Origin of the sequence: Bacillus massilinigeriensis (assembly GCF_900117315.1) — a bacterium.
Lineage (GTDB): Bacteria > Bacillota > Bacilli > Bacillales > Cytobacillaceae > Bacillus_BE > Bacillus_BE massilionigeriensis.
Genome location: NZ_LT630337.1, coordinates 621993 through 852678, shown reverse-complemented (window position 1 = coordinate 852678; position 230686 = coordinate 621993). Strand labels below are relative to the sequence as shown.

General features: G+C 37.3%; 207 protein-coding genes, 31 tRNA genes, 2 rRNA genes, 3 pseudogenes, 4 riboswitches and 5 other annotated features (2 of these 252 only partly in view). Of the genes and pseudogenes, 44 read left to right on the top strand and 199 right to left on the bottom strand.

From position 1 onward, the window contains the following. The 30 genes from BQ6100_RS04370 to BQ6100_RS04230 form a co-directional block, all read right to left on the bottom strand. Positions 1-384: the 5' portion of a sugar ABC transporter substrate-binding protein gene (locus BQ6100_RS04370; RefSeq protein WP_075980526.1), read on the bottom strand. The gene continues 690 nt to the left of window position 1, outside the view; the window shows 384 of its 1074 coding nt (coding positions 1-384); it begins with the start codon at positions 382-384; the stop codon falls past the left edge of the window. A 22-nt stretch (positions 385-406) separates the two neighbouring features. Continuing rightward, on the bottom strand, positions 407-1036 hold the full coding sequence (locus BQ6100_RS21660) for a methyl-accepting chemotaxis protein (protein ID WP_390622433.1): 630 nt from the start codon (positions 1034-1036) through the stop codon (positions 407-409). 300 nt (positions 1037-1336) lie between these two features. Then, complete coding sequence (locus BQ6100_RS21655) at positions 1337-2113, bottom strand: methyl-accepting chemotaxis protein (RefSeq protein ID WP_235816482.1); 777 nt, start codon at positions 2111-2113, stop codon at positions 1337-1339. 302 nt (positions 2114-2415) lie between these two features. Next, positions 2416-4446 (bottom strand): glucose-specific PTS transporter subunit IIBC, encoded by a 2031-nt coding sequence (ptsG, locus tag BQ6100_RS04360; protein WP_075980525.1) that lies wholly within the window; start codon positions 4444-4446, stop codon positions 2416-2418. 176 nt (positions 4447-4622) lie between these two features. Further along, positions 4623-5465, bottom strand: a complete 843-nt coding sequence (gene glcT, locus BQ6100_RS04355; RefSeq protein ID WP_075980524.1) for a glucose PTS transporter transcription antiterminator GlcT — start codon at positions 5463-5465, stop codon at positions 4623-4625. A 113-nt stretch (positions 5466-5578) separates the two neighbouring features. Continuing rightward, positions 5579-6907, bottom strand: a complete 1329-nt coding sequence (locus BQ6100_RS04350) for an NCS2 family permease (protein ID WP_075980523.1) — start codon at positions 6905-6907, stop codon at positions 5579-5581. 126 nt (positions 6908-7033) lie between these two features. Then, a riboswitch (purine riboswitch) is annotated at positions 7034-7135 on the bottom strand. Between the two features lie 168 nt (positions 7136-7303). Next, on the bottom strand, positions 7304-8824 hold the full coding sequence (guaA, locus tag BQ6100_RS04345) for a glutamine-hydrolyzing GMP synthase (protein ID WP_173719891.1): 1521 nt from the start codon (positions 8822-8824) through the stop codon (positions 7304-7306). A gap of 151 nt (positions 8825-8975) precedes the next feature. Continuing rightward, a riboswitch (purine riboswitch) is annotated at positions 8976-9077 on the bottom strand. 30 nt (positions 9078-9107) lie between these two features. Beyond that, the gene (locus tag BQ6100_RS04340; protein WP_075980521.1) at positions 9108-11315 is read right to left on the bottom strand and encodes a DUF4129 domain-containing transglutaminase family protein; all 2208 of its coding nucleotides are present in this window, start codon (positions 11313-11315) and stop codon (positions 9108-9110) included. Continuing rightward, positions 11312-12529: a DUF58 domain-containing protein gene (locus BQ6100_RS04335; RefSeq protein ID WP_075980520.1), complete on the bottom strand. Its 1218-nt coding sequence runs from the start codon at positions 12527-12529 to the stop codon at positions 11312-11314. Before BQ6100_RS04335 ends, BQ6100_RS04340 begins: the two co-directional genes overlap by 4 nt. Before the next feature lie 3 nt (positions 12530-12532). Next, positions 12533-13483, bottom strand: a complete 951-nt coding sequence (locus BQ6100_RS04330) for an AAA family ATPase (RefSeq protein ID WP_075980519.1) — start codon at positions 13481-13483, stop codon at positions 12533-12535. A 250-nt stretch (positions 13484-13733) separates the two neighbouring features. Beyond that, positions 13734-14168, bottom strand: a complete 435-nt coding sequence (locus BQ6100_RS04325; protein ID WP_075983434.1) for a GtrA family protein — start codon at positions 14166-14168, stop codon at positions 13734-13736. After that, positions 14137-15174, bottom strand: a complete 1038-nt coding sequence (locus BQ6100_RS04320) for a glycosyltransferase (protein ID WP_075983433.1) — start codon at positions 15172-15174, stop codon at positions 14137-14139. Before BQ6100_RS04320 ends, BQ6100_RS04325 begins: the two co-directional genes overlap by 32 nt. A 76-nt stretch (positions 15175-15250) precedes the next feature. Further along, positions 15251-17041: a DUF6044 family protein gene (locus BQ6100_RS04315; RefSeq protein ID WP_235816481.1), complete on the bottom strand. Its 1791-nt coding sequence runs from the start codon at positions 17039-17041 to the stop codon at positions 15251-15253. A 69-nt stretch (positions 17042-17110) separates the two neighbouring features. After that, positions 17111-18682, bottom strand: coding sequence for an amidohydrolase (locus BQ6100_RS04310; protein WP_075983431.1), 1572 nt, complete (start codon positions 18680-18682; stop codon positions 17111-17113). A gap of 24 nt (positions 18683-18706) precedes the next feature. After that, a complete protein-coding gene (locus BQ6100_RS04305) occupies positions 18707-19471 on the bottom strand; it encodes an alpha/beta hydrolase (protein ID WP_075980518.1) in 765 nt (254 codons plus the stop codon). A gap of 177 nt (positions 19472-19648) precedes the next feature. Beyond that, positions 19649-20371: a GntR family transcriptional regulator gene (locus BQ6100_RS04300; protein ID WP_075980517.1), complete on the bottom strand. Its 723-nt coding sequence runs from the start codon at positions 20369-20371 to the stop codon at positions 19649-19651. Positions 20372-20439: 68 nt separating this feature from the next. Further along, entirely contained in the window at positions 20440-21225 is a 786-nt protein-coding gene (gene frlD / locus BQ6100_RS04295; RefSeq protein ID WP_218921354.1) for a fructoselysine 6-kinase, read from the bottom strand. After that, positions 21225-21962: a GntR family transcriptional regulator gene (locus tag BQ6100_RS04290; RefSeq protein WP_159433127.1), complete on the bottom strand. Its 738-nt coding sequence runs from the start codon at positions 21960-21962 to the stop codon at positions 21225-21227. Before BQ6100_RS04290 ends, frlD (BQ6100_RS04295) begins: the two co-directional genes overlap by 1 nt. A 129-nt stretch (positions 21963-22091) precedes the next feature. Further along, entirely contained in the window at positions 22092-23447 is a 1356-nt protein-coding gene (locus BQ6100_RS04285) for an amino acid permease (protein WP_075980515.1), read from the bottom strand. A 57-nt stretch (positions 23448-23504) separates the two neighbouring features. Next, positions 23505-23954, bottom strand: coding sequence for a secondary thiamine-phosphate synthase enzyme YjbQ (locus BQ6100_RS04280; protein WP_075980514.1), 450 nt, complete (start codon positions 23952-23954; stop codon positions 23505-23507). Beyond that, on the bottom strand, positions 23947-24801 hold the full coding sequence (locus BQ6100_RS04275) for an amidohydrolase family protein (RefSeq protein ID WP_075980513.1): 855 nt from the start codon (positions 24799-24801) through the stop codon (positions 23947-23949). Before BQ6100_RS04275 ends, BQ6100_RS04280 begins: the two co-directional genes overlap by 8 nt. Positions 24802-24811: 10 nt before the next feature. Further along, positions 24812-25630 (bottom strand): fructoselysine 3-epimerase, encoded by an 819-nt coding sequence (frlC, locus tag BQ6100_RS04270; protein ID WP_075980512.1) that lies wholly within the window; start codon positions 25628-25630, stop codon positions 24812-24814. A gap of 20 nt (positions 25631-25650) precedes the next feature. Then, positions 25651-26679: an SIS domain-containing protein gene (locus BQ6100_RS04265; RefSeq protein ID WP_075980511.1), complete on the bottom strand. Its 1029-nt coding sequence runs from the start codon at positions 26677-26679 to the stop codon at positions 25651-25653. 26 nt (positions 26680-26705) lie between these two features. Continuing rightward, a complete protein-coding gene (frlD, locus tag BQ6100_RS04260) occupies positions 26706-27521 on the bottom strand; it encodes a fructoselysine 6-kinase (protein WP_075980510.1) in 816 nt (271 codons plus the stop codon). Then, positions 27518-28372, bottom strand: coding sequence for a sugar phosphate isomerase/epimerase family protein (locus BQ6100_RS04255; RefSeq protein WP_075980509.1), 855 nt, complete (start codon positions 28370-28372; stop codon positions 27518-27520). Before BQ6100_RS04255 ends, frlD (BQ6100_RS04260) begins: the two co-directional genes overlap by 4 nt. A gap of 271 nt (positions 28373-28643) precedes the next feature. After that, the gene (locus BQ6100_RS04250) at positions 28644-29165 is read right to left on the bottom strand and encodes a hypothetical protein (RefSeq protein WP_075980508.1); all 522 of its coding nucleotides are present in this window, start codon (positions 29163-29165) and stop codon (positions 28644-28646) included. 202 nt (positions 29166-29367) lie between these two features. Beyond that, positions 29368-30051 carry a DUF4956 domain-containing protein gene (locus BQ6100_RS04245; protein WP_075980507.1) on the bottom strand — a complete coding sequence of 228 codons (684 nt, stop codon included), beginning with the start codon at positions 30049-30051 and terminating at the stop codon, positions 29368-29370. A gap of 35 nt (positions 30052-30086) precedes the next feature. After that, a complete protein-coding gene (locus BQ6100_RS04240; protein ID WP_075980506.1) occupies positions 30087-30785 on the bottom strand; it encodes a polyphosphate polymerase domain-containing protein in 699 nt (232 codons plus the stop codon). A gap of 110 nt (positions 30786-30895) precedes the next feature. Continuing rightward, positions 30896-32146, bottom strand: a complete 1251-nt coding sequence (locus BQ6100_RS04235) for a sensor histidine kinase (protein WP_235816566.1) — start codon at positions 32144-32146, stop codon at positions 30896-30898. 34 nt (positions 32147-32180) lie between these two features. Beyond that, a complete protein-coding gene (locus BQ6100_RS04230) occupies positions 32181-32867 on the bottom strand; it encodes a response regulator transcription factor (RefSeq protein WP_075980504.1) in 687 nt (228 codons plus the stop codon). 177 nt (positions 32868-33044) lie between these two features. Between BQ6100_RS04230 and BQ6100_RS04225 the strand changes: the two genes are divergently transcribed. Beyond that, positions 33045-35174: a carbohydrate-binding domain-containing protein gene (locus BQ6100_RS04225; RefSeq protein WP_235816480.1), complete on the top strand. Its 2130-nt coding sequence runs from the start codon at positions 33045-33047 to the stop codon at positions 35172-35174. Between the two features lie 133 nt (positions 35175-35307). Here BQ6100_RS04225 and manA read toward each other — a convergent pair whose 3' ends face one another. Then, positions 35308-36261 (bottom strand): mannose-6-phosphate isomerase, class I, encoded by a 954-nt coding sequence (manA, locus tag BQ6100_RS04220; RefSeq protein WP_075980502.1) that lies wholly within the window; start codon positions 36259-36261, stop codon positions 35308-35310. Positions 36262-36485: 224 nt separating this feature from the next. Between manA and BQ6100_RS04215 the strand changes: the two are divergent. After that, positions 36486-36735 (top strand): annotated as a pseudogene (locus BQ6100_RS04215) (integrase core domain-containing protein); the annotation flags it as partial. 197 nt (positions 36736-36932) lie between these two features. Here the strand turns inward: BQ6100_RS04215 and BQ6100_RS04210 are convergent. The 14 genes and pseudogenes from BQ6100_RS04210 to groES form a co-directional block, all read right to left on the bottom strand. Next, positions 36933-37949: an oxidoreductase gene (locus BQ6100_RS04210; protein WP_075980501.1), complete on the bottom strand. Its 1017-nt coding sequence runs from the start codon at positions 37947-37949 to the stop codon at positions 36933-36935. Between the two features lie 209 nt (positions 37950-38158). Next, entirely contained in the window at positions 38159-39070 is a 912-nt protein-coding gene (locus BQ6100_RS04205) for a PTS system mannose/fructose/sorbose family transporter subunit IID (protein ID WP_075980500.1), read from the bottom strand. Positions 39071-39087: 17 nt separating this feature from the next. After that, on the bottom strand, positions 39088-39888 hold the full coding sequence (locus BQ6100_RS04200) for a PTS mannose/fructose/sorbose transporter subunit IIC (protein ID WP_315970033.1): 801 nt from the start codon (positions 39886-39888) through the stop codon (positions 39088-39090). Between the two features lie 42 nt (positions 39889-39930). Continuing rightward, on the bottom strand, positions 39931-40899 hold the full coding sequence (locus tag BQ6100_RS04195; protein ID WP_075980498.1) for a mannose/fructose/sorbose PTS transporter subunit IIA: 969 nt from the start codon (positions 40897-40899) through the stop codon (positions 39931-39933). A 624-nt stretch (positions 40900-41523) separates the two neighbouring features. Then, on the bottom strand, positions 41524-41898 hold the full coding sequence (locus tag BQ6100_RS04190; protein WP_075980497.1) for a DUF956 family protein: 375 nt from the start codon (positions 41896-41898) through the stop codon (positions 41524-41526). A gap of 224 nt (positions 41899-42122) precedes the next feature. Next, positions 42123-43025, bottom strand: coding sequence for a LysR family transcriptional regulator (locus tag BQ6100_RS04185; RefSeq protein WP_075980496.1), 903 nt, complete (start codon positions 43023-43025; stop codon positions 42123-42125). Between the two features lie 109 nt (positions 43026-43134). Further along, positions 43135-44277, bottom strand: coding sequence for an iron-containing alcohol dehydrogenase (locus BQ6100_RS04180; protein WP_075980495.1), 1143 nt, complete (start codon positions 44275-44277; stop codon positions 43135-43137). 26 nt (positions 44278-44303) lie between these two features. Continuing rightward, positions 44304-46271 (bottom strand): oxidoreductase, encoded by a 1968-nt coding sequence (locus BQ6100_RS04175; RefSeq protein WP_075980494.1) that lies wholly within the window; start codon positions 46269-46271, stop codon positions 44304-44306. Positions 46272-46590: 319 nt separating this feature from the next. Further along, positions 46591-46734: a hypothetical protein gene (locus tag BQ6100_RS21175; protein ID WP_159433126.1), complete on the bottom strand. Its 144-nt coding sequence runs from the start codon at positions 46732-46734 to the stop codon at positions 46591-46593. Between the two features lie 242 nt (positions 46735-46976). Then, positions 46977-47441: a cupin domain-containing protein gene (locus BQ6100_RS04170; protein WP_390622432.1), complete on the bottom strand. Its 465-nt coding sequence runs from the start codon at positions 47439-47441 to the stop codon at positions 46977-46979. Positions 47442-48216: 775 nt separating this feature from the next. Continuing rightward, complete coding sequence (locus tag BQ6100_RS04160) at positions 48217-49278, bottom strand: GTP pyrophosphokinase (RefSeq protein ID WP_075980493.1); 1062 nt, start codon at positions 49276-49278, stop codon at positions 48217-48219. After that, positions 49275-49438, bottom strand: a pseudogene (locus BQ6100_RS21100) (XtrA/YqaO family protein). Before BQ6100_RS21100 ends, BQ6100_RS04160 begins: the two are co-directional and overlap by 4 nt. Positions 49439-50332: 894 nt before the next feature. Then, entirely contained in the window at positions 50333-51967 is a 1635-nt protein-coding gene (gene groL / locus BQ6100_RS04155; protein WP_075980492.1) for a chaperonin GroEL, read from the bottom strand. Positions 51968-52020: 53 nt separating this feature from the next. Next, positions 52021-52305: a co-chaperone GroES gene (gene groES, locus BQ6100_RS04150; RefSeq protein WP_075980491.1), complete on the bottom strand. Its 285-nt coding sequence runs from the start codon at positions 52303-52305 to the stop codon at positions 52021-52023. Positions 52306-52705: 400 nt separating this feature from the next. On the opposite strand from groES, the gene BQ6100_RS04145 reads away from it, so the two are divergent. Beyond that, the gene (locus BQ6100_RS04145) at positions 52706-53440 is read left to right on the top strand and encodes a CPBP family intramembrane glutamic endopeptidase (RefSeq protein WP_075980490.1); all 735 of its coding nucleotides are present in this window, start codon (positions 52706-52708) and stop codon (positions 53438-53440) included. Continuing rightward, positions 53441-53650, top strand: coding sequence for a YdiK family protein (locus BQ6100_RS04140; protein ID WP_390622398.1), 210 nt, complete (start codon positions 53441-53443; stop codon positions 53648-53650). 113 nt (positions 53651-53763) lie between these two features. Here the strand turns inward: BQ6100_RS04140 and BQ6100_RS04135 are convergent, their stop codons facing one another. Together BQ6100_RS04135 and moaC are read right to left on the bottom strand one after the other, a co-directional pair. Continuing rightward, positions 53764-54402 (bottom strand): redox-sensing transcriptional repressor Rex, encoded by a 639-nt coding sequence (locus BQ6100_RS04135; protein ID WP_075980489.1) that lies wholly within the window; start codon positions 54400-54402, stop codon positions 53764-53766. A gap of 26 nt (positions 54403-54428) precedes the next feature. Further along, positions 54429-54911 carry a cyclic pyranopterin monophosphate synthase MoaC gene (moaC, locus tag BQ6100_RS04130; protein ID WP_261798570.1) on the bottom strand — a complete coding sequence of 161 codons (483 nt, stop codon included), beginning with the start codon at positions 54909-54911 and terminating at the stop codon, positions 54429-54431. 131 nt (positions 54912-55042) lie between these two features. On the opposite strand from moaC, the gene BQ6100_RS04125 reads away from it, so the two are divergent. Continuing rightward, complete coding sequence (locus BQ6100_RS04125; protein ID WP_075980488.1) at positions 55043-56971, top strand: ABC-F family ATP-binding cassette domain-containing protein; 1929 nt, start codon at positions 55043-55045, stop codon at positions 56969-56971. A 286-nt stretch (positions 56972-57257) separates the two neighbouring features. On the opposite strand, the gene BQ6100_RS04120 is transcribed toward BQ6100_RS04125, so the two are convergent. From BQ6100_RS04120 to BQ6100_RS03980, 28 genes are all read right to left on the bottom strand, one after another. Beyond that, positions 57258-58475, bottom strand: a complete 1218-nt coding sequence (locus BQ6100_RS04120; protein WP_075980025.1) for an IS256 family transposase — start codon at positions 58473-58475, stop codon at positions 57258-57260. Between the two features lie 914 nt (positions 58476-59389). After that, positions 59390-60415: a tRNA (adenosine(37)-N6)-threonylcarbamoyltransferase complex transferase subunit TsaD gene (gene tsaD, locus BQ6100_RS04115; RefSeq protein WP_075980487.1), complete on the bottom strand. Its 1026-nt coding sequence runs from the start codon at positions 60413-60415 to the stop codon at positions 59390-59392. Next, positions 60415-60855 carry a ribosomal protein S18-alanine N-acetyltransferase gene (gene rimI, locus BQ6100_RS04110; RefSeq protein WP_075983426.1) on the bottom strand — a complete coding sequence of 147 codons (441 nt, stop codon included), beginning with the start codon at positions 60853-60855 and terminating at the stop codon, positions 60415-60417. The genes tsaD and rimI overlap by 1 nt, the downstream gene beginning before the upstream one ends. A 17-nt stretch (positions 60856-60872) precedes the next feature. Beyond that, a complete protein-coding gene (gene tsaB / locus BQ6100_RS04105) occupies positions 60873-61586 on the bottom strand; it encodes a tRNA (adenosine(37)-N6)-threonylcarbamoyltransferase complex dimerization subunit type 1 TsaB (RefSeq protein ID WP_075980486.1) in 714 nt (237 codons plus the stop codon). After that, the gene (tsaE, locus tag BQ6100_RS04100) at positions 61583-62038 is read right to left on the bottom strand and encodes a tRNA (adenosine(37)-N6)-threonylcarbamoyltransferase complex ATPase subunit type 1 TsaE (RefSeq protein ID WP_075980485.1); all 456 of its coding nucleotides are present in this window, start codon (positions 62036-62038) and stop codon (positions 61583-61585) included. The genes tsaB and tsaE overlap by 4 nt, the downstream gene beginning before the upstream one ends. A 185-nt stretch (positions 62039-62223) precedes the next feature. Continuing rightward, positions 62224-62300 (bottom strand) — tRNA-Asp (locus BQ6100_RS04095). Between the two features lie 7 nt (positions 62301-62307). After that, positions 62308-62381, bottom strand: a tRNA-Met gene (locus BQ6100_RS04090). Between the two features lie 156 nt (positions 62382-62537). Beyond that, positions 62538-62630 (bottom strand) — tRNA-Ser (locus BQ6100_RS04085). A gap of 9 nt (positions 62631-62639) precedes the next feature. Then, positions 62640-62716, bottom strand: a tRNA-Met gene (locus BQ6100_RS04080). A gap of 24 nt (positions 62717-62740) precedes the next feature. Further along, a tRNA-Pro gene (locus BQ6100_RS04075) sits at positions 62741-62814 on the bottom strand. 4 nt (positions 62815-62818) lie between these two features. Next, positions 62819-62892, bottom strand: a tRNA-Arg gene (locus tag BQ6100_RS04070). A 9-nt stretch (positions 62893-62901) separates the two neighbouring features. Further along, positions 62902-62990: transfer RNA gene (locus BQ6100_RS04065), tRNA-Leu, on the bottom strand. A 274-nt stretch (positions 62991-63264) separates the two neighbouring features. Further along, positions 63265-63382 (bottom strand): 5S ribosomal RNA (gene rrf, locus BQ6100_RS04060). A 68-nt stretch (positions 63383-63450) separates the two neighbouring features. Next, positions 63451-63509: transfer RNA gene (locus BQ6100_RS04055), tRNA-Asp, on the bottom strand. Positions 63510-63524: 15 nt separating this feature from the next. Next, positions 63525-63598 (bottom strand) — tRNA-Met (locus BQ6100_RS04050). Positions 63599-63736: 138 nt separating this feature from the next. Continuing rightward, positions 63737-63810, bottom strand: a tRNA-Met gene (locus BQ6100_RS04045). Between the two features lie 167 nt (positions 63811-63977). Beyond that, positions 63978-64224: a sequence feature (16S ribosomal RNA rRNA prediction is too short), on the bottom strand. Positions 64225-64284: 60 nt separating this feature from the next. After that, positions 64285-65167, bottom strand: a sequence feature (16S ribosomal RNA rRNA prediction is too short). Between the two features lie 89 nt (positions 65168-65256). Beyond that, positions 65257-65330 (bottom strand) — tRNA-Gly (locus tag BQ6100_RS04035). Positions 65331-65356: 26 nt separating this feature from the next. Then, positions 65357-65433 (bottom strand) — tRNA-Pro (locus BQ6100_RS04030). A 9-nt stretch (positions 65434-65442) separates the two neighbouring features. After that, positions 65443-65519, bottom strand: a tRNA-Arg gene (locus tag BQ6100_RS04025). A 55-nt stretch (positions 65520-65574) separates the two neighbouring features. Next, a tRNA-Leu gene (locus BQ6100_RS04020) sits at positions 65575-65660 on the bottom strand. Between the two features lie 61 nt (positions 65661-65721). Then, a tRNA-Leu gene (locus tag BQ6100_RS04015) sits at positions 65722-65806 on the bottom strand. Positions 65807-65827: 21 nt separating this feature from the next. Further along, a tRNA-Lys gene (locus BQ6100_RS04010) sits at positions 65828-65903 on the bottom strand. 167 nt (positions 65904-66070) lie between these two features. Further along, positions 66071-66145: transfer RNA gene (locus BQ6100_RS04005), tRNA-Gln, on the bottom strand. Positions 66146-66237: 92 nt separating this feature from the next. Further along, a tRNA-Asp gene (locus BQ6100_RS04000) sits at positions 66238-66314 on the bottom strand. Positions 66315-66341: 27 nt separating this feature from the next. Next, positions 66342-66413: transfer RNA gene (locus tag BQ6100_RS03995), tRNA-Glu, on the bottom strand. Positions 66414-66423: 10 nt separating this feature from the next. Continuing rightward, positions 66424-66514, bottom strand: a tRNA-Ser gene (locus BQ6100_RS03990). A gap of 7 nt (positions 66515-66521) precedes the next feature. After that, a tRNA-Asn gene (locus BQ6100_RS03985) sits at positions 66522-66596 on the bottom strand. 439 nt (positions 66597-67035) lie between these two features. Next, positions 67036-67503: a SprT family protein gene (locus BQ6100_RS03980; protein WP_075980484.1), complete on the bottom strand. Its 468-nt coding sequence runs from the start codon at positions 67501-67503 to the stop codon at positions 67036-67038. 165 nt (positions 67504-67668) lie between these two features. Between BQ6100_RS03980 and cmpA the strand changes: the two genes are divergently transcribed. Then, positions 67669-67785: a cortex morphogenetic protein CmpA gene (gene cmpA, locus BQ6100_RS20915; protein WP_097677898.1), complete on the top strand. Its 117-nt coding sequence runs from the start codon at positions 67669-67671 to the stop codon at positions 67783-67785. 81 nt (positions 67786-67866) lie between these two features. Here the strand turns inward: cmpA and BQ6100_RS03975 are convergent, their stop codons facing one another. The 6 genes from BQ6100_RS03975 to acpS all read right to left on the bottom strand — a co-directional run bounded on the left by BQ6100_RS03975 (position 67867) and on the right by acpS (position 74193). Beyond that, positions 67867-70005 (bottom strand): Tex family protein, encoded by a 2139-nt coding sequence (locus BQ6100_RS03975; protein ID WP_173719889.1) that lies wholly within the window; start codon positions 70003-70005, stop codon positions 67867-67869. Positions 70006-70356: 351 nt separating this feature from the next. Continuing rightward, positions 70357-70707, bottom strand: a complete 351-nt coding sequence (ndoA, locus tag BQ6100_RS03970; protein ID WP_075980482.1) for a type II toxin-antitoxin system endoribonuclease NdoA — start codon at positions 70705-70707, stop codon at positions 70357-70359. 4 nt (positions 70708-70711) lie between these two features. Continuing rightward, positions 70712-70993, bottom strand: coding sequence for a CopG family ribbon-helix-helix protein (locus BQ6100_RS03965; protein WP_075983425.1), 282 nt, complete (start codon positions 70991-70993; stop codon positions 70712-70714). A gap of 301 nt (positions 70994-71294) precedes the next feature. Beyond that, positions 71295-72458 (bottom strand): alanine racemase, encoded by a 1164-nt coding sequence (gene alr / locus BQ6100_RS03960; RefSeq protein WP_075980481.1) that lies wholly within the window; start codon positions 72456-72458, stop codon positions 71295-71297. Between the two features lie 161 nt (positions 72459-72619). After that, positions 72620-73630 carry a LolA family protein gene (locus BQ6100_RS03955; protein ID WP_075980480.1) on the bottom strand — a complete coding sequence of 337 codons (1011 nt, stop codon included), beginning with the start codon at positions 73628-73630 and terminating at the stop codon, positions 72620-72622. A gap of 209 nt (positions 73631-73839) precedes the next feature. Then, the gene (gene acpS, locus BQ6100_RS03950) at positions 73840-74193 is read right to left on the bottom strand and encodes a holo-ACP synthase (RefSeq protein WP_075980479.1); all 354 of its coding nucleotides are present in this window, start codon (positions 74191-74193) and stop codon (positions 73840-73842) included. A 119-nt stretch (positions 74194-74312) separates the two neighbouring features. Between acpS and BQ6100_RS03945 the strand changes: the two genes are divergently transcribed. After that, positions 74313-75032, top strand: a complete 720-nt coding sequence (locus tag BQ6100_RS03945) for a rhomboid family intramembrane serine protease (protein ID WP_075980478.1) — start codon at positions 74313-74315, stop codon at positions 75030-75032. Positions 75033-75042: 10 nt separating this feature from the next. Here BQ6100_RS03945 and BQ6100_RS03940 read toward each other — a convergent pair whose 3' ends face one another. From BQ6100_RS03940 to BQ6100_RS03845, 19 genes are all read right to left on the bottom strand, one after another. After that, entirely contained in the window at positions 75043-76512 is a 1470-nt protein-coding gene (locus BQ6100_RS03940; RefSeq protein ID WP_075980477.1) for a PH domain-containing protein, read from the bottom strand. Further along, positions 76505-76981 (bottom strand): PH domain-containing protein, encoded by a 477-nt coding sequence (locus tag BQ6100_RS03935; RefSeq protein ID WP_075980476.1) that lies wholly within the window; start codon positions 76979-76981, stop codon positions 76505-76507. The genes BQ6100_RS03940 and BQ6100_RS03935 overlap by 8 nt, the downstream gene beginning before the upstream one ends. A gap of 463 nt (positions 76982-77444) precedes the next feature. Then, a complete protein-coding gene (locus BQ6100_RS03930) occupies positions 77445-78860 on the bottom strand; it encodes a DEAD/DEAH box helicase (protein ID WP_390622431.1) in 1416 nt (471 codons plus the stop codon). Between the two features lie 308 nt (positions 78861-79168). Beyond that, on the bottom strand, positions 79169-80524 hold the full coding sequence (locus tag BQ6100_RS03925; protein ID WP_075980474.1) for a globin-coupled sensor protein: 1356 nt from the start codon (positions 80522-80524) through the stop codon (positions 79169-79171). Between the two features lie 165 nt (positions 80525-80689). Next, on the bottom strand, positions 80690-82075 hold the full coding sequence (locus tag BQ6100_RS03920) for a UDP-N-acetylmuramoyl-tripeptide--D-alanyl-D-alanine ligase (RefSeq protein ID WP_075980473.1): 1386 nt from the start codon (positions 82073-82075) through the stop codon (positions 80690-80692). Between the two features lie 101 nt (positions 82076-82176). Next, the gene (locus BQ6100_RS03915; protein ID WP_075983424.1) at positions 82177-83253 is read right to left on the bottom strand and encodes a D-alanine--D-alanine ligase; all 1077 of its coding nucleotides are present in this window, start codon (positions 83251-83253) and stop codon (positions 82177-82179) included. Positions 83254-83554: 301 nt separating this feature from the next. Continuing rightward, positions 83555-84265, bottom strand: coding sequence for an AIR synthase related protein (locus BQ6100_RS03905; RefSeq protein WP_075980471.1), 711 nt, complete (start codon positions 84263-84265; stop codon positions 83555-83557). Further along, positions 84262-84759, bottom strand: coding sequence for an ECF transporter S component (locus tag BQ6100_RS03900; protein ID WP_075980470.1), 498 nt, complete (start codon positions 84757-84759; stop codon positions 84262-84264). Before BQ6100_RS03900 ends, BQ6100_RS03905 begins: the two co-directional genes overlap by 4 nt. Further along, positions 84756-85343, bottom strand: coding sequence for a cob(I)yrinic acid a,c-diamide adenosyltransferase (locus tag BQ6100_RS03895; RefSeq protein WP_075980469.1), 588 nt, complete (start codon positions 85341-85343; stop codon positions 84756-84758). Before BQ6100_RS03895 ends, BQ6100_RS03900 begins: the two co-directional genes overlap by 4 nt. A gap of 12 nt (positions 85344-85355) precedes the next feature. Next, complete coding sequence (locus tag BQ6100_RS03890) at positions 85356-85667, bottom strand: bifunctional adenosylcobinamide kinase/adenosylcobinamide-phosphate guanylyltransferase (protein ID WP_235816478.1); 312 nt, start codon at positions 85665-85667, stop codon at positions 85356-85358. A gap of 71 nt (positions 85668-85738) precedes the next feature. Beyond that, the gene (locus BQ6100_RS03885) at positions 85739-86347 is read right to left on the bottom strand and encodes a histidine phosphatase family protein (protein WP_075983423.1); all 609 of its coding nucleotides are present in this window, start codon (positions 86345-86347) and stop codon (positions 85739-85741) included. Beyond that, the gene (gene cobS, locus BQ6100_RS03880) at positions 86305-87096 is read right to left on the bottom strand and encodes an adenosylcobinamide-GDP ribazoletransferase (protein WP_075980467.1); all 792 of its coding nucleotides are present in this window, start codon (positions 87094-87096) and stop codon (positions 86305-86307) included. Before cobS ends, BQ6100_RS03885 begins: the two co-directional genes overlap by 43 nt. A 61-nt stretch (positions 87097-87157) precedes the next feature. Next, positions 87158-87715 carry a bifunctional adenosylcobinamide kinase/adenosylcobinamide-phosphate guanylyltransferase gene (locus tag BQ6100_RS03875; protein ID WP_235816477.1) on the bottom strand — a complete coding sequence of 186 codons (558 nt, stop codon included), beginning with the start codon at positions 87713-87715 and terminating at the stop codon, positions 87158-87160. Next, positions 87709-88788, bottom strand: coding sequence for a threonine-phosphate decarboxylase CobD (gene cobD, locus BQ6100_RS03870; RefSeq protein ID WP_075980465.1), 1080 nt, complete (start codon positions 88786-88788; stop codon positions 87709-87711). Before cobD ends, BQ6100_RS03875 begins: the two co-directional genes overlap by 7 nt. Continuing rightward, the gene (cbiB, locus tag BQ6100_RS03865; protein ID WP_315970006.1) at positions 88763-89704 is read right to left on the bottom strand and encodes an adenosylcobinamide-phosphate synthase CbiB; all 942 of its coding nucleotides are present in this window, start codon (positions 89702-89704) and stop codon (positions 88763-88765) included. Before cbiB ends, cobD begins: the two co-directional genes overlap by 26 nt. 20 nt (positions 89705-89724) lie before the next feature. Next, complete coding sequence (locus BQ6100_RS03860; protein ID WP_075980463.1) at positions 89725-91194, bottom strand: adenosylcobinamide amidohydrolase; 1470 nt, start codon at positions 91192-91194, stop codon at positions 89725-89727. Positions 91195-91196: 2 nt separating this feature from the next. Next, the gene (locus tag BQ6100_RS03855) at positions 91197-92252 is read right to left on the bottom strand and encodes a FecCD family ABC transporter permease (RefSeq protein WP_075980462.1); all 1056 of its coding nucleotides are present in this window, start codon (positions 92250-92252) and stop codon (positions 91197-91199) included. Continuing rightward, positions 92218-93186: an ABC transporter substrate-binding protein gene (locus BQ6100_RS03850; RefSeq protein ID WP_075980461.1), complete on the bottom strand. Its 969-nt coding sequence runs from the start codon at positions 93184-93186 to the stop codon at positions 92218-92220. The genes BQ6100_RS03855 and BQ6100_RS03850 overlap by 35 nt, the downstream gene beginning before the upstream one ends. Before the next feature lie 135 nt (positions 93187-93321). After that, positions 93322-93507: riboswitch (cobalamin riboswitch) on the bottom strand. A 402-nt stretch (positions 93508-93909) separates the two neighbouring features. Beyond that, positions 93910-94677: a hypothetical protein gene (locus BQ6100_RS03845; protein ID WP_075980460.1), complete on the bottom strand. Its 768-nt coding sequence runs from the start codon at positions 94675-94677 to the stop codon at positions 93910-93912. A gap of 379 nt (positions 94678-95056) precedes the next feature. Between BQ6100_RS03845 and mgtE the strand changes: the two genes are divergently transcribed. Together mgtE and BQ6100_RS03835 are read left to right on the top strand one after the other, a co-directional pair. Further along, positions 95057-96415 (top strand): magnesium transporter, encoded by a 1359-nt coding sequence (mgtE, locus tag BQ6100_RS03840; RefSeq protein ID WP_075980459.1) that lies wholly within the window; start codon positions 95057-95059, stop codon positions 96413-96415. A gap of 214 nt (positions 96416-96629) precedes the next feature. Beyond that, positions 96630-97823 carry an FtsW/RodA/SpoVE family cell cycle protein gene (locus tag BQ6100_RS03835; RefSeq protein WP_075980458.1) on the top strand — a complete coding sequence of 398 codons (1194 nt, stop codon included), beginning with the start codon at positions 96630-96632 and terminating at the stop codon, positions 97821-97823. 92 nt (positions 97824-97915) lie between these two features. Here BQ6100_RS03835 and BQ6100_RS03830 read toward each other — a convergent pair whose 3' ends face one another. Beyond that, a complete protein-coding gene (locus BQ6100_RS03830; RefSeq protein WP_075980457.1) occupies positions 97916-98788 on the bottom strand; it encodes a sulfite exporter TauE/SafE family protein in 873 nt (290 codons plus the stop codon). 208 nt (positions 98789-98996) lie between these two features. On the opposite strand from BQ6100_RS03830, the gene BQ6100_RS03825 reads away from it, so the two are divergent. Continuing rightward, positions 98997-100187: an alanyl-tRNA editing protein gene (locus BQ6100_RS03825; protein WP_075980456.1), complete on the top strand. Its 1191-nt coding sequence runs from the start codon at positions 98997-98999 to the stop codon at positions 100185-100187. Positions 100188-100258: 71 nt separating this feature from the next. On the opposite strand, the gene BQ6100_RS03820 is transcribed toward BQ6100_RS03825, so the two are convergent. Then, positions 100259-100894, bottom strand: a complete 636-nt coding sequence (locus BQ6100_RS03820) for an FMN-dependent NADH-azoreductase (protein WP_075980455.1) — start codon at positions 100892-100894, stop codon at positions 100259-100261. Positions 100895-100964: 70 nt separating this feature from the next. Then, positions 100965-101117 carry a hypothetical protein gene (locus BQ6100_RS21410; RefSeq protein ID WP_173719808.1) on the bottom strand — a complete coding sequence of 51 codons (153 nt, stop codon included), beginning with the start codon at positions 101115-101117 and terminating at the stop codon, positions 100965-100967. Between the two features lie 363 nt (positions 101118-101480). On the opposite strand from BQ6100_RS21410, the gene BQ6100_RS03815 reads away from it, so the two are divergent. The 8 genes from BQ6100_RS03815 to BQ6100_RS03780 all read left to right on the top strand — a co-directional run bounded on the left by BQ6100_RS03815 (position 101481) and on the right by BQ6100_RS03780 (position 108130). After that, positions 101481-101915: a Dps family protein gene (locus BQ6100_RS03815; RefSeq protein WP_075980454.1), complete on the top strand. Its 435-nt coding sequence runs from the start codon at positions 101481-101483 to the stop codon at positions 101913-101915. A 271-nt stretch (positions 101916-102186) separates the two neighbouring features. After that, positions 102187-103464: a cation:dicarboxylate symporter family transporter gene (locus BQ6100_RS03810; protein WP_075980453.1), complete on the top strand. Its 1278-nt coding sequence runs from the start codon at positions 102187-102189 to the stop codon at positions 103462-103464. A 144-nt stretch (positions 103465-103608) separates the two neighbouring features. Continuing rightward, positions 103609-103794 carry a methionine aminopeptidase gene (locus tag BQ6100_RS03805; RefSeq protein WP_097677940.1) on the top strand — a complete coding sequence of 62 codons (186 nt, stop codon included), beginning with the start codon at positions 103609-103611 and terminating at the stop codon, positions 103792-103794. 138 nt (positions 103795-103932) lie between these two features. Continuing rightward, complete coding sequence (locus tag BQ6100_RS03800) at positions 103933-104496, top strand: FAD-dependent oxidoreductase (protein WP_075980451.1); 564 nt, start codon at positions 103933-103935, stop codon at positions 104494-104496. 162 nt (positions 104497-104658) lie between these two features. Next, entirely contained in the window at positions 104659-105849 is a 1191-nt protein-coding gene (gene nagA / locus BQ6100_RS03795; protein WP_075980450.1) for an N-acetylglucosamine-6-phosphate deacetylase, read from the top strand. Further along, positions 105846-106586, top strand: coding sequence for a glucosamine-6-phosphate deaminase (gene nagB / locus BQ6100_RS03790; protein WP_075980449.1), 741 nt, complete (start codon positions 105846-105848; stop codon positions 106584-106586). Before nagA ends, nagB begins: the two co-directional genes overlap by 4 nt. A gap of 61 nt (positions 106587-106647) precedes the next feature. Further along, entirely contained in the window at positions 106648-107370 is a 723-nt protein-coding gene (locus tag BQ6100_RS03785; RefSeq protein ID WP_075980448.1) for a GntR family transcriptional regulator, read from the top strand. 16 nt (positions 107371-107386) lie between these two features. Further along, positions 107387-108130, top strand: a complete 744-nt coding sequence (locus tag BQ6100_RS03780) for an SIS domain-containing protein (protein ID WP_075980447.1) — start codon at positions 107387-107389, stop codon at positions 108128-108130. A 51-nt stretch (positions 108131-108181) separates the two neighbouring features. Here BQ6100_RS03780 and BQ6100_RS03775 read toward each other — a convergent pair whose 3' ends face one another. Continuing rightward, positions 108182-109075 (bottom strand): cation diffusion facilitator family transporter, encoded by an 894-nt coding sequence (locus BQ6100_RS03775; RefSeq protein ID WP_075980446.1) that lies wholly within the window; start codon positions 109073-109075, stop codon positions 108182-108184. A 335-nt stretch (positions 109076-109410) separates the two neighbouring features. Here BQ6100_RS03775 and BQ6100_RS03770 point away from each other — a divergent pair, with 335 nt between their 5' ends. Further along, positions 109411-109983 carry a TetR/AcrR family transcriptional regulator gene (locus tag BQ6100_RS03770; RefSeq protein ID WP_075980445.1) on the top strand — a complete coding sequence of 191 codons (573 nt, stop codon included), beginning with the start codon at positions 109411-109413 and terminating at the stop codon, positions 109981-109983. A gap of 69 nt (positions 109984-110052) precedes the next feature. Then, positions 110053-112350, top strand: a complete 2298-nt coding sequence (locus tag BQ6100_RS03765; protein ID WP_075980444.1) for a YhgE/Pip domain-containing protein — start codon at positions 110053-110055, stop codon at positions 112348-112350. A gap of 73 nt (positions 112351-112423) precedes the next feature. Here BQ6100_RS03765 and BQ6100_RS03760 read toward each other — a convergent pair whose 3' ends face one another. The 4 genes from BQ6100_RS03760 to BQ6100_RS21170 are packed head-to-tail and all read right to left on the bottom strand — an operon-like array spanning position 112424 to position 116528. Further along, complete coding sequence (locus BQ6100_RS03760) at positions 112424-113611, bottom strand: Ger(x)C family spore germination protein (RefSeq protein ID WP_075980443.1); 1188 nt, start codon at positions 113609-113611, stop codon at positions 112424-112426. 1 nt (position 113612) lies between these two features. After that, a complete protein-coding gene (locus BQ6100_RS03755) occupies positions 113613-115205 on the bottom strand; it encodes a spore germination protein (protein ID WP_075980442.1) in 1593 nt (530 codons plus the stop codon). Next, positions 115144-116319 (bottom strand): GerAB/ArcD/ProY family transporter, encoded by a 1176-nt coding sequence (locus BQ6100_RS03750; RefSeq protein WP_159433125.1) that lies wholly within the window; start codon positions 116317-116319, stop codon positions 115144-115146. The genes BQ6100_RS03755 and BQ6100_RS03750 overlap by 62 nt, the downstream gene beginning before the upstream one ends. Next, on the bottom strand, positions 116316-116528 hold the full coding sequence (locus BQ6100_RS21170; protein ID WP_159433124.1) for a hypothetical protein: 213 nt from the start codon (positions 116526-116528) through the stop codon (positions 116316-116318). The genes BQ6100_RS03750 and BQ6100_RS21170 overlap by 4 nt, the downstream gene beginning before the upstream one ends. Positions 116529-116705: 177 nt before the next feature. Here BQ6100_RS21170 and BQ6100_RS03740 point away from each other — a divergent pair, with 177 nt between their 5' ends. After that, the gene (locus BQ6100_RS03740; protein WP_075980439.1) at positions 116706-117698 is read left to right on the top strand and encodes a DUF3231 family protein; all 993 of its coding nucleotides are present in this window, start codon (positions 116706-116708) and stop codon (positions 117696-117698) included. 92 nt (positions 117699-117790) lie between these two features. On the opposite strand, the gene BQ6100_RS03735 is transcribed toward BQ6100_RS03740, so the two are convergent. The 8 genes from BQ6100_RS03735 to BQ6100_RS03700 all read right to left on the bottom strand — a co-directional run bounded on the left by BQ6100_RS03735 (position 117791) and on the right by BQ6100_RS03700 (position 125670). After that, entirely contained in the window at positions 117791-118099 is a 309-nt protein-coding gene (locus BQ6100_RS03735) for an ArsR/SmtB family transcription factor (protein WP_075980438.1), read from the bottom strand. Positions 118100-118211: 112 nt separating this feature from the next. Continuing rightward, the gene (locus BQ6100_RS03730; protein WP_075980437.1) at positions 118212-119249 is read right to left on the bottom strand and encodes a DUF418 domain-containing protein; all 1038 of its coding nucleotides are present in this window, start codon (positions 119247-119249) and stop codon (positions 118212-118214) included. Between the two features lie 158 nt (positions 119250-119407). Next, positions 119408-120868 (bottom strand): catalase KatA, encoded by a 1461-nt coding sequence (katA, locus tag BQ6100_RS03725; RefSeq protein ID WP_075980436.1) that lies wholly within the window; start codon positions 120866-120868, stop codon positions 119408-119410. A 173-nt stretch (positions 120869-121041) separates the two neighbouring features. Next, the gene (locus BQ6100_RS03720) at positions 121042-122112 is read right to left on the bottom strand and encodes a sulfate/molybdate ABC transporter ATP-binding protein (protein WP_075980435.1); all 1071 of its coding nucleotides are present in this window, start codon (positions 122110-122112) and stop codon (positions 121042-121044) included. A gap of 24 nt (positions 122113-122136) precedes the next feature. Beyond that, on the bottom strand, positions 122137-123012 hold the full coding sequence (gene cysW, locus BQ6100_RS03715) for a sulfate ABC transporter permease subunit CysW (RefSeq protein ID WP_075980434.1): 876 nt from the start codon (positions 123010-123012) through the stop codon (positions 122137-122139). A 112-nt stretch (positions 123013-123124) separates the two neighbouring features. Next, positions 123125-123928 (bottom strand): sulfate ABC transporter permease subunit CysT, encoded by an 804-nt coding sequence (gene cysT, locus BQ6100_RS03710; RefSeq protein WP_097677939.1) that lies wholly within the window; start codon positions 123926-123928, stop codon positions 123125-123127. A 185-nt stretch (positions 123929-124113) separates the two neighbouring features. Beyond that, positions 124114-125193, bottom strand: coding sequence for a sulfate ABC transporter substrate-binding protein (locus BQ6100_RS03705; protein ID WP_075980432.1), 1080 nt, complete (start codon positions 125191-125193; stop codon positions 124114-124116). Positions 125194-125502: 309 nt separating this feature from the next. Next, positions 125503-125670 (bottom strand): YezD family protein, encoded by a 168-nt coding sequence (locus BQ6100_RS03700; protein WP_075980431.1) that lies wholly within the window; start codon positions 125668-125670, stop codon positions 125503-125505. 811 nt (positions 125671-126481) lie between these two features. On the opposite strand from BQ6100_RS03700, the gene BQ6100_RS03695 reads away from it, so the two are divergent. After that, on the top strand, positions 126482-127648 hold the full coding sequence (locus BQ6100_RS03695; RefSeq protein WP_075980430.1) for an MFS transporter: 1167 nt from the start codon (positions 126482-126484) through the stop codon (positions 127646-127648). Positions 127649-127806: 158 nt separating this feature from the next. Further along, a complete protein-coding gene (locus tag BQ6100_RS03690; RefSeq protein ID WP_075980429.1) occupies positions 127807-128481 on the top strand; it encodes a lysoplasmalogenase in 675 nt (224 codons plus the stop codon). Between the two features lie 20 nt (positions 128482-128501). On the opposite strand, the gene pgmB is transcribed toward BQ6100_RS03690, so the two are convergent. From pgmB to BQ6100_RS21955, 4 genes and pseudogenes are all read right to left on the bottom strand, one after another. After that, a complete protein-coding gene (gene pgmB, locus BQ6100_RS03685; RefSeq protein ID WP_075980428.1) occupies positions 128502-129173 on the bottom strand; it encodes a beta-phosphoglucomutase in 672 nt (223 codons plus the stop codon). Positions 129174-129232: 59 nt separating this feature from the next. Continuing rightward, positions 129233-131527, bottom strand: coding sequence for a glycoside hydrolase family 65 protein (locus BQ6100_RS03680; protein ID WP_075980427.1), 2295 nt, complete (start codon positions 131525-131527; stop codon positions 129233-129235). Between the two features lie 261 nt (positions 131528-131788). Further along, positions 131789-132604, bottom strand: coding sequence for a methyl-accepting chemotaxis protein (locus BQ6100_RS21960; RefSeq protein ID WP_407922579.1), 816 nt, complete (start codon positions 132602-132604; stop codon positions 131789-131791). 144 nt (positions 132605-132748) lie between these two features. Then, positions 132749-132931: pseudogene (locus BQ6100_RS21955) on the bottom strand (HAMP domain-containing protein); the annotation flags it as partial. A gap of 989 nt (positions 132932-133920) precedes the next feature. Here BQ6100_RS21955 and BQ6100_RS03670 point away from each other — a divergent pair. The 9 genes from BQ6100_RS03670 (at position 133921) to BQ6100_RS03625 (ending at position 144250) form a co-directional block, all read left to right on the top strand. Further along, positions 133921-134349 carry a cell wall hydrolase gene (locus BQ6100_RS03670; protein ID WP_075980425.1) on the top strand — a complete coding sequence of 143 codons (429 nt, stop codon included), beginning with the start codon at positions 133921-133923 and terminating at the stop codon, positions 134347-134349. A 275-nt stretch (positions 134350-134624) separates the two neighbouring features. Then, positions 134625-135086: a transcriptional regulator AhrC/ArgR gene (ahrC, locus tag BQ6100_RS03660; RefSeq protein WP_075980423.1), complete on the top strand. Its 462-nt coding sequence runs from the start codon at positions 134625-134627 to the stop codon at positions 135084-135086. Positions 135087-135407: 321 nt separating this feature from the next. Then, complete coding sequence (gene arcA, locus BQ6100_RS03655) at positions 135408-136643, top strand: arginine deiminase (RefSeq protein WP_075980422.1); 1236 nt, start codon at positions 135408-135410, stop codon at positions 136641-136643. Positions 136644-136725: 82 nt separating this feature from the next. Then, a complete protein-coding gene (gene argF, locus BQ6100_RS03650; RefSeq protein ID WP_075980421.1) occupies positions 136726-137745 on the top strand; it encodes an ornithine carbamoyltransferase in 1020 nt (339 codons plus the stop codon). A gap of 119 nt (positions 137746-137864) precedes the next feature. Next, positions 137865-139295 carry an arginine-ornithine antiporter gene (gene arcD / locus BQ6100_RS03645; RefSeq protein WP_075980420.1) on the top strand — a complete coding sequence of 477 codons (1431 nt, stop codon included), beginning with the start codon at positions 137865-137867 and terminating at the stop codon, positions 139293-139295. 18 nt (positions 139296-139313) lie between these two features. Continuing rightward, positions 139314-140279: a carbamate kinase gene (gene arcC, locus BQ6100_RS03640; RefSeq protein WP_075980419.1), complete on the top strand. Its 966-nt coding sequence runs from the start codon at positions 139314-139316 to the stop codon at positions 140277-140279. 208 nt (positions 140280-140487) lie between these two features. Continuing rightward, the gene (locus BQ6100_RS03635; protein ID WP_075980418.1) at positions 140488-141189 is read left to right on the top strand and encodes a Crp/Fnr family transcriptional regulator; all 702 of its coding nucleotides are present in this window, start codon (positions 140488-140490) and stop codon (positions 141187-141189) included. 128 nt (positions 141190-141317) lie between these two features. Beyond that, a complete protein-coding gene (locus tag BQ6100_RS03630; RefSeq protein ID WP_075980417.1) occupies positions 141318-143063 on the top strand; it encodes a methyl-accepting chemotaxis protein in 1746 nt (581 codons plus the stop codon). A gap of 137 nt (positions 143064-143200) precedes the next feature. After that, a complete protein-coding gene (locus BQ6100_RS03625) occupies positions 143201-144250 on the top strand; it encodes an NAD(P)/FAD-dependent oxidoreductase (protein ID WP_075980416.1) in 1050 nt (349 codons plus the stop codon). Positions 144251-144290: 40 nt separating this feature from the next. On the opposite strand, the gene ribH is transcribed toward BQ6100_RS03625, so the two are convergent. The 16 genes from ribH to BQ6100_RS03545 form a co-directional block, all read right to left on the bottom strand. Next, positions 144291-144755 (bottom strand): 6,7-dimethyl-8-ribityllumazine synthase, encoded by a 465-nt coding sequence (ribH, locus tag BQ6100_RS03620; RefSeq protein WP_075980415.1) that lies wholly within the window; start codon positions 144753-144755, stop codon positions 144291-144293. Between the two features lie 17 nt (positions 144756-144772). Next, positions 144773-145966, bottom strand: a complete 1194-nt coding sequence (locus BQ6100_RS03615) for a bifunctional 3,4-dihydroxy-2-butanone-4-phosphate synthase/GTP cyclohydrolase II (RefSeq protein WP_075980414.1) — start codon at positions 145964-145966, stop codon at positions 144773-144775. Positions 145967-146067: 101 nt separating this feature from the next. Beyond that, positions 146068-146727: a riboflavin synthase gene (ribE, locus tag BQ6100_RS03610; protein WP_075980413.1), complete on the bottom strand. Its 660-nt coding sequence runs from the start codon at positions 146725-146727 to the stop codon at positions 146068-146070. 3 nt (positions 146728-146730) lie between these two features. Beyond that, a complete protein-coding gene (gene ribD, locus BQ6100_RS03605; RefSeq protein WP_173719806.1) occupies positions 146731-147819 on the bottom strand; it encodes a bifunctional diaminohydroxyphosphoribosylaminopyrimidine deaminase/5-amino-6-(5-phosphoribosylamino)uracil reductase RibD in 1089 nt (362 codons plus the stop codon). A 136-nt stretch (positions 147820-147955) separates the two neighbouring features. Beyond that, a riboswitch (FMN riboswitch) is annotated at positions 147956-148099 on the bottom strand. A gap of 161 nt (positions 148100-148260) precedes the next feature. Beyond that, positions 148261-149484, bottom strand: a complete 1224-nt coding sequence (locus BQ6100_RS03600; RefSeq protein ID WP_075980411.1) for an MFS transporter — start codon at positions 149482-149484, stop codon at positions 148261-148263. Between the two features lie 497 nt (positions 149485-149981). Further along, positions 149982-150989, bottom strand: a complete 1008-nt coding sequence (gene hypE / locus BQ6100_RS03595) for a hydrogenase expression/formation protein HypE (protein WP_075980410.1) — start codon at positions 150987-150989, stop codon at positions 149982-149984. Between the two features lie 3 nt (positions 150990-150992). Then, positions 150993-152102 (bottom strand): hydrogenase formation protein HypD, encoded by a 1110-nt coding sequence (gene hypD / locus BQ6100_RS03590; protein WP_075980409.1) that lies wholly within the window; start codon positions 152100-152102, stop codon positions 150993-150995. Beyond that, positions 152083-152310, bottom strand: a complete 228-nt coding sequence (locus tag BQ6100_RS03585) for a HypC/HybG/HupF family hydrogenase formation chaperone (RefSeq protein ID WP_075980408.1) — start codon at positions 152308-152310, stop codon at positions 152083-152085. The genes hypD and BQ6100_RS03585 overlap by 20 nt, the downstream gene beginning before the upstream one ends. 12 nt (positions 152311-152322) lie before the next feature. Then, entirely contained in the window at positions 152323-154650 is a 2328-nt protein-coding gene (hypF, locus tag BQ6100_RS03580; RefSeq protein WP_075980407.1) for a carbamoyltransferase HypF, read from the bottom strand. Next, entirely contained in the window at positions 154611-155270 is a 660-nt protein-coding gene (gene hypB / locus BQ6100_RS03575) for a hydrogenase nickel incorporation protein HypB (RefSeq protein WP_075980406.1), read from the bottom strand. Before hypB ends, hypF begins: the two co-directional genes overlap by 40 nt. Before the next feature lie 5 nt (positions 155271-155275). Beyond that, positions 155276-155626, bottom strand: a complete 351-nt coding sequence (locus tag BQ6100_RS03570; protein ID WP_075980405.1) for a hydrogenase maturation nickel metallochaperone HypA/HybF — start codon at positions 155624-155626, stop codon at positions 155276-155278. Positions 155627-155665: 39 nt separating this feature from the next. Further along, positions 155666-156082, bottom strand: coding sequence for a hypothetical protein (locus tag BQ6100_RS03565; RefSeq protein WP_075980404.1), 417 nt, complete (start codon positions 156080-156082; stop codon positions 155666-155668). Next, a complete protein-coding gene (locus BQ6100_RS03560) occupies positions 156079-156573 on the bottom strand; it encodes a HyaD/HybD family hydrogenase maturation endopeptidase (RefSeq protein ID WP_235816476.1) in 495 nt (164 codons plus the stop codon). The genes BQ6100_RS03565 and BQ6100_RS03560 overlap by 4 nt, the downstream gene beginning before the upstream one ends. Continuing rightward, complete coding sequence (gene cybH / locus BQ6100_RS03555) at positions 156566-157324, bottom strand: Ni/Fe-hydrogenase, b-type cytochrome subunit (RefSeq protein WP_075980403.1); 759 nt, start codon at positions 157322-157324, stop codon at positions 156566-156568. The genes BQ6100_RS03560 and cybH overlap by 8 nt, the downstream gene beginning before the upstream one ends. Before the next feature lie 13 nt (positions 157325-157337). After that, the gene (locus tag BQ6100_RS03550; RefSeq protein WP_075980402.1) at positions 157338-159053 is read right to left on the bottom strand and encodes a nickel-dependent hydrogenase large subunit; all 1716 of its coding nucleotides are present in this window, start codon (positions 159051-159053) and stop codon (positions 157338-157340) included. Continuing rightward, positions 159046-160140, bottom strand: a complete 1095-nt coding sequence (locus BQ6100_RS03545; protein WP_075983421.1) for a hydrogenase small subunit — start codon at positions 160138-160140, stop codon at positions 159046-159048. Before BQ6100_RS03545 ends, BQ6100_RS03550 begins: the two co-directional genes overlap by 8 nt. Positions 160141-160467: 327 nt before the next feature. Here BQ6100_RS03545 and BQ6100_RS03540 point away from each other — a divergent pair, with 327 nt between their 5' ends. Continuing rightward, positions 160468-161175, top strand: a complete 708-nt coding sequence (locus BQ6100_RS03540) for an urease accessory protein UreH domain-containing protein (protein ID WP_075980401.1) — start codon at positions 160468-160470, stop codon at positions 161173-161175. A gap of 114 nt (positions 161176-161289) precedes the next feature. Here BQ6100_RS03540 and BQ6100_RS03535 read toward each other — a convergent pair whose 3' ends face one another. Genes BQ6100_RS03535 through BQ6100_RS03520 form a run of 4 tightly spaced genes read right to left on the bottom strand, consistent with a single transcriptional unit; the run spans position 161290 to position 165054 of the window. Then, entirely contained in the window at positions 161290-162258 is a 969-nt protein-coding gene (locus BQ6100_RS03535) for an acetylxylan esterase (RefSeq protein ID WP_075980400.1), read from the bottom strand. Positions 162259-162290: 32 nt separating this feature from the next. Continuing rightward, positions 162291-163268, bottom strand: a complete 978-nt coding sequence (locus tag BQ6100_RS03530) for a Gfo/Idh/MocA family protein (protein WP_075980399.1) — start codon at positions 163266-163268, stop codon at positions 162291-162293. Continuing rightward, a complete protein-coding gene (locus BQ6100_RS03525; RefSeq protein ID WP_075980398.1) occupies positions 163265-164269 on the bottom strand; it encodes a Gfo/Idh/MocA family protein in 1005 nt (334 codons plus the stop codon). The genes BQ6100_RS03530 and BQ6100_RS03525 overlap by 4 nt, the downstream gene beginning before the upstream one ends. Beyond that, complete coding sequence (locus BQ6100_RS03520; RefSeq protein ID WP_075983420.1) at positions 164266-165054, bottom strand: sugar phosphate isomerase/epimerase family protein; 789 nt, start codon at positions 165052-165054, stop codon at positions 164266-164268. The genes BQ6100_RS03525 and BQ6100_RS03520 overlap by 4 nt, the downstream gene beginning before the upstream one ends. A 200-nt stretch (positions 165055-165254) precedes the next feature. Here BQ6100_RS03520 and BQ6100_RS03515 point away from each other — a divergent pair, with 200 nt between their 5' ends. After that, positions 165255-166112: a sugar phosphate isomerase/epimerase family protein gene (locus BQ6100_RS03515; RefSeq protein WP_075980397.1), complete on the top strand. Its 858-nt coding sequence runs from the start codon at positions 165255-165257 to the stop codon at positions 166110-166112. A gap of 42 nt (positions 166113-166154) precedes the next feature. Here BQ6100_RS03515 and BQ6100_RS03510 read toward each other — a convergent pair whose 3' ends face one another. From BQ6100_RS03510 to BQ6100_RS03450, 13 genes are all read right to left on the bottom strand, one after another. Further along, positions 166155-166745, bottom strand: a complete 591-nt coding sequence (locus BQ6100_RS03510; RefSeq protein ID WP_075980396.1) for a YesL family protein — start codon at positions 166743-166745, stop codon at positions 166155-166157. A 153-nt stretch (positions 166746-166898) separates the two neighbouring features. Beyond that, positions 166899-168563: a type 2 periplasmic-binding domain-containing protein gene (locus BQ6100_RS03505; protein ID WP_075980395.1), complete on the bottom strand. Its 1665-nt coding sequence runs from the start codon at positions 168561-168563 to the stop codon at positions 166899-166901. 82 nt (positions 168564-168645) lie between these two features. Then, a complete protein-coding gene (locus BQ6100_RS03500) occupies positions 168646-169554 on the bottom strand; it encodes a carbohydrate ABC transporter permease (protein ID WP_075980394.1) in 909 nt (302 codons plus the stop codon). Between the two features lie 17 nt (positions 169555-169571). Continuing rightward, positions 169572-170528, bottom strand: a complete 957-nt coding sequence (locus tag BQ6100_RS03495) for an ABC transporter permease (RefSeq protein ID WP_075980393.1) — start codon at positions 170526-170528, stop codon at positions 169572-169574. Between the two features lie 118 nt (positions 170529-170646). Next, on the bottom strand, positions 170647-171705 hold the full coding sequence (locus BQ6100_RS03490) for a Gfo/Idh/MocA family protein (RefSeq protein WP_075980392.1): 1059 nt from the start codon (positions 171703-171705) through the stop codon (positions 170647-170649). A 12-nt stretch (positions 171706-171717) separates the two neighbouring features. Then, a complete protein-coding gene (locus BQ6100_RS03485; protein WP_075980391.1) occupies positions 171718-172527 on the bottom strand; it encodes an MBL fold metallo-hydrolase in 810 nt (269 codons plus the stop codon). 210 nt (positions 172528-172737) lie between these two features. Continuing rightward, the gene (locus BQ6100_RS03480) at positions 172738-175188 is read right to left on the bottom strand and encodes a DUF4855 domain-containing protein (protein ID WP_075980390.1); all 2451 of its coding nucleotides are present in this window, start codon (positions 175186-175188) and stop codon (positions 172738-172740) included. Positions 175189-175333: 145 nt separating this feature from the next. After that, on the bottom strand, positions 175334-176071 hold the full coding sequence (locus tag BQ6100_RS03475; RefSeq protein WP_075980389.1) for a response regulator transcription factor: 738 nt from the start codon (positions 176069-176071) through the stop codon (positions 175334-175336). 4 nt (positions 176072-176075) lie between these two features. Continuing rightward, positions 176076-177869 carry a sensor histidine kinase gene (locus tag BQ6100_RS03470; RefSeq protein ID WP_075980388.1) on the bottom strand — a complete coding sequence of 598 codons (1794 nt, stop codon included), beginning with the start codon at positions 177867-177869 and terminating at the stop codon, positions 176076-176078. A 24-nt stretch (positions 177870-177893) separates the two neighbouring features. Continuing rightward, positions 177894-178754: a MurR/RpiR family transcriptional regulator gene (locus BQ6100_RS03465; RefSeq protein WP_075980387.1), complete on the bottom strand. Its 861-nt coding sequence runs from the start codon at positions 178752-178754 to the stop codon at positions 177894-177896. 40 nt (positions 178755-178794) lie between these two features. After that, positions 178795-179856 (bottom strand): Gfo/Idh/MocA family protein, encoded by a 1062-nt coding sequence (locus BQ6100_RS03460; protein ID WP_075980386.1) that lies wholly within the window; start codon positions 179854-179856, stop codon positions 178795-178797. Next, positions 179844-180830: an ROK family protein gene (locus tag BQ6100_RS03455; protein ID WP_075980385.1), complete on the bottom strand. Its 987-nt coding sequence runs from the start codon at positions 180828-180830 to the stop codon at positions 179844-179846. Before BQ6100_RS03455 ends, BQ6100_RS03460 begins: the two co-directional genes overlap by 13 nt. A 19-nt stretch (positions 180831-180849) precedes the next feature. Then, positions 180850-181557 (bottom strand): N-acetylmannosamine-6-phosphate 2-epimerase, encoded by a 708-nt coding sequence (locus BQ6100_RS03450; protein WP_218921353.1) that lies wholly within the window; start codon positions 181555-181557, stop codon positions 180850-180852. 423 nt (positions 181558-181980) lie between these two features. Between BQ6100_RS03450 and BQ6100_RS03445 the strand changes: the two genes are divergently transcribed. Next, entirely contained in the window at positions 181981-182805 is an 825-nt protein-coding gene (locus BQ6100_RS03445) for an aldo/keto reductase (protein WP_075980384.1), read from the top strand. A 92-nt stretch (positions 182806-182897) separates the two neighbouring features. Here the strand turns inward: BQ6100_RS03445 and BQ6100_RS03440 are convergent, their stop codons facing one another. Then, entirely contained in the window at positions 182898-183587 is a 690-nt protein-coding gene (locus BQ6100_RS03440) for a YjjG family noncanonical pyrimidine nucleotidase (RefSeq protein ID WP_075980383.1), read from the bottom strand. A 481-nt stretch (positions 183588-184068) separates the two neighbouring features. Here BQ6100_RS03440 and BQ6100_RS03435 point away from each other — a divergent pair, with 481 nt between their 5' ends. Both BQ6100_RS03435 and BQ6100_RS03430 read left to right on the top strand, forming a co-directional pair. Next, on the top strand, positions 184069-184968 hold the full coding sequence (locus BQ6100_RS03435; RefSeq protein WP_075980382.1) for a Gfo/Idh/MocA family protein: 900 nt from the start codon (positions 184069-184071) through the stop codon (positions 184966-184968). A gap of 136 nt (positions 184969-185104) precedes the next feature. Continuing rightward, on the top strand, positions 185105-185293 hold the full coding sequence (locus tag BQ6100_RS03430; protein WP_075980381.1) for a hypothetical protein: 189 nt from the start codon (positions 185105-185107) through the stop codon (positions 185291-185293). 67 nt (positions 185294-185360) lie between these two features. Here BQ6100_RS03430 and arcD (BQ6100_RS03425) read toward each other — a convergent pair whose 3' ends face one another. Both arcD (BQ6100_RS03425) and BQ6100_RS03420 read right to left on the bottom strand, forming a co-directional pair. Then, the gene (gene arcD / locus BQ6100_RS03425; RefSeq protein ID WP_075980380.1) at positions 185361-186791 is read right to left on the bottom strand and encodes an arginine-ornithine antiporter; all 1431 of its coding nucleotides are present in this window, start codon (positions 186789-186791) and stop codon (positions 185361-185363) included. Positions 186792-186878: 87 nt separating this feature from the next. Further along, positions 186879-187646: a dimethylarginine dimethylaminohydrolase family protein gene (locus tag BQ6100_RS03420; protein ID WP_075980379.1), complete on the bottom strand. Its 768-nt coding sequence runs from the start codon at positions 187644-187646 to the stop codon at positions 186879-186881. Between the two features lie 462 nt (positions 187647-188108). On the opposite strand from BQ6100_RS03420, the gene BQ6100_RS03415 reads away from it, so the two are divergent. Beyond that, complete coding sequence (locus tag BQ6100_RS03415; protein ID WP_075980378.1) at positions 188109-189728, top strand: MFS transporter; 1620 nt, start codon at positions 188109-188111, stop codon at positions 189726-189728. A gap of 69 nt (positions 189729-189797) precedes the next feature. Here BQ6100_RS03415 and BQ6100_RS03410 read toward each other — a convergent pair whose 3' ends face one another. The 9 genes from BQ6100_RS03410 to BQ6100_RS03375 form a co-directional block, all read right to left on the bottom strand. Continuing rightward, positions 189798-190091: a spermine/spermidine synthase domain-containing protein gene (locus BQ6100_RS03410; protein ID WP_222705718.1), complete on the bottom strand. Its 294-nt coding sequence runs from the start codon at positions 190089-190091 to the stop codon at positions 189798-189800. A 133-nt stretch (positions 190092-190224) separates the two neighbouring features. Further along, the gene (locus BQ6100_RS21165) at positions 190225-190389 is read right to left on the bottom strand and encodes a hypothetical protein (RefSeq protein ID WP_159433123.1); all 165 of its coding nucleotides are present in this window, start codon (positions 190387-190389) and stop codon (positions 190225-190227) included. A 105-nt stretch (positions 190390-190494) separates the two neighbouring features. Further along, positions 190495-191208: a hypothetical protein gene (locus BQ6100_RS03405; protein WP_075980376.1), complete on the bottom strand. Its 714-nt coding sequence runs from the start codon at positions 191206-191208 to the stop codon at positions 190495-190497. A 173-nt stretch (positions 191209-191381) separates the two neighbouring features. After that, positions 191382-192863: a C69 family dipeptidase gene (locus tag BQ6100_RS03400; protein ID WP_075980375.1), complete on the bottom strand. Its 1482-nt coding sequence runs from the start codon at positions 192861-192863 to the stop codon at positions 191382-191384. A 768-nt stretch (positions 192864-193631) separates the two neighbouring features. Then, a complete protein-coding gene (locus tag BQ6100_RS21160) occupies positions 193632-193820 on the bottom strand; it encodes a hypothetical protein (protein ID WP_075980374.1) in 189 nt (62 codons plus the stop codon). A 156-nt stretch (positions 193821-193976) separates the two neighbouring features. After that, on the bottom strand, positions 193977-194894 hold the full coding sequence (locus BQ6100_RS03390; RefSeq protein ID WP_075980373.1) for a DUF7916 family protein: 918 nt from the start codon (positions 194892-194894) through the stop codon (positions 193977-193979). A 241-nt stretch (positions 194895-195135) separates the two neighbouring features. Then, positions 195136-196848 carry an ABC transporter ATP-binding protein gene (locus BQ6100_RS03385; protein WP_075980372.1) on the bottom strand — a complete coding sequence of 571 codons (1713 nt, stop codon included), beginning with the start codon at positions 196846-196848 and terminating at the stop codon, positions 195136-195138. Between the two features lie 16 nt (positions 196849-196864). Beyond that, positions 196865-197650, bottom strand: coding sequence for an ABC transporter ATP-binding protein (locus BQ6100_RS03380; protein ID WP_075980371.1), 786 nt, complete (start codon positions 197648-197650; stop codon positions 196865-196867). A 49-nt stretch (positions 197651-197699) separates the two neighbouring features. Further along, entirely contained in the window at positions 197700-198671 is a 972-nt protein-coding gene (locus BQ6100_RS03375) for an ABC transporter substrate-binding protein (RefSeq protein WP_075980370.1), read from the bottom strand. A gap of 138 nt (positions 198672-198809) precedes the next feature. Here BQ6100_RS03375 and BQ6100_RS03370 point away from each other — a divergent pair, with 138 nt between their 5' ends. The 3 genes from BQ6100_RS03370 (at position 198810) to BQ6100_RS03360 (ending at position 202362) form a co-directional block, all read left to right on the top strand. Beyond that, complete coding sequence (locus tag BQ6100_RS03370; RefSeq protein ID WP_075980369.1) at positions 198810-199844, top strand: FecCD family ABC transporter permease; 1035 nt, start codon at positions 198810-198812, stop codon at positions 199842-199844. Then, positions 199844-200872 carry a FecCD family ABC transporter permease gene (locus BQ6100_RS03365; RefSeq protein ID WP_075980368.1) on the top strand — a complete coding sequence of 343 codons (1029 nt, stop codon included), beginning with the start codon at positions 199844-199846 and terminating at the stop codon, positions 200870-200872. Before BQ6100_RS03370 ends, BQ6100_RS03365 begins: the two co-directional genes overlap by 1 nt. Before the next feature lie 95 nt (positions 200873-200967). Next, positions 200968-202362, top strand: coding sequence for a M24 family metallopeptidase (locus BQ6100_RS03360; protein WP_075980367.1), 1395 nt, complete (start codon positions 200968-200970; stop codon positions 202360-202362). Positions 202363-203105: 743 nt separating this feature from the next. Here BQ6100_RS03360 and BQ6100_RS03355 read toward each other — a convergent pair. From BQ6100_RS03355 to BQ6100_RS03240, 24 genes are all read right to left on the bottom strand, one after another. Beyond that, complete coding sequence (locus tag BQ6100_RS03355) at positions 203106-203492, bottom strand: retropepsin-like aspartic protease (RefSeq protein ID WP_218921352.1); 387 nt, start codon at positions 203490-203492, stop codon at positions 203106-203108. After that, a complete protein-coding gene (locus BQ6100_RS03350) occupies positions 203489-203746 on the bottom strand; it encodes a hypothetical protein (RefSeq protein ID WP_075980366.1) in 258 nt (85 codons plus the stop codon). The genes BQ6100_RS03355 and BQ6100_RS03350 overlap by 4 nt, the downstream gene beginning before the upstream one ends. A gap of 157 nt (positions 203747-203903) precedes the next feature. Next, positions 203904-204212, bottom strand: coding sequence for an MFS transporter (locus BQ6100_RS21950; protein ID WP_390622397.1), 309 nt, complete (start codon positions 204210-204212; stop codon positions 203904-203906). A 454-nt stretch (positions 204213-204666) separates the two neighbouring features. Continuing rightward, complete coding sequence (locus BQ6100_RS03340) at positions 204667-205293, bottom strand: LysE family translocator (protein ID WP_075980365.1); 627 nt, start codon at positions 205291-205293, stop codon at positions 204667-204669. Then, positions 205283-205774, bottom strand: a complete 492-nt coding sequence (locus BQ6100_RS03335) for an Lrp/AsnC family transcriptional regulator (RefSeq protein ID WP_075980364.1) — start codon at positions 205772-205774, stop codon at positions 205283-205285. Before BQ6100_RS03335 ends, BQ6100_RS03340 begins: the two co-directional genes overlap by 11 nt. Positions 205775-207018: 1244 nt before the next feature. Beyond that, positions 207019-208821 carry a glutamine--fructose-6-phosphate transaminase (isomerizing) gene (gene glmS, locus BQ6100_RS03330; RefSeq protein WP_075980363.1) on the bottom strand — a complete coding sequence of 601 codons (1803 nt, stop codon included), beginning with the start codon at positions 208819-208821 and terminating at the stop codon, positions 207019-207021. Between the two features lie 513 nt (positions 208822-209334). Then, positions 209335-210684 carry a phosphoglucosamine mutase gene (glmM, locus tag BQ6100_RS03325; RefSeq protein ID WP_075983417.1) on the bottom strand — a complete coding sequence of 450 codons (1350 nt, stop codon included), beginning with the start codon at positions 210682-210684 and terminating at the stop codon, positions 209335-209337. A 34-nt stretch (positions 210685-210718) separates the two neighbouring features. Further along, complete coding sequence (locus BQ6100_RS03320) at positions 210719-211963, bottom strand: CdaR family protein (protein ID WP_084780197.1); 1245 nt, start codon at positions 211961-211963, stop codon at positions 210719-210721. Then, positions 211956-212780, bottom strand: a complete 825-nt coding sequence (cdaA, locus tag BQ6100_RS03315) for a diadenylate cyclase CdaA (RefSeq protein ID WP_075983415.1) — start codon at positions 212778-212780, stop codon at positions 211956-211958. The genes BQ6100_RS03320 and cdaA overlap by 8 nt, the downstream gene beginning before the upstream one ends. A gap of 254 nt (positions 212781-213034) precedes the next feature. Further along, on the bottom strand, positions 213035-213646 hold the full coding sequence (locus tag BQ6100_RS03310) for an anti-sigma factor family protein (protein ID WP_075980362.1): 612 nt from the start codon (positions 213644-213646) through the stop codon (positions 213035-213037). Positions 213647-213662: 16 nt separating this feature from the next. Next, the gene (gene sigW / locus BQ6100_RS03305) at positions 213663-214226 is read right to left on the bottom strand and encodes an RNA polymerase sigma factor SigW (RefSeq protein WP_075980361.1); all 564 of its coding nucleotides are present in this window, start codon (positions 214224-214226) and stop codon (positions 213663-213665) included. Between the two features lie 263 nt (positions 214227-214489). Next, positions 214490-215386: an arginase gene (rocF, locus tag BQ6100_RS03300; RefSeq protein WP_075980360.1), complete on the bottom strand. Its 897-nt coding sequence runs from the start codon at positions 215384-215386 to the stop codon at positions 214490-214492. Positions 215387-215572: 186 nt separating this feature from the next. Beyond that, positions 215573-215648 (bottom strand) — tRNA-Ala (locus BQ6100_RS03295). Between the two features lie 7 nt (positions 215649-215655). Continuing rightward, a tRNA-Gly gene (locus BQ6100_RS03290) sits at positions 215656-215730 on the bottom strand. 39 nt (positions 215731-215769) lie between these two features. Next, a tRNA-Lys gene (locus BQ6100_RS03285) sits at positions 215770-215842 on the bottom strand. A gap of 5 nt (positions 215843-215847) precedes the next feature. Beyond that, positions 215848-215922, bottom strand: a tRNA-Gln gene (locus tag BQ6100_RS03280). A 198-nt stretch (positions 215923-216120) separates the two neighbouring features. Beyond that, a tRNA-Tyr gene (locus tag BQ6100_RS03275) sits at positions 216121-216204 on the bottom strand. A 7-nt stretch (positions 216205-216211) separates the two neighbouring features. Beyond that, positions 216212-216287, bottom strand: a tRNA-Thr gene (locus BQ6100_RS03270). Positions 216288-216594: 307 nt separating this feature from the next. Continuing rightward, positions 216595-216670 (bottom strand) — tRNA-Val (locus BQ6100_RS03265). Positions 216671-216732: 62 nt separating this feature from the next. After that, positions 216733-217601 (bottom strand) — a sequence feature (23S ribosomal RNA rRNA prediction is too short). Positions 217602-217644: 43 nt separating this feature from the next. Next, positions 217645-217796 (bottom strand) — a sequence feature (23S ribosomal RNA rRNA prediction is too short). A gap of 27 nt (positions 217797-217823) precedes the next feature. Continuing rightward, a tRNA-Glu gene (locus BQ6100_RS03260) sits at positions 217824-217898 on the bottom strand. Between the two features lie 17 nt (positions 217899-217915). Beyond that, a tRNA-Thr gene (locus BQ6100_RS03255) sits at positions 217916-217988 on the bottom strand. A gap of 35 nt (positions 217989-218023) precedes the next feature. Further along, positions 218024-218098 (bottom strand) — tRNA-Asn (locus BQ6100_RS03250). Between the two features lie 153 nt (positions 218099-218251). Further along, positions 218252-218369 (bottom strand): 5S ribosomal RNA (rrf, locus tag BQ6100_RS03245). Between the two features lie 207 nt (positions 218370-218576). After that, positions 218577-219459, bottom strand: a sequence feature (16S ribosomal RNA rRNA prediction is too short). A gap of 267 nt (positions 219460-219726) precedes the next feature. Then, positions 219727-219957 carry a hypothetical protein gene (locus tag BQ6100_RS03240; protein ID WP_075980359.1) on the bottom strand — a complete coding sequence of 77 codons (231 nt, stop codon included), beginning with the start codon at positions 219955-219957 and terminating at the stop codon, positions 219727-219729. 145 nt (positions 219958-220102) lie between these two features. Here BQ6100_RS03240 and pdaB point away from each other — a divergent pair, with 145 nt between their 5' ends. Next, positions 220103-220855 carry a polysaccharide deacetylase family sporulation protein PdaB gene (pdaB, locus tag BQ6100_RS03235; RefSeq protein WP_075980358.1) on the top strand — a complete coding sequence of 251 codons (753 nt, stop codon included), beginning with the start codon at positions 220103-220105 and terminating at the stop codon, positions 220853-220855. 129 nt (positions 220856-220984) lie between these two features. Here pdaB and BQ6100_RS03230 read toward each other — a convergent pair whose 3' ends face one another. Further along, positions 220985-221701 carry a KinB-signaling pathway activation protein gene (locus tag BQ6100_RS03230; RefSeq protein ID WP_075980357.1) on the bottom strand — a complete coding sequence of 239 codons (717 nt, stop codon included), beginning with the start codon at positions 221699-221701 and terminating at the stop codon, positions 220985-220987. Positions 221702-221851: 150 nt separating this feature from the next. Here BQ6100_RS03230 and gerD point away from each other — a divergent pair, with 150 nt between their 5' ends. Then, the gene (gerD, locus tag BQ6100_RS03225; protein WP_075980356.1) at positions 221852-222418 is read left to right on the top strand and encodes a spore germination lipoprotein GerD; all 567 of its coding nucleotides are present in this window, start codon (positions 221852-221854) and stop codon (positions 222416-222418) included. Positions 222419-222627: 209 nt separating this feature from the next. Here the strand turns inward: gerD and BQ6100_RS03220 are convergent, their stop codons facing one another. From BQ6100_RS03220 to BQ6100_RS03205, 4 genes are all read right to left on the bottom strand, one after another. Then, a complete protein-coding gene (locus tag BQ6100_RS03220; protein WP_075980355.1) occupies positions 222628-223842 on the bottom strand; it encodes an ISL3 family transposase in 1215 nt (404 codons plus the stop codon). Positions 223843-224032: 190 nt separating this feature from the next. After that, positions 224033-225085: an Mrp/NBP35 family ATP-binding protein gene (locus tag BQ6100_RS03215; protein ID WP_075980354.1), complete on the bottom strand. Its 1053-nt coding sequence runs from the start codon at positions 225083-225085 to the stop codon at positions 224033-224035. A gap of 160 nt (positions 225086-225245) precedes the next feature. Continuing rightward, a complete protein-coding gene (gene cwlD / locus BQ6100_RS03210; protein WP_075983414.1) occupies positions 225246-225965 on the bottom strand; it encodes an N-acetylmuramoyl-L-alanine amidase CwlD in 720 nt (239 codons plus the stop codon). A gap of 83 nt (positions 225966-226048) precedes the next feature. Continuing rightward, positions 226049-226492, bottom strand: a complete 444-nt coding sequence (locus BQ6100_RS03205) for a YbaK family protein (RefSeq protein WP_075980353.1) — start codon at positions 226490-226492, stop codon at positions 226049-226051. A gap of 250 nt (positions 226493-226742) precedes the next feature. On the opposite strand from BQ6100_RS03205, the gene BQ6100_RS03200 reads away from it, so the two are divergent. Next, complete coding sequence (locus BQ6100_RS03200; protein WP_075980352.1) at positions 226743-227333, top strand: DUF4352 domain-containing protein; 591 nt, start codon at positions 226743-226745, stop codon at positions 227331-227333. A gap of 45 nt (positions 227334-227378) precedes the next feature. On the opposite strand, the gene BQ6100_RS03195 is transcribed toward BQ6100_RS03200, so the two are convergent. From BQ6100_RS03195 to BQ6100_RS21805, 5 genes are all read right to left on the bottom strand, one after another. Beyond that, a complete protein-coding gene (locus BQ6100_RS03195; RefSeq protein ID WP_075980351.1) occupies positions 227379-227636 on the bottom strand; it encodes an alpha/beta-type small acid-soluble spore protein in 258 nt (85 codons plus the stop codon). A 228-nt stretch (positions 227637-227864) separates the two neighbouring features. Next, positions 227865-228785, bottom strand: a complete 921-nt coding sequence (rbsK, locus tag BQ6100_RS03190; RefSeq protein ID WP_075980350.1) for a ribokinase — start codon at positions 228783-228785, stop codon at positions 227865-227867. Between the two features lie 12 nt (positions 228786-228797). Beyond that, positions 228798-229814: an aldose 1-epimerase family protein gene (locus BQ6100_RS03185; RefSeq protein ID WP_218921351.1), complete on the bottom strand. Its 1017-nt coding sequence runs from the start codon at positions 229812-229814 to the stop codon at positions 228798-228800. A gap of 67 nt (positions 229815-229881) precedes the next feature. Beyond that, on the bottom strand, positions 229882-230685 hold the full coding sequence (locus tag BQ6100_RS21810; RefSeq protein ID WP_261798569.1) for an MFS transporter: 804 nt from the start codon (positions 230683-230685) through the stop codon (positions 229882-229884). Further along, on the bottom strand, positions 230604-230686 hold the 3' end of the coding sequence (locus BQ6100_RS21805) for an MFS transporter (protein WP_261798568.1). It continues 541 nt past the right edge of the window; 83 of the gene's 624 nt are visible here — the last part of the coding sequence; its start codon lies beyond the right edge, outside the window — the gene reads right to left on this strand; the stop codon is at positions 230604-230606. Before BQ6100_RS21805 ends, BQ6100_RS21810 begins: the two co-directional genes overlap by 82 nt.

Sequence of the window (230686 nt, the reverse complement as noted above, 5' to 3'; positions counted from 1 at the left end):
TGCTTTATGAGCTATCTCTACAATTTTTGCAGATACTTCCGCATCATGAGGAACTACTACTAGTACATCAACACCTTCTTCGATTAGTAATTCCGCTTGCTTAATTTGCACCTCATCAATTCCATTTGCCGCGAGCGTTTTTACTTCAGCACCAAGCTTTCTAACTTGGTCTTCAAATAAGGATTTATCTTTATACCAGCGTTCCTCTTTTAGTGTGTCAATAGCAAAGCCTACATAGATAGTTTCGTCTTTTTCCTTTAAAGTCACTTTTTTAGTTTCATCAGGAGCATTGTTCTCTTTTAATCCATTAGTACATGCTGTTGTAATAATGGTTACACATAAGACCAGCATACTCATGACGATATATTTAAGTTTTTTCTTCATGATCGATCCTCCAATATCACCATTACAGCTTAAAATTCTTAATCATTTCTGACATTCGACGAACCATTACTTTTAATTTCTCAGCACTATTTGTAATGGAATCAATTCCTTGATATTGCTGATGAGCTGCTGCTGAAATTTCCTGAGCACCAGCTGCTGATTCCTCGGATATTCCAGCAATATTCTCTACTGAACCGTTTATCTCAACACTAAATGAATTAATATTAACCAATGTATTTAAAATACCGCTTACTTGATGGTTCATCTCATTTATTTTTTCCTTTATCTCGGAGAATGCTTTACCGGTTGCTTCAATTTGTTCTGACCCCTTATTAACCTCTTTAAATCCAGCTGATAATTCTCGAGACATTGTCACGGACTCATCCTTAACACTATCCACTATAGCTGTTATATTTTTTACAGAATTTGTTACTTCATCTGCTAATTTTCTGACCTCTGAGGCTACAACAGCAAAACCTTTCCCAGCTTCTCCTGCACGTGCAGCTTCAATTGATGCATTTAGTGATAAAAGATTTGTTTGCTCAGCAATAGATTTAATCACATGAACTAATTCAGTAATGGAGCTAATTTTATTATTAAGATTTTGGACTTTGTTTACGGCATTTTCAACTACTTGATTTATCACATTCATTTGATTCAGTGACTGGATCATTTGTTGATCACCTGTAGTTAATACTACATTCACTATATTAGAGTACTCATCTAACTTATCCGCATTATCTTTTGCAGCGATTAATTGATTAAGAAATGCTCTAGTGCTTTCTGATATTGTTGATACCTCTTGGGCTTGGTTACTTGTTCCTGTTGCCAACTCCTCAATTGTATAGGCAATTTGTTCACTTCCTGTTTTAACCTCTGAGGATGATTCCGCTAGTAAAAGACTATTCTCATCAATCTCCTTAGCAAGAAAGGATACTTCTAATATCATTTCTCATAAACCAACACCCATATTGTTTATTGATTTTGAGAGTATACCTATCTCATCTAAACCTTGATAGGATAACTCTTTAAACTGTAGATTCCCTTTGGCAATTTCATCACTAGTGGAAACAACTAGGCTCAACTCTTTGTTTATTTTTCTACTTATGAATAGGACAAGAGCATAAGAGATAATGATGGAGACCAAACCAGAGATTAAGAGAAGGGTAATGGTTTTATTGATGTTTCGTTCTGCAGATATCAACACTGTTCGATTGGACTCAGTAGAAATATTTTTTAATTTTTCTCCAAGCATATCTGTTTGTTCTTTCATTTGGTCGGCAGACTTTTGTAGCTCTTTAAATTCCGCCGTATTAATCTGTTGAACCTTTGGAACAATCATACTGAAAAAATATTCATCCAGTTGGTTATTATTTTTCATCATTTGATTGAAAATCGATAATTGGTTATCACTTTGTATTTTGGATTTTAATGATTTAGCAACTTCTACAAAATCTTTACTGTCATCCAAATACTCCTCAAGTCTTTTTTCATCAGAAAAAATAATATATTGAGGTATTTGCAAATACTTCTTGTTATATATCGTAACTAGCTCTGAAGCTTGGGTTGCTATATCATTTTTCTTTTTTGTGTCCACCATTGTTTCACTTGTTTTTTGGAGTAAAAAATAGGTAATTAATATCGAAAAGAGAAACGTTACAGTCACTACAGAAAGTACAATAATATACTTCCCACCAATCTTGATGTTTCTCCAAGATAGTTTTTTCACTTTCCAAACCTCCTTTAAGGCTCAAATATCTATCAATTGTTTATTTTAAAAAATGCATTAACGCTCATTCTATAAAAAACATCAAACTTAAAGTGATCCCTTTTATGCTAATATCTAAAATCATCTTTTCCCTATCCAAGAGAGATATTAATGAAGTGTTCAAAACAACAGAATTTAATAATGAAGGCTTGCTAATTGTCGAAGAGTAGATATAGGAATATACAATTAATTTTTCATCATATTAAAAGTCTCCCACTAATTACGAAAACGAGAGACTTTTTTATTTTTACTTAAGAGGAAAATTATTTAGTAATGAAAACAATGTTCTCTTCTTTTAGCTCCACATTTCCTCGCTTGTTAATGACTATCTTTTCTCCTTCAGCAAGGTTCGTAAATATAACAGGAGTAATAGTTGATGGTGCATTTTGTTTAATGTATTCCAGATTCACTTTCAATAGTGGCTGGCCTTTTTTCACGGTATCGTTTTCAGCTACTAGTGATTCAAATCCTTCGCCTCTCAGGTGAACTGTGTCAATACCTACATGAATCAAGATTTCACGGCCTGAATCAGAAAATAATCCAATCGCATGCTTCGTGTGAAATAGGTTAATTACCTTACCGTCTACAGGTGATACAATCATTCCCTCTGATGGAATGATTGCGAATCCATCTCCTAACATTTTTCCTGAAAATACAATATCAGGGACTTCAGTAATTGGTTTTATTTCTCCTTTTATTGGTGAAGCGATAGAATCAGTTATATTTATGGGTTGAACGGCCCCTACCTCAATTGATTTCTTAACCCCATGGAGCTTTTTTTGGCTAATGATGTCTTTCATTTGACCTTTGATAATCTCAGAATGCCCCCCGAATATCGCTTGAATATTATTACCAACCTCAAGAACACCAGCCGCACCCAGTTTTCTTAAACGATTTTTATCAACTTTTTTAATATCATTTACTGATACACGGAGACGAGTGATGCAAGCATCCAAATCAACGATATTTTCTACTCCACCCATAGCCAGTAAGATTTCAAATGGAAGCTCACTAGCTGAACTTTGTTCTACGGGAGTAACCACCTCTTCAGACTCATCCTCACGACCAGGAGTTTTAAGATTGAATTTACGGATTGCAAAACGAAATCCGAAGTAGTAAATTGCCGCAAATACTAAGCCTACAGGAATAATGACCCAAGCATTTGTTTGAGGGTTAATCAAACCAAATAATGTATAGTCAATTAAGCCACCAGAGAATGTCATACCAACTTTAACGTTTAATAAGTGCATAGTCATGAAAGAAAGACCAGCAAATACTGCGTGAATTCCGAATAGAGCAGGTGCTACGAAAAGAAAAGAGAATTCGATTGGTTCTGTGATACCAGTTAAGAAAGAAGTTAAGGCTGCTGATGCCATTAATCCACCAACGACCACTTTCTTTTCAGGACGAGCTTCTTGATAAATTGCCAAACATGCTGCTGGTAAACCAAACATCATGAATGGGAATTTACCTGTCATGAAAGTACCTGCTGTTAAGTTCTGTACGTTATCAGTAATTTGTGCCATGAAGATCCTTTGGTCACCATGGACTACCTGACCAGCCTTAGTTACATATTCACCAAATTCATACCAGATTGGTGTATAGAAAATATGGTGTAGGCCAAATGGAATTAAAGAACGTTCCACAACACCGAAGATGAATGCCGCTAGTGTTCTGTTTGCATCAATTACGTTAGATGAGAAGGCATTTAATCCTGATTGGATGGGTGGCCAAATGATTAACATTAGTAAACCAACAATGATTGCAGATCCAGCCGTAACAATAGGAACGAAACGTTTACCAGCAAAGAACCCTAAATAAGATGGCAATTCGATTTCAAAGAATTTATTATAAAGCGAAGCTGACAGGATGCCAATAATGATACCGCCAAATACACCGGTTTGAAGAGTTGGAACACCTAATATACTTGCATAGTTCGTTCCGTTCACATCCTTCACTTCAAGACCTAGTACCGTCCCCATTGTCACGTTCATAATTAGGTAACCAATAATAGCTGCCAACCCAGCAACACCTTCACCGCCAGATAAACCAACCGCTACCCCTACTGCAAATAGAACGGGAAGGTTTCCAAATACGATATCACCTGATTTTTGCATAACAGATGCAACCATATGGATTGCACTATTATCAATCCACGGTGCAATATCTATTAATGTAGGGTTCAATAAAGCCGCCCCTAAGGCAAGTAAAATTCCTGCAGCCGGTAATAGCGCAACTGGTAACATCAACGCTTTACCGACCTTTTGTAAAGTACCAAAAGCCTTTTTAAACATGAGGTTTTTCCTCCTATTATTCAACTCATTAGGTGTTTGCATTAGACAACAAAAAAAGGCAGGAGCAAAAAAGATTCGAAGTTGAGTCATATAGGTATACTAGCTCTATATGACTTCAACCAATTATCCTTTTCACTCATGCCTGATTGACTCAGTAACACGTAATAAGATAATAGCTATTTAATTTTTTTTTGCAGGCGTTGAAGATGCATCGTTAGATAAACAGCCTCTGCATCAAAAACAGTTTTCTTTAGCGCCTGTTGCATAACCTTAATAAGTTTCCACGAGAGATTGTAACATAGGGGATATTCCTCTTTTAGAAGGTTTGCTATTTTCTCTGGTTCTTTCACTACTTCTCCGTTCACAACTCGTTCAATTGTGAATCTTAAGTGGCGAACCAACCGCATATATTCAATACTATCCTTATCAATCTCCATATGGAAAACGTCCTCGACCATGTCAATTAATTGAGTGACTAATTGAGAATGGCGGTTTATATCGGAAATATCCCTATTCATAATTGAGCTATGAATATGAAGGGCTATAAATCCGATTTCCCCATCTGGCAAGTAGATCCCTGTTTGTTTTTCTATTAGACCTACAACTTCCTTGGCTATCTGAAATTCAAATGGATATAGCGCCTTTGTTTCAATCAAAAAGGGATTTTTCAATTCCATTCCTTTCGATAGTCTTGAAACCGTAAAGAGTAGATGGTCAGTTAAGGCTACATGGATATGTTCATTTAAGGGAGTATTAATCTTTTTCTTGATTAATTCAATTGCTGAAATAATCACTTCAAGTAGATCATTATCCAGAAAAGGAAGAAGCTTTTTATAATTTTCTTGTTCCCTCTCATTTTTTAATATAAAAAGTTTTTCCACCAATGAACGATCGATTTTTTCTCCTTGCTTACGATTAAAACCAATTCCTTTACCGATTAGAACAACTTCACCATAAGAGAGGTGATCCCCGATCAATACATTGTTGTTTAGTACTTTTGTTACTGTTAATTGATCCATACCTTCTCCTCTTTTCGACAATTTCAGCCCATTACTTCTATTATCGAAAAGGGAAAATATTTTGTCAACATAAAAAGTGAACCATATGTTGGTATGGTTCACTTTTTGCAGACCTATTTCAAGAAAATAAAGTACAAGAGGAAGATGACGAAAAAGATATACATAATTGGATGTATTTCTTTCGCACGACCTTTGACAATCAATGTAATTGGATAAAAGACAAATCCAACGGCAATCCCTGTAGCAATACTATATGAAAGCGGCATTGAAATCATTGTTAAAAAAGATGGTACTGCAATTTCAAAACGAGACCAATCTATTTTTCCAAGTGATGAAACCATTAAAACTCCAACGATGATTAATGCTGGTGCAGTTACAGCTGATGTAACCACAGATAATAATGGAAAGAAGAAAAGTGATAAAATAAAGCATAACGCTGTAACAAGTGATGCAAAACCAGTTCTCGCTCCGCTAGCAACCCCTGCGCTTGATTCAATATAAGATGTAGTGGTAGATGTACCTAGTACAGACCCAACAATTGTTGCAATAGAATCTGCAAGTAAAGCTCTTCCTGCGCGTGGCAATTTATTATCCTTCATTAATCCAGCCTGATTAGCTACTGCCACAAGTGTACCTGCATTATCAAAGAAATCAACAAATAAGAAGGTAAGAATAATTCCTAACATTGAAGTTGTGTAAAATGATGGATCACTAAAGGATGAGAAAACCGCACCAAATGTTGGATCCAAACTTGGAACCTTGTCGACGATTTTCGTTGGGGTATCGATTAAATTAAAGATCATCCCAACAATCACCGTGATAATCATTCCAATAAATACTCCGCCCTTAAATCCTCTAGTCATTAAAATAACGGTAATGATAATTCCGAAAATAGCAAGCAGCGTGTTACCACTTGTAAGGTCACCCAAGCCAACAAGTGTAGCATCATTATTTACAATAATCCCTGCATTTTGTAATCCAATAAAAGTAATGAATAAACCAATACCTGCCCCAATGGCGTGTTTCAATTCAACAGGTATGGCATTAATTAATTTCTCTCGCAAACCTGTAAGTGTAAGTAATAAGAAAAAGACCCCTGAAATAAATACTGCTCCAAGAGCATGCTGCCATGGTGCGCCACTACCCAAAACAACGGTATAAGCAAAAAATGCATTTAAACCAAGACCAGGTGCCAAAGCTAGCGGATATTTTCCAAGTAGCCCCATAATGATAGAACCTAAGGCTGCAGCTAAAGCCGTTGCAACAAATACAGCTCCATAATCCATTCTTAAAGCATCAGGTAAATCCTTTACGTCATCTAATGTGAGAGTAAGTGGGTTTACTACTAAAATATAAGCCATTGCTAAAAATGTTGTAAGTCCACCGATGATCTCACGGCGATAATTTGTTCCTAGCTCCTCAAATTGGAAATACTTTTTCATTTCTTTCCCTCCGATTAATTATGTATGACAAAATAAAAAACGCTCCAAACTACCTGGAGCGCTCAACAACAAGATTATGAAACTATTAAAGGGAAAAAGAATAGATTAATTGCATAATACAAACCCTTTAACAATCATGATTCTCGTAGTCAAGCTATTTACGGTAGCTCGGTAGAAACTTCTGGGCCATATCCCCAAGATTATACGATTAAAATCGACAATTTTCTGGTACTTTCCCATTTTAGCAACGGAATTCCTATTCGTCAATAAAAAACGAACATTTTTTTACGTTCGTTTTTTATCGTTCGTATTTAACAAGACAGTTTACATTATAATTGGATTAAAGAGGGAAAGTAAAACACATTTTACACAAAACACTATTTAACCTTTGTTTTCTTACTCCCACTCAATGGTTGCTGGTGGCTTACTTGTAATATCATATACTACACGATTAATATGGTCGACCTCATTGACGATTCGAGTAGAGATTTTCTCAAGAACTTCCCAAGGAATTCTTGCCCAATCTGAGGTCATTCCATCAATGGATGTTACTGCACGAATTCCAATCGTATAATCATATGTGCGTGCATCACCCATGACACCCACGCTTCGAATGTCAGGCAGAACGGTGAAGTATTGCCAGATATCTCTTTCTAAGCCAGCATTTTTTACTTCCTCACGTAATATCGCATCAGATTCGCGAACGATTTCTAGCTTATCCTCAGATACTTCTCCTAGAACACGGATACCAAGTCCAGGTCCAGGGAATGGTTGCCTCCAGACGATATCATCAGGAAGACCTAATTCCGTTCCAAGAGCACGAACCTCATCCTTAAATAGGGTATTTAATGGTTCAATTAATGTGAACTGCATGTCCTCTGGCAATCCACCAACATTGTGGTGAGATTTAATTGTTTGCGCAGTTGCAGTACCACTTTCAATAATATCTGTATAAAGTGTACCTTGAGCTAAGAAATCAATTCCTTTTAGCTTTGTTGCTTCATCATCAAAAACATAAATAAATTCATTTCCAATGATTTTTCTCTTTTGTTCCGGATCGCTTACACCTTTTAATTTTTGAAGGAAACGATCTTTTGCATCTACCTTTATAACCTTCATATGAAAGCCTTCTGCAAATGTCTTCATTACGCTATCAGCTTCGCCTTTGCGCAACAAACCGTGATCAACAAAAATACAAGTTAATTGATCACCGATTGCTTTATGAATTAAAACAGCTACTACTGAAGAGTCAACTCCACCGCTTAAGGCACATAATACCTGTTTTTGACCAACCGTTTCACGTATCTTCTGAATCTCAAGCTCAATGAAGTTTTCCATTGACCAATTTCCAGTACAATTACAGATTTTGAAAACGAAATTTTTCAAAAGTTCATTTCCATAAACCGTGTGTTGAACCTCAGGATGGAATTGTACTGCATATAGATTACGGGATTCATCACTCATCCCTGCAATTGGGCAGGATGGATTTGTCGCATCAACCGTAAAGCCTTTTGGTGCCTCAACAACTAAATCGCCATGACTCATCCATACAACTTGCTCTTTTGGCAGCTCTGTAAATAACTTTGTTTGGTTTTGAACATTTAGAACCGCTTTTCCATACTCACGATTTTTCGCAGGCTCAACCTTTCCATCAAAATGCGTTGTCATTAACTGCATCCCATAACAAATACCAAGTATTGGGAGACCTAAATCAAATATGGCTTCATCACAGCGAAACGCATTCTCGTCATATACACTATTCGGTCCGCCAGAAAAAATAATCCCCTTTGGATTCATTTTTTTGATTTCTTCAGCTGTCACGGTATGTGGATGTAATTCACTATACACACCAAATTCACGAATTCTTCTTGTAATTAATTGATTATACTGACTACCGAAATCCAAAACGACAATCATTTCCTGACCTTGAATCAGCGCTTCCCCAGCCAAACCAATCACCCCATTCAAATTTTTTATGAATATCTTTCCCTTTATTAAAAAAAAAACTAGAATCTACCCCAAAAACAAATCTGAAGGCAGAGTTCTAGTTTTTGACACTTGCATCTCCAATAGAATCAACTGCCTTCATAGTCAAATCATTTACGGCGACCTGGTAGAGACTCTCGATCCATATTATCGAGGATATATGAAGGAAATCTATTTATATTTGAAAGTATTGTATAATTGGATAAATTTTTGGTCAACCCTTTGTCCTTTTGATTAAATTTTCCCACAATTCTCTCAATTCAACCCAAGTTCCTTCTTCTACTTCCCCTTTATAAAGATACTGTTCATATTGAGTTGTGAGTTTTCCCATCTCTCTTGAAGAAAAGTACTGGTCGATATAGTTTGCATAATCACGAAGAGTTTGACCTGGTTTTCTTTTTAAGCCTATACGGTTTAGCTGTTTTAATAACGCTAAATAAGCCTTTACAAAATCTATATCCTTTTTTGAACGTTTATACAAAAGGATTAATACGTGTGGAATCCATTTTTGCCGAACCGTGTAGATGAATGAAGATATTAAAACCACAATTATTAATGTAATAAGAACCATTTTGAAGTTGGAAGAAATAATTGTTTTTATTTTTCCCCAAACCGAAGTGATAGATGAATCATTATTTTCTTCTAAAAGATCCTTTTGTGGTTGATTTGGTTTTTGTACTTCCGTCTTTGCCTCTTCCTCTGTGGTTTCTGTTTGGGTCTCCTTATTGTCTTCTAAATCATAGTTGAATGACACATTATTATTGAACCCTTGCGTTGGTTCAAAAGGAACCCAACCTACCTGAGGAAAATACACCTCAACCCAGGAGTGAGCATTATTATTTGTAATCTCATATTTATACAGCTTTGTTTTTCCGGCCCCTTTAAATTCTCCTTCAGTATATCCCTTTACCCATCTCGTTGGAATACCTATCGTTCTCAGCATAACGGCCATTGAAGTAGAGAAATTATCGCAATAGCCCTGTTTTGTTTCGAATAAAAACTGATCAACATAATCCTGATCCGGAGCCGGGACGGCCACTTCCTTTTGATCATAGATATAACCATTGCTGCTAAAATAGCCTTCAATCGCTAGCGCTTTATCAAACCAAGTTTTCTTTCCTGAAGTAATTTCCAAAGCCAACTCCTTAATTCGATAGGGTAAATCATGAGGTAGTTGGGTGTATTTTCGATACAGTTCAGTTTCTTCTATAATATCCATATCAACTGGCTCGGATAAAGCCTTCATGCTATATTTCGCTCTGTTATATTCGACAGAAAATCGTTTTGATAAATCATTATCATCCACAGAGACTCTATTTATTTTTTCCTTTAAGGGCTCTAAACGAAAGGAATCCTTATTATCACCTTTTATTTTTGTTATCCCTAAAGGATAAACAACAAATGGCTGATCGCGAAAGGTTAGTTGAACAAGACTCGTTTCCTTAGTTGTTGTAACACCGTTTAAATTATAAACCTCTAGGGGTACATTCTCATTTTGCTGAAAATGAATATCCTCCTGATTTTCGTTATAAACCACCCAGCCTTTTCCTGTGTAGAAAATCTTTGATTCAATCTTCCAGTAATGCTTTGAGTCAGTTTCAGCAGTAAAAACCACTTGGTCATCACCTATAAATGGGCCTCCCAAATTGGAATCATCAGACCCATAGCCAACCTTTTGAGTACCGCCAACTCCCACTCCACTCTCTTGATTTAACGATTTAATAAAAGGAACAGGATCTGGCCAAATAGGATCCTGCTTCGGAGCTGCTAATCCTACTGCAACACATACGACAATCATCACTGTTAATAGCATCATCCATTTTCGTGATAAGCTGATATCCCTTGAAATAGTCTCTCTCTCTATCAATCTATAAAAGGTCAGCATCCCCATGATGGCAAAACCTGCAATAACCGTTCGGACTATTGCCCAATCTGCTTCATAAGGAGTAAACGTATCTAAAACAGTAATGTAAATTAAAGTCATTAGGAAAAAAATAAAGATTTTCTTACGGACCACAAGCCAGTATTGAATCAAATAAGTCATCAACCATAGAACGATAAATAATAAGAGAGTTCTAAAATTATTACTCAGACTATTCCAGTCAGCATCAAAAACATATCCAATATTGTATGATATATCTTGAATCCATTCATGAATCCACTCTATATGAAGAATCGATCCCTCAAAAAATAAGCGATGAAGTACATAAATGATAAAGAGGGTTTTTATTAAAAAGGCATAAACAAAACGTAATTGAAAGTAAGACAAGATTAGGGAAATGCTGATAAATAATAGGAAAACGACCATATTCCCTGTATCCGTTAAAACCTTCAATGGCCTCAACCATTCCCATAATAGGATAAATCCAAATAAATAAAGGAAAATATTCGTAGTGTATTCTCTTTTCTTTAACAAATTCATCCTCTCTTCACCTCCGCAAACGCATCCGCAAAGAGACCCTCATGAACGGGTATAACATTTACTCCCCTTGCTATCCCTGCTTCTTTAAGGGATATCTCTTGATTTGTAATCTTTTCCTTTCCCTCTTTTATTAAGAAAATCGTTATGATGCCCTTTCTTTGGGCAATCACTCCTGCATAATCGATTAATTTCTTAGATAATTGTGCTGTTACAATCATAAGGCTAACCTTTTGCTGCGTGAACATTGAATCCATTTCTAGAACCTTATCCAGTGAGGATGGACAATCATCCTTTATTTTCGCTAGATGGTAAAAGACTTTTAGCTGCTGACTATCGCCCCCGTTGATAGGAATGACCACTCTTTTTGAACCTACAGTGTGCAGTCCAACCTCTGCGCCCTTTCGCAGGATGCCACGAACAATCGATGCTGTAAAGGATACGATAATCTCAAATCTTTTGTCCTGAGCACAGTCCATTATGATATAAACATCATGAGATTGTCTCTGTTCAAATTCCTTTGTCATAATATCGTTTCTTTTGGCAGAGGCCTTCCAATTTATCCATGAGAACCGATCACCTGGATGGTATTCTCTTACTCCAACCGCCATAGAGGTATCTCTTTGAACCCTTTCCCTAGATGCTGTCATCCCCTGATCATAAGGATTTGAAAAAGGCCGGTAAGAAAGCTCCTCATACTTAGGATAAACTACAATTCTATCCTCTAATGGGATTCGTACTTCTTTCTCAAATAACGAAAGGGGATCACCAATTCTCAATATAACATCTTTAAAAAAATGCTCTCCTCTTGGAACATTTACAATCTCATAATCGAATATTAATTCCTTTTGAAAGTTTGGGAATAATAAAGTCTTTGCTTCTTTTTTATTAAGGTCAAATAATAATGAATCACTAATGCAGTCTTCAATGACTAGGAAAAATAATGGGAAGGCTGAATGTCTATGTATTTTCATGGTGATTTTTATTTTTTCTCCAGCTCTATAATCTCTCTTTAGCAAGAACCGCTCCACCCTTACCTTTTTTAACGGATAAAAGGCAAGAAATAACCCGTATATTGCCAATGGCATAAAGCTATAAAATAAAAACCAGCTTACGAATCCACCTTGAAACATCGCATATGAAAAGGTAATTAAACTAAGAATGATGAGAAGAAGTAATTTCCATACAGGCTTAAATTTCTTCAGATAGTTCTTCATTTTTTAGTACCTTTGAATAGGGACTGGTACTCGAGAGATTATGCGCTGAATGATATCTTCTGCGGTTATTCCCTCAAACTTAGCTTCAGATTTTAATATCATGCGATGTGAAAAGACAGCAGGGGCCAATCTTTGAATATCATCCGGAATACAGTAGTCTCTTCCATACATATAGGCATACGCTTGAGCAGCCTTCATTAAAGCGATGGACCCACGTGGACTAGCACCCAAATAAATATTCCCATGTCCCCTCGTTTGGTTAGCTATATCGACAATATATCTTTTGATGGTATCATCAACATGTACTTCTTTTATTAGATGCTGTAAAGCGATTAATTCATCTAAATGAATCACTGGCTGTAGTTCCTCAATGGGTGCAATCCCTTGCGCCCGATGCAATACTTCCATTTCTTCATCAATTTCCGGATAGCCCATCTTTAGCTTAAGCATGAATCGGTCTAGCTGAGCTTCGGGTAGTGGATAAGTGCCCTCATATTCAATTGGGTTTTGTGTTGCCATGACAAAGAAGGGTTTCTCAAGTCTATAGGTAACGCCATCAATCGTAACACTCCCCTCCTCCATTCCTTCTAATAAAGCAGATTGGGTTTTTGGAGAGGTTCGATTAATTTCATCTGCTAGTATAATGTTACCCATAATCGGACCAGGTCTAAATTGAAATTCCATCTCCTTTGGATTATAAATGGATACCCCCGTAACATCTGAAGGAAGTAAATCTGGTGTAAACTGAATCCTTCGGAACTGTGCATTGACAGATTTTGCAAGAGCTCGAACCATCATTGTTTTCCCTACACCAGGAACATCCTCTAGTAATACATGTCCTCCAGCAAGCAAAGCAACTATACTAAGCTCAGTTACATCCCTCTTCCCAATCATGACCTTCTCTATGTTATTGATTATTTTTTCTATCGTTGGATTCATATTATCTCTTATCATTGTGCTCCCCCTTATCTGCACCACATTCTTTTAAAACATCTAATAAATTGAAAGATTTTAAAAACTCAATATATATATTCGCTTACTTTATATGAAATCCCTGTAATATTGTAAAATAGTAATTGATTTCGCCTTAATTAATGACGATTAACAGCCTATAAAGGTTTCAATTTTCCATAAAGAGTTTTTTATGGAAAAAAATTAAGCTGCCCCATAAGGTGTGTTCGGCACCCTATGAGACAGCCCAGAATTAAAACTGCAAAATTTTTTTCTTAAAAACAATATATTTTTGACCAAAGTAATTGCTGATCGTATAGATTCCTGTTCCTAATAGGATTGCAACGTCCTTTTGTAGTTCATTGCTTAAGAAAAAATATTTACCGAGAGAATGAGAGAACAGGTCACTTAAAGAATATGAACAAAAATAACATAATAAGATCACTACAATAAATTTTATAGATCCTTTTCCGTAAGTAACTCTGCTTTCAAAGGTAAAACTCCGATTTAATAAAAAACTGACACAAGCCCCAATCGAATTTCCAATAAAGGTTGATATCCAATAGGGTAGATGCAGAAAATGAATGGAAAGGAGCATAATGGATAGCCCAATAATTGTATTCACTACTCCAACGCACAGGAAGCGAATAAATGAATTAGTTCGTTTTAGGTAGGTTTTGAAGCTCATATTCATCTGTATCTCTTTCCATTTCCTGATGATGATTTAAATGCTGTGGAACAGGAATATGAAAGGAATCAATATCCACTATATACCTTGGACGCTGCTTAGTTTCCTTGTATACCTTCCCTACATACTCACCAATAAGCCCAATAGCAATCAGCTGCAATCCCCCGATCAACCATATAGAGGCGATAATTGAGGTCCACCCGGAAACAGTGTTACCCAATATTTTCAATCTAATGAAATAAGCACCAAATAATAGACTGATAAAAAAGGAAAGAAAACCTAAGATTAATACAAAACGAATCGGGGTAACTGAAAATGATGTAATTCCATCAAACGCAAATGCTAGCATCTTTTTCAAAGGATATTTAGATACCCCTGCCGCTCTTTCCTTTCGATCATAGTAAACTGAAGTGGACTGGAAGCCTATGAGTGGTACGATCCCCCTCAAGAACAAATTCACTTCCCCAAAACGTTCAAGCTCATACAAGGCACGCTTACTCATGAGTCGATAATCTGCATGATTGTAAATTAAATTAACTCCCATTTTCCTCATTAGCTTATAAAAGCCTTGTGCTGTGTGGCGTTTAAAGAAGGTATCTGTATCCCTTTTATTTCGCACACCATATACAATTTCGTACCCCTCATTATACTTTTCAACAAACTCCTGAATGACATGAATATCATCCTGAAGATCTGCATCAATGGAAACAACACAATCAGAATAATCTCTAGCGGTAAACAAGCCAGCTAATAATGCATTTTGATGGCCGACATTTCTCGCTAATTTCAACCCCTTCACATATTCATTATGAAGGGATTCCTTATATATCATGGACCATGTATCATCCCTACTCCCATCATCCACAAACAAAATTCGGCTGTTTTCAGAGATTAACTTAATATTAATCAAACGTTTGATTAAATAAGTTAACTGACTAAACGTTTCAGGCAAAACCTCTTCTTCATTAAAACAAGGGACCACTATCGTAAGCACTGGTGTCATCATCATCTTGATATCCTCCTCGAAGCATGGGTCTCTTATGGCTGTCTGCTAAAAAGTCTATATAACTTTTTCTCCCTAATTAAGGTAGCTTCACCTTGTATAAAAATATCCTCCAAGCAGATTCCTTTGATTGAAATACCTTGTCTAATAAAAGCCCGTTATCCTTTGCATTTTCAATCGGCACAGCAGAAAAAATATACCGTCCCCCCATTCTTTTATAGGCTTCACTGTTTAGTTGTAACTGATGAATTCTTTTTTTAGATGACTTTTTGAACATATAACGCTTTCCTAATTCGGCGGTGAAAATATAGCATCTCCCACCCCATTCATCAAAATAAATGCGTGTCTTTTTACTTTTATCCAACTCCTTTTCAATGATTTTTCGAAATTCATGTTTATAGGATAGTGGATAAAAGTTATTATACGTATCTAATGTATAAAAGCCGTTATACTGTGCAATAGCAGGGTGAATTCCGATACTTGCCACCCGATAATCCTCTACTGGTAGACCGATATACTCCTTAATCTCCATGAATTGTTTTTCTGCAAAAAACTCCTTAAATGAAGGCTGTTTGTGATAAATCACCTCAGGATTAAAGGCGAGTAACACCATAGTCTGCAAAACTAAAAAGGCAGCGGATGTCTTCTTCCATCCATCCCCCAAACTCGCTAATATTTTTAATGCTAGACCAAATTCAACATAGATGACCATAGGTCTTAAAAAATGATAGCGAGCAAAGTTAAAGGTATCTAAAAAGTGGAATCTTTTCGTTAATGGTAACCACCCTTTATAGAACCAAAATGCATACCAAGTAGAAAGAAGGATATTTAATACAAAAAAGGCGATGAAGGCCTTTTCCTGCTTCCAAAGTTTCTTGGCAAGAATAAAATAGAATGCCGCAAAGGTCATTGGCATAATGGCCAAACCATGAACAGTCATCACATGAGTGTGGCCAAGCACATAATTTTTCAAAATCAGCTTAAGCGTATGAGCTAGCGATAATCTCGCATGAAAATATTCGTCACGACTATTTGGTTCAGCGACTAAGAAAAAAGATGAAACAAGACGATATTCCACAAGACAAAAAATAAACGTCATATACACAATAGATAGAAGAAAACGAAAGTTCCATCCCCTTCCCCTCAACACATCAAATAGCCAAAATATACCCATCGCACTTAAAAAAAAGAAAAATCCTAATACAATGCTTGAATAAAACGGAATGAGGGTTAGAACTAGGTACTCCTTCAAACCCGCTTTCCCTGACCGAATATTTAAAAATGCCCAAAGAGCAAGGGGCATTCCAAGAGTACTTAGCATACCGGACGGCCAAAAAGGAGTTAGAGAAAAGGCTAAAGCAACCCCCACCCTAATAAAAGCCATTCCGCTACTTTTTAAAAAATGATCCTTTAATAATAAATACATCCCCCAAAAAGCAAGAAATCTTGTGATTGCCTGACTAATTGCATAAGCAATCATAGTTGGAAAGAGTAAATGCAGCCACACAATTCCACTATATTCTGTACCTAAAGCATTCCTTTGAAGCCTTCCATTGATGATTTGCGGAATCGTCGCATTGATCGAACCAAAGGCTTCACCACTTTCTTCTAAAACCTTATACCAGGCAAGATTGGAATCCAAATTATCATGAACCCGTATATGGGCATTTTCCCCAAGGATAAATAGTGGAGATAAATACAAGCATATAATGATGAATGCCCCTACAAACAGTTTTCTTTCAAAGCCATCCTTTTCTTGTAAAAGCAATATGTACACCTCAAAATGAATGAACTTATTAATAAAGTTTGTTAATGAGCAGGAAATTATTCCATGATTGGGTGCGGTTGCTAAAATGAAAAATACCATCATCTAAAAAAAGAAGAGAACAGCTGTAGAACTGGTCTCTTCCCTAAAAGAAATTGAGGTTTCTTTAATTTACTATTTTTCTTGATGAACTACTTTTCCGTCAACCATTGTATAAACAACTCTAACATCTTTGGCAGAAGAAGCATTTATTTTTCTTGTATCGCAATTCAAAACAATTAAATCTGCTAATTTTCCTTCTTCTAATGTCCCTAACTGCTTTTCCTTCGATAAATTCAAAGCTCCTCCGAGAGTCCATGCTCTCATTAATTCCTCAATAGTCATAACGTTTTCAGGATTAAATTCAGTATCATCATTAAATTTTCCGTAGCATGAATGATAAATTGATTCCCCTAAATCATCGATAAGCAATGGTAAATCTGTTGCACAGGAGATCACCATACCAGTATCTAACATGCCTCTTCGATTCCAGTAGTATTTCCTACGCTCCCCTACTTTTTCCTTAATAAGAGAGATTTTTCCCTCTCCACTGTCGTATAATGACATAATTTGAGGATAGACTTCAGCCTGGATTCCAAGGTCGGCACATCGCTTTAGATCTTCAATATCCGTCAGCTCTAAATCAGTTAGAACATGTCTATGGATCAGTTTTCCTAATGAGTCCTGTTGACATTTCGAAAAAATATCGATGGCTTTTGCTACCGCACCATCACCCTGTGTATGAAGGGAAAATCTGAAACCCGCTTGATCCGCTTTTAATACGTCCTTCTCAATTTGGGCATAATCAATACTTTGTTTACAACCATACCCCTTCTCATAGGGCTCCTTCAAATCTCCATTATCTTCACTTATCGAGCCATCTGTCATCTGGTTATATCCAGAAAAGGTGAAAAAAGGATGGTTACTTAGCGATTTCATTTGTTTTCCATATTCAATATTCATTTCGTAGCCCACAGGCTGTGACATAAAATTAATTCTCAGTCCTAGATTGTTATCCCTTGATAAATCATGAAGCTTCGGGGCAAACCCATAAAAGTCGTCAAAGCCCATCTCCTTAACTGAGGTTACTCCACGGGAACTCATCAATTGAGTGTATTTCTTAAGCATAGGGATAATAAATTCATCATTACCCAATATTGGTTTCATCAACTTCCAAACCGACTCCGCATTTGTATGGTCCACATCAAACCCGTAACACTCTTTTGCTACTTCATTCATCCAACAGCTCTCGTTGTCCATGGTAAATAGAACAATAGGATACCCAGGGAATTGCCCTTCCAACATATCATGGTTCATGTCTACTTCAATTTCACTTAATAAAGATTGTAAAGCACCATGGCCTAAAATTGGGTAAGCGGATACATTATTACCATGATTTATATTAGTAGAGTAATAGTCTTTCAGAACCTCTATTAATCTATCAAAATTCTCAACCTCACTAAGATTTGGTCCAACATTTTGCATTGCATAGCCTGTAAAAAAGCAGTGGGTATCAATTAGTCCAGGCATAATGACCTGATCTTTAAAATCCAAGATGACTGTATCATCACTCTTAAATCCAATCTCACTTCCTGTACACACCTTAATAATACGGTTATCCTGGACAACAATATAGCCATCAATATAGTTTAAATCTTTCCCGGTAAAAATTGAGCTTGACTTAAAAATATATTGTACATTACTCATCATTGTAAGCCTCTTTCTTGAAAGTTATATGTCTGTTAAAATATTTCCGTTATAATTTAAACCACGAAAAAAACGAATCACACGATGTATGGCGTGATCCCAATATAACCAAGAATGCTCGCCCGTTTCGTAGCAACTTGCGACATTAAGACCTTGTTGATTGCATTGTTTCTCAAACTCTATTGTATCTTCATAGAAACTATCCTCTGTTCCACATAAAAGGAGAAGCTTCCCATTATTGTTCTGCTGAACCGTCCTTTCCTTTAACAAATCCAATGGCTCTAGAATGCCTTCTAAATCAAACCTTGACCACTCATTCTTATCAAATAATTCCGGGTCATTTGCTATTAGACTCCTTAAAGATATAACTGGAGAAACGGCAGCTATTTTATGATAGCTTTCAGAATGAGTCAGACCTATTCGAAGGGTCCCGTATCCTCCCATACTTTCACCAGTAAGATAGGTTTTCTCGGTTGCAGGAAGCTTAAACCAACGTTCCAGAATTTCTGGAAGCTCTGAAGAAACATACTTCTCATAATGAGCCCCAGGTTGATTCAAATAAAAGCTGCGATGCACCTCTGGCATAACAACAATTGCATTATATTTTTTGGCGTAATACTCAATCTTGGAAAATCTAATCCACTCACTGGCATTCCCTGTCAGTCCATGCAGTAAGTATATTAATATTACGTCATCCTCTTTATACAAAGGTGTAACATCATTGGATTCCTCAGGGAGGATAACCTGAACCTGAGTTGTTTGATGAAGGGCTTTGGATGGATAATTCATTATCAAATGTCCCACTTTTTCACCTGCTTAATTTTTAAACTCATATGATAATCTCCGCGAGTCATCTCCATTTATTTTTCCTATTAAACCTCTTATGTTAGTTTTTCAAATTACTCTCTTCAAATCTGATATTAAAAAGATTCGGCAAAATATATGTACCGAATCATTAAATATACTTTAATTACTAAATTTAACCGTAAATTCACAGAGATCTGCACGGACATATGTTTTGGCATATTCAATAGGAGTCTTCTCGTCGGCATAGGTGATGCTTGAAAACAAATAGACTGCTTGTGAGGTATTAATATTGAGCAATCGGGATTCATTCTGATCCAATGTGACAATATCTAGAGTTTGATATGCATTGGTTACATTAATTTTATAGAAATCATAGAGATCATACATGGAAAAATCAGATACATTGAGCTCATTTAAATTGGACATAATCGAAGCAGGTACAAAAATTTCCTCAATCGACATAGGACTCCCGTCTGCAAAACAAACCCTTTTGATGTAATGAATCTCAGCTTCCTCTTCAATCTCAAAAATTTTGCTGTATTTACGTCCTGCCTTTCGAATTTTTTGATAAAGTACATTAATCTTTGGTTCACTATCTTTCTCACGAAGGGTTCGAGAAAATCCTGATAGAGTATCAAGATCTCTATTAATACGCCCTCCCATGACATATACGCCTTTCCCTTGGATTGGTCTAACAATCCCCTCCTTCGTAAGCCCTTCAATGGCTGTTCGCACAGTGAGACGGTTTACACCATATGTTTCACTAAGCTCGTTTTCAGAAGGAATCGCTGTTCCAGGCAGGTAAATTCCATTTTCAATTTGATCTCTTAAAATATCACGTAATTGCACATAAATTGGATATTGTTGTTTAAATTGATACATAATAAACGCTCAAAAAGCTCCCTCACTTTCAAGAAACACATGAATCTAATTGTCTTAAATTTTCCCCCTCACCAAGCTCCGTTATATCCAATGGTTTCAGCACTTGTCTTTGCTCCCAATTTCATTCTCTCTATGATAGGTAAGTTCCTTATAGAACCCATTAGAAACCCTGCAATATAACTATCCCCTGCGCCGATGGTATCGACTACTTTGCAAGGGATAATTCCAAACTCATAATAATTTTGACCATCAAAGACGATACTGCCCTTATCTCCGCGAGTCACAATAATCATTTGAGTTTCAAAGGAATGGAGCTTTTTCATATAGTTCTTAATCCATTCAATATTTTCATCATCATAGGAAAAGAACGCATAATCTATATATGGAATGATTTCTTCAACAAGTGGATCATCTAATTTTGTAGCAAAATCAAATGCAGTTTTTATCCCCGTTTGATGAAAGTTCTTGAAATCATGATGGACATGACCCCAAAAGCCACTTACTACTATATCGTAATTCTTGATAAAATCGTAATCTTCCTCTTTAAGTTTGAAATTTTCCATTACACCTTCATTATAATCTCCAAAAACTCGGTCACCATTAATTAATTCCACTTGGGTTACTGCAGTCGAGCCGTTATCCACATGAACATGTGAAACTTCAACACCTTTTTCCTGTAATCCATTCAATAGTATCTTTCCAAAAGAATCATTTCCTACTGCTCCTATATAAGCACTTTCGCCACCATTTCTGCGAAAATATACAGCTACATTAACCGCATTTCCTCCAGGATATGCTTGATCAGTTTTTTCATAAAAGTCGATACAATTATCCCCAACTGCAACTAATTTCATCATAATTCTCCCTTTCTTCTCAAGGTTGAGAAAAACTTTACATTATCAGAGCGAATAATCGATTTGAAGTACTCAAAAGGGACCTTAGTTCCTTCCTTATAGGTAATACCCTTTAAAAAAAATACAGGAGTTCCTTCAGGAATTTGTAAAAGCAACGCTTCATTTTCTGTTGAATAACTAATGGACACCCTCTGTGAACCACCAAAAGGTTTTACATGATAGACTTCTTCTAAAACATCATAGAGTGAATTTGTATTAAAATCATAATCTTCTAGACCAACCGTTAATGATTGATTAATATAACTGTACTCAAGTAGAGAAGGGACTCCATTGAGATAACGGAGACGAATTAATTCCATCACCTTTGCACCTATTTCTATCTCCAGCATCCTTGCAATGCTCTCATCAGCTTCCACAAGGTGACTACTTAAAACAACAGTCTTTAATTCCTTCCCTTGCTCCTTTACAATCTCCATTAACGGACGTAAATCCTGAAGGTTTCGAATTAGTTTTTTTTCTGCAACAAAATATCCAATTCCAGGGACAGAATAAACAGTCCCTTCTTTTATCAGTCTTGCTAAAGCACTTCGAAGAGTTGTCCGATTGATCCCCCATTTTTCGCAAAAGAATCTTTCTGAAGGAAGTTTTTCATTTTCCTTTAATTGTTTTTCATCTATAAACGCTTCCACCATTTCGACTATCTCATCTTTTGGTCTGATTGGGTTCTTTTTAGGCAAAGTGACTCTCTCCTTTAAACGACTCACCATTATAGGTAAAATAATTATCAAAACTATTTTATCATTCAAAACCTAAGTTTCAAAGGGAAGACCAACTAAGTTGAATCTCCCCTTTATTCACTCTGCCCTTTATACTATTTTATATTTATGTTTAAAGAAGAAGTATGCAGGAACCCCAGTTACGATTGAAAGGACAGCAGCTATTAAACCAGCAATTGGTGCCCATAAGAATGTAGATGCAATCAATGTAAAGGTTACGACCATCGCAACACCTGCCATAAAGTAGCCACCAGGCATTCTCCAAAGTGGATTGTAGCCAGATTTTTTCCTTAAGAAGAAAATCATGCTAAAGGTTAAGAAGTTCTTCATCAAAGCTACTAAAGTAAAGTAGCCTAATAGGTTTGCTAAATCTGTAGCGAATATTAAGATAATCGCATAAGCGCATTGGATAAGAATAGATACATAAGGTGTTTCAAATTTTGGATGTACTTTTGCAAAGGATTTAAACCATAATCCATCCTTAGCCATCGCATATTCAATGCGTGGTTGGAACATGATACAACTAGAAAGCGAACCAATAATAACAATGATAGCCATTATGGCTGTCACGGTACCTGCAGCATTCCCGATTCCTGGAAGCATAGCAGCTGCATCAGCAATAGGAGAATCACTTCCAGCCAACTTATCAATAGGGAGCAAGCCTGTAACAACAAAGCTTAGTAAAACATATATGAGTGTAACCGTTATTACTGTTATAATTAGGGCTCGTGGCATTGTTCTCTTCGGTTCTTTAATTTCTCCTGTCATATAACATACGGCACCCATTCCGTCAAATGACCATGTGGTAGCAGAAATACCAGCAAGCAATGCTAAGATTCCAATATTGGATCCTTCTAATGCTGGAGCACTATAAAGACTTCCATTTAAGTGGAAAAGACCATAGCCAATTAACAATACAAAAGGTAATATTTTGAAGAAGGTGATGAAGGTTTGAAATTTACCTCCACCTTCAACACTCCGTAAGTGTATACCCATGAAAATAAGAACAAGGGCGACTGCAACAAGCTTTAATGCAAGATCACTCCAATTCATGAAAAAGCCCAAATAGTTTGCAATGGCTAATGCCATAATTGAGATGGAAGGTGGGTCGGTAGCCCAAAAGCTAATCCAACCACACCAAAATGCAAGTCCTTTAAATCCAGCTTCTCGGAAATAAACATATTGACCGCCATCCTCTGGATAGGCTGTCGCGAGCTCAGCATACACCAGGTTTGCAGGGATATTGATAATCCCACCAATTAAAAATGCCAATATGGTAATTAATGCGGTTCCACTTGCTGCAGCAACCTCTTGTATGGATGAGAAAATACCAGAACCAATAGTCGTTCCTAACGATATTGCAACAGCTGCCCATAATCCTAATTTACGCCCAAGCTCTTTATGCCCAACGGACTCAACTTTTAGGTCTTCAACTGTTTTTGACATTTTTTTCACCTTCTTAAAAAGAGTTTTTATTACTAACTGCAATTAAACCAAATGGGACTAATCTGAATCGAGATTCTCAAATTCTTCTATGATAATGCAATAAGTTCTTTTGGATGGTCCATCAAATTCATAGAAATAGACATCCTGGGCAGATCCCTTTTCCAATGTCCCATTTTGAATCAGAAAATGACAATGATTACCTACTATCATAGCTTTTAAGTGCCCTGTTGGATTCCCAGCTGTAGATCCATAGTCAGCTAAAAGTCTTGCATGATGATAGGGAGCGTTTTCAGGAACAAGCTTACATAAAAATTCATGAATATCCTGTTCCAAGCATTCCAATCCTTCATTAACTGTTATTCCTGCTGTAGTATGCATGGATAGGATTGTAACCAGGCCATTTTGCACTTCACTAGACTGCACCACCTCCTCAATTTGCTTCGTAATATTGACCATTTGTAAATACTGATCTGTCCAAAGAGTTTGATAGAATACTTGTTTAGGCATTATTAATCCCCATGAATGTCATGGCATTTTCTCCTTTAATAAGTTTTATAGTATTCTCAGATAACCCAAGTTTCTCTAAAGCATTCGCCATTCTGATTTGCTCGAAACGAGGATTATCGCTTCCAAACATAATTTGATGTCTCAGACTTCTTTCCACCCATGTAAGTTCGTACTCTTTTGTAAATATGTGCTGATAAAACTCTAATGCATTATCAAAAAACAATGCTGCTGTATCGACATATACATTTTTATACTTCAACATCAACATCGCAGTATCCTTAACCCAGGGCCACCCAAAATGTTCAAGACCAATACGAAGCTTAGGGAAGCTTGCTGCAATCTCCTCAAACTCTAAGGGGTGAGAATATTTGGAAACTGTATCCTGTTCATAGCTACATCCACTATGGAAAAGAATCGGTTTATTCCATTTCAGGCAAATATTATATAGTTTTTCCAGGCGATCATCTGTTGGATAAAGCTTTAATTTTGAGAGATTTAAGCTCAATCCCATCAAATGTAAATCTTTAAATGCAAAATAGAGTTCCTCCTCCCAGCCTTCTATTAAAGGATCAACACTGGCAAATCCATAAAACATATCCGGTGCTTGATTGACCAAGGCAGCTACCTCTCCATTGGTCACTAGTGGCTGCCCGTATAGAGAAGATTCATCCTGTGCAAGTAAACAGAGCTTATCAAGACCAGCACATTTCATCTGATTCTTTACATGTTGGATGGTTGCGATGGAATTCTTATGGATATTTAGTCCCTTTTGTCTTAGGGTAAACATATCCTGACCTTGATCGATACCTTCATAAAAATTGGGATGGACATGTATATCAATAAACATTGGTTTCCTCCTAATCTAACATTCTCTTTAGATTACGGACTGCTCTTTTTGCATAAAACCTTGGTTCATTGAGATAAGCAGTTACTAGCTCTATTGTTATGGTTTTTTCATAGCCCATTTCTTTTAGTTCTTGCATTAATTCGTTTAACGGCAAAACACCCTCTCCTGGTAGTACATGAGTTTCACTATGACCATCACTATCTATGATGTGCATATGGACCATTTTGTCCTGGAGCTTATCAAAATATGCCAATATACTTTCTGCTTGAATATAAGGGACTACAATATCAACCATTCCAACTAAATAAGGAGAATCAAACCGATCCAATACATCTATTAATTGATTCGCATTTGTCGTAACATTGGATTCAAAGGTTGTTAAGGGCTCATAAATAATTTTGTGATTATTCTTTTCTGCATGATCCACTAACTCACTTAAGCTCTTATTAAGTCTTTCATCAATTTCTCTTTGACTGGCTAGATATCCGGCATGTCCTGCAGAAATTAATGTATATTCTGCACCCATGTCCTTCGCCACATCCATGGCAGCCTTCGTATACTTAATCGAGTCGATCCTCATTTCTTCGGTACCACTCATAATATTAAACGGATAAGCATTCATTTCAGGAGTATAGATTTTTACTGGCATCTCATACTTGTCAATTAATGCTTTAATTTCATCAACCCCGTTGTGCTTCAAGTCGTAAGGGTAAGCATGTGGCCGCCCGCCCCATAGCTCCACGTAATCATAGCCAAAGCGTTTGGCATCTTCAAAAACATGCTCAATTGGATTTCTCTGATAACCAGATGTGAACATTCCAAATTGCATGACCTTACCTCCTTTTTTCTTTAATATTTCACCTTTCCCCCGTAATACCGTCTGTCGTCAGGATTGTGATCTTTTGCAATGGATAAATAATAGTAAAAATATTCCAACGGGACGAATAGTACTAAAGGAGCGATCATTGGATGAACTTCCACTCCTAAGTCTTTTACATCAAATACAACGACATCATCTGTGTAACCTTTCACAAATTCTAATGCGCGTTCCACCGTATGTCTTGATTCATCATTCCCTAATAAAAATACATATGGAACACCAGCTTCAACTACTTCTAAAGGTCCATGACGGAACTCTGCTGCATTTAAATGACATCCATGTGTTCTAGTAAATTCAAGCATCGTAATAATTCCTTCCTTATATGCAAGTGGTAAAAGGTTGCCACCAGAGACTGTATAAAGGAACGGATATTTACTTGCTTCAATCCCTAATTGTTTAGCCTTTTCTTCTTGATTTTGAACTAATGCTTTTAATACATCAGGTAGCTCCTGAAGCTGTTTTAAAATCTCAGTTAACTCCTTATTATCACCCTCTACTAATTGGATATATTTGCATGCAATAAGGTAGGTTAAATAGAGATGCATTTGCCAGATTGCATGTCCTTGATAGCCAATTGCATATTCTGCACTGTCCCCTAGAGGTACACCTCTACCATCCCTAGAGAATCCAACAGTCATGGCTCCTTTAGCTCTTGCAAGGTCAATGCTTCGATAAACTTCCTCCGTGGTACCTGAGTCACTTACACCAATAACAAGGGTATTTTCATCAATGACATATGGAGTTTGATCTAAAAAATCAAATCCACTATAAGACTTAGCAATGATTTTTGAATACCGATCAAATAGAATTTGAGCAGTTTGGCATGCGCATAACGGTGAACCACATGCTACGAAGTATACCCGGTTGATTTTGCGGGATTTCATCTCCTGTACAATTATGTCGACCTCATTGACCTTTTCATTCAATAGAAGTTTTACTTCGTTTGCCATGTGATCTGTAATGAGAAATTCTACGGTACTTTTGTCAATATCTAACATAATGATCCTCCTCTTTTATCCATCGTTTATTCTCTAGATTTTCTTTTATCTTCCCAAGGCTCGAAGATGGATATAATATGTGCTGCCACCATGGCTCCTCTTTGTAACGATTTTTCAATCTCTCCACTCTTTAACAACTCTGCTAGAAACCCTGCAATAAAACTATCGCCAGCACCCACCGTGTTAACTACTTCTGCTTTTATGATTCCTGCTTCATAAAGATTGTTCCCACTTAATGCAATTGAGCCCTTGTCACCGAAAGTGGCTACCGCGATCTTCATTCCCTTCTTAACTCTTTCTTTTAAAAAGTCGATAATTTTATCATCTTTCTCTCGATAGGAAAAGAAGCCTATATCAACAATGTTGTTTAGTTTTTCAACCAAAGGGCTCTCAAGACGATCGGCAAAATCAAAACTAATCAATATTTTTGGATTTTCAGATTTAATAGTTGATAACACTCCATCTGCCTTTCCCCAAAACGCTGAGTGAACTAAATCATGTGAAGCAGCAAAATTTACATCCTCTGGGGTAAAAACCATATGTTCGAGAACTCCTTCTAAGTAATCCCCGTGAATTCTTTCCCTGTCAATCAGCTGCATATAAGTGATCGCTGTATTTCCATGGGCAACTCGTACATGAGAGGTATCTAGCCCTTGTTCTTTGAAGCATTGAAGCATGTCAATTCCATATTCATCATCTGCAACTGTAGTAAGAATGGATGTAGGGACTCCAAGGTGAACAAGATTAATTCCAGTATCCACTACATTCCCAGTGAGATAATAGCGTTCTAAATTTGAGTAGTAATCAACGCAATTGTCGCCAATCACTGCAACTCGCTTCATTTTGTTGCCACCCTCCTATCGAAGTAACGGCTTTTTAAGTAATCCATCGATTGTTTTAATGAAGAATAGGGATCTTCCCAGTAAATTGAGTCATTTATCTCTAAAGAAATATATTGATCATAGGCAACACCAGATAAGTAATCCAAATATTGGATTATCGGATAATTTCCATCACCAAGGATTTCATGGTTTTGATCAGCCAGATGAATATGTACAATTGTTTCCCCTAATTGATTAAAAAAGTCTTGTATTGTATCACCAGCCACTTCCATGGCAACCACGTCTAAGCAAACCTTGAGATTTTCACTCTGAACATCACTAAGCATTTTCTTAATATCCTTTAAAGATGTTACTAGGTTACTTTCATAAGGCTGTAATTGCTCTAACACTAGTTCCACACCATATCGCTTCGATATTTCACAAATTCTTTGAATACTTTCAACAGTGTAATTCCAGCTAGCCTCTAAATTCACATCACGTAGTCCACAACCAGTATTAATAAAAATTCGATTACAACCTAATTCCAAAGCATCATTGCAGCACATATCAAAAAACTCTGCTGTACGATTCCTAACTTTCTCCTCTGGACTTGAAAAGCTGTAAGGATAGGCAAGAGTTTCAGGAGTGTACATCACAACCTTAATTCCAGATTGATGCAATTGGTTTCGAATTTGACGAAGCCTTTTATTAGCGTCATATCTGGTTAGATAATTTAATCGGTAGTAATGTGGTTCAGCGCCCCAGAACTCCAAATTTTTTATCCCACATTTCGCAAATGCATCAATGGTATAATCCAACGAATACTGGACAAATTGGACACTCATTGCTGCAATCTGTTCATTATTTATCATGTTAGCCCCTCCCTTCTAGAAATAGAGAAATAAAATGATTTTAAAACCAGAACAGATGTTTTACTGTTTTTTTATTCCGGAATAAATAAATTAAAACTTTTCTATACCGCCTAACTAGATTGTAAGGGTTTGCATAGTAACCGTCAATATAAAAAACTAGATAATTTTATATTTTTTTATACCACATTAGATAAAAAAATAAAAAAAGCTACCAAGGATCCTTCCGAAACCGATAAGTAGCTTTTAAAATTAAAAATGAAAATGACTATGCTTATTGAACAGCCTTTTTATTGGATGGAGTTCTTTTTGCAAGAACTTGATGGATTGTGTCTAATCCCCCTTTGAAAATGACAATACTCTGACCATTCTCGAAATGCATCTTAGCTGGTTGAAAAAAGAATTTCGAATAACCAACAGCTTTAATCTTGTTAAATTTATAATATGCTCCTTGATATACAAACGCTTCATCATTGTAATAAAGGCGATATTTCTGGGGAATGTTTAGCAGCTCTATCATACAATTTGAGATTATGAATATACACAAGCCAATCACAAAGTGAAAATTAGTTGGATCAGGAATCCATAAGCATGCTGCTGCAATTCCAAGAAAAATACAAAAGAACACATTCATATATTTCTCTTGGCTGGCCATTCGTACCTCCTTACCTCTTTTTTTCAATTGCTCAAAATTTTGTTCATTTAATAATCCAATCTGTTTCCGGTTCCTCATCTTACGGAAAATATTAGCTAGTGAAAATACAACAATGGCCATAATAAAAAAATACTCGTTCATCGGATCACCTTTTTATGATTTGTATTTTTAATACCCAAGCTTTGGTGTTTCACGACACATAAACAAGTTGCAATTTTATTATACCACGTATTCTTCAGGTGAAAAGTAAATTTTAAACCACTGCGTACTTTAGTAATTGAAAAAAGTAGGCAAGATCAAACTATGTATATTTCTTTGATCTTGCTTACTAGTTATCTCTTTTTTATGCTGTAAAATTGCCATCATAACTTAGCATTATTGCTGATTTAACTCCGTCCATGCTTGAAATATGATTCATAAAGCTCATATCCTTCTCCTTGACACGGATTTCGTAGGTTACTTCAAAATCATCTCCAGGCATGACAGATTTTGATTTTATCGAATGTTTTTTTGCATGTTCATTTATTATATGTTCCAAAGAATTTTCAATGGAAGTTTCTTGATAGCGAATAACTAATAAATAAGGATTCTCTACAGTAATTTTATTGATAAAAATAATCAAGACTAGTCCAATTAATAGTGAGCCAATGATGACAAGTGGAATAAAACCAGCACCACATAAAATACCAGAAACTATCGCCCAAAAGATATAAACAATATCCATTGGGTCTTTAATAGGTGTTCGAAAACGAACAATTGATAACGCACCGACCATTCCTAGCGATAAAAGAACATTGGATGAAATTCCGATAATAATTAGTGCTGTAGCCATGGACATAATGATCAAAGAAATATTAAAGGTATGAGAGTACATAACACCTGAAAATGTCTTCTTATAGACAAAGTAAATAAATAATCCCACTATAAATGCTACAAGTAATCCTATAAGTGAATCGACAATTGAGAAATTGCTTGTCTTTTCTAAAATGCTAGATTTAAAGATATCCTCAAAATTTACTGTTTCCATGGGTATTCCTCCAAAAATATTATATTATGTTATGTTTAACCAAACATCCTACTAATCTGATACTTTGAATACGTGCCTTTGCTTCTGTCACCAAGCTGAAGCATATATTTAATCACATCTGGGATAAACTCGTCATATTTCACTTCAAGAACCACAACATCCGGGTTCGTTTCCACCATAGCTAAGTCCGGATTCAATAGGTCGTTGTTTCTAAAGCTAGTTTTAATGGAACCATCAAAAGTAACGCGAACGTTTCCATGCTCGTAAATAAACACTTCTCTTTCATAGTCAACAACCGTCACTGGTTTTATTTGAAACAAGTTCATTTGGACATATAAATCCCTGATAAGCATTCTGTGATCTTTCTCCATCCAAGAAATGTGTCCGCCTCTCAACTTTTCATACTCTTCCGCTGTGATGCGGCATTTCTGTTTGTACGTAAGGTTATTTCTCTTACTCTTCTTTTCTAGATTAAGGTATTCCTTATTGTAGTCATACAATCTTACTCGGAACTTATCGCGTTGAAAAAATCCCTCTTTTTTTTCAGTTAGAACTTTATTATCAAAGTTATCGAAATAAACGCTTCGGATTAAATACTTGCCATCTTTTTTAGCATGTGGATCAACTCTCATGAAATGCTTTAATTTGTTTCTTAGAAGATAGCAATCCATCTTCGTGATTTCATGTTTTAACTCCGTCCGACCCTTAATACCGTTTAGGCACATTGCTTCCATGTCAAACACTCCTTTTTTGAGTCGTTCACTGTTTCACATTATTAATGACAAACCTTAAACAAACCTTAAAATTATTTCCAATAAAAAAAGAGATCACGTAATCGTAATCTCTACTTTGGTAATTTGATTTTAAAGGTCGTCCCCTTATTTTTATTATTAAAGGCTTTTATCGTTCCGTTATGCTTTGTTACTATCCATTGGGCAATAGATAACCCTAGTCCTACACCACCGGTTTCTCTTGACCTGGCTCTGTCTTCTCGATAAAACCGATCAAATATATATTTGAAATTTTCTTCTTTTATTCCAATTCCTGAATCGCTAACTTCTATAACAACCTTTTGATCCTCTGTATATGTTTTTACCCCTATACTTTCGTCTTCGCCAGTATATTTTAAGGCGTTATCAAGTAAAATTACTAACAGCTGATGAAGTCGGGTTTCGTCAGCTTTGATAAGAATTGGACACTCTAAACTTAACCAAAAATACTTTTCCTGTGACTCGGCAATTTCCTTATAAGGTGCACATACACCCTGAACAAAAGTATCAACATGAACTGGCTGCTTCACAAGTTCAGTTTCCGCTGAATCCGCTCTGGCCAGGGTTAGTAAGTCAGAAGTAAGCTTCGACAAACGACGGGTTTCGGATAAGCTTAAAGCTATACTTTCAAATTGATCAGCGATTCTTTCCTGCGGCGCTCGTAGCAGCAGTTCCAATTTATTTTGAATGACAGTTAATGGAGTTCTTAGTTCATGCGAAGCATTTTCCACAAACTCCGCCTGCTTGTTCCAGGATTGAATAATCGGCCTCATCATACTTCTTGATAAAAAGTAACTGGCAGAAATCGAAAGAACGATGAAGATAACTGAACAGATTATTACAAGTCTTTCGAAGTTAGAAATGATGGTTTGTTCTGGCTCTACATTAATCATTAGTTGTGTATAAGCAATATCATCCTGGTCATTATTATCTTCAAAAAGGATGTATCTGAAATGGAATAAATCATTAAGCGTCGTCATTGAAATTTCATCCATTTTTGTTTTTTCGAGTTGATAATCTTGAAAATAATTTTCGTATAATGAGGATCCGATTTCATCTTCATTTACGATATTTCCAGAGCCATCCCAGTGGACAACGATAATTCTTGGATTTAGCATGTTTCTTTGCCTTTCCTTTGGAGGCAGACCTTGGTTTGCAGCTCCATTGTCCGGCGGGGCTTTAAAGTCACCATCGTTAAGGATTCTTTCTTTTAAATCTGAAAGTTCCTCATCTGCTTTTGAATATAATGTTCTTTGAACCTGAGTGAAAATGATAATACTAAAAATAGTAAAAATTACTGTAAAGGCAATCAAGTAATATAGCATAAATTTCAACTGCTGTTTTCTAAAGATAATTCTATTAAACATCTCCTTCACCTTTGTCAGTCAGCATATATCCTAAACCACGGAAGGTTTTAATATAATGGTCGTAGCCATACTTTTTAAGATTTTTCCGTAAATTGCTTGCATAGACCTCTATGACCGTAGTAGAGGTGTCTGACTCAAATCCCCAAATTCGATCAAAAATTTGCTCCTTTGTTAAAATCGCATTTTGATTATTAATCAAATACTCCAGCAGGTCGAATTGTTTCCCGTTTAACTTAAGGACCTCCCCATTAATCTCTGCGCTTTTGTTTTTAATATTTAATTTTAGTTCCTTAAAAGTAATGACATTCTTTGTTAATTGACCACCTGTTCTCCTGACCATTGCCTCTAACCGCAGTATCAATTCTTCCCGATGAAAAGGCTTAACAAGATAATCATCAGCGCCAACTTTGAAGCCTTGAATCTTATCATCAATCCCATCTTTTGCCGTCAGCATAATTACTGGGGTAGTGATGTTTTTCTTTCTTATATTCTGTAATACCTCATAGCCATTCATTTTTGGCAGCATGATATCTAAAATAATACAATCGAAAATATTTTGTTCTGCAAGAAACAGCCCTTCCTCTCCATCGAACGCCTGCTCCGTTGCAAATAATTCCTTGGCCGTTTCACATATAGAATCAGAAAGGTGCTTGTCATCTTCAATGATTAATAATTTCATATCCGTCCGATCCTCTCTACTTTTTCTATCCTTTTTGTCGGATAGGTTTGATTATAGAACCTATTAAAAGAAATGCAACCCTTTTTAAGGTTTGTTTAAGGTTTGTACTTAATAATTTGATTCATATCCAAACAATATCTTAAAAAAACATAGATAAGAAAGCAAAGGAGCTAAATGATGAAAAGACTTAATTCTAAATTTATCAAGGTCACAGCGTCACTTATGTGTACATCGTTATTATTTGCCTGCAGCAATAATTCAGAAAGCGGAACTACAACTAATAGTAGTACAGCAGTAGTCAAAGCAGAGAGCTTGAGTACAATCGGCAACAAGGATATTGCCAGTGTTATAAATGAAAAAGTTAAGTATTCGGATGATGACTTCTACAGCGATTGGAATCATTCAACATTTATTAAACTAAATGGAAGCAATGCTAGCTTTACAGGCGATGGTGGAGTTATCATCGACAACAATATCGTTACCATTCGCACTTCAGGTGTTTATGAGATTAGCGGAAAACTGAACGATGGTCAGATTATTGTAGATGCAGAAGATAAAGGTATAGTCAGACTCGTCTTGAATGGGGTTGAAATCAATTCTTCTAATAATTCACCAATCTATGTGAAAAATTCCGAAAAAACAATTGTCTCTTTAGAAAAAGGAACACAAAACGTGTTAAGCGATGGCAAAAACTATGCATACGAAAAATCAGATGAAGATGAGCCTGACGCAGCGTTGTTCAGCAAAGACAGCCTAACGATTAATGGAAGCGGAAAATTGACTGTTCATGGGATTTATAACAATGGAATTGCCAGTAAAGATGAATTGAAAATAACAGGAGGAACCATTCAAATTGATTCTGTGGACGATGGGCTAATAGGAAGAGATCTCTTAGCTATTAAAGAAGGTAATATCAGTATATCTGCGGGTGGGGACGGCATGAAGTCCACGAATGACAAAGATTCTTCAAAGGCAACGATTGCGATTGAAGGAGGATTCTTTGACATAGCCTCAACTAACGACGGAATTCAGGCAGAGTCATCATTGCTAATTGCCGATGGAGATTTCAACATTACTTCTGGAGGAGGAAGCCCTGAAACTATAACTGTCAATACAAATAGCAAAATGGCACCTGGAGACTTTGGCAAGGATTCAAATAGTGGGAGCACTGATACAAATAGCACTACTGCCACGTCTACAGAAACCGAAAGCACCAAAGGGCTGAAAGCAGCAGTAGAAGTCGGAATTGGTGGTGGAAGTTTTACACTTAATTCATTGGATGACGCAGTTCATAGCAATAACTCCATTACAATTACTGGTGGGGACTTGAAAATAGCCTCTGGTGATGACGGCATCCATGCGGACACCGCCATCCTCACAAAGGGTGGAAATATTAATATAAATAAGAGCTATGAGGGGGTTGAAAGCCAGTCCATTACGATTGCCGATGGAAAAATTCATGTCAATGCAAGTGACGATGGTATCAATATTGGCGGTGGCAACGACCAGTCTGGTATGGATATGGAACAGGCAGAGTCATCTGAAAATGGGCTACTTTCATTTAACGGAGGATATGTTTATATAAATTCTGTAGGTGATGGACTCGATTCAAATGGTTCTATTTCAATGACAGACGGAACTGTCATTGTTAACGGACCTACTGATAATGGGAATGCCCCATTAGATTATGGACAAAGTTTTGAAATAAGTGGTGGGTTGCTTGTTGCTGCCGGAAGTTCAGGTATGGCGATGGCTACTTCTGAAGAATCTAAACAAAACTCAATTATTATGAATTACCCTAAGACACAATCAGCAGGAACTATCATTCATCTCGAGGATAGTAAGGGAAATTCTATCCTAACGTTTGCACCAGAAAAAGATTATCAATCAGTTATTATTAGTTCACCAAAATTAAGAAAGGATACTTCCTATACCCTATATTCAGGAGGTTCAACGACTGGTGATGACAAAGATGGTCTTTATTCAAACGGAAACTATAAAGGCGGATCAAAAGTTGTCTCGTTTAAGGTTTCCGAGTCCGTCACTTGGCTTGACGAAACGGGAGTTACTGAAGCTAAAACTTCTGGTCCAGGAGGTATGGGAGGTATGAGGGGGCAAGGCGCACCTGGCGGAGATCGAGGAGATATGTTCTCCAATCTAGATGACGCAACAAGAGAAAAGGTCAAAAATATCATGGATCAGCAGAGAAATGGTACTATTACTCAAGAGGAAGCCCAAAAACAGTTAGAAGCACTAGGGGTGGACATTCCCTTAAGAAAAGACATTAAACAACAAAATCAACAGTAGCCTCACCTAAAAAGAAAACAAAAAATCACTGCAATTTTTATTACAAGTGATTTTTTGTTTTTTCTATTTCTTCACTACCAATTAATTATTAACTATAAAGTTTTAGTCCGTGATAATTATTGTGGTTAACCATTTACTCATGAGATACTATAAACTCAGCGTTACCCACTATTTCATAGGAGTCAACGGAAGCAAGCAAAATAAAATTATCGCCTTTCTTAAAGTCGTAGCTCCTGTCTCCTATCACAATTTCTCCCTCTCCATTAATAACGCTAACTAGTAGGTAATTATGTAATAATGATTGCCTTGAAATTCCATTTATCTTCCAGTGGTAAACAGAAAAATATTGTGACTGAACTAATCTAGTTTGATGTAAGTCTCCCATTATTTTTTCTATTCTATCGGATGCTTCCCTCAAATCTGGATAACTTGTCACATCTATGGCTTTATCAAGATGAAGCTCTCTACTCACTCCATTTGTGTCTTTCCGGTCATAATCGTACACCCGGTATGTTAAATCTGAGTTTTGCTGCGTCTCAAGAATGACGATGCCTTTTCCAATTCCATGGATTGTCCCACTTGGAACATAGAAAAAATCACCTTTTTTCACCTTTACACTCTGTAATAAACTGCCCCATTTCCCCTCCTCTACCATTTTTCTAAATTCCAATGGAGATTTGGCATTGTGGCCAAGAATGATTTCTGCGTCATCCTCGCAGTCTAGAACATACCAGCATTCCGTTTTTCCGAATTCTTCATTTTCTACATTTCTTGCATATTCATCATCTGGATGAACTTGAACAGACAAGTTATCATTGGCATCAAGTATTTTTACTAGCAAAGGAAACTCTTTGTCTTGTGGATTTCCCCCAAAAAGTTCAGGATGCTCCTCCCAAGCTTGCATAAGATTTTTCCCTTTTAAAGCGCCGTTTATGATTTCTGATGAACCGTTTTTATGGGCCGAAATGACCCATGCCTCACCTGTATTTTGATTTGGAATTTTATAATCATAAAGGGTATTAAGTTTTGTTCCTCCCCATAATCGTTCCTGAAAAAAAGGCTTTAAAAACATAATTTCCTGCTGCATCTTATCTCTCCTGCTCTAACTAGTTTTTTTGACCCCACACACATTTTAACATATTATGATCATTCGGAACAAAGGCAGGACAAAGGGACAGGTCCACTATCCCTGAAAAAAGGGAACAAGATGAAGCATGCTCTCTTGTGAAAATATCAATAAGCTCTCCTTTTGATAAGTCTCCTAAAGAGACAGAATATTAATGGGACCATGGGACAGGTACACAGTCAAAGGCAATACTTCATTCAGATCAAGGTGTTCATTATATCAATCCTTTATTTCAAAAGAAGGTAGAGGAATTAAGAATTACCCAATCTATGTCAAGGAGAGGAAACTGTTGGAATAATGCCCCAATGGAATCTTTCTTTGGGCATTTTAAAGACAAAGCAAATTATAAAAATTATCATAGTTAATTAAGAATTGAAATACTTACTAGATGCTTATATGAAAGAGTATAATCACCAGCGTTACCGGTGGAGATAAAAAAAGATGACCCCGTCTCAATACCGGAATCATCTGTTGGCTGCATAAGTCCCTTTATTAACTGTCTATTTTATGGGGTGCAGTGCAGTTCAATGTATCATCTCAACAAAGTCATCAATACACACTACTTTTTCTGTTTAGAAACCATTAAGTAATTTTGACTGTTTAGGTGGGACGAGGTACCTGTCCCCGTGTCCCTACTTCAAGTTTTTAACACCCGTTTCTAATATTTCCATTTGCAGCAGTGTCTGTTCTTCTGTAATCACTACTTCTTTACCATTTATGATTGACTCATATAAATCATCATAAACTCTTCCATAATCACCATTTACAGATTTTACTTTTTCTTCGTGGATAGTACCTTCTTCGTCAATATAGGTCAGAACACCATAATGCATTAATGTATCTATGCCAAAATCTTTGTTATCAGGCATGTAGAATAACTTTAAATGCTCTTCTTGACGATCCTTGGTTTCTTTCACAAAGCATCCCTTCTTACCATAAACGACGAAGCTAGGTCTTTCTTTAAGTCTAAAATAGCTGGATTTAACCGATACCTTTAACTTTCCATAATATAAATCTAAATCAAAATAATCATTCATTCTTCCAGTCCCTAATAATTGCCTTACATCATAATGGATATGGTCCGGCTTGCCAAAATAGCTGATAACCTGGTCCAGCGTATGACAGCCATGTCCATATAAATATGACGAAAGAGGATCAAAAGAGTGAACGGACTCAGGTACTTCGGGACGATAATAGTCATAATGCATTTCCAATTCCAGCAAGTCCCCTAGTTTCCCTTCTTCAATGACCTTTTGAACGGTTAAAAAATCACTATCAAAACGTCTATTTTGATACGCCTGAACGATTAATCCCTTCTCTTTCGCTAATGCAAAGATTTCTTTTGCCTGTTCTGAGGTTTCCATAAAAGGCTTTTCAACCAGACAGTTTATATTATGTTCTAATACTAACTTTGCGTATTCATAATGACTGTCTTGTCTTGTACAAACTACAATAAGTTGGATATCCTTATCATTTAAAAGTTCATCTAAATCAGAAGTATAATTTACTTCCTCAATCCTATCCCAGCTTTCATGCTCAGGAAATCTTTGATATATTGTTTTTACCTTAATATTCTCTCTTTGGAGCACGAACGGTAGATGATATCTGTTAGTGCTTTTCCCATTTCCAATATAACCGATAGTAAGCATAGCGGCCCCCTCAAAATACAATATTCTGGTAATACTATTCAATCTAAGTTTATTATTGTGAATTCCGGAAACCCCACATTTTTCCCAGGATGAACAGAAAGCACCTCCTTAAAATGATAGGTATATCATAACAGGAGGTGCTTCTCTATTTGTTTAAGACTGGCTTATATTCAATCGTTGAACATTACCCAGATAAGAGTCTTTCTTTATTACATTAAGTGTAGAAGGTGGAATACAACACCAACTACGAATAATCCAAGAATCATAACGATAGGAGATACTTTCTTCTTAAGCAACCACATGCAAAGAAGTGTAATCCCTAATCCAGCTAAACCAGGAATTAAGCTATCTAAGTTACCTTGTAAAGTAGTAACTTTAACATCGCTTAATGATAAGCCACTAGCTTGTTGTTCTAGAGCTGATTTAACACCTTCAGCGCCTTTTGGTAATTTATCCCATTCGATATAAGCACCTTTATCAAGTTGAACTTCAGATACAACTGGTGAGAATTTTACAGATACCCAACGGTTAACTAATGAACCAAGGATGAACATACCCAGGATGGATGCACCTTTAGTGATATCACGAAGTAAGCCACCAGATAAGTCGTCAGTAATTTTAGATCCAGCTTTGTAACCAAATTCTTGTGTATACCACATGAATCCCATACGAATTAAGTTCCATAGAACGAAGTATAGAATTGGTCCAAGGATGTTACCTGTCATAGCAAGGGAAGCAGCTAATGCACCAAGGATTGGTTTAACTGTGAACCAGAAAACTGGATCCCCAATACCTGCTAAAGGTCCCATCATACCAACTTTAACCCCTTGAATAGCTACGTCGTCAACCGGCGCACCATTTGCACGTTCTTCTTCAAGCGCTAAAGTTACACCAATAATAGGTGAAGCTACATATGGGTGAGTGTTAAAGAACTCTAAGTGACGTTTTAATGCAGCAGAACGATCTTCTTTTGTTTTATATAATTTTTTGATAGCGGGAATCATTGTATACGCCCAACCACCATTTTGCATACGCTCATAGTTCCAAGAACCTTGAATGAAAGTTGAACGCCACCAAACAGATACACGATCTTTTCTTGATAATTTCAATTCTTGTGCCATTTTTTTGTCCCTCCTTCTTAGTAATTATCTATAATGGCGCCTAGTGGATCACCAGTATTACCGTTTCCGCCATTACCTGAACCGCCTTGTTTAGAAAGCGCTAAATAGATAAGTGCAAGAGCGACACCGATAGCACCTAGACCGATAAGTGTGATTTGTGAAACAGTTGCTAATACGAAACCAATTGCGAAGAATGGCCATACTTCTTTTGTAGCCATCATGTTTATAACCATTGCATAACCAACAGCTACGACCATTCCCCCACCGATTGCTAAACCTGTTGTTAACCATTCTGGCATTGCTTCAAGCATACCTTTAACTGGGCCTGCTCCAACAGCTACGATTAATACAGCTGGGATTGCAATACGTAAACCTTGCATACAGATAGCAGCGATGTGCCATGCTTCAACTTTTCTAATATTTCCTTCAACTGCTGCAGCATCCATAAAGTGTACGAAAGCTGTTGCAATTGTACGACAGATGATTGTTAATAAAAGACCAGCAACTGCAAGAGGAACGGCAATTGCGATTGCAGAAGATACACCTTCTTGACCTTGTCCACTTAAAACTAAGATAATTGCAGAGGCAATTGATGCTAACGCAGCATCTGGTGCTACGGCAGCACCGATGTTTGCCCAACCTAAAGCGATCATTTGAAGTGTACCACCTAAGATAAGGCATGGTACTAACTCACCAGTAACTAAGCCGATTAACGTACAAGCAATGATTGGTTGGTGGAAGTGGAATTCATCCAAAATTCCTTCCATACCAGCTAAAAATGCTACGATAAAGACTAATATTATTTGAATAACATTCAAATCCATGGATTTTTATCCTCCCTTTTCTCCTAAAAATTAGGGTTATTTCTTTTTGTTAAGCTCTTCTTGAGCCCTCTTAATAATTTCGTTCATATCACCTTTTGAATCGTTTGGTACTTTACGAACATCGAAGTTTAAACCAAGTTTTTTCAACTTAGTAAAGGTATCGATATCTTCTTGGCTAAATGCCAATACCTTATTTGGTTGAACTTTACCAGGTGAGTGAGCCATAGAACCGACATTGATTGTCTTCAATGGAACTCCACCTTCAACCGCTCTAAGCGCATCTTGTGGGTTTTCGAAAAGAAGCAACGCGCGTTGGCCGCCGAAGTGTTGATCATCTTTGGCAAGTTCAATCATTTTATTGACAGGAACAACGTGAGCTCTAACTCCTGGAGGAGCAGCCTGTTGAATTAATTTTTTACGAAGGTCATCCTTAGCAACTGTATCAGATACAACAATGATACGTGTTGGCCCTGTAGTTTTAGTCCATGCAGTCGCTACTTGTCCATGAAGTAAGCGAGAGTCGATACGTGCTAACACGTATTCGAATTTTCCAGGAGCACCTGCATTAACTGGTGCAGCAGCTTTAGCAGCGGTTTCTACTGGTGCTAAAGCTTCAGGTTTTACTTTAACCCCTTCTTTAGCAGAGCTCAAAATATGAGCAGCAACTTCATGCGCTGTATTCATTGACATGCGGGATGCAAAAGCTTCAATTAACATTGGTAAGTTCATACCAGCAACAATTGCCCATTTGTCTTTGTGTTCTTCAACTAAGCTGTTGGCTTGGTTGAATGGAGTTCCACCCCAAAGATCGACTAAGAATAATACTTCGTCTTGGTTGTCAAAAGAGGCGATTGCTTCTTTCATTTTTGCCTTTACATTTTCAGGTCCTTCGCTCGGCATCAATGTAACAGCTTTCACATTTTCTTGCTCTCCAAAGATCATCGTACCAGATTGCAAGATACCGCTGGCAAATTCACCGTGACTAGCAATGATAATTCCAACCATCTTTTTACCTCCTTAATAATTGTTACAGCTGAATAAAATGGTGAATTGTACCAAGTTATTTTTCCGGCTGTATTTTTTCAGCTCAATTAAAGCGATTACAGTTTCATCAAAACAACAAAAAAGGCATGAGCAAAAAGTCAATCAAATGAAGTTAGTTGGGTATAATATCCCCAAAACTCTTCATTTCAATCAATACTTTTCACTCATGCCTGATTAAATCAGTAACACGTAAAAAATAATGGCTATTTAATTTGTTGCAATCGCTGTAGAAGAACAGCATTAGCATCAATTCCAATGCTTGCTGCATCTCTTTAATGAGCTTCCATAAGTGATTATAGCACACCAGAAATTATTCTTTCAATAGGAAAACTGTATTTTCTTGTTTCCCTCTTTTCACAAATGTCACAATTTAAATTACCTAGCTTAGATAAGGGCAAGCCGTTAATTGACAATACAAATCCTTCATTAAATTGCTAACCAGGTCGTGGGAAACATGGCTCAGTTCCAAAAATGTTTTATAAATTGTTTGCTTCAATTTGTGTCATAAATTATTACAAGATAACAATTTTGGATTTTTCCCAACAAAAAAAAGACAAGTTCCAACCTGTCTTTTATGTTAAACGATTACTTTTTTTTAAATAGTCCCTTTAAGGCACGTTTGATAACATCCAAGAAACTTAATGAATTGACCATATGATTCGGGTCAACATATTCACGAATGGATCGTAAAACTTTTTTCGGATCTTTAGAAGAAAATGTATACATCCCATTTTTCTTTGTTTGAATAGTATAACGTGGAATCCATTTTCCTTTAAACATGATTGAAGCAATCACGTAATCTACTTCTTCCCAAGGAATTTGAACAAACTTACGAGCATCACGCTCATTGTAAAATTCAAATCCTTTATCCCCAACCATGATTTTACCATATTCCGGAAGCCCCATATGTGAGGTTGCATTAATAACTAAATCGACTTTTGTATTGATTGACTGAACCATATGATGTACTCCATTTCATTTTTTATATAATAATATTATACGCATTTTTTCACTTTAAGCAAAAACTACTTGAGACAAGTTTGAGAATTATCTTCAAAATTGATTGGTTTATAGTATAAATATGTTGAAAGCCTACATTATGTCAAACTCTTTATGAAGTTGTTTTAATATCTGACTTTATAGAAAGGGGTTGCTGTTTTATTTACTTTTTACTTAAACGGAGTTCAATCCTCTAATGGAGGAGAGCTATAGTAGGAAAGTATCAAGTTAATAAAAGAAGACATGTCCTGATTTATTTTGGTATCCTTTTTTATGATAAATCCAACCTCCCATACTGCAGTTGGAACCTCTATAGGGATACTGACGATTTCATTGTATGCTTTTATATCAGTTAAGCTACCAATAAAAATGAATACCCCTTTATTTAAGGCAACAAAGTCGTAAGCAAGATTTAAATCATGACTAAGCTTACTATATATATTAGGAGTTATTCCTTCATCTTGAAAATGTTTAATGACAACTTGTGGCATTCGAAAGGAGTCATCTATTAAAATAAGCTTTTCGTTTTTCAAATCAGTAAACGTCATACTCTCTCTATTAGATATGGGATTATCTTTATTAACTACTGCCACTAAATTATGCTTCATCAATGGATAATAATTAAAGTCTTTATTATTTCTCGGGTTAACTGTTACAGCCATATCTAGGGTTTCTTCCAAAACATTTGCTTCACAAACTTTATCCGCATATTCAAAAATATCAATATTGATTCCGAGATTGTTCTTTGCAAGCTCTAAAATATCCTTACTACCTAAGATTCTTAACGTACCAGGTGAAAAACCTATTTTCAGTTTTCTCTTTTCACCTTCTATCTTACGAGATATGTCCTCTTGAAAAGTATCAAACTCTTTTAATAGCCTTTCTGCCTTCTTGTAAAGATATTCTCCAAAATCTGTTAAGGTTACCCCACGTGAATTCCGGTAAAAAAGCTTCGTTCCCATTTGCTTTTCTATATTATTTATCGTTCTGCTAAGAGCCTGCTGTGTAATAAAAAGCTCCTTGGCAGCCCTTGTTAAATTTTTCGTTTGACATACTTTACTAAAGCATTTTAATTCTGCAATATCCATTTTGTCACCTCAAACAAAAATAAGAGCTTGTATATATATTATACAAGCTCTTACAAAAGAGAGTGACTAGTTATCGTGAACATTAACCAACAATTACACTTTGGATAAATTAGTAATTTTCATAGATTGCTTCAAGAATGTCTGCTACTTCTTCTTGAGACAGTTCCCTTGGTACATATAGATAACAAACGTCATCCATTACTTTACTAGCTAAATTAGTGAACTCATCCCTTGCAATTCCTAATTCCTTTACGGAAGGAATACCGATACCTTTAATAAAGGTACGAATAGTGTTCGCTACCATTTCGCCTATTTCCTCAAAGGATTCATTTCCAGTAAAATCAACACCCATCGCTGTTCCGATTAGTTTCACCTTATCAGCCCTAACAGAAGCTGAATATTTCATCACTTCCGGCAATGCAAGGGCACAAATGGTTCCATGTGCTTGATGGAATGCTGCCCCTACCGTATGAGCAATGGCGTGACCGAGGTGGACTAATGCGTCATTAAAAGCCATACCGGCAAAATTACTTGCGAGCATTAGCTCTTCTCTTGCTTTGATATTTTTTCCATCCGCTACAGCTATTGGAAGATAGCTAGTAACCTTCTTTATCGCCTCAAGGGCTAAAACATCAGATTTAGGGTTTGGAAATTTCGTCGTAATAGCTTCCGCAGCATGAGCAAATGCATCCATACCAGTATAGGCTGTGACACTAGGTGGTACATCGATCGTTACCTCTGGATCCAACACTCCTAAAGTAGCGGGACAAAGTACAGCACTTTTTATATTATTAACCGTATCTGTAATCACACCCATTATCGTGTTCTCACTGCCTGTTCCCGCGGTTGTTGGTATAACTACAACCGGAACACCTGGGTTATATACGGGATTTCCTAAATATTGATTCACAGGCAGAGGGTTATTTACTAGTACATTAATTCCCTTTGCCGCATCAATGACACTTCCCCCACCAAGGGCTACAATCCCATCAATTTGTTCAGCCTTAGCGATTTCTCCACCTTGATTGATAATATAATCTGGTGGATCTGGAATAATACCATTAAAAGGTACCACTTCGATCCCATTATCTATTAAACTTTTTTTACAATTTGTATAGGCATCTAATTTAGAAATGGTTTCATCTGAAACTAGCATAACCTTCTTACAGCCTAGTCTTTTTACTTCCTCTCCAACCATTTGAATGGAGCCATTTCCATAAATAATTGGACATAACTGAGCGTATCTATTCACAACTGTTCCTTCCTCTCATTTAAATTTTATAGATGATAAGCCGTTAAATAGCCTGATTCAATGGCATCTCTAATTCTTCCTGGCTTTGTTGCATCTCCAAGAATTTTAACGATTTTAAAGTTGGATTGAATCTCGTTTACTAAATCTTTGTTGGATGTTGTTCCAAGGGAAAGTACTACATGATCAAACATAAATTCTTTTGTTTCCCCAGTTTCAATTGCTTCAAAGCTCGTTTTTCCATTATCAATACCAATTAATTTGTGCTTAGGATACATAGGAACATTTAGTGGTCCAATATGTGTCATCACATCAATTAAATTTTGGAAGAAGATATCCGACCCAATATTTTCGCCCATTTCAAATACGCTAACTTCATTTCCTGCTTCCGCCAATAGATGAGCTACCTCTAGACCCGTCATTCCTGAACCGACGACGCCTACTTTTTTATTCTCAAGCTCCACATTTCCATTTAGAATATCAATAGGTGTTAGCACTTCTCGCCCATCAGTACCAGGGATAGAACGTGGAATAGCTGGTGATGATCCTTGAGCAACAAATACGGCATATGGATTTAACTCTTCTAAATCCTCAAGGGTTGGTACGGTATTCAGGCGTACTTCAATTCCTAATTTTTTTGTCTGTTCTTCCAAGTAATCAATCAGCCAAGTGATTTTTCCTTTATTTGGTGGCTGACTAGCAAAATATAATTGCCCGCCAACGCGATCGCTTTTTTCAAAAACGACAGGCTTAAACTTACGCATCGCTAATATTCTTGCAGCCTCAAGCCCTGCTGGACCTGCTCCGATAATAGCAACGACACGGCCTTCCCCGTCTTCCTTTAGGTTGCTATAATCAAGCTCATTTCCTGCCTCGATGTTGATTGAGCATCCAACAGGGATGGAGGTTTGGTCTGCTGCCATGAGTGTTTCCATACAGTAAAGACAGGAAATACATTTTCTGATATCACCGCAGCGACCCTCTCTCGCTTTATTCGCCCATTCTGCATCAGCAAAATGCTGCCTTGCTGAACCGACGAAATCCATTTTTCCTTCAGCAATGACTTGATCAGCAAACTCAGGGTCTCTAATAACCGCTACCCCAATGACTGGTATATTTACTTCTTTTTTCACAGCCTCAGATAGATGAACCTTCCATCCTTGCTCAAAGGAAGTTGGCTCCCAGGCAGTATTCATCGTTTCATAGGTCCCTGAACTTGCATCAATGGCATCTACACCTAGTTCTTCGAGTCTTTTGGCAATCCTTACACTTTCAGGAAGCTGTAAACCGTCATCAGGATGCCCTACAGTATCGGCGAATTCATCGATAGATAAGCGAACAAGTAATGGATAGTCTCTTCCACATTGCTCTCTTATACCTGTAACAATCTCCTCTAAGAATCTCATTCTATTTTCTAAGCTACCGCCGTATTTATCCGTTCTTTTATTGGCACGTGGGCTTAAGAATTCATGGATCAAGTATCCATGTGCAGCATGAACCTCAACACCGTCAATTCCCGCCTTCTTCAATCTGACAGCGGCATTAATAAACTTTGCCACCATCTCTTTTATTTCTTCTTCTGACATGGCAACAGCAGGTTGATGAACAGCAGGACATTCCACTGCACTAGGTGCCATCATTGGCAGGTTTCCATTAATAACACTGATTCCCTGTCTTCCTGGATGATAGATTTGTACTACTATCTTTCCGTCGTATTGATGAATTTCCTCTGCTAAGCGTTTAAGGCCTGGGATGAATTTGTCATCTGCAACAGATATTTGGTGAGTATTTCCTTTTCCTCTTTCAAAATCGACTGAAGCACATTCTGTGATGATCGTCCCAACACCGCCCTTTGCCCTTGCACCATAAAAGGCAATATCCTTTTCGGAAACCGTACCGTCTGTATTTGCTAAATAATTTCCCATGGCAGTCATTACAATCCTGTTTTTTGGTGCCATTGTTCCAATTTTCCCTGGAGAAAATAAATGTTCTAACATCTTCATAACCACCTTTATTAATTATTTCTAGTAGAATGTGAAGTATTTCACAAATTATATTAAAAAAAATACCCTTATAAGCTTTGGGTTACTCCATTTATAGTAAAGTCATCTTTCCCAATTTAAAAACACTTATCCCTTGTATGAGATACAACAATATGTAGTAACATCGATAATTAAGCGTTATCGGTAACTATTCAACAGATAAATACATTTTTCGGTAAAAAAATAGAGAGACCCTGACTCGTTCAGTGAACAAATCAGGGTCTCTATTATATAAATATCTAAATATTATGCATGACAGCTCAAATTTAATTGATTATACTCGAAGCATGTTTCGACCACTATTTACAGCAATAATCTGTCCATTAATGTATCCTGAACCATCAGAGGCTAAAAATACCATTACTGGTGCCCTGTCACGATCAACATCTTCCATTTCACCACGCATTGGCACTTTCATTCTCTCAGCGGCAAGGAATTTTACGCGTTCTTCTTGCTCTAAGTGGTCTAAATAAAAATTGATACATTGGGGTTTTCATCATTGGATTTACACAATTACAGCGGATATTATATTTCATTGCCCATACGAGGAGCCTCTGTTAATAATTCTATGTTAGTAGAATGTAAGGATTTCACAACATTTTACTCAATGAACTTTTTTATATTATGATCAATTATTTATTTTTTGTTATCCAGATAGTTTTATTCAGCTTTCATTGCATCAGATTTTGTTACGTGTACCGTACCATGTGGATGTTGAGGAGGAGCATATATTGAGTATAGTTTTAGTGGGATATTCCCTGTATTGGTTACATTGTGCCATGTACCAGCTGGTATCATTATGGCAGAGTCATCCGATACTTTTCTTTTAAAATTTAAATGATCCCTTGTCTTCCCCATTTGAACAACTCCTTGGCCTTGTTCAATACGTAAGAATTGGTCAACGTCAGGGTGAATTTCCAAACCGATATCTTCACCAACTTTCAGACTCATCAATGTAACTTGCAAATGACTTCCGGTCCATAAAGCGGTACGATAGGTATTGTTTTTTCTCGCAGCCCTATTGATATTAACAGTAAATGGATTCGGTCCATAATCTTTAAGAGCAATTCTGTCATCACCACTTGGAATAGCTCTGTAAACAGGCTGGCTTACATAATTATACATTGGTACATTAGCATAACAATGGCATTGATGTGGATACATGCCCGGGACATAGTACATTTTTTTCATTCCCTTCATAGATTATAAATCATCATATGCCTATGCTTTGGGAATGTTCTTCTATCTATTTTAACTTATCCTCTGAAGATCTATTCTATATAACACACTCAATTCTTAACAATCAAGCTATCAATGGTCTGTGATACATCTTGTAAAATCGTTTCCCATTTTTCTCTTAAACCTTTGCTTAATCCAATATGGAACCTTATCTCATAAGGCTCCACTCCTATGAGATAACCCTTGATTGATTCTTTCTGTTGATACAATGATTGAAACAAATGAAAGTTATGCGCTGATATGTCTAAAGTTTGATATTCATGTTAATTGGCAAGAGGATAAACGGTAAGCTCCCCTAGTTCTTTTCCTGAAAATACAGCATCCACAATGATGACAAATGTACCTTTCATTATCTGATCCATGCATTAATCAATATCTGATTCACCAATCAAAAAAGATACATAAGGTGTACAATTCAGCTTACATAGTTGCTCAATTAGATAAATTCCTATTCCATCATCCATCATTAACAGATTGCCAATACCTAAAACGATTATTTTTTCCATTAAAACACCTTTATCGTTTTTACTTGTTTACCTGGACAGTATACATGAGTCCCATATGACATACACGGATCAAATGAACGCAGAATTCTGCCAATTTCCGTATCGAATTGCGTTAGCAAAATGTTAATGTGTTAGTATGTTTATACAATTAAATTTCATACGATTTTATTATAAAGGTCAAATAACATTTCGGGTAATTCTGGGTTTTTTGAAAGTTTTCCAAAATTGAAGTATTCTTGGACATACTGCAAATCTTCTTTTTCACAGGCTAATACAAAACATAAATAAAAAATTGAAATTCCACTCGTGACCGATTCCCATCGTTTCTCATGGATTGACAACCACTTTTCTCCAAGGGTTTTAATAATTTCTTTTCTTGATTCTAAGGATTCCTTCAATTTTTCGATAGTATCAATTCCAAAGAAACTTAGTTGATTAATTCTTTTTGCAATATATCTTTCATCATATTCAACGGTAATTGCCTTAGTTATAATCATAAAATGTTGCTCGATTTCATAAACTATTCTATCTTCCTGCAGAAATTCCTTTAATGATATATTATCTATAAATAAATTTAAATTTTGGGATTTAATTTGTTCTTTAACTTCAATTGTATACTTTTTTATTTCTTCTTTTATTCTTATAAATTCGATATCTGCTAATTCCAATAAACCTGCTATCCTAGAGAACTTTCTTCTCATATCAACAGGAATTTCAATTGCACTCTTATATCCAATATCATGTTCAATTTCTGCCCATGCATGTTGCAAAATAGATCTTATTTGAATTTCAAAATTAATCTCATTAAACCTTGAATACTCAGGTAGGGATGCTCTTGGCTCTGTTAATTTAATAATATAATGGAGTGATGAGTACCCAAAAGAGTCGAAATTTTTATTCCTTTTATCACATGAGTTATTTTCGTCTACATGAAACTGAGTTTTAACAATATTAGCAATTTTATCAACATCATCTTCAAAATATGTTATAACTCTTAAACCCAGAATATCAGTAATTTTATCTAAACCCGTATATTTATCTTCTTTACTATCAATTTTCTTAGATAAACTATTCCTGTCTTTTACCCTTGATTCAATACCATGAATAGTAATCCCGTTTTCCTTAATCAAGGAAAATATTAAATCTCTCAATTTTTTCTCGTATTCCAAGTATATTATCTTCTTTTGGTCATATTCATTTAAAATTACTTCTTTCAAAGCTCTTCCCCCTCATCGAACTTAACCCTTTTCACTTTACCATGGTGTGTAACAATCTTTGTCTCTCCATGAACTGGTAGTTCGGTGAGTTTGGCATTCCGTTACACACAACAGCAGGAAAATTCCCATTTTGCACCATTATATCAATCCCTAATTTCATTATGCTATAATTATTATCTATTTCTATTAACCTTATTGAAACTCCCCAAATGCTCCTTCAATTTATTTTTATAGATTATTCATTACCTCAACTCCTTAATTAAACAAAAAGGATACCAAATGCCGGTATAATACCGTTCTTTCAGTATCCTACAGCGGGCATGGTAGAATTACTATTTAATTAATTCATTCTTAAATGGAATGTACAAAAAATTTCCATTTACTATATCTAATAGAGTGCTGTTATCTATATAATCAATAAACTTTAATTTAGGAGAAATTGCTTTCATTTGATTGTTATAGTGATTTGTAAAATATATAATTCAAAAAAAGCATCTTTTCAAAAAAGTGAATTATCGTTTTTTACCACTTCTTCAAACACTTTTCCCGTTACTGTTTTTTAAGTATCTGAAATTAAGTTCTCTTACGGTTTGTTCCACAACTATATTTATTTTATCAATTCTGTTTGTTCCGATCAAAAAATTTACTGTTGAGGATTTCGAGAATAACATCCTTTATAAAAAGTATCTAGGACGGGAGGTAATAGCTGAAATCTTAGCTCCTGTACCCGCTATGGGCTTTTATATGATTTAGAAAGGTTTTACCTTCTTGTCTACTCTGAAATATGCTCTAGCGAATTATGCGCTTTAAAATAGCCCGATATTAAATTGGACAACTAAGAATCACAAAAAATTTATTAAACCCAGATAATAATATGCTGAAATATGAACTGTCATCCAAAAAGTCTTGAAAACCAAATTTCAATAACATAAAAAAACCACTCCCTAATTTTTTAGGAAGTGGTTATTGCTATTGATATAAATTATTTACATGACTACTCCACATAAAGGGGAGAAATAGCCTTAACTACTTCTCCAATGCAAGGCTGAAAACCCTACATCATGCCGCCCATTCCGCCCATGCCACTCATGTCAGGCATTCCGCCACCTGCACCAGCTGGTTCTGGTTTGTCAGCAACTACTGCTTCAGTAGTTAAGAACATAGCAGCTACAGATGCAGCGTTTTGTAATGCAGAACGAGTAACCTTAGTTGGGTCAACGATACCAGCTTCGATCATGTTTACCCACTCGTTCGTTGCAGCGTTGAAGCCAGTGCCGATTTCTTCGTGTTTTAAACGTTCAACGACAACAGATCCTTCAAGACCAGCATTGTGTGCGATTGTGCGTACAGGTTCTTCCATCGCACGTAATACGATGTTGATACCAGTAGCTTCATCACCTTCAGCTTGTAGAGAAGCAACTTTGCTGTATACGTTTAGAAGGGCAACTCCACCACCGGAGACGATACCTTCTTCAACAGCCGCACGAGTTGAGTTCAATGCGTCTTCGATACGTAGTTTACGTTCTTTTAATTCAGTTTCAGTAGCAGCACCAACTTTGATTACTGCAACACCGCCAGCTAATTTAGCTAAACGTTCTTGTAGTTTTTCACGATCAAATTCAGAAGTAGTTTCATCTAATTGAACGCGGATTTGGTTGATACGAGCTTCGATTGCACTTGATTCACCAGCACCTTCAACGATTGTAGTGTTTTCTTTCGTAACAACTACTTTCGCAGCACGTCCTAGAGAAGAAATGGTTGCTGATTTAAGTTCGCGACCAAGTTCTTCAGTAATTACTTCCCCACCAGTTAAAACAGCAATATCTTCAAGCATTGCTTTACGACGATCACCGAATCCAGGAGCTTTAACAGCTACTGCATTGAATGTACCACGAAGTTTGTTTAATACTAAGGTAGATAGTGCTTCCCCTTCAATATCTTCAGCAACAAGTAATAATGGTTTACCTTGTTGTACTACTTGTTCAAGAACAGGAAGGATTTCTTGAATGCTAGAAATCTTTTTATCAGTAATTAAGATATATGGATTTTCTAAAACAGCTTCCATTTTATCTGTATTTGTTACCATATAAGCTGAAGTGTATCCACGATCGAATTGCATACCCTCTACAACGTCAAGCTCAGTTGTAAAACCTTTAGACTCTTCAATTGTGATAACACCGTCGTTACCAACGCGTTCCATAGCTTCAGCAATTAATTGACCTACTTCTTCGTCAGCTGAAGAAATAGCAGCTACTTGAGCGATAGAAGCTTTGCCTTCGATTGGCTTTGAAATTGCTTTTAATTCTTCAACTGCAGTAGTAACAGCTTTTTCAATACCTTTACGGATACCCATTGGGTTTGCACCAGCAGTAACGTTTTTAAGACCTTCACGGATCATTGCTTGAGCAAGAACTGTAGCAGTCGTTGTACCGTCCCCAGCTACATCATTTGTTTTGCTTGCAACTTCAGCAACAAGCTTAGCACCCATGTTTTCGAATGCATCTTCTAATTCGATTTCTTTAGCGATAGTTACACCATCGTTAGTGATTAATGGAGAACCAAATTTTTTCTCAAGAACCACATTACGTCCTTTAGGTCCAAGGGTTACTTTTACTGCATCTGCTAGCGCATCCACTCCACGAAGCATAGAGCGACGAGCTTCTTCACTAAATTTAATTTCTTTAGCCATTTTATAAAAAACCTCCTCTAAAATATCTTTATATCAGAATGTTTGTTTCAAAATTAGCCGATTATAGCAAGGATGTCATTTTCACGTAGGATTAAATATTCTTTACCTTCGTATTTCACTTCTGTACCAGCGTATTTTGAGAAGATAATTCGATCATCAACAGAAACTTCAAGAGCAACGCGTTCACCATTTTCCAGAACTCTTCCAGTCCCAACAGCAACTACTTTACCTTCTTGTGGTTTCTCCTTTGCTGTGTCCGGTAAAACAATACCGCTTGCAGTTTTTTCTTCCGTTTCAACAAGCTCAATGATAATACGATCACCTAGTGGCTTTAACAAGTGAAACAACCTCCTCAAATAATATGTAATATGATTTTATTAGCACTCTCGTCAAATGAGTGCTAACACATTTATTATATTAATGAATCCAAAAAACTTTTGCAAGTATTAAGCATATTTTTTTTCAATTTTCACCTTTTGAAACGAACCCTTAAAAGTATGTACTCCATTTGTAAATTTATCCAACATTTAGTAAAAAGTAAACAGGAATTTATTCATTTTTGCATATTCTAAAAAATAGCGACCATTTGTAAGAAAGGTCAATTTATTAGTAGAATAATGTTAAAGTGAATTAAGTGGGGAGATAATCAGGCTTTTAGAAAATTGATTAATTATTTGTCACGAAAAAGCCAGGTCATGGACTATAGCCATTGGAGAAAGTGAAAAGGAGACTGTTATTTTGAAAAAAGAGTATTGGCTAATCATCATTGCTTACATCGCAATGCAATTTTCAAGTTTCTTGGGGATTCCTCTTGTTGCCAAGCTAGGAAAGGCTTTAGGAATAACACCACAGAAACTTCAAATATATTCAATATCTATTTGGCTCGTCATAAGTTTTACCATTACTTTAGTTCTTGTATTATTTTTATTAAGGAAAGAAATGAAGAACTCCCATCTACATCGAAACCAATCATCTGTTGGTAATTCTATCATTTGGGCAGTTTTTGGCATATTTCTTGCCCTTTTCGCACAAGGTATAGCTGCAAATATTGAAAAATTTCTTGGAATTGAAATGGGCTCTGAGAACACCCAACAGATAATTGGTTTAATTGAGACCTATCCAATTGTCATATTAGTCAGTTCAATTATCGGACCTATCCTGGAGGAAATCGTCTTTCGAAAAATCATTTTCGGCTCCCTCCATAAACGTTTTAATTTCGTTATTTCAGCTTTAATTAGCTCCATTATTTTTGCCTTAGCTCACGGAGAACCAGAGCACATATTATTATATTCTGCCATGGGCTTCACATTCGCGTTCCTTTATGTGAAAACAAACCGGATTCTAGTTCCAATGTTTGCTCACGTTGCTATGAATACATTCGTAGTTATTGTACAATCTGTTTACAAAGATGTTATTGAAAAAATGATTCAAGATGCGGAAAAAATTCAAGGATTTATCGGAGGATTATTATAGATGATGAGGAAATCACCATTACTTTCCGGATTACTTTATGTGTTTCTCGGACTATTATTTACAACCTTTGCGATTCAAAACGTTCAAGAAGATGGTGGGTGGGGAATTTTTACTTATCTCCTTATTGTTTTAGCCACATTTGATTTAGGTTCAGGAATCAAAATGGTTTCATTCCACTTTAAACTGAAAAAAGTCCAAAGCAAAAAATGAAAAGAAGGCTTAGTCTAAGGATATCGCATCCAACGGACTAAGCCTCCTTTTATATGTAAGAGCAAAAATGAAATTCAACCTTCTGATTCAAATCATTTGGAAACAATCTGAAATCAATTAGGATAATGCTTTAAAAAATATACTAATGATTGAAGTTCAACTGCTAAATCTATATGATGAATTCTTATGGATGATGGCACTGTTAATCTTGCAGGTGTAAAATTAAGAATTCCTTTCACATTCGATTTCACCAAACGATCCGTAATAGTCTGTGCAACAGGAGCAGGAATCGTTAAAATAGCGACTTGAATGTCTTCATATAGAATGACTTTTTCTAACTCATCCATATGATGAACCGGGATATCGCCGATCTTTGTTCCAACTTTATTCTGATCCACATCAAATGCAACTTCAATTTTCGTATTGTTATTTTTCAAGAAATTATAGTTAAGAAATGCCGTACCTAAATTCCCTACGCCGATTAATGCAACCTTCGTTAATTCGTCCTGATCAAGGGTTTTTCGAAAAAATGATAATAAGTAATTAACGTTATACCCATAACCTTTTTTTCCTAATGCCCCAAAATAAGAGAAATCACGGCGAATGGTAGCAGAATCCACCTTTACAGCCTCACTAAGCTCTGAAGAAGAAACCCTCTGCTTTCCTGAGGAATGGAGATTTTTTAAAAAACGATAATATAATGGTAATCGTTTGGCCGTTGCCTGTGGGATTTTTAAAGTGTCATTACTCATAACTATTCCCCCTCTAATTTATGTCTTTATCCTATTCTTTTATAGTCGCCATTTTTACCACCAGATTTTTCTAGTAGAAAGGTTTCTCCAATGGTCATTCCTTTATCTAGCGCTTTACACATATCATAAACGGTTAATGCACAGGCAGACACAGCTGTTAACGCTTCCATTTCTACACCTGTATTTCCTTTTGTTTTCACTGTGGAAATAATAACAAGCTTATAACCCTTATCCACTTCTTCCCAATGAAAATGAATATCTATACCTGTTATTGGTATGGGATGACACATCGGAATGATCTCCCATGTTTTTTTGCAGGCCATAATTCCTGCTACTTGGGCAACAGCGAGTACATCGCCCTTTTTCATTTGGTTATTTACGATTTTTTCATATATTTCTTTATTCACTGTTATACTCGACTGCGCTTTAGCAACTCGGTTTGTCTCAGGTTTGTCCCCTACATCAACCATCCTTGCTCTACCTTCATCATTAAAGTGAGTAAATTTCAAATTTTCAACACCTCATTTAGAATCATACACTATTTTTTCCATAATGTGTATCAACTTTGTACAATAATTCACAAATATTGATGAACATTCCTTAATACGTTACACTATTTCTAGATGTAGAGGTGAAAAAAATGATTTTATTACAAATAAATGGTTTAACTAAATACTATGGTGCTGACCTTATTTTATCGAATATAAAGCTTGAAGTACAAACTCGTGACCGCATTGCATTAGTTGGGAGAAATGGCGCAGGAAAATCAACCCTTCTAAAAATGATTGCCGGAATTATGTCCTATGATTCAGGGGAACTAATTAAGCCAAAGGATGTCTCAATTGGATATCTCGCGCAAAATACTGGATTAGAATCCGAGCTTTCCATTTGGGATGAAATGCTCACAGTTTTCCAGCATTTAAAGGCATTAGAAAGGGAGCTTCGCCGCTTAGAAGAGAAAATGGCTGACCCCTCAGTATATAACAACCAAAACGAATATGATCGAGTAATAAAGGATTATGATGAGCTGCAGGTAAGATTCAAGGAAAAAGGTGGATATCAATATGAAGCCGATATTCGCTCCGTACTGCATGGTTTGAATTTCCACACATTTGATTATTCTACAAAAATCTCCAGCCTCAGTGGTGGACAAAAAACACGTTTAGCTCTAGGTAAACTACTCCTAACTAGACCAGATATATTAATTTTGGACGAACCTACCAACCATCTTGATATTGAAACCTTGTCATGGCTCGAACAGTATTTACAAGGATATGATGGAGCTGTTTTAATCGTTTCCCATGATCGATATTTCCTTGATAAAGTCGTTAACCAAGTATACGAAATTTCAAGAAAGCATATTAGTAAATATATTGGGAATTACAGCTCTTATTTAGACCAAAAAGCAGAAAACTATGAAAGAGATATGAAGCAATATGAAAAGCAACAGGATGAAGTGGCAAAACTCCAGGATTTTATTCAAAAAAATTTAGCCCGTGCCTCCACGACTAAACGGGCTCAAAGCAGACGAAAAAAATTAGAAAGAATGGAATTGATGGACAGGCCTCTTGGAGATGAGAAATCGGCTTCATTCGGATTTGATATCGAAAAACAGAGTGGCAACGAAGTATTAAATGTCCACTCCTTATCTGTAGGCTATAACGAACAAAAAATATCAGATAATATCTCTTTCCGAATTACAAGAGGAGAAGCAATTGCTCTCGTTGGGCCAAATGGAATCGGTAAATCCACCTTATTAAAAACAATAGTCAAAAAACTATCGCCTCTTTCAGGTGAAATACATTATGGTTCAAATGTATCAATCAGCTATTATGATCAAGAACAAGCTAATTTAACATCAAACAAAAGGGTCCTCAATGAACTTTGGGATGATTACCCTAATAAAAATGAAAAAGAAATTCGTACAGTCCTTGGAAACTTTCTTTTTACAGGTGATGATGTACTAAAAATCGTTTCAACCCTTAGTGGTGGGGAAAAGGCAAGGCTCTCCCTCGCAAAGCTTATGATGGAAAAAGGGAATTTTCTTATTCTGGACGAGCCTACCAATCACCTTGATTTAGATAGCAAAGAGGTGCTCGAAAATGCCCTTGTGGATTATCCAGGGACCATTCTTTTTGTTTCACATGACCGCTATTTTATTAACCGAATTGCAACAAAGGTACTGGAGCTGGATATAAAAGGTGCAACCGAATATCTTGGTGACTACGATTACTATGTTGAGAAAAAGCAGGAACAAGCAGAGTTAAAAGCAATTGAAGAAATGGAAAATGCCAAATCTGATTTTGTCATTCCATCGGAAAAAAGTAGTTATCAACAGGATAAAGAGGCAAAAAAACTAGAACGTCAAAGAAAAAGACGACTTGAAGAAATCGAAAAGCGTATAGAAGAATTGGAAGGTCTCATTAGCAAAAATGAAGAGCTATTGTCTGATCCAGAAATCTCTCAAAATCATGAAAAATTGCTAGACATTCATAAAGAAAACGAAAAATACCATGAGGAGCTTGACCTCCTTTTAGAACAATGGACAGAGCTAATCGAAAATGAATAACGAAACAACAAAGAAGCACAGACTTTCGACTTAGTCTGTGCTTCCTTTTAGTCTGGGGCCTTCGCTTTTTGGGAGTATAAATTATTTTGTGTAATTGGAATTTTTAACAATAGCTATGGCGATACTTTTATCAGGGCTCTTGCTCATTAGGGGGATAGGGCAATGCTGAGGAGCAACCCGAGCACCTAATGGGATTCTGCCAAAAAGGGAGGGACATTCTGTTCCTCTTTTTTGCCTCCTTTTTGGGAGAACCCAAGCGATAAACCTTTGGGCGCTAGCCCAACCATTAGATAGTCAGTTCATCGTTAATACGGTCCTCAAAGATGATAGCTAATTGTGATATACATTCTTTCCATCCTCTTATAGGCATAGTCCACTTCTTGGAAATTTCCATGGTAGCCAAATAGATAATCTTCTTGAGAGAATCATCTGTTGGGTAAGCTGTTTTGGTCTTAGTGACTTTTCTAAGCTGTCTGTGATAGCCTTCGATGGTGTTGGTTGTATAAATAAGCCTTCTAATCTCAGCTGGATAGCTAAAGTACGAAGTAAGTTCTAGCCAGTTAGCCTCCCAAGATTTGATAATGATAGGATGTTTCTTGCCCCATTTTTCTTTAAAATTGACAAACTCAAGTTCTGCCTCTTCCAAAGTAAGTGCTTGATAGACTTTCTTTAAGTCTGCCATGACAGCCTTTTGTTCCTTATACGATACATACTTCATAGAATTGCGAATTTGGTGAATGACACAAAGCTGAATATTGGTTTGAGGAAAGACAGAGTTAATCGCTTCTGAAAAGCCTGAAAGATTGTCCTTACAGGCGATTAAGATGTCCTGAACACCTCTATTCTTCAGGTCATTACAAACACCTAACCAGAAACTGGCACTCTCATTTTCTCCAATCCATATTCCAAGAATCTCTTTATGACCTAAAAGATTGATCCCTAAAACACTATAGGCAGCTTTATTCACAATGCGATTTTCTTTCCTGACTTTAAAGTGAATGGCATCCAGAAATACAATCGGATACACTCGTTCCAATGGACGTGATTGCCATTCTACAATCAGAGGCATAATCTTATCGGTTATCTTACTTACCATCGTAGGCGAAACATCAATCCCATAGATATCCTTCATCTGATCTTCAATATCTCTAGTGGACATTCCTTTAGAATAAAGACCAATAATTTGTTCCTCTAATCCATTTGAAGTGGTTTCATATTTCTTTATGATTTGAGGTTCATATTCCCCATTTCGGTCTCTTGGAATATTTAATTCAGCCTTACCGAACTTGGATTTAATCGTTTTTTTACTGTAGCCATTGCGGCTATTACCATTATGGTCACCCGCATTATCATGTTTGGCATAACCTAGATGTTCCTCAATCTCAGCTTCAAAAACCTGTTGAATAGTGTCCTTGAATAGTTCCTTTAACTTTTCCTGAATATCTTCTACCGAACGGCAATCCTTGGCTAATTCCTTGGCTAATGCATTGGTTTTGTTTTGCATAATTGATCATCTCCTTAATTGGTAAGTATAACCAATTACACAAAACTTTTTACATTCTCCGCTTTTTGGATTAGATGATTTTCCACAGTTTTATACACAATTAAGTCCCTTTTATATAGCTATCAACAAGACTTTTCCACATTATCCACAAAAAATCATTTATTTATCCACATTATCAACAACTCTATTGAAAAACATTCGAGTTATCCACAACTCTCCCTTCCCCAATTCTACTTTACTCATTAAATCTTTGTCCTAATCAAACGTTTGATTGATTTTCTGGGGATAAAGTATTAATTAATCAAACGTTTGATTGATTTTTTTTGATTTCTTTGATTGATTTCTCCCCCTTATTTACTTGAAATTAATCAATCGTTTGTTTAAATTACTTCTTCTGTTCTTAATCAAACGTTTGATTGAATTCTGAGCCTGACGATTATTGTTTTAATCAAACGTTTGATTGATTTTACTTTGACTTCTTTGATTGAAAATCTCCCCTTTATTACTTGAAATTAATCAATCGTTTGTTTAAATTACTTCTTCTGTTCTTAATCAAACGTTTGATTGAATTCTGAGCCAGACAATTGTTGTTTTAATCAAACGTTTGATTGATTTTACTTTGACTTCTTTGATTGAAAATCTCCCCTTTATTACTTGAAATTAATCAATCGTTTGTTTAAATTGCTGTATCTGTTCTTAATCAAACGTTTGATTGAATTCTGAGCCTGTTGATTGTCATTTTAATCAAACGTTTGATTGATTTTTTTTTGATTTCTTTGATTGATGTCTCCCCTTTATTTACTTGAAATTAATCAATCGTTTGTTTAAATTGCTTCTTCTGTTCTTAATCAAACGTTTGATTGAATTCTACTTAATTGAAAAAAGATTGACCCTCATAGAGTCAATCTTTTTGATTAATCGTTATAGATCGTTATTTCTAAGCCCGGGTTAGCATTCAAGGTTAAATCAGAGCGTATCCCTTTTTCATATAATACACTCCCTATTGCAGCAATCATTGCGGCATTATCTGTACAAAGGGATAATGGAGGAATAATTAGTTCCACGTCAGTAAGCTTGTGGAAAGCCTCCTCCAATCTTGCTCTTAAGCCTTTGTTAGCTGCAACTCCACCAGCAAGAAGTACTTGTTTTACCTTATATTCTTTTGTTGCATTAATTGTCTTCGTTACTAAAACATCAATAACACTCTCTTGAAAGCTTGCAGCAAGATCCTCAGGTTTAATTACTTCTCCACGCTGCTCTGCATTATGCACTGTATTGATAACTGCTGATTTTAATCCACTAAAACTAAAATCATATGAACCACCTTCTAGCCAAGCTCTTGGTAAATCAATCGTTGGCTTTCCCTCATGTGCAAGCCGATCGATATGTGGTCCACCTGGGTAAGGCATATTCAAAACCCTTGCAACTTTGTCATACGCCTCTCCTGCCGCATCATCACGAGTTTCACCAATAACATCAAAGTGTCCATGTTCCTTCATATATACAAGTTCAGTATGTCCTCCTGATACAACAAGAGCTATAAGAGGAAAATTAAATTCACTGATTAACCGATTTGCATAAATATGCCCAGCAATATGATGAACACCAATTAATGGCTTTTGATAAGCGAAGGCAACGGCTTTTGCAGCATTTACCCCTATTAAAAGTGCCCCAACCAAACCGGGACCCTCGGTTACGGCAATAGCATTGATTTGTTCCATAGACATATTTGCTTGATCCAATGCTTCCTCTAGCACAATTGTCACCTGTTCAACATGATGACGAGAGGCAATCTCCGGAACTACCCCTCCAAACCTTTTATGGCTCTCAATTTGTGAAGCAACCACATTTGAAATGATTTCTCTTCCATTTTTTATTATCGCCACAGCCGTTTCATCACAACTGGTTTCAATTCCTAAAATATAATAATCTTTTTCCATTATAAGTTCACCCACATAACCAACGCATCTTCGCTATTATCAGTATAATAATTCTTTCGAATCGCCCCATCCTGAAATCCAAGCTTTCGATATAACGATTGCGCAACTATATTCGTAACACGTACCTCTAGAGTCATCGTTGCTGCCCCATTTTCTTTAGCAGCCGCCATTGCCTTTCTCATTAAGGCCTCCCCGAGCTTCTGCCCTCGGTACTCCGGTAAAATGGCAATATTCGTAACATGAGCTTCATCTACGACAACCCACATACCACAATAACCGATGATAAGGTCACCCTCTTCAAGAACGATATAAAGGGCATATTGATTCCTTGTCATTTCATTTACAAAGGCATCTCTACTCCATGGAAGGGAAAAAGAGGCATGTTCAATTTTTAGAATTTGATCAATATCTTCTTCCGTCATCAATCGAAATTTGGTCATTTTCCTTCGTCCCAGTTTCATGAATTCTTTTCTTCCTGTTTCATTTTTTCTAACCAATTGGCTTCAGCCTCAGCTAAACGAATATAATTCGGGACAAAAGAATGGATATTCTCCCCACCCTTATCCCTTCCTAAAATGGCAAGCTCAGCTGGTCTTGGATTAAACTCTGTTTTTTCAGCAAAAACGGCCTTTTCTCCTAAAATCTCCGCAAGAGTATCTCTATGTAACGGCAAATCATTTCCAACAAATAATACCTTCTTAGAAGTAGACTTCAAGCTCTCAGCCCAATCCTGTGATAAAAGTATTTGATCTTTTCTTACTGCTTCTATTGAACCTTTGTTAAATTGATATAAACCAGTATATACTTGACCTCTCCTTGCATCAATAAGGGGAGAAACGAAACCATCAAAGTATCTTCCAACAGATGCAGCCATTACCTCAATACTTGAGATACCAACTAATGGGATATTAAGTGACCACGCTAATGTTTTAGCAATAGTTACCCCAATTCTTACACCTGTATAAGAACCCGGACCCTTTGCAACGACAATTTTAGTTAACTGGTCAGATAATATATCACATTCTTTCATTAATGAATCAATGGCAGGCATGATCCGAACAGAATGATTTTTTTTTATATTTGTGATATGCTCACCAATCACCTTTTCCTCATCAAGTAATGCAATTCCTAAAACAGTAGAAGAAGTATCGATGGCTAATATTTTATTCATGAAAAAATCTCCTTACAAATTTGCTCATACCTCGCACCAGCGGGCTTGAACTCAATAATTCTGGATCCATTATCACCATGGGATAAATAAACGTATAATATGGATTCTGGTAATTGTTCCTCAATGATATGTGCCCATTCAATTACAGTAACCCCATCCCCTTCAAAATACTCATCAAATCCCAAGTCCTCTTCGGAATCTTTAAGACGATACACGTCCATATGATAAAGTGGGAGAGATCCCATATATTCTTTTATGATGGTAAAAGTAGGACTGTTAACATTTCTTTTAACGCCAAGTCCATCTGCAATCCCTTTTGTAAAAGTAGTTTTTCCTGCTCCTAAATCTCCCTCAAGAGCTATAACATCTCCTGGCTTCAATAGGGCAGCCAACCTTTTGGCAATTTCTATTGTCGTTTCTGGTTTATCAGAGATCATTTGATATAAAGTCATTTATTTATCACCTTCTTAGTTAGAAGTGGTGCAAAGCCTATAAAAAAACCTTAGGAATTGTCCTAAGGAGCTATTCTAATATGTAGTTTACATGATTTTTCCTCTCGGGGCAAAGTCAGATAGAATTTCAGACAAAAAAAAGACGAAACCCAGTTTCGTTTTTGTTTCATTTTATAGAATTATAATGGCGGTCCGGACGGGACTCGAACCCGCGACCTCCTGCGTGACAGGCAGGCATTCTAACCAACTGAACTACCGGACCATTGCGATTGCGGAGGCAGGATTTGAACCTGCGACCTTCGGGTTATGAGCCCGACGAGCTACCAGACTGCTCCACCCCGCGATAGTAATATTATTATTAATGTTATTCATGCTTTTATAGAAAGACCGCCCCGATTTCAGAAAGAAGATTCAAGAAGCGACTCAATCGGTGCGCTGTAGAGTATTCGAAGAAGTATATTCGAACGTGCTCCACCCCGCGATAATGGTATTAAATAAGTGGAGGAGGAAGAGGGATTCGAACCCCCGCGCGGTTTAACCCGCCTGTCGGTTTTCAAGACCGATCCCTTCAGCCAGACTTGGGTATTCCTCCAAAATAATATGGTAGCGGCAGAGGGGATCGAACCCCCGACCTCACGGGTATGAACCGTACGCTCTAGCCAGCTGAGCTACGCCGCCATAGTATTTTAATGCTTCTACAAATCGGGAAGACAGGATTCGAACCTGCGACCCCTTGGTCCCAAACCAAGTGCTCTACCAAGCTGAGCTACTTCCCGAAAACGCGCCCGACAGGAGTCGAACCCATAACCTTCTGATCCGTAGTCAGACGCTCTATCCAATTGAGCTACGGGCGCATATGAAAATGGTGCCGAGGACCGGAATCGAACCGGTACGGTAGTCACCTACCGCAGGATTTTAAGTCCTGTGCGTCTGCCAGTTCCGCCACCCCGGCAATTCATTGGAGCGGAAGACGGGATTCGAACCCGCGACCCCCACCTTGGCAAGGTGNTGCTCCACCCCGCGATGATATTATTTTATTCACTTTTTCTTATGCAAATTGTTATCAGCATGGACCGCCCCGATTTCAGAAAGTTTATTCAAGAAGTGGCTCAATCGGTGCGCTGTAGAGTATTCGAAGAAGCATATTCGAACGTGCTCCACCCCGCGATGATATTATTATTAAATTTTTAGTAACTAATAATGTTACTGAAAATTTTAGAATTAAAGCCTGGCAACGTCCTACTCTCACAGGGGGAGAGCCCCCAACTACCATCGGCGCTCTAGAAGCTTAACTTCCGTGTTCGGTATGGGAACGGGTGTGACCTTCTCGCTATCGCCACCAGACTATTATTCAGTTAGAGAGTTTGTTCTCTCAAAACTAGATAATGTGGAAGAAGAAAGAATTACTTTANGACGGGACTCGAACCCGCGACCTCCTGCGTGACAGGCAGGCATTCTAACCAACTGAACTACCGGACCATTGCGATTGCGGAGGCAGGATTTGAACCTGCGACCTTCGGGTTATGAGCCCGACGAGCTACCAGACTGCTCCACCCCGCGATGATATTATTTTATTCACTTTTTCTTATGCAAATTGTTATCAGCATGGACCGCCCCGATTTCAGAAAGATTATTCAAGAAGTGGTTCAATCGGTGCGCTGTAGAGTATTCGAAGAAGCATATTCGAACGNATTGCGATTGCGGAGGCAGGATTTGAACCTGCGACCTTCGGGTTATGAGCCCGACGAGCTACCAGACTGCTCCACCCCGCGATGATATTATTTTATTCACTTTTTCTTATGCAAATTGTTATCAGCATGGACCGCCCCGATTTCAGAAAGTTTATTCAAGAAGTGGCTCAATCGGTGCGCTGTAGAGTATTCGAAGAAGCATATTCGAACGTGCTCCACCCCGCGATGATATTATTATTAAATTTTTAGTAACTAATAATGTTACTGAAAATTTTAGAATTAAAGCCTGGCAACGTCCTACTCTCACAGGGGGAGAGNTCAAGGGTTGCGCTCGTTGCGGGACTTAACCCAACATCTCACGACACGAGCTGACGACAACCATGCACCACCTGTCACTCTGTCCCCCGAAGGGGAAAATCCTATCTCTAGGAGTGTCAGAGGATGTCAAGACCTGGTAAGGTTCTTCGCGTTGCTTCGAATTAAACCACATGCTCCACCGCTTGTGCGGGCCCCCGTCAATTCCTTTGAGTTTCAGCCTTGCGGCCGTACTCCCCAGGCGGAGTGCTTAATGCGTTTGCTGCAGCACTAAAGGGCGGAAACCCTCTAACACTTAGCACTCATCGTTTACGGCGTGGACTACCAGGGTATCTAATCCTGTTTGCTCCCCACGCTTTCGCGCCTCAGCGTCAGTTACAGACCAAAGAGCCGCCTTCGCCACTGGTGTTCCTCCACATCTCTACGCATTTCACCGCTACACGTGGAATTCCGCTCTTCTCTTCTGCACTCAAGTCTCCCAGTTTCCAATGACCCTCCACGGTTGAGCCGTGGGCTTTCACATCAGACTTAAGAGACCGCCTGCGCGCGCTTTACGCCCAATAATTCCGGACAACGCTTGCCACCTACGTATTACCGCGGCTGCTGGCACGTAGTTAGCCGTGGCTTTCTGGTTAGGTACCGTCAAGGTACCGCCCTATTCGAACGGTACTTGTTCTTCCCTAACAACAGAGTTTTACGATCCGAAAACCTTCATCACTCACGCGGCGTTGCTCCGTCAGACTTTCGTCCATTGCGGAAGATTCCCTACTGCTGCCTCCCGTAGGAGTCTGGGCCGTGTCTCAGTCCCAGTGTGGCCGATCACCCTCTCAGGTCGGCTACGCATCGTCGCCTTGGTGAGCCGTTACCTCACCAACTAGCTAATGCGCCGCGGGCCCATCTGTAAGTGATAGCCGAGGCCATCTTTCAGCTTTTCTACATGAGTAGAAAAGAATTATCCGGTATTAGCACCGGTTTCCCGGTGTTATCCCAGTCTTACAGGCAGGTTGCCCACGTGTTACTCACCCGTCCGCCGCTAATCATCGGGAGCAAGCTCCCTCAGATTCGCTCGACTTGCATGTATTAGGCACGCCGCCAGCGTTCGTCCTGAGCCAGGATCAAACTCTCCGAAAAAGAGTAAGATTAGCTCTTAAAATTTTAAAAATAGAATTAACGTTGACGTATGGTTTGTTTAGTTTTCAAAGAACAATATTTTGGAGCGGGTGATGGGAATCGAACCCACGACAACAGCTTGGAAGGCTGTGGTTTTACCATTAAACTACACCCGCAATATTGCTATAATATAAATTTCTTCTGGTCGGGAAGACAGGATTCGAACCTGCGACCCCTTGGTCCCAAACCAAGTGCTCTACCAAGCTGAGCTACTTCCCGATTTTCTAATGGCGCGCCCGACAGGAGTCGAACCCATAACCTTCTGATCCGTAGTCAGACGCTCTATCCAATTGAGCTACGGGCGCTTTATAGCAACTTTTATATGATAACAGTAATTAATGTTGCTGTCAATAACTTTTTTGGTGCGGCCGAGAGGACTTGAACCTCCACGGGGTTGCCCCCACTAGGCCCTCAACCTAGCGCGTCTGCCATTCCGCCACGACCGCCTATTGAACTAGCAAATACTATTTTATCACTAAATAGCATCTAAAATCAACTGGTAAGTCTTGGTGCGGGTGAAGGGAGTCGAACCCCCACGCCTTGCGGCGCCAGATCCTAAGTCTGGTGCGTCTGCCAATTCCGCCACACCCGCGTTTTTTAAATTAGAAACAAATGGTGAGCCATGAAGGACTCGAACCTTCGACCCTCTGATTAAAAGTCAGATGCTCTACCGACTGAGCTAATGGCTCTTTATAAATTTTATTATTATATACTGGATTGTTCCTCGAACATAGTGGCATCTGCGACGTCCCCATCTTGGGATGTCATTTCAAGAAGCGGCTCGATGGGTACTCTGATGCCTATTCTAAGAAGCATATTCTTTCGTGCTCTACCGACTGAGCTAATGGCTCGTAAATGGCTGGGCTAGCAGGATTCGAACCTACGCATGACGGAGTCAAAGTCCGTTGCCTTACCGCTTGGCTATAGCCCAATGATTTATCACCAATATCTTATTCGATAAAAATATGAACTCTCTATATGTTTCAACGACACATATGGAATTATTCACATTATCGAAATAAATGGCGGTCCGGACGGGACTCGAACCCGCGACCTCCTGCGTGACAGGCAGGCATTCTAACCAACTGAACTACCGGACCGTTTTCTTATTTTATCAATTATCAAAGTGACCCGTACGGGATTCGAACCCGTGTTACCGCCGTGAAAGGGCGGTGTCTTAACCGCTTGACCAACGGGCCAAAATAAATATGGCGGAGAAGGAGGGATTTGAACCCTCGCGCCGGTTACCCGACCTACACCCTTAGCAGGGGCGCCTCTTCAGCCTCTTGAGTACTTCCCCAAATAAATGGCTCCGCGGGTAGGATTCGAACCTACGACCGATCGGTTAACAGCCGATTGCTCTACCACTGAGCTACCGCGGAATATTTAATAAAATTCCCTATAAAATGACTAGCTTTGCCGGTTGTCCTCATCTCAGAAAGCTTATTCGAGTAGCAGCTCGATGTGAACAACTCGAAGTTATTACAATGATGCTTCGCTTGTTGCTCTACCACTGAGCTACCGCGGAGTAAAAGTTACTGTTTCCTGTTGATTAATTGCGTAAAATCGTCCCGACTTCAGGGAGAAATAGCAAGTTGCGGCTCAGTCGGTACGCTGAAGTAATCTCAATGAAGCGTACTCGGACGTGCTATACCACTGAGCTACCGTGGAATATCCTTATCTTAAAAACAATAAATTAATCAACTCGTCTTATCGACTCTTTAAATTATATTTAGTGACCCTCAAAAAGTCAAGATACTTTTTTTAAAAAAACAAGTACCCTGTTTGCGTCACAGAATAATAATCTAACATGGCTAACAACTAGCTGTCAACTACCATTTTCACTAACTTCCCTCTACATTTTCCACATACATACCTTGATGTATTGATGGACCGTTTTCGTCTATATATTTGATTACATTTTTTACATGCATATATATGGATTTTGTTAGAGGGAGTCCTTCTAGGACGATTTGGAAGCATCGAACAAAAACGGGGTGCATCTACATTTTTAAGTAAGTTTTTAAAATCAGAATCCCTATGTTTATAACCTTTCCCTTCCAAATGAAGGTGATAATGGCAAAGCTCATGCTTAATGATTCCAATCAACTCATCTTTTCCAAGTTGTTCAAGGTATTTTTTATTAATCTCGATATTATGGCTATTTAGAAGGTATCTGCCACCTGTTGTCTGCAAGCGGGAATTGAAAATTGCCTGATGCATAAATGGCTTTTGAAAATATTGAGTAGATATATTCTCAACTAACACTTGAAGCTCCTTATCATCCATTCCTTCTAATAACCTCCTGTCCAGCACAATCCCTTTAATTGCCTTATAGAGAACAACAAATGACAATAATTACGTTTACTATCACACGGTAACATGACAACCTATTATAGCATACATTTAAAATAAAATTACTCCAAACTCGTTATTCATAGGAGGTTTAGAGTTATGCCAATATGGTTTCAGAACCAAATGCAGCGGGCCTTTTATGAAAAGAACCGTTATCAGATAAAATTATTGAATCAATGCTGGTTTTTTTACAAAAAAAAAGAGGTTGAATCTTAATCCAACCACACAAATCAATATATTTAAGTGTAAATTTTAATGATATTTAGAGGTTTGAGTTCAAGCCTCTTTCTTCATTTACTATTCAGTTGGAGGAAGCATTGATAAAGAAACCCTTCCCTTATGAACATCAACGGAATCTACCCAAACGGTGACAACATCTCCAACGGATACAATATCTAACGGATGCTTTACATATTTATTGCTCAATTTAGAGATATGAACTAACCCATCTTGTTTTACTCCAACATCAACGAATGCTCCGAAGTCTACAACGTTTCGCACTGTACCCTGTAGCTCCATTCCAGACTTTAGATCTTCTAGCTTAAGCACATCCTTTTTCAACAATGGTTTAGTTAGATCATCCCTTGGATCTCTTTCTGGTCTCATTAGAGCTTCAATGATATCCTTTAAAGTTAATTCGCCAATTTCTAATTCACTAGCCAAGGTTGATAAATCGACTTTTGCTAAGGATTCCCTTAAAGCATCCGTTCCGAGGTCTTTAGAGGAAAAGCCAAGACTTTTTAACAAGCCTTTGACCGCTTTGTAGTTTTCTGGGTGTATTCCTGTCCTGTCTAGCGGCTCAACTCCGTCAAGTACTCTTAAGAATCCAATCGCTTGTTCATAGGTTTTTGCCCCAAGACGTGGAATTTTCTTTAGCTGTTCTCTTTTAGTAAATTTACCTTCTTCTTCTCTTTTTTTAACAATATTATTTGCAACTGATTTTGATAATCCCGACACATATTGTAGTAATGACGGGGATGCGGTATTCACATTCACCCCAACCTGGTTAACCGCAGTTTCTACAACGAAAGTAAGAGATTCAGATAGCCTTTTTTGGGATACATCATGCTGATATTGACCCACACCAACTGACTTTGGATCAATTTTTACAAGTTCTGCTAAAGGATCCTGTAAGCGCCTTGCGATAGATGCTGCACTTCGCTCTTCCACATGTAAATCGGGAAATTCCTCCCTCGCAAGATCAGATGCTGAATACACACTCGCTCCCGCCTCATTAACTATGATGTAATAGATCTCTTCCTTCTGTTCTTTTAATATATCAGCAACGAACTGTTCTGTTTCACGGGATGCTGTTCCATTTCCGATTGCAACCATTTCAACTTTATAAGTCTTTAAAATATCCTCAAACTTTGCCTTCGCCTCTTTAACTTTTGAAACTGGAGGATGAGGGTAGATGACATCAATTTTTAAAAGCTTCCCTGTTTCATCGACTACTGCTAATTTACACCCCGTTCGATAGGCAGGGTCAACTCCAAGAACAATCTTCCCTTTTAAAGGCGGTTGAAGGAGCAGATTGCGTAGGTTTTCCGAAAAGATGTGAATGGCCTGTTCTTCTGCCTTTTCAGTTAATTCATTTCGAATCTCTCTCTCGATAGATGGCTGAATTAATCTTTTATATCCATCCTCGATTGCTTCCATTACAGATTTGGACGTAAAGGATTTCTCATTCGCAATCCACTTCTTTTGTAAATAACTGAAAATCCATTCGATATTAGGCTTTATACCAACCTTTAAGATGTCTTCCTTTTCTCCACGATTTAGAGCAAGGATACGGTGGGGAACAATTTTCTGTACAGGTTCTTCGTATTGGTAGTACATCTCGTACACCTGTTTTTCGTCTAATTCTTTATTTTTAACTTCCGATTCAATCGTACCTGTTCTAAATGTTTCGTTTCTAATCCACTTTCTGCTATCAGCATCATCTGATACCATTTCAGCTATAATATCCTTTGCACCATTAATAGCATCCTCAAATGAGTTCACTTCTTTTTCCTCTGAAATAAACTCTGCTGCTTTGTCTTCTAATGAACCTGTTGTTGGAAATTCTAGCATCCATAATGCAAGGGCTTCTAATCCTTTTTCTTTTGCTATCGTTGCCTTGGTGCGCCGCTTTTGCTTATATGGACGATATAAATCTTCAACCTCTTGAAGCTTTATAGCCTTTTCAATTTGTAGATTTAGTTCATCCGTCAGTTTTCCTTGTTCATCAATTAATCGGATGACCTCTGATTTTCTCTGTTCTAAGTTTTGTATGTATTGCCATCTTTCCATAATATCTCTAATCTGGACTTCATCTAGGGCCCCAGTTTGCTCTTTACGATAGCGGGCAATAAATGGGACTGTATTCCCGTCTTCAAGTAATGAGATAACACTTTTTACCTGCTTCATAGAAAGGGATTGTTCCTTAGCAATCATTCGGAGTAATGGTTCTTTGTTTTCAACTACTTGTTCCAATGGTCAATCCTCCAGAATTATTTTTTCATGAATCTTACTTTTATTGTAGCAAATTCAATCGGAAGGTGCACAAGAGAGGGATTATATGAATGACAATTCTCCCCGGGTGATACACCCATATTCACAACTCAAACCTTTAGTCCAATAAAAAAAACTCGCCAACCTGGCGAGCAAAGAGACACAGAAAACAAGGCAAAATTCAAGAGCATACATTAGATTTGAATCGGCAGAATGTGATTAATTTGGAAGAATTTCCGAATTTTTCTCATCTAATGTATAAAAAAACGCTCTTTTTAAAGAGCGTACATATAATCAAAATTCGATGAGACCCAAGCTAATCTGTAAGGCATCATCCACTTTTTCCATCATTTCGTCATCGAGATGAGTTATCTTATCGGTTAAGCGTTGTTTATCAATTGTACGAATTTGTTCTAACAGAATGACCGAATCTCGTTCAAAACCGTATCGCTTCGCATCAATTTCAACGTGAGTAGGCAGCTTTGCTTTCTGTATTTGTGCGGTTATTGCTGCGACTATTACAGTGGGACTAAACCGATTCCCGATATCGTTTTGAATGACAAGTACCGGACGGACCCCGCCTTGTTCAGAACCAACAACTGGGGATAGGTCAGCGAAATAAACGTCTCCACGTTTGACAATCAAAGGATTATCCCCCGCTTACTAGACGTTCAACTGTGTTTTCTGCCTCAAATTCTGCTTGAAATGCTTCAGAAGCAATCGTTAAATTGATTTTCGCCATTTCCATGTAACCACGTCTCATAGATTCGCGAATTTGTCTCTTTTTCCGGTCGCGCAAATACATTTTTGTTGCCTGATAAATGAATTCACTTCTGTTAACATTTTCCTGTTTTACGAAACCATCTAATTCGGTTAAAAGATGTTGCGGTAACTTCACCATAATCTCTGTTGTTGCGCTAGACTCAGACACAAACATACACCTCCACCATCACTACACACCATTTAATCCCGCCTTTATCCGTCTATTTGATTTCCATTAGCCAGATAAACACCGGACTTATCAAGCCATTAAAGGCTGTATAACCAGAAAAAAAACACAGTAATTTCTCTACCAACTTTAATATTAACATCAATTAGGCCGATTGCAAAGAACTATTCATCAATTCCTCTGTATTATCAACCAATAAAATACCCTTTTATGCATTCTTACGCAAATATTTAATAAATATGATTTCCTTTTTACAAAACTTAGGCAAGTATTTCTAATAATATTAGTAGGACAAGATGGAATTTTTCATGTCCACCATTCTTCCAGATTTTCTATAAATCCTTGGGACCCGATTTGATATTATACATGGGACTTCGTAGTTAATGGTTTGTAATCGAGCAGCAATATCATTTATAGAAATTTGATTCCCTTTTTGCTTTCCAATTAAAGTGACAACCGTACCAACCGGGACATGAAAGGGAAGTTTTAACATACATTGGTCCATGCATATTCTACCCACAATTGGAACTTTCATTCCTTCCACTAGAACTTCTTGACCTTGAAGCCTTCGAATCCACCCATCTGCATATCCTATTGGAATGGTTCCGATCCATTCATCCTCTGTTGCTTCATATGTTGCACCATAGCTAACCTTTTCACCTTTTCTCAACCTTTTCACATGTATCAGCTTTGAATGTAATGAGAAAGCCTCCTTAAGTGGGAAAGGAATTTCTGGTTCTATTTCGATAGAAGGAGTAAGTCCATACATCGCAATTCCCATTCTTACTGCATTGAAATGGGCCTCTGGATGTCTGAGGGCAGCAGCACTATTACTTGCATGAATGAGCTCAGGCTTTTCTTTCATGGAGTGAACCATCTCATTAAATTGAGTTAATTGCCTTTGATAATATGAATTGTCTAATTCATCAGCCGTAGCAAAGTGGGTAAAGACCCCTTCGATTAGGAAGCGTCCATCCTCTCTCAGCATTTGTTCAACACTTTGAAGCTCATCTGGTGTTTTCACACCGATCCTTCCCATTCCAGAGTCAATTTTAATATGAACCTTAACTTGTAAATCGTTTGTCATATATTTCTTTGCTTCTAAAAGCCATTCTTCTTGAAAAACGGTTAGAGTAATCTCGTGTTTAGCAGCAATTGAAATATCCTGTGCTCTACTTGCACCTAAAACTAAAATTGGAGCAGCTATTCCCTTTTTTCTAAGAGCGATTGCCTCATCCAAAAAGGCAACGGCTAAATAGGATGCACCTGATTCTAATGCTGTTTCAGCTATCTGAGCATCTCCATGACCATATGCATTCGCTTTTACAACTGCAATCATTTGAGTTCCTTTAGCAAGAAGAGTTTTCAAACCATTTATATTTGCTGCAACAGAATCAAGATCTACTTCAGCCCATGTATCTCTATAAAAAAGAGCCTGATCTTCCACTCTTAATCCACTTCCTTATTTCTGTTCATTTTTTATATGTATAAATTATTGAACTCCCCTATTACTAATTTGTCAAATGGTAACCATCTGGATTGAAACAATCTCTTACTATAAAAAGTAAAAAGGCCCAAGTGTCATTGAGCCTTTTTTAGTCTTATGAATTATTTTTCAACCGTTCCTTGTACTGAACGTGCAAGCATAATCATTTCTTCATCCGTTAGGTTTTTAGAAGCAAGGGTATACTCTACACCTTCGTGTGACCAAGTAATTTTATTTTCTGATAGGGCCCCAATTGTAAATCCTAAATCAACAGGCTCACCTTGGACTGGTGTAACATATGCTTGAGCGGTGGCCACCTCTGCCTTTTCTTCCACTAAAGTAAATGATTTATCACCGTCATAGGTTAATATAAATCGATTTCCGTTTTCTAATGCGATTTCCTTTTCCTCTACTAGGCTGACTCCAGGTATCTCAGCAGTTGGAATTTTCACACTAAATTCCTTCTCGTTCAAGCCTGCCATAACAGGAACTTGTAATTGAGCTGCAGTCATGTTCTTTTGAATATCAAAATCCTTTTTATCAAAATTAGCACCGAATTTCACATTGGAGAATTTTACAGATAGAAGAACATTTCTGTCCGGATCCATAACCTTTACACTTACAGGAGTATAGCCTTTTTTACTTAGTTTAATTTCTTGATAAGGAAGCATTTTATGATTTTGATAGCGAGTCTTTGTTTCAAATACATAATGCTCTTTCGTTGCAGTAAACTTTGCCTCTTTATCCTCAATTATGTCATTTACTAAGGATTCATATAGATAGGCTTGGCTGCTGTTTTCGGGCCAATCACTTTGAAAACGGAAGCTCTTGTTTAAGGCTGGTGTTAATACGAAGACCCCATCATCATTTTTAAGCAGCATCTGACTTTGATCCTTTTTGCTATTCTTTAAGTTTACACGATAGTAATGTGGATCCTTATGCCATATTTCTACATTATACGTTTGTGGCTCTGCTCCCATCTGCAAGGTCATGGTTGCCTTAGCTTTATAGCCTTTTAAGTCTTCCAGTTTGCCGTCAAGTTCTTTAACAACATCATCCTGTGACTTTGAACCACAAGCAGATAATGCGACAACAACCAATATCCCGGCGAGAAGCATTAAAAACTTTTTCATTCTTCCTTCAGCCCCTTTTGTCTCATTTCATGCTTTTCATGAAGGAGAGAAAAAGACAGGAATTAGACTTGAATGGGTTTTAATCATCTACCTAACTCTGTGGAAAAGGTTAGAATCTGTGTTCCCGCCGCCCTAGCCTTGTCTCTCCTAATGCATTAAGAATATATGAGACAACCTCAAGGAATATGCTCATCCAAATATGACAAGCATTAAATTTTTTCAATCACTACCTGGGCTATGGCATATTGCTCACTATGGGAAATAGATAGATGAACACCTTCATTAAAAGGCTTTGTAATAAATACCCGACCATTCGCTTCTTTTGTGATTTCAATATCTAAAAAGGAAAGACTTTCCCCAATGCCGGTTCCAAAAGCTTTCGAAAAAGCCTCCTTCGCCGCAAACCTTCCTGCAAAAAACTCTAACCTCCTCCTACCAGAAAATAATTCAAACTCTTTCTTCTCTTTATCGGTTAATATTCGATCAATGAACTTGTTTTGTCTATCTAACAATAATTGAATCCTTTCAATTTCTACGATATCTATTCCAATCCCGGTAATCATACGCATCTTCCTTCTATTTCAATCTTTTTTCGCATACTACTTTAAAGACAAGCATGGTAAAAAACATCATTCTTTTAATAAAATAATACTATGGATATGATGAGCTTAAGAGGTGTTATATGTTTACACGAACAGAAAACTTTAAAGAATTCATTCGTCTTTATCCAATGGTTACCTTAATAATCACAATCCATCTTCTACTATTTATTTTTTCCATTGCCCCCATTTTTCCAAATTTATGGCTTTTTGAAAAGTTTATGGGAGTGAATCTTTATATTAAAGAGGGTGACATCTGGCGTTTAGTCACACCCATTTTTATGCATAGCGGATTCTCTCATATGCTTTTCAATAGTTTTTCCCTTCTATTATTCGGTCCAGGCTTAGAGAGGATTCTTGGAAAAACAAAATTTGCCTTGTGCTATCTCTTTACTGGAATTTTCGCCAATATTGCAACCTTTTTATTCCAGCCTCTAACATTTACACATGTTGGTTCGAGCGGTGCAATTTTTGGTCTATTTGGCATTTATATGGCAATTATCATTTTTCGTAAGGATATCCTTTCGAAAGAAAATGCACAAATTATTTTGTCGATTACTGTTATTGGTTTTGTCATGACATTTTTCCAAAATAATATTAATGTCACTGGTCATATTTTTGGACTTCTTTCCGGTTTCGTGCTTGGAAGGATATTATTAGGGACCAAAGGAGCCCCTTCTTTCTCCTTTCAACTCAGAAAAACAAAGATATTCTCACCAAGGCCTAGAGGTCAATTTTCATTAAAACATATAATCTTTATTATCATGATACTACTTGCCATTATCGGTCTCGTTTTTAGATAAAACAAATCCCCTATTCAGGGGGACTTGTCATTCGATTATGGAAATGATTCGAATACCACTGGTAGATCTTCAATCCATCCTCTCTCTCTAAATCAATCACGGAGCCGCCAGATACCCCTGAGCCTGACTTAATGGCAGATTGGATGGTGATAAGATCTTTTTTCCTTTGAAAATAACTTTCCTTAATGTTTAAAGACTGGATTTTATTCTTTTTCATAAAAACGGTATTTTTCGAAATAGTTCTGTATCTTAAGGTCAATTGATTACCATTTACCGCCCAGCCGGCAGTTTGAAACTCCATATATTGCCATAGGGCTGTCATAAGGAATAGAACGAGTGACAAATAACCCCAAGGTCTACTGAAAATAATAGCTGCGACAACCATTGGGACGACGAGCATCCATCCCTTTAGAACATATCTTCTTAGAGCCCTTTTTGGGACTTGTTGTATGTTTGGTTCAAAATTTATCTCAGGAAAATAAGATTTGAGGCACGTTGCCATCTTTTTCTTTTTCATAATCGGTAGAACCATTACCTTCGCACTATCCATATCTTTTTCAGATCCACCAGCACTTTCAAGGTATGCTGTTCCATAACCTAATGGCTGTCTAATTAAGTTCTCACTAATTCTTATAGCCTGTATGCGATTTAAAGGGATAGTGAGCTGGCGCTTTTCTAGTAATCCTCTTTGAATGACAATATCTTTTCCGACCTTTTTAACAGTAAAATTCGCAAACTTTAACATCGTTCCGATTAATGAAATAATCCACGCTAATAAAAATACGATAAAAATAAGCATAGTTATAAATATGAGTCCATTTGCAACTAATTCCTTAAGACTTTTAAATACCCTTTCATATGGAATAAGATCATCGAACTGAAAAACAAACGCAACGATGGCTGAGAGAACGACCCCAGCACCACCTGATGTGATAGATAGTAAGAGCAATTCCTTCATCGTTATTTTATAAACAAGCTCATCAGGAATAGCCTGTTGTGAATTTTCATATGGATTGTCAGGTAGCTCTGATTTTTTTAGCGACATTAACATATCTTCAATCGCTTTAGCCTCTGACTTCGTTATTGCCGTTAATTCCGCCTCAGCACCATTCGCAATATTTGCCCCCGCTGTTTCAATTTTCACCTTCACTAAACCTAATGGTCGGTGGAGAATCCCTTCTGACCAGTCAAGGCTTTGAATTTTTTCAAATGGAATATACCTCTTTTTGCGCACAAAAACTCCATATTCAATTCTTAGCTCCCCATCTTCCATTCTATATGTATAGCGAAGCCACGAAATAATTCCCACAATGAGGACATAAACAACCGTTACAACGGATGCGACTAAATAAAAATAATCCCACTTCGTTCCTTTACTACCTAGGACAACAAATACAATAAACGGAACAATTAATTCTTTAAGCTGTTTTAATAAATTTATGATTGCTGAAATTGGGTGAAGACGTTTCGGTTTAGACATCCTCATCAACCACCCTTGCTAAACGGGAGATAAACAAGCGGAGCTCCTCTGCTTCTTCCATATCTAATGCTGGGATGGAATGAGTAGTTGCTGCCGTGGAAACGGCCACAGATGCCAGGTTATATTTTCTTAAAATAGGTCCTTGAACCGTATCTACGTGCTGCACACGGACCATTGGAATTAATGTTCTTTTCACAACAAAAATGCCCGTTTGAAATTCAATTTCCTGCTCTCTTACGTCGTATCGAATGCGCCTCCACCTGATCTTTGGAAAAAGATATACGAATAAATATATGTATAAAATAAACAACACAAAGGCAGCTGCAATCAACCAAAGAGGCCATTCATATATGACGGCCAAAATCACAACGCCCACAACCATTAGAAGAGGAAAAATGGAAAAAATAGCACTTGAAATTCTCCAAACGGATAAAGCTCGCTCAGAAATGCGTTTTTGTGGTTCTAACATGGGGTGCTCCTCCTAATAAAAGTACTTTCTTATTTCATATTATAACTTTACTACGAAGTAATTTGAGGAAAAGTTCCGTAGCATTTTTATTGAATATCCCTTTTCAGTCGGTGGATGATCTTTAATTATCTCTTCTGATGTGTGGCGGGTGGCTTTTTGTTATATGTTATTTTCTTTTGCTGCTAAGGGGCAAAATTCACCATCGCGGATATTTTAAAAAAATCGTGGATATATCGTAATAATCGCAAAAATATTCCATGAACCCGCGGATATATCAAAATTTCCGCGGATATCCGCTTTTTCAAAGATAATAAACCACCTTCCTGCTTCCCTTCAGACCAAAGTGGAGCACAAAATTTGCACTTAATACAATAATTAGCCATCGCAACACCCACTTCTACAGATGAAAACCTCAATAAAACACAAAAAAGAGAGCAAACATGCCCTCTTTTCCACTTATCTATTAATGATGTGAATTTGTTTTTTGCTTATTATAGTTACTGTTTCCGTATCTTTTTCCACTTTGACCTTGACGTGACTTCATTGATCCCTTTTTTCGGTTATTGGAGGAATCATAATTTCTTCTGCGATCCTGTCCATTTCGATCTCTCTTAACAGGAAGAGGCTTCTCTTCCGTTAATTTCACTGGTGTGGTATCAGGCTCTTTTGTCATCATCTTCAGGACTGCAGCAACGACAGTAGTTGGATCCTGTTGTTCTAATAGCTCTTCTGCCGCGTTTTTATAATATTGTAAATTATTTGCTTCAATTGTTTGAAGAATTTTCTCCATGACAGCCTTTTGCTGACCTTCTAATGCCTCATCCAAAGTAGGGGGCTTCATGCGTTCCATTTTTCTTTTTGTTGTTTTTTCCACAACATGCAGGTATGACTTTTCACGTGGAGAAATGAATGTCATAGCAACCCCTGCTTTACCAGCACGGCCTGTACGTCCAATTCGGTGTACATAGCTTTCTGGGTCCTGAGGGATGTCGAAATTGTATACATGAGTAACTCCAGAAATATCTAGACCTCTAGCTGCAACATCGGTAGCAACAAGTACATCAATGGAACCCTCTTTAAATTTTCTTAATACTGAGAGACGTTTGGCTTGGCTTAAATCACCATGGATTCCTTCTGCCATATAACCTCGTAAATTTAAGGCCTCGGATAATTCGTCCACTCTTCTCTTCGTTCTTCCGAAGACAATGGCAAGCTCAGGAGATTGAATATCAAGCAGTCTCGTAAGGATATCAAATTTACTTTTTTCCTGAACCTCTAAATAATATTGCTCTATTTGTGGAACAGTCATTTCCTTTGCTTTAACTCGCACAATTTGTGGATTCTTCATGAATTTTTCTGCCATTCTTTGAATTGGAGCTGGCATGGTCGCAGAGAATAGCAAGGTTTGGCGTTCTGAAGGGGTTTGAGCGAGAATGGCCTCTATATCCTCAATAAAGCCCATATTTAGCATTTCATCCGCTTCATCTAGAACCACCGTATGTACGTTCTCTAAACGAATGGTTTTACGGTTAATGTGATCCAAAAGACGTCCTGGTGTACCAACGATGATATGTGGGCGGTTCTTCAATGCACGAATTTGGCGGTTGATATCCTGCCCACCGTAAATAGCTAACACACGGGTTCTTTTTCCATAACCGATTTTATATAATTCCTCTGATACTTGGATCGCTAATTCCCTTGTAGGAGCAATGATGATACCTTGGATGATATCACTTTCCTTATCGATTTTATCAACCAAAGGGATACCAAATGCAGCTGTTTTCCCCGTTCCTGTTTGTGCCTGCCCAATTAAGTCTTTGTTTTCTAAGCTTAATGGAATGGTCTCTGCCTGAACTGGGGTGGCCTCTTCAAAACCCATTCTTTTTAATGACTTCAACGTAGCTGGGCTAATTCCCAAATCTTGAAACTTTTTCAATTTTTTCATTCTCCTTTTGTTTCCTTAAACCATTTTTAATATTAATAAATTACTCGTGTATAAATCAATATCTCCTAATGAATGCTCTCTCAAGGATTAAAGTGAAAAAAGACATTCCCCTTATAGGAGTATGCCCGAAATAGTAAATTTCTCCTTGACACTTTGAAATTAATCTTAACATCTATATTGATTGAATGCAATAAAGTGAACTTCGTGAAAAGTGATGAATAAAGGAAGGTTTATGTGTTACATTAACTAAATTTTTGCGATAATTCCTGATTTAGACTACTCAACTGTTCTGCCATATTGGCAATTTGATTAGAAGCAACCGAGATTTCTTCAAACGTCTGCTTAAACTTTTTAATATTACCGCTAAAATTATTAATCCGAACATCGCTTGATTTGACACTATCAACAGAGTTTTCAAGAATTTGAATAACATTTTTATTTGATTCCCTGAACAGGCTTGTCTGTTCAACGATTTGCTTAAAGCTTTGTTCAAATTGGTTGATGGTATCTTGTACATACACAATTTGACCCTGAATATGGTCTAATGCCTCTTCCGTCTTTTGCGCAAGGTTCCTTACCTCTTGAGCAACGATTGAAAATCCTTTTCCATGCTCTCCTGCACGGGCAGCCTCAATGGCAGCGTTAAGTGATAATATATTCGTCTGATTAGAAATACCTCTGATGGCTTTAACCACCTGACCAATTTTGGCTGAGCTCTCGGTCAATTGAATCGTTAAAGTCTTTGTTGATTCGATTAAATTGACAACCTCATCCACCTTCCCTAATGCATCAGAAACCTGATTCTTCCCATTTTCTACTTTTGAAATCATTTCTTTAGTAGATTGGGTAATCATTTGGATTTCACTCAGCATCTCACCAACAAGATCTTCCTTATCTGCTATAGAGGAGGTTGCTTCCTCAGCATTAGCAGCTAAAGTAATCGCGGAATCATTTAATCGAGATTGTAGCTCTTCGACTTCATTTAGTTTCATCATGGAAGAGGTATAAAACTCAATATAAGTAGAAATACCTATTTGCATATCAAACGAGCACAATTTCATAAAGGACTGATAGTAATCCATAACCTCTTCCCAGGAATCTAGTTCCATTGTTAATATTCGAAGAAACTCATTTTGGATTAAAACATAGGCACCGATGTACCATTCTGGGAACAATCCAATCCTATTATGTACCTGGCCAACAGCCTTTCTACGGGCTATGTATTCCTCGCCGATATCACCTGAAACCATATCAAGAAGATATTGGGTCAATGTCTGTTTAAGACGTTCAATTGTCGAATGTCTTTCAATGATTGCAATTAGGTTATCCATTGTTTGAAGCTTCTTATAAAAGGAATCCACAATCATATGAGCATTCTTTTCCATGACTGCTTTTAGTTTACCTAGCTTAATAATATCCTCTTCTGTTAAGCCTACAAAAGTTAATTGGATCCCATTTTCTCCAATTAACAATTGATTAAAGGAATGAAGTGGTTCCCTTTCGGAAGTACTTATCTTTTGATTATCCAAGTCCATTTCCTTCAATTGAACTGATTTTTGATTGCTTCTTGAAAATGATTTAAATGCCAATCTCCTCATGAAGGTCCCCCCCTTTAGATACAGTACAAAATACCTAGTAAATCAATCATATAATGTCGAGGAAATTATTGGTTATGAAAATTGTGAATTATTTTTTAAATTTCAACAAAAAAAGGAAAAAGTTTGGTTAAAAACTCTTTCCTTTCATAACCTCATTTGAATTTCTTATTTATCCTTCTTCATTAAGGAATGGACAACCTCTTCTAATCTCATTCCACGAGAAGCTTTCACTAAAATCAGTGTTTCATTATTTGAATATTCTTTTACCTTCTCTGTAAGTTCCTTTTTATCTGTAAAATGAAATACCTTGTCTTGAGGTAAGGTTGTTTTTGCTCCCTCTGCAATAAATTGACCTAATTTGCCATATGTAAAAACATAGTTGATTTTCTCTGAATTCAGGGACTGACCGATCTCTAAGTGAAACTGTTCCTCATTAAGTCCAAGCTCAAGCATATCTCCAAGAACCAGGATTTTATTTGGAAAACCATTTAGGTTTGCAACTAGCTCCATAGCCGCTCGCATAGAAGTAGGACTCGCATTGTAGGCGTCATTAATAATTCTTTCTCCCTTTTCCCCTTCCACGATCTCCATCCTCATATTGGTCAACTTCAAACCCTTTAATCCTTCATTCATCTCATCATAAGGAATCTGCAAGAAATGGGCCGTTAACATAGCTGCTAATGCATTAAGAATGTTGTGATTTCCTAAAACAGGTAATAGGAATGTGCCATTATGCTGATTAATTGAAAATATGCTTCCATCATTATTTTGTTTAATTTGTGTAGGATAGATGGTGTTATGATTATTTTGGCCAAATGTATGTAGGCTCCATTTTTGTGCATATTTTTGTAATCTGTCATTCAGAAGTGGCTCATCGCCATTATATATAATCAACCCTTGATCTTGAAGACCAGCAATAATCTCTGTTTTTGCATCGGCAATTCCTTCTCTAGACCCTAAATCGAGAAGATGCGATTCACCAATATTTGTGATGATGACTAGGTTAGGCCGTGACAGCTTTGATAAAAACTCAATTTCTCCTTTAGCGCTCATGCCCATTTCTAGAACGGCAATTTCCGTATCTTCATCTAAAGATAATATTGTTAATGGTAACCCGATATGATTATTGTAATTACCTTCTGTTTTTTGGACTTTATATTTTAGACTTAACAGGCTTGCCGTCATATCCTTTGTTGTTGTTTTTCCATTACTACCCGTAATCCCTACCACTTTTACCTTTAATTCATCACGGTAGCGTCTTGCAAGTTCCTGGAGGGCCATTTCAGTATGATCAACAAGAATAATCGGTAGATTAACAGGAGGGTTAGGAACATCCCTTTGCCACAATGCAGCTGCCGCACCTTGTTGGATGGATGCTTCAACAAAACGATGCCCATCCATATGTTCCCCCTTCAAAGGAATAAACAAATTTCCTTTTTGAATTTTTCTCGAATCTATGCATACCCCTTGAACGAGCAGATCAGAGAAATGTCCAAGATCATCTTCAACCTTTAACATCGACGCAATTTGCTTTAATGTTCGATTAATCATATTTCCTCCTACAAAAAATCATGTTGAAATCAGTTAAAGGTGGGTAACTCAAGGCTGTAACTCTATTACCCACCCCTTAGATGTATATTAAATAAACATGATTAGATTGTATATTTGATTTTTTGCTTCTCATTATGTCTTTCAATAGCCAAGCTTACTAAACGTTCTATTAATTTTGGATAATCCAGTCCGGTATGTTTCCATAGCAGCGGAAACATACTAAATGGTGTGAAACCAGGCATTGTATTCACTTCATTAATGTAAAATTGACCATCATGCGTTAAGAAAAAGTCTGCTCTCACTAGTCCAGAGCAATCCAAGGCTTTAAACGCTGTGATTGCCATATCCTTCAAGGCCTTATATTCCTCTTCATCTATTTCTGCAGGTATGATAAGGGCTGTATTTCCATCCTCATATTTAGCTATATAATCATAAAAGTCCTTTTTCGGAACAATTTCTCCCGGTACAGAACACTCAGGTTTATCATTTCCTAAAACAGCAATCTCAATTTCTCTTGCTGTTACACCTTGTTCAATGATTACTTTACGATCGAATTGAAAGGCTTCTACAAACGCCTTTTCTAAGTCTTCTCTGTTGTTACACTTACTAATTCCCACGCTAGATCCAAGATTAGCTGGCTTTACAAAGCATGGATAGCCTAGAGACTCCTCCACTTTAGTATATGCCTCTGTCTTAGCATTTTCCCAATCGACCCTAATAAAAGAGATATAATTCACTTGAGGGAGACCTGCTTGTGCAAAAATATTCTTCATTACTACCTTATCCATCCCTGCGCTTGATGCTAGGACACCATTTCCTACATATGGGAGATTTAAGAGCTCTAACAAGCCCTGTACCGTTCCATCCTCACCATTAGGTCCATGAAGTAATGGAAAGATTACATCAAATGTCCCCTTATCATCTTGTGCCTCAAACAAAGTCGGCGCTAATGCTGTTGGAGGGAAGTCTTCACCGTTAGTAAATTCAAGTTCACGAACATGCTCAACAGGTCCAGTAATCTCATTACCCTTCACCCACCTGCCATCCTTTGTTATATAAATGGGATGGATTTCAAACTTATCAAGATCTAATGCGTTTATAACAGCACGTGCCGTTTGCATAGATACTTTATGTTCAGCTGATTTTCCACCATATAATAAACCTAATTTTGTTTTCATTTTCATTGTTCCTCCATTTCTCAGTCACACCATATTATTTTACCACTTTCTAAATGAATAAAGGGAGTTCCTAACACTGTTTATGAGGATATTTTCATATCTATTATATGTATGATATTGCAGGCTTGGTTTGAAACCAAAAATGCATACATTATTGGTGACTCTATAGACTTTTATTCCCTTATCAATCATCAAGAAACCCTGTACGAACAAAAAAATCATTGTTGCCAAAAAAAAGTCCCTCTTATTCAATATTTAGAGATTAACAAACAAAAAACCCCCCTGCAATAGGAGAGCTTTTTCATTTGTGAAAAAGTGGGTGGAAAAGGTAACCAGCCTTCTCTTTAATTTCTTTTTCCTTATATTCCGGATATCTAACTAAAAAACAGGTAGATGGACCTGAAGACTTGTAAATATCGACGGTGCAGGTTAGGTCTCCCTTTTTAAAACACTTGTCAGGTTGCATTTCTTTCCACTCATGAAGGATTCCTTTTGAGCCAACTGGCCAAGCCAAAACCTCTTCCATTTCACCTATTTCCTTAAATAAAGAAAGTGGTGCAACCTCATGTTTATTTTGAATAACCTCACTTCCAACAAGTGGATAACCGATGACCGCTGACTTAAGTTCCTTAGTTTTAACTTCCGCTTTATCAGGTCTATTTTTCTTTTTTCCTAAAACAAGTACGCTGACCGCTGACTGAAGAAGCTGAAAATTACTTTCTGTGCTTCCTGTTATGGAAAGATGAACTCCTACTTCCTCCATCCCTTGTCTAATTCCTTGGATAAGCGCTGACCATGGCTTATCTCCACAAAAATTTTGAATCACAACAGAAAATGGAGTTGCTCCCGATGCCAAACATTCCATAATAGCTACTCGAAAAGAAAAATACCCTACTACCTCATAAGGCACCTGAACAGAATCCTCTGACTTCATTCCTATCGATCCACTATTATCGCATGTGATTACAATAGATTCATGATCATTAAAAGGAAGAATGGTTGCATTCCTCATGATTTCGCTTCAGCCTTTTTACCAAAAGCCCCTGTAAAAATGGTTTGCAATCTAGGAATCAAAATCAATGCCACAATCGTATTAACAAGTGACCCCAACAAAAGGGATGGAATCATACCAACATAGAAGGCGGTTCCCAACAAAAAGATAAAAGGAAGAGGAGCAACAAAGGTATTCCCTAGTAAAAATAAAATACTAGCAATATATTTTTTTCCACGTTGGTAAAATAGAGCAAAAATCCAAGCAAGTATAGCCATTTCAACTGCAATAAGCGCATGAAGTGGGCCAAGCGGCATACCTCCAAATAATGCAGACAAAAGATGCCCTGCCCCAGCAACAACAGCCCCATATGGACTACCTAATAGGGCCGAAGCTAGCAAGGCAGGAAAAGAATCAAATGCAACACTTGTTATGACAGCTGGAATTTTGATCATAGCTCCAACAACAGATAACGCTATAAACATAGCTAACCAACTAATGTGCTTCCCCTTCATTCCTTTTCTTCCTTTCTTTTCTCTTCCTTAAACACAATGGCACTCCGAACATACTCCACATCTTTTATGTTCATTCGAAAATTGATCACTCTTGCTAGTGCAAAGAAATAATCGGAGAGACGATTTAAATATTGCAGGGCAACTTCAGGTGTCTCCGTATCTGCCTTCAATAGCTTAACTACTAATCTCTCTGCCCTTCTAGTAACTGTTCTAGCAATATGGATGGAGGCAGCAGGCTTCGTTCCCCCAGGTAGGATAAATCTTTCCAGCTTTGGGGCCTCTTCAGTTAATTGATCAATTTTTCTTTCCAAATATTCGACTGATTCAATCTTTAGCTTTGGTTCTCTATTATCCGTGCCATTGGCTAGATCCCCTCCGCAATCAAAAAGCTCATGCTGGATTTTTTCAAGATCCGCTAACACATCTCTAAAAAGCTCTGGGTCCATTTCAGTCATGGCCTGACCAACGAAACAGTTTGCTTCATCAACCGTCCCATAGGCTTCAACTCGAGTGTCATCCTTATCCACTCGGCCCCCAATAATACTCGTTCTTCCTTTATCACCTTTCCGTGTGTAAATCTTCATTTATTAACCCCCTTATTTGATCCTCTGGTTAATTCCATACCATATTAAATCTACACGATCCGCTACTCTCACCAAATCCTGATAACACCAGCCCGTTATATCGCGCCATTGACGGTCACTCTTTTCCATTGGGACAACCCCTTTTGTGATATCTACCCCAATACAAACTACCTTTCTATTCGGTGAGCTCTCTTCCCAAATCTGACAATCCTTTAAAAAATCCAACCATTTTTCACGACATTCTTGAACATTGTATTGCTCAGTTAGGTTTTTGATCCATTCCTCTATCCCCTCATAAACTAGAACATTCTCGCGAATGAACATAAGATTTTCTATTAGACAATCACCTTTATAAGAGGAAAGCATACAAATACTTCTATCTTTGTAAAGGTTTTTTACCCAAGACTTTTTTCCATTGAAGGCACCGCCTGTAACGAAGTGCATTTCCCACCATCCCTAAGAGCCTCTTTATCAAAGTACATTTCATATCCTGTACCATGCGGGATTTTCCAGTCCCAAAAATCCTTTTCTACAGGGGCATATTTCATTAATAAATAGCGAATGACTCCACCATGGGTGACAATAGCTGTTGTCTTTGAATCCATTTTCAATATTTCATTTCTAATTATTGCCCAACCGCCTTCAACTCTTTCTGCAAATTGAGCAAATGACTCCCCGTTAGGTGGTGCAATAGATCTCAAATCCTCCACCCAAGCTTGATAATTTAAATCCTCCTTTAAATCATCATACGTTTTTCCCTGCCAATCTCCGAAGTGCATTTCCCTAAGTTCCTTTAGAGGCCTTGGCTTCCCATCAGGAAAAAGTATTTGTGCCGTTGTTACACATCTTTGTAGATCGCTACAAAAATACTGCTCATATTGTTCTAATGTTAACGAGAAATCATTCTTTACTAAGGGAGAATCATTCCAACCCAAATACCCACCACGTTTATTTTCTTCTGTTAACCCATGACGGAATAATGCAATAACCACAAAGTCAGCCATAATAACCATTCAGTCCCTTCCACTGTTGCTCCAAGTATATCTCCTGTTATTCCACCAAACCATTTAATGATTTTCCCTTTTAGGAATTGAAACCCTGCCAAAGAAACAATAAATAGGATGGCAGCTACTAGTAGAGTATCCATTTTCATGGTGATAATAAATAGAAAAACGATGACTATATAAACGATATATGTCCACAAAGAAGAAATATTAGCCGCTCCTTGAAAAAATGCACCTAATCCCTCCTTCTTTGCTAAAGGAATGGATAAAAGAACACCTCCCATAACAGTTTTACTGAAAAAAGGGATAAGGGCGATTGCTAAGTAAGTTTGAGGCTGAAGCATCTGAACAACCTCATAAATAAATAGGAATCGAAAGCTTAATAACTTGATAATTGAAAGAACGCCGAACGCTCCTGTTCTAGGATCCTTCATGATTTCAAGGCGTTTCTGTTTATCGCGATAGGAAAAATAAGCGTCACTCGCATCCATCCAGCCATCTAGATGAATTCCTCCTGTAATCAATATGGTTGCAAACCATAACAGAAAGGAAACAGCTACATCAGAAAATGGGGTCCACTCCATCATTCCCCATAATAAGCTTGAAAAGGCCATACCTTGGAGAGCTCCTAATATCGGAAAGGTTTGAATGGCTCTTTTTATATGAATGTGATCCATTGGAATTTCAAATGGCAGCGGGATAATAGTGAAAAATTGCAGATTAATAAGTAGTCCTTTTACCCACTTCATCGTTCATTACCCCAACGGCCTAAGACTTTCTTTTTCCTATAATAATCATTTCCTTCAATCTTCATCCAAGGTCTCCTTTCATTAAGATTGGAACACCCGCTTCAACGATATATGCTTCTTTTGCTTCGTGAACAATCTGCTGATGAAGCTCCCCTAATAACCTTTTGTATATAAACACATACTCACTCTGGAGCGGCTCATTTAATATTTCGTTACTAACAACAATAAGTGCATGACAAGTATTTTTCATTTGCATGATATCTGTAAGGATTCGATTCTTAATTTTTTCTGTTCGGGCATTATTTAATTGCTCTTCATATTCAAAAAAATAATTATTTAATAGAGTAGTTACACAATCTAGAAGAATGACATCCTTGGAGGAAAAAGACGAACCTAACCTTCCAATATCAAGAGGCTCTTCCCAGGTTTTCCATGCTACACCACTTTTTGCACGATCTTTTTGGTGACGTAAAGCTCTTTCCTTCATTTCTGAATCTGCGGGAACTCCTGTTGCAATATAATGAAGGCTGCCATTTATTTGATCAGCTAAAGTAATTGCAGTTACTTCTGCAAAGCTGCTTTTCCCACTTCTTACCCCACCTGTAATAAAGATTAGCATCGGTGCCTCCTCCATTGTTCAAGAGCCTCGATTAATTTGCTATTTTCTATAGAGCCCTTTATTGCAAATCGAAGCCATCTACCTTCTAATCCAGAGAAATTCCTCGTATGCCTTGGCACAATTCCTTTTGTTAGAAGAAATATAAAGAACGGCATTTGATCCTCTTCCCTAGAGTCACGTAAAATATAGTAATTGGTTTTTGAAGGAGAGTGGTCAAATCCTTCTGATTCAAAATATGTAAAAAGTTTATCTTTTTCCTTTAATATATAGCTCTTTGTTTTTTCCTGAAACACCTCATTATCTATACAAAGCTCTCCTGCAAGCATCGCAACCGAATTCACGCTCCAATGCGGTTGAAATGCCTTAATTTTTAAGATGATATCTGGATTTGCAACCATATATCCTAGACGAAGACCAGGTATAGCATACATCTTTGTCAACGAACGGAGTATTATAACATTTGAATAATCCTCTAAATAAGAGATCATTGATTCATATCCATCGACGTAATCATAAAATGCTTCATCAAGGATAAGGAGGCAATTATTTTTCTTACATTCCATCGCGATATCTATTATAGTCTGTAAAGGATAATATACCCCTGTAGGATTACTTGGATTACATAAAAATACAGCATCCACATCAATTACTTTTTTCTTGAAATTTTCCACCTCTAATCTCCAATCTGGTTCCACTAATTGAAAATAAAAGATTTCACATTCATTTACAGAGCAGGCCCCTTCATATTCTGAAAAAGCCGGTTGGATGATCATTACCTTTTTTTGATATAGCATCCGCCCTATTAAACTAATAAGCTCCGACGCCCCATTCCCAAAAAGAATCCATTCTTTATCCACATTTAGTAGCTTTGCCACCTTTATCCTCAAATCCATTGAATATGGATCAGGATAAACTGTTATTTGTTCATAAAAGTAACTCCAATTCTCTCTTATGGATTCTGGAGGTCCTAGTGGGTTAATATTCGCACTAAAATCGATATATTGCTCTGGACTCTCGATTCCTAAAGCCTGATAAATATATTTTGGATTAGAGCCATGTATTGGCCATGACAATCGAAACTCCTCCTATCCAAAGGATTAATAAATAAAGAAAGACCGTTCTTCCCATAATCAGAATACAATCCACTATGTGTTCCTTATTCATTGGAATGATTAATTCTCCCATCTTCGCCCGATTAGAGATCACCCCTTGGTAATAATTTACTCCACCTAGCTGAATTCCGAGCAATGCAGCAACTGCTGCTTCTCCCCATCCGCTATTCGGACTTGGATGCCTTTTTGCATCCCGAAGCATAATCATGATTGCCTGTTTTCGATTGGAATATTTCGGACGATTGATTAAAAGCATGAGGAATCCAGTTAGACGACTCGGAATAAAATTTAAGACATCATCCAAACGTGCAGATGCAAACCCAAAATCTTTAAATCTTTCATTTTTATATCCAACCATCGAATCACAGGTATTGACAGCACGATACATCATCGCAAGAGGTGCTCCACCAATCAAAGCCCAAAATAAAGGTGCCGTAATTCCATCACTAGTATTTTCAGCGACTGTCTCGACTGTTCCACGTACTATTTCCCCTTCATCTAATCCTAAAGTGTCTCTGCCTACAATATACGAAAGCTTTAATCGAGATTCATCCATATCCCCTTTTTTTAGTGGTTCATAAACCTCCATTGCTGCCTCTTTTAGACTTTTACCAGCAATCGTATAGGTGATTATTATAGCTTCCATGCCCACACCAACAACCAAATGAACCTGATAGCAGATCCAAACAAGAAGACTGGTTAGCATAGTCACAACAAAAACGACCACGAATAGCATAAAAAATCCTTTAATCTTTCGAGCTTTCCCTTTGTTCCATGACTTCTCTATTAAGGAAATCGTCCATCCAAACCATTTTACAGGGTGTGGCCAGGATGGCGGGTCCCCTATGACCTTATCGAGGAAATAGGCTAACGTCATGGCACATAAGTGAGAAATAATCATCCTTTTTTCCTCTGTCTACTTTTTTTGATTGCCTCAGTTGTACATTCATAGATTCCTTTACCAACAAGACTACCAAAAGGAGTAATTGTTCCGGCGTATGATATCATCTCTCCTTTTTGCGTTGAAGCAATAAGGATGCTATCAGTGGAAGTCCCTGTTGCAATAGTTCCTGTGATAGGGTCTGTTACCTGTAAATCATGCAAAGCCTTCACCTTCGACTCTGTCGCTGTCATGATCCCTTGAATATATGCCTCATCAGTAAGTTCCCCATTCACAAAAATCCAAGTATTGATTGTTCCAGGAACATAAGCTAATGAATGTACCATTGCTTTAGACGCATCTACTGCATTCCCAACTCCAGCCGTGACCACAATGAATACAGAAAAATTCTCACCCTCATACATTTTATAGATTACATCCTCAAGCATGACTGCAGTCATCATCCCAACAGTATCGGCAGGGTCAAATCCCCTTTCTCGCAAAAACTGTTCCATTTCCTCTCGATGGTTCCTGCAATTATAATCTTTATCAACATGTCGATTGACAAAAGAATGAAACCAGCCAAAGCCGGAACCAACCACACCCGATGACATACATTTTAATGAAATAGGTGAACTAAGTTGGATTTGCTCCTCTGTTGAATAGAGCATTTTTTCATTAATGATTACCTTGCCTTCATCACTTTTATCCTGTACCGGAAGTAAAACAATTTGTGGTGCAGCTATCTTTGGGTGTGGGATTTTCTGAATCATCGCACGGTAAATCTTTTTGATCCTTTCCTCCTTAAGCACTTTGTTTGGTTTATGCTCAATTTCAATTGAACCATTTTCGAGTAGAAGGATACGGTCACAGTAAAGAGCGGCAAGGTTTAAGTCATGAAAAATAGAAATAACAGTCAGCCCCCGCTCTAAAGTCCAGATTTTCAAATGATCCAATAATTCCTTTTGAAAGGATAAATCCAAATGGTTCGTTGGTTCATCCAAAAGAAGAATTTCTGGCTCTTGCGCCAATGCTTGTGCAAGAAAAACTCTTTGCCTCTCTCCGCCTGATAACTCCAGAATATTTTTATCTTGAAATGAGGATACTCCAGTTTGGGTCATCACTCTTTGAACGACTTCTTCATCCTCTTTACTCCATGCTTGAAACCAACCCTTTTGATGGGCATAGCGTCCAACGGATACAGCTTCCTTTACCGTGTAAGCAAAGTTAAGAGAGGAATGCTGTGGAAGAACGGCAATCCATTTGGCCAATTGTTTAGGTGAATAGTGATGAAGTAATTTTCCGTTAATGGATATATTTCCTTCATTAAATGGCAGGATTCCACTTAACATCTTCAAAAGAGTAGTCTTTCCACTACCATTCGGACCCAAAATCCCAAAGAACTCGCCCTTTCCCACTTTAAAGGATATATCCTTCAATATCGACTCGTTCTGATAACCGCCACTTAATCCCTCCACTGTTAGCATACTTAACCACCTCTTTCCGTTCTCCTTTTTATTAAAATGAGTGCAAATACAGGGGCACCTATTAAAGCAGTGATTACTCCTATTGGCAGTTCGGTAGGTGAAATGATTGTTCTTGCAACTAGGTCGGCTAATATGAGAAAACCGCTTCCCGTCAAAATAGAGAGTGGGAGTAAATGCTTATGATCAGACCCCCAAAGGAGACGAGTCAAATGCGGAATCACCAAACCGACAAAACCAATCGTTCCTGAAACAGCTACTGCAGCTCCCGTTAAAACAGATCCAGCAATTAATATCAAGATTTTCCTCTTTGCCACATTTACGCCTAAATGTTGGGCCTTTTCTTCTCCAAACGACATCGCATTTAATTCTCTTGAATTCAGTATAAGAATGAATGACCCAAGGAGGAAAAAAGGAAGCATAATTCGGATATAATCCCAACCACGCATAGAAACGCTACCTAACAACCAACTGATAATCTGCCGAAGTTCATCTCCAGTCAGGGCAATCATTAGTGAAATTAAAGCCCCTAAAAATGAGCTGAAAATTATCCCCGTTAAGATAATCGTCTCTACTCTCATAGAACGCTCAATCCTTCTTGCAAATAGAAGAACAAAAAATATCGTCACCAACGAAAATAATATGCTCATCACTGGCAAAGTAAATTCGCCAACAAACGGAATGGATACCTGAAAGAACAAAGTTAATACGGCTCCAACCGATGCACCCGAAGAAACCCCTAATGTATAAGGATCAGCCAATGGATTTCGAAGTAAACCTTGAAAGGCCGCCCCCGCTATTGCGAGAGCCGCCCCTACAAGTCCAGCCAAAATAACCCTTGGCAAACGAATATTCATAACAATATTCACATTCATAGGATCAATTCCTTGTGGTGAATAGTGAAAAATCTCTGAACTTAATATTTGAATGATGTCAAAGATCGGAACAGACACGGTTCCAATAGATATAGCTAATAAGCAGGAAATGACAAGGAACGCCCCTGCCAATAAGTAAGCTAAAAACCTATTATTTAAAGATGTCTGGGTAAATGGCCTTTGCAAGTTCCTCTACTCCTTCAGCCAGTCTTGGACCGGAACGAGTTACGATGTCTGGATTCACATCAAATATTTGTTTATTTTTCAACGCGCTTATATCCTGCCATCCTTTTCTTTCCAATATTTTAGCTACAGAATCTTTTTCATAATATCCATAGGTCGTAATAATAACTTCTGGGTTCTTTTGAATGATTGCCTCTTGATCAACCTTAGCCCAACCATCTAGATCACCAGCAACATTTTCTGCATTTATAACAGAGAGCATCTCATCCATAAAGGTATTTTTACCAGTTGTATAGATATCAGGTGCCGGCGAGACTTCAATGTATACCGTCTTTTTCTCTTTGACTGAAGCTGCCTTATCCTTAATATCTGCAACCTTATCCTTCATCGATTGAATTAATTCTGCTGCTTTATCCCTTTCTCCAGTAGCTTTCCCTATCATTTCAATGGATGTGTATACTTGTTCAAAACTTTGTGCATCATTGACAACTAAGACAGAAATCCCAGCATCTTTTAACTGTTGCAAGCCTGCATTAGAATTATGAGCAGTAGATGCATGAGCAAGTACTAAATTCGGCTTTAGGGAAATAATTTTTTCAATGTTTATCTCCGTACCTCCGACCTTTTCCTTTTTTGTTGCCTCTTCTGGATAGGTGTCATAATCGGAAACCCCTACGACCTTTTCTCCTAGATCTAATTGATAGGCAACCTCGGTATTACTAGGTATTAAAGAGACAATTCTTTCAGGTTCCTTCTCGATTACTACCTCTTGTTCTAAAGCATCCTTAATCGTTACCGGGAAAAGAGCTTCTTCCTTTTGTTCCGTTTTATTAGAATCCTTGCTTCCTTTTTCAGCTGTTTTTGAATCTGTTCCACAGCCTGACATAATTCCTATTAGCAATATTAATGCGAATAATAACGAGTACCATTTTTTCATTCGAGTAATCTCTCCTTTTGAGTACAATTGGTAAAACAAAAAAACATCTCCCATTTAGAAAGGAGATGTTGGTATAAGCCGAATTGCAAAATAAAAAATGATAAGCTCGACTCACCTCCCTATCCTCGTAGGTTATTTGGTGTTGGAATTTAGGCAGGTCTCCTGGCTCATGGTCATCACTTACTGCGCCTTCCCATACATTCATTGTACAGTGGCTTTTTGCAGTTCGCTTCCATTTACAGTGGCGGGACCGCGTTGGATTTTCACCAACTTCCCTTTTAAGTCTTCATTAAAGAAGACACCATATTCCTCAATATTTAATTACTATAGCAAATTATACATCAATCTTTTGAAAATAATAGATTAAATTCTAAAATTGATTCATTTTTTTTAAGATTTTATTTTCGGGTGGAGTGGAGGTCGTAACGGACCGTCATTCCGCTAACTACATTAAATATCCTTTTTCCACGAGATTATCGGACTCTCATTCCGCTTTTAGCCAAAAATTTACTCTCTTCCTGCCAAATTTATGGTAATAGTGGATTCTCTGTCCTATAAATTCCATTTATAGGGGGTTTTTACCCTAATAAAGGATCTTCTGTCCGATAAAACTCGCCCTTTAAAGCGCCCTTACCTTACTTGTCCGGTAAAACCCTCCTCGCCCTCCAATTTTCCTAATATACACATTCGAAACAAAAAAGCCTGGCAAGCCATACCAAGCTTTTAGTTAGAAAAATAATTCCACTCTCTCGTTTTCTTATCATAAACAAGCTTTCCATCAGGATACCCTTTTCTCACTCGTTCGTACTCATCGTACATATCATCCATATTCAAAAAGTCCCCAATGATATAAATAGGCATTTCAATTCGAAGCCTGTTCTGCTTCGTATCTTTAACAGAAAAAAGCAAGCCCTCCTTCATCATCCCTTTTAAAGCCAAAATAACCTCTTTATGAACGGGGGCGTATGAACGTTTTTTCTTTATTCCAAGAATATTCTTTTCTAGCTTGACATGTGCCAACTTTTCGGATATTACGTCACTAAGCATTCGGTAAAAGTCATTCAAATGCCGATAGTATACCTTATTCCACCAGCCATCATCATGGGCAAGATAGACAAAGCGATTCCTTAAGTAATTATAAAAAGGAGGCTTTAAATGTTCTTTAATATGACCTAAATAAAGAAGTTCAGCTAGCTCATGCCCTGGCAATTCATTTAAACCTTCTTCTTCTTCAAAATCAATCCAACAAAAATCACCATAGCTATACACATCATCATGTATCAACTTCTTTACGCGAACCTGCGGAACATATTCCAACAGAGTATGCATATTTAAGTCACCATCATCAAAACTATGCTTTAATAGTAATATGTTATTTATTAAATCTAGTTGAGTTGAAATAAACTCCTTAAATTCAATTCCATAGGACAAAACATAGTGTTCACTTTCGTTTAGATGTACATAAACCAAATCACGAATGTCATTTTTCAATGGAATAACCCCCAACGTCAGAAACCGTTTATGCTAGTTTAACCGTCTAAACCTTTATTCTACATAATTTTATCAAATATTTAAATAATTTTCTTATATTTAGTCTCTTTTTTCAGCATGAATTTAAATATTTTTCAAAATTCAACATAGCACCATTGAAAATCTACACATATGATAAGAATGAAACGATTTTCTAATATTTTTATGTCTTTTTTATTATTTAAAGAAAACTTCATTTAAAAACATCCATAAATTACTTATAATAATCATGGTTAAGATAAAATGCAGGTACTAGTTGCCTTACTTTATGGTTGATTAACACATTATTGACAAACACTAAACTGATATCACCATTTTCCGGCGGAAGGAGCGTGAATGTATGATCAACAAAATGACCGAAGATCAAATCACACTTCACATTATTAAAGCATTAAAAGAAAACAAAAAAAGAGATTTTGTAGCTATCTTAGACGAATTGCAACCTTATGACATTGCCCAAATTTATAATGACCTGCCGGAAAAGCATAAAACCCGCTTTTTGCTCTTCATGAATATTGATTCTCTTGCTGACTTAATTCAAGAGTTAAATAGCGAAGGCCAAATCGAAGTTTTAAACAAGCTAGGCATTGAAAAATCAGGAAAAGTCCTAGATGAAATGGATAACGACGACCTAGCTTCTCTCTTAGAAGACCTCTCACCTGAAAAAATCGCTTCCTTACTATCAGGAATGAAAAAGGAAGAATCCAAAATTGTTCAAGATATCATGAATTATCCACCTGAAACTGCAGGTAGAATCATGACAAACCGTTTTGTTTGGATTCGAGATTATTACACCGTTCGTGAGGCGGTTGATAAATTAAAATCCTTCGCGGAATTCGCTGAAACAATTAATTACTTATATGTGGTTGACCAAAATCGAAAGCTTGTTGGGGTTGTTTCTTATCGGGATCTGTTGCTTGCTGACCCACAAGAAACGATTAGAAACATTATGTTTGAACGGGTAATTTCGGTTTCAGTCTTAACCGACCAAGAGGAAGTTGCAAGAGTCATCCGTCGTTATGACTTTTTAGCCATTCCAGCAGTCAGTGAAGATAATGAGCTTGTTGGAATTATTACAGTAGACGATATTATTGACATCGTTATTTTAGAGGCCAATGAGGACATAGAAAAGTTATCAGCATCCGGTAAATCCATTGATTTTGAGACAAAATCATTTGTAGCAGCCTATAGACGCCTCCCTTGGTTAATTCTTCTCCTCTTCATTGGCGTCGTTTCAGGAAGCATTATCAGTGGCTATGAAGACACCTTGCAAAAGGTTGTAGCTTTGGCCTATTTTATGCCAATGATTTCTGGTATGTCAGGAAATACCGGTACTCAATCACTAGCTGTTATTGTTAGAGGGCTCGTTTCCCATGATATAGATAAAAAGGTAATTATCAATGTCATCATGAGGGAATTCGGAGTAGGGCTAATCATAGGTGTTATCTGTGGACTATTAATCACGATAATTGCTTATGTTTGGCAAGGAAAGCTTATTTTAGGATTTGTCGTCGGAAGCTCCCTATTCCTCACTCTAATTATCGGGACACTTGCTGGAACAATCATCCCACTCATTCTTTATAAAATGAAAATCGACCCTGCGGTTGCATCAGGTCCACTAATCACGACCTTAAACGATATATTCTCATTAGTCACATACTTCGGTATTGCGTCCATGTTTATAAATCACATTATGTAAAATAGATATGAGAAAAGGCGTTATGCTCCTGTGCATTTGTGGAGCATGACACCTTTTCTTTTTGTAACTTTTCTAAAACTTCATCGTCAAATATGAGTGAACCATTATACAAGCCTTAACTGCTGAATAGGTAAAAAAAACAAATCTATTGTAACAATATATCGTCTTTGATAGGATTAAATTAAAAATCAAATGAGTTTAGGTGTGCCTAATCATGAAAAAATCTTTGAAACCGATTGATAAATTTGATTGGACATTGTGTTTAATTTTAATTATGTTTTTTATCATAAGCTGCTTTTCTATTTACAGCGGACAACCAACCGGAGCCCTCTATGAAAATCACTTACTAAAACAAATTAGGTGGTATATCATTGGGACGGTCATTGTAGCTGTGGTAATGTTTTTTGATAGTGACCAATATAAGCGTCTCTCTTGGTATTTGTATGGCCTTGGAATTCTTTTACTAGTTGTTCTTGTCATTTCACCCGTATCGCAATTTACTCCTGTCATAAAAGGAGCAAAGCTTTGGTTTGTTATTCCCGGATTGGGGTCTATACAACCTTCTGAATTTGTAAAGATTTTCCTTATCATTACCTTAAGTAAAGTCATCGCTACACACCACGAGAATCATCCAATTAAAACTTTAAAAACAGACTTTCATCTTCTTTTAAAGCTTTGTCTTACAACATTGCCTCCTTTAGTATTGATTGTTAAAGATGATTTAGGTACTGGTCTTGTCATTATTGCTATATTAACTGGACTCATTTTTGTATCAGGAATCTCATGGAAGCTCATCGCTCCAATTTATGGGGGTGGAGCAGCCTTTGGTGGAATCATCCTATATCTGGTTATAAAATTTCCACAATTTCTAGAAAAATATCTTCATATTGAGGATTATAAATTTGATCGTATTAATTCATGGCTAAATCCAAACATGGATCCAAAAGGAGATAGCTATCAACTATATAATTCGATCCTTGGAATAGGATCTGGATTGCTAACTGGAAAAGGTTTTGGTAATAGACAGGTTTATCTCCCAGAAAGCCACACAGATTTCGTCTTTAGTGTCATTGGTGAAGAATACGGATTTATCGGAGGGAGTGTCGTTATTGGACTGTTCTTTATATTAATCTATCATCTCACAAAAACAGCACTAGACACATATGATCCATTTAATACTTACCTTTGTACCGGTATTATTAGTATGATTGCCTTCCATGTCTTCCAAAATGTCGGAATGACCATTCAAGTTCTCCCAATAACAGGAATCCCTTTACCTTTTATAAGCTATGGGGGTAGCTCCTTAATGGGGAATATGTTCGCTATTGGATTAGTTTTCAGTATTCGCTATCATCACAAGGAGTACATGTTTTCATCATCCGGAGAGGTGAATAGTAAATTTATGTAACCGTATCGGAATCATCCAGAAACTACTACCCTATACAAATGAATGCCCAAAGGTTTTCCGTAAATAAATGCGGCTACCTTTGGGCATTTGATTTAATTTGCCATACTCCCTTCCTTCCTTTTATGGTGTATTTTCATAAAGGCAAAGATAAAAAAGATGGCAACGAATAACGAGATCAACCCTAGTCCTATCTCACTTAAATTCAATAATTTTAAGATGACGCTAAGGAAGGTGGCCACATACAGGACACTAAGCATTTGGCTAATTTCATAATTTTGAAAGTAGACCGTCAACTTAGCCCCAAATTGAGAGCCAACCAGTCCCCCCGCAATTAACAACAGCCCAACACGATAATCAAAGGATACGGTAAGAGCATACGAAATGAAACCAACGCTAACGATGGAGAGAACAGCAAAGAGACTTGTCCCTACTGCTTTCCTAGGCTCCAATCCTAAAAAGGAAATAGACAGCGGTACCATAATGAATCCCCCACCAACACCTAGTAACGTCGATACAAAGCCTCCAAAAAATCCAATAAAAAGTAATTTTACAATCGATGGCTTCGAATAAGTTTTTTTCGCTTGAATCGAAGCCTTTTTCCCTCTTCTCATCATTGAAATGGCAAAATAGCCAAGCAACAGGGCATAGAAAGCAGGGATTATCACATCATCCCATCCCCTATTTTCAAAAAACAGGACAACTGGATGTGCTAATTGGGTAGCAGCTACACCACTTAGCCCTAATATCATACCTTCCTTCCACATGATATTTTTTAATCGATAGTGGGCAAAGATTCCGGAAATAGATGTTCCTATTGTAAAGAACAGGCTAGTCGTAATAGCTACGAGCGGAGAAAAGCCTGTTAATAATAATATCGGGGTTAATATAAAGCCTCCCCCAACCCCAAAGAATCCTCCAAGTACGCTTATGATTCCTCCTACGAAGAAAAATAATAATATTGCCAAAAGACTTACCTCTTTTCTAGTTGTTCCAAATCAAACGATGCGAAATAACTCTCACCCTTGGCGCACCTTATTTCATACGAGTTTTCGATAATAACTTGACCAAAATTAAATTAAATGTTTACTTTAATAATATCACGAATAAAACAGCTTGTTTATAGGAGTATTCCTCAAAGAAGGCATAATCATTTAACAAAGGAGTCCAACTTACATGAAAAAATTATTTTATCAAGATCCTTACATAAAATCCTTTTCAGCAAAAATGATATGTCAGCAAGAAGATGAATCAGGAAAACCTTATGTTGTTTTGGATAAAACAACTTTTTATCCGACCGGTGGTGGTCAGCCCTATGATACAGGTACACTTAATGGTGTTGAAGTCCTTCAAGTAGAAGAAATAGATGGGGTCATACGTCATTATGTTGAACATCCACTTCCATCAACCATAGAGATTATAGTTGGGGAGATTAATTGGGATAGGCGTTTTGATCATATGCAGCAGCATGCTGGACAGCATATTTTATCTGCTGCATTTGAAGAGCTTTTTAATATTAATACGATTGGCTTCCACTTAGGCATCGACCTTGTGACAATAGATTTAGATATTGAAGAATTGAATGAAGAAACAGCATGGAAAGCTGAAAGGCGTGCCAATGAAATAGTATTAGACAATCGACCAATTGAGACGAAGTGGGTTTCAGCTAATGAGCTTTCCCAGTATCCACTTAGAAAAAGACCAAGTGTAACTGAAGATATTCGATTGGTGATTATTCCCGACTTTGACTACAACGGCTGCGGTGGAACGCATCCTTCCTCAACCGGTCAAGTTATGGCAATCAAAATCTTAAGTTGGGAACGACAACGAAAGAAAATTCGTCTAACATTTGTTTGTGGGAATCGGGTTCTAAACGAGCTTCATCAGAAGCAAAAGGCTATAAGTGAGCTAAGCCCTCTTCTAAATGCACCAGAACAACAATTGGGAAATGCAGCAAAACGTTTAATAGGAAATGTTAAGAATTTAGAGAAGGCTTTAGAAGAGGCTAACAATCGTTTACTTATGTACGAAGGAAAAGAACTAATCTCCTCCACCAGACTACAAAATGAAAGAATGGTTATTGGAAAGGTATTTAATAATCGTACCATTCAGGAGCTACAAAAACTTGCTCGCTTTATTATCTCAGAGAAGGAAAATGCCAACGTTTTCTTAGTTGCACTCAACGATAAACAACTGCAATTCGTTTGTGCCAAAGGGTCGGCTGCTCAAGGAAACATGAAGGAGATTGCTTCCGAAATCCTTCCCCTATTGAAAGGAAAAGGTGGGGGAAATGAGTTCTTTGCCCAAGGCGGTGGAGAAGCGAATATGACTGGTGAGGAGTTATTGGAAGTGTTAATGAAGAATTAATTATTAGCTGTTAATTTTTATGGGGCGCTTACGAATTGTAGGCGCCTTTTATTAATTAATAATCAATGACATCAGAAAGTGTGCGCAAGATCCTTTGCACGCGCAATTGCGTTCGCTTTAATCTCCTCTGCTTTATCTGGATTTGCATTATGCCCTTCAACAAATAAACCTTCAAAAGATGGTACACCAAAGAATTGCATCATGATACTGATGTAACGATGACCCATTTCCATTTCCGCCGCTGGCCCTTCAGAATAATAGCCTCCACGAGACTGAATATGTAAAGCTTTTTTATTAGTTAACAGACCAACGGGACCTTGCTCTGTATATTTAAATGTTTTACCCGCAACTGCAACGGAATCTAAATATGCTTTCATTACTGGAGGGAATGAAAGGTTCCACATTGGGGTAACAAAAACGTATTTATCAGCATTAACGAACTGATCACTCAGCTCACCTAATCGAGATACTTTAGCCTTTTCATCAGCTGATAATGCTTCGAATGCTTGCCCTGTTTGAAGTTTTCCCCATCCATTAAAGACATCAAGGTCGATTTGCGGGATATTTTCTGTATAAAGGTCTAAATGCACAATCTCATCATTGGCATTTACCTCCTTATAAGTATCAATAAATGCTTTCCCAACTGCCATACTATATGATTGGGTCTCGTCATGAGGATGTGCAGTAATGTACAGAACTTTTGCCATTTTATTATTTCACCTTTTCCTTAGTTGTATTGATCATGGTCGTATGCTTTTAATAATAAAACGATCCCATTTATTCATTTGATTCGATCGAATATGGATTGCGACCTATACTCTTCCTCATTTCATCTGTCAATTGAAATGATTCCTTTATGATAGAGGAATACTCATTTGATTGATTATCAAGCTGGATACTTCCGTCATAATAAAATGGTTTTCCCTCCAAGTTCACTCACCTCCCCACACTTTACTCTTTCAATAAAATAATTTACCCAAAATTTAAACTAATTATCATGGATATATTATTTTCTACAAAACAATGAACAAACCCTTTTATAATGGCATTTTTTAAAAATGTAGTGATATACTGAGATAAAATTAGAAACATTATTCTTATATAACAAATGGCTACATACATATTTTTTTATAAATAGAGCATGACTAACTCTTGTACCTGAAATTTCTCCCCTTTCATGTATTTTTAGGATTTTTACTATAAATATATTGTTATTTATAATAATTTTAATTTAGTATTGATTTTAATTTAATATTTGTTATAATAAGAGTAACAAACGAGGAGGTAATACTTATGGATTTACAAACATCATTAAACTTACAAATTGCTAACTGGACTATTCTTTATACAAAGCTGCATCGCTTTCATTGGTATGTAAAGGGACCATTATTTTTCTCCTTACATGCAAAATTTGAAGAGTTATATGAAGAAGCAGCTACTGTAATTGATGAAACTGCAGAAAGCTTACTAGCAATTGGCGGTCAACCAATAGCTACACTAAAAGAATTCTTAGAAACAGCTACACTGACTGAAACTAATAATGAGAAAACATCAAAGGATATGGTTGCTTCATTAGTGAATGACTACCAAAAAATTAAAGAAGATTTAGTAGTGTTAGCCGACCTAGCTGAAAAAGCAAACAATCAAGTAATTAACGACCTTGCAGTTGGATTAATTGGAAAAATTGAAACACATGTTTGGATGTTAAATGCTTATTTAGGAGAATAACTATCCACTTTTTCAAAGTTAAACGAGGCTGTCCCATATGGTGCTTGGCACCTATGAGACAGCCTCGTTTTTTAGCTTTGCCGATTTTTAAAAACTTCAAATTTTCTATAATATTATATTAAAATAGTTATTTTATGAAAAATCAGAATAAAATACCATGGAAATTCATTTACATTGCTTAAAAAATACTTTTGTAATATCATAAAAGAGTTACTATCTTCACGTTAATAATTTTTTTAATATAGTTATTGTTAAATAAGGAGGTCCTTTAATGAAAAAAATCGGATTAGCATGGCAAATATTAATTGGTTTAGTACTCGGTGTGATTGTAGGTGCAATTTTTTATGGAAATCCACATATAGGTACTTATTTACAACCAATTGGTGATATATTCTTAAGACTAATTAAAATGATTGTTATTCCCATCGTGATATCAAGTATTATAGTTGGTGTTGCGAGTGTTGGAGATACCAAAAGTCTTGGAAGGCTTGGCGGGAAAACTCTCATTTATTTTGAAATTATTACAACCATTGCCATTATTGTAGGGCTTCTCTCAGCAAACATTTTTCAACCAGGTGCTGGAGTGGATATGCAGACCCTTCAAAAAACGGATATAAACTCATATGTTGATACAGCTGAAACAGTACAAAACCACGGATTTGCAGATACCATTGTTAACATCGTCCCAAGTAACATCTTTCAATCCTTTGTTCAAGGAGATATGCTAGCCATTATTTTCTTCTCTGTCCTATTTGGACTAGGGGTTGCTGCTATCGGTGAAAAAGGAAAGCCTGTTCTAAAGTTCTTCCAAGGTACTGCTGATACAATGTTCTATGTGACGAACGTAGTAATGAAATTTGCACCACTTGGTGTTTTTGCTCTTATCGGAATCACGGTGTCTAAGTTCGGGCTTGAATCCTTAATTCCACTTGGAAAGCTTGTGATTACAGTATACGGAGTCATGATCTTCTTTGTAGTTGTCGTACTTGGAATTGTAGCTAAAATCGTTGGAGTAAATATCTTTAAGTTTATTGGTCTACTAAAGGATGAGCTTATTTTAGCATACTCAACATCAAGCTCTGAAACGGTATTACCTAGGATTATGGAGAAAATGGAGAAATTCGGCTGTCCAAAATCAATTACCTCGTTCGTTGTTCCAACTGGATATTCCTTCAATTTAGATGGCTCCACTTTATATCAAGCCTTAGCGGCAATTTTTATAGCGCAAATGTATGGAATCGACTTATCAATTGGTCATCAATTATCACTGCTATTTGTATTGATGATTACTTCTAAAGGAATAGCCGGAGTACCTGGTGTATCCTTTGTTGTATTATTAGCAACACTAGGAACTGTAGGAATCCCCGTTGAAGGACTTGCTTTTATTGCTGGGATTGACCGTATCTTAGATATGGCCCGTACAGCAGTTAACGTAGTAGGAAATTCACTAGCTACAGTTGTTATTTCCAAATGGGAAGGTAAATTCCAAGCACCAGAGGAATTAGAATTAGAAGAGAATCCTAATTTTGATGATATGGTTACAGAATAATATAACTCTTAGAGAGGTTTGTTCATTGCGAACAAACCTCATTTTTTTATGAAGAAGAATAATCCTCCTTCTTTTGCCAAAAACTAAATATAAAAAAGTTTTGAGGTGATCTTGTTGGGTTTATTTAACCAAGTAAATTCTTGGATGAAAGCTCGAAACGAGCGGAGACTAGCAGATATGGAGGCAAAAGGAATTTGCCCTGACTGTTATGGAAAAGGGTATAATACCTATGCATTAAATGAATTCACTTATTCAAATTTATATGATTGCCCTGGATGTAGCGGAAGCGGATTATATACAGACTGGGCACAAAATAACCAGTTACAATAATGAAAGCTTTATGATTCCATGCTTTCTCCTATCCCCTTTTGCAATCACTTATTAGGCCTGCGAATGCACTTTTCTTGACAATATCCTGAATTATATTTATTTTTAATTTAGAAATATTATAAAAGGAGGCTTTACATAATGTTTGACGTAATTATTATTGGAGCAGGTCCAGCAGGTGCAAGCGCAGCATTGTTTACAGCTAAGGCCGGTAAGAAAACTCTATTAGTTGACGATGATAAAAGCATTACAAAAAGGGCATGGATTGAAAACCACTATGGCGTAATGGAGATAACAGGACCAGATCTTGTTAATATCGGTAAAGAACAAGCAAAAAAATTTGGTGCAGAGCTAGTCGAAGCGAAGGTAACCAATGTTAAAAAGGCTGAATCTGGATTAACAGTAGAAACAGATAATGGAACCTATGAAGGAACCCATGTCATTATTGCAACTGGTTTATTAACGGACCTTGCAAAGGAAATTGGTGTGAAAGTAAGACCAGGTACAGAACCAAGGGTTGCCACAATCATTGACGTAGATGCACAAGGCAAATCTAGCATTGACGGAATTTGGGCTGCAGGTGCTATTGCAGGGGTTAGTCTCCATACAATCATTACAGCAGGTGATGGTGCAAAGGTCGCTATTAACGTCATTAGTGAAATAAATGGTGAACGTTATGTAGACCATGATGTATTGAAGAAATAAAAAAGCCAGGCCTGTCCGCAATATTTGGACAGGCCATTTTTAATGACGAGGATAGTTACACCCTTTCAACCATTTACTTATAAAAATTTCATTGCTATAATTGGTATAGACAACTAGATGATAATAGAAATTGGTCTATAACACTCGAAAGGATGAATATCAATGAATAAAGATATTTTACTCAAAGGAATGCAAATCTATGCTGATCATCAATTTATAGAAAATGGATATATCAAAATTCAAAATGGAAAAATCTTAGAAATTGGACCAATCGAAACTCTAAAAACTTCCGATTCATTTGATATTATTGAACTTTCCCCAAGCTCTAAAGCAGTTCCAGGTTTCATTGATATGCATATCCACGGAGTCAACGGAGCCGATACTATGGACGCTACAATAAATGCCCTTAATACAATGGCTACCGCTCTTCCAAAGGAAGGTACTACAAGCTTTTTAGCCACCACCATTACTCAAGAAAAAGAAGCGATAGAGCGTGCACTAGGTAACGCTGCAGATTATATTCATCATCACCAAACTCAAGGAAAAGCGGAGATTCTTGGAGTCCATCTTGAGGGTCCATTTGTTAATAAAGCAATGGCAGGTGCTCAACCAAAAGATCATATTATTGATCCAGATATTGAAAAGATGAAAGAATGGCAAGCTTTATCAAAAGATCATATTAGACTTGTCACAATAGCTCCTGAACAGCCCAGTGCTATGGATTTAATTCGCTACTTAAAAGAGAACCAAATTATTGCATCCATTGGCCATTCAAATGCAACTTATGAGGAAGTGTCAAAGGCCATTGAAGCCGGAGCCTCCCATGTCACTCATCTTTTTAATCAAATGCGTGGTCTTCATCACCGTGAACCTGGGGTAGTTGGATCAGCTTTTTTAAGAGACGAACTAAATGTAGAAATGATTGTTGATGGAATCCATATCCTCCCTGAGGTTGTTAAAATTGCCTATAAGCAAAAACAAAAAGATGGATTAATTCTCATTACAGATGCCATGCGTGCAAAGTGTCTAGAGAATGGCACCTATGATCTTGGTGGACAAGAAGTAACTGTCAAGGATGGGAAGGCAGTTTTAAAAGATGGTACTCTAGCCGGAAGTATTCTGAAGCTAGGACAGGCCTTTAAAAATATCATTAGCTTTGCCGATTGTTCGATTGAAGACGCAATCACCATGGCTTCAGTTAATCCAGCGAAGGAATTAAATATTTATGATCGTAAAGGCAGCCTTGCTACTGGAAAGGATGCTGATATTGTCATTCTTGATGAAAATCTTGAGATTATGGCAACATTCTGTAGAGGACAACTTGCTTTTAATAACGGAGGTAACAAACAATGAAAGTGATTCAAGTTAAAGATTATGAAGAAATGAGTCGAGCTGCAGCTCAATATATTATCCAAAAGGTACAGCAAAATCCAAGTATTACTTTAGGGCTTGCAACCGGGGGCACACCGATTGGAACGTATCAACATCTAATTGAAGATCATCAGAAGAACCATACTTCATATCAAGGGGTAAAAACCTTTAATCTCGATGAATATATTGGCCTTTCAAATGATCACCCAAACAGCTACCATTATTATATGGATCAAGAGCTCTTTAATCATATAGATATTCAAAAGACAAATGTTCATATTCCACGTGGTGATCAAATGGATTACGAGAGAGAATGCTCCTATTATGAGGACCTAATTGAAGAAAACGAAGGAATTGATCTCCAAATTCTAGGAATTGGGAATAATGGTCACATAGGATTTAACGAGCCTGGGACATCTTTTCAATCAAAAACGCATCTTGTTAACCTTACGCCCTCCACAAGAGAAGCCAATGCAAGATATTTCAAATCAATAGAAGAGGTTCCTACTCAAGCCATTACAATGGGAATCGGAACCATCATGAAAAGCAAAGAAGTTTTGCTACTCATCTCAGGAGATAACAAGAAAGATGCACTCTTCAATCTATTACACGGAGAAATTAGTGAAAACTTCCCTGCATCTGTCCTAAGAAATCATCCATGTGTTACCATATTTGCAGATGAACAAGCCTTAAAGGATATCAAAATTAACGACAATTAACAATTAACGTAAGAAAAAGTTAAGGTCAAATCGTTAAATCAGAAAGGGGTTGACCTGCAGGATGATTAATAAAAATTCCCCTATCCCTATTTATTATCAATTAGAGGAACTCATTAAGGATTCGATTGAAAAAGGTGAGCTAAGGCCCGGGGACTCACTCCCCTCTGAAAGGGAATATGCAGAAAAATACCAAATAAGCAGAATGACGGTAAGACAAGCGTTCACCCAGCTCGTTAATGAGGGCTACTTACATCGCCTCCAAGGAAAGGGAACGTTTGTATCAGAGAGAAAGATTGAACAACCTCTTCAAGGTCTAACAAGTTTTACAGAGGATATGCGGAAAAGAGGAATGGAACCTGGAAGTGAGCTGTTAGACTTAAAGATTATTCCGGCACCGATTCAAATCGCTACCCAACTTTCTATTCAAGAATATGATCCCGTTTATGAAATCAAGCGAATAAGACTGGCAGACCAAGTCCCAATGGCTTTAGAAACTACTTATATTTCCGCCAACTTAGTAAAAGGAATTACGGAAGAAATCGTTCATCAATCTTTATACGCTCATATCGAGAGACAGTTGGTATTAAAAATCGATCATGCGACACAAGTAATTGAATCATCCATCGCCAGCCAAATAGAGGCGAGCTATTTAAACATTCATACTGGTGCTCCCATTATGCTAATTCAAAGGAATACCTTTCTTGAAGATAATACACCTGTTGAATTAGTGAAATCATCCTACAGAGCAGATCGGTATAAGTTTACCATCGAAATGAAACGATAAATAAGGGGGGTACCCTATGTTTGAATCTTTTATCCAAAAAATTCAACAATTAATATCATTAATTCAAATTAAAGAAAAAGAAAATATTAAAAAAGCTGCCCAAAAAATCTCAGATTGTATTCAACAGGATGGAGTGATTCATGTTTTCGGTTGTGGACATTCTCATATGCTGGGAGAGGAGCTTTTTTACCGAGCCGGAGGTCTTGTCCCCATTAACCCCATACTCGTTGAGGAATTGATGTTACATAAAGGGGCATTTAACTCATCAAAACTAGAACAAACCAATGATTACGCTAAGGAATTTATGAATGAGGTTCAAATCAAGCAGGGAGATATTGTAATAGTCACCTCGACATCCGGACGGAATCCCGTACCAATTGATGTTGCCCTCCTTTCTAAGAAAAAGGGAGCTTTTGTTATTGCAATTACCTCCCCTAAATATGCTGAAAACCAAACCTCTCGCCATGTAAACGGACAGTTCCTGTTTCAAACTGCTGATCTTACCATAGATAATCATATAGAGGTTGGAGATGTGCTTTTAAAGAGTGAAACAGAAGGAATGGCATTTGGATCAGGCTCTTCTATTATTGGAATGACTATCTTGAACGGAATAATAGTCGAGGCCATTGATCTCATGTTACAAAATCACTTTAGTCCACCTATTTTCAAAAGCAGTAATACTGATGGCGCAGGGGAACATAATCAAAAGTTAGTAGAGAAATATAAAAATCGTATCCCATTATTATTAAAAGAAAAATAATGAAAAAAAAAGGAAGCCCTTAATTGGTAAGCTTCCTTGTTGTATTTTTCCTTAGTTTTCGGCAAAATAAGGATTTAAATGAATCAATACCTCCTCAATATTATCGTATTGACCCATTAACGCCTCCTTTATCTGTCTCGATAAATCATGACCTTCCTTTATCGTTTTGCAATGATCAATGGATATTCGTAAATCAACCATTATGTAATGGCCATGCTCCCTTGCCCGAATACGGTCAATTCGCTTGACTTCATGAAATCCATTGATTAAGTTTATGTATTCATGAATCGTTTCAGCATCAATATTTCTCTCTAATAATATGTCAAATGCCTCTGTTAACATATCCTTTGCAATTTTGAAAATGAGGTATGCGACAAAAATGCTTGCTACCTTGTCACTATATAAAAGGATGTGAATATCTAGTCGATTTCCTATTATAGATAATAGAACCCCTACTGCCGCCGCAATAGATGCCACAATATCTGCTTTATGGTCAAAAGCTATTGCTTCGATTGCTTTACTATTTTGCTCCTTTGCAATATTTAATGAATACCTATATAAAAGTACCTTAGACACATAAGAAATGACGGCAACCCACATGGCAAGTATGCTTGGTGCCTCAATTGGATGAAAAAGTCCTACCACACCTTCATATACAACATAGAAGGAAACTAAAAACAGAAGAATCCCGACAACACCAGATACTATTACCTCGGCTTTTCCATGACCGTATGGATGATCCTCATCAGCAGGCTTATTGGCAATTTTTATCACTAATAAGACAATTAAAGAAGCTACTACATCTGCTGCTGAGTGAATTCCATCAGCAAACACAGCATCACTATGTCCAATCCACCCAACCACCATTTTCCCAACAGTTAAAGCCATATTACTCCATAAACTAATCCAAGCAACCTTTTTCGCAATAGATTCTCTTGCACTCATGTTATCACACCTTTAAAGATGAAATCTTTAACATCATATCAAAATGGAAGTTAGTGGGTCTAGAGCAAAAACTATCTTTATTAAACATTTTTTGAGAATAACAAACTTTTATGAACATGGTGGGAAAATCATCACAATCCTGTATATTAGTATAGTTTTACTTGACTCTTTTCATTGTTTTCAATTGGCATCTTTTTTATGAGAAGTTCAGAAAAATTTCCCTTCATAATTCTCTAGAATATTTTTCGTTTGCATTTTAATAACCATCATGTTATATTACTTCCTGTACTTAATGACCAATATCATCAATTAGTCATTTTTAAGAGGTGATGCCAATGGCAGTTGATAGAAAACAACAAATTATACAAGCCGCTACCAAATCCTTTTCCCTTTTTGGATACAAGGCTACAACGATGGATCAAGTGGCAAAGATCGCAAATGTTGGCAAAGGAACAATTTATACCTTCTTTAAAAATAAGGAGGATTTATTTGATGAAATTATTTCTTCCTTAATTTTAGAAATGAAAGCAGCAGCTGAGGAATCATTTGATGAGAATCTCTCATTTTATGAAAATGTTCATCGGGCTATTTATCGAATATTAGAGTTTCGAAAACAGCATCAGCTGACGATTAAATTATTTCAAGAAGAAAAAGAGATTGGTACGAAGGAAGTTCTTGAGGTTATTCAAAAAGTAGAGAATGCCATTGTGTCATTTATTCAAAATAAGGTACAAATGGCCATTGAAAACGGTGATATAAAAGAATGCAACACAGAATTAACCGCTTTTATTATGCTAAAAATGTATATCTCTCTTATTTTTGATTGGGAAAAGAATCATGAACCTCTTAAAAAAGACGAAATTGCAGAGTTATTCCAACTTTATTTATTCAAGGGATTATCTGTTTAAGATAGTCCTTTCATTTTCCATGAAATGACCAAATGAACAAAACGGTCAATTATTAAAGGAGGGGAATTTATGAGACATTCCTTAATAGGTGCAGAGATGAAGGAAATTTTCAACAATCGAAAAGTATTGATTCCTGTCCTTGCAGTATTAATTGTTCCTGTTTTATATGCAGGAATGTTCTTATGGGCATTTTGGGATCCTTATGCACATTTAGAAAATCTTCCAGTTGCCATTGTAAATAATGATACTGGTGCTAGCTTCGAGGGAAAGAATCTTGATATTGGGAAGGAATTGGTCAAGGAAATTAAGAAAAGTGATGAATTCCAATTTAATATTGTGAGTAAGGAAAAAGCATATGATGATTTAGAAAAGCAGAAATACTATATGGTTGTTGAAATACCAGAAAACTTCTCAGAAAATGCAACAACCTTACTCGATGACGAGCCAAAAAAATTGGAATTAAAATATGTACCTAATGAAGGATATAACTTCCTATCTGGGCAAATTGGGAACACAGCTATGCTAAAGATTCAAGCGTCCCTTCAGGAAAAGGTAACAAAAACATATACAGAAACAATTTTTGAAAAGGTTCAAGAAATGTCAGATGGGTTTAATCAGGCAAGTGATGGTTCTGGTCAATTAAATGATGGAGTTATCAAACTCTCGGACGGTGCTGAAAAAATAAAAGAGAACCTAACAACTCTAGCCGATAAGTCCATTGAATTTAAACAAGGTGTAGTAAAGGCTAGCGATGGATCTAGCGAGCTTGCCTCCGGTACCAAGGAGTTGAATTCTGGTATTGGGCAATTAAAGCAAGGTCATAACCAATTATTAGAAGGTACTAAAGCCACATTATCTGGAACGAATCAACTAGCTACTGGAATTGGCCAGGTACAAACAGGCTTAAATACAGTCGACACTAATATGAATGACCTGGTAACAGGTACAAAAGAAGCTAAAGCTGGAGTAGAGCAATTCAATAATAAGCTTCCTAAGCTAAAAAAGGCTACTGAAGATTTATCTGCTGGGGCTGCACAGCTTGATGCAGGAATTGACCAGCTAGAAATTGAACTTTCAACAAAGCTTGAAGAGGCTTCAAAACAACAGATGCAGCAATTAATGCCTTACCTGCAAAAAAGCATGACAACTGAACAACTAGCTGAATTACAAAATCAGTTAAAGATTCAAAACGAAAATATGCAAAAACAAATTGCTGGAGGCTTTGGTCAATTAAAGGATGGAAGTTCTAAACTAGCAGTGGGTACATCTCAAATGGAGGAAACGATCACTTCTGAGGTAAGTCCTAATATAACAAAATTAAATAATGGTTTAACCAAAATTTACAGCGGTGAAAAACAATTGAAGGCGGGCATACACAGTCTTGCAATTGGTTCATCAGACTTAAATTCTGGTGCTTTAAAATTACAATCAGGTGAAAAACAGCTTTTCACAGGTACTTCACTATTTAATGAAAAACTTAGCGAAGCTCAAAAAGGATCTGAAAAAGTCGTAAACGGAACTGAATCCCTAAGCAGTGGATTATCACAGCTAGCTGACGGGTCACAAAAGATTTCAGATGGCACACAAAAATTAGCTGATGGTTCAACCGAGTTAGCTTCTGGAACTACCCAATTAATGGACGGTTCAAATGAACTTCATAGCAAGTTAAAGGAAGCAGCAGACGAAACAAGCTCAGTAAAAGCAGAGGATAAAAACTTTGATATGATGGCTTCACCAGTTGAAGTAGACAATAACGGTGTTAATAAGGTCCCTAATTATGGAACTGGATTTTCACCATACTTCCTATCCCTTGGATTATTTGTAGGAGCACTTCTCATCTCGATTGTGTTCCCACTTGTCGAACCTGCCATAAGACCAAAGAATGGAATGAACTGGTTTACAAGTAAATTAGCTATTCTCACAGGGATTGGTATCATTCAAGCTCTGATTGCAGTGGCCATTATCTTACTCGGATTAAACCTTGAAGTAGAAAATTTACCATTGTTTATTCTGACTGCGATCATTACAAGTTTAACCTTTATGACCTTGATTCAAATGTTAGTTTCAATTCTAGGTGACCCAGGAAGATTTATTGCAATTTTAATTCTCATATTCCAATTAACAACTAGTGCAGGAACATTTCCATTAGAGTTAATACCGGAATCATTACAACCATTTAATGCCTTTTTACCAATGACTTATTCTGTTAGGGCATTTAAAGCAGCCATTTCTACAGGTGATATTTCCTATTTATGGCACAATGTATTTATTCTAGTAGGCTTTACTCTTGGATTTATCATAATAAGCATTATCTTCTTTAATGCTCTATTCAAAAGAAAATTCTCACATGTTGTGGAAGAAAATTAATTCACATTCTTTTTACAGAAAAGGGCTGTCCCAAAAGTTTTACTTTTTTTGGGACAGCCCTTTTCAATTCACCCTATTTTTGCAAAAATGATTTACCACGAAGACCTGTTCTTCGAATCTGGATCTCCACTTGAACCTGTAATTTAGCTTGAGCAAAATCCTCATTCCAATGATCCTTTACTCGATCAAATTGGTGCGGATTGCTTTTATATAATCTATCACCAAAACCATATATATCTGAACCATATTCCTCTTGAACAAAGCTAATTGATTGTTTCACCTTGTTTGCTACATTTTTAGAAACCATCTTTTCATATTTTTGTAGAGTCTCTATCTTATCTATTGGATCCGTACACTCTGTTCCCTCTAAGTCCCCTTCCCCCGATGTTTTAATTGATATAACAGGCTTTCCATTTTTATAGAAAACCTTTATTTTTGATTTAAATCTTCGAAGGCGGAAATTTGCGTGCTTATCCCCTGAACACGGTACAGATATCGATGTTTTTTCCAGCTTGTTTTGTGTCATTAAATAAACGGCTGTATCCTCCACCCCTAGTCTACCTACAAGTTTATTATCCTTAAAAACCGCCAATCCATCTAGTTCCACAAAGGCATCTGGTGTCACTTTCTGCATATTCTCAACTGACTTTCCCTTTTCTGAATCCCCCTTGACTTTCAATGTTGCAGTTACAGGTTCTCTTCCTGGGGACCCATAGGCATCGATTAAATCCATTAATCTGACAGACGGATCCCCTCCCCACTCCTCTAAAAAGGCTTGCGCCTGAGCAAATATTTTTTGTGTAGATACTTTCTGAATAGGATAATTAATACGTAAAACCTCTTCAGCAGGTCGCTCCTCAACAACAATCAAATTAAAATTATTACGGATTTCCCGATCTCGGTCCAAAAAATCAAGTATTTCAAACAGACCTTCCTTAGCAATTTCTTCACTAATTAATACCACTCTCATGTGCGAATAAATGGGCCTTCTTGAAAAGACCATATTTGCCTTATGAGCCATCTCAGCGATTGAATCCCCCTCCATTGAAAATGCTACACTTGGGGTATTCCCTGATCCTACCTTAATACCCAGTTCTCCTGGATTTAGTCCTTCCATTGTTAATTTATATTTTTTTTCATCCCCCTTATCGACAGCTAAACCAGTAATAACGGAGATTTCATTTAGTTCTTTTAAATCCCAACACCCGGATAATAAACTAACCATAATAAGAGGGATGAATAATCTCTTTATTATTATCATATTAATTCTCCCCTTTAAGCGGAGGTGGTGTTGGAGAAGATTTTTCCTTTTGTTTTTTAGCATCCTTTGTTTGTAAATAGGTAGGTCTATATTGGTTTGCCCAATAAGGAAGTCGCAGGAAAATATCTTCTTGGTCTTTTACTCTAAATGGCGTAACTGGTGTTAGATAGGCTACACCAAAGGACCTCAAACTATTTAAATGTCCAATCATCAACATGAGCCCTATCATCATTCCAAAGAAGCCTAATGACCCAGCTAATATTATAAAAGAAAACCTTAAAATCCTTGATGCAATTGCAAAACTATAGATAGGCGCTACAAAACTTGCAATGGCGGTTAGCGATACAATGATGACCATGACATTAGATATAATCCCCGCTTCGACTGCCGCTTGTCCAATGACCAAGCCTCCTACAATGGATACGGTTTGTCCAACCGCTCTCGGCATTCGTACACCGGCCTCTCTTAATATTTCAAAGGTTAATTCCATAATGATTGCTTCCACAACAGCAGGAAATGGTACATTTTCTCTTTGTGAAATAATATTGATAAGGAGAGTCGTTGGAATCATCTCGTGATGGAAAGTAATAATCGCAACATAAAATGACGGCAGTAATAATGCAAGCAAAAATGAAAAATACCTTAATAACCGAATAAAGCTTCCCATGAAATATGGCTGATAATAATCCTCTGATGTAGAAAAAAAGTCAGTAAAATTGGCTGGAGCAGATAAAACGAATGGGGTTCCATCAACAAATATGGCCACTTTTCCTGTTAAGATATGTGAAGCGATTGTATCTGGTCTTTCTGTATTAAAAAGTAATGGAAATGGGGTAAACGTTTTATCGGCAATTAATTCTTCAATATTATTGGATTCAAAAATTGCAAATACATCGATATCCTTTATTCGTTTTTTTACCTCTGCAAGTAAGTCATTATTGATGATATTCTCCATGTAAGCAACGACCACTTCTGTTGAACTATCATTACCGATGATATAACTATCAAAGCAAAGATGTGGGCTTTTAATCCTTTTCCTTAATAATCCAAGATTTGTATACAAATCTTCAATAAAGCCATCCTTTGGTCCCCTAATCGTTGTTTGAGTAGAAGGTTCATTAATTGAACGCTTATCGCTCGACGGGATACTGATGGCAATTGCCTTTCTACAGCCTTCTATCAATAATATGGCATACCCATTTAAGATATCCGTAGCTGCATCCCCAAAGTTAGTAACTGTTTTTATTTCTCCTCCAGAAAAAATATTTTCTATCATTTTAAACGGCAAATCATGCTTTATCTCTTTAGAGCTGGTTATAACTAGACTTAAAGGATGAAGTATTTTTTCAGCCATTTTCGTTGAATCAATCATTGTCTTTAAGTAACATAGCTTCCCCGGATTTGAGACAACCTTCACATCTATAGCCATAAAATCAATTGTTTTATGAAAAATACTTTCTATCTCCTCTTTGTTTTTTTCTAGAGAACTTGAAAGATCATTTTTTTTATACCTATCTAGATCCTCTTTTGTCTCATGCATTTTCTGAGGAGGGGTTTTGTCTCTGCTCTTTTTTCTTCTGTTGATTTTTATCAATCGATTTACCTCCTTTCCTACTTTTTATCAATAAAATGATAAAAACGATTGCGGGAAGCACATATTGCATTGGTATATGAAGGTAAATTGGGACAATTTTTACCCCTTCATAAATATGTTCATCAAAATTATTTGCAATGAAAATAGAAAGGGGGGCAATAAGCATTGCAACCGGAAATGAAAAATAGCGAAAAGGGAGATTATAAGAGAATTCTAGTCCCTTGATTACACAATAAAAATAAATAGAGGCCTTTACAAAAACCCCAAGCATAACAATAAAAACCACCAATGCATCCAAACGTTCAACAAATTGGGCAATCGCGATTTCCCTTGCAGACATCAAAAGTGGGAAGGTTGTTCTCGCATATGTCTCGGCGCCCAAAACGGAAATATTTAATAGACCATGATACGTAATGGTCATTCCGGCTAATAAAACAGCAATGACGGCATACTTTTTTCCTTTTTGAATCTCTCTTACCTGGTGCATCACCACTGTAAAAACAATCAATTCCCCGAAAGGGAAGGTCATTAGCCTCGGAAAAACTCCTTTGATAATCGGGGTCATCCCATTATAAAAAATTGGTTTTAAATTATTAATCTCAATGCTTTTGTTAATGAAAAGAAATAACGTAATCAAAACTAAGAATACGATAATGTATGGCGTAAATGTCTCCGCTGTTCTGGCAAAAACCTCAAATCCACAATATACAATGTAGGCGACAACAATCATAAATATTATGGTCGTGAATTCAATCGGTGTATTTGGAAGGACCACTGTTACGAGTAATTCAGCAAAATCTCTCAAAACTCTTGCACCTATATAAAGGAAATATACGATATATACTTGTGCAATAATTTTTGCCAAAACCTTTCCAAAGCAAATCTGCAGTAAATCATAAAGATTATTACCTGGAAAGCGCCTAATCATCTCGTGATACATGGCCATCAAGCCCATACCAATCACTGTGGCTAATATCATAGAGAGCCAAACATCCTGTTTCGCTTCTGTTCCTAATCCAACCACAGCAGCAGTTCCAATCTCAAAAACTATAATTAGCAGGCAAAATTGAATGAGTGAAATCTCTTCCTTTGAATCAGGAACCAATTCATTCACCCCTCTTTTTTCTTGGATGCTTTCTTCCTAAGGCGAAAGTCAACGATAAATGAGTATATAAAGCTTATTAATATGGCAAAAAGTGAATATAAATTTCCAGTATTATACTTATAATCTCGCCAGTTCTCCATTACCGCATGGAACTGAAAATGACTGACGATTAAGTCCATAACAACGATTAATATCATGGTTAAAAAAAATAGCAACATCAATCCAAAGGTTACCAAACCATTCACCGCACTTTTTCTAATTCTTTCCTCCGTTATTATTTTTTACATTTACTAAAGTTATGCAATAAATGAATAGATTGGAGTTAGAAATATTCTGCATAAAAATATATTTAGGAATAACAATAAACTATAGATAATTTTCTGGAGGATTTTGTTATGGATACGCATCATGTGAGGTTATCAAGCGCAGAGATCGGGGGACTTTGGGAAACATACACCCTCGATAGTGCCATTATTTGCTTATTAAAATATTGTTTACACCATGCTAAAGATGAGGAAATAAAAGGAATCGTAAAGAAGACCATTGAATTGGCCCAAAATCATTTAAACGATGTAAAAGAGATTTTTATGAAGGAACATATAGTCGTCCCTAATGGTTTTACGGATGATGATATTAATCTTTCTGCCCCCCCACTCTTTTATGAGACCTATTCAATAAGCTGTGTATATATGGTTTTACGGATGAGCATCATTAATTTCAGCTTCACAATAGCCAATGTTGCTCGTCCGGACATATTAGACTTTTTTTCAAGATGCATAAGAGAAGATACAAAGAACTTTAATGAGGTTGTAAACCTTATGCTGTCAAAAGGCCTTTATGATCGACCGCCAATGATTCCATATCCTAAAGAAAAAGAGTATATCAAGAAGAAAAATTATATTTTTAAATCGATTGGTGAAAAAAGACCCTTAAATGCATTAGAATTGTCTGAGGTATTCTTCAATATTGAACGGAATTATTTTGCTGTAATACTTTGTATGGGGTTATTACAGGTGGTAAAGGATAAGAAATTTAAATCCTTTATCTCAGAGGGGAAGGAAATCTCGGAAAAACAAATCAATTATTTAAATGATTTACTAAAAGATGAAAATCTTCTAGGGATAGTTTCTGTAAATGTAGAAGTGACAGATTCCACAGAATCTCCATTTTCTGACCGGTTAATTATTGCCCTTTTTACCCTTCTTAATGGGTTAGATATCACTTTACTCGGCCAGGCATTATCTAAGTCTTTGAGAGCAGATTTGTCTGCCTTTTACAGCAAAACCATAGCTGAGATCCTCCTTTATTCTGTTAAGGGCTTTAATCTTATGGTTGAACATGGGTGGATGGAAGAGCCACCACATGCCCCTAACCGCCATATCGATTAAACTAAATATCTGCATCTCATAAAGATGAAGTCTTCTTTATGGGATACAGATTTTCCTTATTTTAAACAAGACTTTACTGAACGATCTATTATTTAATCACATTCTATATGAGATAAAACTTGATTCAAAATGGTAATAACATGCTCATCATCATATGTGTAATAGAATGTATTTCCTTCTCGTCTGTATTTTACAAGTCGTAAATTCCTCAAAAAGCTAAGCTGATGAGATACAGCCGATTGGGTCATTTCTAATACTTCTGTAATATGATTTACCGAGCATTCCTCTTGTGAAAGCAAATATAAAATTTTAATTCTTGTCGGGTCTGCCAGAGCTTTAAAGATTCGAGAAGCCTCATCTACTGTTTCCTGGGCTAAAAATGAATGGTCCCTCTGCTGCATCAAGTATTCCTCACTTTCTTTTTTCTCCTTCTATTTTAATAGATCCATAACAGCTTATGTAAATTAAAAAATGAAGGATGCGTTGCTTAATAATAACATAACACTGACATTTCTATGTATTGGATTGTTTCTTTAATTCCGGCATTTTCAAATAAGTCAACCATCTCCAAAACCATTCCAATGGACCAAAGTGAAAATAGCGAAGCCATACTGTGCTAAAAAGGAGTTGAATGAAATAAATCAGAATACAAAGATAGAGCGTTTCGATAAAACCAACATTGCCCTTTAAGGAGAAAATATTACCTACCAATACGAGTAAGACTGTTTGCATAATATAATTAGTTAATGACATTCTTCCATAGTATTTTAGAGGGGACAAAAGATTTTGAGCCGACGGTTTTCGCAAAAGCAAAATAAGAAGTCCCACATAAAAGGCAGAAAGAACAGGTCCAACCATAATACCGATATTTAAAAACGTACTTACGATTATTCTTTTCCCGCTATCCACTTCATTTAGATGGAACCCATCAAACGGAGTAGAAGGAACATGCTGGAATTGATAAGAAATCCCTATGATACTCATAATTAACATGATTGTTGTAAAAAAAACCAAGCTCTTCATCTTTTTGGTAATATTTTCAAAAACGTGGTACTGTCCAGCTGTAAAACCTAACAATATCATTGGTAACGGCAAGAGAACCTTTACTGCTAAAATGCTAAAGCCAATGAGCAAAATGATTCCAATGACGAGATTAATTTCTCTTTTAATCTTATTAAAAGGTAAAACAATAAGCCCGCAAAAAGCATAAACAGTCAATGCCTCTCCTGGGTGAAAGATAGAATGAATCAATCCAAAAGCAAACATCCAAGCAATTCTACGCAAGAACAGGATTACTCCATTATTTCCTTTTGCATAGGCACGTGAAATAAAGATATAAAAGCCAACACCGAATAAGAAGGAGAATATGGTATAGAATCTACCCTCAATAAAAAGATAGAGAAACCTTTGATATAAGGCATCAATTGAATGTTCTTCTGGTAAACGTGCATCGAGTAAATAAACACTATTTATAAGAATAATTCCCAAGAGAGCAAATCCTCTTAAATAATCAAGTGAATCTATTCGTTTATTTAAGTCTATCGATTCCATGGTCACCATCCTTTTAAAAGGCCTCACCCATTTTCCGTATTACTCAATTATACACAAATAAGGCTGCCCCGAAAGCAAAGGTGCCAGGCACCAATGGGACAGCCCTATTTTATTTAAGATTATTCATTTAAATGAGAATACGATGTGGTAAGACTCAATTACTTTACTTCCCGTGGTATTGAAAGTCCAAGCCCCTCAGCCACCCTTAGTCCGTACTCTTGATCTGCTTTATAGAAATGAGCAATTTGGCGGAGTTTAATTTCTTCTTTCTCCACTGGCTTCATTGCTGCAACAATCGTTTCTACAAGTCTAGCACGCTCTTCTACACTCATTAACCGATATAAGTCGCCCGCTTGAGTGTAATGGTCGTCACTATCATATGCAACCTGTTCAGCAACACCCGATACAACAAATGGAGTTGTTTTATCAGATACAGATTCCTGAGGACCACCATAGCTGTTTGGTTCATAGTAAACAGAGCCTCCACCATTTCCATCAAATCGCATTTGACCATCACGTTGATAGTTTTGATAACCTGACTTTGGTCGGTTAATTGGCAGATGATTATGGTTAACTCCTACACGATAACGATGCGCATCAGCATAGGCAAACAAGCGGCCTTGTAGCATTTTATCAGGAGAAGGCTCAATTCCAGGTACCATTGTTCCAGGTGAGAATGTCGCTTGCTCCACTTCTGCAAAGTAATTCTCTGGATTTTTATTTAAAACCATACGTCCTACTTCAATTAATGGATAGTCCTTATGAGACCAGACCTTTGTAACATCGAATGGATCAAATCGATAAGTATTTGCATCCTCTATAGGCATCATTTGTACATGAAGAGTCCATGATGGATAATCACCATTTTCAATCGCATTAAACAAATCCTCTGTATGGAAGTCAGGATTTTCACCTGCAAGCTTAGCAGCCACTTCATTTGTCATATTCTTGACACCTTGATCTGTTTTAAAGTGATATTTCACCCATACCGCTTCTCCATCTTCATTCACCCATTTAAAGGTATGGCTTCCATATCCATTCATATGTCGGAAGGTCGCAGGGATTCCACGATCCCCCATTAGATAGGTAACTTGATGTAGTGATTCTGGTGATAATGACCAGAAATCCCATATAGCCGTAGGATTTTTCAAATGTGTTTGAGGATCTCTTTTTTGAGTATGGATGAAATCAGGGAATTTAATAGCATCACGAATGAAGAATATTGGGGTGTTATTTCCAACAAGATCATAGTTCCCATCTTCTGTATAAAATTTCACAGCAAACCCTCTCGGATCACGAACCGTATCACTAGAACCAAGTTCACCCGCAACTGTTGAGAATCGGATAAACATTGGAGTGCGCTTTCCTACCCCATTGAATAGCTTAGCTTTTGTATATTTAGACATGTCATTAGTGACTTCAAAATAGCCATGTGCCCCTGCACCCTTCGCGTGTACAACACGTTCAGGCACACGTTCTCTATTAAAATGTGCTAATTTCTCAAGTAGGTGAACATCCTGTAGTAAAGTAGGTCCTCGTGAACCAGCAGTCATCGAATTTTGATTATCTCCAACAGGTGCTCCCCAACTCGTAGTTAGTTTGTTTTTACTTGTACTCATTTAAGACATCACCTCATATATTTTATAGAAAACCCCTTACTCTAAATACAATGATAACATTTATCATTCAAAAATCAATACTATTTTATAATTATTTTAATAAAGTAATAATAATAATTAAAAAAATAAGGCAACAGCAGTTACGCTGGTTGCCTTATTTTCATGCCTTGTATCTAAATAGAATAGTCTTCCGGGATAAACACTCTTAGCTGTTTCGGTTTAACAAACACCATTTCTCCTGATATGAGATTAAGTTTCCGATAATAGTCCTTTGTTATTTCAGCTTCAAGATACTCCCCAGTATCATTTCGAATAAGCTCCAGCTGGACAATAGGACCAACTATATGTACGTGCTTAATCTCTGCTGAAACAGAATCCACACTCTTTTCCCTAACTATGCTAATATCGTGAGGGCGAACATACCCGACCGCATCCGTATCAATTGTATTAGAATGTTCCGGAACGTCCAGTTCAAATGAACCGTGATGGAGTTTTCCCTTATGCAACCTTCCTCTAAATAAATTGACATTCCCTAAAAAATCATAAACAAATGGACTTGAGGGATTTTCGTAGACTTCCTCGGGACTTCCTATTTGCTCGATTTTCCCTTCGTTCATAACAACAATCCGATTGGCTACATCTAAGGCTTCTTCCTGGTCATGTGTAACGAAGATACTTGTTACATGAAATTCATCATGAAGCTTTCTTAGCCAACGCCTTAATTCTTTTCTCACCTTTGCATCTAGGGCACCGAATGGTTCGTCTAGCAATAGAACATTTGGCTGAACGGCTAATGCTCTGGCAAGCGCTACCCTCTGCCTTTGTCCACCCGATAGCTGAGAAGTATAACGGTCACTAAAGGCAGAGAGCTTAACCAATTCAAGCAATTCCTTGACCTTATCCTCTATATCCTGTTTAGATGGGCGTGTTTTTCTCGGGCGAACCCTTAGTCCATAGGCAACATTCTCAAATACTGTCATATGCCTAAATAAGGCATAATGCTGAAACACAAAGCCTACCTTTCTTTCCTTTGTGCTAATATTCGTCATGTCCTCGTCCCCAAATAGTATCGTTCCTTTATCTGCCGCTTCCAACCCTGCAATAATCCGCAAAAGAGATGTCTTTCCAGAACCAGATGGACCAAGCAAAGCAACCAGCTCTCCTGTCTGAATGTCTAGATTAATATTTTCAAGTGCATTAAATGTGCCAAAGGATTTTGAAACATTTCTTATTTTTATACTCATAATTGATCAACTCCCTTATTCCTATTAAGTGTGCTGTGTAGTTTGCTTGGCCTTCCATTCCACAACATTTTTGACAACTAACGTCACAATCGCAAAAATAGACATTAAGGAAGCAACAGCAAATGCAGCGGAAAATTGATACTCATTGTACAAAATTTCAATATGTAGTGGCATCGTATTAGTCATCCCACGAATATGTCCAGAAACAACGGAAACCGCCCCAAACTCTCCAATTGTTCTAGCACTGCAGAGGATAATTCCATATAGTAGGCCCCATTTTATATTAGGAAGAGTAATAAAGAAGAAGGTCTTCCACCCGCTTGCTCCTAAGGTTAACGATGCCTCCTCATCAGATACTCCTTGAGTTTGCATTAATGGAATTAATTCTCTAGCTACAAATGGTAAAGTGACAAAAATAGTGGCCAACACAATCCCTGGCACAGCAAAAATAATTTTTATATCATGATTCATTAACCAAGGACCAAACAAACCATGAGTACCAAATAATAGAACGAAGACCAATCCGGCAATGACAGGTGAGACTGCAAACGGAAGATCAATAATGGTAATTAATAGACTTTTCCCCTTAAATTGAAACTTGGTAACTGCCCAAGCTGCAGCTACCCCAAATATTGAGTTTAGAGGGACCACCAAAAAAGTAATAATAACGGTGAGTTTGATTGCTGCTAATGCATCCGGACTACTTATCGCAGCTACATATACATCCAGCCCCTTGTCAAATGCCTTTACGAAGATGGCTATGAGAGGCAAAATCAAGAATAAAGCTAAAAACCCTATTGCTAGCGTTATAAGAATGAATCTTACAAGCAAGGGTTCAGAATGATTTGGTTTCCTTTGGAGAGGTGTATTCGCGTATTGAATGGAGACATTTCCCGTCATAGACCTTCCTCCTTTATTTGTTATCAAGTTAAAATACATGTGATTTCACTCTCTATTAACCTTGATGAATATAGCTTTCAAAAAAGTGGTCTGTTCCTAAGTTCATATCTTGTTAGTATTTCCTATTTGTCCACCATTGCAAGAGATTGAAGATCAAGAGTATAAGAAATGAGAATAATAGCATAACAGCGGCAATTGCTGTTGCTCCAGAGTAATCATATTGTTCAAGTTTCGTCATTATTAATAATGGAGTAATCTCTGTTTTCATTGGCATATTTCCAGCAATGAATACGACAGAACCGTATTCTCCAAGTGCACGGGCAAATGCTAAGGTAAAACCAGTAAGGGCTGCCGGGAATAATTCAGGAATAATGACCTTAACAAAGGTTTGAAAGCGATTGGCACCTAAACTAGCTGACGCTTCTTCTAATTCCTTATCTAGATTTTGCAATACTGGCTGTACAGTCCTAACAACAAAAGGAAGCCCAATAAAGGTTAAGGCAATAATGATCCCCAACGGTGTAAAGGCGACTTTAAAGCTTAGGAATTTACCTATCCAACCATTTTGAGCATATAAGGTAGTAAGAGCAATCCCTGCAATTGCCGTTGGTAAAGCAAATGGAAGATCTACGAGGCCATCCATGATTCTAACTCCAGGAAAGCGATAACGAACTAATACCCATGCAATTAATACACCAAAGACAACATTAATTAGAGCAGCAGCACACGAAGCACCAATAGTTAATTTATAAGAGGCCACCACCCTAGGATCACTTATGATCTCCCAAATTTTTTCCCCTTCTAAGCTCATCGTATTTAAAAAAATCATGGATAAAGGTAAGATAATTAGAATACTTATGTAAAAAATAGTAAAACCAAGTGATAGTCCAAAACCCGGTATCACACTATGTCTCATTACTTTAGTCTTTTGTAGATTTGTCAAGATTCCACCCCCTCCTTTTGTGTCAAATTTCTATTATTCTTTTTAATAACCATAGATGCTCCAAATACGATTATTTGTACTTGAAGCACCCATGGTTTTTGAAAATTCATTTTCTTATTATATTTGTGCCTTTCTTCCTGACCAAAAGGTTGAAATCATTACTTAGGCTGATAGATTTGATCAAATGTTCCTCCATCACTAAAGTGTTCCTTTTGGGCATTTTGCCAGCCTCCAAAATCATCATTAATATTTACCAAGTTAATCTCTGGGAAGGTATCCCCATATTTCTTAAGAATGTCTTGATTTCTAGGACGATAGTAGTTTTTGGCTGCAATCTCTTGCCCTTTATCTGTATACAAGTATTTTAAATAGGCTTCAGCCACCTCTCTTGTGCCTTTTTTATCAACAATTTTATCTACAACAGCAACAGGTGGTTCTGCAAGTATACTAATAGAAGGAACAACAATTTCAAATTTGTCCTTACCTAATTCATTCAATGTCAAGAAGGCTTCATTTTCCCAAGCGATCAACACATCTCCAATTCCTCTTTCAACAAATGTTGTTGTCGATCCACGTGCACCTGAATCCAATACCTCTACATTTTTGTATAATTGATTCATAAATTTCTTAATTTGTTTTTCATCACCCTGATACTTATCCTTTGCAAACGCCCAAGCTGCTAAGTAGTTCCATCTTGCTCCTCCTGATGTTTTAGGGTTTGGTGTAATAACGGAAACATCTTTCTTCGTTAAATCATCCCAGTCCTTTATTCCCTTCGGATTTCCCTTTTTCACAAGAAATACAATCGTCGATGTGTAAGGAGTTGAGTTATCCTCTAAACGTGATTGCCAATCCTTATGAATTAATCCTCCTAGGTTTACAATTTCATCAATATCATAGGCTAATGCTAATGTAGCAACATCTGCCTCTAGTCCATCAATAATGGCACGCCCTTGTTTTCCTGAACCACCATGAGATTGTTGGATAGTTACAGTTTGTCCCGTTTTTTCCTTCCAATATTTTGAGAATTCCTCATTGAATTCTTGATAAAGCTCACGCGTTGGATCATAAGAAACATTTAGCAGCTCGACAGGTTCCTTGGAAGATTTATCATTCCCTTTTTTCCCTTCCTTTTTCGTGCTGTTAGCACCATCACTTGAACATCCCGCTAGAATACTAGCTATTAAGACAAAAATTACCAACAATGATCTAATACTTGACTTCTGAATGTTAAACATAGAAATCCCCCTCTTTTTTTCCATATTAAAAGACTGCTTATTTTTCTTATGGCTCTGTTAAACTTGAATGTTGATTTCCGTTCCAGGCGCTTCGCTTTCCACTCCAATCAACATGTCTTAATATCAACAATGAGCTTTAACACAGCCTTTCTTATAAAAACACGGCTTGCCTATCCTTCCAATTTCCTCCATATTTCCTTTCAGCCATATTTTTATTGAATAAAGAAAATAAGCAGCCTTCAGTATGTCTGATCAGCATTCATTATTCACAAAATATAAATTCCTCAAATATAATGTTGAAAAATAGCTTTATTTCCTATTGCCAGAAATAGTTCTTTTCAATTGAAATCGATTTTTCTCCGTACGATCAACCTGGGTAATTTCCCCATCATGGACAGTAATTAGAACCGATCCAAATTGAATGTCTTTAATCATTGATAGAATATAATTCCACTTCTCTTGGTCAATCTTTCCCATGTAATAATCCCCCTATTCTCATAATAGTAATAACTCATGTGAATACTAGGGATTAATAACCAAAAAAGAGTATTCCCTAGATTCTAACTACTAAACCCACAGATTAATATCTTATTGAATCCTTTGTATAAACAATGTGGACTGTACTTACTAAGTGGATATAACAATGTTCCCTCCTCCTTATTAGAAATGAAAAAAGACCTATACCCATAAATAAAAGAGTATAAGCCTTTGGTTTTCCAATCAGCTTTCCTATTCAGGTGTCAGAAATCATTTCTTGATTTTTATTAATTCACATTTTATTCTGACTTTTCCGAGTTGTCAAGTATGTTTTTTCATTACTTGGAATTCAATCAAACGTTTGATTAAGAAAATGTACCTCTTTCTGCACAAAAATATTTTTAATCAAACGTTTGATTAAGAAAATTCACCTCTTTCAGTACAAAAATATGTTTAATCAAACGTTTGATTAAGAAAATACACCTCTTTCTGTACAAAAATATGTTTAATCAAACGTTTGATTAAGAAAATACACCTCTTTCTGCACAAAAATATATTTAATCAAACGTTTGATTAAGAAAATTCACCTCTTTCTGCACCACAAAATATATTTAATCAAACGTTTGATTAAACTCGCTTTATAACATTTTTCAATAAATATTTTTTACCCCAATGGATGCTTTCAAGTTTACAAGCTGCTAATATTATTGGTAAAATCTCATCATTGACTATTACATAATAATTGATAATTAATTCTATTTTGTTTGGGTATAATCTTTAATTTCTTCTTATAAAAAGGAGTGACCAGTGGTTGCAAACTAAAAGAGCTTTACCTATTTTATTTTTAGTGATGTTTTTAGTGATGGTCGGCTTTGGAATTATCATTCCAGTTCTTCCGTTTTATGCAGAAAAAATAGGGGCAAACCCAACAGAACTCGGACTATTAATGTCCGTTTATTCCTTTATGCAGCTTATCTTTGCTCCTGTTTGGGGCAGGGTGTCAGATAGAATAGGAAGAAAACCTGTAATAATGATAGGAATTGCTGGACTATCCCTTTCCTTCTTTTTAATGTCTGTTTCCACTCAATTATGGATGTTGTTTATTGCTCGGATTATTGGTGGCTCTCTATCCGCTGCCAATATGCCAACAGTAATGGCATATGTGGCTGATATCACCTCTCCAGAGGATCGAGCAAAAGGCATGGGTATGATTGGTGCAGCAACTGGATTGGGCTTCATTTTTGGTCCAGCATTGGGTGGCGTCTTTTCTAAAGTAAGTTTGAACACACCATTTTATATTGCAGCAGTCCTTTCTCTTTTAACCTTTCTTCTGGTCTTCGTTATATTGAAGGAATCATTGCCAAAAGAGAAAAGAGGAATACATAACGAAGAGAAATCATCCATATGGAAGGTATTTGAAAATTCCTTATCCATACTTTTTATCCTTCAATTGTTTATTTCTCTTTCGCTCTCAGGATTAGAAGCTACTTTCGCCTATTTCGCTGCAAAAAGGGCCGGATTAGATACTGTTAATCTCGGTTATATCTTCATGATTATGGGTCTTGCTAGCGCTTTTGTTCAAGGAGGATTAATTGGAAAGCTCACCCAAAAATTTGGAGCGGGTGCTGTTATCCAAGGAGGAATTCTGGTTTCTGCCATTGGATTTGGTCTCATTCTACTTGTAGATAGCTTTACAACTGCGGCCATCTTTCTTACTATTTTCGGTGTTGGGAATGGTGTTATCCGCCCGAGTGTTTCCACCCTTCTTACAAATCAATCAACCTCTGGACACGGAAGCGTAACTGGTTTTCTTTCTTCCTTTGATTCATTAGGGAGAATTCTTGGACCAACATTAGGTGGATGGCTGTATTCGATTTCTATTGGGCTCCCTTATATTTCAGGGGTGATTATGTCCATCATTGCATTGATCCTCTATTTGGTTTACCATGCAAAAGCTGCAAAAACACTAACAGCCTAACGCTATTAAACCTATATAATAAGAGAACTAACCCTTAAGGTGTCTGGTATTCACTGAAGATTGCTATAGTGGTGCCGGGCACCTTTTTCCAAATATTTGAATATAAAGAAGGAATTCTGTGAATTCCTTTGAATATTAATAGGAAGTACAAGGGGGTTATGTTATTGAATAGAAAACTAGCTCTAGCTATCTTATTTATGGGGATTCTTTATATATTTTTTGTTCCGGAAGAACCCATTCCAGTAAAAATAACTTTCAAGATCATTCCAATGCTATTAATCATTCTATATGCATTTCGCAACATGATAGAAAAGGAAAGCAAATTTTCCTGGATGATTATTATGGGGTTAGTGTTTTGTATGCTAGGTGATGGACTATTAATTTGGTTTGTCGTTGGTTTATCCTCGTTTCTCATTGGCCACTTATTTTACGCGGGCGGCTTTTTCTCTCGTTGGACTTTTTCTTGGTTAAGATTTCTTACCCTCCTTCCAATAGCTGCTTACTCGATATTTATGGGGATTCATCTAGTTCAAGCTCTGCAAGAAAACAGAGAGGATACATTAATCATTCCAGTTATCTTCTATATCTTCGTCATCTCTTTAATGTTCTGGTCTGCCATTATGACGGGAAATATATGGGCTATTTTTGGAAGTGCCCTTTTTGTTATTTCCGATTCTCTTCTTTCCTGGAATAAATTTATTTCTGAGATTGCTTTTTCAGGGGAATTGATTATGATCACCTACTATACTGCACAATTCCTTATTGCCAAAAGCTTAAGTATAGGGTCAATCAACAAATACCCTTTGTTATCCAGTAAAAATTTAGGTCGGTAGAAACTCTACCGACCTTTTCATTATCCTTGACTATAGCGTGAAACAATCTCATCTAGAGAAATTTCTTCTGTTTTTTCATAAACCATATCGGCCTTCGAGAATGATTCCTTTTTTCCAATGGCAACCGCGAACATACCGGCTGACTTGATAGCCTCTACCCCTGCAACTGCATCCTCAACCCCAATACAAGTAGTTGGTTCCACATTTAATAATTTTGCAGCAGTTAGGAACACCTCTGGATGTGGTTTCCCATTAGCTACTTTTTTAGCATCAACAATGGCATCAAAAACATCTTTTAGCCCTAACGATTCCATAACAGTAAAAGCATTTTTACTTGCAGAAGCAAGTCCTAGCTTCATTCCCTTTTCCTTAATAGCGAAAATAAAATCCTTCATACCGGGTAGAATATCAGCAGGCGTTATTTTTTGAATCAGTGTTAAGTAATGATCATTTTTTTTAGCAGCAAGTTTTTCTTTTTCCTCACTGGTAAAATCATCTTTCCTCCCACCGATTTCCAAAATTTTCTCTAGGGAGTCCATTCTTGAAACCCCTTTTAACATTTCATTATCCTCACGGGTAAAACGAATACCAATGTCCTCAGCAAGTGCTTGCCAAGCTAAAAAATGATATTCAGCGGTATCTGTGATGACCCCATCTAAGTCAAAAATAAACGCATTTAATGGCTTGCTCATATAATCCTCTCCTTATTGCAATTGGGGTTTTAAGCATATAGCTCATTGCTGAGCACATCCTATTTTTTCAAAGGGACCAGGATTTCCCCATTTTCTGGAATAACCACTTCCTGATCATATAGCTTCATGGATAGCTCTGATCCTTCTTGAGAGATAAAGACTCCTTGTTGAGACACGTTAATCTTCATAAAGTGTTCACGATAAACGATATTGAAGGTATAGGAATTCCAAGCCTTAGGAACAAATGGAGCGAAGGAAAGTGTTTCATGAGCTGTTCTCATTCCTGCAAAACCTTGAACAATTGCAAGCCAAGCTCCAGTCATACTTGTAATATGCAATCCGTCCTCTGTATCGTTATTATAATTATCTAAATCAAGACGGGCTGTACGATGGTACATTTCGTATGCCTTTTCTTCTTTACCCAACTCAGCCCCTAAAATAGCATGAATGGATGGAGATAAGGATGATTCATGAACAGTCATTGGCTCATAGAAATTAAAGTTTCTCTCTTTTTCCTCGCGTGAAAACTCGTGATTAAAAAAGTAAAGTCCTTGAAGCACATCAGCTTGTTTGATAAAACAGCTACGTAGGATTTTATCCCATGACCATTTTTGGTTAATTGGACGTTCTTCAGGCTTCAAGTCATCAACCGTCATTAAATCTTTATCTAAGAAGGTATCATGCTGAACAAAAACTCCCAGTTCTTCATCATATGGTAAGTACATTTTCTCAACGATATCTTCCCACTTGCTAGTTTCTTGTTCTGTTATATTTAGATCTTGCAGACGTTCTTGATAACCTGTTGCTTTTAATGTATCTATAGCCTCAAGGGTGTATTTTAAGGTCCACCTTGCGATAGTATTCGTATACCAATTGTTATTTACATTGTTTTCATATTCATTTGGTCCTGTAACACCATGAATCATATATTGATCTTTTTTCTTATGATAATGTACACGATCTGCCCAGAACCTAGAAATACCGGTTAACACATCAATACCATGTTCATGTAAATAGTCATGGTCGCCGGTATAATTTACATAGTTATACACTGCGTAAGCGATTGCCCCGTTACGATGAATCTCCTCGAATGTAATTTCCCATTCATTATGGCATTCGATTCCATTAAAGGTTACCATAGGATATAGAGCGCCCTCTAAGCCCTGTTGCTGTGCATTATGATATGCTCCATCTAATTGATTATAGCGATATACTAGTAGATTTCTTGCTACCTCAGGTTTTGCCGTTGATAGATAGAGTGGGATTGCATATGCTTCAGTATCCCAATACGTTGCGCCACCATACTTCTCTCCAGTAAAGCCTTTTGGTCCAATGTTAAGTCGAGAATCCTCTCCATAATAAGTACAGAAGAGCTGGAATAGGTTAAAACGAATTCCCTGCTGTGCCTCATCATCACCTTGAATCTCAACATCACAGATTTCCCAACGCTTAAGCCAATTAGCCTTGTGCTCAGCAAGAAGCATGTTATAGCCTTTCTCTAAAGATTGATTCAATAATGTGTTCCCTTTTTCTACAAGCTCATTCGCTTCATAATCCCTATCAGTGGTAACTGCTACATATTTATAAAGTGTAACAGGATTATTTTCGGATAATGAAACAACAAACGTATTATCTACATATTCATCTTTAGAATTATTCGATATTGATTGCACATCACCATCAACAGCAATACTCATTGCTGCAGAAACTTGGAAAGTCGGTGTACCAAAAGGATTTTCCTTTGTTTTCATTACAAGGTGACCTTTATAATCCTCCACCCCTCGGTTAACCTCCAACCAGAAGTCTTCCTCGTAGTTGGAATCTTCATTTCTTACATCACCATCAAGATATGGAACGAATGTAATTTCTCCACTGTAGTTCTTTGCAGTTGCCGTGTACTTAATTACAGCAAGTTCGCTATCTGCAATAGATAGAAAACGAACTACCTCAAATTCAGTTACTTTCCCATTTTGTTCAATGGTAAATCGACGAGTTAACACTCCATACTGCATATCCAACTCACGGTAAAAGTTTGTTACATTTGCTCTGTTCAAATCAAGCTCTATTCCGTCAATGATGATGCGTATTCCAATATAATTTGTTGAATTGATTACCTTTCCAAAATATTGAGGGTACCCATTTTTCCACCAGCCAACCCTTGTTTTATCTGGAAACCATACTCCAGCAATGTAAGAGCCCTGATGGTGATCGCCACTATAGGTTTCCTCAAAGTTGCCACGCATACCCATATGTCCATTCCCAAGACTCATCATACTTTCAGCTAAACGAAAGTTTTCTTGGTTTAATTTAGTTTCAGTAATTTTCCATTTGTCAATTTCAAATAGTCTTTTCATGTGTTTCACCTCATCTATTAAATAAATGCAAACGTTTGCGCAATTCATCAAAAAAATAAAGCTATTTACAATACAATATTATTGTAAAGGATTTCATAAAAAAAAGCATGGAAAAATGTAATTTTTTTATGACAAAATTTTGTATTCCCTTATTTTGAGATTGAATGTTGAAAATCAATTAGGTTTATTACAATAATAAATATATAAAAAAGGCTGTTCCATAAGGGTCATGAACTAGCTTATGGAGACAGCCTCTTTAAATTAGTCTACTTTAAATTTATTTACTAGTTGATTTAATTCTACAGACATGGAAGAAAGAGATTGTGCGTGATTTTGTACCTTTTCCATCTCTTCTATATGTTCTTCAGAAGACTCCACAACCTTTTGGGTCATTTCGGATGATTGATTTGCTACTGTTGCCATTTCTTGAACCGATGCAGATACTTCCTCTGAACCAGCAGAAATTTCCTCAGATGCTGCTGACACTTCTTGAATCTCACTGGTTATTTCCTCGAATTTCTTTATTACCTCAGAAATCCTTCCTTGAGTGATACTTGCAGAGTCTTTTCCATCCTGAACACGATCTTTTACCTGACTAATTGAATGAACGGTAGTCTTTGTTTCATCTTGAACTTGCTTAACAATTTCATAAATCTCACCAGCTGATTGGGAAGATTGTTCTGCTAATTTTCTTACCTCATCTGCCACCACCGCAAATCCTCTGCCTGAATCTCCTGCCCTTGCTGCTTCAATCGCAGCATTTAAAGCCAATAGATTCGTTTGCTCTGAAATTTGTTGAATGATGGATAGGATTTCACCAATTTCATTAGAACGAAGACTTAATTGTTTGATGCTAGAAACTGATTTATTGACAAAGTCATCAATAGATTCAATTTTTTGAACTAAATCCTTAAGGGATTGAGACCCTTCCTTTGCTTTAATTGATGCCTCATTTGCTAGTTCAGACGCCTTTGAAGCATTTTCTGCAATTTGATTAATTCCAATGGTCATTTCTTCTACCGCAACGGAACTTTGGTTGGCCATTTCTCTCTGACTTTCTGCTCCTGTAGATACCATTTTAATGTATTCATTCATTTCCCGAGTGCCTTCAATCACCTCAGAAGATGACTCATTTAACGTATAAGCTGTTTCATTAACCTGTCTTGCACCACTTCTTACCTGTGAAATCAAATCCCTTAATGAAGCATTAAAGTGATTAAACGTCTGAGCTAATTGCCCAATTTCATCCTTGGATTTAATAACAAGCTCTTTTGTTAGGTCCCCCTCTCCATGGGCAATCTCATCCAATTGCTTTCGGATTGCCATTAAAGGTCGAAGAATAGAGGAGATTAAAACGGTTCCAATAAAAATCGTAAAGATTGATACGGCCAAAATGATTATCATTAGTATGGTTTCTCTTACTTGCGCCTTCTTTTCAAAATCCTTTGTATCTTGATTGATCTTTTTTTCAATACTGTCTACTAATCTATTAACAGAAGGATCTAATTTTTCCTTCCTAATTTCTCTTTGCTCGTTATAGTGAATATTCTTCGATTTTTCAAAATCATTTTGTGCTATTAGCTTTCTATGAGCATCCATATAACTCTCAAAACTTTGCTCAATATCCATAATCAATTTTTCAGTATTAGAGTCCGGGGAAAGTTGCTTTAATGCCTCAAAATCTTTTCTTATATTCCGTTCCTTTTCAGAGGCCTCTTGAATAAATGAGGGGTCCAGTTCATTTATGTAGCCTCTTTCATCGTTCGAAACACCTGTTAGTCTATATTGAATATGTGTTAAAACTTTTTGAAACTCTCGATTTTCTTCAAGACTTTTTGCTTCTTTCATAGTGCCCTGATTAACAAAATAAAAAAATCCCCCCACTGAGATTAATGTGATGACAAAACATGATAATAAAGTGATTAACCTTTGTTTAATTGTTAGCTTTAACATAGACTGCACTCCTATTTTTATTAGAACCCTGTAGACTTTTTATTTTGGCTCTGTTAAACCAGAATGTTGTTTTCTGTTTCAGACGCGACGGGGAGCTTACCTCTAGCTAACCCTCCTGCGGGGAAACGGGGTCTCCCTAGCCCCATTTCCCCACAGGACATTGAAATTGCTTCGTTGATAAAACAACGCTCGTTCAAATTCAAAATGCAATAGCATTTATAAAGGAGTCTTCGCGCCTGGAACGTAGATCAATTTGACTTAATATTAACAGTGAGCTTTAACACAGCCTTTATTTTAAGTCTGTTTTTCAACATAAATCATTCTATCAAACATTTGGTCCAATGCTCCACTAGAAATTATTTACATAAATTAACAGGGTAGGGCACTTAACCCATCCTCATAGAATATGATACTGTGTAAAACACTTCGGAGGTGGAGTCATGGCAGTTGTTAAAGCTACTCAAGCAGATATTGATTTATTAGCAAGGCTATTGAGGGCAGAAGGTGAAAGTGAAGGCCAATTAGGAATGCTACTTATTGGTAATGTCGGGATTAATCGTATTAGAGCAAATTGCTCAGACTTTAAAGGGCTTCGGACAATAAGACAAATGATCTTTCAACCCCACGCATTCGAAGCCACAACAAAGGGATATTTCTATCAAGCTCCACGGGAAACGGAAAGACGTTTAGCCCGCCGAGTGGTAAGGGGAGAAAATTTTTGGCCTGCCAAATTTAGCTTATGGTATTTTCGACCTCAAGGGGATTGTCCTGCTGAATGGTATGGACAGCCACATGTAGGACGTTTTAAGCTACATTGTTTTTATGAGCCTACTGCTGAAACTTGCCAGAATGTATATAATACCTTTTAATATTATCTTCCTTATCATTCTTTTTCCTATTACGCTCACCTAAAAAGGATAGCCCTAGCTTATTAAGTAGAGGTCTTCCTTTTTTATTTTGCCTCCTTTTGAATGCCTCAAATAGAATGGTACCAATGGCTAAAACGAAATCTATTAATATGTAAAATAATTGACACTTTTCCAGAATTACTCCATCCTACGAAAGGTGTAGAATTTAAATATAGTTCTGCCCCTATATCTATTCAGAGAATAGCTGCTTTTCATAAATTGCGAGGTGCAGTTGAATGCTGAAACAACAAAGACATAAACTAATTAAAGATATTATTAACAACTATGAAATCGAAACACAGCAAGACATTGTCCACTATTTAAACAGTGCAGGATTAAACGTAACTCAAGCTACTATTTCACGAGATTTGAGAGAATTAAATCTTATTAAGATTCCTTTAAACAATGGAAGATTTAAATATGGAATTCCTGCAGAAACACATTTTCAACCTGAGGAAAGACTCAACAGGGTTATGAATGATGCATGTATCAAAATTTCCCTAGTTGATAAATTCGTTGTCATCAAAACAATACCTGGAAATGCACATGTGGTAGGGGTATTATTGGATGATCTCTCTTGGAAGGAAATGGTGGGAACTGTCTGTGGAAATGATACTTGTCTAATCATTTGTTCCACACAAGAAAAAGCAGAATTAATAGAAAATCGTTTAAAACAAATGATTACTTTATATGCTTAAAACCAGTCTCTATGACTGGTTTTTTATTTGCCATTAATCCCTCCTTCGAAAATTAAGTAGTCTGAAAACACTTTCTTTTACCAGCAAAAATGAATAATATTCAACTTTTATTCACCCATTTTCACCTTATATAAAATGATCTATTAATCACAGGCCCTTCCTTCTCCAATATTCATGCAAAGTTTTGAATGAACCTGAAATTATTTGTGGAATAATTCACAAGTTACTCGTTACCCCTTTCACAAAAACGCTTTCATTTCAGATGTATCATTAAAAGTGTAAAGGATATCCAATAATCACAAGTTAAAGGAGGAAATACAAATGAAACACCCTATACATGTTACATCCGAAATTGGGGATCTGAAAACGGTTTTACTACATCGACCTGGTAAAGAAGTTGAAAATTTAACTCCTGAATATTTACAAAGATTACTATTTGATGATATTCCTTATCTTCCAACGATTCAAAAGGAGCACGACTACTTCGCTAATGCCTTAAGAAACCGAGGTGTTGAAGTCCTATATTTAGAAAAATTATTGGCAGAAGCATTAAGTTCTGAAGAAATCCGTCATCAATTCGTTGATCAAATTCTCGCAGAAAGCAAATCAAATGTGAACGGCTCTGGAAAAATGCTTCGTGAATATCTACTTTCCTTCCCAACAGAAGAAATGATCGACAAGATAATGGCTGGGGTATTAAAAACTGAAATTGAGGAAGGCAAGAAAACTCACCTATATGAGTTAATGGCTGATCATTATCCATTCTATCTAGATCCAATGCCAAATCTATATTTCACTCGCGACCCTGCAGCAGCTATTGGTGACGGGCTATCTATTAATAGAATGCGTGAGGGTGCTCGACGAAGAGAATCGATGTTTATGGATTACATCATCAAATATCATCCGAGATTTTCTAAACATGATATTCCAGTATGGCTCGGTCGTGATTATGGATTCTCTATTGAAGGTGGAGATGAGCTCATTCTTAGTAAAGATACCATCGCCATTGGTGTCAGCGCCAGAACTTCAGCAAGAGCCATTGAAAAACTAGCAGTTAATTTATTCAAACGTCAAACCGAAATTAAAAAGGTTATGGCCGTTGAAATTCCTAAATCAAGGGCATTTATGCATCTCGATACTGTATTTACAATGGTCGATTATGATAAGTTCACCATCCATCCTGCAATCCAAGGCCCAGATGGCAATATGAGAATTTACATCCTTGAAAAAGACTTAAATGATCCTGAAAAGGTTCAAATTACAGAACGCAATAACATTACAGAAACATTAAAAGAGGTTCTTGGTTTAAGTGAAATCAACCTGATTCCATGTGGTGGCGGTGACATTATCATATCTGCCCGTGAACAATGGAATGATGGCTCTAACACTCTAGCAATCTCTCCAGGTGTCGTTGTCACATATGATAGAAACTATGTTTCTAACGAGATTCTAAGGTCCAATGGCATTGAGGTTATTGAAGTTCTAAGTTCGGAGCTCTCTAGAGGCCGTGGGGGTCCACGTTGCATGAGTATGCCATTATACCGTGAAGACATTTAATTAGGTTTCCTGAGGGGATGGACAAGCACCCCCTCCAAATCTACTATCATTTTTCATACTAATCGAGAAGGTGGAGATTTAGATGATTACAGAAGTAAAACCATTAAAAGTTGATCTTAAAGGAAGAAGTTTCCTTGCTGAAAAAGATTTCTCTGAAATCGAAATCAACTATCTTATTGATTTAGCTGCTGAATTAAAACAACAAAAGAAATTAGGTATTCCTCATAAATACTTAGAAGGAAAAAACATTGCCCTTCTTTTCGAAAAACCTTCAACAAGAACAAGATGTGCTTTCACAGTTGCTTGTATCGATTTAGGTGCTCACCCTGAATATTTAGGTAAAGGTGACATCCAATTCGGAAAGAAAGAATCAGTTGAGGATACTGCCAAGGTTTTGGGAAGAATGTTCGATGGAATTGAGTTCCGCGGCTTCAAACACGAAACTGTAGAAGCATTAGCTAAATATTCTGGAGTTCCTGTTTGGAATGGATTAACGGATCTTTATCATCCAACTCAAATGCTAGCAGACTTCTTAACAGTTAAAGAACATATCGGACACTTAAAAGGTGTGAAATTTGTTTACGTCGGTGATGGCCGCAATAACGTGGCAAATAGCCTCTTAATCGGAGGAGCAAAAGTTGGTATGGACATCCGAATTTGCTCTCCTAAATCCCTCTTCCCTAGCGAAGAAATCGTCAATTACGCGAAAGAAGTTGCACTTGAATCCAATGGTAGAGTCGTAGTAACAGATAATGTGGACGAAGCTGTCGACGGTGCAGATGTTCTTTATACAGATGTTTGGGTATCAATGGGTGAAGAAGATAAATTCGAGGAAAGAATCAATTTATTAAAACCTTATCAAGTAAACATGGAAATGATTGAGAAAACAGGTAATGATGATGTGATCTTCCTTCATTGCCTACCAGCATTCCATGATTTAGAAACATCAGTTGGCCGCGAAATCTATGAAAAATATGGCCTAACAGCAATGGAAGTAACAGACGAAGTATTCCAAAGCAAACATTCTCACGTATTTGATGAAGCAGAAAACCGCATGCATACAATTAAGGCAGTAATGGTAGCAACAAGTAGTAAATACTAATCCTTTTTAAAAATACAATCTATGGTTGGCACCCTTATGATAGGTGCCAACCACAGATTACTGTATATCATCTGCCCTAATTATAAATAATTGTTTTCCCCAAATTTGGAGGTGTAAACATGGAATCTGACAAAAAATTAGGTCTCTTTTTATTAACCGCATTAGTAGTAGGATCCATGATTGGTGGTGGCGCATTTAACTTAGCCAGTGATATGGCATTAGGTGCAAACGCAGGATCTATCATCATCGGTTGGGTCATTACAGGAATTGGAATTATCGCTTTAGGTCTAGCCTTCCAAAACTTAACGATGAGAAGACCAGATTTAGATGGTGGGATTTATAGTTATGCCAAGGCTGGATTCGGAAACTTTATGGGATTCAATAGCGCGTGGGGTTACTGGCTTTCTGCATGGTTAGGAAATGTAGCCTATGCAACATTAGTTTTTAGTTCAATCGGTTATTTTTTCCCTGTTTTTGATGGTGGACAAAATGTCGCATCCATTATAGGAGCGTCAGTATTACTATGGTGTGTACATTTTCTTATTTTACGAGGAGTACACTCAGCTGCATTGGTTAACTTAGTGACAACTATTGCAAAATTAGTCCCAGTATTTCTTTTCATCATCATTGCAATTATTGCTTTTAAAGTAGACACATTTACTTTAGATTTCTGGGGTCCAGATGGAGCAGAATTCTCTTGGGCTTCAGTTAAAGATCAAGTATCAAGCGTTATGCTTGTAACACTATGGGTATTTATCGGTGTTGAAGGTGCGGTTGTTTTATCAGGAAGAGCAAAAAACCGTAGCGATATCGGAAAAGCAACGGTAATCGGATTAATTGGTACACTCATTATCTACGTACTCATTTCACTACTTTCTATGGGTATCATGTCAAGAGCAGAGCTTTCAGAATTAGAAAACCCAGCTATGGCATACGTTCTTGAATCAGTAGTTGGTAAATGGGGTGCGGTATTCATCAATATCGGTCTAATTGTTTCCGTATTGGGAGCTTGGTTAGGCTGGACTCTATTAGCATCAGAAATTCCATATGTTGCAGCTAAAGATGGTGTATTCCCTAAATGGTTTGCAAAAGAAAATAAAAACAAAGCACCAATTAACTCCCTATGGTTAACAAATGGATTAATCCAAGTATTCTTAATCACATTCTTAATTTCTGATCAAGCATATAACTTTGCTTTCTCTCTTGCATCATCAGCAATATTAATTCCTTATCTCTTCTCAGCACTCTATCAATTTAAGCTATCTTTCACCGGAGAAAGCTATGGGGCTAACGAGAGACGGACAAAAGATATTATTCTTGGGGTCATCGCAAGTGTTTATGCAATCTGGCTCGTTTACGCAGCAGGAATCAGTTATTTACTACTAACTATGATCCTTTATGCACCAGGCATTTACATTTTTATGAAGGTCCAAAAGGAAAAGAAAACGGAAAAACTCTTTACCAAATATGAATTGGTTGCTGCTGCAGTTGTCTTAATTTTAGCTGTATGGGCACTAATTGAATTAGTTCTCGGAAAAATATCTATTTAACATTCGGAGGAATCCTTTATGAATAGAAAAAAAGTAGTTATTGCTCTAGGAGGCAATGCGATTCAATCTGGAGATGCGACTGCTGAAGCTCAGCAAAAGGCTCTAGATGAAACAGCTCTCCAGTTAGTAAATATTATTAATGCAGGATTTGATATTGTCATTACTCATGGAAATGGCCCACAGGTTGGGAATCTATTACTTCAACAAAAAGCTGCAGATAGTAAAAGTACTCCAGCAATGCCTTTAGATACTTGTGGAGCAATGAGTGAAGGTATGATTGGTTATTGGATGCAAAACTCTTTAGATAAAGCGTTAGCTACCAATCATATTAAAAAAGATGTTGCAACAATTATTACTCGTACGGAAGTTGAACTACATGATCCTGCATTTCAACATCCTACAAAACCTATTGGCCCTTTCTATCAGGAAGAAGAAGCAAAACAACTTATGACTGAACAAAATCTTGTTTTTAAAGAGGATGCTGGCAGAGGTTGGCGTCGAGTGGTTCCATCACCAAAACCAGTAAATATTTTAGAACATCGTGTAATCAATAGCTTGGTAAATAACGGAAATATCGTTATTGCTGTTGGTGGCGGCGGTATCCCAGTATATCAAGATTTCACCGGAATCCATGGGGTTGAAGCTGTCATCGATAAAGATTTTGCCGCACAAAAGCTAGCGGAATTAGTAGATGCAGATATTCTATTAATTTTAACAGCTGTAGAAAATGTCGCCGTAAACTATAACAAACCAAATCAGGAATCACTAACTAACACAACTGTTGATCAATTAAAGGAATTTATTAAGGAAGGTCAATTTGCACCAGGTAGCATGCTTCCAAAGGTTGAAGCTGCCATTGACTTTGCTGAATCTAGAGAAGGAAGAGAATCTATCATTACTTCATTAGATAAAGCCTATGAAGCATTAACTTCCGAAGCAGGAACCCATATAAAGTCATTAGTTAGAGAAACAGTAGTTAGCTAAATTAGGATTATCTCCCTTGAGGCTGTCTCATACGATGGCCTCTTTCATTGTGTCTTTACTCGATGGGATTTACTCATTAAAGAATAGTAAATGTTATTAATTGGACATATGACTAAATATCATCATCTTCTTATTCATGATAAAATAAACATAGAATTGTATTTCCATAAATTTTAATCAAGAGTTGCTTAATAAGGGGGTAAATAATTTGAAAAGAGAAGGTCTGGTTGAACTTCTAAAGAAATTTGAAATATTTACTTATTGTTCTGACAAGCAATTGGAGGAAATATCCTGCTTTTTATATGGTAGAACCTATAGGAAAGGCCAACAATTATTTACAGTAGGAGATCCTCGTGAGAGAATTTATCTTTTGGTAAACGGGTTTGTAAAATTTGAAAAATCAAATCCATCTGCTTCCCTTGCCTATGCTGATTATATTAGTCCGAATACATTATTTCCTTATGGAGGCTTTTTTTCCGACAAAGAATATCAGTATACTGCTATTGCCATTACAGATGTAGAACTTTACTATATTCCCACCTTTTACTTCGAGGATATGGTTAAACAGAATCGGAAGCAATTGATTTTCTTAGTCCAAAAACTATCCTCTCTTCTCCATTTACATGAATCTAGACTTCAAACAATTACTAATTCAAACGCACAAGATAGAGTCATCCACGCTCTCAGTTACCTAATGACAGACCTAGGTGTAAAAGAAGGAGAAGACGTAGTGGTTTGCTGCCCAATGACAACAACGGAGATATCTAAAATTTCCGGGACATCTAGAGAAACAGTAAGTCATGTAATCCAGGATCTTAAAAAGAATAATGTATTATCCTTTGCATCAAAAAAAATCACCATACATGATGAAGATTACTTTAACAAAGTCGGAGGTAATTATTTTTCATAATGCCTATGAAAAGATAAATCATTGGATTAACAAATCAGAAAACATATGAAAGACGGTCACTCCTATTATATCTATTTCGCCATGTTAGACTTAAACATTTATATATTTACAGAATAGGATGATGAGTAATGGGTAAAAATCTCAAACTAGGAACAAAAATTACACTGTCTATCACATTTGCTATGATTATCATATTATTGATGACCGTTTTTATCATACTAAAAAATACTTCAAACGCAGTTGAAAGTACCATTTCTAACACAAGTGTCAAAACTGCCGAAAACATTGCTAACTCAATTGACGTCGACTTATATAAAAGCTTTTTACAAGACAAAAAGGAAACAGAGGATTATTGGGCTTTACGTGAACATATTAACGATTTTCGTATTAAATCCGGTGCCATCTATGCCTATACTTTAGAGGTAGATGACAATAAAGGCGTTCATATGATTGTTGACGGATTACCAAGGGATTCTGAAATATCTGCTGATATCGGAGATCCAACAACAGCGACTACCTATGAAGATGTTGCTCCTGTGTTAAAGGGTAAGACAAACCATACAGGTATAGTTAAGGACCCCGAATACGGAGATTATTTATCAGCGTTTGCTCCAGTTAAGGATGAAAATGGAGAGGTTATTGCAATTTTAGGTGTTGATATTGATGCAAAATCTGTCTCTAGTATTCAATCCAATGTTACGAAGGAGAACCTTCCACTCTTTTTATCAATCGGTATTATTGCTATCATTCTTGCTAATATCCTATTATACTTTTATGTAAAAAGACAGCTAAGAACGATTCCATATATCGGGAAAACAGCAGCTCAAATAGCTGAAGGAAATCTTAAAGAAGCTCAAGAAATCGTCAATCAATTCCCTAAGCACAATAATCGTGATGTAAGACTACTAGCTGAAGACTTTCAGAGAATGACAAAGAATACTCTTACGATCATTCAAAATATATCAGCTTCATCTAGTAAATTAATTGAATCCTTTCACCATTTACATCATAGCTTCCTCATCGTGGAGGAATCCAATAAGAATATTACATCTGCTGTAAAAGAAGTGGCTGAAAATAATATGGTTCAATTAGAAAGGGCGAAGGAATCATCTATTGCAGTATCCGAAATGGCAACAGGAATACAAAGAATTGCTGAATCGGCTTCCACTGTTTCTGAATCTTCTATAGGTGTAACAAATGAATTGGAAGTAGGAAATACTGGACTTACAAAACTACTAAATCAAATGGATACCATTCAAGATACAGTAATGGATTCCTCAAGTATCATTAAGGAATTAGGAACCCAAGCAAGTGGAATTGAGGTAATTGTTGGAACAATATCTGCCATTGCAGATCAAACCAATCTATTGGCATTGAATGCTGCAATTGAAGCTGCGCGTGCAGGAGAAAATGGAAAAGGATTTGCTGTTGTAGCTGATGAGGTTCGAAAGCTAGCTGAGCAGTCAAAAAATTCTGCAGAACAAATAAGCCAGCTTATCGTAAACTACCAGACAGTATCTACAGAAGCCGTTACTAAAATGGAAAAGGGTCTATCCGAGGTACAAATAGGGGCCAAAGCAGTTGAGGAAGTTGATCTTACCTTCAAAAAGATTTTTGGGGATATCCGAAAGGTGAATGAAGAGGTTCAGGGTGTATCTGCAATTACAGAGGAAATGTCAGCCACAACGGAAGAGGTTGCAGCATCAGTTGAGGAATTTTCTCAACTTTCCCAAGTCACAACCGATCATTCTGTAGAAGTCGCTGCCTCAGCCGACGAACAAATTCAGTCCCTAAAGGACATGAACAAATATACCGAAGAACTCCAAGTTCTTGCTAATAAATTAGAAGAAACGATTAAGCAATTTACGATATAAACTATAAGGTGACAGGCACCATCCATTTTTTGGAAGGTGCCTGTCACCTTTACTTTTTCATTGTAAGTTTATATAAAAAGAGGTATTCTTATTGATAATGATAATCATTTACGTTACTCTCTGAGAGGTGTATTGAAATGGAGCAAAGTGAATTATTTGATGTAACAGTGATAGGTGGAGGACCTGCAGGGCTTTATTCTGCATTTTATAGTGGACTTAGAGAAATGAAAACAAAAATTATTGATTTTCAGCCCCAATTAGGCGGAAAGTTGCATATCTATCCAGAGAAAATGATTTGGGATGTTGGAGGGTTAACACCTATTACCGGATCAAAGCTTACTGAACAGTTAGTAGAACAGGGCTTAACCTTTAACCCCGCCGTTATCTTAAACGAAAAAGTCGAATCTATTTCTCGCAATGAAGACGGTATATTTGTTTTAAATGGAGCCTCTGGCCAAAGGCATTATTCAAAAACAGTGATTATTGCGATTGGCGGTGGAATTTTGAAGCCTCAAAAGCTTGCTCTTGAAGAAGCAGAGCAATTTGAATCCACAAACCTACATTACACTGTTAAATCCTACAAACATTTTAAAGATAAAACCGTGGTCATTTCAGGCGGAGGAAATTCTGCCATCGATTTAGCAAATGAACTAGAGCCTATTGCTAAAAAGGTTTATCTAACATATAGAAAAGATGCACTATCAGGACACGAATCACAGGTTACCCAGCTATTAAATGGTTCAACCATTTGTTTCTTCAATACTTCGATAACAAAATTAATTGCCTATGAAAATCAAAAACGGATTAAACAAGTTGTGCTGACTAATCATGAGACAGAGGAAATATCCTATCTACCTATCGATGAAGTCATCATTAACCATGGCTATGAACATGAGGCCTCCCTTCTTAAAAATAGTAAGCTAAACATTGACATAGTAGAGGATTATTATATTTCTGGTAATGCAAATAGTGAAACTTCGATTGAAGGGCTATTTGCTGCAGGTGATATTCTTAAGCACAGTGGAAAAATAAATCTAATTGCTGGAGCTTTTCAGGATGCAGCGAACGCTGTCAATCAAGCAAAGCAATACATTCAGCCTGATGCAACAAGATCAGCAATGGTTTCGTCACATAATGAGCTCTTTACCAAGCGCAATCGGGAATTAGTTCAGCAAATGATTAAATAAGGTGACAGGCACCATCCATTTTTTGGATGGTGCCTGTCACCTACATTTCTCTTGTGAGATTGGCCATTTCTATCGCTGAGACAGCTGCATCCCAGCCTTTATTACCTGCCTTTGTTCCTGCTCTTTCTATTGCTTGTTCAATGGAATCGGTGGTAACCACTCCAAAGATAACCGGAATCCCCGTATTCAATGATGTGGCAGAAACTCCCTTTGCTACCTCATTGCAGACATAATCAAAATGTGGTGTGGAGCCTCGAATGACTGTCCCAAGTGTAATAACGGCATCATATTTCTCACTCTTAGCCATCTTTTGAGCAATAAGTGGAATTTCAAAAGCACCTGGTACCCATGCAACGTCTACATCATCCTCGCCCACCCCATGCCTCTTTAAAGCATCCTGTGCCCCGCTTAATAGCTTGCTCGTAATAAATTCATTAAACCTACCTACAACAATACCAATTTTTAAACCCGTTCCTACTAAATTACCTTCAAACATATTCGCCATCTTGATTCCCCCTGCCTCTATATATGGAGCATATGCCCTAGCTTTTCTGACTTCGTTTTTAAATAGTTTTTGTTCTCTTTTCTGACTTCCATTTGTAAGGGGATGCGATCAACTACTTCAAGATCATACCCCTTTAATCCAGTTATTTTTCTTGGATTATTAGTAAGTAGTTTCATCTTTTTAATTCCTAAATCCTTAAGAATTTGTGCACCGATTCCATATTCACGCAAATCCGCTCCAAATCCTAACTTTTCATTTGCCTCAACCGTATCATAGCCTTCCTCCTGAAGCTTATAGGCCTTTAGTTTATTTAATAGACCAATGCCTCTTCCTTCCTGTCGCATATAAAGAAGAACCCCTCTGCCCTCCTGTTCGATTTGGGATAAAGCAGCATGTAATTGTGGACCGCAGTCACATCGGTAGGAACCAAAAACGTCTCCTGTTAGACATTCTGAATGTACTCGAACTAAAATTGGCTCATCTGGCGTTATATCGCCTTTTACTAAGGCAACATGCTCCTTGTTATCAACCAAATTGGAATAACCAACTGCTTTGAAGTCACCATATTCTGTAGGGAGATGAATCTCCACTTCACGAGTTACCAGCTTTTCCTTTCGATTTCGGTATTCTATTAAATCTTTAATCGTAATCAATTTTATATCAAACTGCTTAGCTATCCTTTGCAAATCTGGAACTCTTGCCATCGAACCATCTTCTTTAATAATTTCACATATTACTCCTGCTGGTTGTGCCCCGCATATTCTGGCTAAATCTACTGCTGCTTCTGTATGTCCAGCCCGTCTTAATACCCCACCTTTTTTCGCAATAAGTGGGAATACATGTCCTGGACGCTTGAAATCAACCGCCTTCGAATGCTCGTTAATCAAATTCATAATCGTAATGGACCGTTCATGTGCCGAAATCCCGGTTGTCGTTGATTGATGATCAATACTAATGGTAAATGCTGTACCGTGAGGGTCTGTATTATGATCTGTCATTGGATGGAGACCTAATTTGTCTGCAATTTCATCTTCTACTGGGGCACAAACAAGCCCTCTCCCATGTTTAATCATGAAATTGATTATTTCTGGTGTAGCTTTTTCAGCAAGCGCTATAAAATCCCCTTCGTTTTCCCTATCTTCATCATCACATACAATAACGACCTTTCCCTCTTTTAATTCATTTATTGCTTCCTCAATGGTATTAAACACCCTTCATCTCTCCTTGTTAGGTAGGTAAGTAACACTTTTGCCAGAATCATCAGACCAATCACATCTAAACTCCTAATCCAAATGTCTTATCATTAGTTGCCTCAGGAAAAACCATGCTCCTCTAAGAAAGCTAGAGTGATTTTTGAATTCTTTGTATCTGGAACTTGTCCAAATCTAGATGCTAGAAAATGATCAACATATTTGCCTAACATGTCACATTCGAGGTTAACAATATCCCCCTCTCCTTTTATCCCAAGAATGGTTTCTAATCTTGTATGAGGAATTAATGAAATGGTAAAAGTATTGTCGCTAACGCCAAAAACAGTTAGGCTTGTTCCATCAATAGAAATAGACCCCTTCAGGATGATGTATTTGAGCAATTCTCTTCCAGCTTCTATTTCATAATAAACAGCGTTATCCTTTTGCTTTTTACTCAAGATTACTCCTATTCCATCCACATGTCCTGAAACGAAATGCCCCCCAAATCGTCCCCCAGCGCTCATGGCCCTTTCAAGGTTCACCTTAGAACCTTTTTTCAAAGACCTTAAGCTAGTGGCTCGAAAGGTTTCTGGCATCACATCGACTGAAAATTTCTTATCATTAAAGGAGGTAACAGTAAGACAAACCCCATTTACTGCAATGCTGTCACCTAGCCTTACATCATGGAGAATCTTTTTTGCATTAATGGTTAAAATAATTGATTCTCCTTTTTGGTAAATGGTTGAGATTGAACCAACCTCTTCAACAATTCCTGTAAACATTATTCATCCCTCCTTTGGGATTGCAATTATTCGTATATCCTGTCCAATCTTTTTCATGTCCAATATTTCCAATTCCTGCGCCTCACTCATCATTCTTATCCCATCCCCGCCAAATGAAGATGGAGCATCACGACCGCCAATAATTTTAGGAGCAATATATGTAATTACTTGTTGAAAGGCCTTCTCCTGCAGGAAGCTCCCATGAACCTCTGCCCCTCCTTCGACAAATATAGAAGTCACTCCCTTTAGCCCGATAACCTTTAGCATAACTGGTATCTTGATATCAGGTGAATCAAGAGGGATAACCTTCACTCCTTTTTTCTCCAATTCCCTCACTTTACTTGAATTAATCTCAGAGCCTGTCACAATCCAGGTTTCTGCTTTTCCATCAGTTACGACATTAGACTTAACTGGTATGCGAAGCCGAGTGTCAAGGATGATTCTTATCGGGTTTTTCCCACCTCCAGGAAGTCTTGTTGTCAAACTGGGATTATCCTTGATAATGGTGTTAATCCCTACTAGAATTGCATCGTGCCTATGGCGAAATTCATGCACATCCTCCCTTGACTCTTCCGATGTAATCCATCGGCTATTCCCAATGGAGGTCGCGATTTTCCCATCTAGGCTCATGGCAGTCTTAAGGGTTACGTAAGGAATACCTGATTGAATATAGTGGTAAAAAACTTGATTTAAGGATTCGGCCTCCTCCTTTAACAGTCCAACCTCAACCTGCAATCCACTTTTGCGCATTTTTTCAATTCCTCTTCCCGCAACCTGAGGGTTCGGATCTCTTGTTGCGACTACCACACGTTTTATCCCAGATTGAATGACCAAATCTGCACATGGGGGTGTTTTTCCAAAATGGCTGCAAGGTTCAAGAGTTACATAAAGGACCGCACCATCCGCTTTCTCAGTAGCCATTTTAATTGCATGAACTTCTGCATGTGGTTCTCCCGCCTTCAAATGAGCGCCAATTCCAACAATTTGATTATTCTTTACAACTACTGCACCAACAACAGGATTAGGAGAGGTTTGTCCAGTAGCACTTTTTGCAAGATCAATAGCTAATCTCATATAATATTGATCGCTCATCAACCATTCGCTCCTTTACACAAAAAAACCCTGAAGGAGAACAAATCTCATACTTCAGGGCTTTTGATATTTTCACATATACATAGTTAAATAAAGGGTCAAAATGTCTATTTCACCCCTTAAATTCCAATGTCCATTCTTCCTTCTCCCATCCAGACTTTACTGTCGGCTCTGGAGTTTCACCAGATCCACCGTTTAACATTTGTTAACCGGGTCACGGACTTAGAGGCTGTGCCTCATCACCGCCGGTTGGGAATTTCACCCTACCCCGAAGGAACTATTCTGTTTACATAATATTATACAGCAAAACCACCCTTTAGTAAATTTAATTAACAGAATATTTTGTTTTTTACTATATTAGAAGTGGTAATATAGGAGTCATGTACTAAATTAAAAAGAAGACCCATGTTATCTCGTTAACATGGGTCCTCTAATACTTCATTATTCTTTTGATAAAATTCCATCACCGACATTTGGAGCCTTCAAATGATAAATCGGTAAAAACACGAGTAGACCGATAAAGAAAAGAACAGCAGATATTTCATATACCGTAACGATTGAAGACATTTCCTTCAATACTCCAGAGAAGCTCATTGTTAAGACCATAGCCCCTGAGAAAAGTGGACTTAGTGTACCATTCACCCTTCCGATAAAGTCAGCATCTGTGTTTTGTAAAATGAGTGTATTGATTCCGATTTGTATGCAAGGGAAAAATAACCCAGTGATAAATTGTGCCACTAATGTAATGGTGACGTTTGTTGAGATTCCAATAATGCATAGCCCTACCGCATTTGCTAACATCCCGATCATTAAAAGCCTTTGAGGAGGTACAGACTTTGCCAAAAATACAGAAGCCCCTCCACCAAGGATCATTCCAATTCCATTGGCCATTACAAACCACTGCAAACTTTCCTTCGCTAATTCCAATCGCTCTGTGACAAGGAAGATTCCTAAAGGTTGGATTAATCCTAAAGCTAACCCTGCTGCTAAAAAACTAAGTCCAAGAATCTTTAATTCCTTTTTCCCTAGGACATACCGAACCCCACTCTTCATTTCTTCCAGTACAGAGGACGGCTTTGACTCCTCCTGCATTTGATAATCCGCTGGAATAAAAGTAAGCATAACTGCGGATAGAAGGAAAGCAACTCCAGTAATCGCGATGGATACATTAATGCCTAACTGTTGGAAAACAAAGGTTCCTAGAGTTGGGCCTAAAACCATAAAGACCGCAAAAATGGTTTGATAAATAGACATGGCTGGTTGAATCAGCTCTGGGCTTAAATGCATTTTAAAAAGCTTCATACCTGATGGCTGAGAGAATTGCGATAGAATGGCTGATATCAGCATAACAAAAAAGATAATCTTCCAAGAACCAACCATAAGTACCACTAAAACAGTGAATACAGAAACAGCACTTAACACATCACACCAAATCATCGTTCTCTTCGGACGCCAACGATCCGCAAAAGTTCCTCCAATAAAGGAAAAGATAAAGATTGGAGCAAATTCCGCTAAAGATATCATCGAAACAGCAAAGGCATCGCCATTTGTTTTCTCCATAACAAATAAAAGAACGGCAAAGTTTCGTATCCAAATTCCAACCTGTAGGAACACGGAGGAAAGAAAAATGGCTTGAACAAATCGATTTTTAAATAATTGTGACATAACATTCCCCTTTTCTTATTTACAAAGTAATTTTTATCTCTAGATAATAATATTTACATTCTGGCGGCTACAAAATACTGAAAACAAAAAAACTCCTATCCGTCATTGTTGGATAGAAGGTCGTTAGGATTCCATAGAAAAAGACATAGCACCATAAATGTACCAAGTCTACGATCATCTTTTTCTAAAAAAATACAGACTAATCCCATCCAAAATGACTTCGTGATTATACGAATGCTTTTTTGAAAATAGGATTAGAAGATCATCGCCCCATGGTCACCCTTTCTATAATGGTTCCTATATATTATAATATCTTTCTCAAATATTCAAGGATTTGGTAGCCCGATTTTTAAAAAGTACAAAATAATTGGCTGACGAGAGAATTACGCCAGCCTTTAGTAATTTATTTTTTAGTGATTTTCATCATGATTTCTCTATTTAGTACTACCTTGATAATTATTAATCAAACGTTTGATTAAATTAATCATATCCGGTCTTTAACAGATCCTAGGTAGCATCATCCCAGATAGTCTATGTAATTTTCTTGTACTTCCAAGTCCAGTTTTTAAATGTAATGCACCTTTTTCTTTACCTGTTATATGGCCGATGACTTTTGCATTTAGGCCAAATTCATGCTGCTTTAAAATCTGCAGCAATTGCTCTTCTTGCTCTTTTTTGACTATAAAAATTACTTTCCCTTCATTCGCTAGATAAAGTGGATCGTAGCCTAGAATATCACAAGCCCCCTTCACTTCATTTCGAATGGGAATTTCCTCTTCCTCAATCTCCATCGTGACATGGAAGTCTTCCGCTATTTCTACAAGAGTGGTCGCTAATCCGCCTCGTGTTGGGTCTCGCATGATTCGAATACCATCTAGGGAATCTAGAGCACTAGCTGTCAACCCATTCAATGCGGCACAGTCACTTTGAAGATTTGTCTGAATCCCCAGTTCTCCTCGTGCACTTAATATTGCAATGCCATGGTCACCGATTGTACCATTAACAATAATCGAATCCCCTTCCTCCATTAATTCCGGCTGGATTGTATGAAGAGGATGGGCAAATCCGATTCCTGTTGTATTAATATATATACCATCAATGCTTCCTCGTTCCACCACTTTTGTATCCCCGGCAACAATTCGAACCTCTGCCTTTTTCGCCTCCTGTGCCATCGAATGAACTATCTCTTTTAATTCTTTCACCTTGAAGCCTTCCTCAATAATAAAACCTGCAGTCAAATATTGAGGCACCATCCCACTGACTGCCAAATCATTCACTGTTCCCGCAATCGCAAGCTTTCCAATGTTTCCTCCAGGGAAGAAGATAGGCTTTACAACAAAGCTATCTGTCGTAACAGCCATTTTTTCAGAAGAAGCCGGAAAAATAGCGGCATCAAAACGGGCATATTCATTATGTTCGAAGGCTTCAACAAATACAGCTTGAATCAATTTGTGAGCCAGTTCCCCACCATCACCATGGGCTAAACTAATTCTCTCATCCTTCATCAATTAATCCTCCCTCAAATACTGAAAATGGGCTGAACATGTCCCTTCTGCAGACACCATGCACGGTCCAATTGGCTTTACCGGAGTACAGGCCTTGCCAAATAAAGGACATTCCTCCGGTGAGATGAGCCCTCTAATAATCTCGCCACAGCGACATTTTGTTTTTCTCGGTTCTCCAACAGTAATATGAAAACGATTCTTCGCATTCCACTGGGAAAATTCCTCTTTAATATCCATACCGCTTTTTGGGATGACGCCAATTCCTCTCCAAGCCTCATCAACGGGTTTGAAGTATTCTTCAATTAAAGACTGAGCTGCTATATTCCCTTCATCGGTGACAACGAAGGAATAATCATTTTCTATTTCAGCGCGTTCATCCAATAATTGATGTATTAATTTATAGATTCCACCTAGTAATTCAACGGGTTCAAACCCAGTAATGACTCCAGGGATCTGATATTCATCTACTAAATATTGATAATTATTTTTTCCAAGAATAATAGAAACATGGCCAGGAAGAATAAAACCGTCGATTTTGACTTCTTTTGATTCCAATAGGGTTCTTAAGATGGGTTCCACAAGTTTTGTGGTCATCCACATGGAGAAATTATTTACATTACGTTCCATTGCTGCCCTCAAGGCAACACCCAATACTGGGATCGTTGTTTCAAAACCAATGCCGAGGAAAATAACCTCCTTGTCCGGGTTCTCCTCTGCAATCTTTACCGCATCAGGAGGAGAATACACGATTCGAATATCCTTCCCCTCCGTCTTAGCCTCAAGCAAACTAAATTCGGTACCAGGTACCCGAATCATATCTCCAAATGTACAGATAATACGGTTTTCTCCATCTGCGAGCTTAATCATTGCATCAATTGATTTTTGATCCGTAACACAGACAGGGCACCCTGGTCCAGAAATCAAGTTCACATATTCTTTTAGTGCCTTCTTTACCCCTGTCTCTGCAAGTGCCATTGTATGTGAGCCGCATACCTCCATAAAGATAGGTCTTCTACCATTTTTTTCAATATACTCTTCTGCAGATTCTCTCACTTTATTCAAAAGCTTTCGGCTTAATTTTGAGTTGGAAAATTCATTCAGGAGTTCTAGCATTAACAAGCTTCCTCCATTCTTCAAGACTTAATATCGCATTCTCCTCATCAATGGTGGACATCGCTTGTCCAGCATGTACAATGACATAATCACCTACTTCAACCTCAGGCACAAAGATGATTCCCACTGTCATCGTTGATCCCATTACATCAACTACCGCTGAATATTCCTGCTTTTCAATGACCTTTGCTGGTACCCCAACACACATTCTCTTCTCCCCCTATTCCTTCATCTCTTGTCCATATTTTTTGTTCGCTGCTATGATAAGTTGTCCAAGTGAGAGCCCACCATCATTACATGGAACTCGTTCATGGGTAAATACTTGAAACTCCTTATCTCTTAGCCTATTAGCTATTTCTTTTGACAAGAATGGATTATGAAAGCTTCCCCCAGATAAGACAACATTTTTATGAAGGTCTGGATTCTTCTTGCTTAAAGAAACGATTCGATCAACACATATAGCTACGATCGTTTCATGAAATTTTTGTACAATTGTTTTGATTGATACTCCGTTCAACCGTTCCTTCACAATACTTAGTAATGAAGGGCCAAAGTCTATTATTTCTAGCTCCGAATCACTGTTTTGCACCATTTCGTACGGATAAGGCTCAACAGATGCCCCTTCTATCATTTGTTCTGATAACCTTATGGCCGCTTCTCCGTCATAGGTGGCTACTTCACAAATACCAAGGATTGCGCTCACTGCATCGAATAAGCGCCCACATGTTCCTGCAAGAGGACTGTTCAGCTCCTTATTAATCATCTTTGTAAGAATTTCAATTTCATAGACTTTATTGTGAAACAATCTTTCTGCTAACTGGCGTCCATAGTCCCCAAAGTAATCCACCAACATAGCAGTAGCATTCCTCCAAGGCTCATTAATCGCCTTTTCGTTACCCGGCAAATGAGTATATTTAAGATGGGCTAGCCGTTTATAACTGGAGGCATCCCCATATAAAATTTCAAAGCCCCAAATATGGCCATCCTCACCATACCCAGTACCATCTAATATTATTCCAAATGCTGTATCATTAATCCCATTATCCTCCATACAAGAGACCATATGGGCATGATGATGCTGAACTGGAATGACTTCCCCTTCCATCTTCTCTGCTAGCTCACTTGTCATATAGCCTGGATGCATATCTACAGCAATTGTCTCCGCTTGGATTCCCATCCACTTCATCAAGTGATGGAATTCATGCTGAAAGTGATTGACAACCTCCAGATTTTCCATTTCACCAATATGTGGACCTATAAAAATTTGTTCATGCCTGCCTATGGCAAATGTATTTTTTTGCTGAGGTCCAAGAGCAACAACACCATGAATAGGTTGATTAGTTACCATTGGGTCTGGAACATAACCTCTTGACCTTCTTAGAAAGGCCATTTTGCCATCAATAAACTGAACAACAGAATCGTCCAATGGATGCAAAATTCCTCGGGTATTTGATAATACATAGTCAGCAATACCATCAAGATAAGAAAATGCCTCCTCATCCTGATATAGCATTGGGAGTCCAGATGGATTCGCGCTTGTCATGACCAAAACAGTAATCTCACCTTCATCAAATAATAAATGATGAAGAGGGGTATAAGGGAGCATGACACCTATTGTGTTCAAACCAGGGGCAAGACCATCGGCTAAGCCGCTATCCCTTTTCTTATTCATAATAACAATAGGAGCCTCCGGTGATTTCAGTACATCCCTTTCTTGATCTGAGACAAGACATATCTCCTTTACCACATTAACTGTTGCTGCCATAACCGCTAGAGGACGACTCGGACGCCCTTTTCTTTCCCTAAGGGTGCTGACTGCTATATCATTAAATGCATCACATGCCAAATGATAACCACCAATCCCCTTGATGGCGATAATTTTTCCCTTATGTAAAAGAGAGGAAGCCATACTCATTGCTTCTTCTTGTTTTGCGACAACTTCCCCTTTCATGGTCTTTAAGCAAACCTCTGGGCCACATGTTCCACAAGCAATCGGTTGAGCATGGTGACGCCGATTCATTGGGTCCTCATATTCATCTTTGCATTCATTGCACATATCAAATTCCTTCATTACTGTGTATGGCCGGTCATATGGCAAAGCTTCTATAATGGTGTATCTTGGCCCACATTGAGTACAATTGATAAATGGATAACGATAGCGAAAATTTTTCGGGTCTCTCATTTCATCTAAACAATCATCACAAACAGCTGAGTCAATGGGAATAACCAGCGATGACTTACCTGTACGTTCGCTTGGTATAATACTGAAGATTTGAAACCCAGAAAAAGCAACCTCTATTACCTCAACTTGATCAATTCTAGATAGCCTTGGTGATTTAGATTGGATAGAAGCTACAAAGTCTTCAATGGCCTTTCCATCACCTTCTGCATATATTTTAACTCCATCCATATTGTTTTGGACGGTTCCTTTAATTCCATATTCATCTGCTAATTGAAAAATGAAGGGGCGGAATCCGACACCCTGAACCCGCCCTTTCACTGTTATTTTTATCGCTCTTGGTTTTGTATGTATGCTTGCTTGATCCATGAGAGCCACACATCCAATCCTTCGCCAGTTCGAGATGATACTTGAATCAATTGAGATTCTGGATTGATTCCTTTTAAATCCTCAATTGCCATATCAACATCAAAATCTAAATAAGGCAACAAATCAATTTTATTCAAAATAACCATTTCAGTACGGCGAAACATCACAGGATACTTTGGAATTTTGTCATTTCCTTCTGGCACACTTAAGATGGCTACCTTGTGATTCTGGCCAAGGTCATATCCTGATGGACAAACAAGGTTTCCCACATTTTCAATAAATAATATATCAATATCATCAAAATCAAACTGCGGAAGCACTTTTGCAATCATTCTTGCATCTAAATGACAGCCACCATTTGTATTAATTTGAACAGCTTGAGCACCATATGCCCTAATGCGATCAGCATCCTTTTCCGTAGCTAAATCTCCTTCAATCACACCAATACGATAATCACTACCTAATGCAGCAACTGTTTTCTCTAACAAGGTTGTTTTGCCGGCACCCGGAGAACTCATTAAATTGATAACTAATGTTTTTTTCTTTTCAAAAAGATCCCTATTATACTTTGCAGCCGTGTTATTATCAGCTAGTACTTCTACATCTAAATCAATTTTCATGTTCCCTAACTCCCTTCATATGACTGAACCTTGAATGTCTCACCGGCAGTCAGTATACCACTGGGCAGCCTGCATTCTGGACAGATACTTATTCGTGTATCTGGATTATACTCATGCCCGCATACAGTACATTTGGCTCGGGCTGCTTCTTTAATGATTAATAATTGAGATTCCTCAGATAACAAAGCAAGCCTTCTTGCCCGAAAAACTTCAAACGCCATTTCGAGCGCATCAGGAAGAGCATTACTTAAATCACCGACAACCAGTTCTATTTTTTCTATATGTTTGATATCCCTTGAACGCGCATCATTTTCAACTAGCTGAAGGATATCCCCCATGAGTGCCATTTCATGCATAATTATCTTCCTTATAGTATTAATTATCTGAATATTGATTTAATTTATACCTATATACCATTTTCCTGATTCTTTTTTCAGAGGATATTTTTTCAAAACCAATTCACCGTTATCTGCTTCTACATGGTAAACGTCCTCACAAATTAAACATTTAAATACCTTCTCGTAAGCTAACCATTGGGTCATCGTCTTGCAATTTGGACATATTCTATTGAAAGCCTTTAAGGAATGCTTACTATTTATAATAGAAATCGTCCTACCGGCAATAAAAAAATCATAAACCTCATTGGTTAGCAAAGAATCACCTGCTCCGATTTCATACCATTTCAACCCAATGAAATCATCCATTATTGAGTCAATCTTATCTAAATCATCAGAAATAAATGGTGATGTTACTTCTTTCACTGTCTTGAACAAGCCTTTCCCCATTTCGGCAAAAAACTCGGACCTTTTCACTCTTGTTCACTCCATTGTTGAACTTGATTAACAACGTTTGCCACGAGTTCAGGTAGCTTCCCCTTTACAATATCTGAAAGCTCAAGACCTAAATCGAGTGAAGCAGGCTGTATACCAAACATAATCATTTCCTTTGGTAGCCTTTCTTGCAAGTCAGCCGCAAGTAAAACCTCCTGAAAGCCAATTTGGTGGACAGACATTTTTACCCCATAGTATTTCGGGATTTCCTCATTTTTGATTGTGATAAGCTCCCCAGCAGGCCTTCCGGCATTAATAGCGTCTATTACAATTAGATAGTCTGCATCCTCCACTGGCTCGAGCAATCTCATCCCGTCTGTGGCCCCTTCAATGATTTCAACACGGTCAAAACCCGATAGTGCCTTTTCCAAATACGGTATAAGGTGTACGCCAACACCCTCATCTGAATAGAGGGTGTTGCCGATACCGATAATCTTAATATTTTCTGTATGTGACAATGACTGATTATGCACTCTTTCCACCTTCCGACTTATGGCCCTTATCGCCATTGTCATCGACTTTTTCTGTTTTATATCCTGTAATAATGGAAGATGTTGTTCCATTTCTGCTCAACCAGTCTTCTCGGAATACCATATAAAGGTGAACAATAACAAAGAGAACAAATCCCCAAGCAACAAGATGATGGAACGAACGAATGGTAAAGCTATCAGCCCCAAATAAAGTACCAACACGGTTAAACATTCCGCCAATAGTTGATTCAAACTGCGGTTCAAAGAATAAGTAATACCCTGTTAAAATCATGATTACTGAACCAATGCCTATAAAAATTAAATAGCTTAATTCAGCTAATTTGTTATGTCCTACTGTATGTTGCTTCTTATTTGGCAAGAACAGATAATACTTGATTGTCTGCCATACATCTTTCCAAAACTGAGCTTTAAATGGGTTTGATCTGGTGTACTTATTCCCTTTAAAAGCCCAATATAACCGGAAGATTATATTTGCTGTAAATAAGAATGCAGCAAAGAAATGGATGTAACGTACCCATCCCATGACATTCGAATAATAGGCCTCCTCGGGGATGGATGAACCCACAAACGGATTGCCAATGTATATACCTGTTAACATTAAAAGAACAATAGATAATACATTCACCCAATGGAAAACACGAATTGGGAGCTCCCAGACATAAACCTTCCCTAATGTTCTTGCCTGATCAACAGTCGAGCCCGGCTTTAGATTTTTATTGTTGGGGTTGGACATTTGATCCCTCCTCCTAACCTAATCTTATTTCCGTTGACTCTTGATTCTCTAGGTCGGTTAAATGAACTGCGCATGCCAAGCAAGGGTCAAAAGAATGCACGATCCGCAAAATTTCAAGTGGCTTTTTCGGATCAGCAATCGGTGTATTTTTTAGAGATGCCTCATAGGCACCGATATTGCCATTATGGTCGATTGGTGAAGCATTCCATGTTGTTGGTACGACAGCCTGATAGTTTTTCACTTTCTTATCGGAAATTTGAATCCAATGACCAAGAGAACCACGAGGTGCTTCCATCCAACCAACACCTTTGGCATTTTTCGGCCAAGATTCTGGTTCCCATTTCGTACGGTCAAAGGTTGTTTGATCACCATTTTTAATGTTTGCCAATAATTTATCCATATCATCTCGCATCCAGCCTGCAATTAGAACGGATTCAAGACCACGTGCAACGGTTCTACCTAATGCAGATTGTAGGGCTGCTAGTGGAATATTTAGTTTTTTCAAGGTATCATCAACAATCTTTACATATTCCTCACGTCCTGATGCATACCCAACTAACATTCTAGCAAGAGGTCCCGTTTCCATTGGTTTTTCATTCCAACGAGGGGATTTCAGCCAACTGTATTTATCCTCTACATTTAGTTGATCATATGGAGGCTTTGGTCCTGTGTAATTAAAGGTCGTTTCACCTTCCCATGGATGTTTTCCGCCACTTTCTTTCCCATCGTAGGTATACCATGAATGATCAATAAATTCCTTGATTTGTTTTGGATCCTTAGGATCTACATCATGGATTTTGCTGAAATCTCCATCTAAGATAATTCCTCGAGGGACACGGTAAGTATCGGTATCACGAATATCTCCTGTTGGGAAATCCCCGTATACGAGATAATTATTTAAGCCTCCTCCATAAGTCCAATCCTTATAATAGGAACCTATAGCAAGTAAATCTGGAATATATACTTTCGTTACAAAATCTCTTGCTTGATCAATTAATTGAGAAACATGCATTAGTCTCTCCGCATGAATACCGTTATCACTGTTAATATCTAACGGAGTGGCCATACCACCAACGACATAGTGAGGGTGTGGATTTTTTCCTCCAAATATTGTTTGAATCTTAACGATTTCTTTTTGCCAATCTAACGCTTCCAGATAGTGAGCAACGGCTAATAAATTCACTTCTGGTGGGAGCTTATAAGCTGTATGTCCCCAATAACCATTGGCAAAAATTCCAAGCTGACCGCTATCTACTACTTTTTTCACTTTATTTTTCACTTCCGCAAAATAGCCTGGAGATGACTTTGGCCAATCGGAAATTGACTGAGCAATTTGGCTTGTTTTTTTCGGATCTGCATTTAACGCATCAACGACATCGACCCAGTCAAAAGCATGTAAATGATAAAAATGAACAACATGGTCATGAATGTATAATGCTTCATTCATGATATTGCGAATAAGACTTGCGTTTTTTGGTATTTTAATATCTAATGCATCTTCCACTGAACGAATAGAAGCAAGGGCATGTGAGCTTGTACATACACCACATATTCTTTGGACAAATGCCCAAACATCACGAGGATCTCTTTCACGCACAATCAATTCGAGTCCACGTACCGATGTTCCTGAGCTATATGCTTTTGAAATGGCCCCCTCTTTAATATCAGCCTCGATACGAAGATGTCCTTCTATCCTAGATATTGGATCCACTACGATTCGTTTAGCCATTATGATTCACCTCGTCACTTGATGCCTGATTTTCCTTTTTATTTTTCACTACAGCAGTCACTCCTGCATGAGCCGCTACACCAGCAACTGTAACTCCAGCTAGGGTCAAGCCGACTTTATCAGGGTTGATTGTAGTTTGAGTTCCAGGAATTTTAGCGAGTCGTGTGAAGAATGGTCCATTATCCCAGAAATTCTTCTCTGTACAACCTATGCAAGGATTTCCTGATTGAATCGGATAGCTCGTACCTCCATTCCAACGCATCTCAGGGCATGCACTATATGTTGTTGGCCCTTTACAACCAAGTTTATATAGACAGTAGCCTTGCTTTGCACCGATATCATCAAAGGACTCTGCAAACAAACCTGCATCAAAATAAGCGCGGCGGTTACACTTATCATGAATTCTATGTCTAAAGAACGCTTTTGGTCGTCCTAGCTGATCTAACTCAGGGACTACACCAAAAGTAATAATATGGGCAATAACACCAGTCATAACCTCTGCAATTGGCGGACAACCAGGGACACGAACAACTGGTATGTCCTTCACTAAATCTGTTACTGGTACACTTTTTGTTGGATTAGGATTAGCAGCTGGAATTCCCCCCCAGGATGCACAGCTACCATATGTAACCACCATTTTTGCACCTTTTGCAGCTTCCAAAAGAATATCTTTCGCAGCTTTTCCTCCAATTGTTGTAAATTCAGCCTCAGGTACAGCACCTTCAACAATTAGCACATATTCACCCGAGTTTTCTTTAACAACATTCTGCATAGCCTCTTCAATTTGATGCCCCGCAGCAGCTGAAAGCACTTCACTATATTCCAATGAAATCATGTCAAATAAAACGCTTTCAACCTTTGGATGTGTTGATCGAATAAATGACTCCGAACAACCTGTACAGCTTTGAAATTCAAGCCAGATAACCGGAACACGTTTATTGGACTCCATAGCATGTGCCACTTTGTCCGTTTCTTTGAAGCTAAGACCCATAGTGGCAGCTAAGGCTGTACACATTTTCAAGAAATCACGACGAGAAAAGCCCCTTGAAAGAGCCTCTTCGTAAATGGTATTTTCTTTCGTTTTCAACACAGATACTCCCCCCTTTTTGTTCGATTTTTTAGTAGAATGCTAGGCTGCTTTGTTGATTGAAATAGATGTAACAACAAAGGTGAAATAACTCTCTCATGTACACAAAACCCCCTATTATCTTAAAAATACTACTTATAAAGGGGTTCTCTTCCAGTTGTTCATAATATTCACGAAATTGTCAAATAATTGTGAACAAAGAGTGAACTCTGACAATTGTTTTCAATAAAAATGACATTTGTCACATTTAGGATAGAATTTTGAAGAGTCATTCTCTTTCGAATAAGGTATAATCAAAACAAATTTGATATCAATGGGGGGAGAAATATGGAAGGCTCTTTATTTTCTATTCTACTAATAGGATTTGTTCTTGGAATTAAACATGCCCTCGAACCCGATCATGTCATTGCCGTATCTACGATTGCTAGTCAAAGCAAAAAGCTTTCTCGATCATCATTGGCTGGGGTTTTCTGGGGGATTGGACATACTCTAACATTGTTTGTTGTTGGTATGTCTGTCATATTTATGAAAGGTGAAATTCCCGAAGAATGGGCATTATCACTTGAATTTCTCGTTGGGATAATGCTTGTTTATTTAGGTGTATCAAGTATCTTTAATTTAAGAAGAATAGGTGCCACAACACATACTCATAGTGAAATAAATCATGACCATTTTCATTTACATCCGGTCAAACCGAGCACTGCACACATACATAAAAAAGTATCCTATTTGAAATCTATGTTCATTGGAATTATACACGGTCTTGCAGGAAGTGCGGCAATGGTTGTATTAACTATGTCTACGGTTTCTTCTGTTTGGCAAGGTGCAATGTATATGCTAGTTTTTGGTTTAGGCACTGTTGCAGGAATGCTTATATCTACGACAATAATCGGCATTCCGTTTGTTCTTACTGCTAGCAAAGAAAGAGTCAATACTTGGCTTACCCAGGCTACTGGGACAATTAGTACCTTATTCGGAGTCTATTATATGTATAACCTCGGCATCACAGAAGGATTATTCTCAATCTGGTTCTAGGAATGTGGTGCCAGTCACCCAAAGGAGCCTGACACCTCGTTTTTATACAGAGATGTCAGACTCCACAACCATTAGTGAATACTTAACTCCTAATAACTCTTCTTACACAAAAACTCAATTACTTAAAAAATACTTACAAACAAATTTTATCTTTTCCTCTTCATGCCAAGAGATTAATTCATGAGAATGTTCAGGATATACTTTTATGTCTTTATTTGTGGATCCTAAAAGATTATAAACTGAAAAGACGGTTGAAGGAGGAGTCACACTGTCTTCCAAACCTATACATAATAAACTTGGGCATTTCACTAGCGGCGCAAAATTCATCATATCAAAATAACTTAAGTTCTCTAGAACCTTCTCATATCTCTTTCCTTCGGGATCTCTATATTTAAAATAATAAAGAATCTCTGTATATGGACCTGATGCAATTTTTAGGGCACGTTCAAAATGAGATAGAAATGGATAATCAGCCATTACCATTTGAATTTCTTGATTCATTGCCGCGGCCACTAGAGCGAGTGCACCTCCTTGAGACTCTCCAAATACACCAACCCGAGTTCGGTCAATACCATCTAATTCAAAAGCCCAATTAACACAAGCCATAACATCTTTATATACGTTTGCGTAATAATAAGAGCCCTTCTCCTCAATACCCAAGGTCATCCATCCTTGTATTTGTGTACCATTTGGATATTTTGCATAATCAGGGGAAAATCCTTGACCGCGAATTTCAAAGCTAATTACTGTAATTCCTTGCAAAGCCCACTTTAGATATTGCTCAACCTGTCCTCGACTATCTGTATATCCGTGAAAATGGAGTAGGGCTGGCGTTTCCTTATTTAATTGATTTGGAGATATGAGCCATGCCCTTAAAGGTGTATGATCCCAAGATTTAATAGTAACATCTGCAACTTTCACTTGCTCTATTGGATATGAAAGCCAATTTACTTCTGCATCTATTTGCGGTGGTACTTGACTACTCATCGTTTGCCAAAAGTCTACAAAATCCTCCCTCGCTGTTAGTGTTGGCTTATAGCTATGCAAGTCCTCTAATGAAAAATCTGCTATTTGACGAAGCATTCTAAGCCCTCCCTCCTTATTAAATAAAACATTTATATTAAAACTGGTTTTTTCAATCTCGCAGATTCATAGGCCGCTAATGCAACCTCCATTGCCTTTAATCCATCATAGCCTGAAATGGATGGTTCTCTTTTCTCTGTAATAGCAGAAATAAAATCTTGAATAAGACCTTTATCCATCGAGTTGCCCCAAAATTCCTGAGAAATTTTCTTTTCCTTATCACTATACAATGTAAGATTTTGGGCAAAGGCATTTAGTCTTGTAACTCCCTTTGTACCTACAATTTCCATCGTAACATCTCCCCAAGTTGGGAATGTTTTTGATCGGGACCAGCTTGGATCATGGGAAGCAAAAACACCATTATCAAACTCCAATGTCAATATTCCACAATCATCTATTGGAAAATCACAAAACTTTGTATCGATTTCTGCATATACCTCTTTTACTTCACTATTCATAAACCATCTCATTAAATCAATAACATGAACAGTATGATCAAGTACCGCTCCACCACCTGAAAGCTCCTGATTGACGAACCATCCTCCTGGGTTTTGGCCTCTGTTCGTACTCCTTATCGATACAATCCTTCCTAAATCCCCTTTTTCAATCATCTGTTTCACTCTTTTTACTGAAGCATTATAACGAACTGGAAAGGCGGTTTGAAGAATAACCCCATGTTGCCTGCATACTTCAATCATCTCCCAGGCGTCTTCTTTATTGACGGCCAACGGCTTTTCGCAAAGAACATGCTTTCCTGCTTTAGCAGCTGCTAATACTACCTCTTTGTGCTTTGCATTTTCTGTACAAATAATTACCCCGTCTAACTCATTCAAGGCTAACAAATTATGATAATCTTCTATAAATCTAGTATCATACCTTTCTGCAGCAGCATTTCCCCTTGCCACATTATCATCTGAAATGCCATAAAGGCTTACCCCATCAATCTCTAATAAACAGTCTGCATAACTATTTGCATGCATATGAGCAAAGCTTATAATTCCTATGTTCATCCTAAGTTCCCTCCTACTAATTCAACAGGTTTCCCTGTTTTTACAGATTCCAAAGCAGCAAGGCTTATTTCTAATGCCTTATATGCATCTTCAGGTGTCACAATCGGAACTTTATCCTCTTTAATACATTCGATAAAATGCTCTAATTCCAACTCATATGGGTTCTTTTCAAGGGGACTCTCAGGTACGGCTACACCTTGGCTTGCCCCATGCGAAGCATTTAAAGATGACTTAATAGAAATGGTTTCGTCACTATCATAATGGATAATTCCATCTTTCCCGGCAATTTCAAGTTCTACCCTAAATCCCTCAGGATAGGCCCAGGTTCCTTCGGTATGAGCAATCACTCCATTTTTAAAACGAATCGTTACTAATGCATGATCCATCCTGTGAAAATCTCTACCCCATTGGCTTTTTGCATAAACTCTTTCTACCTCCCCAAAACACCATCGCAAATAATCAAAATCGTGAATAATCATATCAACAATAAGGGTTCCACATTTCTCATAGTTTGCATACCAGTCCTCCCATGCTTCAGGAAATACTCCCCCTCTCATTGACCGAACCATTCCCACTTCTCCTATGGCACCATTCACAACTAGCTCCCGTGCCCTTACAAACTCAGGGAAAAAGCGTAATACATGAGCAATAAATAATTTGACCCCTTCCCTTTCTGTAATCTCTATCATCTCTCTTGCTTGTTCAAGGGTCCTTGCTATTGGTTTTTCACAAATAATATGTTTTTTTGCCTTAGCAATTCGCTCAACATACTCTCGATGCAAATAGGTTGGTAGACATATGTCTACAACATCAGGATTCTCTTTTTCTAGCATTTCATCAACTGATGAATAAAGGGTTGTATTCACTCTTTCTGCAACAGATAATCCAATACTCTTTCGTATATCTACAATTCCCACCAATTGGGTATTTTTCATTTTACTATAGGCCTCTGCATGAACTGACCCCATAGTTCCAGCTCCTAGAACAGCTACTTTAATCATATTTGACCTCCTTTTATTAATTCATCCATTGAATGTGAGATTTCATAAATCATCTTCTCTGGCTCTAAACTCGGCATGATTTCTGCCGTAATATAGTCGTTATATTTTATTGTTCTTAATGCCTGCATAACCTTATACCAATTAACATCCCCATGAAACAACGAAGTAAAGCCGTGAATGTTTCCTATTTCGGTTTTAAAATCCTTTACATGAACCTTTTTTATTAAGGGACCTAGAATGGAAATCCATTGCTCTGGGTATCCGTAATTCAAAATATTTCCAACATCAAAATAAACCCTTATGTATTCTGATTGTATTTCCTCGATAAAACCTTTCATTTCTAATGGACTTAATAAAAATTTGTTCCATACATTTTCAATAGCAATGGATACTTTACATTCCTTTGCATCTTCTGCAAGTTCCCTTAATATATCCTTGGACCTTTCATAGGCTTGATCATAAGAAACCTCAGCATCAACGACTCCAGGAACGATTAATATCGTATCAATAGCCAATATCTTAGCGAACAAAAGCATTTTTCGAATGATCGTTTTTGCAATCTCCCTAATTTCAGGGTCATTGTCTGTTATTGGATATTTCCATAGCAAGGATGTTGAAATGCTAGTAATCTCCAAATTATAGGAACTTACTAATTTCTGAACCCCTTTCACTCCCGTTAGATTCGTCTCCATACTGAATGCTCCTGTCTCTTCAAGATTTAACTCAATTCCTGAAAAGCCGGCTTCACTTGCAAGCTTTAATTTACTCTTGAGTGACCATTCCATCGGAAAACACCAAAGATTAATTCCTTTTTTAATAATAATCCCTCCCTTTCCCAAATTGGAATATTTCCCCTATATTGTATACAAAATGGATGCTCCTTTCATTAAAAATGAAGAAAATTTTCTTTTTTTAATTAATTTGTGGTGTTTTATTTCACCGTATGGTAAAATTTTCTTATTACCAATAAGGAGTTGATATCAATATGAAAGTTAGTTTGAGCATGTGGAGTGTACATAAATACTGGTATGACGGTACTTGGTCTGTTTTGGATTTTATCGACTTTGTTGCATCGACCAATGCAACAGGCGTTGAGCTTCTTGATATCTTTTGGAAAAATCAAAAAGAAGAACTTCCTCTTGTTAAAGAATCATTAAGAAAATATAACCTAGAAATCCCTTGCTATGCAGCTGATAACAACTTTGTATCCCACGATAAAAATGAAAGAGACAAACAGCTTCAGATTTTAATAGACGCAGTTGACACAGCTAGTCATCTTCAAGCACCAATCGTTCGAGTTTTCTCAGGAAACACAAATCCATCGGTTTCTTTTGAAGATGGTATGAAATATATATTGGAGGGTCTGAAAGAAGCTACCAAATATGCAGAAAGCAAGAATATAACCCTTTGCATCGAAAATCATGGTCAATTTGCTGGAAGAAGCGATCAAATCCTCGAGATCATAAAAAGGATCGGTTCACCTGCATTAAGGAGTACCTTTGATTCTGGAAATTTCCTATTAGTAGACCAAAATCCTATGGATGCCATCTTAGAATTAAAGGATTGTGTTAAACATGTTCATATTAAAGACTTTTTTAAAGTAAATGCACCAGGTGAACAAATAATACCTTCTTTAAAGGGAGACTATTATTTAGGTAAAATCGCTGGGGAAGGTGAAGTCAATTTACCTTTCATTCTTCAAACCCTCAAAGATTCTGGTTACAATGGTTGGTATACAGTTGAGTTTGAAGGAAGAGAGGAACAAAAACTTGGCTCAGAAAAAGCGATAGACTATACCATTCAATTACTTAAAAACCTAAATCCAACAGCAGCAAATAATTAAAAAGTTAAACAGGTCCAAGATCATATCTTGGGCTTTTTTTATCTATGTTTTTATTAACTGATGATGAGAAATTAAGTGAATAAAATAGGCAACCGTACTCCCTAAAACAAAAATCATCACCGGATATTTCCAAAACAAAAAAAAGGCTAGGAATAAAATAAAAACCTTCAAAAAGGCTAATTGCGGCTTCTCCACTGCGAGAAAAAAAGAATTTTTAACAATTCCTTGATACCCTGTACGAAAATGAACCATCACTGAAAAAACCGAAACAAAAATCAGGGAAAAAATGATGACTAAAATCCCGAACAGGAACAATCCTATGAACTGATATGGTAGTATCATGCGATTCACCAAATAAAGGTGAACCATTAATAAAACCGTAAGCACCGCTCCGGTACATCCTAAAATAAAACTATGGATAAAATTCTCCCTAAATAACCTCACATAGGCTGGGAAAATATCAACATCTTCTTTTCTTATCCATTTCCGTACAACACCAAACATCGCTGCCGTTGATGGACCAATTGTAATCAATGGAATTGAAAAAATAAGCCAAAGTAAATTTAGATAAATGAACTGGAAAACACTATTTAAAAGCATGAACCATTTCCCACTTCCAAAGGACTCCTCCATTACCCTTACCTCCTAAAAGAAGACTAGGGGCCGCCTCCATTCCGTATTCCCATTACACAAAATTCTCTAGAATCTCCTTTGATACTAGATATTGTAATGTGCTATCAGACTACGTGTTTTTGAGACAACCCCTCGTTCTAATTCTCTAAGAAATTAGTAATCCATCTTTTTACTCCACTTTTCGTATTCTTTTTCCCATTCCTTTTTATACTCTGTCCATTTTCCTTTTTTCTCTAAATCTTTTCTATATTTATCCCATGTACTATTAAACTCACTATCATTTTTGGAAACTAATAACTTCGCTCTATACTCATTCTCCACATCTGTAATCGCTGGGGTATATTTTTCAACGACCCCACCTTTCGCTACAGGAACACTATCATAATTGTGATTTTCACGGGATACACCTTGATCTCTTAAGAAGCGACCATTCTTTTGGTTTAATTGGAAATCAATTTTATCCCATTTACTTTTATTTGTTGTTACATCGTCAATCGATGTGTTACCTAAGAACCAAGGCTGAGCGCCATATTTTTGTGTTCTGTTTGCATCACCAGAAGTTAAGTCATCAACCACTTCTTTGTTAAATGACCAGCTTTTCTTATCATCTGCCCAATTCCATGCATATTTAGGTCCTTCTCCAGGAGGTCCAAAATTCACTGTCATTAGGTCACTGCCAAGCGCCCAATCAATATATTTTAGGGTTGCTTCTATGTTGGATCCCTTCATAATATAAGCTCCAACCCAAGGGAACGGGCTATGGCCTTCAGCTGAACCAATTTTACTAACTCCATCCGCTAACGGGAAAGGTATCGCTTCAAACTTTGTGGATACATCATTCATGTCCTTCGCTGCCGCCCATGGTCCAGTTGCTAAATCTGTCATCTGTCCAATATACGCAGCTGCTTTTCCAGAGCTAATTTTTTGTAGAGTAATTTCCTTTTTAGCTGTTGGAGCTTCCTTATCAAGTAGTCCTTTTTGATATAAGCTATTCAACCATTTCCATGCTTTTTTATAATTCTCATGATCACGTGCTGCAGTAAATTTTCCATCATTATATGGGTAAAAACCATTCGCTTCATTGAATGTATCTAGTCCAAAGGAAGAACCAACAGCTCTCCACCCTTGGAAGTTCTCTCCAATGGTAAGTGGAATTAATGACTTTCCTTGTGAATCTTTCAATTTTGAAGCCTCAGTTAGAAATTTCTCAAAGCCACTAATTGTTTTTAAATCATCTTTTGTCATGCCAACCTTCTCAAGGATATCTGTTCTGACCCAATATCCCATTTGACCCCAATCTCCAAACTTCTCTAAATCATTTTGCTGTCCCTCAAGCTCAATGAAGGTTGGAATAAAGTAAGTATGCCCATCCTCGTTTTGAACATATTTTTTTATAAGGTCCGGGATTTTTGCTAGATTAGGATATTTATCAGGCATATCCAAGTACTTTTCAATTGGTTCAACCGCTTTGGCATTAAGAAGGTCTGCCTCAACATCTCCCTTTGGACCAACTCCAACCATTACATCAGGCAGCTTTCCACTTGTTAATAACAATCTTCTTGCAGTAGCCTCGTCTCCTTGGGTATAACTCCAGTTGGTCATAACGCCAGAAGCCTCTGCTCTTAGCTTGTCAAAAATACCATCATTCTTTACTGCTGGAATCCAGTTAATATTTACGTTTACATCAATATTCTCCGTCCCTGTTCCACCTTTTCCTTTTGAATCTTTATCAGCTTCTTTTGATGTCTTTTCAGATTTACATGCTGCCAATGAAAAAATTAATAGAAAACAAAATAGAATGGATATAAATTTTTTCATACTTCTCTATCCCCCTTGTTTATTTAAACTCTATATAATAATCAAGCCTTAGTAGTTTTTGGCTTGAATAATACCAAGTGCGTTATTCCTTAACTCCACCTACCATAACCCCTTTAACAAAAAATCGCTGAAGTAGTGGGTAAATAATCAAAATTGGCAAGGTACCAAGAATAACGACCGCCATTTTTAATGCCATTGGCGTAATCGTTCTACTTGCTGCTGCAACGGCAGCATTAGAGCTTGCTGAAGCAGTTGCGCTGCCTTGTCTTAAGTTTTGTGCTGCATCTGCATTCATCAAAATATTTTGCAGATAAGTCTGCATTGGTTTAAGATTCATTTCATTGACGTAGTACGCCCCATCAAACCAGCTATTCCAATGAGCCACAGCTGTAAATAGGGAAATTGCTGCAAGCATCGGCATCGACATTGGTATAACGATTTTCCAAAAGATTGTTAATGGATTCGCTCCGTCAATTTCAGCTGCCTCAATTAAGGATTCTGGAATATTTTCAAAAAATGATCTCATGACGATTAAGTTCCATATATTCAATAATCCTGGAATAATATAAACCCAAAAACTATCAATAAGGCCTAATTCCCTGAGCTGAATATAATATGGGATTAATCCCCCACTAAAAAGCATCGGAATTAGAAAATATACCATCAATGACTTACGGAATGGTAAAGTTCTAAAAGATAGTGCGTATGCACAAATTCCCGTTATAAAAACAGTCCCAAGTGTGCCCATAATGGTTCGAGCTAAAGTAATAAGAAATGCATCCTGAACGAGCGGATTCGTTACCACAGTTTGAATATTAATCCAAGTAAATTCTCTAGGCCATAAGTAAATTCCGCCCTTCACTGAATCAAGCCCTTCATTCAATGCCAAAGCTGCCATATAAATGAATGGGTATAAAGTGGATAATGCCAGTAAAGAAAGTAGGATTGTGTTAAATACGCCAAATGTTTTTTCCCCTTTAGACAATTTCATGTTTGATCCCTACTTTCTTAAAATAATCTAGTATTTCCATATTTTTTGGATAGTTGATTAGCTCCAACAACAAGCATTAATTGAACTATAGACGTCATAAGGCCTATTGCTGTGGCTGGACCATAGTACCCTTGATTAAGTCCGGTCTTAACTACATAGGTATCTATAACCTCAGAAACTGGTAAGTTGATAGGATTTTGAAGAGGGTATATTTGATCAAATCCTGCATTCATCAAATTGGGAATGGTTAAAATAAGCATGATGCATATTGTAGGCATAATCCCAGGGATTGTAACATGGAGGGTTTGCTTCCACTTATTTGCTCCATCAACTATTGCCGCCTCATAAAGCTGTGGGTTTAGCCCCGCAATAGCAGCCAAGTAAATAATGGCGCTGAAGCCAACCTCTTTCCATATGGAGGAGATGACAATAATCGGACGAAACCATTCTTCGGAACCCATGAAATAGATTCTATCCATTCCTAGATATACTAATAATTCATTGATCAGTCCCGATGATTCTGAAAGTAAGGCCTCTATCACATAGGCTACGACAATCCAAGAAACAAAGTGGGGCATATATGTGAGAGTCTGTACCCATTTTTTAAACGTTTCATTGCGAACCTCATTTAATAACAATGCAAGAATAATAGGTGCAGGGAAACCAAAGACAAATTTGATGACTGTCAGCCAAATCGTATTAGAAAATACATCCCAGAACTCTGCATCCGTCAAAAAGTAGAAATTTTCAAAACCAACCCAAGCGCTAGTCCAAATTCCTTCAAAGATATTGTAGTCTTTAAAGGCAACTTGAATCCCTACCATTGGCATATAGTTAAACAAAAAGACTAATAGAAAGCCTGGTAGTATCATAGCTAGCTGCCAGCGGTATTTCCAGATCCTTTTAAATTTTCTCTTATATTTTGGTATTGATTTTTGAGCAATAATTGTTTCCTTTGATGTTTCTATGTTCATCGCTTCACCTCTGTAAGGGATAGTACTTTTAGATAACGCTTTCATATTAATCGTACAATTATTGTAAAAATTCATATATAGCGAGTATTTAGCATTTGTATCTATTTTTTTGCTACTTTTACTTCGTTAATTTAAGCTCCCTTTTTAGATGTGAAGAGTCTGCGATTAAATTTAATAGCTTCATGATGTAAACCCCGTCACTCGTCTCAACGAGTGGCTTCTGATCATGAATAACAGCGTCCACAAAGTGATGTATTTCATCTTCAAATGGATTATTTGCCGTAACATTTAATTTTGAATCAGATAAGATATGATTTTCCTCTGAGTAATAACAAAGTGGACTAAGTGACATGCCCCCCTTAGTACCAAAAATATCAATCTTAATACTGTCATCACTCGGACCGTTCATTGCCCAGCTGACCTCTAAGTGTAAAACCATACCATTTTCAAACCTTATAAACGCAGAAGCAAAATCCTCGACATCAAAAGGGTGATTTCCATTACTCATTGATTCTGCCGATTCCCATCTGTTCTGCATAATCGTTTCGTAGGGGCCGATTCCTTGAACTAAATGTCCTGAAACAGAAGCGACTTCTTCCTTCCCGGTAAGCCACCAAGCTAAATCTAATACATGAACCCCGATATCCATTAAAGGCCCACCACCAGATAAAGTCTTATTGGTAAACCAGCCAGCTGGAGTATTTCTTCTCTGCAAAATTCTTGCTCTAGTAAAGTAAATATCCCCAAGGTTTCCGGCATCGATAAATGCCTTCATTGCCTTTGTATCATTACGAAATCTATGGGTCATTCCTATCATACAAATTTTCCCTTGTTGATTCGCTATTTCCTCTACTTCTAATGCCTCTTCATATGTTAAAGACAGAGGCTTCTCTACCAATACATGGGATCCGTTTTGTAAGGAGAGCTTTGCCAAAGGAACATGAGTGTTATTTGTAGTACAGATACTTACAGCGTCTAGTGAAATTTGTTCAAACATCTCCTCGGCGTTACTAAAGGTTTTCTTTATCCCGTATTGAGATGCAATATTTTTTGCCCTCTCCTCATTCACATCGACCAATGCCTCTAGTTCAACACCTGGATGGTTCTGATAAAACGGTAGATGCCCCATTTGCGCAATGGATCCAGCTCCAATAACCCCAATCTTTACTTTTTTCATTTATTATGCCTCCTAGATTGTAATCCTCATTCCGTCATAGGCTACTTCAATATCATGCGGTTGAAAAATGGTTTCTAAATCCTCGTGAAGGAGCCCAATATTGTGAGAAAAGTGGGTAACGATTACTTTTCCATGGTCATTTAATATTTCCTCAGATTTAAAAATAGATTGCATTTCAATTACGGCTTCTATGTTAAGATGGTTATTTCTAACAGGAAAGAGTCCATTCGTACAATCCAAAATAGCCACATCTATTTGTCTCCCCTTTAGCCACTCCCATGTTTCCTCTGGAAACCAACCCGTATCATGACCGTACAATATCCTTTTTCCATTCTTTTCAATCATGTAAATGAAGCAGGTCTCATTTTTATCATGATCTGCCAACAAGCCAGTTACTTGGAACTCCCCTACTTGATATTCTTTATAGGGTAAAATTCGGTTGAAGGTGAACCCCTGTTCTATGCGTTCAATTCGTGTTCTGCATTTATATAAAGGTAAATCATGCCCATATATATGTAGAGGATGGTCATTCCCCTTTGCATAAATAGGAAGCCTCATGCTGATATCCTCTGCATAGAGATGATCGGTATGGGTATGAGTAATGAGCAGGTCTGTCATTTTCGACATGTCTATTCCATCCCTTAAAACATGGAGATTAGTATCAGGAGGAAAATCTATTTTTAAGGTATCATCAATTATCGCAGATGTTCTCGTTCGAATATTTTTCCCTCCAAGAGCCCTTGCCTTTTCACAATGCTCGCACCTACAAAATAAGCCTGGGAATCCTTCTGCAGCTGATGTTCCAAGCAATCGAATTTCCATAACTGTACCTCCCTATATAAAAAAATCGGTTTAATTATGAATCAACATTAATACCTAATTTCTTATTTTTGGAATATCCCATTTCAGTTTACTATTTGAAAAAAGGGGAATATATATCGGGTAGTTGACTTTTATATCTAATTTTTTGCAGGTTTGTTGGACAGAAAAAAATACCAGCTCACTAATCCTTAAGCTGGTATTTTAATAACTTTATTGATTTGTAATCGTAAAGGTGCCAGGTGTTTTAGCTTTAACCTTTATATAATATACAAAACTTGGTGCATAAGGATTTACATAATTTATCAGTTCTGGCTCTTTTCCTGATTTTCTTGAAGCAGCTTGAGGAACGCCGCTATTCATATCATAGTATAATTCGATATCTGCATCCTCCGTGGTATCTGGATTTAAAACTAGATGATACTCTTTCTTTCCTGATACCCTGTACCAAATCTCTTGGTTTTCTTGGGAGGCCACTCCTGTTAGGGATCCTCCATTGTCAAGCTCAATACTATTTTTCATCGTCTTTCCATCCTCAATAGGCTTAGAAAGTGATATTTTATACTTGCCAGAAACTCCATTTTTCGCTAATACCCTAATCATTCCATAATTGTCCTCAGATATAGGATTACTCACGATTAATGATTGAACCTCAGATTCCTTCCCATATGAAAATCCACTGTGTGGAGTTTGAGACACAGCCCATAATCTTGATTCCATCCCAAAAGAGGATCCTTCTAAAGGGGTTAAGGTTACCATCCAATCTTCCCCTGCCTTTATTGGGAACTTAAACCACTGATCCTTAGCTAGAGCTTTTGATGTTGTGTAAACATCTCCCTCCTTTGCTTCCAGGAGTGTTGGGTTACTCCAAGTATCTCCTGAAGGTGGTGGGTAGCTTTCGTTGGATAGCTCTTGCATATCATAGATATCTTTAATAAAACGGTAGGTTTGATCATAAGTTTTACGAACGACCGGATCATCCACAATTTGCTTTATCACTGTACGTGCTCCGAGATAATAACCTACAATGGTTTCATCGAGCTTAGCTCTATGAATCTCGTTTAAGTAAGCATAATATTTCCTCATGGCATAATCACTATGATAGAGCTGACCGTCATAATCCGTTCCCCAACCATCCCAAAGCATATGGTAGTCACCTTCTACCTCAACACCCATCCCAAATCGTTTGGCTGTTTGGATAGTTGAGTTTAACCGACTTAGGTCTACTTCTCCGCCTTTGTCTACATTAGGTCCAAAATAAGATTGGAAATAATAGTTTGGCTGCATCATTACCGCATCAAATCCGAGCTCCTTCCAAATAGTAGAGCCATTTGCTTGGAAAAATGGGATCCAGAAAAATCGGTAATCCTTATCATGTATGATTTTTGAGGTATGCTTTAATAATGCTTCCTCGTAAATCGTCCCAAAACCTATCTCTTCATGAATCCAATAGAATCCGGCTAATTCAATATTTTTATAGTCTTTTTCTTTAAATTGCTTTTCTACCTCGTCAATATACCATTGAACCGCAGCCTTTCTGTCAGCAAAAGAGGCTTCCTCTCCACCAGGCTGATTAATGCTAAAGTTCAATTTTTTCCCATCAATTGTTCCCCAATCTGTGGACTGCAACGAAGGATAAGGAATGGCAACAACCACTTTTGTTTTATGCTTTTTGTCATTCAACTCGACTTTTGTTTCTCCCGTTGATTGATCCAGTGCATCTAAATTAACATCTTGAGTAAATAATTTATTAATAGATTGGCTCCAAAGGGCTTTGTCCTTATAGTCCTTAAAAGGATCTCCTCCATTTTGAAATAATACTGTATCAAACAACCAATCTGTTTGATTCCCGCTTTCATCAACGTGAGAGACGACATGTTTAAAGTCTTCCTTCCTCCATGTTCCTAATGGGCCATTTCCTGTATGGTCAGGATATAAAAATGCCAAATACATATCCTTTACACCATTTGTATCCTTTTTATCGGGTAAAGGGGCGTCCTTTTTTGGCTTTACTTTCTTGAGTGTTTTAACCTTTTTGTCCTTTGCATCTACGTCTCTTCCATTGATTGTAATTTCATCCAAGAATGAGAACATTCCAACCTCAAATTCAATCTTTACATATCTTGCACTAACATTTATAGAATCAGAGATTACTTCTTCCCTAATTGCTTCATGCGTTTTTGAATTTTGAGGTTGAAACTGATCCGCTATATACCAATCCTCACCATTATCAGATAGATAGTAATTTACATACCTTGGCATATCTACGGCTGCTGCCCTCTCTTGAAGAAAACCACTAGTGATACTGCGAATAAACTTGGATTCTTCAAGGTCAATGACAATAGATCGAGCCACTTGACGTGAATACCCTACCCAGTTCGGATTTAAAAAATAATTGCCGTCCACCTTTGACTCTGCTATTTTGCCATCGGTTAATTCATATTGGTTTCCGTTATCACCATCTGTTCTGGTCTCATAGCTCATGAGCTGTTTATCATACATTTCCTGAAAAACCTGGTAGGGTTTATGTAAAGCAATATTACTGAGGGTTTCTTCTGTAGGTTTTTTTAGTGTATATGCATTTACGTTAGAAGATAGAATTCCTAAGCTTAAAACAGAGATTAAACCTGTCCTTAAGAGTTTGTTAGCCTTATAATTTTTCATTAATTTCCCCCTAATAGAATTTTGTTTGAAAGGAGTTTTCTCTCCTCTTAGTCTGAAAACCCTTTCACTCTCCATTATACTTAGGGGACTTTTTCAAGCGAATATCGCTTGTTTGATATTTATATCTAGTTTTTTGCAAATCGTATCAGCTAATATTACTCTCCCTGAACTTCCCGGGTGTTAGGCCTGTATACTTGCTAAATACTTGTACGAAATGGCTTGTGCTTACATAACCAAGATGTTCGGCTAAATCCTGTATCTTCATATTGCTTTCTAGGAGCAATCTTTTTGCTCTGTTAATCCTTGCGGTTGTCACATACCTTTTAAAGGAGCAACCCATCTCCTGATGAAAAAGCCTACTGAATGCAGATGGATTCATGTTTATTTTTTCTGCAATCAGCGTCAATGTACTGCCATTTCCTAAATCTTCATGAATATACTCACATGCTAATTTGATGGCATGTTTATTCGAATGGATTTCGACCTTATCCTCAAATAAATTACTTTCTTGATTTTGTTTTTGTTGCTTTATTTCTAGCAAAGCCTCAATAATTTCCTCATCAGGACACGGCTTCAGCAAATAATTGGTTGCTCCAAATTTTAACGCTTCTCTAGCATATTCAAAATTACTCCACCCTGATAAAAAGACAACAGGGATTTGGTAACCATCATTTCTTAATTCCTTTAACAACTCAATCCCTGTTAAATCTGGCATGAGGATATCACTTAATAAGATATCTGGCTTTCTTTGTTGGATCATCTCGAAGGCTTCCCTTCCTGTTGAAGCCACCCCGATAATTTGGAAGCCATATGAACTCCAATCTATATCTTCTGTTAATGAGGATCGTATATATTGTTCATCATCAGCGATTAGTATTTTCATTCCATCAACCTCCTTTTATCCTATATGTAACCGTGGTTCCAATATCTTCTATACTGGCAATAGTAAATTGAAAATCGTCTCCATACTTTAGCTGTAACCTTTTATATATATTTACTAAAGCATAATTCGATCCATCACTTATATATTTTTGATTTCTTTCTGATTTGCCTTTCAGCCTTTCCTTTATTCTGTTTAACTCACTCTCCGACATTCCTATTCCATTATCAGTTATCGAGATTAGTAGATCCTTTGATAAAAGGGTTACAGTTATGGTAATGACACCTTTTCTGCTCGTTTTTTCAATTCCATGCTTTACGGCATTTTCAACAATAGGCTGTAGGATTAGTTTTGGTATTATACTTGTAGCTGCTTCAGATTCTATAAATACATCTAATGTATACTTATCCGGGTTTCTAATATTAAGTAAATCAATATAATATGTGATGTTTTTTACCGCTTCATCAACCGTAATTTCATCCTGTCCATCTGTCAGACTGTATCGAAAAAAACGAGACATTGAGATTATTGCTTTCGCTAAGTTAGGTTCAACTCTTTTTGCCATGGAGTAGAGTGCACCTAATGTATTGTAGAGGAAATGAGGGTTAATCTGAGAGGTTAAGTAGTTCAATTCTGCTTCCTGTTTCGCTATTTGTTCCTCATAGACCGTTTTTATTAGATGTTCTTGAGTAGCTGCCATTTGGTTAAAGCCATCTGCAACGACTTCAAATTCATCCTTTCGATTATATTGTACCCTCGCAGATAAATCGCCCTCTTCAATTCTTTTAAAACCTTGCAATAGCTGAGTAAGTGGACGGTGGAATCCATTCGTAAGGGCAATCGCACTATAGATAGAAAATATCATTACAACCGCTATAAAGGAATAAATGAGAGTATTAAGTAAGGCTAGTCCGCCCATATAGTTTTTTAAAGGAGCGCTTGCAACAATTTTCCAGCCTGTCAATTCTGATGTTGAAAAGGTAATTAAATCTCTATTATGGACTGTATAAGATCCATTCTTTGATTCAAGCTTTGTTAAAATAGGGTCATCATACTCTCCAATGTGATTGACTAGCTCATTGGATTGATCATATAAAAAAACAGATGACTTTGTTTTATTGGAAACCTCCTTTAATAAAGCTTCCACAATGAATTTATGATAGGTTGTTCCTATGATGACTGGGGACTCTTCAGTTCCAACACCGGGGAAGATACGTACAAAGGTGACATTAGTAGGGGAACCTTGAAAACCTGTTAAATCGATGAAATTTTTTGCCTGAAGTGTGCTCTTCTTTGGATAAATCCATCCTTGCATCTTTCCTTTCAATGCATTTTCATTCATCCACTGGAGCGCTTGTTTATTTGGTACCTCGTAATATCCGTATTCAGTAGAAAGGACTTTTCCTTGATCCGGAAGGTAAATCCAAATGGAGGATACCCTTGTTTCGGTATTTAGGATTTCCATTAATCTCTCGGAGGCCTCGCGAGTATAAATGATATCTTCATATTCTGGCAGGTTTCCTTGCTGATTTAATATATACTGATTAATCAAGCGATCAGAGCCTGCTGCAGCCGAAATACGTACTGCCCCACTGATTACTTCATCAAGCCACAGAGTAGAAAGACCAACTGTTTCAACAATTTGTTTGCCCGCCTTTTCTTTTAATATTCTTTCTGCCTCATGCTGATAAATTAGGCAAAAAATAATTACGGGTAATAGAATAAGCATCGTATAAGCGATGAGCTTAGCTTTAACGCTAAATGGACGAAGTTTTATTTTCAAAATACGTTCTTTTTTCATAAAAACCTCGCCCTTCCTTTAGCATTAATAGAGTTTATCAACAACTGATTTAGCTGTCTTCTCAATTGCAGTGGCTGATTGTTCCTTTTGATTCATTGCAATTAGAGTAGAAAGCAAATCTAAAACATGAATTTGTGCTATTTTTGAAGCAAAAGCCCCTCCGTGGAATGGGGTCTCCTTCGATGCAGCTAAAAGCAATGTATCCGCATAGTTGGTTATCGGAGATTTTGCATGATTAGTTAGGACAATAATGTGCGCACCATTTTCCTTTGATAGCTTGATTCCTTCAATCAAATCCTTTGTACTTCCTGATGAAGAAATGCCTACCACAACATCCCCCTTTTTAACTAGGGAGGCATACATAGCAATCAGGTGAGAATCTGTTGCAAAATCAGCATGGAAGCCAAGTCTCATAAAGCGATATTTCGCGTCATTTGCTGTTATTCCAGAAGAACCAATACCGAAAAATAGAATTCGATTCGCTTTCGAAAAAACCTCTACAGCCTTCTCTAGCTCTTGTTGAGAAAGAAGGCTCATTGTATTATTAAGAGCTGCTATATTATGGGACGTAATTTTCTGGCAAATGGTTTCTGCAGAATCATTATCATTTATTTGCCCATGAACCTGTTCTGATGGATTGACTAAGTCCTGTGCTATAGCCAATTTAAAATCTTGGAACCCTTTAAAGCCTAGCTTTCTGCAGAATCGTATAACACTCGTTTCTCCAACCTGTGATTTTTCTGCAAGCAGAGTTACCGAAGAATAAATCGTTTCTTCGGGATTTTCCAAAACATAATCTGCCACTTTTTGTTCCGTTTTTGATAAGGAGGGATAAATGCTTTTTAACATAACTAATGTATTAATGTGCTGATCCGTTTGATTCATTACTGTATCCCCCTAAAATTTCAGTTGCTTACCTTATTTATTAAAAGTAGATTTCCTTCCCATTTTCAGCTGATTCATAGATTCCGCATAGAATTTTCATCATTTCAACGCCATCTTCTACCGGACTTAAAATTTTCTTTTCATCCAAACAACATCCTACAAAATAATCAATCTCATTTTGAAAGCCTTTCACAAAATCAAAGGAAAGGTTATCTACTTGTGGTGTAATATTTAAAATCGTATCATGTTTTTCTGATACAATAAATAATTCTGGTTCAATTTCTGCTCCACCTTTTTCACCATATAATTTGGCAGAAATTCTTTCACTTTCCTTAGCATGTAGTGTAAAACTTACATCCACATATAGGGACGCGCCATTTTCAAAGCGGATAAGAGCATTCGCCATATCTTCAACGGAATTCTTCGAAGCATCATAATCTGCTGCTTGATAAAAGGATAGATTTTGAACATTGGCACGATTGCCTAATTTATTATAGGTATTCCCGCTTATCGATTTAACCTTTGGTTTCCCCATCAGATACCAGCATAAATCAATAATATGGACTCCTAAATCGATTAGTGGACCACCGCCCGAACGCTCGATATCAGCAAACCACCCGCCAGGATTTCCCAGCCTTCTTAAGCAGGAGGCTTTTGCATAATATATCTCCCCTAATTCTCCGGATGAAATAAATTTTTGGAGCGTTCTAGTATTTTCTGCATATCTTCTTACAAAACCGACCTGAAGTACCTTATTGTTTCGGTTGACTGCACGTTGAACCTGCATTGCTTCCTCCACCGTTTTACATAAAGGTTTTTCTACCAGAACATTCTTCCCTGCATCAAGAGCAGCAATGGCTATTTCTGCATGGGAATTATTCCAAGTACAAATACTAATTGCATCTACATCGGAATCCTCCAACAAATCCTTATAGTTGGTATACACATTTGGAATATTATAACTTTCTGCCTTTTCTCTCGCTCTCTCTTCATTTAAATCACAAATAGCTGTAAGAACTACCCTTGAATTATTTTTATATGAATTTAGATGTAAGGTTGAAATAGAACCTGCTCCTATTACTCCCACTTTTAATTTTTCCATTCAATCTCCTCCCCTTTGCTCTGATTATTTTTGTAAACAAACGATTGGTAGGCAGCACCGATTAAGCCAGCATCCCCACCGAGACTAGCTCGTCTGATTTTGACTGGATCAATCATCGATCGAAGACCAATGGTTGATATTTTGTCTTGGACAGCCTGTAATATCCAGCCTCCCTCTTGCATAACTCCACCGCCAAGGATCACTAATGAAGGGTTGAAGGTATGTATACAATTGACGATTCCATAGGTTAATGCCCTTATCATAGTATTTACAACTTCTTTTGCCTTTGGGTCCCCACCCTTGTATTGCTTAAACACATCATGGCTCGTAACCTTTTCTATATCAATTGGATCATTTACCGATTCCTCAACAAGCTTTTCCTTCATCATTCTCGCAATTCCTGTTCCAGAAGCATACGTTTCCAGACAACCATTAAATCCGCAATTGCACTGAGGTCCGTTCATATCAATGGTAATATGGCCCAATTCCGCAGCTGCACCCATCCTTCCACGTATCATATTGCCCCCAGAGATGACGCTTCCTCCAACACCAGTTCCAAGAGCCAAACAAATAACGTCATTAACACCAATCGCACAACCAAGCTGATTTTCTGCAAGAAGAACCACATTGACATCATTATCTACCCATACAGGATAATGGAAATAATCCTCTATTAGCCTTCTTAGTGGAACATGATTCCAATCTGCAATGTTTGTCGTTCCAGAAAGAACTAAACCCCTATCAAAATCGATTTGCCCAGCAGTTCCTATTCCAATACCGCTAATTTCTACTAAATGATTATTTTTTCCATAGTCTAATAAAGTCTTAATCAAATAAAGTACAGCTGAAATGACCTCATTCTTACCACCTTGAGGAGTAGAAATGATCTTTTTCTCAATGATTTCCCCCTTTCGACTGACAATTCCAGCTGCAATCTTTGTACCCCCTATATCTACTCCAATACTGTATGTCATGCTCCCACCCCCACCTTCTTCATTCTGTTATATCTATCCCAGCATATAATTTAATGCGTTCTGAAAATGATTTTGTAATCAATTGAGGTCTTGTAATAGCAGATCCTACAACCACTGACCATGCTCCGATTTCCAAGCATTTAACTGCCTCTTCTGGGTTATTCACTTTCCCCTCTGCAATGATGGGTATGGATGTAGCATTTACAAGTCTTTCAATAAGTTCATAGTCTGGATGAGGGAGTTGATTACTATAAGTCGTATAACCTGACAGAGTGGTTGAAATCATGTCCACTCCTAACCTTGAAGCTTCCATCCCCTCTTCGTAGGTGGATATATCAGCCATAATGAGAACTTCCGGATATTTTAACCTTATGTTTCTAATGAAATCCTCATTTGATTTCCCATCTGGTCTCACTCTATTTGTAAGATCCACTGCAATGATCTCAACGTTTTGAGTACAAATCTCATCCACTTCCTTATTGGTAGGGGTAATGTATATTTCACTATTTGGATATTCTCTTTTAATTATTCCGATGATTGGTAGTTTGGTTATTGCTTTGATAGCCTTAATATCCTCTACTCCGTTTGCTCTGATGCCACATGCTCCTCCCATTTCTGCTGCCATAGCCATTTTTGCCATAATATCAGCACCATGGAGGGGCTCGTTTTCTAAAGCCTGACATGAGACAATAAGCTGACCTCTAATACTATTTAGAATCTGATTCATCTTCAGCACACCTCTTCTAGAAATTTCAAATCACAAGATAAATATATTCACCATTAAATAAAAAAATCCTCCTAAAATTTTATATATGGTGGAATATTTTTTCTAAATCCTTTTAAATCCTTTCCTTAACGAACATTCCTCCTAAAGAGAGTAGAAAATTAATGTTCGATAGATTGCATTCTCATAAAGTGACCTAGATTGAAAAAAAACTATATCAACAAAGTGTTTCTCATTTCCATTTTTTATTATTTTTTTATAAAATTATTTATACGGGTGATTTGTTTGTTCCTTATACATGCAGCCATATTAGTATTTTTAATTAAGAAATGGTGTATACATGGCTTAGCTAGGAGCAAAATAAATGTTTGTAAGTCACCTACTAGAAATTAGTCCAATGGAAAAAACATTAAAGGAGAATGCCTAATGAATTTTGTTACATTAAACAATGGGTTAAAAATGCCTCAGCTAGGATTTGGTGTCTGGCAGGTAGAAGATGAGAAAGCTACTCCAGCAGTAGCAAAGGCATTAGAGGTTGGCTACAGATCAATTGATACAGCCATGATTTATCAAAATGAAAAAGGTGTTGGGAAGGCAATTAAGGAATCTGGAATCCCACGTGAAGAGCTATTTATTACCACAAAGGTTTGGAATAGTGATCAAGGATTTGATAACACGATTCGTGCTTATGAAGAAAGCTTAGAAAGATTAGGTCTAGATTATGTTGACTTATATTTAATTCACTGGCCAACTCCTCAATTTGATGAATATGTAGATACATACAAAGCGTTAGAAAAGCTATATCGTGATGGAAGGGTAAAGGCAATTGGCGTATGCAACTTTGAAATTGAGCATTTAGAACGCATCTTAAAGGAATGTGAAGTAAAGCCTGTAGTCAATCAAATTGAGTGTCATCCACATCTTGCTCAAAATGAATTAAAAGAGTTTTGTGCTAAACATGATATCTTTGTTGAAGCATGGAGCCCCTTGGAACAAGGCGGAGAGGTCTTGAAAGACGAGGTTATTAAAAAGATTGCCGCTTCTCATGGTAAAACTACAGCTCAGGTTGTTTTACGCTGGCACTTACAAAATAACACAATTGTTATTCCAAAATCAGTAACCCCTTCAAGAATTGAAGAAAACTTTCAAGTATTTGATTTTGATTTAACAGCGGATGAAATGGGAGAGATTAACCAACTTAATCTAGATAGACGTAAAGGTCCACATCCAAATGATATGAATGCTCGTTAAGCTTATCAAATAACAGGACACGAATTCAGATTTCTTGTCCACAAAAAGAAGCTAACAACCTCAAAACAAAATAGGTTGTTAGCTTCACTCCATTATACGTTTAAAATCCCATATAGCTCTTCCAGTTTTTTAATCTGATAGGTAGGCTTTATTCCGAGATCATTCTGCTTCATCTCAGGATTAAACCAACATGTATCCAATCCAGCTAAATTCCCACCTTTAATATCCGCATTTAATGAGTCACCAATGATCATCCCATGCTCCGAAGAAAAATTAGGGATTCTTGCAAACACGTAATCGAAAAATTCCTTCATCGGTTTTTGATACCCTGCATCCTCTGATACGAAAATATCCTTAAAGATTGGATGTAATCCAGAAGCTCGTAACCGTTTATCCTGAGTTTGAGAAACACCATTTGTTACAATATACAAATCAAAATGTTTATTGAGATGCGATACTAATTCAAAAGCACCCTCAACGAGTTGTTTCCCCTCCTCTAAGTAGCTGCGATAGTTTCTTTCCAATGACAAGCCATCAATTTCAAACCCATACTCCTTCATTAGTAATGAAAAACGGCTATTCACGACCTCATCACGAGAAATTCTACCCTCTTCAAATGACTTCCAAAGTCCTAGATTTATCCTTTTGTATTTTGCTTTTATATCAGGAGTAAAAGGAATGCTATTTTCTTCGAAAAGCTTACTTAATGCTAAATCCTCCGCAGCCCCAAAATCTAATAATGTATCATCGACGTCAAAAAATAATGTTTGGTATTTTTTCAAAAAGATCTCTCCCATTTATTCTATTACCTACTCATTTTATCAGCAAAGAATCCATTATGTTATTAAAAAGTCCTTTTATAAAGATGGCTTTGTTAAACTTGAATGTTGATTTCCGTTCCAGGCGCGAGCGGTTCGCGGGCGTGACGGGGAGCTTACCTCTAGCTAACGCTCCTGTGGGGTCTCCCCTGCCCCGTTTTCCCGCAGGAGTCTTCGCGCCTTCCACTCCAATCAACATGTCTTAATATCAACAATGAGCTTTAACACAGCCATAAAGATAAAGAACTTTCCTCAGACTCTTCGACATCTCCAATCTTCCCTATATAATCGATTAAAAAATAAAGGAGAATCAATGGAATTATTGAACCTGTACAGAGATATTGTCCAAAGTCTTCCCAGTCGGCTCGTCCTACTTCACTACTCACATTGATAATATATCCATCCAATAATATAATCGAATTACAAAACGATCGGGGTGATTGAATTGAGGATTGGACTCATTGGTTTAGGCGATATTGCTAAAAAGGCTTATCTACCCGTACTCTCAGAAAAGGAAGGAATCGAGCTTATCCTTTGTACAAGAAACGCGGATACTCTGAACCGAATATCAAAAAAATATCGAATACCTGAAAAAGCACAGACAGTAGACGAATTGATATCTAAAGGAATAGATGCAGCATTTGTAAGCACCGCCACGGATGCACATTATGAAATTGCAGAAAAACTGATTAAAAGCGGGATTCATACATACATTGACAAACCAATCTCTATGAGCTTTCAAGAAACCGAAAAAATTGTCAATCTTGCTAAAGAGAGCAATAAGATTGCAATGGTTGGCTTTAATAGAAGATTTATACCGCGGGTTAAGGAACTCAAGGAGCAAGGAAAGGCAAACCTAATTATTATGCAAAAAAATCGATTTGCATTTCCTGATTATACTAGGAGATTTGTTGTTGAGGATTTCATACATGTAGTTGATACATTAAGGTTTTTGATGGATACCAACGTAAAGGATGTAAAAGTGGAATATTTAAAAGAAGGCAATATCCTCAACCAGTTAGTGATTCAACTAATCGGAGAAGGATGTATTGCCATCGGAATAATGAATCGAAATGGCGGCGTAACGGAGGAAATGATTGAATATTCGACTGGCCATCATAAATATGTTGTCGATAGTTTGGTTGAAACAACTCACTATCATAACAAAGACACAAATACCATTAAATTTGGTGACTGGGAGCCTACCTTATATAAGCGCGGCTTCTATCAAATCATTAATCACTTTATTGATTGTATCAAAAATAATCAAACTCCCGATCCATCCATTGATGATTCACTAGCCACCCATGAAATATGCGAAAAAATTGTGGAATATATAGGCTAGCACAAGGTGCCCGGCATCAATATCCTCCAAAAACGTTCACTTGTCGTCCATTCTTTTTTAAGATTAGTACTATTATAATATTTGTTATAAATAGGATTACATATTTCTTACTAAATCGATCAGGGGGATGAACCAATTGGCAGGATATTTTAGTTTAGCGATAGCGATCACAGGATTATTTGTAGCATTAATCATTACAAGAAAAGAATATACAGAGTATGGTAAATTGTCCAAAAAGGGAATATACAAATTAGTTTTTATTTTAACGATTGTATTTTTCGCGCTCGTCATTCAAGTATTTTTAACCCCAGAAAGCTGGTTATAATTGTAAAAGGGACAGGTGATGTGCCCTAAAAAGACCGCACAGCCTGTCCCATCGTACTCCTTCACTACTAGATAGTTCTGAAATCAATGACCCCAGTGGTAATTTGATAGATACATACTAGGAACAATACCAGAATAATGGCAGCAGCAATCCATTCGCCCCTTGTAAATAGTTTCCTCTTGTTTTCCCTCTGAACCCAAATATAAACGAAGACCCCACCAGCAAATAAAAGCATGGTAAGCAGGATATAGGCCATGCCAGAAGAATATACGACCCAAATCATGAAAATACTTGAGATAAGTCCCAAAATTATATTTTTCAAGCGACCCTTTGTCCCTGCTTTTTCGGACCAGGAAAGCTTAACCTGATAAAAGGCAATTAATGAATATGGTAATAAAATAGCAGAAGATGAAAGAGAATACATGAAATTATAAGCACTTTCATTAATTAATAATGAAAATAAAAACAGCTGAACCAGTAGATTTGTAACAAGTAAAGCGGTTGTTGGGGCTCCTTTTTCATTTTCCTTTGAAAAGAATTTAGGAAAGTTTTTCGTCTTTGATGCCTGATATGGTACTTCACCAGCATACATGGTTGTCGCAAGCCAGCATCCAACAATCGAAACCATAACACCGAGATTTATAATAATCGCACCTGGTCTTCCAATGATACTTTCCAAAACATAGGCCATTGATGGTTTGGATAAATTAGTAAGTTCCTCTTGTGTCATAACACCAAATGATAGAATAGTAACTAATGCATAAATGAAAAGCACGGATAAAAATGCGAGCAAGGTAGCCCTCCCGACATCCTTGGCCCTCTTTGCCCTAGCAGAATAGATGATTGCACCTTCTACACCAATAAATACCCATACCGTTGTGAGCATCGTATTTTTAACCTGATCCACTACAGATTGAAGTTCAAATCCACCAGACTTAGTTCCCCAATAATTCAATGAAAAAATATCAAATTTAAATACAAAAATAACACATATGATAAAAAGAATAATTGGTGTTATTTTTGCAACCGTTACAATAAAGTTAACTAAGGAGGCACTATGGGCACCTCGCACTGTCACATAATGAATTGTCCATAAAACTATGGATGCACCTATGACAGAATATAGGTTTTGCCCATTGCCAAACAGGTCAAAAAAGTAACCTAATGCACTAAAGGTTAATGTTCCAAAGGCAACGTTGCCTAAAAAAGCAGAAACCCAATAACCCCAAGCAGAGTTGAAGCCCATATAGTCTCCAAATCCAGCCTTTGCATAGCTATAAATACCGGCATCTAAATCTGGCCTTTTTTCACTTAAGTTTTTAAAAGAGAATGCTAGTGAACCCATTCCTAACCCTGTGACAATCCATCCGATGACAATGGAACCAGGAGAGGCAAAAGAAGCCATATCCGAAATGAGGTTGAAAATACCAGCACCAATCATAGAACTAATAACTAAAGCAGTTAAAGCAACAAGATTCAATTTCTTCTCTTCAGGCATTTGAATCCCTCCAAATAATTAAAGGCTAAAGAATAAAAGAGCATGAGAAAGAAAGTCCCATGCTCTTCTCAATGGGTGAGAAAACTATTAAAATCTTAGAGATAAACAGCTTAATCCACCATCAATTTTTCTAAATTCAGATGTGTCTACTACCAATACCTTATAGCCTAAATCTTCAATAGCCTTTTGGGCATTTGGATAACCTTCCGGTACTAGTACATAATCGTTTACCCAAATGCAATTGGCCCCATATGCCTCATCAGGAGAAATTTCAATCTTGTTGAATTTTTCAAACTCAGGGGAGGTGTTAAACTCGCCAGCCACTAGCAGGTTATTATTTTCTAGATAAGCTAATCCTGTTTTTAAGTGTAAAACTTCTTTTAAAGGAACAATGGAACCGGTAAATCCATACTTTTCGAGAATACTAATCATTTGCTCCGCACCATTTCGATTCGTACGTGCAGATTCTCCAATATAGAAATGGTCTCCAACCATCATAATATCTCCAGCCTCGATGGTTCCGGGTTCTTTTATGTACTCAATATGATCATAGAATTTCTTTAATGCATCCTGCATATCTTGCAGTAAAGCCTCTCCTCTTCTCGTCTCTGCACCAGGACGTGTAATAATCGCACATTTTTTCGTACATAATGCCACATCTTCTACAAAACATGAATCAGGAAAATCATCATTTGGTTCCAATACGGTAACATTTACGCCGGCTTTCGTAAGAGCGCTTACATAGTCTTCATGCTGTTTTAGAGCCAGATTATAATTAGGTTTTCCTAAATCCGCACTGCTGATTCCATCCACAACTGACTTCGAAGGTACTCTGACAATCACATTAGTAAACATGAATTATTCCTTCTTCCTATTTTTTTATTAGCATTTTTCTATTTGCTACAAGGCTATTATACTACTATAATATTTTTTAATTGTGGAATAATTGTGAATAATTAACACTTTTGGCTGGACATGGAGGAGTGAGAAATCTATTGAGGATTTAAATATTTTCCTATGTTTATTTCTATTACACATGATTGCCCAATTACATAATCACTTTCAGCTTTACAAGTGTCTTTTCCTTACAGAATACGGACCCAAATCCGCATTCTCCAACAAAAAAATATTACAATCAAATTTACTTTTGAAATTATACTTACTAGTATATATAATTAAACCAACATACATGTAAAGTTCCCCTTTACTATTTGAATAATAATATCAGACCGTATTTTGATATTTGGATTAAAAACAATATTAAAAATAGGAATCTGTTAAGTTCACTTACAAATTACTGTTATTGGAGGCTAATTAATGGAAGTTCAACAAGCGAAACCCTCACAACACACTTGGGCAATTACGTTATTTGCCATTGGCATTTTTATGGCACAGCTGGATAACGGTATTATTAGTGCAGCCCTATCGACTATCAATCGTTCATTTGATGTAGACGCTAACTGGGGAGCATGGGGAATTACAATTTACACACTCGGTTTAGCAATCAGCTTGCCCATTGTCGGAAAATTATCTGACCGCTATGGAAGGAAAAAACTATTTATCGTTGAAATTGCTTTATTTGGTATCGGTTCATTCCTCGTTGCACTCAGCCCTAACTTTGCCTTCTACATTATCTCTCGTTTCATCCAATCGTTAGGTGGTGGTGGTATTTTCATTATCGGCAGTTCACATGTGTTAACAGTGGTTGAACCATCGAAACAAGGGAAATACTTAGGTTTACTTGGTGGTATGAACGGGGTTGCCGCCGTCCTTGGACCAAATATCGGTAGTTTCATACTTGATCTTACAGGGAGTTGGCATGTGCTTTTTTTAATCAATGTACCAATTGCCATCGCCTTGGTCATCTTTGGATTCATAAAATTAGAAAACTCCAAAGATCCGAAACCAGGTCGTCTAGATTTAGTTGGAACCATCATTTTATCATTTTCCATTCTAGCGATTATGTACGGTTTAACCAATATTGACGTAGACATTTTAAAAAGCCTGCAACAACCAAATGTATGGGGCTTCATGATAGCAGGAATCATTTTATTTGCTGGATTACTTACCCATGAAGGCAAACTAGAAAGAAATCCGAACGGTGACCCTATTTTATCAGTGAAATTGCTTAAACAGCCTCGTTACTTGATGGTCCTATTAATCGGTGCTTTATCAGGTGGACTACTTGCTTCAATGATTTATATACCAAGCTTCACAGAACAAGTACTTGGTATTACAGCTGAAAATTCAGGTTACTGGATGACCCCACTTGCTTTAACTGCTGGTATTGGGGCAGGACTTGGCGGTGCCTTTGTTGATAGAAAAGGTCCGATTTTTGCCGTTGTTCTTTCAGGGGTTATTGGTGCAATTGGATTCATGTTATTCCCATTATGGCTAGATGGCAAAATGGAATTTATCGTTGCGAGTTCCATTGCTGGTGTTGGGATTGGAATCATCTTAGGCGCGCCGTTGAACATTTTATCAACGGAAGGCCTAACTAGTGATAAAGGTTCTGCAGTCGCTTCCCTTTCTTTAGCCCGTCAAATAGGGATGACGATTGCACCGACCATTTATGCGGGATTCCTCGCACGTGCGTATAACAATATGGATTCTTTATTCGCCAATGACTTCCAAGACATTTTGCAAAAAAATATTGAAAAAGCAGATTTGTCCACGGAAGCAATGCAAGAGCTTGGAAGAATCGGGCAACAAATGGCTGGTGCGAGTAAAATGAGCGAATCACAAATCAATAAAATAGTTGGTTCCATTCAAGACCCTGGATTAAAAGATGTGATTTATGACAGCGTGAATCAATTAACTCATATTGCGGCACAAAACGGCTTTGATGGTCTTTACTGGACCGCAGCTATTATAGGTCTTGCTATTGTTTTGTTAGCATTCGTTTTATCCCCGCTACGTAAAAATTTCGCTAAATAGAAGCGTGGGGACCAGCATAATTGGTCTCAAAAATAATCGGGACATGGTGCCTTGCCCATGTCCCGATTATTATAAATAGCACAAAATTGACTTTTCAATCCAATACGAAAATATCGTGTTGGGACTACTACTCTCATACTTTTTCATTTTTAAATACAGGTCGATTCCTTCAGAAACATCATGCCATAGATCTGTAAACACATGATCAAAATTGCCCTCTGGGATATGTTTTTTCGCATATTCCAAAGCATCAGATTTGATCACCTTAATCTTTCCGGCATTCTTAAATTGAGGCAATACATATTTATTAAATAGATTAATTACATCTTCATTAATTTCAACAACAGAAATGCTTTCAAACATCATTCTTAATAGATTCTGATATATATAATCATAATATGATATTTTTTCACATGTATAAAAAAATAATTGATTGACTCTCCGCACCCACCAGTTTCGATTTTAGCAGTTCTACTTAATAAGGAGTTGGAGAAAGTTAAGGAGCAAAATTATGTACCATATCCATGATAAATCTTAGTTCACCAATTAGAAGTAGAACCAATAAAGATGATAATATTAAGACCGTCTTTTTATTCTGTCTATTAATGACTATCATAAAGATCATTACAACAGAAACTACAAAAAATAGAATTGCGAACATAAAAATATCCCTCCTTAATTATTAATTGACCAGGCCTCACTAATCCCCCTAACCATTTCAACCCCACACTCTTATCGGTTTATTAAAAGGTAAATAAATTCAGGATTAAAATGCATTCCATAAAAATATGAAAATAAATATGCAACCCCATGCATTTCCTGTGAGCTCTTTAACCATCAGCATGCCGTATATGATAATAATCACGGTAATCATTTCTATAAAGCCCTCTGGAGTGACACCAATTATGCCATGAATGAAAAGACACATTATCGTACAAGTTATCGCTCCCCAATTGAGCCATTTATTTTTAGAAGGATAGCGCTGATTAAGTTTATCGCTAATAACTACATAGTTAAAACCCTCAAAGATTCCCCAAGCTGTTGCAACAATCAACATTCCAGCCATGTTTACAGGAAAGTGGCTTAAAAGCAATTCTTCTGTCAACCACACTGCCTGAAAGGGTAAATAATCTGTTGCCTGCTTGGTTACAATCAAAAAAAGAATATACGGAATAAAGCACAATACACTTAAGACAATGGATGGCAATGCACCTTTTAATCTTAGTCCATGAGATTGAAAGCTTTCTTTTCTATTCATTAATACAATGGAAATCCCTAAACCTGCAAGACCAAATTGGAAAAATGCAAGTATCAATATTCTTAATAGAAGATGAATATTAGTGTTCTTGCTTACGGTGTAAATTTGGTTTTGAAAAACGAAATAAATTCCTAGAACCAATGAAGTGGCTAATACAATAATCCATAGATCAGTGTCTAATCTCTTCTGTTCTGCAGTTAAATTTTCCTTTCTCTTTCTCATATACACCACCCCTTCCAAAAATAGAACCACTAATCCTTTACTGATTATGAAGGTACTATATTCTCTGATGTAATAAGTAGAAATATTCTGACTTTTATTTATAAAGAAAAAGGGGCAGTCTCCTCGCTAATTAATCTACTGAGCTGCCCCGAATTTCCTTCATTTTATTAAGATTATAGGTCCGGATTAAAGACACCTTTTGATTTACTTGCTATTTTTGTAATGATATCATCTCTTAATTGTTTTGCTTTTGTAAAACCATCTTTTGCTGTGTCATTACTGTATTTATTTATATAATTAATTCCTTTTTGTTTGTTAGTCTTGTAAAGCTCTGTAGCCTTTTTCTCAACTGAACTTTGTTTTGCAAATAACTGATCCTGGTATTTTTCCCAATAGTTTTTCGTTCCTACTCCAAGACTATCTGGATTTGTTGCAGCTAAAGCAGCTGGTGCACGGAAAGCCCAGTAAGCTGATTGATCGCTATATTGATCATTGCCAAGTCTATAAGCAGTTGGTGTTTCATATATTCCTTGATAGAATGGTAAATATACACTATATTCAGGGTTTGCTAGACTGAGCCACATTACATTGGCGATATCAGCAGGCATATTAGCCCTTAATTGAATAACATGTGATTCCACTGTACGATCTACTCCGACAGCACGTTCATCTTTACCTGTATCTGTTGAAGGATCATATGGAGTTCCCTCATAATGAGAGCCTAAGAATTTCATCACTTGTTTTGGAGTGATTTTTTTATCTGGAATCATAAATAATGGGTAACGTGTTAAGTCAGCATCTTGGCTAACTGATGGAGTAAATGTCCTTTGTCCCCACCATTCTCTGCGTGTATTGTATTTTTGACCTAAATCACCGTATGCTCCTGCGAAATCGAAGCTTTGTTTATAGTCTTTGTCATCGGCTTGTAGTAAGCCATTAGCAATCGCATGTGAAACTAATGTTACAGAACCCATGAAATTTTTCGTGTCAGAAAGATTTACATTATCAATTCTTAATCCATTTGCAACAATTAAGTAAGCATCATCGGGTACTCTTTCTGCTACCCATTGATGTCCAGTCCCAACCTCAAAATACCAAATTTCGTTTTTATCTGCGATGGCTAGTCCATTTCCTTCAGCAGAACCATACTTTTCAATGTAGCTACCTAGTAATCTGGCACCTTCACGGGCAGTTTTAACACGTGGTAATATTAATGTTGGAATAACAGCTTCGGTAACACCTTTTTCCACAAATGGATCGGAGCTTTCTGCTTTTTCATTTGCATCAGCACTATTTGTAGCTGAAACAGTTACTCCATATTCATTAATTCCTACTTCTTCAAATAGCCCCTCTGAAGGATCCCAGTCTGGTACTGCCATATATTTATAGGATACCTTTGGTTGAGCTACAGTTAATCCATTGACAAATTTAATTTTTTCCCCTGTTTTATGTATTTTACGAGGGAATACCTTTACATATTTCGACCATGCACTAGATACGTCCTCATTACGTGCTACTAGGACTGAACCATCTGCAGTTGCTTTTTTTCCTGCAAAAACCGATGTACAAGCGCTTGCAGGAAAGGCAAATCCTCCTACTATCAAGGTAGTAATGGCTCCTGCTACAAATGCCTTCTTAAAACGATGTAACTTCATTTGCCTTCCTCCTCTAGCTTTTCTGAATTCAACGCTATTCTAACATAGTAGATTAATATTGGAAGGGTTTTCATATATTGTTCATATATGAATATTTATGCTAAATTTTCCTTTATTAGAGGAAAGCACGGAAGCATATAAGAAGGCGGTTCACTGCTTTTTAAGCAGCAGAACCGCCCCCATATCTTTATAGCTTAATATTATTTCATAATATTATATTAAAATACTATTAAGCCTCGCTTGCATTACTATCCGATTTCGAATCGGAACAATCAAAACATTGCAGGCCTTCCTGCGGATCAATCCTTCCATTCAAAAACCCATCCAAACAATACACCTTTTTTCCACATTTACAACAAACCCCAACTTCCTCCACCATCTCTCATAACCCCCCTATTTTGGACGCATGGGGACGGTTCTTTTGCTTCCGAAGCAAAAGAACCGTCCCCGTGCTTCACTTCCATACTCTCTTCAGATTTAACAATTCCTGGGTATATCCCCAAACGGAAATAGGTGACATTAATAATTGATATGTCAAAACATAAGCAAAGAACCCTGAAAGATTTTTTCTGATTTTTAGGCCTAAGGATTGGAAAACCTTTCGCTGAAAATGATACATAGTGTAATTAGTTATTAAAGCCAAGGGTAAAACAAAGAGAAACGAAGCTCCAACTATGAAATAATAACCAAACAGTGCCATTATTAATCCAGGAATCCAAACAAAAGTATAGATAAAATCCAAGTATGGAAAAAAGAGATTAGTACCAGTTAAAAGTGTGTAAAAACTGTTGGTTGTCTAGTTGTATGAACAACTAATGATTCAACTCCCCCAAGACTAACAGCATTTAGGGCTAGTATTAACGAGGAAACAAACCTTTGTGTCGCTGAATAATCCCCATTTACGAAAAATACTAAAGTATCCTTACTTAAATAGTTGGTTTTTCCTCGTAAGACCATTTACTTACTCCCCTCTAATTAGAAAATTTTTAATATTTCCATATCCAAATTAATAGTCAATTTGATACTTTTTTTGTTATATCCTGCAAATGATAAATGACTTTTTTTATTCATATGTGACAAGGGTGACAGGCATGCTCGCCTGTCACCCTTGTTTTATCTCAAAATAGAAGCTGCCATTCGTGAATAGGTATGACGTCTTCCACGAATAGCGATTGAGTAGGCTAATATATTTTCAGGAATCGCCATTCCGTAAACCCCTGCATCCCCAATATGATGGATATCAACACCAGCCATCTTATTCTGAAGGGCAATTTGCCTTATCGTTGCCTCATCCGCTCCCTCTTGGCTCGTACCAATTGTTGACATTACAAGGGCTCCCAGGCTTTGAGCAGTTGCTGTTAGCTTTGCAGCCATTTCAATCGTAACCCCCGGAACGGTTCCCACTCCAGGAAGTAAAATAACATCCGTACCGGCCTCTACAAAATCCTTTACAATCTCTTCCGAAACAATATTTCCACCGGCTTCCCCTTTAACACCTGCACCATGCATTTTTCCCGCTATAATCATTACATCATCGCCTAAGATTTCCTTTGCTATTTTAATAGAGGCGATAATCTCTTTATTTGTTACACCCGTTTTCGGATTTCCTGTTAAACAAACAAAATCTACTCCTAATTCTTTTGCCTTCTTCAGTGATGCAGCACTAGCCATTCTCCCTTTTGGCAAAGCTGCTAACGTTTCTGCTTGCTCTGCATTTTCATCAACCGGTTCAAGATTAATACCTACAGGTCTACCAATTAAATCTTTTAATCTATCAATTAAATCATTAGGACTAGCATCCTCTAGTCCTTCTATGTAAGGGTGGTTCACATCAAAAAAATTAAGCAACACCATATCTGCACCAAAGGCCGAAACATATTCTGCATTGGTCAATCCGGGATATAACGGAGTAGCCGTACAAATAATCTCAGCCATCATTGTTCTTCCTTCTGAAGCCTCAATCGCTATTTTTAATTCAGAACCATTCATTTTTTTGAAATCTGAAGCTGTACAATTAAGAAATCTTTTCATGTAATATCCTGCTCCTTTATTGTAAAAATAGATCTGCCATTTCCTAATAATACCATTATAGAAATCAAATTTATAGCAACTTGTCCTAAAATTAGGAATAAATAAACCATTCCTATATCCTTATACAATAAAAACCCCTTTAGATTATGAAATCCAAAGGGGCCCACTTATAAGGTATTACTTATTCACGTTCATATTATTTTGTTAGATGTAAAATAACTCTTTTGCTTTATGACTGGATTCAAATCATTTGATTTTGATGTAACTTTGCTAAAATTCCGCCCTTTTCAACCAACTTATCATACTTGCCACTTTCTTCAATGCCATTTTTCGTTACAACATACACCTGGTCAGCATTTCGAATGGTTGCAAGACGATGAGCGATCACAATCGTTGTGCGGTTTTCAGAAAGTTCTTCTAGTGATTGTTGAATGATTTTTTCTGTTTCCGTATCGAGTGCGGAGGTTGCCTCATCTAGGATTAGGATTGGTGGATTTTTAAGGAACATACGCGCTATCGCCAGGCGTTGTTTTTGACCGCCCGATAATTTCACACCACGTTCTCCAATTTCGGTTTCAAACCCTTGTGGCAAGCCTTCAATTAAATCGAGTAAGTGTGCTTTACGTGCAGCCTCCACGATCTCCTCCATTGAAGCGTCCAATTTACCGTAAGCAATATTTTCGCGTATTGTCCCAGTAAATAAGAATACATCTTGTTGCACAATGCCAATATTTTCACGCAATGAACGCTGTGTCATATTTCGAATATCGAGACCATCAATGGTAATACTGCCACCTGTCACATCATAAAAGCGCGGAATGAGCGAGCAAAGCGTTGTTTTACCTGCTCCTGAAGGTCCAACAAGGGCAACTGTTTGCCCCGCTTGAATCTTTAAATTAATATTTTCTAAGATAGGATGTATGCCATCATAGCTAAAGTCAACTTCATGGAATGTTATATCCCCTGACAATTGCTTAACAGCGATTGATTCTGGTTTATCCTTCACATCTGGATCCTTATTCAACATATCCTGGAAACGTTTAAATCCTGCCATTCCCCTTGGATACATTTCTAATAAAGCGCTAATTTTATCAATTGGTTTAATCAAAACATTTGTAAATAATACGAAACTTACGAGTTCACCATAGGTTAACGTTCCATTAAAGCTAAACCATGCCCCAACAATTAAAACGATTAACGTTAAGAGGCGCGTTAAAAAGTAAATGCCAGAATGAGTAGCAGCCATCACCCGATAAGCAAATAATTTCGCATCCTTGAAAATACTGTTTTGCTTTTTAAATCGCTCCATTTCATACGCTTCGTTCGTAAACGATTTGACGACACGAATCCCCGATATGCTGTCCTCCACACGGCCATTAACATCGGCAATTTTGCTGTACATTGTGGCCCAACCTTTTTTCATTAACTTGTTGCTTAAGGAAATTACAATAATTAATATTGGTACCATTATCAAGACAACAATTGCTAGCTGACTATTAATATTAAACATCAATAGAAATGCGCCAATAAATGTCATAATAGCAATAAAGAAATCCTCTGGTCCATGGTGAGCAAATTCCCCAATATCGAATAAGTCGTTTGTAATACGGCTCATAATATTCCCCGTTTTCACATTATCAAAGAAGCGAAATGATTGCTTTTGCATATGATTAAATAGCTTTTGGCGCATATCCGTTTCAATATTAATCCCAAGCTTATGCCCTAAATAATTAACGATATAATTTAATACGGTGCTTAGTAAATAAACAAGAAATAACAGGAAGCCAACTTTTGTGATTTCTCCCCATTCCCCTGTGGGTAGCAGACTATCGATAAACCATTGTACCGCTACAGGGAATGCTAGCTCTAAAATAGCTACAACTATAGCACTGAAGAAATCGATATAAAATAATCTTTGATGTGGTTTGTAGTATGAGAAAAATTGTTTTAGCATTTAGATCCTTTCACTCCTATAGTAAATCGTACGATAAACATACAGGCTTGTTTATTTTTGGGTCCATTATTATTTCGGCATCAATGTTAAAAACTTTAGCAAGTATCTCTTTTTTCATAATTTCATCCACCGATCCTTGCATAATAAGCTTACCATCTCTGAGCGCAATTAAGCGATGGGAGAAGCGTGCCGCATGATTTAAATCATGTAAAACCATAATAACGGTTCTACCTTGATCTTCATTTAGCTTTTGCAGAAGCTTTAATACTTCCAGTTGATGAGCCATATCTAAATATGTTGTTGGTTCATCTAGAAAAATAATATCAGTTTTTTGAGCTAAAGCCATAGCAATCCATACTCGCTGACGTTGGCCACCTGAAAGGGTATCAACCTCTCGATATTTATAATCAAGCGTATTGGTCACTTCTAGAGCCCAGTCAATAATTTCATAATCCTCATTCGTTAGTTTGGCAAAACCTGATTGATGTGGATAACGACCATAAGAAACAAGTTCACCAACTGTTAATCCAGCTGGACTTTCAGCTATTTGTGGTAAAATGGCAAGTCGTTTTGCTAGCTCTTTTGTTTTGTATTTTGCAATAGCCTCTCCATCTAAATAAATGGCACCTTTTGCATATGGAATTATGCGCGTCATGGCTTTTAAAAGCGTAGACTTTCCACAACCATTTGGTCCGATAATCGTGGTAATTTCTCCTTCTTGAAACTCTAATGATACATCTTGAATGATTTTTGCGTGTTCGTATCCTACTTCCACGTGCTTTACGGAAATATCGTTTTTCATAATAAACTCCTTCTATAAAGAAAAAAGCCACGAAGAGTGGCCATTTCATTTATTTTACTAAAACATCGACAATATCATCAACGATTTGTGTATTAGCAATCGCCCCTGTATATAACCAGCTGGAATCTGCCGGTAATTTGTGTACATTGCCTGCCTTTACTGCTGGAATTGTATCCCAAAGTTTTTTGCTTAATGCCTTTTCACTTGCATCATCACCACTGTCTATTAGAAACAAGTGATCAGCGTCTAGTGTCACTAATTTTTCAAGTGAAATTTCATTCCAGTTGCTTGTTGCTTTTGCCGAGATTTCTTTAACAACAGAAGGTACTTTTAATCCTAAGTCGTTGTACATAACATCTCCACTTGAAAGGTTTTGGGAAACGATAAAGAATTTACCGCCTGTTACCCAAACTGCAGCAGCTGAAGTATCTCCAGCTTTATCTTTAATTTGTTGCTTAGCTTCTTTTACTTTCGCATCATAGTCGTTTAATACTTGTTGAGCTTTGTCTTTCTCATCAAATACTTCGCCAACTCGTTGTAGCTCATCACGCCAGTCATTATTTACTTCTTTCCCAATAACATATGTAGGGGCAATTTTACTATACTGTGCATACTTATCGCCTTCGACCATTGAGGCTGAGTCCATAATAATTAAATCAGGTTTAAAGCTTTGTACTGCTTCAAGTGGTAAGTCATATGAAATTGTCGGAACATCCTTTAATGAGTCCTGCAAGTAATCTTGAATGCTAGCACCATCATTCACACTCCATTGTGCGACAGGTGTGATCCCAAGCGCAACTAGGTTATCCTCCAAGTAAGAAGCAATGACACGTTTAGGTTGTACAGGAATTTCTACTTTATTCCCTAACGCATCTGTTACTGTACGGGTTTGGTCGCTAGTTTGTTCTGTTTTTGTATTGTCCTTTGATGTAGAATCGTTATCTTCATTACTACATCCAGTAAGCATTAATGCTAATACGGTCACACATGCAAATCCCCATTTTTTTGTTTTTGAATTCATCAGTATATAATCCTCCTAATTGTACGATTTTATTTGTATATGGTATAATACTTTTATTATTTGATAATGAAAATCTTTCTCAATTAAAAGATAAAATAAAATATTTTTTATGTCAATACAATTTTCAGGAGCTTTTACATGAATAAGAAAAAAAGGTTAGCTTATTTTGCCGAAGGTCATCGAACGTCATTTAGTATTGTTATGGTTCTCTTATTTTTATTCTTTTTGGGTATGGCTATTGTGATATCGATTCGATTTGGTGCCAGCGATTTAACATATAAGGATATATGGAATGGTCTACTCTATTATGATGAAACAAATAATGAACATGTTATCCTGCACGAATTACGTATTCCTCGTTCAGTTGCTGGACTACTAGTTGGTAGTGCCCTAGCTGTTTCAGGGGCAATCATGCAGGGTGTTACTCGTAATGCACTTGCTTCTCCTTCAATATTAGGTGTTACCTCAGGAGCAGCATTTATGCTATCCATTGCCTATGCAATGTTTCAAACACCCAATTTTTCTTTGCTTGTCCTCTTTTCATTTATCGGTGCAGGTGCAGGTGCTGCTCTAGTGTTTGCATTAACGGCGATTGGAAAAGGCGGCATCACACCCGTTAAGCTTGCATTAGCCGGCTCAGCCATTACTGCCCTTCTTAGCTCACTATCAACAGCCATTGGATTAAAATTCGATATTGCGAAAGATTTAAGTTATTGGTATGCAGGTGGGCTCTCTTCTATTCAGCCAATACATGTAAAAGTGGCCGTTCCTTTTGTAATCGTGGGTTTATTATTGGCAATGGCCTTATCAAAATCAATCTCTGTTATGAGCTTAGGGGAAGAGGTTGCTAAAGGGCTAGGGCAGCGCACAACCCTCATCCGTGTGCTTTGTACGATTGTAGTCCTTTTATTAACAGGTGCAGCGGTGTCCATTGCAGGTATTATTGGTTTTGTAGGGCTGATTGTGCCACATATTACACGTGCTATTGTTGGAGTTGACTATCGCTGGATTATTCCCGTTTCTGCTATTATAGGTGGAGGATTATTACTATTTGCGGATATTATTGGTCGAATCATTACTAGTCCATTTGAAACGCCAGTCGGTGCAATCACTGCGATTATTGGCGTTCCCTTTTTCTTATACTTAGCTCGTAAAGAAGGAAGAGGTTTATAATGCAAAATTCATTAAGAAAAAATTCACAGCGTTTTTATATATATATAACGGTATGTCTTGTATTACTTTTTATAGCAACATTCATTAGTGTGAACACAGGGCTAATTGATATTTCCTTTTGGAGTTTCATTCAAACACTGCTGGGAAGCGGGTCTCCCGATAATGCTCTAACCATTTTTAGCTTCCGGTTGCCACGTATATGCATGGCGATACTTGTTGGGATCGGTATTGCTGTGTCTGGCGTAATATTACAAAGTATTTCCAGTAACCCATTAGCGGACCCTGGTATTTTAGGGATCAATACTGGTGCCGGGTTTGCCATTGTTGTGTATACATACTTTATTCAAGGTCTTGTATTTTTAAATTCGTGGACATCCGTCTTTTTGATGCCCTTTATCGCTTTAATCGGTGCTCTACTCGCTGCGGTTACTATTTATTTATTAGCCTATAAAAAGGGAAAACTGACACCGACGCGCATGTTATTAGTTGGCATTGGTATAAATGCAGCCTTTAGTGCTGGAATAACCATTTTTCAACTACGCATGAATCCTACCGATTTTACTCGTACACTCGTTTGGTTATCTGGATCCATTTGGGGAAGTACATGGACATTCGTATTAACATTACTTCCTTGGATTGTGATATTCATTCCAGTTGTTTTTTATAAAGCCCGTGTGCTTGATATTTTATCCTTGAATGAAATAACCGCTATTGGAGTAGGAATTAACATAACCCAGGAACGCAAAAAACTATTAGTCCTGGCCGTTCTTCTAGCAGGTGCCTGCGTCGCAGTTGGTGGTGGTATTACATTCCTTGGGCTAATCGCACCACATATTGCTAAAAAATTAGTAGGCAGCTCTCATTTCCGCGTCATTCCTCTTAGCGCATTAATTGGGGCTTTGTTAATATTAATCTCCGATACCATCAGCCGTATCGTTATTGCACCAGCAGAATTACCTGTAGGGATCGTATTATCCATTATCGGTGCACCATATTTTATATATTTACTATTAAAAACACGAGGCTAAGGGAAGCATGGGGACGGTTCTCTGCTTCGGAAGCAGAGAACCGTCCCCATGCTTCCCCATGCTTCCACTAATTAAATACTTAGGAGAATATGTATATGAAAATGAAGAAGCCAGTAAAATGTATGCAAATAGAACAGCCTGAAATTTATGAAAATGTTTCTCCTGTTTACTTAACTGATGAGACAATCAACGAGAGAAAGGAAAAACTTCTCCAATTAATGATTAAAGAAGAATATGATGTATTGGTGATATATGCTGATAAAGAACATGGAGGTAATTTTGAATACTTGACGGGTTTTATCCCAAGATTTGAAGAAGCTCTTTTTGTAATGAAGAACAATGGAGATTGTTCTTATATTTTGGGGAATGAAAATTTAAAAATGGCCAAGCATGCCCGCACAAGAGGTACTGTTTACCATTGTCCACTTTTTTCTTTGCCTAATCAACCGATGGACAATGATTATCCATTAGAAGATCTATTGGAGCAAATTAATTTCTCAACGAATAAAAAGATAGGTCTTATTGGATGGAAGATGTTTACTTCAAAAGTGCAAAATAACGATACTTTATTTGAAATTCCTCATTTTATTGTCGAGGCTTTGAAAAATGTAAAGGATGAACATGCAAAGATTGTCAATGCGGCCTACTTATTTATTAGTGGAGACATTGGGGTTAGGACAACAAATAATGCTAATGAAATTGCTCATTATGAATATGGAGCAAACCTTGCTTCATCCTGCATGCTAAAAGCGATGAATGCTATTGATATTAATGTTAAAGAATCTTTTTTAGGGAATCTTCTTAATGCAGAGGGGCAAACAAATAATGTTGTAACCATTGCGGCTACAGGCAAGCGTTTTGAATATGCAAACCTTTATCCAACAAATAAACAAACCAAATTAGGAGACCCTATTTCATTAACAACAGGTTATAAAGGTGGTCTGTCTAGTAGAACTGGGTTTATAGTTGAAAACCAAGAACAGCTCCCTTCTTCACAAAAGGACTATTTAGATAAAGTGGCCATTCCTTATTATCAGACCGTTGTCTATTGGTTAGAGAACATTAAAATTGGGATGTCCGGTGGCACCTTCTACGAATTAATAGAAGGGATTTACCCGAAAGAAAAGTACCATTGGCATCTAAACCCAGGACATCTTGTCTCCGATGAAGAGTGGATGTCTTCACCGATCTACCCAAATTCAAAGGAAGAACTTAAAAGTGGAATGATCCTACAAATTGATATTATTCCCTCCATCGAAGGCTATACTGGTGTTAGTGCAGAAGAATGCATTGCACTTGCAGATGAAGAACTAAGAGATAACCTTAGGGATGAATACCCACAATTATGGAGTAGAATTCAAAAAAGAAGAAGTTACATAAAAGAACAATTAAATATCAATCTACCGAAAGAGGTACTCCCTCTATCAAACACTGTCGGTTATTTAAGACCCTATTTTCTATCAAAAGGTACGGCATTAACCTGTAAATAAGAAATTGTAATTTCCCTGTATGAGGTTTATACATTCATTAATAATTCATTTAATACCTTGACGACATGTCTTTGAGGTTAATTGATACAACGGGTTTTATTTTTACCTGATTTATGATTACCTATGAAAGTCTTTTGGATTACTAATCAGTCTGATTACACCATTTTTATCAAAATCCTGATATTTAGAAAAATAAGTTGTTCCTTAAAAAACGGGAATTTAAGAGGTCAGGATGAAAGAGTTGGTCATGCCTTCTCTCCTGCCCTTTTTTAATCTTTTCTACCTCCGAAATAGTTGATCGGGTTATATCAGGCCTTTCCCAAGCTTTCCTTCTAGGCTAATATGTCCGTTTCCCTACCATTTCCTCCACTTTGATGAAAACAAAAATGAGGAAAACAGGATGAAAAACTCCAATTTTCACTCGTTTAAGGGAACAAATCATTCAACTCAAGGAAGTACACATTTTGCTATATAACATTTGGATGTTCCGATAACATCATGTAGCTTAAAAAAAAGGTTAATCAAAAATTTCCCAAAAACCCACATTTTAAGTTACTTTAAAGTACCCGTTTTGAAAAAAAGGTAGATTAGAACAGATTCTTTCTTTGTGAAGTATTGTACAATTTTTATAAAAAAGGTTGATCATTTTCTCTAATGTAATCTTCAAGAATAGCGCCCGATTGCGGAATAGGAATGATGACATAAAATAAAAAGCAACTATGGAAACTTCGCCATAATTGCTTCTATCTACCATACTCTATAATAAGCTTGTCAATGTTAATAATTGCTTTCATTTGCTGTAGTAAATCCAATCCGATAATACCGTCTAAATCAAATCCATAGTCCATCGCACCAATTTCCACTGTAAAGTTACCCGCTTTTTTCTCACCGATTTTTATAGAATTAATCGTTTTAGAAAACACAAACTCTGATCCTCCAACACCGCTGATACGATAAATCATATCGTTTTCTTCAGCAACAATACCAATTATTTCAGCTAAATCAGTTTTTATTATTGTGCTGCCAGATCCAGTGTCTACTAGAACCCGTTTTAATAATAATGTTTTTCCTTTATATGTTACTTCCATTTCTGTTAGTAATAATCCCTCATCTATTAATAACTTCTTCACCGTCTCACACCTACCCACTTTTTCTCAAAGATATTAGGCTTTGTTCGGCTGGTGTGAAGTACATATAGCTCTCGGGAAGGATTTTCACGATGAAGTTCTTGATAAGCTCGCATTGCTTCTGGAGATTTAGAAAATCTTTTCAAAGGAGCAACTTCTTCCAGTATACGTTCACTTTCATCATTCGTATAAGCTTGGAGAGCCTCAATCAACACCCATTGATCAGGAAACGCTTGGCATACTTCCTCCCATTTCATTCAATCACCTCCAACTTACTTTAATTTTATATTATCATGTGCATTCATTTTTTTATAGTTTAGCCTTTAGGTGTACATTCTTACTTTGTAGTTTCAGTTTTAATAATGCATTTCGAATTGTTTAAAATTAACATAAAGTAGACTTCAAAAGTATTTACTATAAAAACCATTTAAAACCTTCCTTCATTTCTCCTCCCATTTTATGGAATATATTCCCCAATCCATCTACAGATTTAGTTTTTCCAAATTTCGGTAACATTAATAAAGCAATTAAAGTAGCTAAATAAGAGAGAACATCTATCCAAAATGCATTAAACCCTCCTATAATAGCGATGATAATACCTGCTAAGGATGGACCTACCAAACTAGCAATCTGAAGAACCATCTGATAAGCGGAATTGGCCCTGGTTAACGATTGGCCTGCAATCTGTGGAATTACTGTAATAGTCGCTACATCAAATAGCATGGATAGTACTGCTAAAAAAAAGAAACAACGTATAAATGCCTAAGTTGGAGTAACCCTAAAATATGGATAATAGGAATTGTTTTTACAAAGAAAACACATAATAGGTCCGAAATACACATTAATTTTCGTCTATCCCAACGATCTACTATTACTCCTACTATAGGACCAAATAAAACAATTGGTAACACACTTATGGCAAAAAGTGAACTCATAATTACTGCTGAACCAGTAAACTTATATGCAATCCAAGGAAGAGAAAGGTATATAGGGAATCACCGATTCTTGAAATAAGTAAACCAAATACAAAAATTATGTAAGATTTCGGCAATTGTGTAATCGTTGACATAGGTTCTCTACTTATTTTCTTTATTTTTATCCTGGAGTAAAAATTACTCTCCTTTTTTAATGTCAATTTTATAACCCTCCATAAAAATATGGTTGATTTTATTTCCAATTAATAAGTAGTAATTAGTACATCATATAAAGACCATAGGCTAAATAATAGTAAAATTAAGCCAGATGTTTTGTTTATAATTATTAATAAGTATTCATTTATTTGTTTCTTTAATAAGCTAACAACAATACTAAGAAATAGCCACCATAGTATTGAACCTAAAAAAACTCCTAATACAAATATTAATTTTGCCATTAAGTCAATATCTGAATTAGCTATTCCAACCCCTGAAAAGAGAGCAATAAAGGACAAAATTGTTACGGGGTTAGTTATTGTTAAAAAAAAAGTAGATATATATGCCTTAATGATTTGTTCATTTTTACTTTTAGTAGTTGTATTTGAGGGTTTTGATTTATACGTTTTAACACCCAAATAACCTAAAAAAAATCCGCCAATGAGTTGAAACCACAGTTGTTGATTAATCAAATAATTAGTTATCACTGTTAAGCTTAGACACGCAATTAAACCATATAAACCATCTGCTGTCGCAGCACCTAAACCTGACATAAATCCAACATGTCTCCCATTTTCAAGCGTTCTACGAATACATAAAATTCCAATAGGTCCAACAGGAGCCGCAATACTAAAACCAATGATAAGACCTTTGAGTAAGAATTCACTTATCATTTTCTCCTACCTCATCAATAAAAAACTTATCCTTTTGCAAAGGAATTTTAAATGTTTCTTTTGTTGTATCCATCACTATTGTTGTTTTTGTTCGAAGTACTCCCTGCAGATTTTTAATCTCGTAGCTAATTACCCTGTCTAAATCCTTGGTATTACGACAACGAATTTTCAATAAATAATCATCATCCCCCGCAATATGATGGCATTCTTGTACCTCCTCCAAATTAGTAATAAGGTGTAAGAATTCTTCTCTATATTTTGGCTTTTCTAATGAGACTGATACAAAAGCTGTACACTCTGTTCCCACATATTCCCCATCTATCTTGGCTCCAATCTCTTTAATTACTCCATTACTAATCAAACGATTGACACGATCAGCAACTGCTGGTGAAGATAATCCAATGTGAGATGCCAATTCAGCCCAAGTTACTCTACCATTATTCATTATTGATTGCAAAATTTTATAATCATAAGAATCCAAACGAATCAACCTTTCTTTATAAACTTTTAATCATTTTATTACTTGTTTATCAAAGAAACAAGTGGCATTTTCCTTATTAACTAAAAATATTATATAAATTAAAACCATCCTCAGAAATGGAGGTTCTTGAGACTGGTTTTATTTCTCATTTGATCCGAGAAGAATACTATATTATTAGTCTCAAATATTGTCTTAAAATCAAAATCTCATTATTCCTTTGTTCAATGAGTTACAAGACAATTAGTAAGAAATTGGAGGTGATACTTTGCTAGTTGGATATACTCGTGTTTCTTGTTGCTTTTGTCCCCATATAAAATTAACGTTCTCACGCCCCTTTTACACCTCTTTCGGTTTTCTGTTATAGAATAATTACGTTCCCGCCATTTTGCCGATTTTCACCCGAAATTGTACCAATTTTGAACTCATTTTGATAAAAAATTACCTTCCAGAGTGGAAAGAAACTGAATGACAAATGGAGGGCCCATTGGATCTAAAAGGTAAAGAAATTCACTGGAAAGGATACCTATTCAATAGCGTGGGGAAACCAAATGAAAAAGAACTGAAGATGGGCTGAACCCTTATAGGGCAAAGGATTGGGGAAATAAAGAACGATGGGATTCGGATTAAATTATGAATGAAAGTGATGTTCACATATAAAAGTATTTGTCCATTTTCCTCCTCCTGCCTTTCCCTTTCTATTTCTATTCAAACCCATGTCATGATTGCTCTCACGCCTTCTCCCATCTTTTGGAATAGAAATAGTTTGGACCGCTTTTTCCCCACTATTGCTCAAAATTGTACCGAATTTTCATGGTCGCAGACAGAAAAATCTTTGTCCAAAAGTAAGGATAAATGTAGTTGTCAAAAATAGTTCTTCCCTCCCTTCTTCTCCTACTTTTTGTCAGAATCCTGTTTTTTTAGGAAAATAAGTTGTTCCGTAAAAATCAGGGTGAAGGGATTAGGAATGAGGGGATTTTTTTCCTGTTTTTTCTCATGCCTTTTTTCGTGAAATCGTTGATTTATCGGGCTTTATCAGACGTTTCCTCCTTCTTTTATTCATGCCTTTCTCATGCTTTTTTCTGGCTTTTTCTCCGCTTTTGGACACAAAAAAACGAGGAAAACTGGAGGCAATCCTCCGATTTTCTCTCGTTTTAGGGAACAACTCATTTTGCTGAGAATACATATTGTTTTGCTACGGAACAGTTGATTTTTCCGATAACATCAACAATTTTTAATGCAGCACCTTACTCAACCGTTACAGACTTAGCCAAATTTCTCGGCTTATCCACGTCACAATCTCGGTGTAAGGCTGCGTAATAAGCAAGTAATTGCAATGGTATTACAGAGATAAGAGGTGTTAATAGCTCGTGAACTTCTGGAAGCACGAAGCGATCTTCTGCTGTATCTAAACCTTTTCTAGAAATTATACACGGATTTGCTCCACGTGCAACAACTTCTTTTACATTTCCACGAATACTTAAATTTACATGCTCTTGAGTAGCTAATGCGATAACTGGTGTTCCGTCCTCTATCAAGGCAATCGTACCATGTTTTAATTCTCCACCTGCAAAACCTTCAGCTTGAATATAGGAAATCTCTTTTAATTTCAATGCCCCTTCAAGGCCTACATAGAAATCAATTCCACGTCCAATAAAGAAGGCATTTCTTGTTGTTGCTAAATATTCACGAGCAATCTTCTCCACTTCTTCCTTCGAATCACATAAAACCTCCATAGAATTAGCTACAATTCCTAATTCCTTAACTAGATCGAAGTGAGAGGATAATCCACGGTTTTCAGCAACCACTTGTGCAAGGATGGAAAGAACGGCCATTTGTGCTGTATATGCCTTTGTTGACGCTACTGCAATTTCTGGACCTGCATGAAGAAGAAGTGTATAATCCGCCTCACGAGAAAGAGTAGATCCAGGAACATTTGTAATCGTTAAAGCCTTATATCCCAGCTCTTTAATCTTCACTAAAACTGCTCGGCTATCTGCTGTTTCCCCGCTTTGTGAAATAAAGATAAATAGCGGTTTTTCAGATAGCAATGGCATATTATATCCGAATTCACTAGAAATATGAACTTCAACTGGAATCTTCGCAAGCCTTTCTATAAACTGCTTACCAACTAAACCAGCATGATAAGAGGTACCTGCCGCGATAATATAGAGTCGATCTGCCGCCTTTACCGCATCAATAATATCCTTGCCTATGGTCAATTCACCTTGATCATTTTGATATGTTTGAATAATTCGGCGTAATACTAAAGGCTGCTCATCGATCTCCTTAAGCATGTAGTGTGGATATGTTCCTTTTTCAATATCACTTGCATCAAGCTCTGCTGTATATGGATTACGCAAAATGACTTCTCCATTCAGATTTTGAATAGTAACACCATCTTTTGTAACAGTAACCATTTCCTTGTCCATTAACTCTACATATTGATCTGTTACTTGAAGCATAGCCATTGCATCCGAAGCAACAACATTAAAATCTTCACCAAGACCAACTAAAAGTGGACTTTTATTCTTTGCTACATAAATCGTTTCACTGCTTTCTGAATCTAAAAGAGCAAGTGCATAAGAACCTTTTAAAAGCTTTAGCGTCTTACGGAACGCTTCTTCTGCAGATAATCCATTATTTGCAAATAATTCAACTAACTGAACAATAACTTCAGTATCTGTTTCACTCTTAAAAGATACCTCTTCTAAATACTCACGCTTAAGTAGGTCATAGTTCTCAATTACCCCATTGTGAACAAGCGTAAAACGACCAGAAGCACTTTGATGAGGATGTGCATTTAATCTACTTGGAGCCCCATGGGTAGCCCAACGTGTGTGCCCAATCCCCGTGTTTGTAGGAAGGTCAGCATCTACAATCTCACGTAAATCAGCAATTCGACCCTTTTCTTTAAAAATTTGTACTTGATCACGAGTCATCACAGCAATTCCTGCTGAATCATATCCACGATATTCTAGTTTTTCTAAACCTTTTAATAAGATTTCTTTTGCATCATTATTTCCAATGTATCCCACAATTCCACACATACTTCTTTTCCTCCTTATAAGAGGGCAAGAAGCCTTTTAGGGGCAGTCTTGCCCCCTTATCTCTGTTCTTAATTTGTTTAAATAAGATTCTTTGTATACTATTTTTTTAAAGCAACTTTCTTCCCTTTGTTCACCGAGTTACCCCAGATGGTTTAAGGAAGAACTTACGATTGTGCTTTTCAACCGGGAGGCATCCGCCGAAAATCTCGATAAACCTCCTCCTCGTCAACTAATCACCATTTTTTCGTCCATGTGATTAGTCCAGGCGCTTTAAAGTGGATGAAACTGTTAAACTACTTCCCTCCTTTTTCAACTATTTACAAAAACAGGATTATCATACAATAGAAATTAGGAATCGTCAACTAATACCCCTATCGTGTTAGAACTTCGCATGATAATTAGGAACATATTGTGACAAGGAGATTGATCAATCGTCGGAGGATTGAATAGGAAAACTACAATAAAATATGCATAAGGGAGAAAAATGTTCCCTTATGCATACTAAATTGGATATTATTCAGTTAATCCCATTTCTTGCTCTACAACGGCAGCAATTCGATCAACGAAAGAAGCACAAAGCTCCTCAGTAGATGCTTCTGCCATAACCCTTACAAGCGGCTCTGTTCCAGAAGGACGAACGAGTATCCGTCCATTCCCATTCATTTCTGCCTCAACTTGTTGGATGATTTCCTTCACTTTTTCATTATCTGTTACATGATATTTATCTGTCACACGAATATTAACAAGTTTTTGAGGATATTTTTTCATTTCATTTGCTAACTCGGATAATGGCTTCTTTGTCATCTTCATGATATTAACAAGTTGTAACCCGGTTAGTAGACCATCTCCAGTAGTGTTGTAGTCTAGAAAAATAATATGACCGGATTGTTCTCCACCAAGATTATAGCCATTCTTTCTCATTTCCTCTACTACATAGCGGTCTCCTACTGCTGTTTTGACGCTGTTTATTCCATTTGAAACTAGCGCTTTATAGAAGCCTAGGTTGCTCATGACAGTTGAAACAACTGTTCCATGCTTCAGTCTTCCTTGTTCTTTTAAATATTTTGAACAAATGAACATAATTTGGTCCCCGTCTACGATATCGCCATTTTCATCAATAGCAATAAGACGATCTCCATCTCCGTCAAATGCCAAACCAACATCTGCTTCCTTTTCTTTGACAAAAGCAGCCAAGCTTTCTGGATGTGTAGATCCTACACCATCATTAATATTTAAGCCATTTGGCGAAGCTCCCATTGTTGATAAGTCTGCTTCCAAATCAGCAAACAAGTAATTTGCCAATGATGACGTAGCTCCATGAGCACAATCTAGGGCTATATGAATTCCTGAAAAGTCTTCATCCACAGTTTGCTTTAGAAATTGAAGATATTTTTGACCACCTTCGAAATAGTCATTTACTTGGCCTAATTCGGCTCCAGTAGGTCTAGGAAGGTTATCCTCGTCTAAATCCAATAATGCCTCAATTTCTGCCTCCTGATCATCAGAAAGCTTGAATCCATCTGGACCAAAGAACTTAATTCCATTATCGGCAACTGGATTATGTGATGCGGAAATCATAACCCCAGCTTGGGCACCTAGTACCTTTGTTAAATATGACACACCTGGTGTAGTAATAACACCGAGCCTCATCACTTCTGCACCGGTGGATAATAATCCAGCTACTAATGCACCTTCGAGCATATGACCGGATATCCGAGTATCGCGACCAATTAATACCTTTGGATGTTCTTTATCTTTCGTTAAGATATACCCTCCAAATCGCCCAATTTTAAAAGCTAATTCAGGCGTTAATTCACTATTCGCCACTCCTCGTACTCCATCGGTACCGAAATATTTACCCATTTCAAAAATCGCTCCTTCTACGAATAATTGCGTTTTATGCATCCTTTTGAGTTATAGTAATTTTCGCGGACTTCTTATTTAATTTCCAATTTACATCATTAGGACCTGCTACATTTATTGTGACATTATGGCTTCCTTCATCTAGATCAGAAATATCTAAATAGATGTCAAAGTTTGATGCAGTAATTGAATTGATAATATGACTAGGACCAGATACGAATAGGCTGACTAAACCATTAGATGGATCTCTATAAGTTATCTCATTATCAGCAGATAATCCTCTTACTTGAATAGGAATATTAGAAAGAGTTTTATCTTCTTCTTTACTAACCTTAATGTTTACTTCAACTGTCTTAGGATCAACCTCCACTATATCATTCGAAATGATAACTGGAAGATTGATGGTCATATCGTCTTTTATTTTACTGATATCTACTTCCACTCTTACACTATTTGTCTTTTTTAATACCTCGTCTGAAGCAATAATATTAGCTTTCTCTTTACTAATCTTTATTGATTCAATCGTTATCCCTTCAGGTGAAGTCCCTTGTCTAACTATATTAATTGGGACCGTTTTACTTGAGCTACTTATTGGTATTTGTACTTCAACTGTCTCAGGCTCTACACTAACATTTAATTTATTTAAATTTTGGTCCAGCACGGTTACTAGAGCCTTTTCTGAAGCTGTTTCTTTAAGAGGCTCTCTCAAATTACTAATCGTTGCTTTAACATAGGCAATCTTTTCTATAATTTCTTTTGCTCCAGTAATCTTCACTTTATCGGGCTTTACAATAGGCTGATCTGCAATATACCCTTTGGCAACAACAGAATCATTAATCTCGGGCTCTACACTAAAATCCTTTGTTACCCTCTCATGAACGGTTACTGTTGCATAGGCTGGTTCAATTTTTGCCTCTAACTTGTCTGATAGCCTTTTAATTTTGATTTTTACCTTATCTGTCCCAATTTTTGCCTTTGTTAAGTCAACATAAACCTCAAATGAGCCTTGTTTTATGGCAGGCTGTAATAAGTTCCTTGGTCCCTTAATCTTTACCTTGACCTTATCTGGTACACCTGTTACGACTAGGTTTTCTGTATCATAGTAACTTTTCACAGGAACATTCTCAACGATTTCTGTATCCTCTAATTGCGGGACATTTATATCAGTAACATTTTTATTCGGGTCATAAACATTATCGAATAAAAGTAGAGCAAGAACTAAGGCAACGATTTTCATAAACCATTTGTTTTCAATGAGCTTATCTATATATTTATCCATTTCGTTTTCCCCTCCAGTTCCAACGGGCTGAAGAAGGTTGCTTCGTTTTTTCTTCTATGATTAATTCACTTGAAAGGATTCCTCTAAATGCGTCCAATGTTAATCCACGATGTAATTCTCCATTTTTTGTTATGGAGATTGCACCTGTCTCCTCCGAAACAATTACCGTAATACTATCTGTTACTTCACTAATTCCTAATGCCGCTCTATGCCTTGTTCCCAGTTCTTTCGAAATAAATGGACTTTCAGATAAAGGCAAATAGCATGCAGCTGCGGCGATAGCATTTTTTTGAATGATAACGGCACCATCATGTAACGGTGTATTCGGAATAAAAATATTAATGAGTAGCTCAGAAGAAACCTTAGAACCTAAAGGAATTCCTGTTTCAATATAATCGCCCATTCCCGTCTCTCTTTCAATTGAGATAAGCGCTCCGATTCGCCGTTTGGCCATATAATCAGTAGCCTTTACAATGGATTCTACCAACTTTTCTTGACCTTCATCCTCCTGATTCATGCTTCTAGAAAAGAACTTTCCTCTACCCAACTGTTCAAGAGCTCTACGCAACTCTGGCTGAAAGATGATGATAATTGCAAGAACCCCCCAAAGAAGGACCTGCCCCATAATATAATTCAGGGTCTGAAGATGGAGTTTATCACTTACAAATGTTACAAGTAAGATAACGAATATCCCCTTTAATAATTGGACAGCTCTAGTTCCTTTGATCAGGTTTATTAATTTGTAAATGACATACCAAACAACAAGAACATCAATGATGTTTGTTAAATATTTTAAAATATCGAATTCAAACCCCATGATCGACATTTTATCCACCCCAATAATATATTTCACAGCCTTATGCTATTTCATTTCAAAACAATGCGTTCATAACTTTACATATTATATCATAAAAAAAAGGAACACCTATTATTTCAGTGTTCATTTGGAAAAAATATGTACAAATTAATTGTTACTAGCTCTATGATATTTAATATTACCCTAAAAACCAAAAAAAGAAGCTGATTTAATATCAAATATGTTTATACTTAATCAGCTTCTTATCCATTTTTTCATTCAAAAATAGCAACAACTTCTTTTCCAGTTTCCTTAATATGATACCAAATCCAATCAAATACTTGATTAACTTCTTTAATTTCACCTGTAACTTGTCCAGCGGATGCCATATAGTTTTCGCCATTTATCACGGTTACATCCCCATCTATTCGACCTTCCACTTTCAAATTTCCATTTTTTACGGTTACATCCCCTTTAACGATTTCTCCCTTAGGGACAATTACTGTATCATTCTTTACAATCAAATTGGCTTGGTTGGATACAGAAAACTCACGATCTTCACTCCATGTAGTAGCAAAGCTACCGGTCATTAAGACTAGAAATAAAGACGCAGCTGTAAGTAAAGGATGGTTCATAAACCAACGCTGTACGCTTACCTTTCTTTTTTCCTTAGGTAATCTAGCCATAACGTTTGCGGTAAAATTAATAGGAACTTGAATATGAGATGTGCTTTGTACTAGGGCAACAGTTCTCTTTAATTCACGAAAATAACTTTGACATTGCTCACAGCCCTGTAAGTGTTCTCTTAATTCCCTTTCTTGTTCGGGTAAAATTTCTCCATCGAGAAATTCATGCATATATTCAATGGCCTCTTCTGGACATTTCATCCTTTTTCACCTCTCATTAAACATTTCGCAACTGGTGCCTTAGAGCTTCTCTCCCTCGATGAATCCTTGTTTTTACCGTTCCTAATGGAAGATTAAGTATCTCACTGATTTCATTTAATGAAAGCTCATCAATATACTTTAATACAATAACCGATCGATATTTTTCTGGCAGCTTTGATATTTCCTTTTGAATGGTTTCCTGGAGTTCCATACTTTCAACATCTTCTTCAGGTAATGAGGTATCCGCTGCAATCTGCGAGTACATTGTCAATCCTTCTGTCCCTGCAACCTCTGCATCTAAGTAAAAGTCAGGTTTCTTCTTTCGAATTCTATCGATACATAAATTTGTAGCAATTCTATATAACCATGTTGAAAATTTCATACTGATATTGAAGCTTTTAATATTAACATATGCCCTAATAAATGCTTCTTGTGCTATATCTTCTGCTTCATGACTATTACCAAGCATTCGATAACAAAGCTGATACACCTTGCCTTTATAAATTTCTACAATCTCTTCAAAAGCGTTTTGATCGCCCTTTAATACCTGTTTTATCCTTTTCTTTACGATTACTTCCATTTTATTTACCTCCGCTCTATGCGGCTATTCGATATACGAATCGATAGCGGAAAAGGTTTCAAATTTTTTTAAAAGTATTTTCTATAAATTAATTTTAACAAGATTTTACTAATACAGTTTACATTTTTTACTTGCGAGATTAAATAAGAAAATTGTTCTAAAACTAAAAAACTGACCTATCCCTTCACCCTCCGATATAAAGCATCTACAATTTGCTTTATTTTCGGTAGCAAACAAACCAAGTCAGTTTTCTATAAAAAATTTTATAATAATTTTTCACCAAATAATGAACCCATTAAAGCTACAGCAACAGTTGCCGTTTTATTTCGCTCATCTAAAATCGGATTGACTTCCACAAATTCTGCAGATGTGATTAACTCGGATTCAGCTAGCATTTCCATGGCTAAATGACTTTCACGATAGCTTATTCCACCAATAACAGGTGTACCAACCCCGGGTGCATCATTTGGATCCAAACCATCTAAGTCCAATGATAGATGAACACCGTCTGTCTTTCCTTTAAGATAGGAGATCGTATCTTCCATTACCTTTGCCATTCCTAGTCGATCAATTTCATGCATTGTGTAAACCCTAATTCCCTTTGCTTTAATTAATTCACGTTCCCCTTCATCTAAAGATCTTGCCCCAATAATAACAACATTCTCGGGTTTAACCTTTGGAGAATATCCACCAACTTTAGTTAACCTTTCATGTCCTAGACCTAGGTTAACTGCAAGTGGCATACCGTGAATATTTCCTGATGGCGATGTTTCTTCTGTATTTAAGTCTCCGTGAGCATCATACCAAATGACCCCAAGATTTTTAAAATGCTTAGAAACCCCTGCGAGTGTCCCAATGGCAATGCTATGGTCCCCACCAAGTACTAAAGGAAAAGTACCAGAGTTCATCACCTCATCCACTTTTTCTGCTAATAATTCATTTTTTTCAGCAACTAAATGTAGATTCCTTAAATTAGACGGTTTATCAATGATGACTTCCGGTCTTCCTACGGGAATATCTCCAAGATCATGCACTTCATCAAACAGCTCCTGGAGTTTTTCAATTACACCAGCATAACGAATAGCACTTGGACCCATATCAACCCCTCGTCTCGTTTGACCAAGATCCATTGGCATTCCAATAATAGATATTTTCTTCATTGATGCTCCCCCTCATACCCTTGTCTGCCTTTATTGTAACTGTTTTCATCACATTGACTCAACTTGACATTTTTTTGAATATTTATTCAAATGATTTGATTTCTTAGGGGGGAGCAAGTGATTCTTATTAGAATAAAAACAAAAAAACCTTAAGTCTTATGAGACCTAAAGTTTACATTCATGTATTGGTGGAGACTAGCGGGATCGAACCGCTGACCTCCTGCGTGCAAAGCAGGCGCTCTCCCAGCTGAGCTAAGCCCCCGTTCATATGGAGCGGAAGACGGGGTTCGAACCCGCGACCCCCACCTTGGCAAGGTGGTGTTCTACCACTGAACTACTTCCGCAAATTTATTATACAGAAGTATCAAATACGAATTAATTGATGAGCCATGAAGGACTCGAACCTTCGACCCTCTGATTAAAAGTCAGATGCTCTACCGACTGAGCTAATGGCTCGTAAATGGCTGGGCTAGCTGGATTCGAACCAACGCATGACGGAGTCAAAGTCCGTTGCCTTACCGCTTGGCTATAGCCCAATGAATAATCATCATGAAATACTTCACCGAGTATGCTACATGAATCTACATTGCAGGAACATTTAATTGCAAATGAATTAATTGCCCTGAGAATCTTCTATAGTTAAATGTTTCAATATTACCCATACACCTATAAAATCTTATCCCAAAACAAAAAGGACACTAATATCTTGTCCAGTTAATCATAAACCATTCAAATGGTGGAGGGGGACGGATTCGAACCGCCGAACCCAAGGGAGCGGATTTACAGTCCGCCGCGTTTAGCCACTTCGCTACCCCTCCGAAAAGGTGGTGCCGGCCAGAGGACTTGAACCCCCAACCTACTGATTACAAGTCAGTTGCTCTACCAATTGAGCTAGGCCGGCAAATTTTTTAAAAGATATTTTTATTTTAGACTCGCAGTTAGTTAACGTCGTCCTGATCTCAGAAAGCTAATTCAAGCAGCAGTTCGATCAGTACGCTGAAGTATTTCAGTGAAGCAATTTCGGTCGTGCTCTACCAATTGAGCTAGGCCGGCAAATTTTTTAAAAGATATTTTTATTTTAGACTCGCAGGTAGTTAATGTCGTCCTGATCTCAGAAAGCTAATTCAAGCAGCAGTTCGATCAGTACGCTGAAGTATTTCAGTGAAGCAATTTCGGTCGTGCTCTACCAATTGAGCTAGGCCGGCATATGGTGGAGGATGACGGGCTCGAACCGCCGACCCTCTGCTTGTAAGGCAGATGCTCTCCCAGCTGAGCTAATCCTCCACTTGGTGACCCCTACGGGATTCGAACCCGTGTTACCGCCGTGANTCTATTTGGTTAAGTCCTCGATCGATTAGTATTTGTCAGCTCCACGTGTCGCCACGCTTCCACCTCAAACCTATCTACCTGATCATCTTTCAGGGATCTTACTAGCTTACGCTATGGGAAATCTCATCTTGAGGGGGGCTTCATGCTTAGATGCTTTCAGCACTTATCCCTTCCGCACATAGCTACCCAGCTATGCCTTTGGCAAGACAACTGGTACACCAGCGGTGCGTCCATCCCGGTCCTCTCGTACTAAGGACAGCTCCTCTCAAATTTCCTACGCCCACGACGGATAGGGACCGAACTGTCTCACGACGTTCTGAACCCAGCTCGCGTACCGCTTTAATGGGCGAACAGCCCAACCCTTGGGACCGACTACAGCCCCAGGATGCGATGAGCCGACATCGAGGTGCCAAACCTCCCCGTCGATGTGGACTCTTGGGGGAGATAAGCCTGTTATCCCCGGGGTAGCTTTTATCCGTTGAGCGATGGCCCTTCCATGCGGAACCACCGGATCACTAAGCCCGACTTTCGTCCCTGCTCGACTTGTAGGTCTCGCAGTCAAGCTCCCTTGTGCCTTTACACTCTACGAATGATTTCCAACCATTCTGAGGGAACCTTTGGGCGCCTCCGTTACTCTTTAGGAGGCGACCGCCCCAGTCAAACTGCCCACCTGACACTGTCTCCCACCCCGATAAGGGGTGCGGGTTAGAATTTCAATACAGCCAGGGTAGTATCCCACCGACGCCTCCACCGAAGCTGGCGCTCCGGCTTCTCAGGCTCCTACCTATCCTGTACAAGCTGTACCAAAATTCAATATCAGGCTACAGTAAAGCTCCACGGGGTCTTTCCGTCCTGTCGCGGGTAACCTGCATCTTCACAGGTACTATAATTTCACCGAGTCTCTCGTTGAGACAGTGCCCAGATCGTTACGCCTTTCGTGCGGGTCGGAACTTACCCGACAAGGAATTTCGCTACCTTAGGACCGTTATAGTTACGGCCGCCGTTTACTGGGGCTTCAATTCAGAGCTTCGCTTANGGATGACGGGCTCGAACCGCCGACCCTCTGCTTGTAAGGCAGATGCTCTCCCAGCTGAGCTAATCCTCCACTTGGTGACCCCTACGGGATTCGAACCCGTGTTACCGCCGTGAAAGGGCGGTGTCTTAACCGCTTGACCAAGGGGCCAATATATTATTTTGGCAAGCTTCCAAGCGGGCTCGAACCGCTGACCTCTTCCTTACCATGGAAGTGCTCTACCTACTGAGCTATGGAAGCATAAAACTACCTGCTCATAGATTTATCAATAATAATGGCTCCGCAGGTAGGATTCGAACCTACGACCGTTCGGTTAACAGCCGAATGCTCTACCACTGAGCTACTGCGGAATATTAGTAATTGTTTCCTAAAGCCCAACTTGCTTTTGAACGTCCCGACCTCAGGAAGTGAAAACAAGTAGTGGTTCGGTCGGTACGCTGAAGATAAATCGCTGAAGCGTACTCGTACGTGCTCTACCACTGAGCTACTGCGGAATAAATACAGCCTGGCAACGTCCTACTCTCACAGGGGGAGAACCCCCAACTACCATCGGCGCTCTAGAAGCTTAACTTCCGTGTTCGGTATGGGAACGGGTGTGACCTTCTCGCTATCGCCACCAGACTTTTATTCAATTAGAGAGTTTGTTCTCTCAAAACTAGATAATGTGGAAGAAGAAAGAATTACTTCGTAATCAGTTGTCTAGCTCCGGCTCCTAGCTTCTCGCCTGGTAAGGTTCTTCGCGTTGCTTCGAATTAAACCACATGCTCCACCGCTTGTGCGGGCCCCCGTCAATTCCTTTGAGTTTCAGCCTTGCGGCCGTACTCCCCAGGCGGAGTGCTTAATGCGTTTGCTGCAGCACTAAAAGGCGGAAACCCTCTAACACTTAGCACTCATCGTTTACGGCGTGGACTACCAGGGTATCTAATCCTGTTTGCTCCCCACGCTTTCGCGCCTCAGCGTCAGTTACAGACCAAAGAGCCGCCTTCGCCACTGGTGTTCCTCCACATCTCTACGCATTTCACCGCTACACGTGGAATTCCGCTCTTCTCTTCTGCACTCAAGTCTCTCAGTTTCCAATGACCCTCCACGGTTGAGCCGTGGGCTTTCACATCAGACTTAAGAGACCGCCTGCGCGCGCTTTACGCCCAATAATTCCGGACAACGCTTGCCACCTACGTATTACCGCGGCTGCTGGCACGTAGTTAGCCGTGGCTTTCTGGTTAGGTACCGTCAAGGTACCGCCCTATTCGAACGGTACTTGTTCTTCCCTAACAACAGAGTTTTACGATCCGAAAACCTTCATCACTCACGCGGCGTTGCTCCGTCAGACTTTCGTCCATTGCGGAAGATTCCCTACTGCTGCCTCCCGTAGGAGTCTGGGCCGTGTCTCAGTCCCAGTGTGGCCGATCACCCTCTCAGGTCGGCTACGCATCGTCGCCTTGGTGAGCCGTTACCTCACCAACTAGCTAATGCGCCGCGGGCCCATCTGTAAGTGATAGCCGGAGCCATCTTTCAGCTTTTCTACATGAGTAGAAAAGAATTATCCGGTATTAGCACCGGTTTCCCGGTGTTATCCCAGTCTTACAGGCAGGTTGCCCACGTGTTACTCACCCGTCCGCCGCTAATCATCGGGAGCAAGCTCCCTCAGATTCGCTCGACTTGCATGTATTAGGCACGCCGCCAGCGTTCGTCCTGAGCCAGGATCAAACTCTCCGAAAAAGAGTAAGATTAGCTCTTATAATTTTAAAAATAGAATTAACGTTGACGTATGGTTTGTTTAGTTTTCAAAGAACAATTTTCTTGATAGAATCGCTCACAGCGACCTTCTTAATATATCATCAACAAATGATATTTGTCAACAACTTTTTTCAAAGCCATTTTGTCATCGCATCGCAGCGACGTTTTTTAATATACCAAGATTATTATTATATGTCAACATAATTTAGAGTTTTTTTTACTAGTATCTATCTAGTAAAACTTAACCTTTTTTAACCTTCATTTTATTTGACCGGATATACTGTAGACATTCTTTTGGATCTGCTACACGTTTAAACAAGGTAAATAATATTTTATATCGCTCTTCCATAGCTCTTTTCACAATATGATCAATTCGTTCATCTCTTAAATCAAATAATATCTCATCCATCTCCCGCTTTATTAAATATTGTAATTCTTTAACTTCCATCTCGTTAATTAGAAAACCGAGCATCAATTATTCCTCCAGTTTGTGAAAGATAGGTTATAGTATTGTTTTCCTGTTTTACAATTTTTATAAGTAATTATTTATAACATAAATGAATGTTTACTCGCATAGAAATGAGACAAGGATTGTTTGGACGAGGTGATGTTTTTTTATGAATTTCTTTTTTATATTAAACGGTAAGACGATTAAGCAATTCATTTTAATTATGGTTGCAGCATTTTTCACGGCTTGGTTTTTGTATTTAGAAAACATTGTACAGGTTCCGGTATTTTCAACAAAAGAAGGACCTAAAGCCGTATATAAGGGTGAACAAAACGTTGCCTTAACCTTTAATATCGGGTGGGGTGATGAAAAGGCGGAACCCATTCTTGATGTATTAAAGAAAGAAAAAGTGAATGCAGCTACCTTCTTTCTTTCAGGATCATGGGCTGAACGCCATCCTGATTTGGTCAATCGAATTGTAAAAGAAGGCTATGAGATTGGAATACTTGGCTATGATTATGAGGATTATACGGAATTAGAGGATGCAAAGATAAGACAGGACCTTTCAAAAGCTCAGGTTGCATTTAAAAAACTAAATATAAAAGATATCAAATTAGTACGCGCACCAACTGGTCATTTTGACCAGCGCACCTTAAAAATTGCCAAACGTTTTGGTTATACGGTCGTCCATTGGAGTGTGGATACGAAGGACTGGACTAATCCTGGAGTTAAAGAAATCGTAAGCCAAGCATCAAAGGCGAAAAGAGGGGATATTATTTTAATGCATGCATCAGATTCGGCTAAACAAACCGCTAAGGCACTTCCAGAAATTCTAGAAATGTTAGAAGATAAAAACTTAAAGTTAATAACCGTCTCTGAAATGATTGCTAATGCTAGCTCCAAAACAAGTGAGATTAATTGAAGAGAAACCAATAATATTAATAGCAACTATTTCATAATATTACTCTGACCCCATCACTTCATTTCTTTAACATAATAAGTACACAAAAGCCGCCCATTTTATGGACGGCTCTCTTATTTTATTATTATCCTAATGATTTACTTTTTTATTATTCCCCTGATGAGCTACTGACTTTTTCTTTCCTTGTTTAGATACTGCAGATTTATTTTTTCCTTGTTGTACGATCGATTTGCTTTTTCTCTGTTGCTCTGATTTTTCATTTACTTTGTGTAAGGTTAATAGTTGATAAGCATTACATGCAAGTAGAGCAAAAAGCATGATATAAAACCAGCTTTCTTTATTAATCCGTAAAACAGGAACCCACTCTAAAATTGTGATGACAACCATAAAGAACACAGCAGGAACAAACGCACTCATATTTGTCTGTTTTGCCTTAAAATAGGCAACAGCAAGTCCAATAACTAAAATTAACAAAGCAACTCCGATGTAAGGAAGAATACTATCTCCCGCTTGCGCAAAACGTGAATATCTCATATAAACTAAGTCAAATATAGTGAATAAAATAAATATTATCTGTACTGCATTCCACAATTTCACAGAACGAAATAGACCTAATCCAAAGCGATGAATCGTTAAATATGCGAAAAATCCCATTTGGCTCAAAAGACTAAAAATTAGCCCAACTCCAAATAGCCACAAAAAAATGGATAACATCCCAACAATGTTAAACCCACTAAGTACCTTTACAAACTCATTCCATCTAACAACCATCCCCACAATTCCTGTCGTTAAAGCACCTATAAGCAGGGTTGTTAAAAAGAACCTTACCCAATTTCGGCTTGTCACTATTTATTCCTCCAAAATAATATTCTCTTCCTCTTGATTTTACCAACCAGTCAATGAAAAATCTAGAAATTCCTTTATTTCACGCATAATTAAACTCAAATCTCTTCAATATAGAAATAGGGATTACTCTTTTGAAAGGGGGATTGTTCTATGCGTATGAAATTCCTTTTGCTTATCCTACCTACAGTTATGATATCTACCGGTTGTGCACAAGGAGATCTGGCTGCTGAGCAAATGGACTATGAAGAAACAAAAAAAATGGTCGTAGATATTCTAAAAACGGATGACGGAAAAAAAGCAATCCAAGAGGTAATGAAAGATGATTCGATGAAGGAACAGCTTGTAATGGATCAAAAGGTCGTTTCGAATACGATTCAAAAGACATTAACATCAGATAAAGGTACTGAATTTTGGAAGAAGTCATTTGAAGACCCTAAATTTGCAGATGCGATGGCAAAAAGCATGAATAAAGAAAACGAAAAACTATTAAAGGAGTTAATGAATGATCCTGAGTACCGTGGAAAAATGATAGAAATATTAAAAGATCCTGAGCTTGAAAAAGAAGTCACAACGATATTAAAAAGTAAGGAATATCGGGAGCATTTACAAAAGGTTATTACAGAAACCTTTAATACCCCTTCTTTCAAAACTGAAATCCAAGGAATATTAATGAAGGCCGCACAGGAGGCACAAAATAAAGAAGAAAAGAAAAGTTAGGAATTAGCTTTTTAAGTTAGTGGGATTTCCCTGAATCTAAAAATCCCCTTTACTTTACAACTAAGTCCTCTTTATCTAAATTTCTGGTTCTACGTCAAATGTTGGGGTAAAGGCTACCGCGCTACGCTTGGTGGCCTTTCATTCTGATGAGGAAAAGTTCTTTTCCTCATCAGAATGAAAGGTAAATCGTAAGCCCTTATTGAAACAACTTAACCAATGTTTACCCCAATTCTTTTAAACTTGTGTTGTAATAATATTTTCGCCCGAAAACGCTCATAGTTTTTAAATCCAAATGCATTTCGTTTGAGGACTTTGGTGGAGTTATTAATTCCTTCAAGAAAGCCATTTGAGTACCTATAGACAAAACTGTTAAGTATTTCAATCTGCCAATTTTTAAATGTTTTCACTGCTTGACACATTTCCTTAATTCCAGTATCCTCCACCATTTTATAAAACTCTTTTAGCTCTTTTTTGACAGTATAAATTTGATCTTCTCCTATCTCTTTTGCGTGTAAGAACCAAGCACGATAGGCTTCCTTTAGTTCGTAAGCTTTTCTTAATTCATCAGACATTTTCAAGTAACGATCTAAATACCAACGTTCTTCCTCTGTTAGACGCTCGTTTGCTTTATAAAATATATGTCTCATTCTTTTACATTTCTTACGATCGTAGCTATGAAAATCCTTCTGTACCCTTCTTCTTACCCCATCTAATGCCCAATAAATATATCGACAAAAGTGAAAATGGTCTGCAATAATTACCGGTCTTCCCAAAGCTTCTTGAACTGCTGCTTTAAACGAGGGACTCATGTCCATGATTACTACTTGAACATTACCTCCATGGGCCTTCAAATACTGCTTTATCGTTTTTTTATTACGATTGGGTAAGATATCAATAGGTTCTTTTGTAATCGGATTTGCCACAATCAATTGGAACTTTCCCTCACTGGTATCACCTTTGTATTCATCTATGGCTATGACAGGAGGTAATTCCTTCACTGGATGGATTTCACTTTTGGATATTTGATCGAATCGACGAACTACTGTTGTTGTTGAACTTCCATAATTTTCAGCGGTTTCTTTAAAAGTTTTCCCCTTAATTGATCGAATGGATATGACTTGATTCCACTCAATCGAAGTCCGTTGATACCTTTTAACAAATGGATTATTTTCTGAAAAACGTTTTCCACACTCACATACATAACGACGTCTTCTATAAAAAAGATGGGTCTTCCTCTCAAACCATTTCAAATGTTGAATCTTTTGGATTCGATAATCATGAACCTTAATCGTTTTTTTCTGACATCTAGGGCAGAGATGCACCTTTAATTCCATTTCAACATGAATTTGAACAACTTCACCAGACTCCTCAACATTAGTCACAACTACATCTTTTAATCCCGGAAAATACATGTTATTATTCATTTGCACGCAACTCCATTCTTTTGACTTGTTTCTAGACAATTCAAGTATAAAAGAAATGGATGTTTGCGTGTTTTTTATTGTTTGAAAAGTTGTGTCTTAACCCCAACAAATATTATAGAGCCAAATTTCTAAAACACCTAAAAAAAGGAGAGGTAGTCAATATCGAAATGACTACCTCTCCTTATGATAACTATCCTAATAATTGAACGACCTTTTTCGCAATGTCCTGATAAATCTGACCAGTTTGATGATCCAATTGATAGATGGAAGGCGCAAAATCATCATCGTTCCAATCTGGTTGAGCTAGCGGTAGCTTTCCTAGAATTTCAGTTCTTAATTCCTCGGCAAGCTTCTCTCCGCCTCCTTGACCAAATACAAATTCTTTTTCACCAGTTACTTTACTTTCAAAGTAGGACATATTTTCAATAATACCTAATATTTCATGCTCTGTTCTTAATGCCATTGCCCCAGCACGTGCCGCAACAAAGGCAGCCGTTGGATGAGGAGTGGTTACGATGATTTCTTTACAAGCTGGAAGCATGGAGTGTACATCTAAAGCCACATCTCCTGTTCCCGGTGGTAAATCAAGAAGAAGGTAATCTAAATCTCCCCATTCTACTTCATTAAAAAAGCTATTAAGCATTTTTCCAAGCATCGGACCACGCCAAATGATTGGTGCATTATCCTCTACAAAAAAGCCCATAGAAATGACTTTTACACCAAAGCGTTCTACAGGAAGAATCTTTTCCCCTCTTACAACTGGTCGTTTAGTTATCCCCATCATATCTGGAACACTAAACCCATAAATATCGGCATCCACTAACCCAACCTTTTTCCCTAAACGCGCTAAAGCCACTGCAAGGTTAACAGAAACAGTAGATTTTCCTACTCCACCTTTGCCACTAGCAATAGCAATAAAAGTCGTCTTGTTTCCAGGAGATAGGAGACCTTGATCCATTTCCTGTGTGCTATTGCGGTGTTTTGCTAATACTTCTTCTGGTAGTTCACTGAATCTTAACCCAACAGTATCTGCACCTGCTTCTTTCAATATAGATACTACCTGGCTTTGTATCTGCAGTTGTTCTGCTGTACCTGTTTTTGCCATCGCAATTTTTACACTCACATGGTTTTTATCTTCTTTTACCTTTACTTCTTGAATCGCTTTAATTTCCCCTAATGTTTTATGTAAAAATGGTTCAGTTAATCCGTTTAAAAGCTCCCTTACCCTTTCCTCAGTCAACATAAAAACACCCACCTTTGTATTCGTTTCCATTTATCAGTATAACATATGTAATGATATTTTCTGTAAAGTCTATTACACAATTATTATAGAATAACTATATAAATAAAGCCTTTTCTTTGCTCAAATTGAAGAAATAATAAAAAGAAGGCATGGCACCTTCTCATTCAACCTCCACTAATTCACTTTCCTTAGAATAATACCGAAGCATTCCTTTGTATATGGACGCAGCTACTTTTTCTTGATAATCATCATTCTTTAGCTTTGCTTTTTCCACTGGGTTTGATAAAAATCCAATTTCAACTAGAACACCAGGTATATTAGAATGTTTAAGAATATAGACCGAATTCATTGCTTTTGCTTTTCGAGTAGTATTCTCTAAATTAATTCTTAGCTCTTCTTGAATGAATCTTGCAGCCCTTCTGTTTTCTATTAATTGCGGAGCATAAAAAGTTTGAGCACCGCTCCACCTGGCTGATGGAATAGCATTTAAATGAATACTAATATAAAAATCCGCTCCAGAGTTATTAATTAGATCAAGCCTCTTCTTTAAGTCTTCTACTTTCCTTCGGCTATACCCTTTTGTATCTTCATCCGCAAGATCAGTATCAGATTCCCTCGTCATTATGACAAGTGCACCTTGCTCTTGAAGATAATCCCTTAACTTTAATGATACACTTAGTGCAATGTCCTTTTCCAAGGCATCCTTATCCCCTGCTCCACCATCTGGGCCACCATGACCAGGATCAAGCAAGATGATTCTTCCTGAAAGGGGAAGATTCCATGATTTCCAAGAATTATTATTCAAAAAATCATATTGCAATATTATAAAAAGAATAAGAAGTCCTCCAATAAAGGCAACAATTCTTAGCTTTTTTTTCATATGTCCCAATCATTCCTTCCCGCTTGTCCCTCACAATTCAAATATATGGGACAAGTGGGAACTCTAGAACAAAAAGGATGAAATTAATGAAGTCTTAACTTATAACGTCTTTCTCCCTTTCGAAATCCTTCCCTCCACCAGCTATCAACATATTGCTCACAAATATAAAACAAGGATTCACTATAAACCCCTTCTGCTCCTTTTCCCCAAAATAATAAGAAATTATATAAAGTATCAATTAAATGCTTTTCTTCATAGTAGCAACGTTTCTTTACGCTCTCTACAGATTCACCATAAAAACCAAACCGGCTAAAATGAGCACCTAATAGGTATGCTTCAATAGCAACATCATATAAGGCTTCCTCAATCCCACTCTCTAAAACAAGATGCGAGGTAAGATTAGATGCACCAAAATAATTTTGTACTCTTTCCTTCAGACTATTTAAAGATATTTCTCGTAAAACAGACTTTTCATATTTGAGCCTTTTCTCTTGCTTCTTTTTAACAAAGGTTGTAATCACGTTCAAAAGATTCTCACCCCTTGCAAATATTCTTCAACTCTTAATGAGGAGAAATTCAAACATTAAGCAGCATTCCATTACCAATTTAATTCCTCTTTTTGTTAATTAAAGAAAAAAATAACCCATATGCCCTGTCTCTTCCTTCATCACACTTCATTGGAAAAGAATAAATTCATACGAAAAGGAAAATGATAAAAAATAAGAACAAAGTTCAAACACAGGCTTGATAAACAAATGACTTGAAGGGGATTAAAAAATGGCAGATGAAAGAAGAAAAAAACCGTTTTATAAGCGAATTTGGTTCTGGATATTGGCTATAATTGTCGTTATCGCACTAACCAATTGTGGTAATGGGGATGATGATGATCAAAAAACAGCTCCAGCCACTAATAAAAAAGACAAAACAGAAGAAAAAGCGGAAAAGGCCTATGGTATTGGAGACCAAGTAAAGGTTGGAGATATGCAGTACAAGGTAAATAGTAAAGATACTGCTACTCAGGTTGGACCTTCCGCATTACCAGAAAAGGCAAACGGCAGATTCATTATCATTAATGTTGATGTCAAAAACAATGGCAATGAAGCAGTAACTGTTGACTCCAGCTTTTTCAAATTAAAACGTGGTGATAAAACTTATGAGGCCGATGCTGCAGCAAGCCTATCAGCCAATCAAAGTGAAAGTGGCGATATCCAAAACAGCTTTCTCGTACAACAATTAAACCCTGACTCAGAAATGTCTGGAAAGGTTGTATTCGATGTTGCTCCAGATATTGCAAAAGCAAATAATCTTCAATTACAGGTTCAAACTGGAGCCTTTGGAACAGAAACAGAGGTTATCAATTTAAAATAATCAAAAGAGGTGGACTCTTATATCTCCACCTCTTTTTCAATCTTATTATTTTTTCCCCAAATTCTCTTGGGCTATTTTGATGAGCTCCTTAACCATATTTCCTCCTAATCTGCCACCAACTTTACCCGCCTGTTTTGAGGTCAATCCCCCATTATATCCTTTGTTTAAAATAACCCCTACCTCCTTAGCTGCTTCAAATTTGGCTTGCTCTGGTTCATTTACCCCTACTACTTTTGCCTTTATTTGGTCAATACCATGTCTTGCTTCTGGAATTAAGATTTTATCTCCATTTCTTCGTGACATGAGATTTCCTCCTTTATTTTTAAACTTTCCAAAAGTAAAGGAAACATGTCTGATATTGGCTCCATATAATCTTTCCTATTATATTTATGGAATTGACAACCGTATGAACGAAAATTTGATTAAATGTAGTTAGACTCTCATTCCTGATACTAATCTCAATCCCACTTTTCTAGTTTAAGTCGATGTTCGATATAAGAACAGGGTGCCAGACACCCTGTTCCATTTGTGTTAAACATTGATATGCAAAAATTCCTCAAATTCCTCCATACTTGGATAGGAAGACTGTGTGCCTCGTTTCTTCACACTTAACGCAGCAAATGCAGTGGCCATTTTGATCGCCTGTTGAATATCTTTATTCTTTGCGTAATAGTGAGCAAAGCAGCCAATAAAGGCATCTCCCGCACCCGTTGTATCAATTGCGTCTACTTTAAAAGAATCAATCTTTCGGACTTCCTCCTTGGTCACCCACATAACACCTCGGCTGCCCATGGTAACAATGACGTCCTTTACACCCTTCGCTATTAGGGTATTGGCTGCTTCCTTAATATTGGCTTCCGTTTCTGTAGGCATTCCTGTCAGGATCTCTAATTCCGTCTCATTCGGTATAAAGAAGTCACATTTACATACATAGTTAAAGTCTAATTCTTTAGTGGCCGGAGCAGGGTTTAAGATTACAGGTATTCCGTGTTCATTGCCAAATTCAATTGCTCGGTAAACCGTTTCTAACGGTACTTCGAGCTGTAAAACAATTAATGCGCACTCCTTCAATTTCTCTGCCGCCCGGTCCACATCCTCAGGTAAAAGGTATTTATTCGCTCCTTTAATAATCAAAATTCGATTTTTGGAATCCGGATCTACAAAAATTGGAGCAACTCCACTAGATGTATTTGGAACTTTATTCGTAAACTCCGTATCAATTCCATATTTCTCAAGGTTCCTAATGGTGTTATCAGCAAAAAGATCATCGCCTACTTTTGTGACCATCATAACCTTCGAACCCATTTTAGCTGCCGCTACTGCCTGATTGGCTCCCTTTCCTCCACAGCCAATTTCAAAATCTGGTGCCTCTAATGTTTCCCCTTCTTTGGGCATTTTATCAATATAAGAAATAAGATCTACCATATTTGATCCAATTACTGCAATGTCCATGCTGCTTCCCCCTTACCTTTTCCCTGTTGTCACAGTAAATGTTCGTTCTTCTCCGGCAGCTAGTTTTATTAATGTGCCTGCTTTTTCCGCTGCAAGGAAGCCTTCTGGTCTACAGGTTGCCGGTAGCACGAATGCCCCTACCTGCTGATCGCTGTTGTGTAAAATCCACCGTGTAGCATAATTGAATTCAGCCGTTGAAAATCTGGTGAAATAGGTAGTTCCATCCGGAGCCACCATTTCAAATTCAGCCAAATCCTTATACTGATCTAGCTTATCGGCAAAAAATACAATTTCAGGATCGTACATCTCTGGCTGATTTAAGGCAGTTATGGTTTCCTCGCCACTTAGAATCTTTTTATTAAAATCTAGCCACTTTTCGGTAGGCTTTACATGTCCAGGTACAGACTCGCGTAAACGAAGAGCTTCGTCAGGGATATTTTGCTTCATTACGGCATTTTCAATATAAGCATAGTTTGTGTGGCACATATATTGAAGTGGCATCTCTGCCCCTGAGAGATTCTTGACATTCATGGTAATTTCAATAAACGTTGCATTCCGTAACATCTTTACCATTGGTCGCGCAAGATAGTGATGTCCAAACCCCTTCACATATTCAGTTTCACCACAAATGGCCATACCCTCAGCTGTTATTTCGAGCCAAGCCTTTTCCATTTCTGCACATGGCATTTCACCGTGTAGCTCGTAATCATCCTCTGGTCCCGGACAGCCATTGCGAATCAAACCTGAGTGAAAAGCAAAGCATCCATAAGTATCTTCTACGTTTGCTACCTTTTTCGGCTGTGAGAACATATTTTTCATTTTAAGATCCAGATCATCAAATTCTAAGTCCCAGATCATCTGGCCCATATATGGAAGAACCACCATCCGGCCGCGGGAATTTATCAGTTCAATTGCCTCCACACCAGATGGATAACGGAAGAGACTCGCCTTCATTTCATCATTTTCAAAAATAACCTTTTTATTTTCGGTAAAAAAATCACGCTGTAATACTATGTTTCCAGTAATCACTATTGGTCATCTCCTACTATTTTCGATGGGGGCGAGATTTAAGGCTGCCCCCATTGAATAAAGTTTTTTATTGGGCTTTTTCAAGTAATTCCACTTCATCTTGCACTTGAGCATTCTGTTTCAATTTTCCATAGAAGTGGAATCCAACAAAAATGAAGCAAGCCATTGGAATCAAGAATGATAGCTGCATAGATCCAAATAAATCAGATACAAATCCTTGAATAGCTGGAACTACCGCTGCACCAACAATGGACATGACAAGAATTGCACCAGCCAGTTCTGTATATTGTTTTTCTTTCACTGTTTCAAGAGTTTCAGCATAAATGGTTGCCCAACAAGGACCAAACAGCATGCTTACAGCAACAGCTCCGTATACCGCAGTCATGTTTGGCACGAATGAAACATATGCAAGTGTAGCCGCCCCAATGATTGAATAAACAACCAAAACCTTTGCAGAATTAAAGCGTGAAATTAAGAAGTTGGCAACGAACTTTCCAATAAAGAAGAAGACAAAACTAATGACCATAAAATTCGAAGCCATGCGTTCATTAATCTCAGGATTAAGATCCAGAGCAAGTCGAATCGTAAATGACCAAACCGTGACCTGCATGCCTACATATAGAAATTCAGCTGCAATTCCTTTACGGAAATCCTTTAATCCAGCCAGATATTTTAGTGTGTGGAATAAATTTGGAACTTTCTTAGACCCTGTTATTTTTGCAACAACTGGTTTACAATCTGGGAATTTTGTAAAAGTGAATAAAATCAAGACTCCTATTAAGACAAAAATTATATATTTGTATGGTTCAAGTGTGTGTTGTAGCATTTGTCTTCCAAATTCTTGAGCCTCTGCCGAAGACATCTTTGCCATT

Coding starts and splice junctions, on each gene's coding strand:
- BQ6100_RS03470 (WP_075980388.1), bottom strand. CDS start 177,869: ATGAAAAAAGAACGTATTTTGAAAATAAAACTTCGTCCATTTAGCGTT.
- BQ6100_RS03600 (WP_075980411.1), bottom strand. CDS start 149,484: ATGTCACAATTATTTAAAAATCGATTTGTTCAAGCCATTTTTCTTTCC.
- BQ6100_RS04120 (WP_075980025.1), bottom strand. CDS start 58,475: ATGCAAAACAAAACCAATGCATTAGCCAAGGAATTAGCCAAGGATTGC.
- hypB (WP_075980406.1), bottom strand. CDS start 155,270: ATGAAAATTGATTTAGATGTAGAAGTACTAGCTGATAATAACACGGCT.
- BQ6100_RS03450 (WP_218921353.1), bottom strand. CDS start 181,557: ATGAATCAGATTCTAAATAGTATTAGAGGTCAGCTTATTGTCTCATGT.
- BQ6100_RS03945 (WP_075980478.1), top strand. CDS start 74,313: ATGTTTACACGAACAGAAAACTTTAAAGAATTCATTCGTCTTTATCCA.
- BQ6100_RS03735 (WP_075980438.1), bottom strand. CDS start 118,099: ATGCAGCAGAGGGACCATTCATTTTTAGCCCAGGAAACAGTAGATGAG.
- BQ6100_RS03490 (WP_075980392.1), bottom strand. CDS start 171,705: ATGAAAAAAGTAAAGATTGGGGTTATTGGAGCTGGATCCATTGCGCAA.
- BQ6100_RS04230 (WP_075980504.1), bottom strand. CDS start 32,867: ATGAAATTATTAATCATTGAAGATGACAAGCACCTTTCTGATTCTATA.
- BQ6100_RS04235 (WP_235816566.1), bottom strand. CDS start 32,146: ATGCTATATTACTTGATTGCCTTTACAGTAATTTTTACTATTTTTAGT.
- cobS (WP_075980467.1), bottom strand. CDS start 87,096: ATGAAGTGGGTAAAAGGACTACTTATTAATCTGCAATTTTTCACTATT.
- arcD (WP_075980420.1), top strand. CDS start 137,865: ATGGAATCTGACAAAAAATTAGGTCTCTTTTTATTAACCGCATTAGTA.
- BQ6100_RS03520 (WP_075983420.1), bottom strand. CDS start 165,054: ATGGAATGGTCACTCAAGAGTAAATTAAAGCTTGCAAGTGAAGCCGGC.
- frlC (WP_075980512.1), bottom strand. CDS start 25,630: ATGCAATTTGGAATGTTCACATCTGGTTATCAGAGAAATCCAATTGAG.
- arcA (WP_075980422.1), top strand. CDS start 135,408: ATGAAACACCCTATACATGTTACATCCGAAATTGGGGATCTGAAAACG.
- BQ6100_RS03955 (WP_075980480.1), bottom strand. CDS start 73,630: ATGAAAAAGTTTTTAATGCTTCTCGCCGGGATATTGGTTGTTGTCGCA.
- cdaA (WP_075983415.1), bottom strand. CDS start 212,780: ATGGGGTTTGAATTCGATATTTTAAAATATTTAACAAACATCATTGAT.
- BQ6100_RS03935 (WP_075980476.1), bottom strand. CDS start 76,981: ATGTTAGAACCACAAAAACGCATTTCTGAGCGAGCTTTATCCGTTTGG.
- BQ6100_RS03310 (WP_075980362.1), bottom strand. CDS start 213,646: ATGAAATGTCCAGAAGAGGCCATTGAATATATGCATGAATTTCTCGAT.
- BQ6100_RS03780 (WP_075980447.1), top strand. CDS start 107,387: ATGTTTGAATCTTTTATCCAAAAAATTCAACAATTAATATCATTAATT.
- BQ6100_RS03875 (WP_235816477.1), bottom strand. CDS start 87,715: ATGCTAATCTTTATTACAGGTGGGGTAAGAAGTGGGAAAAGCAGCTTT.
- BQ6100_RS03420 (WP_075980379.1), bottom strand. CDS start 187,646: ATGTTTACTAATGTGATTGTCAGAGTACCTTCGAAGTCAGTTGTGGAT.
- BQ6100_RS04275 (WP_075980513.1), bottom strand. CDS start 24,801: ATGTTTATTGATATACATGTCCATCCCAATTTTTATGAAGGTATCGAT.
- tsaD (WP_075980487.1), bottom strand. CDS start 60,415: ATGGAAAAAGATTATTATATTTTAGGAATTGAAACCAGTTGTGATGAA.
- katA (WP_075980436.1), bottom strand. CDS start 120,868: ATGAGTACAAGTAAAAACAAACTAACTACGAGTTGGGGAGCACCTGTT.
- BQ6100_RS03215 (WP_075980354.1), bottom strand. CDS start 225,085: ATGTTGACTGAGGAAAGGGTAAGGGAGCTTTTAAACGGATTAACTGAA.
- BQ6100_RS04350 (WP_075980523.1), bottom strand. CDS start 6,907: ATGAAAAAGTATTTCCAATTTGAGGAGCTAGGAACAAATTATCGCCGT.
- cmpA (WP_097677898.1), top strand. CDS start 67,669: ATGCCAATATGGTTTCAGAACCAAATGCAGCGGGCCTTTTATGAAAAG.
- BQ6100_RS04195 (WP_075980498.1), bottom strand. CDS start 40,899: ATGGTTGGAATTATCATTGCTAGTCACGGTGAATTTGCCAGCGGTATC.
- BQ6100_RS03550 (WP_075980402.1), bottom strand. CDS start 159,053: ATGGCTAAACGAATCGTAGTGGATCCAATATCTAGGATAGAAGGACAT.
- BQ6100_RS03405 (WP_075980376.1), bottom strand. CDS start 191,208: ATGAGAAAGAGAAAGGAAAATTTAACTGCAGAACAGAAGAGATTAGAC.
- mgtE (WP_075980459.1), top strand. CDS start 95,057: ATGATCAACAAAATGACCGAAGATCAAATCACACTTCACATTATTAAA.
- rbsK (WP_075980350.1), bottom strand. CDS start 228,785: ATGGACATTGCAGTAATTGGATCAAATATGGTAGATCTTATTTCTTAT.
- BQ6100_RS03820 (WP_075980455.1), bottom strand. CDS start 100,894: ATGGCAAAAGTTCTGTACATTACTGCACATCCTCATGACGAGACCCAA.
- BQ6100_RS03835 (WP_075980458.1), top strand. CDS start 96,630: ATGAAAAAATCTTTGAAACCGATTGATAAATTTGATTGGACATTGTGT.
- BQ6100_RS21660 (WP_390622433.1), bottom strand. CDS start 1,036: ATGAATGTGATAAATCAAGTAGTTGAAAATGCCGTAAACAAAGTCCAA.
- BQ6100_RS21170 (WP_159433124.1), bottom strand. CDS start 116,528: ATGTTGCTATTTTTTTTAACCATGATATTAATCGTTGTTATGGACTTA.
- BQ6100_RS03200 (WP_075980352.1), top strand. CDS start 226,743: ATGGCAGATGAAAGAAGAAAAAAACCGTTTTATAAGCGAATTTGGTTC.
- BQ6100_RS03815 (WP_075980454.1), top strand. CDS start 101,481: ATGGATTTACAAACATCATTAAACTTACAAATTGCTAACTGGACTATT.
- BQ6100_RS03740 (WP_075980439.1), top strand. CDS start 116,706: ATGGATACGCATCATGTGAGGTTATCAAGCGCAGAGATCGGGGGACTT.
- BQ6100_RS03895 (WP_075980469.1), bottom strand. CDS start 85,343: ATGAAGATTTACACACGGAAAGGTGATAAAGGAAGAACGAGTATTATT.
- BQ6100_RS04125 (WP_075980488.1), top strand. CDS start 55,043: ATGATTTTATTACAAATAAATGGTTTAACTAAATACTATGGTGCTGAC.
- BQ6100_RS03705 (WP_075980432.1), bottom strand. CDS start 125,193: ATGTTTAACATTCAGAAGTCAAGTATTAGATCATTGTTGGTAATTTTT.
- BQ6100_RS04205 (WP_075980500.1), bottom strand. CDS start 39,070: ATGGCACAAGAATTGAAATTATCAAGAAAAGATCGTGTATCTGTTTGG.
- pdaB (WP_075980358.1), top strand. CDS start 220,103: ATGAATTTCTTTTTTATATTAAACGGTAAGACGATTAAGCAATTCATT.
- BQ6100_RS03720 (WP_075980435.1), bottom strand. CDS start 122,112: ATGAGTATAAAAATAAGAAATGTTTCAAAATCCTTTGGCACATTTAAT.
- BQ6100_RS04265 (WP_075980511.1), bottom strand. CDS start 26,679: ATGTTAGATATTGACAAAAGTACCGTAGAATTTCTCATTACAGATCAC.
- BQ6100_RS03925 (WP_075980474.1), bottom strand. CDS start 80,524: ATGAGGAGATTGGCATTTAAATCATTTTCAAGAAGCAATCAAAAATCA.
- ribE (WP_075980413.1), bottom strand. CDS start 146,727: ATGTTTACAGGAATTGTTGAAGAGGTTGGTTCAATCTCAACCATTTAC.
- argF (WP_075980421.1), top strand. CDS start 136,726: ATGATTACAGAAGTAAAACCATTAAAAGTTGATCTTAAAGGAAGAAGT.
- BQ6100_RS04285 (WP_075980515.1), bottom strand. CDS start 23,447: ATGTCAAAAACAGTTGAAGACCTAAAAGTTGAGTCCGTTGGGCATAAA.
- BQ6100_RS03885 (WP_075983423.1), bottom strand. CDS start 86,347: ATGGCTGACTTTGTGGTTATTGCATTATTCCGTCATGGGTTAACAGAA.
- BQ6100_RS04225 (WP_235816480.1), top strand. CDS start 33,045: ATGAAAAGACTTAATTCTAAATTTATCAAGGTCACAGCGTCACTTATG.
- BQ6100_RS03630 (WP_075980417.1), top strand. CDS start 141,318: ATGGGTAAAAATCTCAAACTAGGAACAAAAATTACACTGTCTATCACA.
- cysT (WP_097677939.1), bottom strand. CDS start 123,928: ATGAGACATAGTGTGATACCGGGTTTTGGACTATCACTTGGTTTTACT.
- BQ6100_RS03670 (WP_075980425.1), top strand. CDS start 133,921: ATGGCAGTTGTTAAAGCTACTCAAGCAGATATTGATTTATTAGCAAGG.
- nagB (WP_075980449.1), top strand. CDS start 105,846: ATGAAAGTGATTCAAGTTAAAGATTATGAAGAAATGAGTCGAGCTGCA.
- BQ6100_RS03810 (WP_075980453.1), top strand. CDS start 102,187: ATGAAAAAAATCGGATTAGCATGGCAAATATTAATTGGTTTAGTACTC.
- BQ6100_RS03480 (WP_075980390.1), bottom strand. CDS start 175,188: ATGAAAAATTATAAGGCTAACAAACTCTTAAGGACAGGTTTAATCTCT.
- BQ6100_RS03680 (WP_075980427.1), bottom strand. CDS start 131,527: ATGAAAAGACTATTTGAAATTGACAAATGGAAAATTACTGAAACTAAA.
- BQ6100_RS03340 (WP_075980365.1), bottom strand. CDS start 205,293: ATGATAAGTGAATTCTTACTCAAAGGTCTTATCATTGGTTTTAGTATT.
- BQ6100_RS03220 (WP_075980355.1), bottom strand. CDS start 223,842: ATGAATAATAACATGTATTTTCCGGGATTAAAAGATGTAGTTGTGACT.
- glcT (WP_075980524.1), bottom strand. CDS start 5,465: ATGGATCAATTAACAGTAACAAAAGTACTAAACAACAATGTATTGATC.
- BQ6100_RS03320 (WP_084780197.1), bottom strand. CDS start 211,963: ATGGATAAATATATAGATAAGCTCATTGAAAACAAATGGTTTATGAAA.
- BQ6100_RS03760 (WP_075980443.1), bottom strand. CDS start 113,611: ATGATAATAATAAAGAGATTATTCATCCCTCTTATTATGGTTAGTTTA.
- BQ6100_RS21810 (WP_261798569.1), bottom strand. CDS start 230,685: ATGGCAAAGATGTCTTCGGCAGAGGCTCAAGAATTTGGAAGACAAATG.
- BQ6100_RS04210 (WP_075980501.1), bottom strand. CDS start 37,949: ATGCTTACTATCGGTTATATTGGAAATGGGAAAAGCACTAACAGATAT.
- BQ6100_RS03410 (WP_222705718.1), bottom strand. CDS start 190,091: ATGTTTGAAAGCATTTCTGTTGTTGAAATTAATGAAGATGTAATTAAT.
- BQ6100_RS04140 (WP_390622398.1), top strand. CDS start 53,441: ATGATGAGGAAATCACCATTACTTTCCGGATTACTTTATGTGTTTCTC.
- BQ6100_RS03540 (WP_075980401.1), top strand. CDS start 160,468: ATGGAAGGCTCTTTATTTTCTATTCTACTAATAGGATTTGTTCTTGGA.
- BQ6100_RS04310 (WP_075983431.1), bottom strand. CDS start 18,682: ATGAGTAATGTACAATATATTTTTAAGTCAAGCTCAATTTTTACCGGG.
- frlD (WP_218921354.1), bottom strand. CDS start 21,225: ATGAAATTAGTTGCAGTTGGGGATAATTGTATCGACTTTTATGAAAAA.
- BQ6100_RS03525 (WP_075980398.1), bottom strand. CDS start 164,269: ATGATTAAAGTAGCTGTTCTAGGAGCTGGAACTATGGGGTCAGTTCAT.
- frlD (WP_075980510.1), bottom strand. CDS start 27,521: ATGAAGCGAGTTGCAGTGATTGGCGACAATTGCGTTGATTACTACTCA.
- BQ6100_RS04170 (WP_390622432.1), bottom strand. CDS start 47,441: ATGTATAATTATGTAAGCCAGCCTGTTTACAGAGCTATTCCAAGTGGT.
- BQ6100_RS03730 (WP_075980437.1), bottom strand. CDS start 119,249: ATGGAATCGATAGACTTAAATAAACGAATAGATTCACTTGATTATTTA.
- BQ6100_RS03770 (WP_075980445.1), top strand. CDS start 109,411: ATGGCAGTTGATAGAAAACAACAAATTATACAAGCCGCTACCAAATCC.
- BQ6100_RS03495 (WP_075980393.1), bottom strand. CDS start 170,528: ATGAACATAGAAACATCAAAGGAAACAATTATTGCTCAAAAATCAATA.
- BQ6100_RS04300 (WP_075980517.1), bottom strand. CDS start 20,371: ATGTATCAATTTAAACAACAATATCCAATTTATGTGCAATTACGTGAT.
- BQ6100_RS03515 (WP_075980397.1), top strand. CDS start 165,255: ATGAAAGTTAGTTTGAGCATGTGGAGTGTACATAAATACTGGTATGAC.
- BQ6100_RS03350 (WP_075980366.1), bottom strand. CDS start 203,746: ATGAAATGGGAGGAAGTATGCCAAGCGTTTCCTGATCAATGGGTGTTG.
- BQ6100_RS03700 (WP_075980431.1), bottom strand. CDS start 125,670: ATGGGAAAGATTGACCAAGAGAAGTGGAATTATATTCTATCAATGATT.
- BQ6100_RS03570 (WP_075980405.1), bottom strand. CDS start 155,626: ATGCATGAAATGGCACTCATGGGGGATATCCTTCAGCTAGTTGAAAAT.
- BQ6100_RS03360 (WP_075980367.1), top strand. CDS start 200,968: ATGAAAATGAAGAAGCCAGTAAAATGTATGCAAATAGAACAGCCTGAA.
- rocF (WP_075980360.1), bottom strand. CDS start 215,386: ATGAAGAAAATATCTATTATTGGAATGCCAATGGATCTTGGTCAAACG.
- ribD (WP_173719806.1), bottom strand. CDS start 147,819: ATGAGCGATCAATATTATATGAGATTAGCTATTGATCTTGCAAAAAGT.
- BQ6100_RS04255 (WP_075980509.1), bottom strand. CDS start 28,372: ATGATAAATAATGAACAGATTGCAGCAATGAGTGTCCAATTTGTCCAG.
- BQ6100_RS21165 (WP_159433123.1), bottom strand. CDS start 190,389: ATGTTCGCAATTCTATTTTTTGTAGTTTCTGTTGTAATGATCTTTATG.
- glmS (WP_075980363.1), bottom strand. CDS start 208,821: ATGTGTGGAATTGTGGGATACATTGGAAATAATGATGCAAAAGAAATC.
- groL (WP_075980492.1), bottom strand. CDS start 51,967: ATGGCTAAAGAAATTAAATTTAGTGAAGAAGCTCGTCGCTCTATGCTT.
- BQ6100_RS03905 (WP_075980471.1), bottom strand. CDS start 84,265: ATGAGGAATGCAACCATTCTTCCTTTTAATGATCATGAATCTATTGTA.
- BQ6100_RS03825 (WP_075980456.1), top strand. CDS start 98,997: ATGAAAAAATTATTTTATCAAGATCCTTACATAAAATCCTTTTCAGCA.
- BQ6100_RS04325 (WP_075983434.1), bottom strand. CDS start 14,168: ATGAGCTTCAAAACCTACCTAAAACGAACTAATTCATTTATTCGCTTC.
- BQ6100_RS03500 (WP_075980394.1), bottom strand. CDS start 169,554: ATGAAATTGTCTAAAGGGGAAAAAACATTTGGCGTATTTAACACAATC.
- BQ6100_RS03625 (WP_075980416.1), top strand. CDS start 143,201: ATGGAGCAAAGTGAATTATTTGATGTAACAGTGATAGGTGGAGGACCT.
- BQ6100_RS03380 (WP_075980371.1), bottom strand. CDS start 197,650: ATGAAAAACGATATTTCCGTAAAGCACGTGGAAGTAGGATACGAACAC.
- BQ6100_RS04320 (WP_075983433.1), bottom strand. CDS start 15,174: ATGATGACACCAGTGCTTACGATAGTGGTCCCTTGTTTTAATGAAGAA.
- BQ6100_RS03365 (WP_075980368.1), top strand. CDS start 199,844: ATGCAAAATTCATTAAGAAAAAATTCACAGCGTTTTTATATATATATA.
- tsaB (WP_075980486.1), bottom strand. CDS start 61,586: ATGAATAAAATATTAGCCATCGATACTTCTTCTACTGTTTTAGGAATT.
- BQ6100_RS03915 (WP_075983424.1), bottom strand. CDS start 83,253: ATGAAAACAAAATTAGGTTTATTATATGGTGGAAAATCAGCTGAACAT.
- sigW (WP_075980361.1), bottom strand. CDS start 214,226: ATGGAAGTAATCGTAAAGAAAAGGATAAAACAGGTATTAAAGGGCGAT.
- BQ6100_RS03390 (WP_075980373.1), bottom strand. CDS start 194,894: ATGAAAAGATTTCTTAATTGTACAGCTTCAGATTTCAAAAAAATGAAT.
- BQ6100_RS04340 (WP_075980521.1), bottom strand. CDS start 11,315: ATGAATTTGTTAAAGAAAAGAGAATACACTACGAATATTTTCCTTTAT.
- BQ6100_RS03445 (WP_075980384.1), top strand. CDS start 181,981: ATGAATTTTGTTACATTAAACAATGGGTTAAAAATGCCTCAGCTAGGA.
- BQ6100_RS04245 (WP_075980507.1), bottom strand. CDS start 30,051: ATGGAAACAGTAAATTTTGAGGATATCTTTAAATCTAGCATTTTAGAA.
- BQ6100_RS04305 (WP_075980518.1), bottom strand. CDS start 19,471: ATGAATTATCCATCCAAAGCCCTTCATCAAACAACTCAGGTTCAGGTT.
- gerD (WP_075980356.1), top strand. CDS start 221,852: ATGCGTATGAAATTCCTTTTGCTTATCCTACCTACAGTTATGATATCT.
- cysW (WP_075980434.1), bottom strand. CDS start 123,012: ATGACGGGAAATGTCTCCATTCAATACGCGAATACACCTCTCCAAAGG.
- BQ6100_RS03195 (WP_075980351.1), bottom strand. CDS start 227,636: ATGTCACGAAGAAATGGAGATAAAATCTTAATTCCAGAAGCAAGACAT.
- BQ6100_RS03465 (WP_075980387.1), bottom strand. CDS start 178,754: ATGAATCAAACGGATCAGCACATTAATACATTAGTTATGTTAAAAAGC.
- BQ6100_RS03585 (WP_075980408.1), bottom strand. CDS start 152,310: ATGTGTGTTGGGGTACCAGCAAAGGTCATTGAAAAGCAGGAATATTCA.
- BQ6100_RS03475 (WP_075980389.1), bottom strand. CDS start 176,071: ATGAAAATACTAATCGCTGATGATGAACAATATATACGATCCTCATTA.
- manA (WP_075980502.1), bottom strand. CDS start 36,261: ATGCAGCAGGAAATTATGTTTTTAAAGCCTTTTTTTCAGGAACGATTA.
- BQ6100_RS21160 (WP_075980374.1), bottom strand. CDS start 193,820: ATGGTCTTACGAGGAAAAACCAACTATTTAAGTAAGGATACTTTAGTA.
- arcC (WP_075980419.1), top strand. CDS start 139,314: ATGAATAGAAAAAAAGTAGTTATTGCTCTAGGAGGCAATGCGATTCAA.
- BQ6100_RS03455 (WP_075980385.1), bottom strand. CDS start 180,830: ATGACATACAGTATTGGAGTAGATATAGGGGGTACAAAGATTGCAGCT.
- BQ6100_RS03505 (WP_075980395.1), bottom strand. CDS start 168,563: ATGAAAAAATTTATATCCATTCTATTTTGTTTTCTATTAATTTTTTCA.
- BQ6100_RS03485 (WP_075980391.1), bottom strand. CDS start 172,527: ATGGAAATTCGATTGCTTGGAACATCAGCTGCAGAAGGATTCCCAGGC.
- BQ6100_RS03980 (WP_075980484.1), bottom strand. CDS start 67,503: ATGGATGATAAGGAGCTTCAAGTGTTAGTTGAGAATATATCTACTCAA.
- BQ6100_RS03240 (WP_075980359.1), bottom strand. CDS start 219,957: ATGCTCGGTTTTCTAATTAACGAGATGGAAGTTAAAGAATTACAATAT.
- rimI (WP_075983426.1), bottom strand. CDS start 60,855: ATGACCAAATTTCGATTGATGACGGAAGAAGATATTGATCAAATTCTA.
- BQ6100_RS03775 (WP_075980446.1), bottom strand. CDS start 109,075: ATGAGTGCAAGAGAATCTATTGCGAAAAAGGTTGCTTGGATTAGTTTA.
- acpS (WP_075980479.1), bottom strand. CDS start 74,193: ATGATTACCGGGATTGGAATAGATATCGTAGAAATTGAAAGGATTCAA.
- BQ6100_RS03860 (WP_075980463.1), bottom strand. CDS start 91,194: ATGCTAACAGTGGAGGGATTAAGTGGCGGTTATCAGAACGAGTCGATA.
- BQ6100_RS03940 (WP_075980477.1), bottom strand. CDS start 76,512: ATGTCTAAACCGAAACGTCTTCACCCAATTTCAGCAATCATAAATTTA.
- hypE (WP_075980410.1), bottom strand. CDS start 150,989: ATGAAGGATGAGAGAATTAGTTTAGCCCATGGTGATGGTGGGGAACTG.
- BQ6100_RS04185 (WP_075980496.1), bottom strand. CDS start 43,025: ATGGATATTGCAGAATTAAAATGCTTTAGTAAAGTATGTCAAACGAAA.
- hypF (WP_075980407.1), bottom strand. CDS start 154,650: ATGGATCAAGCAAGCATACATACAAAACCAAGAGCGATAAAAATAACA.
- tsaE (WP_075980485.1), bottom strand. CDS start 62,038: ATGACTTTATATCAAATGATCTCTGATAAACCAGAAACGACAATAGAA.
- BQ6100_RS03400 (WP_075980375.1), bottom strand. CDS start 192,863: ATGAAGTTACATCGTTTTAAGAAGGCATTTGTAGCAGGAGCCATTACT.
- BQ6100_RS04135 (WP_075980489.1), bottom strand. CDS start 54,402: ATGAGTAATGACACTTTAAAAATCCCACAGGCAACGGCCAAACGATTA.
- hypD (WP_075980409.1), bottom strand. CDS start 152,102: ATGCTAGAACTCCTGAATGAATTTTCCAACTCAAAATTAAGCCGAAAG.
- BQ6100_RS03385 (WP_075980372.1), bottom strand. CDS start 196,848: ATGCTAAAACAATTTTTCTCATACTACAAACCACATCAAAGATTATTT.
- BQ6100_RS03930 (WP_390622431.1), bottom strand. CDS start 78,860: ATGGGTTTTGAAGAGGCCACCCCAGTTCAGGCAGAGACCATTCCATTA.
- ribH (WP_075980415.1), bottom strand. CDS start 144,755: ATGGCGAATATGTTTGAAGGTAATTTAGTAGGAACGGGTTTAAAAATT.
- glmM (WP_075983417.1), bottom strand. CDS start 210,684: ATGGGTAAATATTTCGGTACCGATGGAGTACGAGGAGTGGCGAATAGT.
- BQ6100_RS03510 (WP_075980396.1), bottom strand. CDS start 166,745: ATGGAGGAGTCCTTTGGAAGTGGGAAATGGTTCATGCTTTTAAATAGT.
- cwlD (WP_075983414.1), bottom strand. CDS start 225,965: ATGAAAAAAAAGCTAAGAATTGTTGCCTTTATTGGAGGACTTCTTATT.
- BQ6100_RS04240 (WP_075980506.1), bottom strand. CDS start 30,785: ATGGAAGCAATGTGCCTAAACGGTATTAAGGGTCGGACGGAGTTAAAA.
- BQ6100_RS04280 (WP_075980514.1), bottom strand. CDS start 23,954: ATGCCTAAACAAGTATTCTATCAAACTCTTTGGACAGATCAGTATTTA.
- BQ6100_RS04335 (WP_075980520.1), bottom strand. CDS start 12,529: ATGAAGAACTATCTGAAGAAATTTAAGCCTGTATGGAAATTACTTCTT.
- BQ6100_RS21175 (WP_159433126.1), bottom strand. CDS start 46,734: ATGAAAGTGCCAATGCGTGGTGAAATGGAAGATGTTGATCGTGACAGG.
- BQ6100_RS04175 (WP_075980494.1), bottom strand. CDS start 46,271: ATGTTAGAACATTTATTTTCTCCAGGGAAAATTGGAACAATGGCACCA.
- BQ6100_RS03415 (WP_075980378.1), top strand. CDS start 188,109: ATGGAAGTTCAACAAGCGAAACCCTCACAACACACTTGGGCAATTACG.
- BQ6100_RS03690 (WP_075980429.1), top strand. CDS start 127,807: ATGTTATTGAATAGAAAACTAGCTCTAGCTATCTTATTTATGGGGATT.
- cybH (WP_075980403.1), bottom strand. CDS start 157,324: ATGTCCAACCCCAACAATAAAAATCTAAAGCCGGGCTCGACTGTTGAT.
- BQ6100_RS03920 (WP_075980473.1), bottom strand. CDS start 82,075: ATGATTAATCGAACATTAAAGCAAATTGCGTCGATGTTAAAGGTTGAA.
- BQ6100_RS03785 (WP_075980448.1), top strand. CDS start 106,648: ATGATTAATAAAAATTCCCCTATCCCTATTTATTATCAATTAGAGGAA.
- ptsG (WP_075980525.1), bottom strand. CDS start 4,446: ATGTTTAAAAAGGCTTTTGGTACTTTACAAAAGGTCGGTAAAGCGTTG.
- BQ6100_RS04315 (WP_235816481.1), bottom strand. CDS start 17,041: ATGATGGTATTTTTCATTTTAGCAACCGCACCCAATCATGGAATAATT.
- nagA (WP_075980450.1), top strand. CDS start 104,659: ATGAATAAAGATATTTTACTCAAAGGAATGCAAATCTATGCTGATCAT.
- BQ6100_RS03890 (WP_235816478.1), bottom strand. CDS start 85,667: ATGTTCATTCGCGAGAATGTTCTAGTTTATGAGGGGATAGAGGAATGG.
- BQ6100_RS04190 (WP_075980497.1), bottom strand. CDS start 41,898: ATGGTTCAGTCAATCAATACAAAAGTCGATTTAGTTATTAATGCAACC.
- BQ6100_RS21960 (WP_407922579.1), bottom strand. CDS start 132,604: ATGGTATCTACAGGAGCAGAAAGTCAGAGAGAAATGGCCAACCAAAGT.
- BQ6100_RS03375 (WP_075980370.1), bottom strand. CDS start 198,671: ATGAATTCAAAAACAAAAAAATGGGGATTTGCATGTGTGACCGTATTA.
- BQ6100_RS03850 (WP_075980461.1), bottom strand. CDS start 93,186: ATGAAAAAATGGTACTCGTTATTATTCGCATTAATATTGCTAATAGGA.
- cbiB (WP_315970006.1), bottom strand. CDS start 89,704: ATGACGTTAGCCTATTTCCTCGATAAGGTCATAGGGGACCCGCCATCC.
- guaA (WP_173719891.1), bottom strand. CDS start 8,824: ATGATTGTCGTTTTGGATTTCGGTAGTCAGTATAATCAATTAATTACA.
- pgmB (WP_075980428.1), bottom strand. CDS start 129,173: ATGAGCAAGCCATTAAATGCGTTTATTTTTGACTTAGATGGGGTCATC.
- BQ6100_RS03370 (WP_075980369.1), top strand. CDS start 198,810: ATGAATAAGAAAAAAAGGTTAGCTTATTTTGCCGAAGGTCATCGAACG.
- BQ6100_RS04330 (WP_075980519.1), bottom strand. CDS start 13,483: ATGATAAGAGATAATATGAATCCAACGATAGAAAAAATAATCAATAAC.
- BQ6100_RS03800 (WP_075980451.1), top strand. CDS start 103,933: ATGTTTGACGTAATTATTATTGGAGCAGGTCCAGCAGGTGCAAGCGCA.
- ahrC (WP_075980423.1), top strand. CDS start 134,625: ATGCTGAAACAACAAAGACATAAACTAATTAAAGATATTATTAACAAC.
- BQ6100_RS03805 (WP_097677940.1), top strand. CDS start 103,609: ATGAAAGCTCGAAACGAGCGGAGACTAGCAGATATGGAGGCAAAAGGA.
- BQ6100_RS03460 (WP_075980386.1), bottom strand. CDS start 179,856: ATGGAAAAATTAAAAGTGGGAGTAATAGGAGCAGGTTCTATTTCAACC.
- BQ6100_RS03530 (WP_075980399.1), bottom strand. CDS start 163,268: ATGAACATAGGAATTATAAGCTTTGCTCATATGCATGCAAATAGTTAT.
- BQ6100_RS04250 (WP_075980508.1), bottom strand. CDS start 29,165: ATGAACGAGTATTTTTTTATTATGGCCATTGTTGTATTTTCACTAGCT.
- BQ6100_RS03975 (WP_173719889.1), bottom strand. CDS start 70,005: ATGATTGCTAAGGAACAATCCCTTTCTATGAAGCAGGTAAAAAGTGTT.
- BQ6100_RS21950 (WP_390622397.1), bottom strand. CDS start 204,212: ATGCTATTTGATGTAGCGACTATTACAGTAATTCCACAGATTGCAGGC.
- BQ6100_RS03900 (WP_075980470.1), bottom strand. CDS start 84,759: ATGAAGGGGAAGCACATTAGTTGGTTAGCTATGTTTATAGCGTTATCT.
- BQ6100_RS03765 (WP_075980444.1), top strand. CDS start 110,053: ATGAGACATTCCTTAATAGGTGCAGAGATGAAGGAAATTTTCAACAAT.
- BQ6100_RS03535 (WP_075980400.1), bottom strand. CDS start 162,258: ATGCTTCGTCAAATAGCAGATTTTTCATTAGAGGACTTGCATAGCTAT.
- arcD (WP_075980380.1), bottom strand. CDS start 186,791: ATGCCTGAAGAGAAGAAATTGAATCTTGTTGCTTTAACTGCTTTAGTT.